Here is a 203,302-nt window from a genome sequence, read left to right as displayed (position 1 = left end):
TAGAACGCTGGCTCCCCACTTCTTCCTCCAATCCCTGAAACTACCGTACCACAAGCTTTTTAGCAGCTTTCAGCCAACTTTTGTCAGTCAACCAGCCTGCTGATTGACCAAAAAGGCAACTCGAGGGCTGACCGCCTGCTGAATGTACGGATTCAACTGCCGCACCCCCGCCGCAATTTCCCCAGCAGCAATCAGGTCAACTCCCGCTTTGATCTGCTGATTCTTTTGCCTCTAGGACCGGGTGAGGTAGGCCGTCGCCATCCCCGCTTGCTGCATTCCCTGCATCCACCGCCGACAGCTGCCGGGTGTCTCCCGCCAAAGTCACTCGGGCCTGCTGCGACTGGGCTTTGGTCACCAAAGCTCACGCATCCTTCGCTCTGATCAGTCCAATCCGCCAGAACAGGCTTAATCAGAGTGGCTTTGGGCAAATTCCTGTTATGGCTGATGGTGAGTTGGCTGGGTATGAATCTGCTCTCAAGCTAATTTGCTGGCACTAGCCATCACTATCTTGGTGCTTGTTGGTTTTTTGGCGGCGCAGTAGTGAAGCCGCTGCTGCGATCGCCAAGCCCAGGCCCAGCACTGCCGCCCCCATCGCTACGAGTTGAGCCTGTACCCCTGAGGATAGGTTGGGTTTTGGGGAGATTGAAGGGTCTAGTGCATTGCCCGGTGCGGCGGTAGGGACGGTGCTCTCGGCTGGGGAGACAGCGGCACGACCTGCGGCGACCACAGTGGTATAGCTCAGTTCAAAGGGAGTGAACGTGGCCTCAGCCCTGGGGCGACCCGTGAGTACAATCCGGTATTCACCCACCGTAGGAAACGTGATGTCGGCCCCAGGAATATTTTGAAACTGCTCGGGGGATATCGCCTGTAGGGTAGGCTGCATGACCGGATCTGCCCCCGGCTGGTTGGTGGCATAGACGGCGAGGGCGCAGTCACACTGCTCTAAGGAAATCACCTGGCCGCCCTGCTGGGTGAGCGCCACCCATACCCGCGCCGGTTCTCCAGCCTTGGGGCTGTGGTTGGGCTCTAGGTGCCAGGTGCCCGCAACATCGCCGGATACCTCGGTCTTATGGGCCTGGGCAGGCAGCATCGCCAGGCTGCCGAGCAGTAGGGCCGACATCAGGCTAAGGCTTGGCGGGCGCATAGTATTTCTCCATAGATAACAGTGACCAAAGCCCCCGCCAGCGCAGCAGCAGCGCCAGCAAAGCCACGCTGACCAGGGCAACAGCCGCCAGCCAGTGCCGAGTAGAGCGCTCAAAACTGCCCAAATAGCTCGAACCCAAGAGCAGCGCATGGGCCACCGCCAACACAAAAATGGGGATGCTGAGCAGATGGAGCCGACGCCAGTGGTAGCCCAGTCGGGTTTGAGCCCCATTAAAGCTAGTCAGAGCCAGGGGCGTCATCAACCCCAGTGCGACAATGCCTGCCCAACCGCCGGCCTGCAGACTGGGCAAGAGAAACGGTAGTGCAGCCAGGTTCCACCCCATGGTTAGCATGTGGGCCACATGGGCCACCGACAGCACAAACGCCCCTACCCCAAGGGCGCGACGGTAGATGATCAGGGGCGACCACAATCGGCTGAGGGGGCGGGCGACGAGGGCGAAGAACAGGCAAACCAACGCCCCATGACCGGTGAAATCGACCATGTCGCTGTTTCTAAACAACGTCAGCAGGCCAATCAGTAGGGTAATCCAGCCGCCGAGGCGAAACAGCTGCCCCCGGCGATCGCCACTCACCCAGGCGGTAGAGACCCCCACCCCCAGCATGATCGGCAGCGTGCCGACCCCAAAAGCCAGCATGGTGGCCCCACCCTGCCAGAGATTCATGGTCTCGGCTGCTTTTAGCTGCGCCGCGTACAAAAAGCCACAGGGCATCAATCCCCAGGCCAAGCCCAGCAGCAGCGGCGTCCACCGTTGGGGGTTAAGGGAAAGGGATTGCATCGCTCGACTGAGGCGATCGTGCCAGCTTGCCTGGGCCATGGGGTTGAGAAAGGGGACGTTGGGTACCTGGTTGGGGTTAATTTGCGCTAGCCCAAACCAGATCAGCAGCAGCCCAGTGACTAGGGCAACGCCCCGTCGCAGTGAGCTACCGAGGCCTGCCATTTGCCCACTGGCCACCAGCACTGACCCCAGCGCCCCAATCATGAGGCCGACTAGGACGTAGCTGATCAGCCGCCCCAGGTTGAGCAGCAGGTGAAACCCAATCTGCTGCCATCGACTGGGTGCGGTTGCAGACTGAGATAGCGAAAAGGCGACTGTAATTGGCCCGCACATGCCCAGGCAGTGTCCAAAACTGCCCAGAAATCCAAGGCTGGCCATGAGCAACAGGTCGAGCATACTGGCGTTGCGGAGCTAAGAGGCCGGTTTTGAGGTTAACACCTCGCCTGGTCGGGTGGCTTGCGACGGCTTGTCTGTTGACACTTGGCGTCAGGGGTTATTTTGCTCGTCTCCAGTATTGACCACCCGCTTGCTGAACCCCCAAAAAACTTGAAAGGCGCAGTCTCAAGCAGAAGGCGAAGCGTGCCTCGATTCGGGTGTACCTATCGCATTACTCAGGTACGTCTACCACCACCGTCGATTCAATTGCCTGACCATTGTGGGTGAAGGCTTCGTGGCTATTGGTAGTGAGGCTGACGGTGATCTCATTGCGGCCTGGGGGCAACTGGGGCAGGTGCAGCCAGGGGCCGTAGACCCGAGCACCTCTTTCGCCATTGATCGACAGGTGGCCGTGGCCCACGTTGGGCTGGTTGGCCTGGTTGACCTGCTCTGGCGCAAAACGAAAGTTCGTGGTTTGAATTTCTAGATTCCACCCCCGTACTGGGTCAGGGTGAGCCACCAGGGTAACCGTCGGAACCGGCTGGCCTGCGGGAATTTCAACCGTGCCGTGCCCGTGATGGTGGTCCCCCGCATTTGAATGGCCAGAATCATCATGATCACTGGCGTCATGGCTGTGGGGTTGGCTATTGGCCAGATTGGGGCTGCTATCGGTAGCGTTAGGGGTAGCGTTAGGGGCTGGGCTGCTACAGCCGAGGGTTAATCCCACGGTAAGCAGCGCCAAGACAAGATTGGAGTTAGCGTTTAAGAATCGGCAAAAGGACATGGTTTTCTACAGTCAATCGGGTCAAATTGGGTAAGTAGGGTGAGCGTGTTGGTGATGGTCAGAGCGTCATCTGGATGGGCCAAAATCAGCCTGGAGAGGCGATCGCTCGCATTACCCCATCGTCGTCACAGGACGTTGCCACTCGTTGAGCAACGTCAAAATGTAGTGGTGCAAATGCTGTTCACCTTGGGACTGCGCGCAGTCTGCCGCCTGCTGTAAATCGGCTACCCCACCCCCTTGGTCTCCCAGCGATCGCCGCAGCAAGCCCCGCCTTAAATAGGTGCGGGTGTGGCCAGGGTCGAGCACCAGCACCTGGTTGAGATCCGCTAGAGCCTCGTTGAGATGACCCATCTGGTGGCAGGCGCAGCCGTGGTTATACAAGGCACGAATATCATGGCTATCGATGGCTAGAGCCTGGTCAAAGTCGCGCAAAGCCGCCTGGGGCTGGGCTGTCATCAGCTTGGCCAAGCCACGATCGTCGTAGATATCGGTCAGGGAAGTTGGGTCTGAGGTCAGTGCTGCCGCCTGGTCAAAATCTGCGATCGCCGCCTCGAAGCGGTGCAGGGCCACCTGTACCAGCCCCCGGTTGTAGTAGCCCCGAAAATCGTCGGGATTGTGAACCAAGGCTTCCGTGTCATCAGCCAAAGCCTCAGCGAAATTCCCAGTGCGATAGAGGGCAATGCCTCGGTTGAGCCGATGTTCTGGCCTGTGGTCATCGAACCGAATGGCCCGACTACAGTCGGCAATGGCCTCGTCGTAGCGCTCTAGCTCAATCAGGCTGAGACAGCGATCGCCCCACTCTGTCTCCTGATCGGCAGGGCTGCTTAGAACCAACTGCCTGCCTACCGGGTACCCTACCGCAGGGGCGACGGGGGCGGCTGTGGTCGGCCCCGGCCAGCCCAACCACAGCCCCAGGGCCAGGCAAAGGCCGACGATTTTGAGTGAGCCCACGGCGATATCTCCTAGCTAGACAAACGAGAAATAGAAAGCCCCAACCCTTTGCAGAACTGAGGCGATTGAACTGGAAACCAGTGGAAAAACTACCACCCCTGCTCCGCCTGACTGAGCACGTAGGCCGCCACATCGGCAATATCGTCATCGCTGAGCCGCCCCTTAAAGGCCGGCATGGCATTTTTGCCGTTGGTGACCTGGTTCGTAATGGCCTCTACCGACGCCATCTCGTACTTTTCTAGATCGGCCTGTCTCAACGTTTTGGCCCCGTTGACCACATTACCGCCGCCGATATGACAAGCTGCACAGTTGTTGCCAAAAATCTGGCCACCGTGCCCTAAATCTGCTGCCTGAGCCACCGGAGCCATCCACAGGGTAAGGGCGGTTACGACCGTCGCTATTGCCAAAGCAAGTTTTCGCATAGGTTCTACAGACAAAATTTTTCCTGCAAAGCATTGTCCGGGCAAGGCGCTTTGAAATCAAAAGACAGCCTGTCAACTATTACAGAGTGCAACGCTAACGCCGATCCTGGGGTGAAAAAAGGAGTGTAAAGTATCAAGAAATAGGCTCCGCAATTCTGCACCCATCACCTATGGCCCCCCTCCCTCGCCATCGACCTCGCCAGCTTTCGCTTGGGCCGCTAGAGGCCGAAATCCTTGCCATCATCTGGGCTAGGGGCAGCGCTACGGTGAAAGAGATTCACGATCACATTCTGGCTGACCCCGATCGCGATCTGACCCAGGCTTCGGTGACCACAGTGCTCCAGCGGCTGGCCAAAAAAGGCTGGCTGCGCCGCGAGGCAAAACCCCAAGGCGAAGAAGGGCGCACCCGCCGGGTCTATTGCTGGCAGCCCATGGTGTCTCAGCAGGAGGCCGATGTGTTGGTGGCCCACCAGCAGCTTCAGAGTTTTTTGGCGGTTGGTAGCCCTGACCTGGTAGCCGCCTTTGCCGACAGCCTCGACATCGCTGAGTTGGATCAGCTCGATGCGATCGCAGCCCGCCTGCGTGCCCTACGCCATGCCCAGCCGTCCAGCCGAGGGGAGGAAGAGTAATGCACAGCAGTCTACTGTTGCTCACTGGATTGATAGCGTTGGTGTGGCGGTGGCAGTGGCAATCAACCGCTGGGCCTTGGGGCACCCGCTGGCAGTCGGCCTTCGTTGCGTTTTGTCTACCGCCGCTGATGATTCTGCTCGCTGCCATTGCCGTGCTCTCTATGGGGCACCACGGCACCATGATGGGCTGGAGCGTCAGCCCTGTGGGGTGCTGGGTCAGCCTGGGGGCGTTGGGGTTTGCCAGTGGCGTTGTGGCCCATAGGCTGATGAGGACGGCTGCGACCCGGCTGCGGCTAAGACAATACCAGATCGTTACATTGCCCACTGGTGGCCATGCCCGCTGTTTGGAGACTGACCTACCGGTTGCGGCCCAGGTGGGGCTGTGGCACTCGTCTCTGCTGGTGAGCCGGGGCTGGCTAGAGCATCTGACCCTGGCTGAGCAGCAGGCCATGGTCGCCCATGAGCAGGCCCATGCCCACTACCGCGACCCGCTCTGGTTTTTGGGCTTGGGCATGATCCGGCGATTTTCTAGTTGGCTACCCAACACCCAAGCCCTTTGGGAAGAACTGCTGCTGCTGCGAGAAATTCGCGCCGACCAGAGGGCGGCTCGCACGAGTGACCCCCTGCTTTTAGCAGAGCTGCTGGTTAAGCTGTCCCGGCAGATGACCCTAGCCACCCAGGGGTATTCGCCTGATCTTGAGCCTTCTGTGGGGTTCAATGAATCCCTATCCCTCAGTCGTCTAGAGCAGCGGGTGAATGCTCTGCTAGAGCCTGGTTCGGTAGCAGAACCAGCTGTTCCAGGGTCGGGGCGACTGATGTGGCTGATAGTTGCTGTACTGCCCTTAGCGGCGACCTGGCTCCACTCCTGATGGACTCTAAACTCCCCAGGGTTGGGTTATCGTTTGCAGCGCAGTCGATATTCATCCCAGAGTTTCTCTCACTGATCAGTGCCCCATTTGGCGTTGATTAATACTGCAACAAAACGGTGACTGGCACATCGGGCAGCTTGGTACGGCCCTCTAGCCCCACCAGCTCAATGACAAAACCAAAGCCCGCAACGGTGCAGCCGGCCTTCTCCACCAGTTCGGCGGTGGCGGCGGCGGTGCCGCCAGTGGCAATCAGATCATCGATAATCAGCACTCGGCTACCGGGTCGAAAGGCGTCTTGGTGCAGCTCAATAGTGTCATTGCCGTACTCTAGGGCGTAGCTGGCGCTGTGGACGGCGGCGGGCAGTTTACCAGGCTTACGCACCGGGGCAAAGCCAACCCCCATTTTGTAGGCCAGGGGCATGCCAAAGATAAACCCCCGCGACTCGATGCCCACGATGTAGTCAGGGCGGTAATCAATCACCTGCTCGGCAAAGGCGTCAATGCTGTACTGCATGGCGGTGGGGTTGCCCAGCAGCGGCGTAATGTCGCGAAAGAGAATACCGGGCTGGGGAAAGTCTGGAATATCGCGGATGTGGGCTTTGAGATCCATTACGGCTGCGGGTTAAGGGCGTTGCTATGGTATCACCGTCTCGTCGTTGAAAAATTGTCGAACCAGCCGCGCTTCCAGAAGAAATAGATTTGCAGGGCGGCAATCACCGCCATCACGGCCAAACAGATGATATAGCCCCAGTACCACCCTAGCTCGGGCATGTTGAAGGGCGATTTTTCGGTATTGAAGTTCATGCCGTAGACCCCAGCAATAAAGGTGAGGGGAATGAAGATAGAAGAGATCACCGTCAGCAGCTTCATGACTTCGTTCATGCGGTTGTTGATCGAAGACAGGTACACATCCATCAGGCTGGAGGCGATCTCGCGGTAGTTTTCGATGATGTCGACCACCTGCACAATGTGGTCGTAGACGTCTTGCAGATAGACGCGCACCTCCTGGCTGATCAGCTCATCGCTGTCGCGGATCAGGCTATTGATCACGCTGCGCTGGGGCCAGATGTAGCGGCGCAGTTTCATCAGCGCTCGTCGCATGCGGTGAATCTTTTTGATGGTGGCATTGGTGGGGTTGGCCACCACTTCTTCTTCGAGATCTTCGAGGGTCTCGCCAATGGCTTCTAGCACCGGAAAAAAGCTGTCGACGATGGTGTCGAGCAGGGCGTAGGCCAAATAGTCGGCTCCCTGGCGGCGAATGCTGCCGGTACCGCGCCGGATGCGATCGCGTACCGGATCAAACGAATCCCACTCGGGCTCTTCTTGAAAAGTCGCTAGGAACTCTTTCCCCAAGACAAAGCTGACCTGCTCGCTGGCTACCCCAGTGCCGGTAGGTTTAGGGCGCACCATCTGCATAATGACGAGAATTTGGTCGTCGTAGAAGTCGATTTTAGGTCGGTGGGGCACGTTGACAATATCTTCAAGCATCAGCGGGTGAAAGCCCAGGGTTTGGCTCATCTGCACCAGGGTGGCTTCGGTGCCCAGGCCGCGGGCATCGAGCCAGTGGACGCTGTCGGGGGGTGCGATCGCCCGGCATTCTGCCGGGTGGTCAATGGTGGCGGTGTGCACCGACTCCGGGTTGTAGCTGATTAACAGTATTTCCGTGGGTAGGGCATCTTCAGGGATGCGTAAGGTGCCAGGCAAGGAGCCAGGAGTTGAGTAGCTAAAGTCCACCAGTTCGTCATCGTCATCATCGGGCCAGGCTGGATTGTCACCCGACGGTGCAGCAGCCTCAGACAACCTATACTCTGCCGAGTCAGCGTCTGGAGAGTCGCCCTGGAGGCGGGGCTGGGGGGGCGAGCTAAACCCAGGATTGTTCCGTCGACGCGACATTGTCCTATCTCCCAAGGTTTGTTTGAGCTACCGCAATGGCTGTAGCTCAAGCATAAACCCCAACATCGACTTGAAGCCTTAGCGCATAAGCAAGAATCAAGCAAGAAAATGTTGCAATTTCGTTACATAGCTGTTACATTGGTTTACATAAAGAAACATTCGACTCCCAGGAGAGGCTTGAGATGTTCACCACCACCCAGCTCGACAACGGCATTCTCAACAATTACGCCGTAGAGCCTGAAATGTATTTCGCCACCTACCCCTCGCCTGAGCAGCAGGGTCGCTACGCCAAGCAAGCGGCCTTTGCCTCACTCTTGGTAGCTGGTCTGCTGCTGGTCTCTCTGGTCGTGAGCTAGGTCAGTTTGGTTTGTAGCAAAGTTCTGCACAGTCTTTGGAGAAAGAGCGCTATGTTTGCACCAATGGTTCTGCTAGTTCGCAATATTATGGGTACCCCCAAGTTCAATCGGCTGCGGGGTCAGGCGATCGCCCTTCACTCCAAGACCATCACCAAATTTTGCAACCGCTTCGGCATCGACAGCAAAAAGCGCCAAGCTTGGATTCGCACCGCCCGCGACAACGGCCAAAGACTGGGTTTCCTGGCCTAGATTTGCTCGCCTACTTTTGATTTAGTCTCCTAAAACCGCTGATTTGCATCCCCCTGGCTACGGCTGGGGGTTTTTATTGCCTGTTGTTTAAACCCTGGCGATGGCAGGTCAAAGGCTCGCAACGATCAAGCCCGTCACCGGTATCAAGGTAGGCTCTAGCTTGAAGCCATGGCGCAAAATGTAGCCAAAGATAGCAGAATGCCTGGCTTCTGTCGTGTTATGGTCGATTCTTCTATTTTCTCAGTAAAAACTGTGTTTTTTGGAGCAGGAGTGAACGGCTATGGAGAAGGTTCCATCAATATCTATGGCGGCGTTAGGATTGATGGCGATCGCAGGCATTAGCGCTGGAGAGACTATGGCGACGCAACTACCTCAACCCTTGCTGGCTCTCGAAGCAGAGGGTTCGGGTCTAGGCAGCTCAACCATCGTCGATCTAAATGAGCTGACCGCCAACCCGAGCAACTACGACTTTTTTACCTTTCGACCTAACCTAGAAAAGCTGATTCTCTCTGGGGAAGCCGAGACAGAGCACATCAGTATTCTCTGGTACACCATTCCCAATGGCAGTGTGGGGCTACACTACCATGCCATGACTGAGTCGGTGTACACCATTGAGGGCACCCAGACCGATGCCAAGGGGGTTTACCCCACCGGGTCGATCTACTTCAACCCACCGGGCAGCGGCCATGAGGTCTCAGACAGCACTGGCTTTTTCTTGCTGGCCTATGCTTCTCCCCCAGATTTCGCCAATACGGCCTTAATCGAAGAGTACACGCCCATTCAAATTGACACCACCGACCCCGATCTGGAGACGATCTACTCCTTTGTGGAGAAGCAAGCGGGCGTCTCGGTCTATGAGGTGCCCGTCGATGCTGAGGGTGGCATTACCGCTGAGTTGATCAAGACCACCTCAGCCACCGCCTACGCGTACACCGGCAACTATCTCCTGGTGCTAGAGGGCAGCTGTGCGATCGACGGCACCCCCTTCGGCGAGAAAATGCTGATCGTCGCCCCCACGATCGAGACCCAGACCTACAGCGTTAGCACCGCTGAAGGTAGCTCTTGCCTAGCCCTGGGCCTCTCTTTTTAGCCGGTCGCGAGGTAGGGGAGTGATGGGCACCAACCCCTGCTAGATAAACCCAACGCTTTGACGCGTAAAAAAACAGCCATCCCCATGGGGATGGCTGAAGCTATCTATACATCAGGTTCTGAAGAAGGCCGGCAGCTTACATCATGCCCATGCCGCCCATGCCACCCATGCCACCCATGCCACCCATGCCACCCATGCCACCCATGCCGCCCATGCCAGGGTCGCCAGCGGGAGCCGGAGGCTCAGGAATTTCGGCCACTAGGGCCTCGGTGGTGAGAACGAGACCGGCGATGGAGGCGGCGTCTTGGAGGGCCGATCGCACAACCTTAGCCGGGTCGATAATGCCCGCCTGAATCAGGTCTTCGTAAACGCCGGTCAGGGCGTTGTAGCCCATGGGGAAGCTGAGGGCTTTCACCTTCTCAACCACCACAGAGCCCTCTTGACCCGCGTTGTCGGCAATCTGGCGCAGGGGAGCTTCGATCGCCCGCTGCACAATGTCAACGCCGATCGCCTCTTCAGCGGTCAGAGAAGACTTCAGGGCGTCAAGCTTGGGAGCCAGGTGCAGCAGGGTCGCGCCGCCGCCGGGCACAATGCCTTCTTCTACAGCAGCTTTGGTGGCGCTGAGAGCATCGTCAATGCGCAGCTTGCGGTCTTTGAGCTCGGTTTCGGTGGCGGCCCCGACTTTGATCACAGCGACGCCGCCCGCCAGCTTAGCCAGGCGCTCGGAGAGCTTTTCTTTGTCGTAGTCAGAGTCGGTACGCTCGAGCTCTTGGCGAATCTGGGCGATCCGCTTGTCGATATCGGCCTTGTTGCCCGCGTCAGACACCAGGGTGGTGGTGTCTTTGGTAACAGTGGCTTTGGTGGCGGTGCCTAGCATCGACAGGTCGGCGGTGTCTAGGCTGAGACCCACTTCTTCGGAGATCACCTGGCCGCCGGTCAGCACGGCGATGTCTTGGAGCATGGCCTTGCGGCGATCGCCAAAGCTAGGGGACTTGATCGCGGCCACATTCAGCACGCCACGGGCCTTGTTGACCACCAGGGTAGCCAGAGCCTCGCCCTCGATATCTTCAGCAATGATCAGTAGAGGAGCACCCTCACGGGCTACCTTCTCCAGCACCGACACCAGGTCTTGAATCGAGCCGATCTTTTTGTCGACAATCAGCACCCGAGCGTTGTCGAGCTCGGTCACCATGCGCTCTTGGTCGGTGACAAAGTAGGGGGAGATGTAGCCGCGATCGAACTGCATACCCTCGACCACGTCTAGCTCGGTGTAGAGCGACTTAGACTCTTCAACGGTGATGACGCCGTCTTTGGTGACTTTGTCCATGGCTTCGGCAATCATTTTGCCGATCTCTTCGTCGCTGCCCGCCGAGACGGTGGCGACCTGGGCAATGGTGGCGTTGCCTTCGACCGGCTTGGCCACGGCGGCAATCTCAGCCACCAGGGTGCTGACAGCTTTATCAATGCCCCGGCGCAGGCTGACGGGGTTGGTGCCAGCGGCCACGTTCTTGAGGCCTTCTTTGACAATGGCCTGGGCTAGCACGGTGGCGGTAGTGGTGCCATCGCCCGCCAGGTCTTTGGTCTTAGAGGCCACTTCCTGCATGAGGCGAGCGCCTAGGTTCTCAAAGGGATCTTCGAGGTCAATCTCTTTGGCAATGGTGATGCCGTCGTTGACGATCTGGGGTGCCCCGTACTTTTTCTCTAGCACCACGTTGCGCCCCCGGGGGCCAAGGGTAATTTTAACGGCGTCTGCTAGGGCGTTGACGCCTTTTTCAAGGGCCTGCCGCGAAGCCTCATCAAAGGAAATTCTTTTTGCCATGTCGTCCTGTCTTTAAGCTCTCCAGAGACCAACTTAGCACTCGCTATACCAGAGTGCTAACTCAGCTAGAGTACCGCTGTGGAGAACGGTCGGTAAGTCGCAATAACCGATCCTCGACGAGTAATACCGATGCCGAATTCCATACCCTGGATTTCCAATCGGCCAATCTGCAGGGCGTTGGCGTAGCCTAGCCGGAGGCCTTACCGCCGTTTGCCCAAGAGGATCGGGGTTAGGTGATTTGGATTGGGTACCAGGCTGTTAGCTGCATCTGCTGCCGAGCACAGGGCTAGGGTCTGGGTAGAGAAGGCGGGGAAACCGCCCTGTGGCTCTGCCACACCTCATTCCACGGATCTTGAAAGGCCAGGGTCAACTCGGTGTCGAACCGATCTGCAAACCGCTGGCGAAATACTTCGGGCAAGTTAAACAGAAACACCGTTCCCGCCGTTTCTGGCAGGCTGTCAACGGCCAAGGTTTGGCCTACGCTGGGCAGCAGCAGCAGCTGGGTGTCTGGCCGCACCAGGTAGCTGAGGCTAATCAGGCTGGCGGGGTAGTAGCTATAGGCGTCGGCGATCACCAGGGGGCGATCGCCCTGGTTGATCACCGCTGCCAGCTGGTGGTAGTTGCTGTTGATCGACTTGTTCCACCAGGTATCGGCCTGGGCATAGACCCCGCCGGAGACAAGGCCTAGGCCAATCAGCAGGGCAAACACCGGTTTGGCCCACCGAGCCTGCCAGGATGGCGCTGCGGTCAGGGCATTAGAAATCAGGTAAACCACCGCCAGCTGCAAACCCACGCAGCAGGCAATTAGGTAGCGGGTGACCGTAAAGCGCTGGCCCCCCAGCAGTAGGTCAGGCAGCCCCACCAGTAGAGCGGTGCTGCCCACCAGGGTGACCACAAACCACCACACCCGAAACGGGGCCGTTTGGCAGAGTCGATAGAGGGCGTAGCCTTGAAGCGCCAGCAGCGGCAGCACCACCAGGTAGATCGGCCAGCTGTCGTAGGGGGCGTTGAGATCAAAAAAGCCATAGCTAAAATTAAAGGCGATCGCCCGCAGCCCAATCGACCAAGGGAGCCCTATGGACGTCCAGGACGTGGTGCTGCCGAGGGTTTCCCTGGAGACCACCACAAAGTACATCCAGGGCATAAAGGCGATCGCCACTCCCACCATCGCCGCTAGCCAGGCCAGGGTCTGCCGACCCAGATGCACAGGCCACCGGCGACTTTCCTGATCTAGGCCAAGGACGTAAACCCCATGGCCGATGGCGATGCCCAGGGTAAATAAAGCCGTGTAAAACGCCACCGCCATCGACAGCCCGTACCACACCCAGGGTCGCCAGCCCGATCTGCGCACCGCCCACAGCAGTAGCGCGCTACAGACGAAGATCTGTACCGTCCAAAGGCCAAACTCGCGCACCTCTTGGCCAAAGACCAGGTGCAGGGGCGACACGGCAAATAGGGCGATCGCCACCCAACCGCTCAGACTCGACTCAAACAGCTCTACACACAGCCAGTACACCGCCGGCAAGATCAGCAGCGTGATCAAAGCTGAAAAGCCCCGCGTCACCGCTGGTGTCGTGCCCCAGGTCTGAGCCCAAAACCGCAGCAGCAGGTAGAAAATCGGCGGATGCTGGACGTCGTCTAGGCCCTTGCGCAGCACCATATCGCCCAGGCTCAGCTCCGGCACAAACTGCTGGTAGGCCAGCAAATCGGCAGGGCTGACCAGCCGGTTTTGAAAGAGATCGTCCACCAGGTACTGCACCGGGCGGGCTGTGATCACCATGGAGGTGTAAGCTTCGTCGTGCCAGTAGACTTTGCCGTCAAGGTTGACGAAACGAAAGGCGATCGATAGAGCTGCGAGGGCGATCGCCAGCCACCGCACCCAGCCCAATCTAGAGCGGTACCACGTCTGTTGTGTAGACCGTTCACTCAGCACAGATCAGACTCCTAGCAGACCACCAAAGGAGTCAGTGTGCCACGCTTTTCGCCGATTGCGGTAGGTCATCGCTGAGGCCACAGCCAAACCGACTGGCCCCATTAGCCGCCATCGGATCGAGCTGGCATAAGACACCAATACCGCAAAGCAGTAGGGTGAGAGTGACAAACGTGGGATGCCCCCACCTACTCCCTCGCCACTCCTCAAACCTATGTTCTCACCCCCCAACCGCATTCCCCCCGGCCCCAACCAAGAATCTGTGTGGGACTACCCCCGTCCGCCTCGCCTAGAAGACGCTACCCGCCGAGTGCGGGTGGTGTTTAACGGCATCGTGATTGCCGACTCGCGCCAGGCCAAGCGAGTGCTAGAGACCAGTCACCCGCCCACCTACTACATTCCCCCCGCAGACGTGCAGATGCAGTACTTCCAGCCGGTGCCCCGATCGACATTTTGCGAATGGAAAGGGGTGGCGACCTATTTTTCGATCGCAGTGGGCGATGGCTCTGATCAACGCCGGGCCGACCAGGCCGCCTGGGCCTATCCCCAGCCGACCGAGGCCTTTGAGGGCATTGCCCACTACATTGCCGTCTACCCTGGCCGCATGGAGGCCTGCTACCTCGACGATGAGTTAGTACAATCCCAGCCCGGCGACTTCTACGGCGGTTGGATCACTTCAGACATCGTCGGCCCCTTCAAGGGCGATCCAGGCACCTGGGGATGGTGATACCGAATCTGATACCGAATCCGAATTCCATACCCCCGGTACCCTACGGGTCAACCCGTAAGGGCAAACGGTTGTTTGCCCTCAACCAATCGGGGGTAGCCAGGCAGGATCTCGTATAAGGCAGGGCCAGCAGGCCCATCACCGAGCAGCTACAAACCGCTCCCGAGCCATGGCCCGCAGCCGCTGAATATCTTCCCGCCGGGTCACCGACAGGGGCACCGTGCGCTTGATTTCCGCCAGCAGCACAGCCGTGTCGGCGGGGCGGTTTTCGTAGAGGGCGCGGTAGTGGGCGGTGATAATGGCTTGCTCGATCTCGGCCCCGCTAAAGCCCTCGCTGGCCACCACCAATTCATCCAGGTCAAAATGGCTCAGATCAGTAGCCTCAAGGCTCTGATGGCGGCGGCTCAGGTGAATGGTCAAAATGTCGCGGCGTTCGTCAGGCTCCGGCAGATCGACAAAGAAAATTTCGTCAAACCGCCCCTTGCGCAGCAGCTCCGGCGGTATTGCCGACAGGTCGTTGGCAGTGGCGACCACAAAAATTTCCTGGGATTTTTCTTGCAGCCAGGTGAGAAAGTAGCCAAACAGGCGACGGCTCAGCCCGCCGTCGGCCTCACCGCTGGTTTGGCCCATGCTCTTTTCGATCTCATCCATCCAGAGAATGCAGGGGGACATGGTTTCGGCCATGGTGACGGCACGGCGAAAGTTTTTGTCTGACTCGCCCACGTACTTGTCGTAGAGGCGACCGGCATCGAGCTTGAGCAGCGGTAGCTTCCACTGGCGAGCGATGGTTTTGGCTGCCAGCGACTTGCCACAGCCCTGAATACCGACGATGAGAATGCCCTTGGGGGCAGGCAGGTTGTACTGGTGCGCCTGGGGGGTAAAGCCCACGGCGGCATAGTTGAGCCACTGCTTGAGCCCGGCAAAGCCCCCCAGCTCTGCCACGTTGGTCTCGGGGGGAAAGTAGTCGAGCAGCCCCTCTTCATGGATCACCCGGGCCTTGCGCTCTAGCACCCGCTTCACATCGTCGGCATCTAACCGGCCATCATGAAGGGCCGCGTAGGAGACCACCTTGCGGGTCTGGCTCAGGGTCATTCCCTGCAGAGCGTTGACTAGGGCGCGAATATCCTCTGGCGACAGATCGACCTTGACCCGTCCCTTGAGGTCTCTCACCACGCCCGATACGGCGTTGAAGAGTTCTTCGGGTTTGGGCAGCTTGATGTCGAAGTAGACGGCGTCGTGGGCGATCTCCGGCGGTAGATCATTGTCGCTGCCGCTGATTACCAAGGTCGAGCGGTGGTGAGAAAACTGCTCGGTCACCTCGCGAAACTGCCGCGCCACCACCGCGTCTTTGAGGTGGGGGGCAAAGTCTTTGAGCCAGTAGATCGCTTTTAGGTTCAGATCTTGAATGTGGCGCAGCATATCAAGCGGCTCGGTGGTTTTCGGCAGCGCCTGCCCCCGCTTGGTGCCGGGGGGCACATACTCGTTTTGCCAGCGATTGTCGGGGCTCTCGGGCGATCGCATCAGCCCTTGAGCCACGCTCCACTCAAAGATCGACATCTGCATATCTCGGCAGGCAGCAGCAATTAGCCCCTGCACCCGCTCCTCCTCTACTGTGTCGATCACCACCACCGGGTGAAACGATGTCACTAGGGTCTGAAAGTGCTGCACGCTGGCTTTAAAGGACATAGTTTCCTGGGATTTCGCTAGGGCTAAGGTGCCCGCTTTCTCCTACAGGGTTGCGATCGCCCTTTCCGGATAAGCACGGCCTGTCCATCCCCCGTAGGGACGAACCCACATGTTCGCCCGGGTTCCCGCCATAGGAAAATCCGCGATCGGTGACACCCCCATGCCAGGTTCAGGGCAGACCCACGTGTCTGCCCTGCTTAATCCAGCGCGTCTAGCCCCTGGCGGGCGTAGCGCAGGCGGAGTTTCAGTCCTAGGGTGATCTGTTTAGCGGCCCAGTAGAGGCTAGCGAGAATCACAAAAGTAACCACCATCACCGCCACTGGCCGACGGGAGGTGAGCACGTTGAGGGTATCAGCCATCACACCGGTGGGGTCAACCACCAGATCCCAACTGTTGAAGCGCAAAAAACGGCCCAGATAAATGCCTACGGCGCAAAGGGCATGGATCGTCAGCTCCACTGGCAAAATCCACATCCTGGCCCCTTGCTGTTTGAGGTAGATCGCTAGGTTGAGAATCGAGACCACATAGGCCTGAAACCCAAGCAAAATAGCACCGCTGTGAATGGGGATAAACACCAGCGCCACCACCCAAACCGGAATCTGCCCCGAGCTAATACCGCGAATCAGGTGAATGATGTCGGTAAGCACATAGGGAGCATTGGGCAAAAAAGCGAGAAAGACGGCCACCCCCGCCCACCATAGCCAGCCCTGATTGACATGCTGCTTTTTTATTAGCAGCAGGCTGAGGGCGGTGGCCGATCCGATCACCACTAGCAGCCATAGCAGCCGCAGCAGGGTCACCGTGCCACCATCGCCGACAATATTGAACCAGCCTTGAATGACCCGTGGCAACCGGGGCCAAATGCCCACCACCCCGATCGCGCCTATCAGCACCCAGGCCACCTGCAACACCCTCTGGGGTACGACCCCAGGCCGAAACAGGCTAAAGCTGAGCATCAGGGGAATAAAGGCTAAAAACAGGTTCCACCAGATCCAGTCGCTGTAGACGTTGTTGAAGGCGCTGGCAATATCGAGTAAGAGCGATCGCATCAGTCCTCCCCAGGCAAAATTGGTGTCACCAATCTAACCCCAATCTCAACCCACGCTATAACAGGTAAGGTCTTCACTCCTTTTGCATCTCCATGGCAGACATTCCGCCGCGTCAGGGCAACACCACCCATCACCAGCTCCAGGGGCAGCCCTATACCGCCTCAGCCCAGTGGCAAACCCTCTACGAACATGACAAGCCCGTAGCCGAGCTGTTTCATGTCGCCTATACCCTGGCCGATCAAGACCCGGCGCGGCGGCCCATTACCTTTGTTTTCAACGGGGGGCCGGGGGCGGCCTCGGCCTATCTGCATATGGGGGCTTTGGGGCCAAGGCGAGTTCAGTTTAACCCCGACGGTAGCTTGCCCCGACCGCCGGTGCAGGTGGCCGACAACGGCGAGAGCTGGCTGAGCTTTACCGACCTGGTGTTTATTGACCCCCTGGGCACCGGCTTTAGCCGCCCCCTGCCCGACGACAAATCTGAAGCCTCAGGCGATAAATCATCTGGCACCGACAAATCTGAAGCTAAGTCTGACGATGGGGCCAACCACCGGGCCAAAAAATTTTGGGCGGTCGATCGCGACCTCAGCGCCCTGGGCGAGTTCATTCAGGGCTACCTGTCGGCCCACCACCGCTGGCTGTCACCCATTTTCATCGCGGGTGAGAGCTACGGCGGGTTTCGGGTGGCCAAGCTGTGTCGCAAACTGCAGCAAGACTACGGCATCGGCCTCTGTGGCGCGGTGATTATTTCCCCAGTGATGGAGTTTATGCTGCTGGAGGGCAACGACTACAACCTCAGCAGCTGGGCAGCGGTGATCCCCTCGATGGCGGCCACGGCGGTCTACCACGGGCGCGTTGCCACCGCCGACAGCCCCCGTACCCACGGCGACAAAGCTGCCCACTTTGCCCGCACCCAGCTCATACCACTCTTGGCCCTCGGCAATACCGCCCCCGTAGAACAGCAGCAGCAGGTATTTAGCGACCTCGCTGGGCTGATCGGCCTACCTGCTGAGGTGGTGCAGCGCCACCGAGGCCGCATCGATATCACCATCTTTGCTCGGGAGCTATTGCGCCACCAGCAGCGCATTCTTGGCCTCTATGACGGGTCGGTAACGGCCATCGACCCCTTTCCCGATCGCATTAACAGCGAGGGCACCGACCCCACCCTAGAGGGCATCGATCGCCTGTTTACCGGGGCGATTAACAGCCACCTGCGATCGACCCTAGGAGTCGATACCACCCTCACCTACAACCTGCTGAGCTTTGAGGTCTTTAAAGCCTGGGAATTTTTGCCCGAGAGCGACTATCGCCAGGGCTACGTCGGCTCGGTGGATGACCTGCGGGTGGGCATGGCGCTCAATCCCTATCTGCAGGTCTACATCACCCACGGCATCTACGACCTGGTCACCCCTTACTTTTCGTCCCAGCACCTGGTCGACCAGATGAACCTCGGCGACGACCTGCGCGGCAACCTCACCCTCAGACACTTCCAGGGGGGCCACATGTTCTACACCTGGGATGAGTCGCGGCGGCTCTGGTTTGAGGATATGCAGCAGTTTTACCAAAAAGCCTCTGGCTAAGCTAATCCTCACTTAAAGACCATTCTGGCTAAGAAAATACCCAAGAATTTTGCTTCCTCCCGAGGGCGCAGGCTCTGCGCCCTCGGGAGGGCACCGACGCGCCAGACTCGTTAGGATTAGGTATAGTTTCGGCGCAACCCATGGCCCTGTCTTCCCCCCGTCCTCTCATTGTTGGCGTCACCGGAGCCTCGGGGCTCATCTACGCCGTCCACACCCTCAAGCATGTGCTCAACGCTGACGGTGTGGTCGATCTGGTGGCGTCTAAGGCGTCGCAGATGGTGTGGCAGGCCGAGTCGGGCATTCATATGCCCCTCGACCCCGAGAAGCAGGAAATGTTTTGGCGCGATCGCGCGGGGGTGCCCACGGCGGGCAAGCTGCGCTGCCACCCCTGGGGCGATGTGGGGGCCACGATCGCCAGCGGGTCGTACCGGGCGGCGGGCATGGTAGTCATCCCCTGTAGTATGAGCACCGTAGGGCGGCTGGCGGCGGGGCTCAGCTCTGACCTACTAGAGCGGGCCGCCGACGTGCAGCTCAAGGAGGGCCGCAAACTGGTGGTGGTGCCCCGCGAGACCCCCTTTAGCCTGATTCACCTGCGCAATTTGACTACCCTGGCGGAGGCCGGAGCGCGCATTGTGCCCGCCATTCCGGCCTGGTACCACCAGCCCCAGACCATTGATGACCTGGTAGATTTTGTGGTGGCCCGCGCCCTCGATCAGCTCGACATTGACTGCGTGCCCATGAACCGCTGGCAGGGGCACCTACCCTCAGATCAGTAAACCGCCTCTAAGGTCAGGCGTGGCGCTATGCCCCCTAACAGTTGCCGCCGCCGCGATAGGATGGGCAGGATAGCATTTTAGGACGATCGGGGAGCGATCAACGATGGCTACCGTGCGGCTGATAGTGGTTTTGCTAGTGGTGGGTTTGGTGGTGCTGCTGGGGGTACAAAACCTGGCTCCGGCCCTGCCGCTGGTGTTTTTTGGCGGTAGCAGTCAGGCGCTGCCCCTGGGGGTGTGGCTGGTGGGGGCGATCGCCCTCGGGGCTCTGACCACCCTAGTTTCTACAGCAATGCTGGGGGCCGTAGGCGGCGGTACCGCCAATCGCTCGACGGCCTATAAGTATCGGCCCCAGTCTTTCTACGAGCCGACCGATCCTAGCGCTGGGGCCAGAGCCGCCGCCGCCGACAGCGACACCCGAGTCAACGCGCCGCCCCCCTACCCGCCACCGGGGCCGAGGGCGGGTAGCCAGGGGCGATCTAGCAGCAGCGCCCCCGGCGAGGGAGACCCCAATTGGCAGGCCTGGACGAGTCTCAGATCTCCCGGCCAGTGGAATGACTGGGAATCTCTCAGCCAGGCCCCCAAGCCTGAGACCGCTGGCAGTTCTTCTGACAGTCCCTCTGGGGGCTCATCTGTCTCGGGTCTCGTCGATGGGGTGACTACTTGGTTTAGCAGTAGCAAGCAGCGGGCCAAGCAGCAACAGCGGGTCAACGAGTCGCTGCGGGCGCTCGACGACGACTGGGGTGACGTTGCCAATCGACCCTACCGGGCCCCTGGGGTTAGCCCAGTGCAAGACAACCTCGACGACATTAATCAGGGCTGGGATCAACCCGATCCTAACCGCAATTTTGAGGCCAATCAGGCTCCCCGCCGGGTCTATCGCGATGGGTCAATCTATTCCTACAGCTACCGGGGTGACGACGACCCAGGCTCTAGCGATGGCCAGGTCGACAATATCTACGCCCCCCCAGACGATGCGATCGGTGGTTATGAGCCGGGCAGTTCTTCCCCTGGCTCTGCTCAAAATGACTACGGCGACCAGGGTTATGGGTCAGGGCTGGCACCCGATGACGAGGAATATGCCTTAGAGCAGTCTGACTACAGCGATCGCCCCGGCTTTGACGACACCCCCCTCGGCGAACCTGAAGTAGCCTCAGATGGTGTGGTCGACGCTGACTACCGAGTGATTGAAGCCCCCTATACTGCCGCTGCTGCCGCTGCTGCCGCTACCTGGGCCGAAGCCCCCAGTGACGAGGCCCCCAGTGACGAGGCCGACGACTGGGATGAGGCTGACGATGCCCTAACCCCCTAACCCGCCCTCTTCCCCCTTTCCTTCTCGCTCCACATCTACATCTCTTGTCTCTTCACCCCGCCCCTGTTGCTATGTCTCTCCCCGATCGCCTCAACGGTATCAACCTCTATCTCATTGGCATGATGGGTGCTGGCAAAAGCAGTACCGGCGCTGAGTTAGCCCAGGCGCTGGGGTATCAGTTCTTTGACACTGACGCAGTAGTCGAATCGGCAGCCGGACAGCCCATCCCCCAAATCTTTGCCCAGCAGGGCGAGGCGGCTTTTCGTCAGCTAGAGACCCAGGTGCTAGCCGAGCTGTCGGCCTACCGTCGCCTGGTGATCGCCACTGGCGGCGGCATTGTCACCCAGCAGCAAAACTGGAGCTATCTGCACCACGGCATTGTGGTCTGGCTCGACGTGCCGCCCGCAGTGCTGCAAGCTCGTCTGGCGGGCGATATGGGCCGACCGCTGCTCCAGGGGCAAGACTGGGATGCCAAGCTGACTGAGCTACTGGCCCAACGCCAGCCCCTCTACGCCCAGGCTGACGTGCGGGTAGAGGTGGGGGCTGAAGAGAAGGTGGAGGCGATCGTAGCCCGCACTTTGACCCTAGTCGAGGCCAGACTGGCCGCTGAAACTGCTGAAACTGATGTTTCTCTGCTCAATTGATACACTACGGGCAACCGTCAACCCTACAACGGCTACAGTCGCTGGATTAAAGCTGGTATCTTCTTTTCTGCAAGTCACCTAAACCCTATCCACCCTTATCGTTAGCACTATGGTTCAGACCCCTTCTCCGCAACTGGGCAACGTCGAAGAGACCGAGGCCACTCGCGTCCGCATTTTAAGCGAGGCCCTGCCCTACATTCAGCAGTTTCGAGGGCGCACGGTAGTGGTGAAGTACGGCGGCGCTGCCATGAAAGACGGCAGCCTCAAGGCCGGAGTGATTCGCGACATTGTATTTATGGCCTGTGTGGGCATTCGCCCGGTAGTGGTGCACGGCGGCGGCCCTGAGATCAACATCTGGCTGGGCAAGCTGGGCATTGAGCCCCAGTTCAAAGACGGTCTGCGGGTGACCGATGCCCCCACCATGGACGTGGTGGAAATGGTGCTGGTGGGTCGGGTGAATAAGGAACTGGTGTCGCTGATCAACCAGGAAGGGGGCAAGGCCGTGGGCCTGTGCGGCAAGGACGGCAACCTGATTACCGCTCGGCCCCAGGGCGCTGCCGATGTCGGCTTTGTGGGGGAGGTCAGCGGCATTGACTCAGGCATTATTAAAACTCTGGTGGAGGCGGGCTATATTCCTATCGTGTCGAGCGTGGCCAGCGATGAAACCGGCCAGGCTTACAACATCAACGCCGACACCGTAGCGGGCGAAATCGCCGCCGCTCTAGGGGCCGAAAAGCTGATTTTGCTCACCGACACCAAGGGCATTTTAGAAGACTACAAAGACCCCTCGACCCTGCTGCCCAAGCTCGATATTCAGCAGGCCCGGCAGCTGATCGAAACCGGCGTGGTAGCGGGCGGCATGATTCCCAAGGTGACCTGCTGCGTGCGATCGCTGGCCCAAGGGGTCGGTGCCGCCCACATCCTCGATGGCCGGGTGCCCCACGCCCTGCTGCTCGAGATCTTCACCGATCTGGGCATCGGCTCAATGATCGTCGCCTCAGAGTTTCGCCGCTAATTCCATCTCCAGGCCGGGGCGCTGATTCTATTGCGGTCAGGGTTAGGAGATTTCTCCCAAAAGATACCCCTGGGTAGCAGGGCCTGCGCCCTTCTAACGCAACAACATTCTCAGACATGTTTGTTGCCAGAGTTTTCCTGGGGCCATTGCTCGCAAAGCATGTCCCTGCACTGGGCAAACAACCGTTGGCCTCTACGGTAGAACGGCGCATACCAAATCTGCCCCCAAAACCCCGGCTCAAAACTGATACCTGGTAGGGGCGCTGCACTGCAACGCCCCTACCAATCTTGGGTACATCGACAGAACCTAGAAGCAGCCGATGGATGGAACTATTGCGATCGCCCCACCCCAAATCTTGAGAAGCGTTAGACTGTCAACAACGCAGTTACAAAAGTTAACAGATGCTTCCCGACTTAATCGGTGCCACCCGGCACTACTGGCGACAGCTTGACGCTGTCGAGGCCGCTTACCGGCGCAATGAATTGACCGCTGAGGAGGTCAATACCCAGGTCAAGGCGCTGATGGCCGATCTGGGCCAAACCCGTCGACAGCTGCTGCGCGACTCCTGGGCTATTTTTCAGACCTTTCTCAACCGCCAAGGCGAGGCTTTAGCGGGCGTAGCCGCCCTGGGCGTACTGGCCTATCTATGGCTGGTGGCCAACGGGCAAGCCTAGCGCCGCCGTCCAGGCCTGACAATGCTAAACAGCAGCCACAGACCAAAGAAGCTGGCCGCCGCAAACAAAACAATGCTGAGAATTTGTCCCTGGGGCGACTGCCGCCCCGTAGCCACGATCGCCGCCCCGATGATCAACGCCGCCACCACCAGACTAAAGGCCTGTCGATTAGAGGCGGCATCCATGCTGCGGCGCAGGTCGTCGAGCCCCTGAATGCTGAGGGTAAACTTGAGCTGCTCTGAACTGAGGCGATCGAGCAAAAAGCCAAACTGACGCGGCGAGCTGAGCGACAGATTGCGAAACTCTAGCCCCGTGCGCAGCAGGGCTTGCAGTGGGTCATCACCCACCAGCTGCTGACGAAACAGATCGGCCATCAGCGGACGCACTTCGTCGATCAGGTTTACCCCAGGGTTAAACTGCCGAGCCGCCCCCTCCAGGTTGGCCAGCGATTTGGTAAACAGCCCCACGTTGGCGGGCCAGCGCAGGTCGTTGCGAATGCCCGCCGACAGAATCTCGCCAAAGATCTCGGCGGTGTTGATCTGCTCCAAACTGAGGCCGTAGTAGCGGCCCAGTAGCCGAGTGTAGTCGCTCTCGAGCCGAGCCAGGTTTACCGGCTTGAGGGGTTCTGCCAATTGCAGGGTGAGCTGGCTACAGCGCTGGGCATCGCAGTTGACGATCGCCAGCACCATCTCGGTCATGGTGTTGCGGGTGCGTGGGTCCATGTGGCCCATCATGCCGCAGTCGAGCAGGGCCAGACGGCCATCTTCCAGGTAAAAAATATTGCCCGGGTGGGGGTCAGCGTGAAAGAAGCCGTCTACAAAATACTGTTTAAAGAACGCCCGAAACAGCAGCGTTGTGGCCGCCGCTCGCTTGCCGATAGCGCTACTGTGAATATCTTCAGCCCGTAGGTCGGCCTTGAGCAGGGGAGAGCCCTCCAGCCACTCCATGGTCATGATTTTGGAATTGGTCAGATCCCAATAGATCTGAGGCACGACCAGCTGCTTAGCGTTATACCAGGTGCTCTTCGACAGATTGCGGCGCAGCTGATCGGTGTAGCCCGCCTCGGTGGTGAAGTCGAGTTCGGCATTGATGGCATCGGCAAACTCGTCTGCCAGATCGACCACGTTGTAGCGCTGGCCAAACTGGGTGGCCGACACCAGCTTAGCCACATCGCGAATTAGCGTCATATCTTGGTCGACCTGGCGATCGATGCCGGGGCGCTGCACCTTGAGGGCCACCTGCCGACCATCCTTGAGAATGGCTTTGTGGGTTTGGGCAATAGACCCGGCGGCGATCGCCCGATAATCTAGCCGCTCAAACAGCTCCTCTGGGGGGCGACCCAGGTGACGGCGAATATAGGCCTCAATCTCCCTAGGCTCGATCGGGGGAACCGTGCTTTGCAGGCTGCTGAGTTCTTCGATATAGGCGGGGGGTAGGAGGTCGGGCCGGGTGCTTAACAGCTGGCCCAGCTTGACGTACACTGGCCCCAGGTCAGTCAAAATCCTCCGCAGCACCGCCGGGGGCGGAATCTCAGGCTCGTCGGCCTTGCCCCCCACCAGCACCTGCCGCATGTAGCCCCAGCCGTTACCAAGCACCACTTCGACAATTTCTTTTTGACGGGCCAGCCGAGACGATGAAACCATTGGCGACGGTGGGTGGAGTTTGCCTGATGCTAACGAACCTATGGTAAGGCTTTTGACTGCGAGGAGTAGGAATAGGGGGGCGGGGCAAACCCATGGGCCTGCCCTGAGAAATTTTGGCCTGATACCGAATCCGAATTCCATACCCCTGATACCCAATCGGCCAACCTGTAGGGCGTTGGCGTAGCCTGGCCGGAGGCCTTACCGCTGTTCGCCCTGCTGAATCGGGGGCAGGCGAGCAAGATTTGGTATGAGAAATTTTGGCCTGAGAAACGTTGGATTTGTGATTTTGGCAGGCGGAGCCGCCAGAGTGACTATTGATAAACCAGTGATGGGGGCAGATCATCCCGGTGCTATGATGCTTGGGCATTGTCGGTTCCGGTGGGGATCAGTCACCGGAGGTAACGGGGAAAGTGCCGTGAAAAACTGCCGCTGTCCCGCAGCTGTGAAGGCATTTGGTGCGCACTAGGCTAACCGCGCACCAAACACCTGAGCCAGAACGCCCGCCGATCGCACCTCTGTTGATCACTGTTCTTTCTTCGTCTGCGAGGTACGGATGAATTATTGCTTGACTGCCCTGGAGTTGATCAGATCTAGGCTGTCGCAGAACCCCGTGGGACGCGGGGTTTTGCTGGCTGTGTCGATGCTTTTGCTGCTGCCTCTGCCCAGTTTGGCCCACCACCCCTTTGGCGGGGGAACGCCAGCCACCTTTGCTGAAGGCTTTTTATCGGGCCTGGGGCACCCGGTAATTGGCCTCGACCACCTGGCCTTTGTGGTGGCGGTGGGGCTACTGGCAGCGGTCAGCGCTTGGGGTATCGCCATCCCCATGGCCTTTGTCGCTGCGGCCATGGTGGGGACGGGGCTGCACTTGGCTGAGATTACGCTGCCGCTGGCTGAGCTGGCGATCGCCGCCTCGGTGCTGGGCTTTGGCGTACTGCTGGCCCTCAAGCATCGCCCTCAGAGTGCGGTGATCACTGGGTTGGCTGTTCTGGCCGGGCTATTCCACGGGTTTGCCTATGGTGAGGCGATCTTTGGTGCCGAACCTATGCCGGTGGTGGCCTACCTGGCTGGCTTTACGGTGGTGCAGATGACGATCGCGATCGCCGCTTTCCTGATCGGACGGCAGATTACTCAACGCGCCCCGAGCGCTACGATTAACCGAGCGGGGCTGGTGATCTGCGGTATGGGTGCTGCGTTTTTGGCGACCGCTTTGCTTGACGGATTGCTGCCTGTCTAGGCGAGAGAGCAAGGTGCATCATTCACAACCCCCAACCCAGCTGGGCCGACCTACCTAGCTGCCCCCCACCCACCCTCCCATCGCCGCACCGCCAACCCTCATTCCAACCCGCAACGGCGGCCTGTTTGGAGTGAGGGTTGGTGGCTTTAAAGACGGCTTTTAGGGGCTGGGGAAGCGCGATCGCGCCCCTGTAGGTCAAAATAAATAACAATTCACCAAACCTCCTACGGCAACCACGACTATGCCCCGCATTCGAGACATTCTGCACGCTGGCGAACCGGGCCAAAGCACCACCATTCAGGGCTGGGTACGCACCAAGCGCGAGGCCAAAGGCATCACTTTTGTGGAGGTGAACGATGGTTCGTCGATGGCGGGCTTGCAGGTGGTGCTGAGTGCCGATCTGGCGGGCTACGACACTGTTGTTAAAGACCTCACCACCGGCTCTTCAGTGGAAATTGGCGGCACCCTGGTGGAGTCGCCCGGCAAAGGCCAGCGGGTGGAGTTGCAGGGACAGAGCATCACGGTGTTTGGCACCGCTGATGGCGAAACCTACCCGCTGCAAAAGAAGCGGCACTCCTTTGAGTATTTGCGGACGCTGGGGCATTTGCGATCGCGCACCAACACCCTAGGAGCAGTCTTTCGCGTGCGCAATGCCTGCGCCCAGGCGATTCACCAGTTCTTCCGCGAACGTGCGTTCTTGTGGATGCACACCCCGATCATTACCGCTAGCGACTGCGAGGGCGCGGGGGAAATGTTTGCCGTCACCGGGCTGGATTTGGCGAATCCTCCCAAAACTAAAGACGGTGCGGTGGACTACAGCCAAGACTTCTTTGGCAAGCCCGCCTACCTCACCGTCAGCGGCCAGCTCGAAGCCGAGATCATGGCCATGGCCTTTAGCAATGTCTACACCTTTGGCCCCACTTTTCGAGCCGAAAACTCCAACACCTCGCGCCACCTGGCCGAGTTTTGGATGGTAGAGCCAGAGCAAGCCTTCTGCGACTTAGTAGGCAATATGGATTTGGCCGAAGAATTTCTCAAATACATCTTCCACTCGGTGCTAGAGCAGTGCCCGGAGGATATGGCTTTCTTTAACGATCGCATCGATAATTCGGTGCTATCCACAGCCGACAACATTATCAACAACACCTTCGAGCGCATTACCTACACCGAGGCGGTGAAGCTGTTAGAAAAGACAGATCGAAAATTTGAGTTCCCGGTTGAGTGGGGCATCGATCTCCAGTCAGAGCACGAGCGCTATTTAGCTGAAGACCTGTTCAAAAAGCCAACCATTGTCACCGACTACCCCACCGGCATCAAAGCCTTCTACATGCGCCTCAACGACGGCGGCAAGACGGTGGCGGCCATGGACGTGCTGGCCCCCAAGGTGGGTGAAATCATCGGCGGCTCCCAGCGGGAAGAGCGGCTCGACGTGCTGGAGCGCCGCATTCAGGAGGCCGGGTTGCCCGTAGAAGACTACTGGTGGTACCTAGATCTGCGCCGCTTTGGCACCGTGCCCCACGCGGGCTTTGGCCTCGGCTTCGAGCGCCTAGTGCAGTTTATGACCGGCATGGGCAACATCCGCGATGTCATCCCCTTCCCCCGCACCCCCGACAGCATCGAGTTTTAGGAGACTTGAATGAAGCGCAACGACATTAAAAAGCTTTACTTCAAAGGAAAGTCGGTCACAGTTTCTGCAATTACTAAAAAAGCAGCACATCTGGGCCTCTCTGATGCACATGACGCAGACTATACAGAAAGTGAGGCATATCGTATCGCTGAGGTGATTCGTGAAGATTTAGCACATAGGCAACAGCTACCTGTACAGAACTCTCATTCTAAGGTCGTATCTTTACCATTTACAAACTTCAGGCAAGCTGGTGACGAACAATTTAATTATTTTATCCAAGTAATCAACGGGCTCAAGAAAAAGTTCAATGATGATTTGGATGAGTTCGAGAAAACCATTTTGAATCATCCAGAAAAAGCAGCGGAGCTAGCTAAGTCTATCGATCAGCTATTAAGACAGATTGAAGCTGGAAATATTGCGCAATGGACACTTAAGGGTGTAGAAAAGCCTAGATTCGATACTAACCTTAGTGATATTTATCCAGCTCGCCTCGCGCATGCTTTGAAAAATCGTTTATGAAGGCCTTAAAAGTTATACAGCCTTTTTAGCTTAGTGAAATGTATTAAAGGATTTGGGATCCTAGCTATGCGGCAATCTCAGATTCTGACTTGTCCCTTACTATCAGGAAATGCTATGTGGACTGCAAACTATAGAAAATAAGCTGGTTAACTGACAAAAACTTGATCTGGCTCTGCAAAGTAAGCCCGTGCCAAGTGCCGGGTCTAGGGACAGTAGCCCGCAGAAGCGCCAGACCGCTGCCTAATCTAAAAATTGATTGATGTGGATGACGACATCGGGAAAGGCCAACAGCGCTATGGTTCCTGAGTAGATCTTCTACTCCGATTGGTAGTCGCCCTCTGAGGGATCTCGGTAGAGGATGACGCAGCGGTCACACAGGTTGACCACCCAATAGTCAGCCAGACCAGCTTGGGCGTAGACCAGCCGCTCCTCCTTGGTGTCTTTTTCAAGGCTGCTGTTTGAAAACTCAATCACCAGAAATATGTCTTCTGGGTCAAGGATGGGCAGTGCGGCAGGAGCGATCGCACCTACCGCACTGCTGGGTTCGGGTTCGCTGGTTCTGGGGGCAGGCTGATGAGCTTAGGATCGTGGATTAAATAACTTGTGACGGTTCAATTCTCTGTGAGGGCGAACAACCGTTCGCCCCTACCCAAGAATTTCACCTTAATAAATCCACATTCCTTAGCGGAGTGCACATAGTGGCACCCCCAATAGCGTTGGATTTTAGCTCGTGCCAATCTCGACTATTCGCCAGGACAGAGGCAGTTGGCTGTCATCCTAATGAACCCGTGCCAAACTCTGCCGGGTGCCGGGGGCCGCTTTAATCAACCACCCGCAATTTTCCTTGGCTGAGAGCTTCGTAGACCCGATTGATCAAAATTGCATCTCCAGGGCTCAAGTCGCGCTGGGAAAACATCGCCATCAACTGCTGTTGGTCGTGACGCGTGAGTCGACGGGCCGCAAACATTTTCTCGATGGTCTGCTCAAGATTAGACATGGTAACGCACTCTGATGGGTCAAACAGTTGACGGGCCTGATCATAACCAAGCCGATGATTTATGGCAATTTCTATCCTGGTGAAGCATCTTAAGGCTCTTCCACGCCCCGCCCTAATCTAAGAATCAAGGGGGGTATCGAGTGGCACTGTAACTCCGAGAGACTGGGGCATGCAGATTTTCGCACCGATATACCTCACTCGAATGAGAACTGCTACAGGTATAAAGAAGCTTTAAATAAGCCGCTTCAACTTAGTATGTTTGTTCGATTCTAGTCATAGGCACAATTCGCCGCATCGGCGGTATAACCGACTTGTTCACCCTATCGCCACAAAAAGCAGCAGGAAAAATCCGCATTTCTACGGTCGGTAGCGCCATGGGCTGGGCTGACTCTAACAGTGGAGATAAGCCCCTAAAGCCTAGAGTTTACCGGCTATACTCATGCCATAAGGGTATGGATTTAATCGCTAATGCAATACCTGGCTAAGGTTCAAAAAAAAGCATTTTTAGGTGGTGCAGAGCTGCTGCTGCTGGCTGAGCAGACCTCTGACGCCACCTGGTCACGGCTGACTACTGAGCGTCTGGTTGAGACAACCCGGCTGCTGGCTTTTCAGGAGGGCAATCTGGTATTGCTAGAGTTGGACAACCTCAATCAGATCGCCTCGGTGCAAGATGCCACCCCGTGGGTACTGGGCCTAGTTGAGCACTATTTGGCCTGCGGTGTCACCCCCGAAGCCCTAGAGCAAGAAATCGAGCGGGCGGAGCGGTGGCGTCAGTCGCTCACCCTAAAGAGTCAGGAGGTTGAGCGCCGTGCTCTAGAAACTGCCGCCCGCCGTGATGAAATTCAAGAGCTGGAGCGCAGCCTGAAGCAGGAGCGAGAGGAGCTGGAGACTCGCTGGCAAGCGCTGGAGCAGCTCAAGGCAGAAGGGAACAGTTAGCACGTGAGGGGTCCATGTCGTCCTTCGCTACCCTGATATTGCTCTCATCCCTACGCCCCTTGCCTACGCTCCAACATCCTGATTGAATGGGGGCATTAAAAATGAGCTTTGGTCTCGGAGAGCCGCTATGTATATTGTGCAGATCGCTTCGGAATGTGCTCCGGTGATTAAGGCAGGCGGTCTGGGGGATGTGGTCTATGGCCTCAGTCGGGAGCTAGAGAATCGGGGACACTGCGTTGAGCTGATCTTGCCCAAGTATGACTGCATGCGCTACGACCACATCTGGGGTCTGCACGAGGCCTACTGCGATCTGGTGGTGCCCTGGTATGGCACTGATATTCTCTGCGATGTGCTCTGTGGGTGGGTGCACGGGCGGCTGTGCTTTTTCATTGAGCCCAAGTCGTGGGAGATGTTTTTTAATCGGGGGTGCTATTACGGCTGCGACGATGACCCGATGCGGTTTGCCTTTTTTAGCAAGGCGGCGCTGGAGTTTTTGTTGCGCAGCAACAAGCGCCCTGATGTGATTCACTGCCACGACTGGCAGACGGGGCTGATACCGGTCATGCTCTACGAGATCTACAAGTACAACGGCATGGAGTTTCAGCGGGTGCTGTACACCATCCACAACTTCAAGCACCAGGGCTTTGGGGGTGTTGACATCCTTGAGGCGACGGGGCTAAACCGGCCAGAGTACTATTTCGAGTACGGTCGCCTGCGGGACAATTTCAACCCCTTCTCCCTCAACTTTATGCAGGGAGGGATTACCTATGCCAACCATGTCAACACCGTGTCGCCCTACCACGCCTGGGAGGCCCAGCACACGCCCCAGGGCTTTGGTCTAGGGCACACTCTCCATACGCACCAGCAGAAGTTTTCGGGCATTCTCAACGGCATTGACTATGAGGTCTGGAACCCGGAGTCAGACCGCTATATTCCTCACCACTATGGCCTGACCACGTTTGAGGACAAGGCGCTAAATAAAAAGGAACTGCGCGATCGCCTACTGCTGCGTCAGAGCGATCAACCTCTGGTGGCCTTTATCGGTCGCCTGGACGATCAGAAGGGAGTGCATCTGGTGCACCACGCCATTTACTACGCCCTGGAGCGAGGGGCGCAGTTTGTGCTGCTGGGCTCGGCCACTGAGAAGACCATCAACGACTGGTTTTGGCACGAAAAGCTCTTTCTCAATGACAACCCCGATGTGCATCTAGAGCTCAGCTTTAACGAAGAGCTGGCCCATTTGATCTACGCCGGGGCTGACATGATTGTGGTGCCCAGCAATTTTGAGCCCTGTGGCCTTACTCAGATGATTGGCCTGCGCTATGGCACGGTGCCCATTGTGCGCGGGGTGGGGGGCCTGGTCAACACGGTGTTTGACTGGGACTATGACACGATGCATGAGCCGGAGGAACGCAATGGGTTTGTCTTCTTTCAAGACGATACCGTTGCCCTGGAGTCGGCGATGAACCGTGCCTTTGACACCTGGAAAAACGCGCCCGAGATCTTTAGCCAAATTGCCCAGCAGGGTATGGCCTACGATTTTTCTTGGCACCATCCGGGTGAAGAGTATGTGGCACTGTATGACTACATACGGCACAAATAGCGGGTGCTAGTCGGTTTGTTTATCCTTAGGATCCTAGATGGCAGGTTTGACCAAGAGGGCGGTGGAAATCAACCGGAGCTTGACCTGGGGTTGCCGTGGCGATCGCCCCTAGAGAACTGGGCAAGCTTGGAGTAGGTTCATTCTCTATGCGTTGACCAACGCCAACTGTGTATGTCCTTGAGTTCTGACATTCAGCGGCCTCAACTCAGCCGGGCCGAGCTGCTCCGTGGTCAGGGCGATGCCCTCTATGCCATTGGCCGCTACGGCGATGCCCTGGGCCGGTTTCAGGAAGCGATCGCCCTGAATGACAGTGACTATGAGGTGTGGACCCTGCACGGCTTTTGCCTAGCGGCGCTGAAGCAGTATGAGGCTGCTGTCGAGAGCTTTAGCCGGGCGATCGCCCTTTGCCCTGACCATGGTTTGGCCTGGCACGGCAAGGGCCATGCTCTGGCCAAGCTCAGCCACTTCGAAGCCGCCGTTACCCATCTAGAGCGGGCTGTCAAGCTCACCCCCGACGACAACAAGGCCTGGTACAACCTGGGCACCGCCCAAAACCAGCTGCGCTGCTACGCCGATGCTATCGTCAGTTTTGAGCGCAGCCTGCGGCTGAGCCCCCAAGACCACCGCGCCCGCTACAACCAGGGGGTGGCTCTGGGGGGGCTACACCGTTACCAGGAGGCGCTGCAAGCGCTGCAAAAGGCGATCGACCTCAAGCCCAACGCCCACTACCTTTGGAACCAGCGCGGCACGGTGCTGATTCAGCTGGGGCGCTACGGAGAGGCGATCGATAGCTTCGACACCTCGTTGAGCTACCAAGCCCAAAACCCCAACGCCTGGTACGGCAAAGCCCGCGCCTGCGCCATGGCGGGTGATCTAGAGCAAACTCTCAAAAACCTCTACCGTACTTTTGTGCTCAGCCCCTATGTTTACCGGGTGATGGTGCAAATTGACGCCCATTTTGACGGCCTGCGCGATCATCCCAAGTTTCAGCAGATGGTTGACGCGCCCTAGGGCAGGTCAACCATTGCAACCAAAACCCTTGTGAGACCAGCCCTGCCACGCCCGACTCAAACAACAGGCTAGGGGCTGTAATACCGAATCCGAATTCTATACCCCTGATGCCCAACCGGCCAACCTGTAGGGCGTTGGCGTAGCCTGGCCGGAGGCCTTACCGCTGTTCACCCTGCTGAATCGAGGGCAGGCAAGCAGGATTTAGCACAACCTCTGATCTTTGGGCCATAGGCGACTCATTGATGACAGCCCCTAGTTCGCTCTTTTTTCTTGGGAAGAGTATGATTCATCCAGCCATGTTGGAGATTGGGGTGTGGGCATAGCGAGTCAAGGGGCACAGCCAGGGGCAGAGGGCACCGTCGCCATTCGAGGGGCACTGCTCGACTGTGTGGGCGATCCTTTCTATGAACCGGTGGCTCAGGCGGTGCGCTACATTGCCGATGGGCTGCTGGTGGTGCGCCGGGGCTACATTGAGGCGATCGGCCCCTATGCAGAACTCCAGCCGCAGCTGGGGGATATACCTTTGATTGACCGCCGGGGCTGCCTGATTACCCCTGGCTTTATCGATACCCATATTCACTACCCCCAGACGGGGATGATCGCTGCCTACGGCGAGCAACTGCTGGAGTGGCTCAACCGCTATACCTTTCCCACTGAGCGCAAGTTTGCTGACCCGACCTATGCGCGATCGGTGGCGGAGGTCTTTCTCGATGAGCTGCTGAAAAATGGCACTACGACGGCCCTGGTGTTTGCAGCGGTGTTTTCCGCTTCCGTAGAAGCCTTTTTTGAGGCTGCCGAAGCCCGCCACCTGCGCATGATCAGCGGCAAGGTGATGATGGATCGCAATGCGCCAGACTACCTCAGCGATACGGCCCAGTCAGCCTACGACGAGTCGAAGGCGCTGATTGAGAAATGGCACGGGCGGGGGCGACTGCTCTACGCGGTGACGCCTCGCTTTGCGGGCACCTCCAGCGAGGCGCAGCTGAGGCTGGCGGCGCGCCTGCTAGATGAGTTTCCCGATGTATATTTGCACACCCACCTGTCAGAAAACGTCAACGAGGTGGTCTGGATCAAAGAGCTGTTTCCGCAGTATGGCGGGTACTTGGATGTGTACGACCAGACGGGGCTGGTGCGAGAGCGATCGCTGTTTGCCCACGGGGTACAGCTTACCGACGCCGAATTTCAGCGGCTGTCAGCGGCTAAGGCGGCAATTTCTTTTTGCCCCACCTCTAATCTGTTCCTTGGCAGCGGGCTATTTCGTCTTGAGCAGGCTAAAGATCCCGAGCACCCGGTCAAGGTGGGTTTGGGGACTGACATCGGGGCGGGCACCAGTTTTTCAATGCTGCAAACCACCAACGAGGCCTATAAGGTAGCGCAGCTCCGGGGGCAAAAACTCTCGGCGTTTAAATCGCTGTTTTTAGCCACCTTGGGCGGGGCCAGAGCGCTGTGCTTGGAAGACCAGCTGGGCAGCTTTAACCCAGGTAATGAAGCTGACTTTGTCGTGCTTGACCCCAGGGCCACTCCGCTGCTGGCGCTGCGCAATGGGGGCGATATGCCCCATACCCTTGAGGAAGTGGAAGATCTGCTGTTTTCGCTGGTGATCATGGGGGGCGATCGCGCCGTTGCCGCCACCTACATCATGGGAGAGCTAGCCTATAGCCAGGCTGCGTAAGGCCCAGGTCGCGTAAGGCATTGTTACGGCGATCAATCTTGGGGAGCCTATTTTTTATAATAGGAGAGTAGCCGATCGCCCCTGGCCTGGCTCTATCGCTGACTCTGTTGCTACATTCTCTACCGCTATATTTCCCCTCAATTCAATCTGTGAACGGGGAACAGAGAGCCAAAAACGCGGGCCTGCAAAACAGGAGACTCACCGCCATGTTTAAAAAAATTCTCGTCGCCCTCGACAACTCTGCCCACCGGCAAGAGATTTTTGAAAGCGCCCTTAGCCTAGCCGAGGCTACCCAGGCTCAGCTCATGCTGATGCATGTGCTCTCCGCCTACGAGGAGGGTAGTCCTGGCGTTCCTATTCGCTCGTACCAGGCTTACTACCCGGTGCTCGAAGACTCTACCTGGCAGCTTTACCAAAAACGCTGGCAAGAGTTTGAAGCCCAGGGCGTTGCCCGCCTGCGAGAGGAGCTCGATCGCGCCACTAGCAGGGGGGTCACAGCTGAATTTTCCCAAGGTTCGGGGGAACCGGCGCCGATGATCTGCGACGTGGCCAACTCTTGGGGAGCTGACCTGATTATTGTCGGTAGCCACGGTCGCCGAGGGCTGAGCGAGATCCTGCTGGGTAGCGTCAGCAACTATGTCATGCACCATGCCAACTGCTCAGTCATGGTAATGCACCCCGTAGAGCGTCCCTCTACGGCCAGCGCCACCGCTACGGCCAGCGCCAGGGTCTAGCTAGCGATAGCTTCTAATCTGCTTGTGGGGCTGCTGCTTTTGAACCCAGGCGACAAACTTTTGTAGCCTGGGTTCTGCTTTGAGCTGGTCGAGGGTATTGAGTTTGCGAGCCAGGGTGGAGTTGTCAAAGAGGGTGTGGATCTGCTTATGGCAGGGGCGGCACAGCAGCACAGTGGCGCTGGTGGGTAGTCTGCGTCGCCGGGTGTACTGGCGAGGCACCAGATGGTGCTCGGTGAGGTCAGTGACGGGGCGATGGCATAACTGACAGGGCATGGCGTACAGAAGAGGCTAAGGGTAAACGGGGGTACGCTGAGCCAGCTACTGACCTTGCCATTGGCGAATTTCGGCCTGGGCCTGGTCGTAGGCTCCGGTGCCGGGAGGCACCAGATTGGCGGCAGAGATAGCACCAGGAATCTGGCCATCGGCGGCCCGGGCGCGGGCGATAGCCAGAATGTCTCGGCTCCACTGGTCGATGCGATCGCGGGCGATGGGCGACTCGGGGTAGTCGGGGGGAATTTGCTGCGCCAGGGCGATCGCCGCTTGAAACGAGGTGGCCTGGTCGGGCTGAAGCACGCTCTGGGCCTCTTGCAGGAGCTGGCGATTGATCTGCCGCTGCTCCCAGCGCTGGATTTGGGCCTGGGCCTGCCCCCAGGTCTCACCCTGGTCTTCGGGTACCAGCTGGGCGGCGGCGATCGCCCCTCCTAGATCGCCCGAGGCGGCGCGGCCCTCGGCCAGGTCAACAATCACCTGACTCCAGCGTTGAATATCGACCTGGGCCTGGTCGTAGGCGGGATCGCCCACGGGCACCTGGCGGGCCTGCTCAATGGCATCGTTAAACAGCGAGGCCGATAGAGGCTCGATCAGGCGGCGGGCTTCGTCGAGGGCGGCGTTGCCACTGAAACTGGCGCTGGCGTAGCCGGTTTCGGCCTGGGTGACCAGAGCCTCATAGTCAGCCGGGCGCTCGACCTCAGGGATCTGCCTGAGCCAGCCCAGGGCCTCACCAAACTGGCGCTGACTGAGGGCGCTGCGGGCCTGGCTGAGGGCTTCGGCCCCGCTGACTGCCGTGCCTGGAAATAGGGGCTCAACCAGTTCTGGAGTCGGGGCTGCGGGGGCCGGGGCCTCGGCTGGAGACGTTATGGGAGCCTGGGGCACATCAGGAGATAAAGGGGCGATCGCCTCAGGTGCTGCAGCTGGGCGGCGAAAGCTGCTCAGGTTTCGCCCCAGCAGCCCCAGCAGCCCTAACAGCAGCAGGCCCAGGGAGGCCATAGCCCATCGCTGCCAAGCAGAGGAGGCCGGAGCCGGGGATGATGCAATGGGGGAATCGCCGGGTTCTAGAGGTCGATCTGGAGAGGTTTCTGGGTACGGCTTGGGTAGCCGCTCTGGGGCCGGTCTTGAAGACGTCGGCTGCTCATCAGCGGCAGGCTCGGGCGAGGGCCGCCCCCCGCTCTGGTCAGGAGGCTGGGCAGAAATGGGATCTAGCTCACTGGGTTCGGGAGGAATCGGCCCTGGAGAAATCGGCCAGCTGGGGGAGATCGATGGGGTATAACCATCGCCCTCAGCCCTGTCAGGGAACGACTCTTCGGAATCTGGCAGCGTTCTAATGGGCATTTGGCCCACCAGGCTGGGGGGCACTAGCATTAGATACTGCTGCCCCTGAGGAATGACCGCTACGGGGTTTTGCACCGGGCGCCAGTGGTGTTGACAGAGCTGCGGCAGGCGATCGCTCAGATAGTCGACCACCTGGGTCAGGGTGAGACAGCCGTGAAACCGCATGGCTTCGATCAACGCCTCGGTAAAGAGTCCGTGGCGCACCGCCAGCGTCTCCTGGGAAAATTGGTCTGGCTGGCAGGAGAGCACCAGGGGTACGCCTAGACTCTGGGCCAGAGTCAGGGACTGAGTCCCCAATCCGCCGCTGCCGGGGGCAGCGCTGAGGGCGCTCTGGTGGCGGTTGATGTCGAGCATGACCACCGACTGGCGCTGATTGCCCTGGCTCAGCTGCGACAGCACCGCCTCAACCAAAATGCCGGTCTGCTCGATACGGTTGGGGTCGGCGTCGATGGGTAGCAGGTAGTCTTGCCCCTGCCACTGCACCCCATAGCCGCTAAAGAAAAACCACAGGGTATCGTCTGGGCCAGCGCGATCGCAGCTCTGCACCAGCCGCTGCCAGATCACCTCACGGGTGGGCGCCGCCGCCCCCTGATACACCATCGACGCCACATCGGTCAGCAGGGCGCAGTACTCGGCGGGCAAACCCACCTCATTGACCAAAAAATCTCGCAGTTCGAGAGCATCGAACTGTGCGTACATCAGGGGCTGAAGCGCATGATATTGATTGATGCCGACAATAATGGGCCAGTGGCTTGCCATGCCTGGGATATACCTCTGGGAGGGCGGGAAAAACACCTGCCATAGTATAGCGATGGCCATTGGGCTTAGAACACTGACCCTTGCCATCTGCCGGAGCAATCTTAGGGCTTGTCATCAATTTCAGCCGATACCCTGGTGGGATCAGCCTTGCCACGTCCGCCCCCGCCCACAGGCTAGGGGCTGTAACCCTTGAATTTAGGGCAAATTTAGGGCAATAGGTGCTCAGTTGATGACAGCCCCTAGGGCAGCGTGATCGCCTCTTGGGGGGCTAGGGTCGCGCGCCACTCCCGCAGGCGTAGCTGGGCCTGGGCGTAGGCCTCGGTTTGGGCCGGCACGGCTTCGGCTATGGCGATCGCCCGGCTGGGGTTCGAGAAAACCTCTGTCTCTGCCAGCCGCAGAATATCCCAGCTCCACCGGGTGAGAGCCTGGTTAGCCTCGTCATGCTGGGGGCTGCTCTGGGGCACCTGTTGGGCCAGACGCACCGCTTCTGCCAGGGCACTGACGGTGCCTGCCTGGGCGGTTTGGTAGGCCTGGCCTAGCAGCTGCTGCCCCTGGAGCTGCCCCCGCCAGGTGTCGATGCTAGTTTGAGCCTCGCTGTACAGCACCCGACCCGAGCCAATGCGCGACGCCAGGGCAACCGCTTCGCTGAGGCGACCCTGGGCCGCCAGCTGCCGCGCCTGGGCCAAGATGGGGCCATCCTCTGCCCGCTGCAAGTCGGCTCGCCACTCACCAATCTGTCGCTGGGCCTCGCTGTGCAGGGCACGACCCGAGCCAATCTGGCGAGCGGTGGCGATCGCCCCAGCCAGATCTCCCACCTGGGCCTGCTGCTCGGCCTGGCTCAAGATTGGGCGGTCTTCGACGGTTTCAATTTGCCCTCGCCAGCGGCTGATCTCGGTTTCAGCATCTTCCCAAGCCGGGTTGGAGCGCGAAACTTCTTGGGCGGCAATGATGGCGGCCTGGAGATCGCTGACCGTACCGGGGAGGGCCACCTGGCGCGCCCACTCTAGCTGGGTGCGGCCTGCCACCTCGTTTTGCCAACGGCGCAGGAGGGCCTGGGCCTTGCCGTAGAGGGGGCGATCGGCGCTGATGCTCTGGAGCCGCACAATGCCGCCCTCTAGGCCAGACAGGCCCCCCTGCCAGGAGATTTGGCTGGCGTCGATTAGGGTGCGCATGTCGGCGATCGAGTCGCCCAGGTTTAGGGTAGCCGGAATCGCGTCGAGCATTTGCCCAGCGGCCACGGCATCGCGCCGATCGAGGGCGTCCTCGGCCAGATCGAGCAGGTCTTGGCCAAATTCTCGTAGCACCGTCTGAGCCTCTCGGTGCACGGGGCTGTCAGCGGCAATGCCCTGGGCAATGGCGATCGCCTCTTCCATGGCCTTGAGAGTGCCCTGGCGGGCTAGCTCCTTGGCCCGTCCCAGTTCGTTGAGATCGTCTCGGGCAGCGGTGATTTTGCCGGTCAGCTCGTCGTACTTAACGGTTTCCCAGTGGGTGTTGCCCACGGTGAGCAGCTGAATTGCCTTGGCAAAGGCATCCTGAAACGCCAGCTGACCGAGGTCGGCCTCGGCGGCCTGATAGATCGTCTCGGCCTGCTGCCAAATCTCATTCCACTCGCCTACCCGCTGGGTGACCATCTGGGCCGCCGCCGTGTGGTTGGGAATGCGGCGAGCCATGCCAATGGCGCCGGATAGATCCCCCGCCTGAAAGGCATTTTCCGCCAGGTTAAGAATTTTTTCAGACCAGTCTTCGATGCGCAGGTCAATCTCGCCGCGCAGGGGATGGTCTGAGGGCAGCGACTCTAGCAGGGCGATCGCATCGAGATAACCCTCCACACTGGCCTGATCGGCATAGGCCTCGGCACATTGCAGCCGAGTGGTGGCCGATGCTGTCGGCCAAAAAATCGCCCGACAGTTAGGCAAGTTGGGAATGCGAAACAGACTGATGGCCGAAAATATCCCCACCCCCGTCACCGCTACCAGGGTACCCACCGTCCACATAGGCCACTGTTGTGCCAGGCGCTGTAGAGGGGTTAGCGGCGGCTTTGGGGGTGGAGCCTCTGCCCCCTGCCCACCGGCTACCTGCTGGCGCAGCTCAGCCAGGGGATCGTAATGAGCCCCATAGGCCCCGTGGTCGGCGGGCAGGGCCTCAGTGGGCAGAGCGACAGCGGGCATCTCAGGAGCGCGCGCTCCTGGCCGGATTGTCGGTCGACGTAGCCTCGCCTCGGCCTTTGGGTGGGGCGATCGCTCAGGGGTATTTGGGTTTAAAGCCATGCCCTTGTCCTAAACTCAGCCTCAGTATAGCCATGCGCTTGAGAAACGCAATGGCCACTGCTGCGAACGGGCCAGGGAAAGTCATCAGCCGCCCACTTGGTCTTTGTACTCGTCAGCGGTCAGGGTGTCGTCGAGATCGTCGAGATCGGTGGCCTTAACTTTGATCAGCCAGCCGTCGCCGTAGGGGTCGTCGCCAATCTGCTCTGGAGATTCAACCAGGGCCTCGTTGCGCTCAAGCACCTCCCCAGAGAGCGGGGCCTTGAGCTCTTCTACAGCTTTGACCGACTCCACAGTGCCAAATTTTTCGCCCTTCTCAAGACTGTCGCCAATCTCGGGCAACTCTAAAAACACGATGTCGCCCAGCTGATCGATGGCAAAAGCGGTAATGCCCACGGTGACGATGCCCTCGTCTTCGTCGACGCGGGCATACTCGTGGCTATCAAGATATTTCAGCGTTTCAGGATATTCAAATGCCATGGCATAACCTCACATTGCCCAGAAAACGTTGCCCAGAAAAATAAGGATGGTGCAGTAGCTAAGCAGATTGCCAGGAAAGAGAATACCAGCTTTATTTGGCATCTGGAGTCGCTGGAGGGCGAGCACTGCCCACCCGAGGAGAAACTTTTTCCAGAAGTCGCCCCAGCATCGCTTGTCTTGAATGACACACACAATCCAGTGCCAGTGTGCCACGAGTCGAGACATTTCGCGCCCGTAGGCACCGGCATCAGAGCCACCTGAGGAGCCCTTGCCCACGCACCGGCTTATCCGGCTCGATAAAATGGGCGCTTCACCACCGTTGCAGACTGGCCTTTTCCCCGGATCTCCACTTCGAGGGGTTGGCCAATTTTGGCCAACGGGGCCGCTACGTAGGCCAGGGCAATGGGGATATTGAGCGTCGGGGCTAGGGTACCGCTGGTGACGGTGCCCACGACTTGGCCCTGGTGTAGCACCGGGTAGCCGGGGCGGGCAATGTGGCGCCCCGCCATGGCCAGACCCACCAGGCGGCGGCTGACGCCGGTGGCCTTTTGGGCCTCTAGCACCGATCGCCCGACAAAGTCTGCCTTTTCGTCGAGGTGCACCAGCCAGCCCAGGCCCGCTTCTAGGGGGCTAGTGCTGTCATCGATGTCTTGGCCGTAGAGGGCCATGGCGGCCTCCAGGCGCAGAGTATCGCGGGCACCCAGGCCACAGGGGGCGACCCCGGCGGCAATGAGCGCCTGCCATAGGGTCTGGGCGGTGGCAGGATCAGTCATCACCTCAAAGCCGTCTTCGCCGGTATAGCCCGTGCGAGCCACAAAGGCTGGTTGCCCCAGCACCGGCCCCTCCCCATGGCTAAAGCGACCCAGCGCCGCCAGATCCAGGTCGGTGTGGGGCTGGAGCAGAGCGGCGGCCTCTGGCCCCTGAATCGACAGCAGAGCGCGATCGCGCGATTCATCCACCAGATCGATGGCGGTGCCAGCCAGGTGGTCGAGCAACCAGGTCTTGTCTTTGGCGGTGGTGGCCGCATTGACGATCAGGGCTACGGTCTCGGTGGCGGCTCCCTGGGGCGACTTGAGGTAGACAATCAAATCGTCAATGATGCCGCCCTGGGGGTTGAGCAGCACGGTGTACTGGGCCTGGCCAGGGGCTAGCCGAGCCAGGTTAGACGGTACCAGTCGCTGGAGCGCGGCAATTACTCCCGGCCCTGTCAGCGTAAATTTGCCCATGTGGGAGATATCGAACAGCCCGGCGCGATCGCGCACGGCCTGGTGTTCCTGTTTGATACCGCTAAACTGCACCGGCATAGCCCAGCCAGCAAACTCAGTCAGACGCGCCTGGTGCTCAACGCAGGCAGAATACAGCGGGGTTTGCAACAAAGCCATAGTTGGGAACTCTAAAATAACTCAGAGTCTACTGACAAAATGACCATCGGATTGGAGGAATACCGAGTCCAGCTTGGTATTTGTAGTTTCCCTCCAGGCAAAACTCCGCCTTTGGCCAGGGCTAGGAATCCCTAGCCCTGGCCCCCAAAAATTGGGGGCCAGGCTGAGAAAACCTGCTGTTACAAAAGTTTTTGTCGTAAAGTGCTGCCTCATCCTGGGCCTGGGGGTAGGTATGACGGGTCACCTCGGGCTGGCTGGCTGTGTTTCTCGAATGTGCATCCTATGATTGCTCTAATGCCCCACGGGTCTTGCTTTTTGTGGGATCCGTGGTTGACGTCTCTCCATGCGGTCGGCGACAGCCTAATTTTAGTGGCCTACTTTTCTATTCCAGGGCTGCTGCTGCTAAACCGGCAACATATTGCCGCTCAGATCCGCCCGGTACTGCTGTTGTTCGCCGCCTTTATTTTTAGCTGCGGCATTGGCCACGGCATTCGGGTGTGGAATATCTGGCATGCCAACTACTGGCTGGAGGGCAGCTGGAGCTGGGTCACTGCCACGGTCAGCCTCTACACCGCCTGGCAGCTCAAGGGTCTAGTGCCCCAAATGCTCAACACCCACAAAGACCTCATGGCCACCCGTGAGCTGGTGGAGCAAGATCCCCTGACCGGCATTGCCAACCGACGGGGGTTAGAAGCCAGCCTGGCTGCCTTACCCCACCAGAGCGCGATCGCCCACACGTTGGTGTTGATCGACCTAGACGGCTTCAAAGACATCAACGACACCTACGGTCATGTGGTTGGCGATCAGCTGCTACAAACGGTGGCAGAGATTTTGAGTGGCCACATTCGCGCCGTCGATCTAGCTGCCCGCATCGGTGGAGACGAGTTTGCCCTGCTGCTGGTGGGTTGCCCTCCCTCAGAGGCCAAAATCAAAGTTGAGTTGGTCAGACAGCAGATTGAAGCCATTCCCTTACCGGCCCTGGGCCACCCCGGTAGCTGCCCGCTGGTGTCGGCCAGCATTGGCATCAGTGAGCTCAGCCTCGACCAGGGGCTGGTCTACAGCTATCAGCAGGCCGACATGGCCCTCTACCGTGCCAAAAAGAGCGGCAAGAACCAGATTCAGATAGCCCCCACGTCGCAGGCGGTGCCAGAGTGAGCTGCGAGTGAGCCCGCGCCAGCTATTTACCGTTTAAGCCGTTAATTTTTGACAAATCCGCCCAGATCGGGGCGATAGCGAGCCACAAACCCGCCGTGGGCATCGTAGATAGCCACCTGGCGATCGATCTGGTGACTGGTCGTGATGATCTGCTCGATCAGCTGCTGGGTACTGACGCTAATTTGGTTGGTAAAGGCAAAGGTGCCGTCGGCGGCGGGGGGCGTAATCGCCTGGCGCAGCGGTTCGGCATACTGACTCGACAGCACCACCTGAATTTGGCTGGGGTCTTCGCGCACGGTGCAGGGGGTAGCCGAGAGTTCGCAGAGCTGGGCCAGGGTAGTCGTCAGAGTTTGCAGGGCGACGGCGTTGCGCAGACGGTTTTGGGCATTGGCCATGGCGGGCTGGTAGGTCTCTAGCAGCACGGCACCCTCCTCCGCCAAAATCGTATCGGCGGGAATTTGCCGGGCGCTGCCCACCGCCTGCCGCCACTGGGTTACCGCCAGGGTCCACTGACCTTTGGCTTCGTAGGCGGCGGCGGCGCGGGCGGCCTGTACCGCCTGGTTGTAGTGATGGGCACCGGCCTCTTCGAGGGTGGCTCGGTTGGTCGATCGCAGCCGCTGCTGCTGGTAGTCTCGAAGCTGGGCTTGGGCCTCGCCGTAGGCCATGGTGCCCTGGGGAATCAGCGTCAGCCCCTTGATGGCGGCCTGCCACTCTTTGTCGGCCAGTTGCCAACCCGCCAGGGAGTTGGCGGTGTCCATCCGCTGACGGGCCAGGTTGCCGGTTTGAATGGCGGTACTAAAGTTGGCTTCGGCTTCTTCTTCGGCCACGATGCGGCGGCCAATGGCGCTGTGGTTGTTGCGGTACTCCCGCAGCTTTTGCTGGGCAACGTCAAAGGCCGGGCTCTCAGCCGGAATGTCTGCCAGCAGATCCATCGACTGCTTCCACAGTAGGTGCACTTTCACCCAGCGCTCGACCGGGTGGGGCGGGTCTTGGCTCAGGTTAGCCGCCTCTCGGGCGATCGCCTGGGCCTGGATCAGCGCGTTGAGCGAGGCCACGCTGCCCTCGTAGCGCTGGAGATCGGCCTGGGCCTCAGGGTAGCGAGATGACCAGGTGGGAATCGGGGTGAGCAGATCTATGGCGGTTTGAATGTCGGCCTGGGCTGCCGCCAGGTCATCGCCACTAGAGCTACCAGCCAGGGTTTCTTGGGCCTGGTCATAGAACTCGTTAGCCTGATCGAGGCGATCGCAGCTACCCACCACACAGGGCCGCAACAGAGCATAGGCAAAGGCCCCACTGCCCACCAAAATGAGCGCCGCCAGGCCATAGCTCCAGTAGTAGCCCAGCGATCGCACCCCCTGCTTGGCCCAGTGCTGCCCCTGCTGTAGCCATGGGTTGGGCGGCGGCGGTTGAACAGTCACATCGGGCAGAGCCAGCGCCTGGTCGCTAAAAGAGGCCATAGCCGGCAGCGCTTCCTCGGGGTGAAGAACACTCGCGCCAGGTGCTGCCGCAGGAGAACTGCCTGCCGCCCGACCAGCGGCGGAGCCCGTCGTCTCAGCCTCACCCAAGCTGCCATCGATCGCAGACTCTTCTCCATGTTCGGCGGCGGCGGTTCGATCGGTGGCTGGGGCCACGGGGAACAGCAGCTGGGCGGCATCTTCAGGGTGCCAAGTGAACGTGTGGAAGGCGTAGGGCTGAGTTGCTCCTACAAGCTGGAGAGCAATGCGTACCGATAGCTCAGCTGTCAGCGCCCAGTCGGCCTCGGGCAGCCCCACCGTCGGCACCAGCTCCCGAAAGGCCGCCTCCAGCTCCCGCAGCAGATCGTTGGGCTCCCCTACCTCCGGTGCCGGGTGATCGGCCAGCAATAAGAGCCGCCCCGATCGCTCAGAACAGCCGATCTGGGTGAGCCCAGGGTAGAGATGAGTCTCCTTGAGATAGCTGGCAAAGGCCTGTTCGAGAAGCTCAAAGCCCCTCGAACCCGTAGAGATAAACGGTGAAAGTGAGGTCATAGAATACCGGTGGATACTGCTCCAGACAGCAATGCTCCAAAGCGCAAACCGCCGCCCGAATGACCTGGCGAAACCCGGTCAGCCTGAGCCAACCTGCCCATACCCCAAGGCTGATTGCGGCCAGCAGAAAGGGGGGATTTTTCGTGCGGAAATTTTCCCACGCTCAGGGGAGCATTGGGCTGCGGTCGAGATTTCCCTAGTGAGTATGCTAGATCAAGGTTGATATTCTGAGCCAAGATAAAGTAAATCCAAGCCCAGGGGCAGAGGGTTGGTTGGCCGTGACGGGGGAGACACACCGCCATGGGCGCTCCCAGCTTAGCGAGTTGCGATGCCGACCCTGGGGAGAAGGGTTTTGACAAGTCACTTAGAGTAGGTCGCGGTGCTAATTCTAATTGTCGAAGACGAAACCGAAATTGCCCGTCTGATCCGGCTTTACCTGGAGAAAGATGGCTTCACCTGCGAGGTCTGCGAAGACGGCGAAACGGCTCTGCGCTACCAGCAGACCCTCCAGCCCGACCTGATCATTCTCGACGTGATGTTGCCTAAGCTAGACGGTCTTGAGGTCTGCACCCGCATTCGCCAGGGGCCGGGGGCCAAAGACCCCTACATTCTCATGCTCACTGCTCGGGGAGAAGAGATCGATCGCATCATCGGTCTCTCTACCGGTGCCGACGACTATTTGGTCAAACCCTTCAGCCCGCGAGAGCTGGTGGCCCGGGTGCGAGCCCTGCTGCGTCGCAGCCTGCGCCACGGCCAAGAAGCTCCGAGCCAAACCTATCGCACCACCCACTTCAGCCTTGACCTTGACCAGCGCATCGCTCAGCGCCAAATTGCCCCCAGCGAGACCGAGCTGCTCGATCTCACGCCCCTGGAGTTTGACCTGCTGGCCACCTTCATGAGCTACCCCGGTCGGGTGTGGAGCCGCCACCACCTGATCGAAAAACTCTGGGGCGAAGATTTCTTTGGCGACGAGCGGGTGGTCGACACCCATATCGCCCGCCTGCGCAAAAAAATCGAGCCCGACTCGTCGCAACCCACCTTTGTCAAGACAGTGACCGGCGTTGGCTATCGGTTTGAGGATGAGTCGGGCTAGGGAATTGTTGTAGGTTTGAGACGCAGATCAAACCACAACTCTCTGTACGCCATGGCTCTCTGGCAGCTCGACCAAATTCGCATTGTTTTAGTAGAGCCAGCGGGGCCGCTCAATGTGGGGGCTGCGGCCCGGGTGATGAAGAATATGGGGTTGCATCACCTGGTGTTGGTCAACCCTCAGTGCGACCCTGGAGACGAGTCGGCCCGGCGGATGGCGGTGCATGGGGCCAATGTGCTCGCCGCTGCCACCACCGTGGCCAGCCTGCCCGAGGCGCTGGTGGGGTGTCAGCGGGCGATCGCCACTACCGGTCGTCTGCACCGCCAAGACCAACCTCTAGAACCCCCAGAAGTGGCGCTACCCTGGCTATTGCCCCCTGACCCCGCCCACCACTTTGCCACCGCCCTGATCTTTGGCCCCGAAGATCGGGGGCTGAGCAATGCTGAGCTGGTCTATGCCCAGCGCTGGGTGCGCATTCCGGCCAGCGACGACTACCCCTCGCTCAACTTGGCCCAGGCGGTGGCGGTGTGCAGTTATCTAATGCACCGAGCCGCCACGGCAGAGGCCCCCGCCGCAACCGCTATCTCTGAGAAGTCGCCCGTCGTCGATACACCCGCTGCTGCGCTGGAACAGATTGAGGGGTTTTATCAAGACTTGGAAATTCTTTTGCTAAAAATCGGTTATCTTTACCCCCATACCGCTGCCAGCCGGATGGCAAAGCTGCGGCGATTATTACATCGGGCAGGGCCAGATCACCAGGAGTTAGCTATGCTTAGGGGCATTCTACGCCAGGTCAACTGGGCGGTAGAGTCTTCCTCCAAGGGGGCTAGAGGCTCTGGGGAGTTTCCCTCGGGCAGTTAGGTTACAGATCAAATTACCCAAGGGCAACCCATCTGCGAAGGAACCGTTCTAGGTGGTCTGACCGCAGTGGGTTAGCCAGATAGCGGGCACCCTAGGTAACTGTCAGCCAGGTAATGGGCCAAGACACATACGGCACAGGCAGGATATATGTCTCAGTACGACGATTCTCGCAATCCCTTTTCTTCGGCCTCAGGTCGTTCCGATGCCAGGTCGCCTTGGGATGAGCCTACACCGGGCCCTAACCCTCCCCAAGATGGCCTTCAACTACCAGGCGAGGCGAGTGGCCTCTGGGATAATGACGGCACCCAGCGTCCTTCGCCCATGGCTCGACGTCGCAATCAGTGGCGACAGCACCAGCAGCTAGCTCCAGATTTTGGCGCTCCAGCGGCGGCAGCTGAGCCACCCCGGTCGACTGCCCGCAACGCTTCGCTGCCCAGCTTTAGGCGTCCGGTGCCCGCTCCTGGCCCCACTCCCTCGGGCGATCGCCCCGGCGCTCCAGCTCTGGGCAATATTTCGGCCCCAGACATGGCCGCAGCCAGCAGAAATTCGCTACAGATGCATCCCCATAGCTTTCAGGCCCCTCCTGGCGCTGCCCACAGTCTGCAATTTCAAAATACTCCGCTGCCCCGGCCCGGCCTGGGTAGTCCTAGGCTGGGCGATCAGTCTGTCACCGGGTTGGCCTCGCCCCCCAGCCCTCTGCCTGCCAACGTTACGGTGCTGCGCCCCTCAGACCCCAGGCGGGTAAAGCAGCGACCAAATTCAGCGCCCGCTCCGGTTGACCGATCCCTGGGGGAGGCTGTCACCGGTACCGGACTGCCGACAAACCGTCGCCCATCGCGGCTGGGGAAGGCTCGGCGACGGTTATCTAACCCACCCCTGCCGCTGCTCTACCTGATTCGGCTAGTGATCTTGGGCGTGGGTGTAGCGGCGATCGCTGGCACCCTGCTGTCGGTGCTCAATCCGGTTAATGTGGCCTCATCTCAGTCTGGAGCGCCCCCAGAGGCCCAGGCGCGAGGCGCTAATGTCGGTGTTTTGGCCCAGGGAACTCAGGCTAGTGCGATCACAGACCTGCGCCTGACCAGCGAAATTACTCGTCTTAAGGGGGAGCTAGAACGATTGGCTACCCTGACCCCTGGCCTAACCCCGGCGGCCTTTGCCATCGATTTAGACTCAGGTCAGTACGTCGATCTGGGTGGGGCCGAGATGATACCGGCAGCCAGCACCATCAAGGTGCAGATCTTGATTGCTTTTTTGCAGCAGGTTGATGCGGGCACCCTGGCGCTCAACCAGGCTCTGACGCTGCAAGAAGAGTACATTGCGGGCGGGTCGGGCAATATGCGCGGCGAGGCTGTCGGCACCGAATACACCGCGTTGGAAGTGGCTACTCGCATGATTGTGATTAGCGATAACACCGCCACCAATATGATGATTGCCGCCCTGGGTGGCATTGAGGCGCTCAACCAGACCTTTGCCGCCTGGGGGCTAGAGTCTACTCTCCTGCGCAACCCCCTGCCCGATCTAGAGGGTACCAATGTGACCAGCGCTAAAGATCTGGCGTTGATCATGGCTCTGGTTGACCAGGGGGGGCTGCTGACGCCGCGATCGCGCGATCGCCTGTTCAGCATCATGCAGCGCACCCAAAATGACAGTCTGATTCCTTCGGGGATCGCCGATCGCTCCCTCAGGGCCAACAAAACCGGCGACATTGGCTCAATGCTGGGCGATGTCGCCCTGATCGATGTGCCCAACGGCAAGCGCTATGCCCTGGCCCTGCTGGTGCAGCGACCCAACAACGATGGCCGCGCCAGCGAACTGATCCGCCGCATGACCGAAACCATCCATGCCGAAATGGCCCAGCCGGTGGCCCCCGTGGGTAACGCCAACACGCCTCAGCCCACCCCAGCTGGAGAGTTTGCCCCCTCTGAGGGCTCGTCCCCAGGGGATTCGGGAGAGTTTGCCCCCCCGGCTATGGAGCCCTCTGGGGCCGTGGAAAACCCAGGTGGCTCAGAGCCGGTTAACCTAGCCCCAACCGAGCGCCCCCCCGCACGGGATGAAATTCCACCGGGTTAGCTCCAGCGCCAAACCATTTTGGCCCCAGACTATCGGGGTCGCACAATAAAGGGCGTGTCAATGCGGGGTGCCCGCAGCTGGAGCACCAGCGCCTGGTAGACGGCGGCACAGACGTCGGCGCGGCTGGCCACCCGGTTGGGGTTGAGCAGAGCCACCTCGGGCACGTTGACCACTAGCCCCAGATAGGTCGCTTTAGCGATCGCATCTACGGCATAGTCGGGGATCAAGGTGCGATCGCGGTACAGATTGAGCAGCGATCGGTTGCCGGTCTGGTTGGGCAGCAGCGCCAGCCCCGCCACCAGCGCCACCCACACCTGGGCCCGCAGCATTGGACTCTCAGGCCCAAAGGTCTGGTCGGGAAAGCCCGAGAGAAAGCCCCCCCGGTAGGCGACCTGAATAGCGCTCGCCCCCCAATAGCCCGCTGGCACGTCGCGAAACAGCTGAGGGGGCCGGCGGGGGGCGGGGGCAAAGGCGCGGCTGACCAGGGCGGCAAACTGAGCCCGGCCCATGGGCTGGGTGGGGTTAAACCGGCCCGCGTCGTCGCCCTGCACCAGACCCAGGTTAAACAGCCCCTGAATAAAATCCATGGCCCAGTGGGTCTGAATATCGGGAAACGAACTGCGGGCGGTGGCCACGGGCGGCGGTGACACCCCCCCAGTTTCCAATCGAGGCGCTTTTTCCTGGGCCACCAGGCTCTGGTAGATCAGCACGGCGATCTCGGCCCGAGTCATGGTCTCTAGGGGCCGCAGCAGGGCCGGGTCGGGGTGGTTGACCACCAGGCCTGCCTGGGTGGCCGCCGCCAGGGCATCGATGGCATAGCTGGGAATCTGGGCGCGATCGCGGTAGACCCCCAGCACGCTGGCCGGGGCGGGGGGCAGCTTTAGCCCCGTCGCCACCGCCACGATCGCCTGCACCCGCACCATGCCCTGGTCAGGGCGAAAGGTCTGGTCGGGATACCCGCCCAAAAAACCTCGGCGCTGGGCTATGTCAATGGCGCTGGCGGCCCAGTGGCCAGCGGGCACATCGCGAAAGACGACCGCCTCTCGGGCGATCGCCGTCGATCCGTAGCTGGCCGCCACCAGAGCCGCAAACTGGGCGCGGTTAATGGGGTCATTGGGGCGGTAGGTGCCGTTTTCATAGCCCTTCACTAGACCGCGATCGGCCAGCGCTTCGACGTAGGCCACCGCCCAGTGGTTGCTCAGATCGCTAAAACGAGTCGGTGGGACCGCTACCGGCGCGGGAGATGGCCCCACTGGTGCCGGGGGCGGCAAGGTCTCCTCCGGGGGCGCACCAGAAGATACCCCAGAGGAGGCTTCAGTAAGGGGGGGAGATGCAGGGCGATCGCTGAGCAGCATCGGCGGCACCGCCGTCAAGTCAGGACGCTGGCTAGCGGCCAGGGTAATGGCTCCAGTGAGCCCCTGGGGCACTAGGTCATTGCCCACCGCCACCAGCCCCTGGCGGCTGTCGTTGCGCACATCGCCCTGGCGGTTGTAGCGAATGATGTTGCCCGCCGGGTCATCGGGCTGGCCCAGATCGGGGCGGCCACTGTCTTGCACCACCAGGCCAGTAGTCTGATTTTGCACCAGGCGATTAAATCGCAGCACCGGGCTGGCGCTGCCCGCCACCTGTATGCCCACCTGATTGTTGCTGCACTGGGTATTGCGCACCAGCGGAGCCGCCGTTTGACCGCTGTAGATACCGGTGGCGCAGCGCTCGACAATGCAGTCTTGCACCTCTCCCCGCGCTCGATCGACAAAACTGAGGCCGCGATCGCCGCTATTCTCCACCAGGGTTTTGGCTACTAGGGGCTGGGCGTTGCCGCCCACCTGCACCCCCACCTGGCACTGACTCAGCCGACAGCCCACCACCGAGGGCGCGCCGGAGGCAATCAAAATCCCCACCCCCTGGGGGTTTTGTACCGTCACTCCCCGCAGCTCGCTCTGGTCATCCATGACCAGAGCGGTCAACGTATTCCCCGGCCCAGGGCCACCGCCGGTAATCACCACCCCCTGGCCCTGGGCCGCTTCCTGACCGGTCACTTGCACCCCGTCGGGCAGCGTCAGGGGAAACCGTTCGCCTGTGGCAGCGCTATAGCTGCCGGTGGCCAGCCTGATCAAGGTGCTGCCCTGGGCGGCACCGAGGGCAGCGGTCAGGGTTTTGTAGGGCAGGTGGGGGCGGCCCGAGGGTTGGTCAACCCCCCGGCCAGGGTCAACATCTAGAATCTTGGCAGAGGTATCCAATGGGGGTGTCCTAATGGCAGTGAGAGCTACAGCAGCAGGCCCAGGAGATCGCTATAAAATATTGCTACGACAGAATATCGCTATGATTGAACCAGCTAAAAGGATAGGTCGAAACCTGTGATTGCGGTTGCTGTTAGCCTGAATTTAGGAATTGCGCTGTTTTGTTTTTACGTCGCCTGGCGGCTGTGGCGGCTGACCCAGACCCTGGGGGCCGTGGCCGATGCCATGGTGGTCTGGGAGCGCAGCACCCACAACACCCTCAATCCTGCCGTCATTCCCCCAGCGATTTTGCTAGGGCAGCGGGGTACGGCGCGGCTGCGCAAGAGCTACGCCCAGCTGCAACGGCAGCTACTCCAGCTGCAGCAGGTGGTAGCGGTAGTGAGTCTATTGCCCATGGCCAGCCGCTGGGTTGGCCTGGGTAGCCGCCCTCGCCGGTTTAGCCCTCGGGGGCAGGTCGCCCAGACCAAAAAACGATAGGATTGCCTTAGCCTTGGGTGGCCTTGGCTGCCCAGGCTCACCCTTAGGGAGAGTGTACTGTGAGCGATAATCAGTCTGGTCGATTTTTAGGCGGTTTACTAGTGGGCGCGGCCATGGGTGCGGTCGCCGGTCTACTGGTGGCTCCCCGTACCGGGCGTGAAACCCGGCACATTTTGAAAAAGTCTGCCGATGCCCTACCGGAGCTGGTAGAAGACCTTTCTAGCTCCGTCTACCTCCAGGCCGATCGCCTGTCTGAGACGGCTCTAGTAAACTGGGAACACACTCTCACTCGTCTGCGAGAGGCGATCGTCGCCGGGCAAGCGGCCAGTCGCCAGGAGTACGAGCAGCTCATCAAAGCCCCGACCGCCACCACTAATGGCTCTGCCCAAGAGTAGGAGCATTTTCTTTGGTCGATCCGCTGTTCTGGCTAGCTCTGTCGTTTTTGTTAGTCGTCATCAGCCTGACGGCGGTGCTGATGGTGGCCATTCCTGCCCTGCGGGAGCTGGGCCGAGCGGCCCGCAGCGCCGAAAAGCTGTTTGACACCCTGGGGCGCGAGCTGCCCCCTACCCTAGAGGCCATTCGCCTGACCGGGCTAGAGATCACTGAGCTGACCGACGATGTCACCGAAGGGGTGCAGAGCGCTGGCCAGGTGGTACAGCAAGTCAACCAGAGTCTGACCTCAGCCCAGACGGGGGTCAAGCGTCTCAATACTGGCACCAAGAGCCTGTTTGCCGGGGCCAGAGCGGCTTGGCGCGCCCTGACTACTGACGAGCCGCCGAGGGCTGGGCGACGGCCTTCTCCCCCAGGCAAGGCGCTTGCCCGCGCTGACGCACTCGATGAACCCGAAGCGCGATTGGATCTAAAAGAGAATCAGAGCCATCTCCCGCCGCATTCTCGATCGGTTCTCAACGATCAGAGGCACCGCGACGCAGAGACTAGGAGCTTTACCCTAGAGCCCTCGTCGGCCGATGGCGATCGCCCCCTTGACGACCACCTCAGCCCGATGCCCCTAGAGGCCGACTCAGCCCCCTTTCCGGCAGCCGAAACCGAACTTGCTGAGCGGCCTGCCCAGCGATCGCCGCAGGAAACCAACCGCAACCCCTAACTCACCAGACGGGCTACCAGTTTCACTTCAAACACGCCTTCAAAGTAGTCTTTTTTGTAGTCTAAATTCCACAGTTCTGAGGCGCAGTCGTCGTTGGGGTTGGCGGCTTTGACCTCCATATTCAGCTGGTGGGCGTCGGCGTCAAAGTGGCAGTGGATGCTCTTGACCGCGCCAATGCCCCGGCGATCGAGGGCCACGGCCAGACGCAGCAGGGCGCTCAGCTGGGTAATCATCTGGCGATGGTAGCGGGTGGGCAGGTTGCTGTAGTTTTCATGCTTTTTCTTCGGCGCGCTCTTGCGGTGGTAGCGGGCAATGTTGGCAATCACCTCTAGCTCAGTTTCGGTATAGCCCAACAGCTCACCGTGGCGAATCAGGTAGTAGGAATGCTTGTGGTGGGAGGAGTGGCTGATGAAGTGGCCGCTGTTGTGGAGAATAGCGGCGGCCCAGAGCAGCTCTTTCTCCAGGTTGCCCCAGCTGTGCAGGCTGCTGTGGGTCTGGTCAAACAAATCGATGGCAAACTGGGCCACCCGCTGGGAGCGCTCAAGGTGCACTTTGTATTTTTTGGCGGTTTTGAGAATATTGCGCTGGCGGACTGACTTCTGAAACTGCATCCGGTCTTCGATCAGACCGTGGGTGAGCATCCAGTCGACGACCACTCCTTCCCGCAGGGCTCGCTCGCAAATGGTGATGTGTTCGGCTTTGAGCAGGCCCATGGCCTCGTGTAAAATCACCGCCCCAGCGACAATGATCTCGGCTCGTCGGGGCGACATATCTGGCATGTCTAGCCGCTGGGCATAGGTCGCCTGCCGCAGCTTCTCCACTAGGCGAGAGATGTCTTCATAGCTCATCCGAAAGCCGTTTAGCGGGTCGGGCACCAGCCCTAGGCGGTCGGTGGCGATCTGGGCCGCCAGACACTCGATGGTGCCCGAGGTGCCCATCAGCTGCATGGGCTCTTCGGGCTGGAGGTGCTGCTTCAGCCCGGTGGTGTTGGACTCTAGCATGCCCCGCACGTAGGCCCGCAGGGCGGTGAACTCAGCGTCTGAGATCGGGTCGGTGGAGACCATCTGAGCTGTGAGCCGTACCGCCCCCACCTTGGTACTGCTGAGAAAGCGGTGGGGTTCGCCGGTGCCCAAAATCAGCTCGGTGGAGCCGCCGCCAATGTCAATAATGGCGTGGGGCTTGCCGTTAAATTCCATGCCCGAGAGCACGCCGAGGTAGATGCGGCGGGCCTCTTCGGTGCCAGAGATGAGGTTGATGGCGAGGCCGACTTCTCGATAGACCCGATCGATAAAGTCTTTGCCGTTGCTGGCTTCCCGCACGGCGCTGGTGGCGACGGCGATTACGTCTTCAGCTTTGAGACTGGTGGCGATCGCACAGCAGCGCTTCAGGGCGTTGATGGCTCGCTCCATGGCAGCCTCCGACAGGCCGCCGGTTTTTTCGTTGAAGTCGCCCAGGCGAACGGTCTCTTTTTCGCGATCGACAATGCTAAAGGCGGGCAGGTCGGGCTGAATTTTGACCACCACCATGTGGATGGAGTTGGTGCCCACGTCGATGGCGGCCAAAATGCGATCGCTGGTAATTTCGGGTGGGGCAAAGGCTGAGAAATCGGTCATGGGAAGGCTCATCGCCGGGGCTAGAGAAAGGGAGCTGCCATTCAAGGCCTTGCTGCTCTGTTTCAAATCTTACCTGTCTAGACCCAACCCATCGGCGCCGTGGAAAAACTTTATTCACGCTATAGCCGCCGTCACACCCCTTAGAACAGTCCACCATGGCCTGTAGCAATGGCTACAGGCCATGGTGCTATCCCCAGTCTCGCCAAGCATCATCGCTATAGTTTTTGGGCCGAGAGCCGCCCGAGGCTAAACCGCTGGGTTTTCTCTCTGCTTCAGCCGCTACACTCAGTGAGGACAAGCGCTGGACAGGCCATGACCGTTGACTACGATGGGGTAATTTTGGGCGGCACTGTGCAGGGCCGCGTTGCCGCCGCTCTGGCTGCCCGAGAGGGTGCCCGCATCGCCCTAGTAGAGCCGCCGGGAGCCATCGATCGCCAGCTGCGCCGTCAGTTGCTGATCGCCGGGTTGGCCCAAGCCGCAGCTTTTAGCTGGAGCCAACTCCAGGAGCGCATTGTCGCCCTGGAGGCGATCGCCTATCCCCACTTGCATCTCGACTACCTGGCCAGCGGCGGCGTCGATGTGGTGGCCGAGGCCGGGCAGTTTAGCCTCCGGCCCCGGCTGGCAGTGGTCACCGCCAGCCGCCAGCTGCGATCGCGCCGCTACCTGCTCGCCCCCGGCACTCAGTTCACTGTGCCCGAGATTCCAGGGCTGGCGGCAACCCCGTACCTCACTCTCGATACCCTGTCAGATCTCGATACCCTGCCGGAGTCGGCCCTGGTGCTAGGGCGCAGCGGCGGTGCGATCGCCCTGGCCCAAGCCCTGGCCCAGCGGGGCACCCAAACCACCCTAGTGAGCCGAGGTGACTCTTTACTACCCACCGAAGACACCGATATGTCCGCTTTTATCGCCGCTCTGCTGGAGGCCGCCGGGGTCACCCTGTGCCTGGGTGCCCAGATTGAAGCGATCGCCCACCAGGATTGCTATACGCTAACCCTGGCCGACGGCTCGGTGTTGACAGGGGCGGTGCTGATCGTTGCCACAGCCCCTGAAGCCGAAGTCGAAGGCCTCAACTTGGGGAGCCTGGGCATTTACCCCCGGCGGGTACATGGTCGAGCCACGGCCCTACCGGTAGACGATCGCCTGGGTACTGCCCACCCCCGCGTCTTTGCCTGCGGCCCCGCCCTGGGCGGCTACTGGGCCGACGCCACCGACCACAGCGATGTCGCCCTGGCCCTGCACAATGCTCTCTACCTGCCCTGGCGGCAGTTCTCCTGGCTCAACCGTCCGGCCCAGCTCTACACCAGTCCAGCCTTTACCCGCCTGGGTCTGACGGCTGCCCAGGCTCGGCGCTGGTACGGCAGCGAGGCCGCCGTGGTGCAGGTGCCCTTTGGCCATGTGCTCAAAGCTCACTGGGGTGACGACATTACCGGCTTTTGTCGCTGGCTGGTGCACCGCAATGGGCAACTGCTGGGAGCCCAGATCTGCGGCCCCGGTGCCAGCGAGCTGATACAGGTCGTCGCCCTGGCGGTGCACCAGCAGATTCCTCTCCAGCAGATTGAGCGGCTGTCTGCTCTGCCCCACAGCCTGGCCACCCTGCTGCCCATGCTGGTAGATGAATGGCAGAGGCAGCGCTGGCAGCCGGGCACCTGGCGCCGCGACTGGGCCGAAAACTGGTTTAACTGGCGGCGATCGCGCCCTCGCTCCTAGACCACCGCCGGGCGGCGATCGCTGACCAGGGCAACAAAATTAGACAGCATCACCAACCCAGCGGGGGCCGACTTTTCGGGGTGGTACTGCATGGCCATCACATTATCTCGGGCGATCGCCGCCGTCACGGTCTGGGTACCATGGGTCACCGTGGCCGCATTCACCCCTGGGTCAGCCGGGTCGGCGTAGTAGGAATGCACAAAATAGACCCAGTCGCCCTCGGTCACCCCCTGCCACAGAGGGCAATGGGGCTGAGTCAGACTCAGCTGGTTCCAACCCATATGGGGAATGGTAATGCCCGGCTCGGGCTTAAACTTGCGAATGCGGCCCGGAATGATGCCCAGCCCGGCCTCGCTGCCCTCATCGCTGCCCTCAAACAGCAGCTGTAGCCCCAGGCAGATGCCCAAAAAGGGTTTACCCGCCGCAATTTCTCGCCTGATCGGCTCCACCAGACCCGTCTGACGTAGGTGTCGCATGGCTGGGTCAAAGGCCCCGTCTCCCGGCAGCACCAGGGCATCGGCAGCCTCTAGATCGGCCACTGACTGGGTAATGTGCGGCGTCGCCCCCGCCAGCGCCAGCCCCTTGCAGGCCGAGTGCAAATTGCCCATGTCGTAGTCAATCACGGCAATAGTCGCCATACCTGCTCCTGAATCTTTACTCTGCTTGGGCGGGGAGATTTACACTCTATCGTACCTAGCGGCCCCAGCTAGATTTTGGCTTGTAGATATGGTGATGGCCATGGCGTTGCTACGATTGCGTATCTTAGAGAGCAGAGGGCTTTGCTGCTAGGGATGCGCAGCTTAACGGTGTACCCAGCTGCCTACGGCAGTAGCTGATTTGCTGGCCAGGCCCTAGCGTCGCCGCGAGCGAGACTTAGGCCCCATGAGCCCCAGCAGTGGCCCCAACACCAGACCAAAGACAAACCCGCCGGAGTGGGCCCAGTAGGCGACCCCGCCAGCGCCCAGATTTACCTCGCTGCTGAGGCTGGCCAGGCTAAAGAGCGCCTGCTGCACAAACCAAAACCCCAAAAAGAAAATGGCGGGAATGCGAACAGTGGTAAAGAAGATAATCAGCGGAATCAGGGTGACAATATGGGCTCGAGGGAAGCGGAGAATATAGGCCCCCATCACCCCGGCGATCGCCCCACTGGCCCCAATGGTCGGCACCGTGGAGGCGGGGTCAAACACCCACTGGGTCAGGCCTGCCAGCACCCCACAACCCAGGTAAAAAATCAAAAACCGCAGGTGCCCCAGATGATCTTCAATGTTGTTGCCAAATACCCAGAGGTAGAGTAGGTTGCCCCCAATGTGAAAAAAGCCGCCGTGCAAAAACTGGGACGACACCAGGGTAACCCACTCGTAGGCGGGGGCTTGCATCGCGCCTCTAAAGCTCTCGCTGAGCTGGGCTGGCACCAGCGCCCAGGCATCAAAAAAATTGTCTAGCCCCTGCCGCGACAGGTTGAGTTGAAATAAAAACATTGCAATGTTTAGCCCGATCAGCCCGTAGGTAACCACAGGGGTAATGCTGGTGGGGTTGTCGTCACGGAGGGGAACCACGGCCTATACCTAACGCAAGCCTCTATTGTAGAGAGGTCGCCACATTCGGCAGAATTTCGAGGGTGCCGCTGGTGCTATCTAGACGGGTCATGGCCCCTACGGGCAGCGCTGCGTTGTCGCCGTCATGGCCAAAGGGCAGCTCAGACACCACCGGTAAGCCTAGATCTCCCAAGCGATCGCGCAGCACCGCCGCCACCTCAAAACTCGGCCCTCCAGCGGGTGGCTCGCAGCGGCTAAACCGACCCAGGGCAATGCCTTTCACACCCTCAAATTTTCCCAACATGCGCCAGTGGGTGAGCATGCGATCGATTCGGTAGGGAGCCTCGGTGACATCTTCAAAGGCGAGAATAGCGCCCTTGAGATCAGGCTCATGGGCGGTGCCCAGCAGGTGCGTTGCCACCGTCAGGTTGGCGGGCCACAGCCGCCCCGCAGCACTACCCTGACCCCAGCCCTCTCCCCGCAGAGGGGAAATCCCATGGCCCATGACCAGAGCCTTGAGCCGCTGTTGCGACCAGTCGGGCTCTGCCGCCAGGGTGGTCAGCAACGGCCCATGAACGCCGACAACACCTTGTTTACCCAGGCTCCACAACAGGCTGGTGATATCTGAAAAGCCCACCACCCACTTCGGTGGCAGGTGGCTGGGCCAGTGCCAACCCTCTAGCAGGCGGGTGCCGCCGTAGCCTCCCCGGGCGCAGAGAATGCCTTTATAGGTGGGGTCGGCTAGGGCATGGCCCAACTGCTGCCGCCGGTGGTCGTCGGATCCGGCCAGGTAACCCCACTGTTCGCCCACCCCTGGGCTGACATCGACGGTAAACCCCCAGCTGCGCCACACCTCTAGCCCCTGGTTAAAGCTCTCTAGCTCCCGCAGGGCACCGCTAGGAGCGATCGCCCGCAGGCGATCGCCCGACTGGAGTGGTGGCGGGTAGCGTAGACCAGTGGCACTGCTGGGTTGACTCACTCCTTAGACCCCTCTCTACAAACGCACTTCAACAGGCTGGCCCTAGGGCGGCTCTAGGGCCGCTTTCTAGACCATCTTACCTGGGGGGTGATTGCTATACTTAACAAAACGTTACAAAACAGAGTTGACCCATGACAAAATCGTCTCCTTCCACCGAGCCCCGTGAGTGGGGCTTTACCCCCGCAGCCGAAAGCCTAAACGGACGGCTGGCAATGCTCGGCTTTGCCTTTGCAGTGGTGATCGAGCTGCTCAGTGGCCAGGGCGTGCTGCATTTTCTCAATCTGGTTTAGGGCCACCCGTTATCGTTGCAGCTCAAAGCCCTAGCTCACCCTAAAGCCCTCTCCCAGAGCGGGCTACCGTGTCTACAAAAAGGCATCTCGGCGGAATTGCTCTCGTTCCATCCTCCCAAACCTCCTTGGAAAAGGGGATTTGGGTTTTCTTAACTAAAGAAAATTCCCCCCCTTTCTCAAGGGGGGCTCTATTGAAGAATTCTAATCGGTTGAAACTGGGGGGATCACAGCGTATGCCCTCAAAACCGGCAGCTCAGCCCCCCTGACTGAGGCGGCGAATTTTGAGCACATCAGTCATTTTGCGAATTTGGCCAAAGGTTTGATCGAGGTGAGCGTGATCTTTGACATCGATCCCCAGGTCAATCTCGGCGGTTTGACCAGGAAATGTCTTGACTTGGGCCTTGTGGACGTTGATTTGCAGGTCTGACAGGTGGGAGAGAATGTCTTTGAGCACGCCCACCCGGTCGATCACCATGATGCGCACCTCGACCGGGTAAGTTTGACGAGAGGCGCTGTGCTCGGCACAGTTCCAGGTGACGGGGATAATGCGATCGCCCGGTATGTCGGCCAGATTGGAGCAGCCCTGGCGGTGGATGGCAATGCCTCGGCTGCCCAGGGATACGCTGCCAATAATGGGCTCACCGGGCAGCGGGTTACAGCAGCCCGCAATGTGGTGCACTAGCCCCTCAATACCCAAGATTGGATCCTTTGAGGGGGTCTGGCGATGGCGATGGGGGGGGGTAACAGCCCCGGCCAAAACCTTTTCAGAGTCTTCTAACGACGCCTCCGAAGAGATCGACTCCAGGGGTTGCTTAGCCTTGACCGCTTCCCGCAGGCGGTTGACAAATAGGTTGAGGGTAACCTCGCCGTAGCCAAGCCCGGCCAAAAAGTCGTCGACACTCTGGTAGTTGCAGCGCTCGGCAGCGAGCTGAGCTGGCTCAGACTTGAGCAGGGCGTCAAAGCCGCTGCGGCCCAGCTCTTTTTCGAGCATGTCGCGACCTCGGGCGATGTTTTCGTCGCGGTGCGATCGCTTATACCACTGGCGAATGCGGTTGCGGGCGCTGGGAGTGACGACAAAATTTAGCCAGTCGAGGCTGGGGTGGCTATTCTTTTGGGTGATGATTTCAACGATATCGCCGTTTTCTAGCGGCGTGCCGAGGGTGACAATGCGGCCATTCACCCTGGCCCCGGCGCAGTGGTTGCCCACCTCGGTGTGAATGCGGTAGGCAAAATCGACGGACGTTGCCCCCCGGCTCAGGGGCACCACGTCGCCGTCGGGGGTGAAGACGTAGACATCTTCGTCAAACAGATTGCCCTTGACGTTTTCGAGAAATTCTTTGGCGTCTTTGAGGTCGTTTTGCCACTCCAGCAGCTGCCTCAGCCAGGTAAATTTTTCGTCGTCGGCGTTGATGCGGGTATTAGACGAGGAGCCAGCTTCCTTATATTTCCAGTGGGCGGCGATGCCGTACTCGGCGATGTGGTGCATCTCAAGGGTGCGAATCTGCACCTCAATAGGCTTGCCCTTGGGGCCGATCACCACCGTGTGGAGCGACTGGTAGCGGTTGGGCTTGGGCAGGCCAATGTAGTCTTTGAAGCGACCAGGAATGGGGCGAAAGGCATCGTGGGCGATCGCCAGAGCGCGGTAGCACTCTTCGTGGGTGCCGACGATCAGGCGAATGGCGGCGATATCGTAGATCTGGGTGAAATCTTTTTGCTGCCGCTCCATTTTGCGGTAGATGCCGTACAGGTGTTTGGGCCGACTGCTGACATCGACCACCTGAATGTCGGCCTGGTGCATGCGATCGCGCAGGGTTTCTGCCACCTGCACCAGCCGTGCCTCGCGATCGGCCCGCTTTTCGGTGACGTGCTGCTGCATCTGCCGGTAGGCGTCGGGCTCTAGATACTTAAAGGAGAGATCTTCCAATTCCCACTTGAAGCGGCCGATCCCCAGACGGTTGGCCAGGGGGGCAAAGATCTCCATGGTTTCGCGGGCAATGCGGCGGCGTTTTTCGTCGCTGAGGTGCTCTAGGGTGCGCATGTTGTGGAGGCGATCGGCCAGCTTCACCACAATCACGCGAATGTCTTGGGCCATGGCCAAAAACATGCGGCGAAAGTTTTCGGCCTGGCGCTCGGTTTTGCTTTCAAAGTTAAACTTTGAAAGTTTGGTAACCCCCTCGACTAACTGGCGCACCTCATCGCCAAAGTGACTCTCAATTTCTTCGGGGGTAATGTCGGTGTCTTCGACAATGTCGTGGAGAAAGCCCGAAGCAATCATGGCGCTGTCGCCCCCCAGATCGCGCAGCAGGCCAGCTACGGCGATGGGGTGGCAAATGTAGGGCTCGCCCGAGGCGCGATACTGGCCTTTGTGCAGGGTGTAGGCAAACTCAAAGGCCTGGCAGACTAGCAGGTTGTTCGATTTGTCTTCGGGGTCTTGGGCATGGTCATCGTGGCTGTCATCGTGATGGGCCAGCACGCAGGTTTGCAGCCAACTGGGCAGGGTGCAGTCATCGGGTAGGGGGGGATGAACTGTTGCAGTCATAGGATGCCGGTGACCTATCAGGGAGAGGAGTTTAATGAGGAGAATCTAGAATTAAAGGTGAAGCTCTAAACACTGCACTTAGGTTTATAGGTAGATCAAAAAAAGTAATTGCTAACTCAGAACAGCGGTGGCTGACCAATAGCTAAAGATGACCGCTAGACCGATGCATAGGGTGTAGCTGTTAGTAATCCTGGCAAAACTCATACAAATGTTCTGCCCTGGATAACTTGGCATGGGGCGGCAATAGTTAGCCTGGCTGGGCCAGTCGCTCGACACCTTGAGATAGCAATAACCTACACCATATCTCTGAGAAACCTGATGTTTTTTAGCCAAGCCGCAACAAATGCTTATGGCTTGCTTCGAGCTGGTAGAGAGTTATGTATTAATCTTAACATTTGTCCCCTCCAGGGGGAATTGGTTATTTGTCTTTGGTTACAGTAAAACGCCATTCCACTGAAAAAATCACTGTTCTAGATGGCCGATCGATCTAATGAACCCTGCTCCAGAAACCCTGCGATTGCACCTCCAAGCGCTGGACACCCTCGCCAGCGCTCCCCAGCCCGACGGTCGCCGCCTGCAAGAGCAATTTTTGCTGGCCCAGCAGCACTTTCAGCACCAGATTTTGCCCCTGGGTGAGCCCTACCCTGCCGTGCAGCCAGTGCTCACCGAGATGAATCGTGGTTTGCGGCTGCTGGCCATGGATGTGGCTTTTTTACAGGCGGCCCGCCAGTCGCTGACGACCCAGCAGCGCCAGCGCCAGATGAGAGAAAAGCTAGAGCAGCTGCTGGGGTTCTGTGAGGCGCTAATCCAGGGTTTAGAGGCGGAGGTGTAGCACTAAATTGATGATCGGTATGAATGATCGGTTGGGCGAGAAGCCGATTTCAGGGGTTGGATGGCTGATTTGAGGGTTTGAAGGTTGGCGCGTTAAACCCTTCCGACTGCCCAACTTTCAACGCTCGTGCCCGCCGAAACAGCAAATCTAGGCTCCTTTAGCCAGCACCGGGGCGGCTTGCAGCAGGGTTTGGGTGTAGGGATGTTGGGGCGATTCAAACAGGGTTTTGGTGGGGGCCAGTTCGACAATTTTGCCCGCCTGCATGACGGCAATGCGATCGCACATAAACCGGGCTACCCAGAGATCGTGGGTAATAAACAGATAGGTGAGGTTGAATTCTTCTTTTAGGGCCACCATCAGCTCTAGTACCTGGGTTTGCACCGTGGCGTCGAGCATGCTCACCGGCTCGTCGCAGATCACGAGCTGAGGCTTGGTGATCAGGGCGCGGGCGATCGCCACCCGCTGCTGCTGCCCACCGGACAGATCGCCAGGGAAGCGGTGGAAGTAGTCATGGGTGGGCGTCAGGCTGACTCGGGCCAGCATGTCGTGGGCCTGCTTCTCGGCCTCGGCCTTAGTGGCCAGCCTGTGGATAATTAGCGGATCAGCGATGCCTCGGCCCACGGCCATCATCGGGTTGAGACAGGCGTGGGGGTCTTGAAACACCATTTGCAGCTGCCGCCGCTGCTGTCGCATGGCTTCGCGGGAGAGGGTGGTGAGGTCGGTGCCGTCAAACATCACCTGGCCCGCCGTGGGCTTGATCAGCTGCAAAATAGTGCGCGACAGGGTGCTTTTGCCGCAGCCCGACTCGCCCACCAGCCCCACCACCTCGCCAGGGTAGATGTCGAAAGAGAGCCCATCTACCGCTTTGATCACCTTCGCCTCTGGCCCTCCCAGCAGCCCGGCCAGGGGGTTAGTCTCTAGGGTGTAGTATTGCTGCACATTTCGCAGACTAAGAATCGGCCCGGCGGGGGTAGCGGTGTAGGCTAGCCCTTCCGACTGCTGAAGCTGTAGGGCGCTCTCTACCAGCGATCGCGTGTAGTCGTCCTGAGGGTTTTGCAGCACCGTGGCGGCGCGGCCCTCTTCGACCACGCGGCCCTCGTACATGACCGCCACGCGATCGCAGTACTCGGCCACCAGCGACAGATCGTGGGAGATCAGCACCAGAGCAGTACCGGTCTGATCGCACAGGCGGGTCAGCTCGTCGAGAATTTGGGCCGATACAGTGACATCTAAACTGGTCGTCGGCTCGTCGGCCACGATCAGCAGGGGTTCTAAAATCATCGCCAGGGCGATCGCCACCCGCTGGCGCATGCCGCCGCTAAACTCGTGGGGGTACTGGTCAAACCGGCTGGCGGGAATGTTGACCGTTTCTAGGACGGCGATCGCCCGATCCTTGGCCTCGGCCTGGGAAATCTCAGAACGGTGGGCGCGCAGGGTCTCAATACAGTGATCGCCAATGGTCATCAGCGGGTTGAGCCGCGTCATCGGGTCTTGAAACACCAGGGCGATCGCCTCACCCCGAAACTGCCGCAGCCGCCGGGGGCTAAAGTCGAGCACCGACTCACCGTTAAACCACACCCGCCCTTGCAGCTCCGTCTCCTGGGGCAGCAGCCGTAGCGCCGCCCGCCCCAGGGTGCTTTTGCCGCAGCCCGACTCCCCCACCAGGCCGAGTTTTTCTCCCGCTGATATGGCTAGGGAGAGGCGATCGACCGCCCGCCGATCTTGGCCGGGGTAGGTGACACAAAAGCTTTCGAGAGACAACAGAGACTCTGTCATGGATGCCTACAACAGTGAAGGGCTAGCAGCCCCAAGGGAACAAGACTACCAGGAGTCTACGACAAGACACCGAGCAAAGTAGGGTTTCCCTGGGGCAGATAGACCCTATTGCCCGTACCACTCTTGCCGCCAAGCTTCCATCTGGTCGATCTCGGCCTGCTGGGAGGCGATGATCTCATCGGCCAGAGTGAGCAGCTCGGGGCGTGTGCTCTTGCTCTGCAAATCCTCCGCCATCTCCACCGCCCCCACATGGTGGGGAATCATTGCGTCAATAAAGCGCCGGTCAAACTCTTCGTCAGCCCCGCCCAGATCCATATCCATGCGCATGGCGGCGATCATCTCTTTGCTCATCGCCATATCGTGCTGCATTTCGGCGTGGTACATCATCGGCTCGGCGGGGGCGTTGGGGTACCACTCAGCCCGCCACGCTTCCATCTGCGCAATCTCTACCTGCTGGGCCGCAATGATGTCTTCTGCCAGCTGGCGAATTTCGGGCCGTTGAGAATTTTCTAGCGCCGCCTCGGCCATCACCAGCGCCCCCTCGTGGTGGGGAATCATGCCATCGATAAAGCGCAGGTCGTAGGTGGCATCGGCGGGGCCAAGATCCATCGCGTGACCGCCGTGCGGCATGTCACCGTCAGCCACAGCGGTAACCGCGTGACCGTCGTGCATAGCCTCCATCGACCGATTTCCGCAGGCAGCCAAAGGCATCAAGGTCGCCAGGGCTAGCATTGTTGCCAGGGGCCGATTCAGTCGCATAGTCCATCTCCTAAAGGCGTTACAAATCTAGCGTACATATTCCAGCCGGCTAGAGGGTCAAGGGATGCGATCGCCCCTCGCCAGCCCTATCTAAGCCATCTCCCTCAGCTGCGGAAAGTCTCCACCCCAAAAAGATCTGGGGTTTTTGAAAAACTCCGGATCTTGGCTTTCCAGCACCATGAGCCCCGGGGCGACGCTCAGCGCCCCGGGGCTGACGGATCCAACCCATCAAACCAATTTACTCTGACCAGATTTTATTTAATGTTTTGTTACGAAAATGAGAGGGGCGATCGCAGACTATTGTAAGTTTTGTAAGCAAAGTTGACCCTAATTTATTGCAAATTGTGTCACCTAAACCCCCTAAGCCTTATTGAATAAGGTTTTCTGGTACAAACATGAAAGACACATTCGATTTTGCTTTCGTTACGAAATATTTCCTGTAAAGTCTGAGAGTGTTTGTCCGCGGGTCGGCTCAATCGCTCATGGCTCGATCTCCCGGTCGAAGTCCCCCCACCCCAGCCCACGAAAGGAGTCTTACTGCATGTTCACCCACGTCAAGCCCACTGTGCGCCACATTGCCCCCGATGACCTCAACGGGCGGCGTCTGGTTAAGGTGGTCTATGTGGTTTTAGAGCCTCAATACCAGAGCTCTCTGTCGTCCGCCATCCGGTCGATCAATGCCAGCAATTCCCAGGTTGCCTTTGAGGTGAGCGGCTACCTGATCGAAGAACTGCGCGACGCCAGCAACTATGAGGCATTCAAGCGCGATGTGGCCGAGGCCAACGTCTTCATCGCCTCGCTGATCTTCATCGAAGACCTGGCCGATAAGGTGGTCGAGGCCGTTGCCCCGGTGCGCGACCAGCTCGATGTGGCCGTGTGCTTCCCCTCCATGCCCCAGGTGATGCGCCTCAATAAGATGGGCAGCTTCTCCATGGCCCAGCTCGGCCAGTCGAAGAGCATGATCGCCTCCTTCATGAAAAAGCGGAAGGAGAAGTCGGGCGCAGGCTTCCAAGACGCCATGCTGAAGCTGCTGCGCACCCTACCCACGGTGCTCAAGTACCTGCCGGTGGAAAAGGCCCAGGACGCCCGCAACTTCATGCTCAGCTTCCAGTACTGGCTGGGCGGGTCGCCTGAGAACCTGGAAAACTTCTTTCTCATGCTGGCCGATCGCTACGTGATCACCGATAGCCAGATTGAAGGTGCCCCCCAGGCCGAAAGCCTGGAGTACGAGGAGCCCGTCACCTACCCCGACATGGGCATCTGGCACCCCATGGCACCCCAGATGTTTGAGGATATTAAGGAATACCTCAACTGGCACGCCTCCCGCCGCGACATTTCGGAGGATCTCAGAGATCCCCTCGCCCCCACTATTGGCCTGGTGCTGCAACGCACCCACCTGGTGACCGGCGACGAAGCCCACTACGTGGCCATGGTGCAGGAGTTTGAATATCTGGGCGCGAAGGTAATCCCCGTGTTCGCGGGCGGTCTAGATTTCTCTAAGCCTGTGGATGCCTACTTCTTTGACCCGGTAGACAACAGCAAGACCATTGTCGATGCGGTGGTCTCGCTCACTGGCTTCGCCCTAGTGGGTGGCCCGGCGCGGCAAGATCACCCTAAGGCGATCGAAACCCTCAAGCGGCTCAACCGCCCCTACATGGTGGCGCTGCCCCTGGTCTTCCAAACCACCGAAGAGTGGGAAGACAGCGACCTGGGCCTGCACCCGATTCAGGTGGCGCTGCAAATGGCGATCCCTGAGCTAGATGGGGCGATCGAGCCGATTGTGCTCTCGGGCCGCGACGGGTTAACGGGTCGGGCGATTTCGCTTCAGGATCGGATCGAATCGATCACCCAGCGGGCGATGAAGTGGGCCAACCTGCGCCGCAAGCCCAAGCTCGACAAAAAGCTGGCGATCACCGTGTTTAGCTTCCCCCCCGACAAGGGCAACGTGGGTACGGCGGCGTACCTAGACGTATTCGGCTCGATCTACAAAGTGCTGGAGGCGATGAAGCAGAACGGCTACGACGTGCAGGATCTGCCCGAGTCGCCCGAAGCCCTGCTCCAGGAGGTGATCCACGACGCCCAGGCCCAGTATGCTAGCCCTGAGCTAAATATCGCCTACCGCATGCCGGTGCGCGAGTACCAGGCTCTCACCCCCTACGCTGAGCGCCTGGAAGAAAACTGGGGGCCACCGCCGGGGAACCTCAACACCGATGGCGAGAACATGCTGGTCTACGGCAAGGCCTTCGGCAATGTGTTTATTGGCGTGCAGCCCACCTTTGGCTATGAGGGCGACCCGATGCGGCTGCTGTTCTCCCGCTCTGCCAGCCCCCACCACGGCTTTGCCGCCTACTACACGTTCTTGAACAAAATCTGGGGCGCGGATGCGGTGCTGCACTTTGGCACCCACGGGTCGCTAGAGTTTATGCCCGGCAAGCAGATGGGCATGTCGGGCACCTGCTACCCCGATAACCTGATCGGCAGCATCCCCAACCTGTACTACTACGCCGCCAACAATCCCTCCGAGGCGACGATCGCCAAGCGCCGGGGCTACGCCGAAACCATCAGCTACCTCACCCCCCCCGCCGAGAATGCGGGCCTGTATAAGGGCCTGAAGGAGCTGAGCGAACTGATCGGTTCCTACCAGGGCAACAAAGAGAGCGGTCGAGCGGTACAGATCGTCAACGCCATCATCGAAACGGCGCGGATCTGCAACCTCGACAAGGATGTAACCTTGCCGGAAGGCGACTCTGGGGAGCTGTCAAACGAGGAGCGCGACGGCCTGGTGGGCAAGATCTACATCAAGCTGATGGAGATCGAGTCGCGGCTGCTGCCCTGCGGTCTGCACGTGGTAGGTAAGCCGCCCACGGCTGAAGAGGCGATCGCCACCCTGGTCAATATCGGCAGCCTCGATCGCGAAGAAGACGGCATCAAGAGCCTCCAGCGGATCATCGCTGAGAGCATTGGCCGGGATATTGACGATATCTACGGGAACAGCGATCGCGGCTACCTCGCCGACGTGCAGCTGCTCTACGACATCAACCAGGGGGTTCGTGCCGCCGTTGCCGCCCTCGTCCATGAGCAGATCGACGCCGAAGGCCGAGTCAGCATGGTGTCTCGACTCAATTTCTTCAACATTGGCCGCAAGGAACCCTGGATCAAGTCTCTCCATGAGTCAGGCTACAAGAACGTAGACGCCGACGCCATCAAGCCCCTGATGGAATACCTGGAGTTTTGCCTGGAGCAGGTCTGCGCCGACAACGAGCTGGGCGGGCTGCTACAAGCCCTCGAAGGCGAATACATTCTCCCCGGCCCCGGCGGCGACCCCATCCGCAACCCCGACGTGCTGCCCACGGGCAAAAACATCCACGCCCTCGATCCTCAGTCAATCCCCACCACCGCTGCGGTGCAGTCGGCCAAAATCGTGGTCGATCGCCTGCTAGAGCGCCAGCGCCAGGAAAACGGCGGGGCCTACCCCGAAACCATTGCCACCGTGCTCTGGGGCACCGACAACATCAAAACCTACGGCGAATCCCTCGCCCAGATGATGTGGTTTGTCGGCGTTAAGCCCGTGCCCGACTCCCTAGGCCGGGTGAATAAGCTAGAGCTGCTGTCCCTGGAAGAGCTGGGTCGTCCTCGCGTTGACATCGTGGTCAACTGCTCTGGGGTGTTCCGCGACCTGTTTATTAACCAGATGGCTCTGCTCGATCGCGCCGTGAAAATGGCCGCCGAAGCTGACGAGCCCCTGGAGATGAACTTCGTCCGCAAGCACGCTCTGGAGCAGGCGGCGGAAATGGGGATTGGCCTGCGCGAAGCGGCTACCCGCATTTTCTCCAACGCCTCGGGGTCGTACTCGTCGAACATCAACCTGGCGGTGGAAAACAGCACCTGGGAAAACGAGGCCGAACTCCAGGAGATGTACCTGAAGCGCAAGTCCTTTGCCTTTAACTCCGACAACCCCGGCGTGATGGACAGCAACCGAGGTTTATTTGAGTCGGCCCTCAAGACCGCCGAGGCCACCTTCCAAAACCTGGATTCCTCGGAGATCTCCCTCACCGACGTGTCGCACTACTTCGACTCTGACCCCACCAAGCTGGTAGCCAGTCTGCGCGAAGACGGCAAAGCCCCGGCCTCGTACATTGCCGACACCACCACCGCCAACGCCCAGGTGCGCACCCTGTCGGAGACCGTGCGCCTGGATGCCCGTACCAAAATGCTCAACCCCAAGTGGTACGAGGGCATGCTCTCCCACGGTTACGAAGGGGTGCGGGAACTCTCCAAGCGCCTGGTCAACACCATGGGCTGGTCGGCCACAGCGGGTGCAGTGGACAACTGGGTCTACGAAGATGTCAACACCACCTTCATTCAAGATCCGGAGATGTGCAAGCGCCTGATGGATCTCAACCCCAACTCCTTCCGCCGCATGGTTTCGACCCTGCTGGAAGTGAACGGGCGCGGCTACTGGGAAACCAGCGACGAAAATCTGGAGAAGCTGCAAGAGCTCTACCAGGAAGTCGAAGACCGGATTGAGGGCGTTGAGTAGACCCTGACGAATAGCTAACAGAGAGGGGTAGGCGCAAGCCTGCCCCTTTTCGCTATAGCTGAGCAACAGTCATGAAACCGTTAGGGTCAGAGGGCGGCGGCAGCCCAGGCAGGCTGGTGCTGGTGGGCCACCAGAGAACTCACCCGGCCCAGCTCGTCGAGGCGCAGACTAGAGCCCGAGGGCAAACACAGCCCCCGCTGAAACAGATCGGCAGCAACGGCCCCACCCACCACCTCACAGCCCGCAAACAGGGGTTGCAGGTGTAGGGGTTTCCACACCGGGCGCGACTCGATCTGAACGGCCTCTAGAGCCAGGCGAATGGTGTCGCGATCGCAGCCAAACTCGTCTTCATCCACCGTTAGGCAGGTGAGCCAGCGGGTGGCTCTGCCGTAGGCGGCCTCGGGCATGAAGCTAATCCCCGGCAGGTGGCCGAGGGCCTGGTGGTAGGCGGCAAAGTTGCGGCGGCGGGCGGCGACCCGTTCTTCTAATACCGCCAGCTGCCCCCGGCCAATGCCCGCCAGCACGTTGCTGAGGCGATAGTTGTAGCCCAGGTGCGAGTGCTGGTAGTGGGGAGCGGGGTCGCGGGCCTGGGTAGCCAAAAACTTGGCCTGGCGGGCCAGATCTGGGTCAGCGGTGACCAGCATGCCGCCACCGGAGGTGGTGATAATTTTGTTGCCGTTAAACGAAAAAATGCCCAGGCGGCCCACAGTGCCGGTGGCCCGCCCCCGGTAGGTGGCCCCCAACGACTCGGCGGCATCTTCGATCAGGGGCACGCCGTAGCGATCGCAGATCTGCCCGATGGCACCCAGGTCGGCACTCTGGCCGTAGAGGTGCACCAGTACCACGGCTTTGGGCAGTTTACCTCGCCGGGCTCTCTGTTCGAGTGCCGCTTCTAGCAGGTTAGGATCCATATTCCAGGAGGTGCGATCGCTGTCGATAAAGACCGGCGTTGCCCCCTGGTAGACAATCGGGTTAGCCGTGGCCACAAAGGTTAGAGTCGAGCACAGCACCTCATCCCCCGGCCCCACCCCCAGCAGCCGCAGGGCCAGGTGCAGAGCCGCCGTGCCCGAGCTGACCGCCACCGCGTGGGGCGACCCCACCGCCGCACCAAATTCGGCCTCAAAGGCATCGACGTGGGGGCCGACCGGGGCGATCCAGTTGGTGGCAAAGGCCTCTTTGACGTACTCCAGCTCGGCCTCGCCCAGGTGAGGGGGAGACAGCAAAATGGGCTTAGGCGGCATGACTTACTCCTCTAGGGTGGCGCGGTAGGCAGGAAAAAAGGTGCCCTGGGTCAGTTGGTCGGGGGCAACGCCCAGGGCCTTGGCCCGCCGGTTGACCAGGGTCTGGTACTGGGCGGGGTCGCTCACCAGCCGCAGGCTTTGAAACTGCCACCGCCCCGACGCAAACCCGGCTTTAAACTCAAATAAGGGGTCTCTGGCGGCCCCTACGCCGCCGCCCAGATGCAGCCAGCGATCGCCCCGCGCCTTGGCCCACTGGCGCACACAGTCGGTTTCTAAAGTAGTGGGCGACTGCCTTAGAAAGGCGGTGCGGGTGCCGCCAAACAGTGCTTGCACCATACCGTGGGACTCGGAATACAGCCCGGCAGAGGCGGTTTCGCCCTCGGCTTCGACCACGCACAGGTGCAGGCGATCGCCCAGGGCCTGGTGCAGCCCCTCAAAATAGGCCTGGTCAAACTCAAAGTAGGTGCCGGTGGCCCCCACCCGGGCCATGGTTTCGGTGTAGATCTCGACAAACAGCGGCAGGTGGGTGGCGCAGGGCACCAGCTTGGCCTCCCAGCCCTGGCGGCGGCAGCGGTTGATCTTGTTGCGGTGGCCCGACTTGGTCTGGTTCCACAGCTGCGCCTCGGGCAGGGTGAGATCGATGGCTACGGTTTCGCCGTGGTCTATCACGGTGCAGCCGGGTACCCCCGTGCGAAAGTCGGCATTTAGCCACGGGTGCAGCCGAAAAAAGGCCGAGCAGACGCCTTTTTCTTTGAGGCCCCAGCAGAGTAGGGCGATCGCTCGGTTGAGAAACGCCGCATCTTCTCGCGCCGCCTGGTTCAGCAGCAGCCCCGGATAGCCGTAGGGCGACACCGCATCGAGGGGGTCGGCGATCGCCCAGCCGTCGGGGTCGCCGTCGGGATCGCCGCCGTGGCGCAGCAGGTAGGGGGCCAGCAGCGCCCGGCCCTGGTCTTCGACCACCATGGCCTCAGGCAGGGTGTGGGTGCGGGCCGCTTCTACCAGCAGGTAGCCGGGCTGCTGGTAAATATCGTGGGGGTTGTGGTCGAGCAGCGATCGCCAGCGCGGGCTGTCGGGGGTCAAAACATCGAGCTGCATAGAAACGGTTTCCTCACGCTAGCTAAACTCTCAGGTGTCCACGTAGGGGCACAATGCTGTGCCCCTAGGCACGGCGGCTCAAACCAGCCCCCGTCTACCGGGCCAAAATCTGCACCTGTAGACCCTGAGGAGGCCGCAGCGAAAATGACGGCCCTGGGTGGGGCACCATGGTTTGGTTTGGCAAGGGCCGCAGCTGAAATCGCTGACCAATGTCGGCCAGCAGCAGCACCGCCTCTAGCATGGTCAGCCCCTGGCCAATGCAGGCGCGGGGGCCACCGCCAAAGGGATAGTAGGCCTGGGGAGGAATGCGCTTGGCCACATCGGCAGCCCAGCGCTGGGGTTTAAAGCTATTGGGGTCGTCAAACCAGCGGCTGTCGCGGTGGGTGACCCACTGGCACATGACCACATTTTCGCCCGCATGAATGGGCTGCCCGGCGATGGTGCAGTCTTCGGTGGCCACTCGCCCGGTCACCCAGGCCAGGGGGTACAGGCGCAGGGTTTCTTTGATCGTCCACTCGGTTAGAGGCAGGCGGGAAACGTCTTCCATACTGGGCGATCGCCCCCCCAGCACCGTTTGCCATTCCTCTACCAGGCGGGCTTCCCAGTCGGGAGCTTGGGCAATCTGCCACCAGGCCCAGCAAAACACATCGGGAATGGTGTCGTGGCCAACGATGACGTTGATCAGCTCGTCGCGCAGCTCGCGATCGCTCATGCCGACCCCGGTGTCGTCTTGCACCTTGAGCAGCTGGAAGAGCATGTCGCCGGTATCGGGGTTGTGCTCTCGCCCAGCGGCGATCGCCGCGTAGATCCAGCGATCCATCGCCTTGGTGGCCTCGTGGTAGAGGCGGTTAGTCGCGGTCGGAAAATGCTCAGGCATCAGGTACAGCAGCCAGTTGCGATCGCGGTTGTCGTACTCCTTGAGAGCCGCATTCAGCACGGCCTCGATACCGTCGATATGGGCCAGCCCCACCTCGCCAAAGGCAATTTTGGTAATGATTTGGCGGGCCACACGGGTGATTACTGGGCGGATGTCGAGTACGTCGCCCGAGCACCAGGTGTCGAGCTGGGCGCGCATCTGGGCCACCGCCCAATCGCCGTAGTTCGCCAGGTGGGAGCGCTGAAAAATCGGCTGCATCAGCCGCCGCTGCCGCCGCCAAAAGGTGCCCTCGCTCACCGCCAGCCCGTGGCCAAACAGCGGATCAAAAAATCGCGACTCGCGCCCCTCAGCTCGGGCCAAAAAGCTCGACCCCTGGGTGACAAACACGTCTTTGATCAGATCGGGATGGTTGAGGAAATACACCGGGTGGGGGCCAAAGCGCAGCCGCACAAAGTCGCCGTACTCGGCGCAGCGGCTATAAAACTTGAGCGGGTTCAGCCGATAGTCGAGGGCGTGGCCAATCACCGGGTAGCCCTTGGGCTCAGCCAGGGCGCGGGGCGACGGCAGCGGTTGGAGGGTGGTAGTCATGACTCAGCTCATCCTTCACAAATAGATGAATAGGACTCAACAGCACAAACGGCCCTAGACAATTTGCCGCACCAGGGCAAAGGCCTCGGCAGCGGCGACGCCCACCGTGGCCCCCCGCAGCTGGGCCAGGGCCTGGAGTGCTGGCAGCGATCGCGGGTGCGGAAACGGCTTGACCTCGTCGCGGTAGCAGCTCATCGCCTTGAGCTTGACCTCCAGGTAGGGGGTAATGTCGGCAAACACCGTGGGCCGAAACACCTGGTCACCCTCCGGCGAGGCCCACTCGGTCTCTGAGAGGGTCTCGTAGCAGAGCACCTGGCGCACCGGGCAGTCGTTGATGGGCCGCGCCGCCACCAGCCCCGCCAGGTACACCCGCTGGTGGTCGGCGTGAATGTCGCCCCGGTGCGGCAGGTACAAAATCGTGGGCTGCACCTGGGCGATCGCCTCGCCAATGGCATTGGCCAACTGGTAGCCCGGCAGGCTGTCGAGCCGAGGGGCCGGAAAATCGAGATGGGTAGTGCTAGCTACCCCCAGGGCCCGGTGGGCGGCGCGAATATCTTGCTCTAGGGCGGCCTGATCGTCGTCGGGGTAGAGGTCGGGGTCGCCCTTGGTCATAATCAGCACATGCACCACATCACCCGCGTCGGCGTGGCGAGCGATGGTGCCGCCACAGCCTAAGACCTCGTCATCGGGGTGAGGGGCGACTACTAAGACAGACTGACTCATAGCGGGTTCTGGGGAAGAGTGAGGGTATGGGCGGCGGGAGATATTGACAACTTTTTAGCTTCGACAATGCCCTATGCAGCAAACTAAGCCACACCCAGGGCCAGGGGGCGCGATCGCACCGCCGGAGCCTCTAAAAACCATCGGGTATCAGGGCCGCAGCAAAACAACACATCCAAAATCGACAGGTTAGGAATAAACCCCGCCTCAGGGAAGAGCTGGGTATAGGTGGGCGGCGTAAACTCTTGCCACTGCACCTTCACCCCCGCCGCATCAAACAGCGCCAGATCCATATAGTCGCGGCCCCCTGGCCCCGAGAGGTAAGTGCCGGCCCCCACCGCTTTGCAGGCCGAGATCAGCAGCTCGCTTTTGTGGCCCTGGGTCGATAACTCAGACAGCCGAATGATGGGCGTATGAATCTCGAGCTGCTGCATCACCCACTCGATCAACGCCATATTTAAAGCACAGAGATTGTGCCAATCCTGCTGCAACAGGTATTGCAAATCAGCAGCGTAGCGATCAAAGTAGGGCGCAGGCGAATAGTTGGTAGTTAGGGTGCCCCAGTGCTTGCGGCTCCAGGCCGTATCGGGGTTGATTTTGACATCGAGAATGCGCTGATTTTGCTGGTGTAAAACCGGTACCGTCAGCCACTGATCGCCCTGGCTAGTTTTGACCTTATTGCGGTGCTGCAAACCTCGCCGCAAAAACTCGACATCATCCATCACAATAAACAAGTCGGCCTGAGCCAGTTTATGAAAAAAGCCGAGATAGGGCAGGTACTGGGGCTGGTGAATAGCGGCAATCGTCATGGTAAGTAAGGAAGAAAACAGCTGGGCCGATCTGACAAATACTGGGGCCTGGTGAGCTTGTCTGAGCGATGGTTGCGTTGGGTTACGCTATCGCTAACCCAACCTACGACTGCGCTGATCTTGGCTGGGCAGTGCCCACCCGGCGGCAGATTCACGAGAGTTCTACGTCCTGGCTTTCGTAGACCCCCTCCTTGCGCAACACCACCGGAATAGTGAGCAGCAAAATCCAAAGATCTAGCGCTAGGGACCAGCGTTCGACATACCAAATGTCGAGTTCGAGTCGTTCTTCTAGGGTGTTATCTAAGCCCCCTTTAACAGCCTCCCAGGCCGTCATACCCGGCAGCAACAGCAACCGCTTTTTCTGTCGAGCGGTATAGGTTTCAAGGGCCGATAGCAAAAGAGGTCGAGGCCCCACCAGGCTCATTTCACCGCGCAGCACATTAAACAGCTGGGGCAGTTCATCGAGGTGATAGTCTCGCAAAAACTTGCCCACGGCGGTAATGCGAGGGTCGCCCTTAAAGGTATTAATGCCCGCCCCCAGGTGAACAGCCCCATCGACCATAGTGCGAAATTTGTAGATATAAAAGGGCTGGCCAAACTGGCCCATGCGCTCTTGAATAAACAAAATCGGGCCAGGAGAACTGAGGCGCACGGCGATCGCGATCGCCACCAGCAGCGGTGCAATCATCACTATCCCGATCGCCGCCAGCACCACATCTATCAGGCGCTTCACGGCCAGCTGAAATTGAATGCCCTGGCGCTGGTGGCGATGCTCTCGCTCCAGCCTTGGCCAATCGGTGAGAGAACGGGTTTTAGAATCGGTTTGCACGGGCAGCACCTCGGGAAATAATGACATTAATGCCGGACATGGGGGGTCGAAAGCTCCAGGGCGGTGGCCCTTGGAACCGCCATTTGCAGCCCCAGCTCTCGATACCAGGTGGCCAGGCGATCAAACACGTAGCGCTCGTCGTAGATGGCTTCTACCCGCTGGCGACTGGCCTCACCAAACCGCTGCCGCAGGGCGCGATCGCCCAGCAATTTCCCTAGCGCTGCAGCCAAAGCATCGCTATGCTGCGGGGGCACAATCAGCCCGTTTTCGTAAGGAATCACCGCCTCACGGCAGCCGCGAATATCGGTGGTGACAATCGGCAACCCCATGGCCATGGCTTCGAGAATGGAGCGGGGTAGCCCCTCGCCAAAGTAGGTGGGCAGGCAAAACACATCCACCAGCCCCAGCAGCTCTGGAATGTCATCGCGAAAACCGGTAAAAGTAACGCAGTCTTGCAGCCCTAGACTCTGCACCTGGGCTACCAGTTCGGCCTCAAAGGGTTCGGGGTCGGTGCTGAGTTCGCCACCAATAATCAACAGATGCAAATTAGAAAACTGGGGCCGCAGCTGGGCGATCGCCTCCACCAGATAGGCAAACCCCTTTTGTCGGGTCAGCCGCCCAATGGTGCCCACCACCAATGCCTCGGGAGGAAGGCCCAGGAGCTCGCGCAGGTGAGCTTGAGTTCCTGGGCTGAGTCGCTGTTGAGAAAATTTGTGGCTGTCAACCCCGTTATTGAGGTGGCGAACTTTGGAGGCTGGGCAGAGGTTTTTTTGCTGGGCGGTGACGAAATCTTCGTAGCTTTGGGTCAAAATCAGATCGGTAAACTGGGCGCAAAATTTTTCAATTACAAAGTAGCTAGCATATTGCTGAGGCGACAGCAGATCGTGAAAGGGAAAGCCGTGGGCGGTGTAAACAATGCGTTTGACCCCAGCAATTTTGGCCGCCATGCGGCCCAGGACCGCAGCAATGGGCGTGTGTACATGCACCAGGTCGTACTGCTGTTGCCGCATCAGCTGCACCAGCTGAATTAGGCTTCTGAGATTTTTTGTAGGGGAAATTTCGCGGTCAATTTGCACCGGGTGCACCACATAGCCGAGCTGGCTAAAGGCCTTGGCATTGGCATCAGGAGAGCAGGCCACCTCGACCTCAAGCCCGCAGTTTAGCAAATAGTCTATCTGGGGGCGCAACAGCTTTTGGGTGGTCGCCCCCACCGCACAAACATGTAAAACTTTCATTGTTAAAAGCGTAGTTGGGCAAGGCAATATTGCCTTGATAAGTGCAATTATTCTGGTTCTGACTGGGCTGAATTCTGTGTTTAATGTAGACAAGTCTAGGGATTAAGTCGTGCCATTTTGCCAGCCCTGAAGGGTTGACTGAAGCCAACAATCTGGCTCTCAAAATTAGGCCTCTAGTTCTCGACGACGGCAGTAACCCACCGACCTGCCAAAGCAAAACCCTTGCCGGTTCTGGAATCCCTTTGCTGTCTTCTGCCTTGAAGTACCAGGGTCTAGAAGTACCAGGGTCTAGGGAACTGTGATCTGGATTGATTCGCTGAGTGTGACTGATAGGGTGTGGGTATTGCCCTGGCTCTGGGTGACAACGGTGTAGTTGCCCTGGGGCAGATAGGCGATCGCGATTTTTCCCGGTACCTGAGTTTGCAGCAGAGTTTTTGCCTCGTGGCGTAGGGTTAGCTGGGTCTCAGGGGCGGGCAGCGCTAGCTCTAGTCGGCCAATATCTTGCCGAGCCTGGGCCAGTTTCAGCAGGGCTGCCCCGGCCTGACCGCTCTCTAGCCGCATGACCGATTCGCCCTGATCTAGAATGCGATCGCCCAAATCTTCAGCCGCCCTTAGAAATATGGGGTCATCGCTAGCGGCGTAGGCCTCCAGCAAAATATCGAGAAAAATTGTCTGCTCGGGGTCGAGGCCTGAGTCGGCCACCCTCGCCCCCCGCTGCACCATCTCGGGGGCGAGGCCGTTTTTCCCCAGGTTTTTGAGGGTGTTCCAGACGATCTGAAGGCGGTCGAGGTAGGCGCGATCGCCCGTTACCCGGTAGGCCTCTACCAGCATATAGAGGGTGTTGTATTTGCCGTCGCCGTAGAGGCTATCGACCGCCCGGCTGCCGTCGGGGTTGAGCTTGCGAATAAAGTGGCCCCACTCGGGCACCCAGGCCCGCTCGACCCAGACATCGGTGGTGGCCATGGCCCAGTCGCAGTATTGGGGGCTGTTGGTCAGGTCGCACAGCTCAAACAGCTGGCGCACAAAGTACAGCGTGTCGGTGTCGCTGGAGGGTTCTTCGGGGCGATCGAGCCCCTGGGTGAGCACAAACTGTTCGTAGAGCAGGGGCAGGGTATTGCTCTGGGGGTGCTGCCAAACGAAGGCCAGCTTTTCGTCGGCCCAGGGCTGCAAAGCGGGGTTGGCCTGGGCTAGCTTTGCCATGCCCAGGGCCACTTGGCCGTAGTCTTGGGTCAGGGTGAGGGCGTGGCGGGGGGCAGCGCCGCTAGAGACATCGACCCAGCCCCACAGCCCCGTAGGGGTGCCCGGCGGGGCGGCGGTGGCGACGACATCAAAGTGGTCAATGGTGCTCTGGGCCAGATCTAAACACTGGTTTTGCAGGGCGCGATCGCGCGGAAACCACTGACACAGCTCAGCGGCTCGGTCGATCAGGCCCACGGGCTGCTTATTGCCGGTGGTAAGGGTGCTGTTTGGCGCGTTGGGGTCGCTGGGCAGCTCGGCATCATAGGCGTAGGGAATTAGCCCCGTTTGCGGGTCGCGAGCGGCAAAAAAGGTTTCGGCTAGCTGGGCCATCAGCTCATCAGCGGGTCGGTAGCCCAGGGCCTTGAGCGCCGGGGGCAGGTAGTGGTCCACATGGCCCCGCGCCAGATCAGGATTTTCGTTGAGCAGGGTAGTCCAATAGTCGGTGAGCAGGGTGAGGCCGGTGGTTAGCGCCTCATCCCCCGCGGCGTAGTAGGTTTCAACCTGGCCGTCGGGGCGCTCGGCAACGGCCAGGGGCGTCAGGCTAGCCGAGGGGGCGCGGCTGTGGGTGAACAAGACCAGCCCAGCGGTGATGATAGCGGCCAGGCTGCTGAGCAGTAGGGTGGGCGGGCGGGCCATGGGGGTTAGGGGCGGCTCTGCTGGGTATGGGGAAGCAGGTCTTGGTAGAGGTTGACCATGGCGGTGACATGGGCCGTGGTGGAGAAGTCGCGCTGGACGCGATCGCGCCCGGCTTGACCCATCTGCGATCGCAGATCCCCATCTTTGAGCAAGGTTTCGAGGGCGTCGGCCAGGGCGATCGGGTCGCTGGGGGGCACCACCAGACCATTGACGCCGTGGTTAACCTGTTCGCGCACGCCTGCGATATCGGTGCCGACAATGGGCAGGCCAAAGGCCATGGCCTCTAGATGAGTGGTGGGGAAGCCTTCATTGCCGCCCACCTCAACGATGCGATGGGCGGGGCGCATCGCCTGCGGCAGGCCAGCATCAGCAGTCCCCTCGGGGTGGGCACCGGTCTCAAAATCGCCGTAGTCGAGCCGCTCGTAGCTGACCGAGGGCAGTACCTCAATGTCGGCCAGCTGATAAAACCCAAACGGATTCGACTGCCACCCGGTAAACGTGACATTGTGCAGGTGCAGCGCCTGCCGCCGCTGCATTAGCCAGTCGGCGTGGTGTTGATATTCGGCTTCAATATCGCCCACGCAGAGCACCACCAGGCGATCGGCCCAGCCCCGGCGGTTTAGCTCGGCGATCGCCTCTAGCAGGTGGTGATGGCCTTTAAAGGGCACCACCGAGGCAAAACAGCTCACCACTAGCTTGCCCTCCTGCTTGAGCGCCTTGAGCCAAGCGCTGGGTTGGCCGGGTGCCAGGCTGGGCCGCACGCTGTTGTAGATGGTGGTAGCTTTGGCTCGGCCCGCGGGGGTCAGGTCAGATTGAATGGCGTCGCACACGGTGACAATGCGGCTTGAGACCCATTCAAAATAGGTGTGAGAAATGCCCGCAAAGGGCAGCTGGCCGTGCATGTGCCCCACCACCGGACAGCCCCACAGCTTTGCCGCTGCGCCAATCATCAGGCTGCCTCGGCCCCCATCGACATGGACTAGATCGGGCTGCCACGCCTGCATCAGCGCCAGGCACTGCCAGGTGTAGGGCAATAGCTCGGTCATCGCTACCTGGGCGCGTTTCCAGGTCGACCAGCTCAGCATGGCCTTGCCAAACTGGTTGAGATGTCTGCCGGGAGGTAACACTTCGACCTCAAGACCAGCTTCTCGGTAGACGTCGGCGGCGCGGCCTTCTCCGGCTAGCACCACCAGCGGTGTGATGTGACTGGGCAGATGAGTAATCAGCTCAAACAGCACCCGGTTGGCCCCGGCCATGCGTTGGTAGTAGGCCAGGTAGTAGAGCACTCGCAGGGGGGCTGCCACGGGCTGAGGCACAGGGCTGGGAGCCAATGGCATAGATTTTAGAGATGGCATGGTGATACTTGAGTTAGGTCAACGGTTGCAGCCCATGGCAAAAGATTTTGGCGTACTGGCGGGCGATCGCATCAGCACAAAACTGCTGCGATCGCACCCGGCCCCGCGCCACCAGCTGAGCCCTCAGATCGGGCTCTTGGAGCACGCGCAAAATGCCCACGGCTAAAGCGGCGGCATCGCGCGGGGGTACCAGCACCCCTGTTTCGCCGTTCTCTAAGATTTCGGCGGGGCCGTGGGGGCAGTCGGTCGAGACCACCGGCACGCCGCAGGCCAAGGCCTCGGCCACCACGTTGCCAAAGCCTTCGTACACCGACGACAGCACAAACACATCCGCCGCCGCCATCAGCTGGTAGGGGTTGGGCCGAAAGCCCAGCAGCCGCACGGCGTCGCCCAGACCCAATCGCTGAATCTGCCGCTCTAGCCGGGGGCGCAGCGGCCCCTCGCCCACAATCCACAGGTGGGCGGGCGTGGTCTGCCGCACCTGGGCCAGCGCGTCAAGCAGGTAGGTAAAGCCCTTTTGCTCGCACAGCCGCCCGCAGGCGACGATCAGCGGGCGCGGCAGGGGCAGATCGGCGTCTAGCAGGGGGGCGATCGCGCCCGTGGTCACCCGGTCATCTACGCCAGCGTTATAGATCACGTGGATGGGGGGCTGGGGCGGCGGCATCAGCGAGGCAAACTCCGCTGCTACCCCCTCCGAGAGTGCAATCAGCCCGTCTGCCTCAGCCAGCTGGCGGGCCAGCAGCCGCAGCATGGCGCGATCGAGCGGGTGCCAGGAACGGTGGTACTGACTGAGGGGCGAGTTTTGGGCACACACCAGCAGCTTGGGGCGGTGGGGCAGCCCTCGACAGGCCGCGATCGCCGCCAGGTTGGCGTGGTCAAGGGCGGCGCAGACCACATCGGGCCGCTGGGCCTGTATCAGGCGGCGCAGTGGCTGAATCGCCCGCACCATGCGCAGCGTGCTAGAGCGGATCCTGGGCGGATTTAAGCTAAACACCGGCACGCTGGGGTCGAGGGCCGCCTCGTAACTGCCGCCCAGCTGAGCCAGTGCGATCGCTGGCTCAAACTGCTGGCGATCGAGGGCATTGATCAGCCGTAAAAAATGCATTTCTGCTCCCCCGTTGCCCAGGGAAGCGGTAAAAAATAAAAGCTTTAGTTTGCCGGACTGATTCTGATCAGAGGATCGACTGGAAGCGGAGACATCAATTGCCTTCATAGACAGTCCCGGCAGCGGGAGATTGATCATTTTCATGCCATTGCTGAAGAGCAACAATCTGATTAAATTGTTGCGTGAACCCAGCCGCATTACATGCCACTTTGCCGCCTAAAGGTCAAGAAAAAAGACACGCTCTGTGTCTTTCCAGGATTATTCCTGGATGAATAAATTAGATTATCTTAGATCTTGTGTGAATCCTTGATCCAGGAAAAGATAGAAATCTCAAGAATCAAAGGCTAAGGCTCTGGAAGCTTTTTCAAAGTCTACTTAAACAAGAGATTATACCAAATCCGAATCCCATAACCCCGAGCCCAAAAAGGCCAAACTGTAGGGGCATAGGCGTAGCCGAGCCAGAGGCTATATGCCATGCGCCCTTCTGAATTAGGGGCAACTAAGCAGGACCTAGTCTTATTTCAAAAACGCCAAGGTGATTTCGCTGTCATCAAAAGCCCCACTCCATCATTAAGCTGAAAGTATCACTGCTATTGGTATAGCTACCTGTCAGTGTTCCTGCCCCAGGGACTGTGCGATTGATATCAAATCCAGCAATAAAGATATGTAGCCAACGAGCTGTTATCCCTAGATTTTCAATTGGTCGGTAGGTCGCTCCCAAATCAAGTAGAATTCCATCACCGCTCGGAATTCGAGGGCTGATAAACTCAGCTTTTACAGGAGAAGGATCATAGGCAAGTCCGAACCTGAGTCTCCATTGCTCCGAGGGATCATAGACTGCGCCAAGGGAAAACCGAAAAGTATCTTGCCAGTTCTGAGTTTCTACCAGATCGGGCTGGGCGGCGTTGGCAAAATTAACCCTAGTCTCTGAGTAGCGACTCCAGTTTGTCCAGTCAACCTGGCCAGCCATGCCAAAGTTTGAACTTATCTGATGGTAAATACCTAAAGAAACAATATCAGGTAAATCTAGGCTGGTGGTCACACCTGTATCAGTAAAAACGCCTGTAGATGTCAGACCGATCGCTGCGTCAGGAACAGTAAAATCTGCATTGCCGCTTAGGTTATGGCTCACAGCAGAGCGATAGGTTAAGCCAATGCGGGTAGTATCTGTTGGCTGGTAAAGAAGGCCTGCATTCCATCCCCAGCTCCAGTCTTCACCTGATACTTTAACCAAGCCATCAAGCTGTTGAGGCGAAGGTGGAAAGCCAGCCAATGCAATCAAAGAGCCAAAATCGATAGCGTTTGACAAAACAGTGGTGGAGTATTGCAGATTAACACCTACTCCGGCAGATAGATTATCAGTAACTTGAAACCCAATCGCAGGGTTAATATTCAGAGTTGAAAGTCGAGATTCGATGGCTTGATAGCGACCAGCCCAATCGTTAGGATAAAGTGTTGCTAAACCAAAGTCATTGTCAACGCTTAAGCCAACTGCAACATCATCTGAAATTCGCCAGGTGCCGTGAAAGCTGGGCACTAAAACTTCTGCGCGTGCAGATGCACCACCTCCTGACAAGGGCAAGCCTGGTATTAATTCAGAGCCTTTGTCAGTAAAGCTAGGATTGAGAATGGTTACATCTGAGCGAATCACTAATTGGCTGCCATCAAAGCGCATGATAGCAGCAGGATTATAAAATACTGCTGAGGCATTATCTAATCCAGAAGCGCCTTGACTGCCTGCTGGGTTTACAGGATTAGCCAGTGGCGCATAGTCCAATCCACCGGCTAATGCTTTATCGCTGGCATGAGCAAGGATACAAATACTGCCAACAAACAAGCTAAGGACATATAGCTTGGACTTAAAAGTATGATCCATAGCAATTCTCCTAAGAATAGGATTCCAAAGCAACTTATCAGGTTTAAGGCCAAACTTTTTGTCGCTTTCTCAGACTTATTTATGGCCAATATCTATTGGCAAAATATTTCACCAGTTCTAAAATTCAAATCATTTGAGCGCGTCTCAAATTGACTGCTGCTCTAGGGTTTAGAGCTATAAAACTGGTTACCGACGGCATAGCTCTAGCTTTTAGACATTATCAAGATCGAAGCTAAAACTTCTTGCCAATTTGCCTCATAGCCCGACCTACCTCGCACCCCAGGGTCTAGGCCTAGGGCGTCACGCCGGGCAGGGACGACTGCGAGATCAGCGTACAGACTTGGTCGTCGGTGAGTTGGGCAAAGTCGTCGTACCAGAGGCTGATGGAGTAGAGGTCGTTGGGGGTGAGCAGGCACACCACCTCATCGACCTGAGTTTTGAGGGTGGCGCAGGTGGAGGGCGGGGCCACGGGCACGGCCACGACTAACCGGGCCGGATGCTGGGGTTTGATCACCGCGATTACCGCCTGCATTGTCAACCCGGTGGCCATGCCGTCATCGACCAAAATAACGGTGCGATCGCGCATCTCGGGCGGGGGGCGATCGCCTCGGTAGACGCGATCGCGGCGCTGCAATTCTTTTAGCTCGCGGGCCGCGACGGCATCGATGGTGCGGCCCGAAATATTCAGCCAGCTCAAGACCTCGTAGTTGAGCACCCGCACGCCATTTGAGGCGATCGCCCCCATGGCCAGCTCTCGATGGCCAGGCACCCCCAGCTTACGCACCAGGCAAATATCCCAGGGCACCCCCAGAGCCTGCGCCACCTCGTCGGCAATGGGCACACCGCCTCGGGGCAGCCCCAGCACTAGCACATCAGAGCGCTGGGCGTAGGGCTGGAGCCGAGCGGCGAGCTGCTGTCCGGCGTCGGTTCGGTCTTTAAATCGGGCGTAGTGGGTATGCATGGTTGGTCTCCTCGGCAACCATCACGCCTGGGATTGACCCAGCAGGTGCTGGCGGGCCGAGGCCAGAGCCGTTCTAGCCCGCTGGCCAGAGTCTCGCAGGCTGTGCAGCAAACTCTCCCACTGGTTGTGCAGCAGGGTGGTAGCGGCCTGCAGAGCGGTGAGGTCGTGCTCTCCTGAGGCTGCCAGTTCCTCACGGGCATCTTCGACCTTAACCCGCACTGCGTCGGGGCCATCCTGGGGCAGCAGCAGTGGATACAGACGGTGGCGCATAATGCCCACCAGGTACTGCACTGGCTCCGGTTGTTCGCTCAAAAAGTCCTTCAAACCCTCCGATTCGGGCTGCAAGTCTGCGTAGGCATCTTCTTTCAGCCGCAGGTAGTCAGGGGCCAGTTCTTCCACATCTTCGGGATAAAACACCGCGTGCTCGCCCAGGGGCTCAACGCTGCGCCCGGCCAGCACGTAGGCGGCGATTTCGCCCGTTTGCCAGTCAAAGAGAAAATCGTCAACCCAGCCCAGCAAGTCACCCCAAAACGACTGTACCCGCAGCTCGTGTAGCGGCTGTAGGTGGTCTGGGGCTTCGAGCAGCAGCCGACCATAGGTCGACAGCGCCTGCTGGTTAATATCGGCCACCTGATCGAGGGGCAAATAGCCCTCGCGGCCCGACAGATAGGCCACATGGCCCGTGTTGTCTAGCCACACCGCCTCGATCTCACCCAGGTTTGAAATGGTGGCCCCATCAATAGCCATCAACCCATGAATCTGGCTGTGTCGCACCACGGTAAGCATAGGTTCCTCCAGATACCTGCCCCCTAGAACAGGGGGCAGGGCAGATCTAACTCAGTCGCCAGATGGCCTAGCTAATGTTGACCTTCACAACTGACTGAGGCGCTGACTCAACCTTGGGCAGGGTGAGATGCAGCATGCCATTTTTGTACTCAGCCTGCACCTCGCCGGTTTTAATCGAGGTCGGCAGCGGAATTACCCGCTCAAACGTGCCGTAGTGAAACTCCGATCGCACGACGCCTTTTTCTTCGGTTTTAGACTCGGACTTGCGCTCGCCCTTAACCGACACCGTTGATTCGGTCACTTCTACGTCTAGATCCTGAGCTTCCATACCGGGAACTTCGAGCTTGAGATGAATCGCCTGATCGGTTTCTTTCATCTCAGCAGAGGGCATGAAGGTGATCGATCGCCCGTCGCCATCGGGCATGAGGCGATCAAACAGGTGGTTCATTTCTTGATGCAGCCGTTCAATACCTCTAAACGGTTCCCAACGGGTAAGTTCATCGAGGGAGTCGCGTTGCATAATAGCCATACTTTTTCCTCCATGGATAAATAACGATGAGGGCGATGATTGACTACTGAAGAGCTAGCTCATCACCGACCGATCGCTGTTTAGAAGACCGTACATTGAGGCTTGATTCGTAGCTGATAACCGTACGTTAATGCACTAGCCTTCTAATTTGATCGTAGATCGATTTCGTGAATTTTTTGTGAAGAGAAACAGAACTAAACCCTGGCCAAAATTAAGCTCTACCACCCTTTCTTACCGCCTACAGCAACGCTCTTAGGGGTGCAATAGATCTAGAAGATCTCCTAGAATTGACGACTTGGCGATCGCCCCAGGGTCATCGCCCCGATCGCCATCAAAAAAGCTACGGCGGGCACCAGCATCATCAACCAGGCAATGATGCTGAGGCCCGAGGGCTCTGCCAATAAAAACAGCGTGATCACGTACAGCACAATGGCCGCTGGCTGGTCAGCATAGGTGCGAAAACTGTCGGTCAGCCAGCGGGTAAAAATGCCAAACAAAAAGAAGGCGATCGCCACCCCCGGCACGCCAAAATTCCAGTAGGCTTCGCCCACGGCCCCCGGCGGCATGCCCACGGGCATATCAAAAAACGCCTCGCCGACCCTACCGGCCACCAGGCCCGGCTTTTCAGGCCACAGAACCCGAGGTACCGGCAGGGTGAGCACCGCCAGGTACGAGCTGCCGTGAATGAAATCGACCTGATCGGGCACCAGCCCCAAAATGGGAAACACCCCAGCGTAGACGCTGGTGCGCTGCGACACCTCGCTCAGCCCGCTGGTCAGAGCCGACTCGCCCGTGGTTGACTCGGCGGGCACCCCGCCCCTCAGCACGTTCCAGTCGATGGTGCCGCCGTAGGTGCTGGCCCGCAGATTGCCCAAAATGCCCATCAAAAACAGACCCGCCAGCGCGATCGCCACCAGCCGCATGACGGCCATCTTGCGCTCGCGCAGCAGCCAGGCCAGCACCCCCATAATCATGAAATAGATCACGCTAGAGCGAGAGCCGCCCGTCAGGTAGGTCATCATCAGACTAGTGACGGTGCAGCCCCAAAACAGGGGTCGCACCGTCGATCGCGGGTCTATCACCAGCCAGCTGAGGCAGCCAATCAGCCCCAGCTGGGTAAAAAACTGCCAGTAAAAAGCCCCGGCCAGCGCCTCGTTGCGCCCCGCCCCCCACGACAAAATGTGGCTGAGAATGCCCCCCCGGCTCTGCATATAGGCCGCAAACAGCGCCGCCGAAAATAGCACCGCCCCGCTCACCTTGGCCGCCAGATGGCGGGGCCGATGAAACTGCACGGCGGGGGCGGGCAGCGCCGGGGACAGCACATAGCCCCCGTACCAGGCCACCAGCCCTAGCCCTTGCAGCAGCAGTTCTTGGCTCAGCAAAGCGGTGAGGCTTTCGGTGCTCCAGCCGGGCAGGGCGGCATGCCACTGCAACCCGCTGAGATACACATCGATGCGGCGCAGGTGGTCGAGGTAGGTAAAAAACAGCCCAAAGATCAGCGGATGAAACCAGCCAAAGCCAGGCTGGTAGAAGATTACCGGCGCTAGCAGCAGCGCAAAGTTGGCGATCAGCGCCGCAAAGGCTCCCGCCATTTCGCCATTGCCCGATGGGTTAAAAATTTGGTAGAGGCCAATGGCAAACAGCGTGCCGATCAGCACCACCCCGGTCAGCACCCGGTGGGCCACGGTCATGGGCACAAAGGGCGACCCACCCATGTCTAGCGCGCGGGGCTGAGAGGCTAAAGACAGATCGTTCATGGCGGTATGCAGGGGATAGGTTGGCGGCGTCAGCCTAGGTGAAGGTGTTCTGGGGCCATGGCCCCGGAGCCTAGGGCGAGGCTTTCCCCAGGGCGTAGGCTGAGCTTTGCGTAGATAGATAGGCAGCCCTGAATCCCTAGCTCTAGGCCAAAGCTTTGGGCGCGGTGCTGACCGGCGTGGGCCAGCGCCAGGCGGCGATTAGAATCGGTTGCCAGGGTGCGAAGGGCGATCGCCAGGCGATCCACATTTTCTGGCGGCACCAGCAGGGCAGACACCCCCGCCTCCACCACTTGAGGAATGCCATCTACCTCGGTCGCAATAATCGGCAGCCCCGCCGCCATCGCCTCAATCAGCACAATGCCAAAGGGCTCGTGGCGGCTCGGCAACACAAATAGGTCGGCGGTGGCGTAGGCCGAAGCGATCGCCTCGGGGTTAATGGCTCCGCTCAGCTCGACGCGATCGCCTAGGCCGAGCTCATCTACCAGGGCCAGCAGCTGCTGCCGGTAGGTCTCAGATCCACTACCCACAATCCGCGCTCGCAGGGGCAAATCTGGCAGCTGGGCCAGGGCGCGCAGGTACAGGTCTAGCCCCTTGACCGGAAACAACCGAGCCACGGTGAGCAGTTCGAGCGGGGCCGAGGGCTGGGGCGTGGGGCGGTGGCGCGCGATCGCCACAAAGGGCTGCAGATCGATGAAGTTTGGCAGCAGCACGATTTTGCTGGTGGCCACGCCATAGTGCTGCGCCAGGCGCTGCTGAAACCGAGGCGTGGTGGCCCAAATACAGCTGTACAGCGCAAACAGCAGCCGCTGAAACGCCTCGGTGCTCAAGCGGTTGAGCCCTTGGGTCAGCCGCCTTTGCCACCCACTGGAGGCAGAGAAATCTTGCAGGGTGGCATTTTGCTGCACCAGATCAGCGGTGTATTTAATCAGCGCCGGCACCCGATGCCAGCGGGCCAGCCAGCCCGTGATCAGCGCCAGGTTACCCGCCGCCGTCTGCATGTGGATCACGCTAGGGCAAAACTGACGAATGATGCGGTCTAAATCGCGGCCCACCTCCAGATTGCGCCCGAGCTTGCCCCCCAGCGAAGCCCGCTGGCCGCCGTCGAGAAACTGCACGGGCACCCCATCTAGGTGGCCGCTGGCCGCTGGGTCACCATAGGTCACCACCTGCACGGCTAGGCCCCGAGCCATCAACCCCTGGGCCAGGTGCTTGGTTTGCAGCGATGGCCCGCCCCCCGCCGGGGGATATACCCCAGAGACCAGCAAAATTCTGGGGAGAAAAGACGCACCAGAGCCAGCATCCGCCATTACAATCGCCCTCCGGTAAAGGAATGTCGCCCCATCAGCAGCCGCAGCGGGGCAACCAGCGCCTTAGTCATCAGGCGAGTGTTGGGGCGGGTTTGGGGAATCAGCCAGAAAAACAGATAGCCGCCGATCGCATAGGAGATCAGCGTGGCCACCGCCGCGCCCATGCCGCCCCAGTGAGGAATCAGCCACAGGTTGAGCAAAATATTGGTGGCCAACCCGGCCAGGCGTGAGTAAAGGTTGAAAATTTGCAGCCCTTCAGCCACGATCCACTTGCTTTGAGCGATGCCGAGAAAAGCAAACAGAGTGCTCCAGATATGTACCGCAAAAATGGGCAGGGCCGCCTGGTAGGCGGGGCCATAGAGGCCCAAAATCAGCACCCCCGACAGGGGAATCAGCACCACAATCAGGCCGTAGGCAATCAGGGTGTTGAGGTCGTAGAGGTTTTGCAGCCGCCGCCGGTAGCCGCCGCCCCGCTGCCCTTGGGCTTTGACAATGCCGGGAAATAGCGACGAGCAGACAATGATCGGCAAAAATGAAGTCGCTTCAGAAAGGTTAGACGCGCTGGCGTAGATGCCGACGGCGGTGCTGTCAAGCATGTGACCCAGCATCACCTGGTCAATGCTGATGTAAAGCACGCAGGCGGTAGACGACAGCACCAGCGGATACGACTCTTTGAACAAGTAAACTGCCCGTTTGAGGCTGGCGCGCCAGGCGCTAAATCGCTGCCCCTGGCGATGGTAAAACAGCAGCAGCCCCATCGCGTAGAGCAGCGCTTCGAGGGCGATCAGGGTGGCAAAGGCGGTGACGGAGGCCTGGTTGAGCACCAGAGCAATCTTCAGTCCCACAATGAGTAAAAAGGCCCCCTGTTCTGCGATGACGGCGTACTTAGAGGCGATCTGAGCTTCAAACCAGTTCTCAAGGGGCTGGAGCGAGTTAAACAAATATTTGCAGGCAACGATCGCCACCAGCAGCTGCGCCAGGGGCTGATCGGGGGCCAGCCACACCATGCCCAAAATGCTGAGGGCGATCGCCGCCAGTCCGCCCACCACCTGCACGGTGACGGCAGTGCCCAAAATTTCCCCGGCCTCGGCGGGCTGGCGCACCAAGTCGCGGGTGACAATTGGCCCCATCTGCACCGTCGAGAGCGGCGAAAAAAAGCTGACAAAAGACAGGGCATACTGCAAGCTGCCAAACCCCTCGGGCTTGAGGTAGCGGGCCACCCAGGTACCCACCAGCAGGCTCACCAGCAGGCGGGCGCTGCGGCCCACAAACAGCCAGCTGGTGTTGCTCAGCACCTGGCGCACTTCGCCATCAACGCCGCCGTAGATTTTTGCGACCCGGTTAAGCATGGGTTAGGCGCGCCTGCTGGGGGTCAGTTCGCGGGCGGGCGCTGCGGCTGGTTCACCGGCTGGCCGGTCTGCCACGCGATCGCCGTAGGTGCCGTAGTAGAAGTAGCTGTGGGGCTCGTGGTGGGGCAAGATGCCATTGATCACCTGGCCCAGCACCGGCTGGCGGGCCTGTTCGAGCCGTTCTTTGGCCATGGCGGCGCTGTCGATATCGACGATGCCGGGGCGGGTGACCAGCACCACCCCGTCGGCCATTTGCCCCAGGGCGAGGGCGTCGACGCCGATGTTGAGGGCGGGGGTGTCGATGACAATAAAGTCGTAGACTGCGGCCAGCTCAGCTAGCACGGCCACCATGCGTTGAGAGTCGAGCAGCACCGCCGGATTGGGGGGAATCACCCCGGCGGTCAGCAGGTCGAGGTGCTCTACCGGAGTTTTAATCATGCCCTGCACCGGCATCTGCTCGACCAGCAGATTGCTGAGGCCCCGGTCGTTGACCACATTCCAGATCTGGTGCTGGCGGGGGCAGCGCATGTCGGCATCGATCAGCAGCACCCGCTGGCCGGTCTGGGCGCGGGCCATGGCCAGGTTGGCCGACACCACCGATTTGCCCTCGCCAATCACCGAGCTGGTAATCACCACGGTGTTGATGGCGCGGTCAGAGCTGAGAAACCGGAGGTTGGCTTGCAGCATGCGGTAGGCTTCGGCGATCGCACCGCTGGGGGCCTGCTCGACCACCACCTCGCCATGGTCGCCGCCGGGCAGCGCGTTACCCCAGCGATGGTCAGGAATCATGCCCAGCAGGGTGAGACCAAAGCGGTCTTTGGCTTCGGTGGCCGTTTTGATCTTGCGATCGCGCGACTCTAGCCCCAGGGCCGTCAGCCCCGCCAGACCCAGCGCCAGCATCGTTCCGGTTGCCAAAAATGACCCCTTACGCGGGGAAACAGGCTGATCGAGCAATACCGCAGGCTGCATAATCCGGGCGTTGCCTACGTTCTGGTTTTCGCTGACGCGGGCCTCGTGCAGCCGCCCCAGCAGTAGCGAATAGGTGGCCTGAGCGGCCTCCAGCTGACGCATCAGCTCTCGCTGCTCTTGCTCCAAAAAAGGCAGCTGGGCGGCCCGCTGTTGGTAGGTATTTTGGGCCGCCGCCAGGGCACTGACCTGCTGACTCAGGCCCTGGCGCAGAGCCTCGGTGCGGGCCAGATCGCCAGCTAGGGCCGCTCGCAGCTCGCCCCCCTGGAGCTGGCCTTTGGCTGGGGCCGGCTGGTTGCCTAGGGCTTCGGCAATGCGATCGTTCAGCAGGGCTTCTAGGTGGTCGCGGCGGCGCAGCAGCGAGACAATTACGGGGCTTTCGTCACGGTAGCGCCCTCGCTCGGTGGCCAGCTGCGCCTCCAGGGCCTGAAACTGGGTCAGCACATCCTGCACTCCCGGCGACTGGCTCAGGGCGGTGAGGGCGATCGCCTGCTGCGGCGTCATTCCCAACTGCTGACTAAACGACTGGGTCTGAGCGTTGGCATTGGCCAGCTCGGCGTTGGTATCGGCAATGCTGCGGCGCAGCTCTTCTCGAGCGATCACCATCGCCCCCTTTTCCTCCTCCAGAGAGGCCACCTGGTAGGTCTCTTGAAAGCGGCGCAGGGCGGTTTCCGCCGCCTTTACCCTGGCCTCGGCCCCCGGCAGCTCCCGCTCTAAAAACTCGCGGGCGGCCACGGTCTCGGCTCGGTTGTCTTGAATGTGCTGGTCGAGGTACACCGCCATCACCGTATCGACAATGGCCTGGGCCAGCTCAGGATTTTCATCGCGGTAGGCCATCAGCAAAATATCGGTGCCGCGCGGGCTGGTCAGCTTCAGGTTGCGCTTTAGGTCGCCCCGGCTGAGGGGCGCTTGGGCGGCGGGGGCAAAGGCGCTGATGCGCTCCAGGGCGGTGTCTAGCACCGGGGCCGAGCGCATGGTTTCCATCTCGGTGGTGATCGGGTTGTTTGACTCCACCGTGGGGTCAAATCCACCGACCCCAGCGCCCACACCGGTCAGCACCGCTGCCTTGTCGGCCCCCGTAAAGCGAATTTTGCCCTCTGCCTGATAGATCTCGGGCTGGAGCGCCAGAACGGCGGCGGTACCGGCAACGACGCTGGTAAACACCACGGTTGCCGGTAACCAGCGGCGTTTGAGTATAGGCCAATAGGAGGAGGTGTTCATGGGCGTGGCGGGTGAGGAGTGAGGAATGAGAAAGCGATTCGGTAGGGCGCATTCGGCGGCCCAGGTCAGGGGCCGTGCCCCAGGACTGTGCTCCGCCAATACACCATTCCACGGGCTGCCAACGGCGATTGATCGCCCTGCCGTTTTGGCCCTATCGGTTTAGATGCACGGTCAAAAATCTTTGGGCTTACCCTAGCAAGGGCGATCGCCGCTAGGGTGCCAGTTTGCCTAGGCAGCGGTCACTCGTTGGCCCAGGGGCACGGCCTGGCGGTAGTAAGCCCGGTACCACTGCACAAAACGACGAATGCCAACCTCGGGCGGAGTGGTAGGCCGAAAGCCTGTGGCCTCGGTGAGGGAGTCAATGTCGGCGTAGGTGGCGGGCACGTCACCGGGCTGCATGGGCAGCCAATTTTTCTGGGCGATTTTCCCCATCTCCTGCTCGATCAGCTCGATAAAGGTCAGCAGCGCCATGGGCTGGTTGTTGCCCAGGTTGTAGAGGGCGTAGGGGGCAGTGCGCCCCCAGGCCTGGGGCGGGCGGTGCAGCAGACGCACCACCCCCTCCACCACATCGTCGATGTAGGTGAAGTCGCGCTGCATGTGGCCATGGTTGTAGATGTCGATAGGCTCGCCCCGGTCGATGGCCCGCACAAACTTGAAGTAGGCCATATCGGGCCGCCCCCAGGGGCCGTAGACGGTAAAAAATCGCAGCCCGGTGACCGGCAGGCGGTAGAGGTGGCTATAGGAGTGGGCCATGAGCTCGTTGGCTTTTTTGGTGGCAGCGTAGAAGGAAATGGGGTGGTCCACCGGGTCGCCCACCGCAAAAGGCACCTTTTCATTGGCCCCGTACACCGAGCTAGAGGAGGCGTAGATCAGATGGGGGATGCGATCGCGGCAGCCCTCTAGCACATTGGCAAACCCCACCAGGTTGCTGTTGACGTAGGCCTGAGGGTTGTGGAGCGAGTGGCGCACCCCCGCCTGGGCTGCCAGATGCACCACCCCGTCAAAGCTCTGCTGGGCCAGCAGGGCTTTGAGCCTAGGTCCATCGGCGATATCTAAGGGCTCAAAGGTAAATTGCTCAAAGGCCAGTAGCTGGCCCAGGCGAGCCTGCTTGAGAGTCACGTCGTAGTAGTCGTTAAGGTTATCGAGGCCGTAGACCCGGTGACCATCGGCGAGCAGACGACAGGCCACGTGGTAGCCAATAAACCCGGCGGCCCCGGTGACTAAAATATGCATGATGATTTCAATGGCTAGGTTTGCTTGCACACTGGAAAATGTGTTGCCTGATGCCGAAGTGCGAGACCCTAATTTAGACTGGGCATATCATTAGTTTTAGCCCAGCAGAAAAGGTCACAAAGGGCCATTTTGCCCAATGCCAAACTTTGTATAAATGTAAATTTAAGACCGCATAAAACAGGAATTTTATGACGGCTTTGAATACAGAATATTGACATCGCTAAGTTTGCATATCTACCGACAGGCCCACAGACGCCATAGGGTGCATTCTAGTTTGTAGCCCACTCTGCGGGAAGCAAGCTATACCCTACGCCCCGCTCCCGCTCTGGCAGCGGGGCGTAGGGTATAGCTTTTAAAAGGGGCATGCACCCTGGCAATTTGGCATAGTGGGGCCAAAAAAGTAGCCTATGCTGCTGTGAAAAACAACGCCTTCATCGGTCTGCTGTCTATTTGGGTGGGGCATGGCGACGCAATACTCCACCCAAGTACTTTTGCAGAGAAGGTCGCAAAAACACTTTTCTCGGTAGTGGATATTGCCCATGCTGCCATGGTTGCAGTCGTTGTTTAAATTAGAAGTTTTTCCTTGGAAACCCTATGGAAAATTTGACCGCTTTGAATTTCCCATAAATCGCTATTGATCACGTCTTTAGATGTCGATTACTACTCCATTTCACTTTGCTTAACCGATTAGCTTTGGCGGTTTTAGCTCCAGCCTAGCTGTGGAGTATTGCTGATGAGCAAGCTTCGATTCTGGGCTGGGTTCAGCACATCACGGCTCTCAGGAGAATATTACAATGCTAATTCAGCTCAAGGGGCGCTGGCCTAATCTTCGCAATCGCCACGTACTGCTGGCCGATACGGTTTTCTTTTTGCTATCTCCGCTGCTGGCCCTGGGCCTGCGGCTTGACGGGGTTCTTAACCTGCACATCTACTACCCTCAGATACTTTGGTATACGCTGATCGGCCTCGGGGTGAAGCTGGGGGTACTGGGTATTTTTGGCGGGTACCGCCGCTGCTGGCGCTACGCCAGCGTTGACGAGCTGCAACAGCTCACCCTGATGACAGTGGCCGCCATGGTGCTGCAATCTCTCAGCTTTACCCTGCTGGCCCAGCCCAGTGGGGCGCTGCTGGCGGGGCTGCCGCGATCGCTGCCCCTGCTCGATGCCATCCTCGGCTTTTTGCTGGTGGGGGCACTGCGGTTTAGAATTCGCGCCGTGGAGCGGCTTAACCAGTCGCGGCGCACCTTCTTTCGCCGCGATCGCGTGCTGGTGGTGGGGGCAGGCAGTGCCGGAGTCTCATTGGTGCAGGAGATGCAGCGCAACCCTTCCCTGGGTCTGCGCCCGGTTGCCTTTGTAGACGATGACCCCGCCAAACTGCACCTGCGCATTCGCGGGCTGCCGGTGGCGGGCCACCGCCGCCAAATCCCTGAACTGGTGCGATCGCAGCACATTCGCCGCGTGATTATCGCCATGCCCACGGTGCCCGGCCCGATCATTCGCGAAACCCTGGAAATCTGCCAGCAGGCCGGAGTGCAGACCAGCACGCTGCCCGGCATTCACGAAATTCTCAACGGGCGCGTGTCAGTGGGCCGAGTGCGCGATGTGCAGATCGAAGACCTGCTGCGCCGCGAGCCCGTGCAGATGGAGGTCGACCAGGTGATCCGCCTGGTGCAGGGCAAGCGAGTGCTGGTCACCGGGGCGGGAGGCTCCATCGGCAGCGAGCTGTGCCGCCAACTGCTCCAGTGTCGCCCCGCCGAGCTGGTGCTGGTGGGCCACGGCGAAAACTCGATCTTCACCATTCAGCAGGAGCTAGAAAAGATCGTCAAAGCCGACAGCGCGGCCTCCACCAAAATTTCGCCCTTTATTGCCGACATTCGCTTTCGCCACCGGCTAGAGCAGGGCTTTGTTCAGTACCGCCCTCAAATGGTGTTCCACGCCGCCGCCCACAAGCACGTGCCCATGATGGAGGCCAACGCTCCAGAGGCGGTCACCAACAACATTATGGGCACCCAAAACCTGGTCACCCTGGCCCAGCGCTACGAGGTCGAGCACTTTGTCATGATCTCTACCGACAAGGCGGTCAACCCCACCAACATCATGGGGGCCAGCAAGCGGGTGGCCGAAATGCTGGTGCTGCAAGCGGCTCAGCAGAGCGGCAGACGCTACGAAGTGGTGCGCTTTGGCAATGTGCTGGGCAGTCGGGGCAGCGTGGTGCCCACCTTCAAGCGGCAGATCGCCGAGGGCGGCCCAATTACCGTCACCCACCCCGACATTTGCCGCTACTTTATGACCATCCCCGAGGCGGTGCAGCTGGTGTTGCAGGCGGCCACCATGGGCCAGGGTGGCGAAATCTTCATGCTCGACATGGGCCAGCCGGTCAAAATTGTGGATCTGGCTAAGGAGCTGATTCACCTGTCGGGCTACGAGCTGGGCAAGACCATGGATATTGTGTTTACCGGCCTGCGCCCCGGCGAAAAACTCTACGAGGAGCTGTTTATCGGCGGTGAGCAGTACACGGCCACCCGCCACCAAAAGCTGTTTATTGTCACCAACGGCGGGCGATCGGTGCCCACCCACCTCGATCGTCTGGTACGAGCCCTGGGCCGCGCTGCCCTGCGCCACGACCCGGTAGAAATCACCTTTTTGCTAGAGCAGCTAGTGCCAGGGTTTAGACCCCAGTACCCGGTGCCCCCGGTATCGCCCGAGCCGGCCCCGGTGCTGGCCCAGCGCCCCAGCCGCCCAGCCTCTGACAGCCGCCCGGTACAGATGCTGACGGGCAACTTCGACAAAATTGCCTAGATCGAATGAGACGGGTTTCCCTCCGCTCCTGCTCAGCCAGGCCAATCTCTGTTCTGCAGCCGTGTCTGTGTTGTCTTGCCCATATTGTTTAGGAGATCGCTGACGATGCCAGGTTTACCGATGATCAAGCAAGTTTGGCGGCCCAGCGTTTTGTCGCTGGGCCTCACCCTGGTGATGGGCGGGGCGCTGGCTTCGCCGCCGCCGATGGCCACAGCCCCAACAGAGTCTGATCCACCGGCTCCTGCCCTAGCGGCGTCCGCCCCCATAGCCGCCGCTATCTCCACCGAGACCTATCTGCTGGGGGCGGGCGATCGCGTCTTGGTCGATATCTTTGAGGTGCCTGAGCACAGCGGCGAACGGCAGGTGCTGATCGATGGGTCGGTACACCTCAACTGGGTGGGCGGTGTGCCGGTGCAGGGGTTGACCCTGGCCGAAGCTGCTGGAGCGATCGCCGCCGCCTACGATCGCCACCTCTACGACCCGCTGGTCACGCTCACCCTGGTCAGCCCGCGCCCGCTGCGGGTCAGCGTGGCTGGGGCCGTCAACCGACCTGGCACCTACGTGGTGCCCTTTACCGAGGCCCCCGGCAGCGACCCCGATGCCCGCTGGCCTTCCCTCACCCAGGCGCTGCAGCTGGCCGGGGGCATTACCCAGTTTGCCAACGTGCGCCAGGTGCAGGTCGAGCGCCAGCGGGCGGTCAATGCCTCTGGCACCCTCGACGTCGATCTCTGGGCGCTGTTGCAAAGCGGCGATCTGGCCCAGGATATTCTTCTGCGAGATGGCGACAGCATTTGGGTGCCCGCCACCACCGCCATCGACCCTACCGAGGCCCAAAGTCTAGCCAGCGCTAGCTTTTCGCCTGCCATTGTCCGCGTCAATGTGGTGGGCGAAGTGCCCCGCCCCGGCACGGTGGAAGTGCCTCCCAACACGCCCCTCAACCAGGCGCTGCTGGCCGCAGGCGGCTTTGACAACAGCCGTGCCCAAACCGGCTCGGTGCAGCTGGTGCGCCTCAACCCCGACGGCAGCGTCTCCCAGCGGCAGGTGCCGGTAGACTTTACCCAGGGCATCAACGAAGCCACCAACCCCATTCTCTACGCCAACGATGTGATCATCGTCGGGCGATCGGGCAATGCCCAGTTTTCTGACTCCTTCAACGGCGTGCTCGACACCATCGGCAAAATTTTCCCGTTCTTTTTCTTTTTCTAGGAGAGTAGGCGCTTGTGCCCCATCACTCAAACCGTCGCCGCTCCTCGATCTCCCAGGGGGCCAGCGGCAGACGGTACAGCAGGCTGTCGGTCTCGGCTACCCAGTCGCCGTCAGCGGAATCGGAGTAGCTCCAGCGATCGCCCATGACCAGCACCCGCTGGGGGTCGGCGGCATCTACGAGCATGCCCTGGCGTAGCCACAGGCAATCGGTGAGCGCCAGAGAATGCTGGGTCAGGGGGGTACCGGCCTGGAGGGGGTGCTCAATCAGCCGGGGCAGCAGTTGACGGTTGAGAACGGTGCTGGGCACCGCGCCCAGGGGGGTGCACAGCTTGAAAAAGGCGAGCTGCGATCGCAGATGGAATTGTCGATGCAGTGGGCTAGCCAGAGCCGGCCAGCGATCGACAATACCCCCAAGGGCGGCAGCCGAAATGCGCACAATTTGGCTGGGGGCAGCGGCTCTGGCCCGGTAGGGCAGGGGGGAAACCCAAAAACGGCGATCGCCCCCCCGAGAAAAGCTCTGGCCCTCGCCCCCAAACCCTTGCCCAGGCCCCAGCTTAGCCACCGAAACCGTTCTTTGCAGTCGAGGGTTTTCGCCTAGTAGGCGCACCGCCCCCGCCGCCACCAGATACAGGTCGGCAGCGGGGCCACCGGCCCTAGGGAGAGGCAGATCTGGGGCGTACTGCACAATGGGATCTCCCAGGTCGACGCTGTAGCACTGCACCCCCTCGCCCCCCTGGAGCAGACTGTGGATCAGCTCTGTGGCGATCAAGTCTTTGGCCGCAATAGCGGTTCGACGTGCCGAGCGACGAAAGCTGTATCCAGGCGGCAACAGCGCTTCTTTTACCTGGCACGATAGATCACCCTTCATAGCATTGCCCTTAGGTAGATATAGAGCAGTATTCCTGCTGACCCTAGCCTACCAAGCATTGAAAATATAGCTCTACAGATCGATTAAGAATGCGAATAAGTTCTCGGTTTTTTAGTGAGGTAATGATGAAGAAAATGCCCCCGTCCCAGCTCTAGTTTCTCTCTGAATAAAGGTTAGACGATTGCCCCGACTCTAACAACCTCCCCAGAGGTCTGGGGAGGTTGTCAATGTTCTCTCCAGTGTTCTAATCTCCAGACTCAAGGCTGAACAAAAGCGCAGCGAGTCTATCAATAAAGGCAAGATGGCAGTATAATTTCAAAAACTTCTTTTATACTTCTCATTCAGCACCTAAAACAAGTGATTTTGATCCTTAACTGCAACCGATATATTTCTGGCCAAGTTGCCTGCGTAGCCTATCAACAGATTAATTGTGGGAAACAAGGTCTATGGCCAACGTTCTCGATATATCTTTAAGCTCCCAAGAGGTCGTTAATTTTTTGAGAAAAAATTTTCGGCTTGCCGATATTTATCAAGAAATTATTGAGCAAAAGATTGTCCGTCAAGTGGCCCTAGAGCATGGCATCGGCGTAACGCCAGAAGAAATCCAAATGGAAATCGATAGCATTCGCTACCAGCAGGGGTTTGATCACCCTGCCAGCCTCATGGCCTGGCTGCGCGATCGCCGGGCCACCCTAGCCGACCTGCAAGAGTCAGTGAGCGCTACTCTACTAGCTCAAAAAGTAATGCGCCACCTGTTTGCAGAGCAAATTGAATCTCGTTTTGCCCAACAGCGCCACAGCTTTGATCACATTGTGCTCTATAAATTGGTCGTGCCCTACGAGCATCTGGCCCAGGAAATTTTTTATCAAATTGAAGAAGAAGAAATCAGCTTCTTTGAAGCTGCCCACGTCTATGATATCGATAAGGGCCGACGGCTGCGCTGCGGCTACGAAGGCCATCTACAGCGACGCGACCTGTCACCAGAATTGGCTGAGCTCTTGTTCAGCGCCAAAAATGGCGAACTCATTGGCCCCATTAAAACAGCGAACGATGTTTACGAACTCTTTTGGATAGACGACGTGGTTCCCTCTGACCTAAGCGCCGCCCTCCGCAACGACATGCTCGATCAGCTGTTTCAAGACTGGATGACAGGGCAGATCGAGGCCTACCTGGTCAGCCCCCCGGCGGAGCCACCCCAGGAGTAGCTAACGCCACACCTATAAGATGATCAGGCATGGGACGCAGCTGGCAGCGGTGGAGAATGTATGGGTTGATTGGCGGGGGGCTGGTGGGGCTGACCCTGGGAGGTTGGCTGACTCTGCAAATCACCTTGGCCCAGCGCCAGGCACCGATACCCCAGGCGATATTGGTGCTAGAAGGGCAAACCAGCCGGGTACGCCTGGGGGCCGAGCTGGCTCAGCAGTACCCTACCCTGCCGGTGTGGGTGTCGGGTAACCCAGCCGGGCAGCCGCTCAACGAGGCGATTTTTCGGCAGGCGGGGGTAGAACCAGGCCGGGTCTACTACGACCACTGCGCTACCGACACGGTCACCAACTTTACCTGCACCCTAGATGACCTCACCGATCGCCGCATTCAACACGTCTACCTGGTCACCTCTGATTACCACATGCAGCGTTCTCGCACCATCGCTGCCATTGTGTTTGGCAGCCGTGGCATAGTGGTCACCCCCGTCGTCATCGCTGCCCCCGATCGCCGTCCTGAGTCACCCCTACGCACCCTGCGCGACGGGCTGCGATCGCTGCTGTGGCTGGCAACCGGCAAAACCGGAGCCAGCTTCAATCCTCGCTAGGGGGTGGCCGTCTAAAGGGTTGAATTTTTGGAAGGGGCGTGGTGTAGCCATGGCGCTGTTCCAAGGTTTATCACCGGTAGCGGCCAATAGCCTAAGCGCGATCGCCATCGCTATTCCACAGCGCAGCATTGCCTGCAGAAAGCGATCCACCTAGCTAACGGCATTGAGCCCCTTACCTTGAGCGGGCTAAACACAGGGGGGATTCAGATTGGTGCAGTGGGTCAGCGAGATGGTCAACCTGAGGCTCGACCGACGGGCGGAGACGATTTTCTTTAATTAATCGTTTATAGGTGCGGTAGGGCAAATAGTGGGCTGGGTTATAGCCCGCACAGCGCAAAATCAAGACGCAGGCCCAAGAATATTTACCGTTTAGAATAGCGGTTACAACCTGGTCAAACTGCTCAGCTGTCATAGCTCGATCAAGTTGCCCGCACAGGCTCTGAGAATCAGTAAAAGAATGCGGCATGAAAACCTCCAAAGCTATTAAAAAATGGGTTTAAGTCAAAGTAAAAAAGGATGATCAAAATACACAAGGTTGGTCAAACCGTTAACCGACTAGCCTTTAGGTGAGGCAGATCGCAGTTTGGGTAATTCAGCCTCGTCAAAAATGGTGAAGCTTAGTCGATTACAAAGGCCTCGCGGCCCACCCGGCGGGAAGCAAGCTACATTCCCAGCCCCTCTCCCAGAAATGAAAGGGGAGCCGGAAGCGCTTCAAAGTTTCTCTTCCCACGAGGAATTTTGCGGGCTGGCTGGATCAGAGCAAAAGAGCATCTTTGTAATCGCCTGAAACTGCCAAGAGAGCCAACGCAGTAGATATAAAAAGGCTGATTAGCAATCGTTTTGACCCACCCATGACCTTTGCCCCGTTGAGAAACATTGAGAAAAAGCTGCTTTATCATTGAGTTTTTCGAGAATATAGCGGCTGGCTGAGAACAAGACTTAAACCCAGCGATGAGTTAAGTCTTAACGCCTTCGTCGTGAAGAAGTTGTGAGGCAAAGAAGGGCTGGTAACGAATGTGTCACAAAACTTGATTTGAGTTGACTTTCTATAGATAGAACTTCCAGAAATCGGCGCACCCGCATGGCCAACTAGCGGCGGCGACGGCCAGCTTCAGCGCAATTAAGCCGCCCAGTTTGAACATAGTCAACCATTGACCAATCGCGGTGCATTGGAGATAGGCAGTTTGGCCAGATCTCGGGTGGCGATGGGGCTAGGTTGAAGCTGCAGCGGTCGGGTAGATACCTCAGGCGTTGGGCTGATAGCCTAGGGGGTTTTCACCGCCCGGTGTGCTCAACCCTCAAGGCTTAGACCGATGACGATTCTGGATATCTCCACCGTTGCCCCCCAGACCGCTATCGAGGCAGATGTCTGTATTGTGGGGGCGGGGGCGGCCGGGCTGGCCCTGGCCCGTGAGTTGATCGACAGCCGCTACAGCGTCGTCGTGCTAGAGAGCGGCGGGCTGAAGAGCGATGGAGCCACCCAGGCCCTCTACGACGTTGACACTGTGGGGCACCCCCTGCGCCTGGAGCAGGGCTATGTGTCGCGCAATCGCTATTTTGGTGGCTCAACCAACACCTGGGGCGGGCGCTGCATTCCCCTCAACGCTATTGATTTTGAAGCGCGAGACTGGGTGAGCGACAGCGGTTGGCCCTTTGACAAACAGGCGCTAGAGCCTTTTTATCGCCAGGCGGCCAGGGTGTTGCGGCTGCCCGACTATGACTACTTTAGCCCTGAGCGCTGGCAGTCCAGGCTGTTGGGGCCGCTGGCCCAGGAGCTCTACGGCGAGGCGGTGGTGCCTGAGGTGGCGCTGATGGGGCGATCGCCCATCAAAATGGGGCGGGTCTACCGGCGGCAGCTAGCGGCAGCCTCCAACCTGCGCATTTATCTCCAGGCCAATGTGACTGAACTGGAGCCTAACCCGGCGGGTACCACCATCGCGCAGATCCATGGGGTCACCCTGGGGGGCGATCGCTTTCGGGTGCGGGCTAAGGTGTTCATTTTGGCCTGCGGCGGCTGGGAAAATGCTCGCCTGCTGCTGGCCTCGTCGCGCCACTGCCCCCAAGGGCTGGGCAACCCCTACGACGTAGTGGGCCGCTACTATATGGAGCACCCCAAAATTTTGCTCGGGCGGATCTATCCCCGCGCTGACCTGCTGCGATCGCCCGCTGTGCTCGACTATGCCCCCATTGCTAGAGGCTCTGGGCAACTGGGGCTGCGGCTGAGCGATGCCCAGCAGCGCCAGTTACAGGTGCTCAACCACTACCTTCAACTGCTGCCGGGCTTTCCTGCCGGGCTGCCCGAGGCGCGCCAGACCTGGCAGTGGGTGTGCAGCCGGGCCAAGCGCCTGCGGTTCCACGAAATTCGTAGACAAGACCTGCGCCAGGTGGCCCCCCACCTGGGCCAAATTGGCGAGTACTTTCTCTGCCGCACTCTCAATCGGCCCATTCCCTACCCTCATATCGACGTGTTTAACCACTTTGAGCACGCCCCCAACCGCGACAGCCGGGTAAGCCTGAGCCGCGATCGCGACGCTCTGGGCAGCCCCCGACTTCAGGTCGATCTGCGCGTTACCACCCAGGAAAAGGATGATCTGCTACGCCTACATCGCCAGGTGGCCAGCCATCTGCAACAGCTAGGGCTGGGCGATCTAGTCACCCCCGACATTGACCCCGCCACGGCTTGGCCGGGGCTGACCGATGCCTCCCACCACATGGGCACCACCCGCATGGGCTTAAACCCCCGGCGATCGGTGGTCGACCCCGACGGCTGCGTCCACGGCCTGAGCAACCTCTACATCACCGGTAGCTCGGTGTTTCCTACCGGGGGGCATGCAAACCCCACCCTGACGCTGGTCGCCCTGGCTCTGCGGCTGGCCCACCACCTGCAAACGGCTGTGCTGCCCAAAATCGCCCGCTCTACCCCGGTGCCAGACCCGGCCATCCCAGCCTCGCCAGATCGGCAAAGCCAACCCCAGACGGCTTCTCCCAGGTCACTGCGCACCCAAGGCACCTCCCCATAACCGCCTCTCTCCCCACAACCCCCTCATCACCCATCCCCCTTGAGACCATGCACTCCCTCAAACGCAGCTGGATCAGCACCCGTCGCCGCACCCGCCAGATCGCCCGCGTAGCCGGGGCGATCTGGCGGGGCGACATCTCCCGCTATCCCGCCTTTGTAGAAGCGTTTGAACAGCGCTACGCCCGGTGGGTGGGGCGAGACTACGGGCTGTCGTTGTGCAATGGCACCTCGGCCCTAGAAGCAGCCCTATTTGCCGCCCAAGTCGGCCCTGGGGACGAGGTGATTGTGCCGTCCTGCACCTTCCACGCCTCCATTGACCCAATTCTCAACGCTGGAGCCGTGCCGGTGTTTACCGATGTCGAAGAAAAGTCGTGGACCCTAAACCCAATGGCGGTGCAGGCCAACCTTACCCCCCGCACCAAGGCGGTGATTGTGGTCCACATTTGGGGCATTCCGACAGACATGGGGTCGTTGATGGCAGTGCTAGAGGGCCACGATATTACCCTGATTGAAGATGTCTCCCATGCCCACGGGGCTCGGTGGGGCGATCGTGCCTGCGGTGCCTTTGGCCGATTTGGGGTGTTTAGTCTCCAGGGCAGTAAGCCAGTGGCGGCAGGGGAGGGGGCCATGGTGGTCACCGACAACTGGGCCGATTTTGTGCGCATGTCGATGTGGGGCCATTTTGACCGCCACAGCGACTACTTTAGCGACATTGACGCCAAAGAATTTTGCTACACCGGAGTGGGCTATAAGCGGCGCATGGCCCCCCTAGGCGCGCTACTGGCCGATGTGGATCTCGACTATCTAGCCGACTACAACCAACTCAAGCGCCAAAACGTGGGGCGTTTAGATGCCGAACTGGGCAATGTGCCAGGCATTGCGATCGCTCGTCCCAGTCGTGAAGCCGTGCGGGGTGGGTTTTACCAGGGCTACCCGATTCAGCTACTGGGCGATCGGGTCTCGCGGGCTACGGTGCTGCGCACCCTCAAGGCCGAAGGCATTGACGCTATCCCCTATCCCTTTCCGCTGCACCACCGTCTGCGGGTGTACACCGACCCAGCCTACCGTCACCAGGTGCTGACCGGGCGATCGACCGCCCCTATCCCCCGCCCTGAGGTCTCGTTACCCGTGACCGATCGCCTCGCCGATCGCCTGCTGCTTCTCGCCCCCCGCTATCTGTTAACCCTTAATCAAAAGACCCTTAGCACCCTAAGAACGATTCTGAGTGCGCTTTGACTCCAGGTGCTGTTGCTAAAGAGATCTCTAGAAAAGAAGATACCCCCATGCAGGGGCACAGGGCCTGCGCCCTCAGGAGGAAGCAAAAGTGCTGGGGAATTTTCTTTGGTGAAACTGACCCAAAACTCGGCTGACTGCTCTGTCAGCATAAATCAGCAAGCACCGTGCAGTGAATGGCGTCGGTGAGGGCTAGATCGACCGTCAGCACCGGGTGCGAAAACCGCCGCACCAGAATCTCGGCTCCCTCTAGCTGCAAACTACTCTCGGGCAGAAACTCGTCGTACACTCACTGTTCCATAGCTGCTGCCCCGCGCCAGAGCTGCCCCAAAGCATACCGCCACTGCATTAATTGCAGGGAGGGCGGGTCAGGGATAGCTAAATGTGGGGAATAGTCTTAAAAATGGGGGGCGTTGGGCGATCGCGGGCTATCTTGGGCGGGTAGCTCCCACCCGCTGCCACCATGGCCGACGTCTTTATCTCCTACTCGCGCCGCGACAAAGAGTTTGTGCGCAAGCTTCATGCTGCTCTGCTGGCCAGCGAGTATGAAGTCTGGATTGACTATCAGGATATTGCTCCCACCGCAGAGTGGTGGAAAGAAATCGAGGCGGGCATTGAAGGAGCCCACACATTTATTTTTATCCTCAGCAAAGACTCCGTTTTATCAGAATATTGTCAAAAAGAAATTAAACACGCTATCCAGCACGGCAAACGCCTGATATCTTTGCTGCTGGGGCGTAAAGATTTTTCAACTGCAAGTCTCCATGAAAAAGTGAAACAACATCAATGGATTACCTTTCAGTTAGAGGGTGATTTTGATGCAACTTTTTCAACTTTAGTAGAAGCCATTAATACAGACTTAGAATACAAGAAAACTCATACTCGCTTAGAGTTGAGAGCGATCGAATGGAGACAGAATTATAAGGATGCCAGTTTACTACTGCGCGGCAGTACGCTCAATAAGGCAGAGCAATGGTTATTACATGCCACCACTGGGAAAGACCCCACACCTACAGAATTACAGGCAGATTACATTGGTGCCAGCCGCAAAGGCACTACCCAGCGACAAGGACTACTTGTAGGAACCCTCTCAGGTCTACTACTATTAGCAACCGGAGCAGGCACTTTTGCCTGGATACAGCAACAGAAAGCACTCACAGGAGAAATTAACGCCCAGTTTGTGGCTGAGAGCCTAGCAATGGAAGTTTATTTAGAGGCAGGTTTAGAACAGCAGGCAGTGACACAAGCGATGCTCACAGCACAAGGAATACAAAGCCTAAATAACAACCGTTTAGAGCCTGATACCCGTTTTCGGACAGTCTCTTCGATACGAGAAGTTGTTTTTGGAGTTAGAGAACAAGAAAGGTTAATTGGTCATGCTGATAGCGTTAGGAATGTAGTGTTTAGCCCTGACGGGGAAACCATTGCCAGTGCCAGCGCAGATAATATGGTTAAGCTCTGGAATAAAAGTGGCGAACTCTTGCGAACCCTAGAAGGGCATGAAGGTGAGGTTTGGGATGTAGCATTCAGCTCTGATGGGGAGATGCTTGCCAGTGCTAGTAATGACAATACGGTAAAACTCTGGACTAAAGGTGGCAAAGAACTGATAACCTTTAACGGCCATGGTTCCTTAGTTTGGAGTGTGGCATTTAGTCCTGACAGAGAAATTATTGCCAGTGGTAGTGATGACTATACAGTTAAGCTTTGGACTAAAAATGGTAAGGAATTAGTTACGCTTAAAGGCCATAGGGGAGGAGTCAGGAGCGTAGCATTCAGTCCTAATGGAGAGATAGTTGCCAGTGCTAGCGATGATAATACTGTGAAGCTATGGACTAAGGACGGTGATTTTCTAAAAACTCTTATTGGCCACAGTACCCCAGTAAGAGGTGTAGCCTTTAGTCCTGATGGAAAAATAATCGCTAGTGCTAGTGCAGACAGTACGCTGAAACTATGGAATACGGAAGGCGTATTCCTGCAGGACATCAAAGGCCATAGTGGCTGGGTTTGGGATGTGGCCTTCAGTCCTGATGGAGAGACTCTCGCCAGCGCCAGCGATGATAATACAGTCAGACTCTGGAATAAGAGCGGCGAACCCTTGCAGATTCTTAAAGGTCACAGTGCCTCAGTCTGGGGTGTGGCCTTCAGTCCTGATGAGAAAACCCTTGCTAGCGCTAGCGATGACAATACTGTGAAAATATGGAGCAGGGATAGCGACTCTTTAAAGACCCTTAAAAAGGATACCGATCCAGTGTTGAATCTAGCATTTAGTCCGGACGGTCAAACACTTGTTAGCACTAGCGCAGACAACACATTAAAGATCTGGAACCAAGAAGGCAATTTACTAAGAACGATCAAAGACTATCATACAGATAAGGTCAGGAGTGTGGAATTTAATCCTGATGGCAAAACTTTTGTAAGCGCCAGTGCAGACAAAACATTAAAGATCTGGAGCAGAGACGGTGATTTATTGAAAACTCTATCAGCTCACAGGGATGGAGTTTGGGATGTGGCATTCAGTCCTGACGGTCAAACCTTTGCCAGCGCTAGCGCAGATACCTTAGTTAGACTATGGAGTAAAGATGGTGAAGAATATAAAATTCTTGACGGCCATAGTTCTCCAGTCCTAAGTTTAGCCTTCAGTCCTGATAGCCAAATCCTAGCTAGTGCCGGTGATGACAACACAGTGAAGATATGGAGTAAAAATGGGGATTTATTAAATACTCTTAAAGGTCATAAAGCTCCAATTTGGAGTGTAACTTTCAGTCCTGATGGTCAAATTCTTGCGAGTGCAAGCGCGGACAATACTGTAAAGCTATGGGGTCAAAATGGAGATTTATTAAAGACCCTGCAAGGCCATAGTGCTATAGTCTTGAGCGTGGCGTTTAATCCCGATAGTCAAACCCTTGCAAGTAGTAGTGTAGACAATACTGTGAAGTTGTGGAGTAAAGATGGTGAAGCATTACAGACTTTGCATGGACATGATGGTCCGGTCTGGAGTGTGATGTTTAGTCCTGATGGCCAAACCCTTGCAAGTGCAAGCGCGGATAATACTGTAAAACTGTGGACTTTTCAGCTAGAGGATTTGATTGCTAAGGGCTGTAATTGGCTGGGCACGTACTTTGTCAAGCAATCTCCAGAACTTCTTATGGAACTAGAAACCTGCCAGGAAAGCGACCCCTTGTTACAGGTGGCGGCAGCACCCATGCTAGTGACCCAGGGCGAAAAACTAGCCCGTGACGGCAACATTAAACGCGCCAGAGAGTTATTTCAGCAAGCTACCGCTTGGGATAGCCGTCTTGACATTGACGACAAGACAAAAGCCCAAAACGTAGCTACAGCCCAGACCCTAGTTAACGAAGCAGAAGAACTTGCCCAAGTAAGGAAGATTTCTGATGCAACTGCTAAGTTAGCTGAAGCTAAGCAGTTAGATCCTAGCCTAGACTTTGAACCCGAAGCCCACGCTAAAGAACTGGCGGTGCAGGGATATTTGGATGAGGGTGAACAATTTGTTAATGAGGGCAACGTACCAGAAGCTATAGGAGCCTACCGCCAAGCCGAAGCCCTCGAAATAGAAGATAGTATTTCAGCCTATGATTGGAACACACTCTGCTGGGATGGCAGTACCTACAGCCAGGCAGAAGCTGTCATGTTCGCCTGCGAAAAGGCCGTTTCTCTTGCGCCAAAAGACGGCAACATTATTGATAGCCGTGGCTTAGCTCGTGCCCTTACTGGCGACACTCAAGGAGCCATTGCTGACTTCAAAGTCTTCATCGAGTCAACTTCAAATGCCGAACAAAAAGCCCAGCGCCAGGAGTGGGTTAAGACTCTAGAACAGGGCAAAAACCCCTTTACCCCAGAGGTGCTAGAGTCGCTGCGGTAATTACCCCACCCCAGCCTGAAGCTGCTGCATCCCCTGGGGTTGGGGCACATAACGCCAGGGAGAGAATTCCTACGCAAAGCATACGAAAAGTTATTGCTATATGAACGCTGAAGAGCGCGATCGCACATTTGACGACGGTGAAGAACACATTCTGCCTTACTTCGACCTGTCTCCTCTTAAGCGCCCTGGGCTAGAACCTCAGTTCGTGGAAATCAGCTTTCCCCAGTGGATGGTGTCTGCGCTCGATCGCGAAGCCGAGCAGCTAGGTATCCATCGAGAAGCCATCATCAAACTTTGGCTGGCCGAACGCCTCAAAGCTATCTAGAGCGGAGGGGCAGATTTGCCCGTTCTCTCCAAAAAACAGCCCTATGAACGCGAAGAGCGCAAGATGCAACCCCAGATCATGCCGTTCGGTGAGATCCTCCCAAAGGTTTCTGCCCTTGGGCTAGGAAAACTACACTTTTTACCGCCCTAGTCCCCTAGGATATGACCTTAGCGAGGGCGCGATCGCCCCGCTGCCTACCTTCGTTCTGGGTTGCCCCGCTGGTTATGCCTGACTCTTCTTCGACCATGTCTCCGGCCCTGCCCCAAGTGGGGGCGATTCCACTACTTCAGCCGATTGGGGTCAAGGCCCTCTACGGCCTGGCCATTCAGGAAGATCGCTTGCTGGCGGTCGATCCCTTTCGGGGCTACCTGCTGCGCCTCGACCCCACCACCGACCAGCTTGAGGTGCTCAACTCGCAAAATGCCGAGGCCTTTTACGGGGCCACGGGGATTGCCTGCTGGGGCGACCAGGTGTGGTTTTGCTGCGACCACACGGTCTACACCACCGCCCTGGGCAACATTCAGCCGGTGCCGCTGCTCACCCTGCCCTACCCCGCCGACGGCATCGCCCTGTGGGAAAACACCCTCTACGTCAGCTGCAAAAAAGGGGGCTGTATCTTTGTCTGCGATCGCACCACCGGCCAGCGCATCACCCAGTTTTCGGCCCCCGGCATTGGGGTCGAAAATCTCTCGGTGTGGGGCGACTACCTGTGGGTCTGCGACCAGACCGAGCAGACCGTCTACTGCCTCGATCGCGCCACCGGGGCACTGGTGGTCAAAATGCTCACCCCCTTTGCCACCCCCACCGGCCTGGCAGTGCCCCCCGGCACCACCCCCGACAGCGGCACCATCTGGGTGTCGTACACCAACGAAGAGCCCTACGTCCGCGACGACCCCAACGGCGAAGACCCCTACGAGCTGACCCTGCGCGATCGCACCCTAATTCACCCCCTCAGCTTTCGCTGGTACAAAGAGGCCAACTACTGCCGCACCACCGGCTACCTGGTCGAGATGACCTACGTCGAAGAGATCGACACCCTCGAAGACGCCATTCCCCTAGAGAATGTGGAGTGGCGTATTGCCTTTCCCACCAGCACCGATCGCCAGCGGGTCAAGTCGGTAGAGCCCGTGGGTCTGCCCTTTGCCGAGGTCGAGCAAGGGGGCGAACGCCTGGCCAGCTTCAAGTTTGACCGCATCGACCCCAACCAGCGCCACCTCTTCGGCTGGAAGGCCCTCGTCGAAATCTACGGCATCAAATACCAACTCACCCCCCGTCAGGTCGAGTCGGCCCCACCCCTGCCCCCCGAGTATGGCCCCCGCTACCTGATCGACGACGACGAGCTAGCCATGGATAACCCCCTGATCCAGGCGGCGGCCCGCGAGGCCGTGGGCACCGAGACCAACCTGCTGCGCCAGGTGCTCAGCATTCGCAACTATGTCTACGACAAGCTCTCCTACGCGGTCACCCCGGCGATCGAGACCCCCGACGTAGTGTTGCTGCGGGGGCGCGGCTCCTGCGGCGAATATGTGGGCCTGCTGCTGGCCCTGATGCGGCTCAACGGCATTGCCTGTCGCACCGTGGGCCGCTACAAATGCCCCGCCCGCGCCGACCAGCCCGGCATCTACCACGAGCCCGACTTCAACCACGTGTGGATTGAGTTTTACATTCCCGGTTTTGGCTGGGTGCCCATGGAGTCAAACCCCGACGACACCCAGGAGGGTGGCCCCTACCCTACCCGCTTTTTAATGGGCCTGCCCTGGTGGCATGTGGAAATGGGCAAGGGCATTCCCTTTGAGAAGCTGCTTCACCCCAAGCAAAACACCCCGGCAGACCCCGGCGTGCGCCTGGGCGATCTGGCCGTGAATCACATGCGCTTTAAGATCTTGGGAGAGCTGGCACCCTAGGGCCTGTCATCAGTTACAACTAAAACCCTCCCAGACAACCGGTTAGGGGCTGTAACCTCTTATCCTTGGGCCATAGGCGACTCATTGATGACAGCTCCTAATATCAAATCCTGCTCGCCTACTCCCGATTCAGCAGGGCGAACAGCGGTAAGGCCTCCGGCCAGGCTACGCCAACGCCCTACAGGTGGGTCAGTTGGAAATCAGGGGTATGAAATTCGGATTCGCCATAACGACCTAGGGGAAACTATTTCCCCTAGTGCAGCGTCAAGACTAAAACTAGGGTTCCTGTAGGTTGGGTGAAACGCAGTGGAACCCAACAGCAGTGAGACTGGTTGGGTTTTGCTGGCGCGCCACCCAACCTTGTATATAAGCGGTACGCCCCTCGGATTTATCCTAGAGGCATATCGTTGAGGGGAGGACTCCGAACCCAACCTCAAGCCTCCAAGCTTGCGTCGTAGATTCCATAGAGCCTCCCCACCCCTCCAACAGCCACCCCAAGCAGCCTGGACAGTATACTGGGCAGCCCTTTGATGGGAACCCGGATTCCGCAAGGATAGTGCGCTTGTTACGTGGCTCGGTTGTTACGGACTCAGGAGTAGACATGATGAGTGCATCCCCGATGGTTCCGTTAGGTATCGATATCAGCAAAGTCAGTTTTGACGTCGCTGTGCTGAGCGAGGGTAAGCGCGCGAAACGGGCCAAATTCGACAATACAGTTGCTGGCTTTGAGCAGTTAACGGAGTGGCTGAACTCTCAGGACATTGAGCAGACCCACGCGTGCATGGAAGCCACCAACACCTACGGTCATGCCTTAGCGCGTTATCTGCACCACCAGGGCCATCACGTCAGTATCGTCAATCCGGCCCGCATCAAAGGCTATGGTAAAAGTCAGCTCAGCCGAACTAAGAATGATGCGGCCGAGGCCAGTCTCATCGCCCGCTTTTGTCGAGACCTCAAGCCGACGCTCTGGCACCCCGCGCCTGATGAGGTCGCCAAACTCCAGGCGCTCACCCGTCGGCTAGAGGCGCTTGAGCAGATGATGACGCAGGAGAAGAACCGCCGAGAGCTCTGCGATGATGACGGACTTAGGGCCGATATTGATGCTCATCTCAAGTTCATGGAGGCGCAAGAAACGGCGCTAAAAAAGCGCTTGCAGCAGCATATTCAAGCCCATGACCGCTTAGCTGAGCAACAGGCCCTCTTAGAGTCCATCACAGGCGTCGGCACCCAGACGGCGCTCACCGTGCTCGGCGAAATCGGCTCGATTGAGGTCTTTGGCTCAGCACGCCAATTAGCGGCTTTTGCCGGTCTTACCCCCCAAGAGTTTCAGTCCGGTAGTTCCATCAACGGCAAAACTCGCTTGTGCAAGATTGGCAATGCCCGTCTGCGCAAGGCCCTCTATTTCCCAGCCCTCGTGATGATTCGCTACTGCCCTGAAATCCAAGCGTTTCGGCAACGGCTGTTGGCCGCCGGAAAGCAGAAGATGCAAGTTGTCGCAGCTGTCATGCACAAACTGATCCGAATCATCTACGGCGTCTTGTCTTCGAGGGAAAAATTTGACTCGGCTAAATTAGTCCCCCAGAACACTTGACCTACAGCGACTTAAACAGTATCTACAAATTTAGGCTTGACAGGCCACTAGGTTGCCTGAAGCAGACATCCCCTAAAACGCCGATGAAGCCAGGTAAAAACTGACCAAAAATCCAGCAATGGTCGAGAAGGTGACCGAACCGCCCCCCATCTCGTAGGCTTCGGGCATCATGGTGCTGGCGATCATGGCGAGAATGGCCCCGCCCGCCGTGGCCTTGGCCATGTCGAGCATCCATTCTGAGACCACGGGCACCATCAGAGTGCCCGCCATGGCCACCAGCCCGCTAAGCAGCACCGCCCCTCCCCACAGGGCCAAAATGCGCCGCGCCGATGTACCCGCCTGGCGCATGCCAATGGAGCTTGACATGGCCTCGGGAATGTTGGAAATAAATACCGCCATCAGAAACGAGGCCCCCGTGTGGCCGGTGCCGACGTGAAAGCCAATCACCAGAGCCTCGGGAATGTTGTCGAGCAGGGTGCCCACCAGAATGGCCAGGGGGGCCGAGCTTTGAGCTAGCTCCTGAAACTGCTGCTCGGAAATAGGAATATCGACCTCAACGCTGTCGAGCACCTGCCGCCGCCAATGGTTGTCATCGACGGCTACGGGCTTGGCGGTCGATTGGGTGGTTTGGCGCAGCCGCCGGGCCAGAATGCGGCTCAGGGCGCTGGAGAGCTGGGGGGCGTAGGTGAGCATGGCGTCGAAGTCGGCTTTGTCGAGCTCGTAGAGCTCCATCGGGGTTTTGGCCACCACCGAGGCCGATCGCTCTTCGCCTGTGAGCAGGGCCATTTCGCCAAAGATCTCGCCCGCCCCCAGGGCCGCCAGCCGCTGGGCCCCTTTGTAGATCTCGGCGTCGCCCTCGACGATTAAAAACATCGAGTTGCCGGGAGCACCCTCCTGGCAGAGCACCGTGTCGGGCTCTACTCGCAGGGGCTTGAGCAGGGGAATGATGGCCTGCATCTCGGCGGGAGAGAGGCTATGGAGCACCTCCACGTGGCTGATGCGATCGAGCACTTCTGAGGCTTCGTCTTGGCGGTGGTGGTAGAGAAAGCGCCGCGACGATGACTGGTGGCGAATAAACCCCCCCTGGTTGTCGATGTAGCTGACCAAGACGGTAAACAACGTGCCGCCCAGAGCAAAACCCGCCATCAGCGGCAAAAACCCACTGCTCTGAAAGGCTGGCAGGGTAATGTCGTAGGCGATCGCTGACAATAGCGTGCCGCTGCCAAAGGCCATGATCGCCGCCGTCAGCCCCCGGGCGGGTCGCCAGGCAATGCCCAGGGCCGCCCCTACCAGCAGACTAGAGGCACCCAACAACCCTTGAACTAACGCCGTGATCGGTACACTCATTCAGGCCAGAAAACAGAGCTTTATGACCAGGTTACTGCACAATGCTCTGCTTCCTGGCAAACTAGACCTGAGGTATTTTTTCCGCAGGCTGCCCCCCATGAGCCCAACCAACCAACGCCCGCGCTCTACACCCGCTGCCAAGCGTCGCCGACGACAGCCCGGTAGACCATCGGCGCGGCGGTCGTTTACCGGGCTGTGGCTGCTGTGCGGGCTGCTCTACGCCGCCGCTGGCATGATTGTCACCAGCCTAGCGCCGCTCTGGGTCTGGGCGGTGGCCGCTGGGGGAGCGGTGTTGCAGGGGCTGGCCCTGGCTGGCCCCCAGGCGCTCCAGCGGTTTCGCTGGCTGAGGGCAAACCTGCTGGTGCTCTTGGGCATTGTAGGCAGCGGAGCATTGGCGGTGGCCCTGGCGATCGCCCTCAACCATCTGGGTACCGACAACATTGACGAGGTCACCCTGGTGAGCTTGTTCAAAGAGGTCTTGCTCTTCAGCCTGATGGCGGTGGGGCTGGCGGGGCTGTGTAGCCTGGTGACGGCGGCCCTGGGCGATCGTCTGCTGCACCGCAACCCCGGCAGCAAGACCAGCACACTATTAATTACGACCTGTCTGATCGGTCTGGCCCTCGGCGGTGCCGTCGGTCTGGCCATTCGGTAGAGGTTTTGCCTTTTACTCTAGCCCCTGCAAAATATGTTGGGTGGTCAGCAGGGCGCTGAGGCCCACAAACCCACTGCATCGCCCCCGCTGGGCCGTCATTCCCAGGGCGATGGCGCTGGCCTGGGCTGGGTTGCGCACAAACTGGGGCGAGCTGTTGACGTAGACCACCGCGCTGGTGACCATCTGGGTAAAGCGGCTGCTTTCGGTGTAGCTCTCGGTGGCGATCGCATTGGCATGGCCGCTGCTGTGGCGATTGATCAACCCAGCGGCGATCGCCCCATCCGCTACCGATCGCAGGGCCACCGTCTTGCCTAAAAATGAGCGATCCCAGTCGCCAGCGGTGGCTGGCTTAGCGTCGGGCAGATCGACCAGCAGCGCTTCGTCAGCCAGTACCGTAAAGTTTTGATCCCACAGGGCATGACAGAGCTGCACTAGCGCCGAGGAGCTACAGTGCTGATGTACCAGCACCTTTTCAATCGCATTCACAGCGTCGGGCTCGCCCCGGTGGCTATCGACCACCATGCGGGTCACTGTGTCGAGCTGCCCCGAGGCCGACCAGTAGAGATAGCAGTTGCCCATGGCCGTAGGCAGCACGGGCACCCCAGCCTGGCGCACCACCTGCTGCACCAGCCCTGGCCGCCCGTAGGGAATAATCAAATCGACACCGGGGGCTTGCAGCAGCCAGGTACGGGCCGCATCGCCCTGGGCTTCTGTCAGGGAGAGAATGCAGGCCTGGGGTAGACCCACTCGATCGAGGGCGCTGTGCAGCGCTTGCAAAATGGCCTGGTTGGTCTGGCTGGCTTCATTGCTGCCCTTGAGAACCAGGCCGTTGCCCGTGCGCAGGCTCAGCCCCGCCATGATTGCCGCCAGCTCAGGAAAGGCTTCGTAGACCAGGGCCACCACCCCCAGGGGCACCACCTGGCCATGGCCCGCCACCATCTTGCTCAAACGGCTAGGAGCAGGATGCAGCAGCCCCCGAGGATCGCCCAGGGAGGCCAGACGGCGCAAAATTTTGGCGGTGGTTTGCAGCCGCTCGGGGGTGAGCTTGAGCCAGTCGAGCACTCGCTCAGGCACCGCCATGTCGAGGCTGGCCTCTAAATCGAGGGTATTGGCTTCGAGAATGGCATCGCGGCTGGCGTCAAGCTCCGTGGCTACAGCCTCTAACAGCTGGCTCTGGGCATCGGCCCCGGCGGCGACCAGCTCACGCCCGGCCTGGCGAACCTGGTCGACAGCAGCACTAAAATCGCCCTGGGTGGTGAGGTCTGTCATAGCCTAGCGCCGCGAAGCCAGCCAAAACAGGCTGACCAGCGCCAGCGACACCGCCAGGGTAGTCAGCAGGCGCGCCGCCGAGGGGGTGCCGTTGGGGGTTTGTAGGGTAGCCAGCAACAAGAAAAACACCATAATGCCAAAGCAGGCCAACACCACCAGGGGCAGGTAGCTGGTGCCCAGAGAGGCGCGATCGAGTCGCCACTGTTGGCCCGTCCAGCGCCAGAGACGCTTGTAGGGGTAGTGGGTGGAGAGCTGCTCGATCACGTAGCCGTCGTCTTGCACCACAAAAATCTGCTGGCAGCGATCGCAGCCAAAGGCCTCGGTCAACGTAATGGGCTTAATGCACCCATTGCGGCGACAGGGACAGGGATAGTCGGCGTTCTGGTCGATCTTTTGGCTTTTGTAGGTACGCACAGCACTGCCGGGGTGGGGGCGAGTAGGGCCAGATAGCTACCCCACATTCTGACACATTAACCAAAACCTCTCTGGAAACACAACCGGCAGGGCGATCGCTCACATAAAAACAAACAACAATTTTTATCTTGGTCTTTTTAGAGCATATCGCTCAGACTGAGCGGCAGCTGTCTCAAAAAGAGAATTGCTGAAAAACAACTCCGGTGCTTGAGTTTTTCGAGATAAACATGATACTTAAGGGAATATCTAATGTTCCGAACGTCCCGCCCCTTTGCCCCCTGGGGAGAACGTTGCCATGACGACCGAACGCCTGGAGTTGGCCGTGAGAAACTTTCAGCACGTCAACCAGATGGTAGAGCGTTACACCCGCCTCTGCCGCGCCTACGTCACCCTGGCGGAGCGGTTTCAGCAGCTCGACGTCGACCACATGACCCTGAAAGGCCAGATGGTGCCCCTGCTCAGGGCGCTCAAGGCTCACCAGGTCAAGCTGCGCGCAGCAGCATCTGAGCAAGCCGCTTTGGAGGCCACCCTGGCGCAGCAGCAGGCCCACCACCAAGCCGCCCTCGATCAAAAAGAGGCCCAGCACCGTCAAGAGCTACAGCAGCTGACTAAAACCTACGAAGAAAAGCTGCAAGCCCTCTCCCACCACATCGCCGAGCTCCAGCCCCTAGAGCAACTGCTCAGCGCTGAAACCCACCAGGAGCTAAATGCCGCCGAAGAGCAGATGGATCTGGTCGAAACCACCCTACAAGAAATTGAGCAGGACAGCTCCCCTGACCTTTCCGATGAAGAAAAGGCTCTTCTAGCGGCCTACCAGGCAGACCCCGACTCCTTTTTGGTGGCTGCCGCCGATACCCCGGTCGGCCTAAATCTAGACACCGAAGAGCCTGTAGCGTCTCTTTGGCACTACTACTACGACGAAAAGCTACCCGAAGCGATCGAGCCTTAGCGTTGGCACCCTAACGCCATCAAGACACCAGCTTGCTGACTAGCCAGTTGGCCAGACCACCGCCGTAGGGGGCACAAATTTTGCCAATTTTCTCTGGGGCAAAGCGCTGGCGGTAAAAGCAGAGAATGTTGCCGTAGACTCCGTTGGCGTAAAAGGGTGACTCCCTGGCTAGATCTAGAGTTTGCAGGTCAAACAGCTTGACTTCGGTACCTGCCGCATAGTCGACCATGATGCTGAAGCCGTAGCCCCGCGCTTGCAGAGTCTTGAGGCAGGTCATCGTGCCCTCTAGAAACTTGGGCGACCACCCCTTGTTGCCCTGGGCCTGGCTGCTACCGCCGCCATACTCAAACATCACCACCTCGGGCAGCAGATCTGGAGATAGATCGGCAAATTGCTGCACCACCACTGGCTCCCACCCTTCGATGTCGAGTTTAAATGCGGTGATGCGGGTGACGTCTACTTGGTCTAGTAGGGCGGCTAGATCGAGGGTAGGCACCTCGCGTGTGTTGGCGGAGGCACCAAACCAGTCAGCCGCCAAAGAGCTGAAGTTGCTGTTGGCCAAATTGGCAAACTCGCCCAGGTGCAGCGTCTGGGTGCCGACGCGATCGGACAGGCACTGCTCGATCAGCTGAATCGAATGCTGCTGGCACAGCGCCCGCAGCTTATCGTTGGGGACCGGCTCGACCGCCACCGTGGCGTAGCCCAGGCGGGCAAACAGCTCACAGTAAAAGGCAAAGGTGCCCACACCTACATCGACACACAGCCCCTGGCGCTGGGGGTCAAGATCGGGCAGTAGGTGCTCAAACAGGGCCTGGCAGCAAGCTTCAACGCGCATTAATTTGGAGACTCAGTAAGGGATTGAGACGATGCCCTAGGCGGCGGCGAGATCGCCAGTCTAGCTGGCGATTGGCCGATCGCTGCTAGAAAACCTACCTCGCTGCCCCTACGGTATCGCCTTGACCACCAGAAAGGCCACCTAAACGACGACTAAATTGGTACGATCGCACGATTGCCCCAGAGGAGCGATCGCCGCCGTGTCAGACGCCATTCTCGTCACCGTCAAGCTCTTTGCTATTTACCAAGAGGCCTACGGGGTGCCCGAGGTGCAGTGGCAGTTTCCGCCGGGGGCGACGGCGGGAGACGTGCGCGATCGCGCCCTGGCCGAACACCCAAAGCTAGAACCCTGGCGCGGTCGCACCCGTCTAGGCCTCAACCTTCAGTTTGTAGCCGCAGATGCTCCTCTCCAGGCGGGGGATGAAGTGGTGCTCATACCGCCAGTAAGCGGGGGATAGTACAAAGACTCTATCCTTGGGCAAGTGCTTTACAAAACGTAAAATCGGCTCGATCCTATAAGTGCTGGGCGATCCCCATTTTGGGCTGCAAAAAGGGATTGCTCAGATGCCCAAAAGGTTCATGACAATCCGGATGAGCCGAGGTCGATAGCGTAGAGTAGGTGGTATAGCCCCCAGATATAGCGTTTGTGTGGAGCGCCCGCTATGGACTGGTTTCCTCGCCGCCATGCTCTTGTCTTAGCCCGCAGCAGCCCTGGCCGCCTCGCCTATCTCGAAAAAACCGGCATCATCATCCCCCAGCGCACCGGGCACCCGCCCCGCCTTGAGGTGCTCTACTCCTGGGAGCAGGTGCTTGAGATTCGAGCGATCAGCCGCCTGCGCCAGCATCTTTCGTTCCAAACCATTCGCAAGATCATTCAATATTTTGACGACCACGGCTTTGGCCCTAGCCTGCGCGACAAGCACCTGATCATCAATCGTCACGGGGTCAGCTGGGTGCGATCAGACTCCACTGTTCCTCAGGTGATTCACCTGGTAGGGCATCGGTGTAGCCCTATGGGGCAGTTCGTTTTAGCACCGCTAGGTAGCCTTGATCTGGGTCTGCCCAGCCTGACGGCAAACCTCAAGCCTCAAAATGTGGTTGATCTAGAGAATTTTAGACAAAAAGTGCGCGATCGCTAGCTGCAAATGGGCCTGGGGCAGCGGTTTTGGGGATCACCTTTACCAAACCAGTAGGAAGCTGAACCTTTCGACCCTACGGCTAAAATGAGGCCTACTGTGGGCTCTAGGGTGCAGATGGGCAAAGTAAGACAGTGAGTGCGCAACCCTAAACTTAACCTGATGAAGTACTCTAAGCAGCAGCCTAAACCTCAATCAGATATCCCACCGCCATCCTACCGATGGGTGGCGTCGGCCTTCGGCCTGCTGTTTGTGGGCTTGGCGATCGCCATAGTCCACATCGCAGAAGATGGCTATCGGTTTCGATCCTATGGAGCAGCGGCGATCGTGGGTGGTCTAGGGCTAGATTCTTTTGTGAGTGCCGCCCGCAATCGGTGGTCGCTGGTATCGCGCATCGGGCCTCTGCCCTAGGTCTGATACCAAATCCGAGTCCCATACCCCCGATTCCCCAAAGGCCAAACCGTAGGGGCAAACAACCGTTTGCCCGGCTGAATCGGGGGCAGGCGAGCAGGATTTGGTATGAGGCTTTCATCCAGAATCTCCCTCTAAAAAAACCCCTGGATGGAAGCATCCGGGGGCTTTTGATCAGCTCAGCAGTTCGCCGGTTTCTTGCAGCACGTGCAAACGGTGGTAGATGCCACCCTGGGCCAGCAGCTCGGCGTGGCTGCCCACTTCGGCAATGCGGCCCTCCTCCAGCACCACAATTTTGTCGGCTTCGCGCACGGTGCTCAGACGGTGGGCAATGATCAGCGTAGTACGGGTACCGAGAATAGCCCCCATCGCCAGCTGAATCGATCGCTCTGACTCGTAGTCGAGACTAGAGGTGGCCTCGTCAAACACCAGCACATCGGGGTTGACCAGCAGGGCGCGGGCAATGCCCAACCGCTGCCGCTGACCGCCCGAGAGGCGCACCCCCCGCTCGCCCACCACGGTGTAGTAACCCTTGGGCAAACGGTGAATAAACTCATCTACCCGGGCGATACGACAGGCTTCGTTGACCGCCTCCATGGAGGCGGCGGGGTTACCGTAGCGCAGGTTGTCGAGCAGGGTGCCGTTAAACACGTCGACCTCCTGGTGCACGATCGCCAGACGTTTGCGATAGCCGGTCACATCTAGCCTGCGAATGTCTTCGCCGTCGATCAAAATGCGGCCGCTGCTCGGCTCAAAGTAGCGAAACAACAGCTTCACCAGGGTCGACTTGCCCGAGCCCGATCGCCCCACCAGGGCCACGGTTTGGTACGGCTCGATCAGCAGGTCAATGTCCTTCAGCACCGGCTTTTCGGCGTCATAGCCAAAGCTCACCCGATCAAAGTGCACCTTGCCCGTGAACTGGTAGCTGGGCAGGCTCTCGGGGCTGTCGGTCAGGTTGACCACGTCGGTGCCCAGGGGCTCGGCCATCAACTCGTGGAACCGCAGCATCGAGGCGTAGCGGCGGGCAAAGATCTCCGCCAGGTTGCTGATGGGCTCGAGCTCTGAGTAGGCCATGCTCGACACCGTCAGGGTGGTGATAAAGTGCCCCAGCGAAATCTGCCCCCGCAGGGTAGCCACCAGAGTCAGCACCAAAATGCCAAACACGCAGGCCTGAATGACAAAATCTTGCCAGGTGGTGAGAATCACGTAGCCCTTGTGGATGACGCGATCGACCAGGGTAAACTCGCGCTCAAGGCGCTGGCTCTGTCGCTTGAGCTCCTGGGCCTCGGTGGCAAAGGCCTTCACCGTTTTGATGTTGGTCACCAGCTCAGAGGTGCGACTTTCGGTGTTTTCGATGTAGCTGTCGAGCACCTGCTCTTTTTTGTTGAGGCGAATCAGGTCTTTGAGACTAAAACCCAAAATCACCACAAACGACACCAAAAACGCCAGGGCAATGCGCCAGTCGATCCAGGCGATTAGTAAGAAAATGCCGGTGATGCGCACCATTTTAGGAATCAGCTGGCCAGCAACCTCGGGGTAGGTCCAGGTGTGGTTAGACAGACCTCGGGCTACGCGACCGGCAATGCGGCCTGGGTTGTTTTCGTCGTAGAAGCTCAACGGCAGGGTCAACAGCTTGCGCACCACATTTTGGGAGTGGTCGCGGCGGGTGCGCAGGGCAATATCCCAGTGAAACCACACCCCCAGCCAGGGCTGAATCGGAGCCCGCACCACGGTGGCGACAAAGATCACCGTGAGCAACAGGGCGATCGCCAACCCTGGCCCCGCCGGATACCCCACCGTCGCTGCCACCCGGTCAACCAGGCTCTGGCTCACCGGGTCAACGGGCTGATCGGAGAGCACGTTGAGAATCTGGCCAATGGCGTAGGGCACGGCCAGGTCAATAATCTGGAAAAGGCTGCTGGCAGCAATGCTCAAGATTGCCGCTCGGCGATAGCGACTGTAGTAGCGCACCACCTGATGAATGCTGGCCATGACGGAATAGTTCTGTGGGAAAGTCTTTGTAGTATACATACTACAAAAGAGATTGTCGACTCTTGGTTGCTCGTTTTGCTGTGCAGCTTTGACCCACCCCGCCCTCCGGGCACCCCTCCAGAGAGGGGACGAGGCTGATCCCACACTGGGGTTGGAGAATTACCCGCTATTCTAGAAAAGCTGAGTTTTATAAAGACGCCTGTGCAAACTCCAGACCCCATTCACGTGATCGGCGGCGGGCTGGCCGGTACCGAGGCCGCCTGGCAGATCGCCCAGGCGGGGGTGCCGGTGGTGCTGCACGAGATGCGCCCCCATAAGACCTCCCCCGCCCACCACAGTGAGCATGTGGCAGAACTGGTGTGCAGTAACTCTTTTGGGGCCATGTCGAGCGATCGCGCCTCGGGCCTACTCCACGAAGAGCTGCGCCAGCTCGGCTCAGTGGTAATCGCCAAAGCCGACCAGCACCAGGTGCCCGCAGGCGGTGCCCTAGCGGTCGATCGCGGTATTTTTAGCCAAGACCTAACCGAAACCCTAGAGCATCACCCGCTGATCGAACTGCGCCGCGACGAGGTGACGAGCATTCCTGACGAGGGCATTGTGGTGTTGACCACCGGCCCGCTCACCAGCGAGGCGCTGTCGGTAGATCTGGAGCGCTTCACCGGCCAGGGCTACATGAGCTTTTTTGACGCCGCCAGCCCGATTGTGGTGGGCGAGAGCATCGACCAGGCGGTGGCGTTTATGGCCTCACGCTACGATCGCGGCGAGGCGGCCTACCTCAACTGCCCGATGAATAAGGAGCAGTACCTGCACTTTTGGACTGAGCTGTGCAACGCCGAGCAGGCCGAACTCAAAGACTTTGAGCGCGAAACCGCCAAATTTTTTGAAGCCTGCCTACCGATCGAAGAGATGGCGCGACGGGGCGAAGACACCATGCGCTACGGCCCGCTCAAGCCCGTGGGTCTGTTTGATGCTCGCCTGGGCGATTTCAAAGACCCTGAAAACAAGGGCAAGAGGCCCTATGCCGTGGTGCAGCTGCGCCAGGAAGATAAGAGCGGCCAGCTGTGGAATATGGTGGGCTTTCAAACCAACCTGCGCTGGGGCGAACAGGCGCGGGTGTTTCGGCTCATCCCCGGCCTAGAAAACGCCGAGTTTGTGCGCATGGGAGTGATGCACCGCAACACATTTTTGAACTCGCCGGAGCTGCTGCACAGCACTCTGCAATTTAAAGCTCGCCCGACCCTGCTGGCGGCGGGTCAGCTGGTGGGCACCGAGGGCTATACTGCCGCAGTGGCCGGGGGCTGGCTGGCTGGCACGAATGCGGCTCGGCTGGCCCTGGGGCGCGATCGCATCACCCCACCAACCACCACTATGCTGGGGGCTCTGGTCGATTTCATTACCGCCGCAGAGCCAAAGCACTTTCAACCGATGCCGCCCAACTTTGGCATTTTGCCGCCGCTGCCCACCAAGGTGCGGGGTAAAAAAGAGCGCTACGGACAGTACCGCGATCGCGCCCTTGGCGACCTCGACACCTGGGCCGGTGGGCAGAGTATTTTTCTCCACCGTCAGACCTTGAGCGCGATCGCCTGAGACCCACGCACCATCGCTTCACCGGCAAGGTATAGACCCTAAGGCATAAAAGCTGCCTTGGGTTATTACAGCTGCTCAAAGGTTTGCTACAATCATCGTCGGTTAAGAGAAGATTATAATCAGGTTAATAAAGTCAAGGGGGTGTCCATGACCCAATTAAATTCTTCTAATCAGCCCGATCGCGACAACTTTCTCTGCCCCCGCAGCCGCTACTACGGTGAGTTTTCGCCTCAGCAGCTCACGTTTAACGCCAATCTGCAAGAGTTTGCCCACCGCATTGGCTATATTTCGGGCCTCCAAACTGGGGGCAAGCTGTCGCCCGACGAGGCGTATAGCCAAATTAAGTCGCTCTATAAACAGCTCAAGCGCAGCAAAAAAGGGCTAGAGGTTTAGCGTTTTCTGGGCGATCTGCCTGGGTTAAGGGCTAGATCGCAGCCCGCTGAGACCCATAACCAATCTAACCAAGCTCTGGGGCCAGGTTTTCTCATAAAACCTGGCCCCAGAATTTATTTAATCTAGGATCTAATCTGCCGTGTAGTGCGCAAAAATAATTTCCGTCAATTTCTGGACAAACAGTCTGATCGGCTTACTATGGCATGAGTTCAAACCAGCCATTTCACCCAAAAGGGTTTCCTTTCATGACTCTGCCCTTTGACGCGGCCCCAAGTCAGGCACGAATTGAGCAATTTTGGCGACTCTCTGCGAGTTTTGGTATGGAGCGCAACGCCTACCACAACTACTTAAATGAGATCGTCAGCGATCGCTACGCGCTGATCAAAGGGCTGCAACTGCTGCGCGACGAGCTGCAATTTGCTGGGGCCAGCCCCACAGATATTCAAGCCTGCGGGGCCGATATGAGCTTGCCCAGTGCGGTGACAACGCTGGCCTATACCAACTGCGGCGATCGCATTCACCAGGGCGAGGCGACCAAGCGCTACCGCGACGTGGTCGCCTCCCGATTTGCCACGCTGTCAGAGATTGGCGAACTCAAGCTAGAAGCATTTTTCCCCGCCGGGGGCGGTACTGACAACGGAGCGACCCTGGCCCACGTTACCGTGGCCCACGAGCTAGATGAGAAGCTAAAGCGGCGAGTCTACGAGGGCAACCCCCAGTCGATTTCGCTGGTGGCGATCGATCTTAAAACCCATGTGGGTCGCATTCAAGAAGACGGCAAACAGGTCTACGGCAAAACCCGTGAGTCGCCCTGGCGAGAACCTCGGGCGGCCTGCGGTGCGATCGTGGGAGCGCTGACCCACTACCAGTCCGAGAACTTGATTCACCGCCGCATTCGCAGCGATCTAGGCGAGCGCAACTTTCAGTTTCTATCGTCCCAGCAGATTTTGACCGATGAGGGGGTCGATATCACGATGGCGGTAGCAGCGGCGATCGTAGCGATTCGCGGCATTCGCAACACGGCCCTGGCCCTGGGGCAAGAGATGGATGAGCGCGGCCTAGGCCACCTGACCGCCAGCACCACGGTGAATCGCCCTTCTCGAGATGATCTAGTGATTTATCTGGCCCGTGCCACCGTATTCAATGGCATGGTGCGCATGCAAGGCCTGGGCACCGAGGCAAAACACTACGGCGGCAAACTGGTAGGGTATGCCGGAGAAAAGCGGCTCCAGCTGCGCTACGACGACTGGAATGTTGAAGATGTGCCAGTTGAGGAAATTCCCTACAAGGTAAGACTGTCGGGGCTGTAACGCCAACCGTTCAAGCTGCTCACGCGGCACCCTCAACGATAAAAACTGTTTTCAGAAAAAATTCTGTCTGTATGCCAGGCAAAACTTCCATAGGGTCTGAAAACCGGCAGAACAATCGAGCCTAGGGGTGGCATTACTCTAGAACTTTCATCCCTTTTGTCGCAAGATCTGGTCAGCATGGTGCCATGGGGCCTGTTGTAGACTCGGGCTGTGGCCCGAACACCCATCCCTTCAATGAGGCTATTGAGGGCCTATTCAACTACGCTAGACGACGTCCAAAGTCGAGCCATGGATGTTCCCGTGCGGTCGTTGAGGTTGTGAGCGCAACGACCGCACCGGTAGCACTGCATAATCCGGTTATCGTGCAGACGACGAGTCCCAGTTCTTGACAACGGTTTCGCTCTGTCAGGGAGGACAACGCATAGGCAAATGACTCTCTAGGTCTAGATTCTAGCCATCATCCTTTAACTGACCAGTGCCGACTCTCTAGCTCAATCTCTCTAAATCCGAGTCGCATAACCCCGACTCCCACAAGGCCGAACCGTAGGGGCCAACAACCGTTTGCCCTGCTGAATCGGGGGTAGCCAAGGAGGATTGAGTATGAGCCCTAGAAATACCCAAACAACCGTCAATTTAGTACAAGGGAAACTAAAGGATAAAGGCAACGCAGCTACAAAGAACCCCTGGAAGCGTTGACCTTCAGGGGTTTTGGAGAAAAGCTGGTGACAAGATTCGAACTTGCGACCGGCTGATTACAAATCAGCTGCTCTACCAACTGAGCTACACCAGCAAAAGCATACCCAGTATAGCAACGTTACCGGGCCGCTTTATACACCTCAAGACACTTCAGGAGTCGACTCAACCTCATCTGTGACTTTTTCGGCCTTAGCAGGGGCGATCGCATCGTCATCGCTATCCTTAAACACCATTCGCAATAGCGGCGGCGCCATAAACGTGGTGAAGATCACCATCACAATGATGGCTGCATCCAGCGACTCAGTGAGCACACCGCTGGCCGCCCCTACCCCGGCAAACACCAGACCTACCTCGCCGCGAGGAATCATGCCCACGCCGACGGCTAGACGGTTGATGCCGGGCTGGCCAAAGATGGCAAAGCCTGCAATCACCTTACCCACAACGGCCACCACGACGAGGAAAGAGGCGATGATCAGCCCGGCCCGGTTGGCGGGCTCTAAAGGGTTAAGCACGCTGAGGTCAGTGCGCGCCCCCACCACAATGAAGAAAATCGGCACCAGCATATCGGCGATCGGACTAATCTGCTGCTCTAGCTCTTTGTGTTTAGGGGTTTCAGCCAAGATTAAGCCGGCGGCAAAAGCTCCTAAAATAGCCTCAAGCTGAATGGCAGCGGCAATGTAGGCCAGTACAAAGGCAAAAATTAGCGAGCTGATCAACACCTGGCCCCGGGTGCGCATTTGGTTAACAACAGCGACAAAGACGGGGCTGAGCAGGCGACCGATAAGGATCGACCCCACCAAAAACGTGGCAGCCCCGGCCACCAGATAGACCACATTGAGAATTTCGATTTCGCCGGTTTTAGCCAGGCTGGCCACTACCGCCAGCACAATGATGCCCAGCACGTCGTCGAGCACGGCAGCGCCAATGATGATCTGCCCTTCCTTGGAGCTGAGCTTTTGCATCTCGGCCAGCACCTTGGCGGTGATGCCAATGCTGGTGGCGGTCAGAGCCGCCCCGGCAAACACCGCCGGAATGGTGTCAATGCCAAAAATAGCAATCAGCCCAGCGGTGCCTGCGGCAAAGGGGGCCACCACACCCACCACGGCCACCACCGCCGCCTGCGGGCCGACCCGAATCAGCTCTTTGAGGTCAGACTCAAGGCCAATTTCAAACAGCAGAATAATCACCCCCAGCTCGGCCAGGACAGAGATCACCTCGCTCTCGCCCCGAAAGACCTGCATCAGACCCTCGGGCGAGAGGCCGCTGGTCATGCCCACCAGGTTCATCAGCAGAGACTGTACCTCGCCGCCGCCTTCCGGAAAAACAATCAGGTGTAAGGCCGAAACACCGACAATGACGCCCCCTACCAGCTCCCCCAGCACGGCAGGCAGGCTGATGCGGGCGCAAAGCTCGCCGCCTAGCTTAGCCGCCAGGTAAATCACAATCAGGCTGAGCAACACACTGGCTAAAACCAAAGGCTCAATTTCGGTCTCTGCCACCTCTGCCAACCAGGGACTGACGGTGGGGGGCAAAGCCACATTATTTAGTTGAATACTACCGATTAGGTCGCTGCCGATGAGACCACTCATCCAGTTCGCCATGCAGACCGCCAAAACTCGTCCCATCTAATGTACATGAGATTACTTCCCCCAGAGAGTTCATGGAGATGGTTATGGCAGGCGATTTACCTAGAGAAATAGGCCTAGGGAAACATGCGGTGGCTAAGGGAGGGCATTTGGCGGCGCACTTGGGCAATGCGCTCGGGTGAGATTTCGGCGATCGCAACCCTTTTTTCCACGCCCGCATCGGCCAGCACCATACCCCAGGGATCGATAATCATGGCGTGGCCGTGGGACTGACGACGGGCATTGTGGAACCCAGTCTGGGCCGGGGCGATCACGTAGCAGGTGTTCTCAATGGCGCGGGCCTGAAGCAGCACCTGCCAGTGGTCTTTGCCGGTGAACTCGGTAAAGGCGGCGGGCACCACCAGCACCTCGGCCCCCTGCTGAGACAGATGGCGGTAGAGCTCAGGGAAGCGCACGTCGTAGCACACCGATAGCCCCAAGATGCCAAAATCCTTCGACGGAAACACATCAGGCAGAAGATGGCCCGAAATCACGATGTTTGACTCTCGGTAGGTGTTGCCGTCGGGCAAATTCACATCAAACAGGTGCACTTTCTCGTAGCGCAGCAGCTCTTGCCCATCGGGGGAAACTAGCAGGGCCGTGTTAAACACCTTGCCCTCTTTCGCCGGTACGGGGTAGCCACCGCCAATCAGCGTCACCTGGTAGCGCTGGGCCATGGTCTTGAGAAAATCTTCGCTGGCCTTGCAGATGATGTCAGCCTGGGCGATTTTGGCATCTTCGTCGCCTAAAAACGAGAAATTCTCGGGTAGGCTCACCAGCTCGGCTCCCTGGCGCACCGCCAGGTCGATCAGCTCTTCGGCCTGGGCCAAATTCTTCGCCAGATCTGGCACACTGGTCATTTGTACGGCGGCGGCCCGATACGCTCTCATAAATTACCTGGCTGGAGATGAAGAACCCTGGAACGTAAGTGTTCCATGACCTTCAATTTTATTCGCTCAGGGGAACGGTTTGCTCAGTTACCCAAAATTGAGTCATTAACCCTGGGCAGCATGCTCTCTCAAGGTGACTTCTAAAAAATAGTTTCCCCAATGGGCGGCCTTGCCCACCCCACAATGGGCACAGTCGCTGGATTTGAGCGGGTATCGTCTTTGCTGAAACTCTCTTAAGGATCCAGACGCTGCTCCGTTTCTCCATCAAACCAGTGGATTAACTCAGGCGGTAGCGCCAGCTCAAGGTTTTCTTTATTCCAGGTGGCATCGGCAGGAATCAGCGCCCGCAGGATGAGATTTTGATCACCCTGCACCCTTAGGCTGATCAGGTCGCTCATGCCCAGGTTTTCGATCAAAAACACGCTGCCGCTGACGGTGTGGGCGTCCCCTTCCCGAGGCAGACGCAGATGCTCTGGACGAATGCCCAAAATCACCGACTTGGCCGCTACCCCACCGGGCAGCGGCACTGAAAAATCGCCCAGGGCTACTCCCTGCCCGATGCGCTCTAAGGGCACTAGATTCATCTGGGGGCTGCCGATGAAGCTGGCCACAAACCGGTTGGCTGGGGTTTTGTAGATGTCGTGGGGGTGGCCCAGCTGTTGCAGATGGCCCTGGTTGAGCACTGCCACCTTGGTGGAGAGGGTCATAGCTTCGGTCTGGTCGTGGGTGACGTAGACCACTGGCGATTTCTGGTCGGCAAAAATCTGTTTGAGGTCGGCCCGCACCTGCTCCCGCAGCAGGGCATCTAGGTTGCTCAGGGGCTCGTCGAGCAAAAACACATCGGGGTTGCGTACCAGGGCTCGGGCCAGGGCCACCCGCTGCCGTTGCCCGCCAGAGAGTTTGGCTGGTTTGCGATCGAGCAAAGGATCTAGGCCCAGCACTCCAGAGGCCTCCTGCACCCGCTTTTGAATGTCGCCTGCGGGCAGGTTGCGCATTTTTAGGCCCGAAGCCACGTTGTCGCGCACGGTCATGTGGGGGTACAAGGCGTAGCTCTGAAACACCATGGCAATGTTGCGATCGCCCGGTGGTAGAGCGCTAACATCGCGATCGCCAATCATCACCCGCCCCTCCGTCGGCTGATCTAGCCCCGCAATCAGCCGCAAAATGGTGGACTTGCCGCAGCCCGACGGCCCCACCAGGGTGAGGAACTCATTGTCGGCGATCGCCAGGTTGAGCTGCTTCACCGGCACAATGTCGCGGCTGTAGGCCTTAGTCAAGTTCTGGAGTTCGAGTTTAGCCATGATTTTTTGGAATATAGAGGAGTTTTAAGTTTTAAGTTCTGAGTTTTGGGATTCAGCCTTCAAAACTCAAAACTTGCGTCTTACCCTTTTACGGAGCCCGAGGTCAGCCCCTGGACAATCCGCCGCTGGAAGAACAGCACCAGCAGCACCAGCGGCAGAGTGCCCACCACCGTCGCCGCCGCCAGGGGGCCATAGGGCACCTCAAACAAGGTGGTGCCCCCCAGCTGAGCCGCCGCCACTGGAATAGTTTTCATGCTCTCGCGGGTCATAAAGGTGAGGGCAAACAGATACTCATTCCAGGCAAAGATAAACGCCAGAATGCCGGTGGTGACCAGGGCGGGCAGAGTCATGGGCAGCACAATGCGCCAGAGCATCTGCACCGTGTTGTAGCCATCCACCCGGGCCGAGTCTTCCAAATCCCTGGGCAACTGCTGAAAGAAGCTACGCATCACCAGAATGGTCAGGGGCAGGTTGATGGCGGTGTAGGGAATGATCAGCGCCAGGTAGTTGTTAGCCAGACCAAAGGCCCGCACCACCTCCAGCAGGCCCAAGAACAGCAAAATGTAGGGAAACAGCGTCACGATCAGCACCGCCGCTAGCACCGCCTGCTCCCCCGGAATCCGCAGCCGGGCCAGGGCATAGGCCGCTGGAGATCCCAGGGCCAGACACAGCACCGTCGAGACGATCGCCACCAGGGCGCTATTGGCCATGTAAATGTAGAACTGGTTGCGCCGAAACAGATCGATGTAGTGCTGGAAGGTGATCTGATCGAAGCTGGGGAAATACACCACCCGGTCGGCGGTAATGGCGGCGTTGGTCTTAATCGAGGTCAGCACCTGCCATAGCACCGGGGCCAGGCTAAACCCAACGGTAAAAATCACCGCCGCCCACAGCAAAATCCGCATCCAGGGAATGGTGCGATCGCCCCTTTGGGCCGGGGATGAGTTGGTCTGAGGAACAGAGGTCATGGGATTTTGAATTGGGGATTTTGAATTGGAGATGAGGTCAATTCCCCTCTGGGGAGGGGCCAGGGGCGGGTCTAGGGGAATTTTGGATTTGGGGTGAGGTCAATTCCTCTCTGGGGAGGGGTTAGGGGTGGGTCTGGGGGAATTTTGGATTTGGGGTGAGGTCAGTTCCCCTCTTGGGAGGGGCTAGGGGTGGGTCTTGAGGAATCTTGAATTACCCAATCGCCCCTCTAAAATCCCAAATAGAATCACTCCGTCTTGGCCCGCAACCGCGACAGATAAAGCCAGGTCAGCCCCACCACCGCAACCAGCACCAAAAACGTCACCGTCACCAGGGCCGCCCCATAGCCAAAGTCCAGGTAGCGCATCACGGCGGCATAGATATAGATCGACACCATCTCCGTCGCACCGCCGGGGCCGCCGCTGGTCATCACCGCAATCAGGTCAAAAATGCCAAAAGACTGGGCAAAGCGAAACAGCATCGCAATCACAATCTGCGGCGCAATCAGCGGTAGGGTAATTTGCCGAAAGCTCTGCCAGGGGCTGGCCCCATCCAGAGCGTGGGCCTCGTAGAGATCTTGGGAAATAGACTGCAACCCCGCCAGCAGCAAAATCGCCACAAACGACGTCGTCTTCCACACGTCAGCGGCAATCACCGCCACCATCGCCCAAAAGGGCTCCCCCAGCCAGTTCACCGGGCTGCCAATCAGGCCCAGCCGCATCAGCAGGTCATTCCAGACGCCAAATTCGGTATTAAAAATCCAGCGCCAGGCCAAAGCAATCAGCGCTGTGGGCAGCGCCCAGGGCAAAATCGCCGCCGTTCGCACCAGGCCCCGCCCGCGAAACGCCTGATCTAGCGCCAGGGCAATGATCAAACCCAAAATCAGCTCAAAAAACAGCGTAAACACCGTAAACACGGCGGTGTTGCCCATGCTCTGCCAAAAGCGACCGTCCTGCATCATCTGGATGTAGTTCTCCAGACCGCTAAACTCTGGCTGGAGGTTGGTACTCAGATTCTCGGTAAAGAAGCTCAGTCCAAAGGCCCGCAAAATAGGAAAGGCATAGACCAGCAGCAGCAGTACCAGTGCTGGGGCTATCAACAACCAGCCAGTGCGCTGTTGGCGTTCTCGAATGTAGTCTCGGTTCATGGGTGGGACGTGGGGGAGGAAACGTTTTGAGTGTTGAATGAATTGGTTCGAGCAGGGTCTTCGAAGAAGAAATGTTGAGTGATGAGTTCTGCAAGCGGAAACATCGGCTGAACGGAAAACTCAAAACCCTCTTCGCTATAAATCTCTAACTGTCAACGCCCAAAACCCGACGGCTCTCGCCAGCGGCTCGCTCCATAGCTACTTCAGGGGTCATCTGGCCCGAGATCGTGGCGCTGAGGTAGCGCTGTAGGATGTCGGAAAGCTGGGCATATTGGCCAACAGGGGGCCGAGGTACGGCGGTTTCGGCCACCTCTAGCAGCTGCTCGTAGTGGGGATACTCCGCCAGAATGTCTGGGTCAGTGAACAGCGCACGACGGCTGGGCACGTAGGCAAACTCCTGGATGAATTCCTTCATGGGGCCGGGGCTGGTGAAAAATTCCACCACCCGCCAGGCCTCTTCGGGGTGGGGGGTGCTCGACGAAATGCCAAAGCCCCAGCCCCCCAGGCAGGCGGCGGGCTGCTGGCCGTCGTCATGCACCATGGGCTTGAGGGCAATGTTGCCCGCTACGGGCGAACCGTCGCGGTTGGCCTCGGCCCAGACGTAGGGCCAGTTGCGCAAAAAGGCGACATTGCCGTTCTCAAACTGGCGCAGGGAGTCTTCTTCGATGTAGTTGGTGACGCCGGGGGGGGTAATGCCGTCGCCGATCACCTGCTTCATAAACTCAGCGGCCTGAATACCAGCGGGCTGGTCAAGCCCCACTTCCAACGTCTCAGGATCAACCCAAAAGCCGCCATAGCCGGCAATCAGCTCGACAAAATTGGTGACAATGCCTTCATACTGCGCTCCCTGCCAGACAAAGCCCCAGTTGGTATCGGTCTGGTCTTGAATGGTTTCGGCTGCGGCAATCAGGTCGCCAAAGGTTTCGGGCGGCTCCAGCCCTACCTCTTCTAGCAGATCGGTGCGGTAGTAGAGCATGCCCATGTCGGATCGAAAGGGCATGCGGTAAAAGCCATTCTGGTAGCGCCCGGCGGCCACATCGGCCTCAAGGAAATCTTCTAAGTCCGCGTCGCTGACCCGGTCAGATAGATCCAGCAGCCAGCCCGCAGCAGCAAATTTGGGGATCCACACGACATCGGAGAACAGAATGTCGTAGGGAGAATCGCCCAGCAAGAACGAAGTGGTGTAGAGATTTTCAACCGCATCGGCGGCGTTGGGGCCACGCACCATCTCTAGGCGAATGTCAGGGTTTTCGGCCATAAACTGGTCGGCTAACCCCTGCATTTGGTCAGCCTCTACGGCCCGCACCAAAAAGGAAATGGTGACCGGCTGCTGCGACCAAGCTGTTGACCCCCACGTTAGGGAAGCAGCCACTACAGCTACAGTTGCCAGGGGTAACAGCAGCCGACGCCAGCGATCGCCCCAGCGGGTAAAGAAAAATTGACTACGCAAAACAAAGCCCGGATATCGAACAACCCCGGGCTTGCCAAAAGATACGCAGTGAACGCAAATACCGAAGCTCAAGGCTCGGGGCTGGCCAACCCAGGCCTCTCAATCAAATCGGAACGCCGGTTTGCAATCCTCTATCTGTGGGCTGAGATTTCGATCTGTGCAGTTTAGATTCCCTAGGGCTGAGTCGGCCCCGGAGAAGGGATTCCAGGCTGGAGGGGAGAAGCGGGCTGTTGTGGAAGGAGGGGCGACGTCGGCGCAAAGGGATCAACTTCTGGCTGTGGCTGACCGTCAAGCCCGTTGGGTAAGGTTTCGGGAAACCCCTGGGGAAAGAGATCGGAAGTGCCATCGTCGGGGCTAGCGTCATCGGGGCTGAGCCCGGTATCGGTGGGCAGGGTAGCCAGAGCAACGCGATCGCCCCCCACCGACCTGAGCAAATCTAGCACGGCCACCACATCTTCGTAGCGGGCATCGCGAGAGGCGTAGAGCACCATCAGCCCGCCGGGGTTGACCTGGTTAAACTGCAACAGCACGTCGTAGAGCAGATCGAGGGTGACCGGCTGCTGGTCAAGGTAGGCCTGGCCTAGCCCATCGACGCTGACGTAGAGGCGATCGCCCCCCTGAATCTGGCCCGGCAGGGCCTGGCCAGTCTCTGCCGAAGGCAGGTCAAGGTCAATGGCCTGCTGCCGGGTCAGCCCCACCGCCGCCAAAATAAAAAACGTCAGAATGCAAAAAATAACGTCAATCAGCGGAACAATTTCCAGGCGCACGTCCTGGGAGGGGGTATCGAGCAGGTCTACTTTCATGTCGTCGTTGCCTCTTCTGAGGATGGAGTCTCGGGGGGAGCGGGCTTAGGTGCCACCGTCACAGCATTGGGAAACACCCCTGACCCAGCCAAGGGCGATACACCGCCACCACTGGCCCAGCTCTGGCGGTAGAGCAGCTCTAGCTCACTGCCCGCCTGGCGAAACATTTTGGCCTGACCAAACACAAACCCCTGAAACAGGCGGTAAAAGGCCAGGGCGGTAATGGCGATCACCAGGCCAGCGGCGGTGCTGATCAGCGCTTCGCTGATGCCCAGAGAGGTACCGGCAGTGGCGTCACCACTGCCCAGGTCGCTAATTTGAATGGACCCGAGAGAGTTGATCAGGCCCAGCACTGTACCCAGCAATCCCAACAGCGGGGACAGGGCAATCACGGCTTCAAGAATTTTTTCGCCCCGGCTCATGGCCAACAGCTCTTCGTTAGCAGAGGTCTCCAGCGCTAGGCGAAACACCTCGGGGTCGGGGGCCTGGAGCTTGAGCGGAGCCGATAGAAACCGCCCCATGGGCAGAGCCATCGACCGATGGGAGATCTCAGCCGCCGCAGGCCAATCGCGGCGGGCAGCTTCTAGCACGCGCCCAGACACCTCGCGCTCGCGGGTCAAAATGCGCGACCAAAACCAAATGCGTTCCAAAATGGTGCCTACGGCCAATATGGAAAGCAGCAGCAGCGGCCACATGGCAATGCCGCCACGGGCAAAAATCTGAGCTATGTTCACGAGATTCCTCCTGTCACCACTGGGTTTAGCTCTCTAACTAACGAGCCAACCAATCCTCCGGCAAAGCATAACAATTGTAGTGACTTTGGGGACGCTTCAACATTTTGAGGCAAATTCTGTTGCCTAAGTTCGCGGTGCTACCAGGGTATCGAGAATTAAATCTGCGGTGCGCTGGCAGGCCCCTGGCAACCCCAGCTCTTCCCGCATTTTGGCGTAGCCCGCCCGCATGGCTTGACGCGCTGATTCATGGTGCAGTAGCTCTAGGGCAGCGGCGGCGATCGCCTCGGGGGTCGCTTCCCACTGCAAAAACTCTGGCACCACCGGCTGGTTGACCACCAGGTTGACCGGCGACACATAGGGCACGTCAAACTTGAGCAGGTAGTAGCCAATGCGAGCGCTGAGGGGGTTGATGCGGTAGGCCACCACCTGGGGTACGCCCATCAGGGCGATTTCGAGGTTGGCGGTGCCCGACTTGGCGATCGCCACATCGGCGGCAGCGATCGCCGTCTGACTGCCCTCGCGAATCACCCTGCCGGTCAGCCCGTACTGCGTCAGCCCCCGCTCAAAGCTATCGGCCAGGGTCGGAATCGACACCGGCAGTAAGAAGGTCACCCCAGGGCACTGGGCCTGAATGATCTGCGCCGCCTTGAGAATCACCGGCAGCAGATATTTCACCTCTTGGCCTCGGGAGGCGGGCAGCAGGGTTACCACCGGGGCAGCCAGAGGCAGCCCCAGGGTTTGACGGGCAGCAGCCTGGTCGGCGGGGGCTGGGTAGCGATCGACCAGGGGGTGCCCCACCCAGGTGGCATCGGCCCCGTAGCTCTGGTAGTAGTCGGCCTCGGCTTTGAAGATTGACAACATGCGATCGCTGCACTGCACCAGCCGCTCGGTGTCTTGCTTAGAAAACGACCACACCCACTGCTGGGGGGCAATGTAGTAAACCACCGGCACCTGGGGATGGTGGGTTTTGAAGTAGTTGCCCATGGACAGGTTGGGGCTCATGTAGTCGATTAAGACTGCAATGTCGGGGGGGGTGCCATCCAGGGTGCGCTTGGCCTGGCGCTGCACGCGCATAGAGGGCAGCACGTAGGGCAGGGCTTCCAAAATGCCCACCGAGCCAATGCCCGTGGTGTCGCCCATGAGCGTGGCCCCAGCTTGAGCCATGCGCGGCCCCCCCAGCGCCGTAATGCCGATCTCAAGGGCGCGATCGCGAGCCCGCTGGTGCAGCGCCTCAATCAGCAGTGCCCCCTGCAAATCGCCTGACACCTCGCCCGTGCTGATAAAGATCTGCCGCTTTGATGGCTTGGGGTGCATCATCCCAGCCCTCGGCTATTCATCGTCGCTGGGCTTGGCGCGCCGCCGTCCGGGGGTCAGCCCTCGGCGATCGCTCTGCTGAGCCGCTAGCAAAAAGCCGCTAAAGTGGCGCACTAGGTCATTGTCACTGTCCTGACTGAGTTTCTCGACCGCCGTGCTGACCGACTCGCCCGAGCGGTAGACCAAGCGGTAGGCCTGCTTTAGCTCTCGATAGATCTGGGGGTCGGCGGTCAGCCCGGCCCGCTGCAAACCTACCTGGTTGAGCCCCCGCACGTAGGCAGGGTTGCCGTTGACCAGGGTAAAGGGTGGCACATCGCGATCGATCCGGCTGAGGCCGCCGATCATCACCAGGCGGCCAATGCGCACAAACTGGTGCACCCCCACCATGCCGCTAATCCGCGCCCCCGACTCCACATAGACATGGCCCGCCAGGGCCACCGAGTTAGCAATGATCACATTGTCTTCAAGCACGCAGTTGTGGGCCACGTGAGAATAGGCCATCAGCAGGCAGCTGTTGCCCAGCCGAGTCGCGCCACCGGCATCGGTGGCGCGGTTGATGGTGACATACTCGCGAATCAGATTGTTGTCGCCGATAATCACCCGGCTCATCGAGCCGTCGTACTTGAGATCTTGAGACTCTAGGCCAATGGCTGCGCCGGGGAAGATGCGGTTTTGAGACCCAATAGTGGTATCGCCATCAATCACCACATGGGCACCAATCTCGGTGCCAGGGCCAATGGTCACCTGTTCGCCAATTACCGCGTAGGGGCCAACCTTGACCGTGGGGTGCAGCTGCGCGCCAGCGTGAACCACGGCCGAGGGATGAATCAGGGTAGTCGTCAATGGCCCGCCTCCAGAACCCAGCGTTTGCAACATACACACCTTACTTAGCGATCCCGCTTGAAGCTATTTTGCCGAACTGTCTTGCCGAACTGTCTGGCCCTAGGGCACCGCCATGTCTACCACTGAGAACATCAACTCTCCTTCGCAGGCTAGCTGGCCGTCTACCTCGGCCCGTCCGTGCATTTTGCCAAACCGCAGCCGCTTGATAGCCAGCAGCTCTACGGTCATGATCAGCTGGTCGCCCGGCACCACAGGTCGACGAAATCTTACCTTATCGATACCGGCAAAGACACACAAACCCTCCACACCTGGAATTTGGGTCAGCACGATGCCGCCCACCTGGGCCATAGCCTCGACAATCAACACTCCCGGCATAATCGGGCGACCGGGAAAGTGGCCCTGAAAGTGAGGCTCATTGAAGCTGACATTTTTAATTCCTGTGGCCTGTTTGCCAGGGATGTAGTCAACGATGCGATCGACCAGGGCAAAGGGATAGCGGTGGGGCAGGAGAGCATAGATCTCTTCAGCGCTAAAGTCAGTCTTAACCGGAGCTACAGCGTCAGCCAGATCTGCTTCACAGGACTCAATAGCCGCCGTCAAAGGGGACGCAGGCACGGTGCTAGGAGAAGTTACGTCAATCACAGGGGAAAATTTTAGGATCTACGGGATCTAACAGGGAGCCAGGGCGATTTATCGCGCCGGCCAGAAACAGGCAAATTGCCTAGACTGATTTTGCCACTATAGGGCACCATCGCCCTAGACCAAAGCAGAAGCCATCGCTTCTGCTAGCTGACCGTGGAGGCGATGACTGGCTCTATAGGCCACAATGTGGGCGATCGGCAGACTGCCCAGCAGGCTCAAATCGCCCAGCAGGTCGAGCATTTTGTGGCGGGCGGGCTCGTTGTCAAACCGCAGGGGCGGGTTGAGCCAGCCCTCAGAGCCACACACCAGGGCATTGTCGAGACTGCCACCCTGAATCAGCCCGGCAGCCCGGAGCTGATCAATCTGATGGGCCAGGCCAAAGGTGCGGGCCGGGGCGACAGCGGTGGCAAAGCCCTCGAGGGCGAAGGGGTCGGCGGTGGGAGCCCAGCTAAACCACTGGTTGCCAATGGCGGGCACCTCAAAGTCAATACCGTAGGTCAGGCGCAGCTGCGAAGCCGGAAACGCCATCACAAAGGCATCGCCGTCGTGGACAGAGATGGGCTGGCTAAGCCGGGGCTGCGATCGCGCCACCGTTTGCCCCTGCCGCCCCCCCTGGCGGATGGCCTCGACCCAACCCAGGGCCGAGCCGTCAAGCAGCGGCACCTCTGGGCCAGAAATCTCCAGGCGCACATTGTCAATGCCTAGGCCCACCAGGGCTGCCAGCAGATGCTCTACGGTGCGTACCGATGCCTCCCCCTGGCGCAGTTCTGTAGAAAGCTGCGTGGGCTTGACTGCCTCCAAAGTCGCAGGTACGGTGGGTGCCCCCGGCAGATCGGTGCGCACAAAGTAGCGGCCCCGCCCTGGCTCAGCGGGCTGTAGGGTAACGCTGGTCATCGCCCCAGAGTGAAGGCCTATCCCCCGCCGCTCAACGGGGTGGGATAGAGTGGCCTGAGCTGAGTCGATCGACCAATCGGCTAGAGGTGGGGAGTCAAGATCGGTGGACAGCATTAGAAACGCTCTCCAAAGCCAAAGCCAATGCGCCCCTGGCCGCGATCGTTAAACCCATAGTCGATGCGCAGGGGGCCAAGGGGTGTCGCCACCCTGACCCCAGCGCCGTAGCCATAGCCGCTGCCGGGCTTGCCGCGCGAGGGGCCGGGAGCACCGGGTACCGCATTGCCGCTACCTAGGTCAGTGCCCACATCCACAAACAGCACTCCCCCCAGAAAAGAGAATAGGGGAAAGCGATATTCAGCGGTGAACTGGGCGTAGCTGCGACCGCTGCCCACCTCCCCTTCGTCGTAGCCGCGAATGGAGTTGGTGCCGCCCAGGGCAAAGGCCTCGTAGGGTGGCACATCGCCCAAAATCGTGCCCGCCTGGGCATTGAGGGCAATGGTCTGGGCACCCTCAGCAAAGTTCAAAAAGCCGACTGGAATATAGTAGCTGTAGCTGCCCCGCAGCCGGTTCATAAAGACGCTGCCCGCACCAATGGGCACCGACTGCTCAGCATTGAGCCGCACCACACTGCCGCTAGTGGGGTTGAAGGCGTCGTCGCGGCGATCGAGGGTAGCACTGAGGGGGAATGTCCACAGCAGATCGACACCGGAATCACTATTGGTTAGTGGACGACCGCTGGCGTCTACCGCGTTGAGAGCACCGCCACCATCGCGGGCTGACACGTTCTGTACTAGGGTGCCTAGGGCTACTACCCAACCATTGTTGAGGGGGCGACTAAAGGTAATGCCACTACCCAGTCGACGAATGCGCACCTGGTCGCCGTTGGCCAAATTGATCGGGGTGGGGCCACCGGTAAAGTTGAGGTTTTCGGCTAGGCGAGCAAAGGCAGTGGCCGTGTAGGAGGTGCGGAACGGATCGCCGGCAATCCAGGGATCAGTAAAGGCGAGATCAAACAAAATGTCGCGGGTGCTGAGCTGAGCCTCGGCACTAAACTTTTGATTGTTGCCGCCAAAGTTGTCTTGACGAAAACTGACCGTGCCAAACAGGTCACCAGTGAAATTAAAGCCCAGGCCCGCAGCAACGGAGCCCGTGTTGCGCTCGGCGACGTTGACAATCAGGGTGACCTTGCGGGGGTCATCAGCAGCGGGCTCTAGCCCTGGCACCACGTCTTCAAAAATATTTAGGCCAAATACCCGCTGTAGATCGCGCTCGATCTGGGTCTGGTTAAACACGTCTCCGGGCTGGGTCTCAAACTCGCGAGTGATGATGTAGGGGTGAGTGCGCCCTTGAATGGGGTTGCCGTCTTCGTCAACGGTCTGGCGCAGATCGTTGATGTAGCGCACCTCAATATTTTCAATTACACCTTCGGCAACCTCTAGGGTAACGATGCCTTCGTCAGAAACCTGGGGCGCTGCCACCACCTGGGCTAGCACATAGCCCTGGTCTTGATACCACTGGTTGAGCTCGATGATGCCTTCTTGAAAGTCAATCAGGTTGATGATTTGCCCTCTCTGATCGGCAAAGATGTCGTCAACCACGCTTTGGGGCATGACCTCATTGCCAGACAGCCGCACATCTGTCAGTACTGGGTTGGGCTGCACCAAAAAGGTAATCTGCACACCCAGATCGGTATCTGCAGGCTGGGCATCGACATCGGCAAAGAAACCCGTGGCAAAAATGTTGTTGATGTCTTGCTGGAGCTGAGTGCGGGTGGTCGTGCGCCCGGCCCGAGTGGTGATCACACTGTAGATCAAGCTTTCTAGGTCGTCGGCGAGTTCACCGTCTTCGACTGCAACTAGCACCTCTGCGACCAGCACCCGAGGCTCTTCGGGCTCCTCGGGGGTTTCTACCGCTGGAGTCTCAGGGGTATCTTCGGCGGGCGATTCGCTGGTGGGTGGCTCGGCACCAGGAGCTTCGCCCTGCTGGTTGGGGACTGGCTGGGGCTGGCTGCGGCGCTGTACGGCACCGTCTAGAATGCGCTGGGTCTCCTCGGGGGTAATTTCGCGAGGGGTGCTGGGAGTTTGGCTGATCTGTACGGTCTCAGAGAATGCCCCAACCTCAGCCCAGAGAGGCTCGGTGTCGGCGGCGACCTCAGCCGAGTCAACGGCCCGATAGGTGTCGATCGCCCCCTGGAGCAGTTCGGGCACCGGGCTGGGCTGGGTCAATTGCCCAGATCCCCAGTCGGGGGCGGCAGGGTCATCTACTGGGGCGGCTAGGGGCTGAGTGAGATCGGCTGCGACCACCGAGGCCGAGTTGAGCTCTTCGGCGATCGCCGCTTCAGAGGCCTGGGCCACGTCAGTCGTCTGGCCAACAGCCAAGCCTGGGTTGGCCTGGGCAGGCACCACAGCCAGCCCCACTAGCCCAGAGCCAGCCATTGCCGCCAACAAATACTTAGGAGATACCCGCATCTAAACCTACCTGCTAAACACGTCCACACACCAATCAAGGACTTATTTCTCCGGGCGCTAAGCCCGGGAAAATGCCCTGGGCGGGCCGGTGCCCCCACAATCGCAAAGATTCTACCGCATTGATGGGGTTAATTCTTGGCCGATTGTGCCGCTACCTTTTCTAGCACCCTCTGGTAAGCGGCTTCGACTTGGCCCAGATCTTGGCGAAAGCGATCTTTGTCGAGCACCCGCTGCGTAGGGTCGTCAGTGCTTTGATCCCACAGGCGGCAGGTGTCGGGGCTAATTTCGTCACCGAGTAAAATTTGCCCCTGGCCGTCGAGGCCAAACTCCAGCTTGAAATCGACTAGGGTAATGGCACAGCCCTGAAAGAAATCTGTCAGCACCTGATTGATGTTGAGGGCAAGACGACGCAGGGTGGCAATCTGTTCCTCGCTGGCCAGGGCCATGGCGCGAATGCGATCGCCCGTCAGCAGCGGATCCCCTAAATCATCGTTTTTATAGTAAAACTCTACCAGGGGCGGATCGAGGCGCTGGCCCAGAGGTAGCCCGGTCTGCTTGCACAGGCTACCCGCCGCCAGGTTGCGTACCACCACTTCTAAGGGAATGATGCTGAGAGCTTTGACCAGCATGGTGCGATCGCCCGTCGTCTCTAGCCAGTGGGTCGCTATCCCCGCCGCCGCCAGATGCTGAAATAGGTAAGTCGAAACGGCGCAATTAATCTGCCCCTTGCCGACAATTTGGCCCTTCTTTTGGGCGTTAAAGGCAGTGGCATCATCTTTAAAGTAAGTGAGCAGCACCGCCGGGTCGTCGGTGGCGTAGATAATCTTGGCCTTGCCTTCGTAGGGCTTTTTGTCGGGGGCGTCAGCAGCAACCATGGTTCTCAGGCGGTAGCGGGGACACCCCATACTAGCGCCCAAGGTTGTGTCGTGGATGTCGGAATAGACCAACCCGCCATCTGTCGGGTGAGCCATGCCCAGCATCTCAAGCCTCTGCTAACCGAGCCACTTCACCGTTAACCCCCCCGGCGCTGTAGGCTTAATTAGGTAACTTGACATCACCATTGCGCAACGCCCCATGGCCACCATCAACGACAACTATCTCAAGCTCAAAGCAGGCTACCTGTTCCCTGAAATTGCTCGCCGGGTGAGCGCCTTTGCCGAGGCCAATCCCGACGCTCCAATCATTAAGCTGGGCATTGGCGATGTCACCGAACCGCTACCCGAGGCCTGCCGCGCCGCCATGGTTAAAGCGGTGGAGGATATGGGCGATCGCACCAGCTTCAAAGGCTACGGCCCCGAGCAGGGCTACCTCTGGCTGCGCGAAAAAATTGCCCAGCACGACTTCCAAAGCCGAGGCTGCGACATTGACGCCAGCGAGATTTTTATTTCCGACGGCTCGAAGTGCGACTGCGGCAACATTCTCGATATTTTTGGCAATAACAACACCATTGCCGTCACCGACCCGGTCTACCCGGTCTATGTCGATACCAACGTGATGGCAGGCCACACCGGCCCCGCTGACGAAACCGGTAAGTACGGTGGCCTCACCTACCTGCCCATTAGCGCCGAAAATGCCTTCACCGCCAGCATTCCCCACGAAAAAGTAGATCTGATCTATCTCTGCTTCCCCAACAACCCCACCGGGGCGGTAGCGACCAAAGAGCACCTGCAAGCCTGGGTCAACTACGCCCGCGCCCACGGCTCGATCATTTTGTTTGACGCGGCCTACGAGGCGTTTATCACCGACCCGGCCATTCCCCACTCTATTTATGAGATCGAGGGAGCGCGGGACTGCGCCATTGAATTCCGCTCGTTTTCTAAGAATGCGGGTTTTACCGGCACCCGCTGTGCCCTGACGGTGGTACCCAAATCTCTCAAGGGCAAAGCTGCCGATGGCACTGATGTCGATCTTCACAGCCTGTGGAATCGCCGCCAATCGACCAAGTTCAACGGCGTTTCGTACATTGTGCAGCGTGGGGCCGAGGCGGTCTATTCACCCGAGGGGCAGGCTCAAACCAAGGCGTTAATCGATTTCTATATGGAGAACGCCCGCATCATTCGTGAACAGCTCACCGCCGCTGGCATCGCCGTCTACGGCGGCGTTAACGCCCCCTACGTGTGGGTCAAAACCCCCAATGATCTGAGCAGCTGGGACTTTTTTGACAAGCTGCTGTACACCTGTCATGTGGTCGGCACCCCCGGCTCGGGCTTTGGGGCCGCAGGCGAGGGCTACTTCCGCATTTCTGCCTTCAACAGCCGCGAGAATGTGAACGAAGCCATGCGCCGCGTCACCGAGAAGTTCAGAGTGTAGACCGTGAGAGGCTCATCTGAGTCAGGATCTCGGCAATGCAGTTTGATCCCCCCAGTTTCTTGCTGTAATAGATCCATCACACACACCCCTTTGTAAGGGGGGCAGGGGGGATCCCTCCCACCTTTTATCTAAGAACTACTATGCTCACCATTGCGCTACCCAAGGGCGGCATGCTCAAAGACAGCATTCAGCTCCTCCAGGCCGTGGGCCTCGACTTTAGTCTGTTCTTAGACAGTGCCAACCGTCAGCTGCAAATTACTGAGCCCACTGGCAGGGCCACCGGGCTGCTGGTGCGAGCCCAAGATGTGCCCGTATATGTCGAGTACGGCCAGGCTCAGCTAGGCATGGTCGGCTACGACGTATTGCGCGAGAAAAAACCCGCTGTGGCCCACCTGGTAGATCTGGGCTTTGGCGGTTGCCGCCTGTCGGTGGCGGTTAAAACTACTAGCCCCTACCGTTCTGCCCTCGATCTGCCCGCCCACAGTCGGGTGGCCTCTAAGTACGTCAACAGTGCCCACGACTACTTCCAAAGTCTAGATCTACCGGTAGAAATTGTGCCCCTCTACGGCTCGGTGGAGCTGGGGCCAATTACGGGCATGTCAGAGGCGATCGTTGACCTGGTTTCGACCGGCAAAACCCTAAAGGAAAACAACCTGATGGAGCTGGAGGTGCTCTACCTCAGCACCGCCCGTCTGATTGCCCACCCGCTCAGCTACCGGGTCAACCCCTACGGGCTGAAGGATTTGATCGATCAGATACGGGCTGAGGTAGGGGCTGTAGCTGTGTAAGGCCCCAGCTCAATCGGTAAAATCTATTATGCTTGCTCAAAAAAATCTCCTGACAGCTGTCAGGAGATTTTTAGGTTATATCAAACCCTGCTTGCCTACCCTCGATTCAGCAGGGCGATCAGCGGTAAGGCCTCCGGCCAGGCTACGCCAACGTCCTACAGGTGGGCCGGTTGGAAACCGGGGATATGGAATTCGGATTCGGTATTAGAGGTGGATGCGATCGCATCCACCTCTCGCTTCAGCTATGGATCGCCAACTCAACACTCTACAGCGACCCTACCTCCTCAAGCACTTTAGCCTGCTGCTCTTGGGCACTCAGCGGCTGATAGGTCAGCTTCGACACCACCACAAAGGCCACCAGACCCAGCAGCGGGCTAATCATCGTAGGAAAGCCGTCAAAGTCAGCGGTAAATAGGCTGTTAGGGAAGTACAACAGAGTATTGTCTACTCCAAACATGGTGGGCATCAGAGTAAACATCAGCAGGCGCGACAGCGACCCCACAGCAATGCAGGCCAGCGCCCCCTGGCGAGTCGCCTGGGGCCAAAACAGACCCCCAATCAGCGGCACCACCAGACCGGCAAAGCTCATGTCAAAAGCCAGCAGCAGCAGCACCCCAGTCTGGGGCACTTTGAGCCCTAGCACCACCCCCAACACTGTGATCACGATCGCCATCAATCGGGTGATCAGCAGCAGGCGATCGCCCCCAGGCCCTTGGGCAGTAGCGTGACGAATGCCCATAACGTTGTGAGCCAACACCGACGAGGTGCCCAAAATTGCCCCATCGGCGGTGGAGAGTGATGCCGACAAAATCGCCGCCAGCACCAGTAGTCCTAGAATGGGCGGCACGACTCCATCAATCAGGGCGTAGAGCACCGGCCCATCGGGCGTAATGCCCGCCTGGCTGAGAATGCTGTTGGCTCCCAAGGCAATAATCGAAAAGGGAATGCCAATTGCCAAGGTACCCGCCGAGGCCGCAAAACAAGCCTTTTGGGCCGTCTCGGGGCTGTCGGCGGCAAAAATGCGGGCCATAAAGTCGATCGCCACCATATTGCCAAACCCGAGGGCAATAATGCTGGCCCAGTTAATTGCCGCCCCCGCCCCAGGGGAAGTCAGCTGCTCTAGGGCCAAAGGCCCCATGCCGGGGTCAATAGTCAGGCCAAAGTTGCCCAGCACAAAGGCCAGCATAGCCCAGGCCCCCAGGGCCGCAATGATGATTTGAATGAAGTCGGTGTAGGCCACCGCAAACAACCCACCCGACACCGTGTAGGCAAACACCAAGGCCGCCAGCAGGGTAATGCCCCCAAAGTAGCTGGTGCCCAAAAAGTTTTCAAACATGTAGCCGCCGGCCACCAGGTTACCCGCCAGCAAAAACGAAAAGCTCACCGACATAATGCAGGCGGCAATCACCTCTACGGTGCGGCCATACTTGACCCGATAAAAGTCGGGAATGGTGATTAGCCCCATGCGGTTCATGGGCTTGGCCAGAAATAGGCCCGTCAGCAGCAGACAGAGCGAAAGGCCAACCGGTAGCGCGGCCCCAGCCCAAAACCCAAAAGCAGAGGAAAGATCGGTATTGCCCAGGGTGGCATTTGAGTCTACCGACTGGGCCATCAAGGTAGCCGCCGCCAGGGGCAGGCCCAACCCTCGACCCGCCACCAAAAAGTTAACGCTGTCGCCCTTAATTTGCATTGAGGCCCACGCCCCAATGCCCAGGGTGCCGAGCAAAAAGGCAATAATGCCGTAGGAAAAAATACTGTGTTCCATCTATATCCTCTAGACTCCTGACTTGTACTCATCCCCATCGGGCAGCGATGCCAGACCTAGCCTATAACCCGGTTTTTAGTTGAAAAAGCTCCCAGGCCAGAGTTGAATTGGGCTAGCTACTATAAAACCCAGGAGTAAAACACGAGCTCACTTAAGAACTGCATTCTGCCTCCCGGGCTTTTATCCCTCCGTGAACCAGGCCCCATGACCCAGCTGCACCTCTTGGACCAGTCACCTAGCTGCCAGAGGTCGATACCTCAGCCAAGCCGGAACCCTAGATGCAATACTCTTAGGTTTTAATACTGGCGTTTTGCACACCCCTTCGTTAAGCCACATTTACCCCACCGCAGAGCGGTTTAGAGGGGTGAAGTGCGCCTAACGATTTAGGTGTATCAATTGTCCTGAGAGTCTTGGGTATCAATGACTACGATTGCACCCGCAAAATGTCAGCGTCTCATCACTTCTTCACTGAGTGGCTTGGCCCTGAGGGCGGCCCAGATGTCTGTTACCAAATTCGAGTCCCATACCCCCGATTCCCAAAAGGCGGCACCGTAGGGTCAAACGGTTGGTTGCCCTGCTAAATCGGGGGTAGCCAAGGAGGATTTAGGATGACTACCTCTAGGCAGTCGCCTGGCTGAAGCGACCACTCTGCCAGTGCTTAGCAAATAGGGCCGTTCAGCAGATAGGATGGAAAACGTTGTTTTTCCTCTGCCCCCATGTTTATTGACTACATCACCCTCATGCTGATCAATATGGTGGCCGGGCTGGTGCTGCTGGCCGACTTTGTCTATCGCGGGCTTGACGGGGCCAACCTCAAGCGGTGGATACCGGGCTTTGGTCTGGTGGGGGCGATCGCCCTCGCTACCGGCCTGCACATGACCCTGACCTGGCCTGTCCCGGGCAGCTTCAACATTTCCTTTGGCGAGACCACCGTGCTGTTTGGTGGACTGTACGTGGCGGCGGCGATCGCGATCGCCCAAGGGTGGGATTTACTCTCCCTAGCCGTCTACGCCTTCTTCGCCGGACTGACATCAATAGTCGTAGGCGCACGCATTATCGATCTAGGCCAAACCCAACAGCCCCTAGTAGCCGGACTCGGCTTTATCTTGACTGGCATCGGTGGGGTGCTGTCAGCCCCTACCCTGGTTTACCTGCGCAGCAATAAAAACTGGCGCACCCTGGGGGCCGTCGTGCTGCTGCTGGCAGCTTTAATCTGGGCGATCATTGGCTACCGCGCCTACTGGGGGCACATGGAAGGCTTTGGCGAATGGCAGCCCCCAGTGATGCGAGTAGAGCCCTAGGTCAACTGGAGCACCTGCTGAGCCGTCAGTACCAAGTCAGGCACAACGTGAGAGACAATACCCTGCGCCCCGGTGAACACGGTATTTTCATACTGCCCTTCAACCCACTGGCAAACCGTGACCTGTTGATGGTGGGGGTCAACAATCCAATATTCAGCGATGCGGCGGGCGGCGTACTCGGTGTGCTTATAGCGGTAGTCGCGGGTACGGTTCTTTTCGCCGGGGGAGACGACCTCGACGACGAGGGCAGGAGGTGGCAGGTCGCGGGTAATCGTTGCCCGAGTTGTACCCCGAATCGCCGCCTTTGACTCTTCAGTGTGGATTACCAAGTCTGGCAGGCGGCTCGGCCCCCAGACACCTCGATTTCGGTGTTGTAGGCAATCAGTTCGATGGCAACGTAGCGGGCAAACGTGAACATCAGCCCCTTGGCGATGTCGAGGTTTTCTGGCGATTCGGGGGGCATCTCAACCAGCGATCCGTTGACTAACTCGTAGCGCCCCTCTAGCTCGTCGGTCTGAGCCAGGTAATCCTCAAAGGTCAAGAGAATTGAGGTAGAAGTCATGGGAGACATGAAGCACCAACGCTTTGCTCTATCTTAGCCCTCACAAATTCCCAAACTTACGCGTTGAGATCCCAGGGTTCTCAGGTATCCAGTAGACAGTCGCCATAGCCCAGAAGAACCCTGGAATCCGCGCCTCCTCTACATCCCCATGATGCAGTAGCCAGAGTCAACGTAGAGAATCTGACCGGTCATCCCCGTAGACAAATCGCTGCACAAAAATGCCGCTGTGTTGCCCACCTCGGTCTGGGTCACAGTGCGCCGTAGGGGTGCAGTATCTTCCACATGGTGGATCATGTCGAGAATGCCGCCCACCGCCGATGAGGCCAGGGTGCGGATCGGGCCAGCAGAAATGCCGTTGACGCGAATGTTGTTTGGCCCCAGCTCCGAGGCTAGGTAGCGCACGTTCATCTCCAGGGCCGACTTGGCAATGCCCATGACGTTGTAGTTGGGCACCACCCGCACGCCACCCAGGTAGGTGAGGGTGACAATGCTGCCGCCGTCGGTCATTAGGGGTTTGGCTCCGCGCGCTAGGGTAATCAGCGAGTAGGCGCTGACATCGAGGGCCAGCTGAAAGCCTGCTTTGGAGGTATTGCTAAAGTCGCCGGTCAGATCATCGCGGTTGGCAAAGGCCAGGCAGTGAATCAAAATATCGAGCTTGCCCCATTTCTCGCCAATGGTGCTAAACACCTGCTCCACCTGGGCTTCATCCTGCACGTTGCAGGGCAAAAACAAGCTGGGGTTGAGGGGTTCCACCAAGTCTTTGACCTTGCCTTCCATCCGGCCTTTTTCGTCGGGCAGGTAGGTGATGCCCAGGTTGGCCCCGGCAGCGTGGAGCTGCTGGGCAATGCCCCAGGCAATGGACTTGTTGTTGGCAATGCCCGTTACCAGGGCGTTTTTACCGGTCAGGTCTAGCATGGTGTCGTTAGGTTTGGGCGGTGGTGATTCGCATTTAGGAGTTTACGGGAATGTGGGACCCGTGAATAGGGGAGATAGTAGACTGCGGCTGTGTCACTATTGACAGAACGGTTGAGAAGAAACGTTAGGACGTTCTGACGTTTCAACGCATTGATCGGTTCTCCCAGCACTCACGCTAACGTTTTCGGCTAAGTTACTAATCCATGGAAGTCATCCCCGCTATTGATTTGATCGACGGTCGCTGTGTGCGGCTCTACCAGGGCGACTACGCCCAGACCGAGGTGTTTGACGACAACCCGGTGGAGGTGGCGCGGCAGTGGGCCGACCAGGGGGCGACCCGGCTACATCTGGTGGATTTGGATGGGGCGAAGTCGGGCAAGCCGGAGAATTGGCAGGCGATTGAGGCGATCGCCCGCGCAATTGATATTCCCATCGAAGTGGGCGGGGGCTTGCGCGATCGCGCCCGCGTCACCGATTTATTTTCTCTGGGTGTGCGCTACGCCATCCTGGGCACGGCGGCGGTGAATAACCCTGACTTAGTGAGCGATCTGGCGGGCGAATTCCCCGGTCAAATCATCGTCGGCATTGACGCCCGCGACGGCAAAGTTGCCACCCAGGGCTGGCTCGAAACCTCTGAAGTGGATGCGATCGACCTCGCCCAGCAGATGGAGCAGCGTGGCGCAGCGGCGGTCATCTACACCGATATTCAGCGCGATGGCACCCTGCAAGGGCCAAACATTCCCGCTCTGCGAGCCATGGCTGAGGCTGTCACCATGCCGGTAATTGCCTCCGGTGGCGTCGGTGCCCTGCGTGACTTGTTAAGCCTTCTAGCGCTAGAGCCTCAGGGGGTGACCGGGGTGATCGTAGGTCGCGCCCTCTACACCGGCGATGTCAGCCTTAAAGAAGCGGTGCGGGCGATCGGCAATGGTCGCTGGCAAGACGTGCCGCCAGAGGGGTCTGCGTTTGCCTAAGGGCCGCACCAGGAATGAATAAAGAATAGGGTGCGGGACAACAAAGAAGACCAGTGCGATCGCCCGTCTAACCTTGAATTCGAGTGCCGAAACCCCGACTCATCAGCGATCCCCCGTAGGGGCAATGCAATGCATTGCCCCTACGGAATGGTTGGATAGCAGGCGTCATCGAGCACAGCAAAACCAATGCCGCCGTCTTTTTCAAACTCCACTCGGCTGCCGCTGGGCTCAAACAAAACCCCCGTCCAGTCGAGACAGGCTCCGTTGGCAAATAGCGCCAGCAGCTCAGGCTTGCGAGGCTCGATTTCGCCTTGGGCCTGCCTGAGGATGGTGCCATCAGCTAAAACTACGCCTCGGGCAGCACCATGGTTCAAAAACTTGGCAGCGCGATCGCCGCTGATCTTCCACGGTTGAGCGTAGTGCAGCGCCGGGTCGGGGTGTTCATTAAAGCCGAAGTCTTTAGTAGACCCGGCCACCACCTGATCGGCCATGGAAGTCCAGCCGTCTCGTTTGCCGTCGGCCAAGCCATCGATCAGCACATCAGAATGGCGCAGAGGTTTGTCACTGGCGGTGAAGTTGTAGTCTACACCGGCCACTTTGCCCTCGTACTCAGCGGGCAGACTGTATTGCCAATCTTCTTGATAGAGCTGCCACAGGGCACCGGGCTCCCAGACCGCAGCGGGGGCAGCTGTCGTGGCGGGGCGAGATGGGGCGATGGGGGGAACTGCTGTGGCCAGGGAAGATTTCGCGACTAGAGAAGATGTCGCGAGGGGGTGGCTGCACCCCGCCAGCAAAAGGGCAGCAAAGCCTAGCGTAAATTTCAAATGGGTCATGGGTTAGCGATCGACTGTATAGTTCACCAGTACTATACAGCTCTGTTGAGCATAGACCCGGATAAATTTTTAGGATTGGGCCAACGATGGGTCAATGAAACGGCGATCGCAGCAATGACGCTGCTTTAAGCTAATCTGTGACAGACGAATGGAACCAGAGCCATGGTTGAACCACAACAGGCAGAACGGTTGCTCGGTGGCCGCTACCGACTGCTGCGGCAGCTCAGCCGGGGCAGCTTTGGTGAGACCTACTTAGCTGAAGACACCCATCGGTTTCAAGAACTGTGCGTACTCAAAGAGTTCAACCCGCAGGTGTCGGGCAAACTCGCCCTAGACAAGGCCCAGGCGCTGTTTGAACGCGAGGCCAGCATTCTCTATCAGATCAACCACCCTCAGGTGCCTCGATTTCGCGAGCTGCTGCGAGATGACTTGCGGCTGTTTTTGGTGCAAGACTACGTCGAAGGCCCCACCTACCGCGAGCTGCTCGATCGCCGTCGCGCCTACGCCGGACGCTTTAGCGAAGCGGAGGTGGGGCAGTTTTTAATGCAGACCCTGCCGCTGCTGCAATATCTGCACAGCATTGGCATCGTGCACCGCGACATTTCCCCTGACAACTTGATTCAGCGCAATGCCGACAGCCGCCCGGTGCTGATCGACTTTGGCGGCGTCAAGCAGCTGGTGATCAACGTGCGCCATCAGCTGGGGGTGCCTCAGCCCTACCAGGCCACCGATGGCACGACGACCCGGCTGGGCACCGTTGGCTATGCCCCCGACGATCAGCAGGTGTCGGGTCAGGTGAGCCCGGCCACCGACCTCTACGCCCTAGGCATGACGGCCCTCGTGCTGCTGACCGGCAAAGACCCGGACGATCTCTACGACGATCGCCGCGATCGCTGGGTGTGGCCCGACTCGGTTGACCAATCTTCGACCCTAGCTCAGGTGCTGACTCGCCTGGTCTCTCACAACCCAGGCGATCGCTACCAGTCGGCGGGGCAGGTGCTGGCGGCGCTAAACCTAGCCAACCCCGATACCGCAGGGGCGGCTTGGTCTCAGCCTATGCCTGTGCGCATGCAGCCCGTGGTGCCCCCGCCGCCACCCGAGCCGCCGCCAGAGGCGACGGTAGCCGTGGCCCCCGCCGCCTACTACCACCCCATGCCCTACGACCCCACGGCCACGGTGGCCCCGCCCCCCCGAGCGGTGCCGATCAAGAAAACGTCGTCGGGGTGCTGGCCAGCCCTGGCGGGGCTGCTGGTCACAGTGACGGTAGCTGGAGGGCTATGGTGGTGGCTCAATCCCCTAGGCCAGTTCTCAGGGGCGGGCTCTGGCTCTGAGGCCGTGTCGCCCGGCGGCAGCGACGCTACCAACCCCGCCTTTAGCGAAGCCGAGCGCGATCGCAAGCAGGCCCTACGCGATCGCGCCACTAGTCTCAGCGTTGACTGGAGCTACCTCACCCGCCTCACCGACCAGCTTTTCTTTGAGCAAAACCCCAATCGTCAGGGCACAGCCCTCACCGACCAGCCCCAAGACGAACCCCTGCGCGCCCAGTGGGATGCGATCGCCGCCGACACCCTCACCCTGCTCGAAACCAACCTCAGCACCGAGGCCCGCAGCCGCCTGGGGCGCTTTAACCCCACCGACAGCGATCGCTGGCAGCGCCAGGTCAACGCTCTCTTCGTCAGCAGCGCCGCCCTCAACGACCTGACCAACGCCCGGTTTAACCAGCTCTTTCCTGGGCGGGTGAGCGACGGCTTTGTCGAGACCCCCGTTGACCAGATCCGGTTTGGCCTGGCCCAAGACCAGGTCAACGCCCTAGAGAGCGGCACTACCCTGACCGAAATCACCTTTGAGCCTGGCAGCTTCAGCCAGCTTCAAACCGGCAGCCTCGACCCCGGTCACGGTCAGGTCTACATTCTCAACCTCAGCGCCGACCAGCTCATGCGGCTCAACCTGCAAGCGCCCCCAGACAGCACCCGGCTCTCGGTCTACGTGCCGGTGCCCACCGACGAGCTGCCCCACATTCTAGCCGATGCCGAGCAAAACACCTGGGCCGGTGAGCTGCCCCAGTCGGGCTATTACGAAATTGTAGTGGTCTCCCAAGCTAGTGCCGCCACTCCCTATCGGCTCACCGTCGCCGTTGACAACGTCATCGACGGCATCATCAACCGGCCTGACCCACCAGCCAAGGAAAATTAACACAGCCGGGGAATCTGCTCCTGGGCCATGTTACCAATCGCAACATTCTGGGCAATGATAGGGGGTGAACGTTTTTTGCGACCCGCCGCCATGAACAACGCCCTCCTCGCGTCGATTCGACAGTCTGATGGTCGTTACCTGAGCGACTCAGAGCTGCGTCCCCTGGCCCAGTTTGTCGCCTCCTTTGAATCGCGCTTTAGAACCTATACCCGGCTCAAAAATGAAGGTGAAGGGCTAGTCATGGGGGCGCTGCGGCAGCTCATGAGCACCGAGCATCGATCGGTGATCCAAGAGCACGGTGCTAAGTGTCAGCGGGACATGCTCTACACCCTAGAGTGCATCGCCAAGGCCATTCTGCTCGACAATCCCGATGGGTTTATCGAAGAGTATGTGGTGTGGATGCAAAATATCACCCGCGCTCTGCACAAAGAAAGCTCCGCCATCGATGCCTACCGCTGTCTGCAAACTGAAATTGCCGCCGCTCTGCCCCAGGAGGCGGCCCAGATGGTCAACGGCTACCTCGATCGGCTGATCAAAGCCTTCGCCGAAGGCATGTAAAGGCCTGAAAAAATGTAAGTTCACCCCCACGGGTGATGGCGGTTCAGGGCAGGTGGGCAAACTATAGAGTCTGTTGTATTCAAGGTATGGCGCCATGGCTCTTCCTAGCCAGATCCACACCACAGTCGATTCGAGGGCAAACGCCTTGATTCATTCTGCGACTCCCAGAGCTTATTTGATTGGGCTCTCCACCGCTCAGCGACAGCCCCTGTTGGGTGACTATGAGCAGGGCATCTTTCGCCTCAACGACTGTGGGCGGATTGTGGCAGATGAGTGGGTGCGGTCGGCCAATAACCGCAAAGGGGTCGAGCTAGATGTCTGGGCGATCGCACCCGACCGATTGCAGAGCATCGTATTTTTGCAGGGAGACAGTTCCTCTGAGCGAGATCTACCCGATTATCTTCTGAGCCACAAGCCCTGGCTGCTGTCGTCGTTTATTGCTGGCTTTAAGGCGGCGGCGGCAAAGCGCGTTAACCTGCGGCGCAACCAGCTGGGGCAGCCGGTGTGGCAGCGCAACTACGACGAAGTGCTGATTGTCGATCAGGCTAAGCTTAGCTGTCTGCGTGATCAACTTCGGGGTGCAGCCGGCTAAGTTCTGTTGAGGCTTAGATCGTCAGGCGATCGCGCCAGCGCTTAATTTCTAGCGCCTAAGCAAACGTGAGTGCGACAGAGCATAATTCTTGAAAAAACAGCCTGACCGTCCTCTCCTGGGAGGGGTAGGGGTGAGTTCATCTAGGACAAAAAGCCTTTTCCTGTATTCAGAAGCTTACTTTTCATCGCCAGTTTGACCCACCCCGCCCTCCGGGCACCCCTCCCAGGAGGGGACGGGGCCAGCTTTTTCGCGGCATGAGACTCTATTGAACTAACGTTAAGCAAAGCTTGGTCGGAGCTAAAATAGTACATTGGCCCGGTGGTACCTGAAAGCGGCCCGATCGCCATTCTCCCTTACCGGCTCTCCCGGCCCCCAGCCTATGGATCTCTTTGACCACAGCCGCCAGGTGCAGATTGCCCGCGATGCTCCCCTAGCGGCCCGACTGCGGCCCCGAACCCTGGACGAGTTTATTGGTCAAGATGCGGTGGTGGGGCCGGGGCGTCTGCTGCGCCGCGCGATTCAGGCCGATCAGCTGTCGTCGCTGATTTTTTTTGGCCCACCGGGCACGGGCAAGACCACCCTGGCCCAGATCATTGCCAATACCACCAGCGCCCACTTCATTGCGCTGAATGCGGTGCTGGCGGGGGTAAAAGATATTCGCGAGGCGATCGCCGCCGCCCAGGACTTGCGCGGCCAGTACGGTCGGCGCACCATTCTGTTTATCGACGAGGTTCACCGCTTTAACAAGGCTCAGCAAGATGCTCTGCTGCCCTGGGTGGAGAATGGCACGGTGATTTTGATCGGGGCCACGACAGAAAATCCCTTCTTTGAGGTTAACAAGGCGCTGGTCAGCCGATCGCGCCTGTTTCAGCTCAAGCCGCTAGAGCCTGCCGACCTGTATCGGGTGGTGGAGCAGGCATTGGCAGATCGGGAACGGGGCTACGGCGATCGCCCCATTCACCTCGAACCCGCCGCGCTAGATCACCTGGTGAACGTGGCCAACGGCGACGCCCGCGCCCTGCTCAACGCCCTGGAGCTGGCAGTGGAGACCACTACCCCCGACCAGCAAGGCCAAATCTCCATCTCCCTGGAGGTCGCCGAAGAATCGATTCAGCGGCGGGCAGTGCTCTACGACAAAGAGGGCGACGCCCACTTCGACACCATTAGCGCCTTCATCAAGAGCGTGCGTGGCTCTGACCCCGACGCGGCCCTGTACTGGCTGGCCCGCATGGTCTACGCGGGCGAAGATCCCCGCTTTATCTTTCGCCGCCTGGTGATTTTGGCCAGCGAAGACATTGGCCTGGGCGACCCCCACGCCGTCACGGTGGTGACCAGCTGCGCCGCCGCCTTTGACCGGGTGGGCATGCCAGAGGGCCGCTACCCTCTGGCCCAGGCGACGATCTACCTGGCTACGGCCCCCAAATCAAACAGCACCATGGGCTTTTTTGACGCCCTGGCGGCGGTAGAGCAGGAGCGCGAGCAGGAGGTGCCCAACCCATTGCGGGACGCCCATCGCGACAAAAAAGGCTTTGGCCACGGCCAGGGCTACCTGTATCCCCACGCCTACCGCGACCATTGGGTCGAGCAACAGTATCTGCCCCAGGGGTTGCAGGGGCAGGTCTTCTACCAACCCTCTGATCAAGGCTACGAGGCGGGCATTGCCACCCAGGTGGCCCAGCGGCGCGAGGCTCAGCTGGCGGCGATGGTCGACGGCGGCGGGGCCTTGCCAGAAGCATTGACCTACAGTCCTGAGGATCCGGCCCGCGATCGCTGGTTGCAGCGCACCCTCAGCCAGGCGGGGGAACAGTTGGGAACCGTGCGCGATCGCCTGTTTGAGCTGGCTCCGCCCCAGCGCCACCACCGCATTCTCGACCTCAACGCTCGCACCGGCCTGCTCACCTGGGAGGCTCTGCGCCGGGTGCCCGAGGGCAGCGTCTTTGCCCGGATTCACACGGTGCAGGATGAGACTGCCCTGGTAGAGCAAGCCAACCAACTGCCCGAACTCGCCCGCCCCGTTCTCGTCCACGCCGACTTTGAGGCCCTAGCCGCCTACCTGGAGGCCCATACCCCCGGCATTGCCTTTGAGCGCATGGTGGGGCGCAATGCCTTTGGTCAGGTGGTCAACCGCGATCGCTTCATCGAGATCGTGCAGCAGCTCCTGGCCCCCAACGGCGTGGTGCTGCTGGCCGAGACCATCCCCCGCTACAGCCAGCGCATCTCAGCCCTGGTGGATGCCTCGCCCCTGGGCAAAGCCCTGGTCAAGCGCTGGCACCAGGCCGAGGATGCGATCGCCGCCACCGACCCCCGCTTTAACTGGGACACAGAGACCATAACTGCCCTCTTTCGCAACGCTGGCTTTACCGTCGGGGTGACAGAAGATATCCTCCACAGCAGCATCTATATTTCGTCGACCCTGCTGCAGCGGTGGTTTGCTGTCGACAGTGCGCCCCCCAGCTACCGCGATCAGCTCGCCGCCCACCTGCCGCAAAAAGATGTAGTCGCAATTCAGGAGTTGTGTCAGCGGCAGTTGCAGGGCAAGACGGTCGAGTGGCGATCGCCGATGGTTTATTTAAAAGCCAGCACTAGGCCCAGTCCAGCTCAGAATCTGTAGTGATGAACTGGTCGATGAAGTGTGGTTCGGGATGCTTCGCGATGAATGGGAGATAGGACGGTTGGGGTGATGTTGGCGATCGCACCCCATGTTTTTGCTAAATACACAGCTGCACAAGGATTTATTACCTGTGCAGCTAGTGATTTTAAGAGTCACATGCGGAGGGACTTTCAAATTGATCACATCGTCCCCATGTCAGAGGGTGGCTTGACTATATTAGACAACCTCCAAGTTCTATCTCGAAAAGCTCATACAAAAAAACTAGATTAGAAAATTTGCGGCGTTAGCAAGTTCACAAATTCTGCTGCTGCCAATGCCCATCCCTCAAATTGTTATCGACACCAATGTCGTTGTTGCTGGGCTACGTTCTAGAAACGGGAGTGCTTTTCGTCTATTGGGATTGGTTAGCAGTGAGCGGTTTCAGATCAACCTTTCTGTGCCGCTAATCTTGGAATATGAAGATGTTTTATTGCGGGAATTGCCGAATCTAGCCATTAATGCGTCAGATGTACAGAATTTCCTTGATTTTCACTGTGCTGTTGCGACCCATCATCAAATTTTCTTCCTTTGGCGGCCTTTCTTGCCTGATTCAAAAGATGACATGATACTGGAACTAGCGGTTAAGGCGGGGTGTGATAGCGTAGTGACGTATAACATCCGCAATTTTGCAGGCATTGAACGGTTTGGGGTTAGTGCCGTTACCCCGGCAAACTTCCTGGAGTCTATTGGAGGACTGTCATGAGCACGTTAAGCATCCAGTTACCTGACTCCTTATACAAAAGTTTGCAGAGACTTGCAGAGCAGGACGGGGTTTCGCTAGACCAGTTTATCGCGCTGGCAGTTGCCGAGAAAATTGCAGCATTGACGACTGAAGGGTATTTACAGGAGCGAGCAAGCCGTGGTGATCAAACCAAATATGAGGCTGTATTAGCCAAAGTTGCTGATGTTGAGCCAGAGTTGTGTGACCAGTTGCCGCCAGCATAACAACCCGCTTGCACCCGACCGCCGGGAAGTTATTTTTTCAACCGAGAGGTGATCTGCGGCGGGTAAAGCGGAACGTTAGGCGTCATACCTGAGGATTTGCGAGATGAACGATCCGCACGTTGAGTGGCTCAACTACGAATTCCGTGTAGATACAAGCCGGGTAAAATTCGACAATCCGCCGTCCCTAGAAGGCGAGTACGACGCTTTTCGCATCCATCTTGAGGCGAACTCTCTTACCATCGAGTTGAAGGAGCATTTCACTACAGAGGAGTCTGCTCGGCAAGTGGTTGAGCCGTTTTTGAAGAACTGGATGATTTATTCAGCTATTGAAATAGGTTGGGATGCTATCGAATTTCGCTTCATTAAGGCTAACGTCATCGACAGGAGCCCTTCACCTCAAGTACCGGGTCAAACTGTTGCTCAGGTTGCGATAATGGCAAGACGAGCTTCTATATCTGTGAACGCCACTTGTCTCCCTCTTACCCGACAGGTGTACCCTCAGATACCGACGAGGTTTAAGGCAAGCCCCGACGTTGAGACAATGTGGCAGCGCTACCAAAACCACATTGATGAAAAAGAAAGCCATCAGTCTCTTGGGTATTTTTGCCTTAGCCTTATGCAGTGGAGTACAGGAGTCGGCAAAGGTGCCAGAGGGGAAGCGTCAAGGATCTACAAGATCGAACGGAAGGTCTTCGATAAGCTTGGCAAACTGACATCAGAGAGGGGGACGCCGCTCGATGCTCGGAAACTCGAATCGAGTTCAACTCTGGTTCCTTTGTCAGAACTCGAAAAACAGTGGATTCGAGCGACCGTTAAGGTGCTGATTAGAAGAAAAGGTGAGTACGACTTTGATCCATCCTCTGCATCGGTGTTGAGGGAAATAACAATGGATGATTTACCTTCTACATGAGAATTTCTACTTTGCTGCTTAACCTGGCGCTACAGCGAATCTGACATTCTCTCCAGTGGTTGTATGTATGAGACTCTAACTGACGGAAAGCTCCAGTCTCAGCGGTGGAAAGATGTAGAGGAATTACAAGGTTTTCAGTAATATCTGAGAAAACCGTTGACTCAAATTAAATGGGTAGCATCAAACTCATTTCCGCAGCTTAAGGACTTGGCAACCTGATAAACTACTGAAGCCATTTGATAATGAGAGCTGCTGCATGGAATTCGAGTGGAACCCAGATAAAGCGGTTATCAATCTGAGAAAGCACAGTGTTTCTTTCCAAGAAGCTGCAACTGTATTTGACGACTCGTTATCTGTAACATTTCCTGACCCTGATCATTCCATAGGAGAAGACCGCTACGTTATCATTGGGATGTCTGGGTCAGGGCAGTTGTTAGTTGTCTCCCACACTGACCGAGGAAGCCGGACTCGAATTATCAGTGCTCGAAGAGCCACTCGCCAAGAAAGGAGGTTTTATGAAGAAGGAAGTTGATGAGCTAGAGGATGAACTACGCCCTGAGTATGACTTCTCTAAGATGGCGGAAGGTGTTAGAGGCAAGTATGTTGAACGATATCGAGCTGGAACAAATTTGATTCTCTTAGATCCCGATGTTGCCAAGGCTTTTCCAACTGATGCATCTGTCAATGAAGCATTGCGGTTATTGCTTCAGATCGCTCAGCGCCAGCAGCCTAACAACCCGGTTGGAGCAGACTAGCAAAGTTGGTTGGTGTGGTGGCGAAGATCATAGGTAGCCGCTCAACCGGAACGTTATGCTGTTGAGTCTTTGCTGAGGGTGTGACCGAAAGCTTATCTGCTAGGTTTAGGTTTATGGGTGTGTCCACATAATAGATCACCCCATTAAGATTGAGTTGGGACAATCCGAAGATGTTGCGCGATCGCCGTTCGACAATCCTCCACTGTCGCCCGTTTCTCCATCGCCACCACCAGCGCATTAAATACCTCGCGGTGCATTTCTAATAGAGTTTTGACTTGCAGGGTAGCTCACCACTGTTTGAGGGGAACTTCGGCGGGCGATCGACTATAGCCGTCACCACGAAGGCTAGGGCGGTTTTATCGGTAATCTATAGACAATGGCAATACGCCAGTTCGCCGCCCCAGTCTTGGCTACGGGCGCTTAGTCATGTCCTAAGCAAACTGGCCAGCGCTATATATTGCAGGTCAGCCTATGCCCAACCACCATAGAGAACGTCACCGCACTGGCCGCATCGGCTGGCTGCGGGCCGCTGTGCTAGGGGCCAATGACGGCATTGTCTCCACCGCCAGCCTGATTGTCGGAGTAGCGGCAGCCAGCACGGCGCGGGGTGAGGTTTTAGTGGCTGGGGTGGCGGGCTTAGTGGCTGGGGCCATGTCTATGGCCGCGGGGGAGTATGTCTCGGTTAGCTCCCAGGCCGATACCGAGCGGGCCGATCTAGCGCGGGAGCAAAAAGAACTCGCTACCGACGCCCCCTCCGAGCGAGAAGAACTGGCGACTATCTACATGGGTCGTGGCCTTGATCCGGTGTTGGCCCACCAAGTCGCTGAGCAGCTCATGGCCCACGATGCCCTAGCGGCCCACGCCCGCGATGAGTTGGGCATCTCTGAAAACCTGGCGGCGCGACCCATTCAGGCAGCCTTTGCCTCGGCGGGGGCATTTGCCGTCGGTGCTGCCCTGCCGTTGCTCACTGTGCTGGTGGCTCCCGAGTCGAGGCTGGTGCCGGTAGTGTTTGGCAGCTCGATCATCTTTTTGACGATGTTGGGGGTGCTGGCGGCGCGGGCTGGGGGCGCACCCGTACTTACCTCGGCATTGCGGGTAGTATTTTGGGGGGCGATCGCCATGGCCCTAACGGCGGCAGTCGGTGCCCTCTTTGGCACGGTTGTGTAACGGTGTGCAGGGCAAGCCCATACCCAGGCTGGGCCGATGAGCGGTTCACCGCCGCCAATATTCCATCAATATTTCCCTAGGGCAAAGGTATAGAGACCATGGCATCGTTGCACCAGCCGGTTTGGACGTTACCCGTTGACGCGGTCTATGAATCGCTGGCTACCACGCCCCAGGGCCTCTCTAGCCGGGAGGCGGCCCAGCGCCTAGAGCAGTTTGGGGCCAATGAGCTGCCCACCCCCACCCACCGACCCCTGTGGCTAAAGTTTACCGATCAGCTCACCCACTTTATGGCGCTGCTGCTGTGGGTGGCGGGCAGCTTGGCCTTTGTGGCTCGCACCCCGGCCCTGGGCTGGGCCGTCTGGGCCGTAATTTTAATCAACGCCATTTTTAGCTTTTGGCAAGAGTTTCAGGCTGAGCGGGCGCTGGCGGCGCTGAAGCAGGTGCTGCCCACCCAGGTCAAGGTCTATCGCGATCGCACCCTCCAACAGATTCCGGCGCGGGAGCTGGTGCGGGGCGACGTGATGGAGCTAGAGGAGGGCGATCGCATCTCTGCCGATGCCCGCCTCGTATCGGCAGAAAACTTCTCCGCCGATGTCTCGGTACTGACCGGCGAATCGCTGCCTGTGGCCCGCAATGCCTACCCTGTGCGGCTGCGCCAGGCGGTGGCGGTGCGGGCAGGCAAACCCCTAGCCAGCCCTGGCGAGCACCCCCTTCAGGAATCGGTCAACTCCGCCGAAATTGCCAACCTGGTGCTGGCGGGGGGCACCGTGGCGGCGGGTCGGGCGATGGCCGTAGTCTACGCCACTGGTGCCCAGACCGAGTTTGGCCAGGTGGCCCACCTCACCGCCGTGGTCAAACGCGAGCCCAGCACCCTCGAAATTCAGGTGGCGCGAATCGTGCGGATCATCACTGCGATCGCCATCACCATGGGCATTCTGGTGTTTTTGCTCAGCTACCTGCTGATCGGCATGGAGGTGACGGAGAGCTTTATCTTTGCGATCGGCATTATTGTCGCCAACGTGCCCGAGGGGCTGCTGCCCACGGTTACCCTGGCCCTGGCCCTGGGGGTACAGCGTATGGCCAAGCAAAACGCCCTGGTGCGGCGGCTGTCTGCGGTCGAAACCCTGAGCGCCACCTCGGTGATCTGCACCGACAAAACCGGCACCCTGACCAAAAACGAGATGACGGTGCGCTACCTGTGGGTGCCCTGGCAGCCCGAGATGGCCATGGCCGAGGGCAAGCCCTCGGTCGATACCCCAGAGCTTTCACCCTCTCTGATTGAGGTAACCGGGATAGGCTACGATCCCACCGCAGGCACCGTGCGCTTGCCCGTCGATCTTACCGCCGCCTGGCAGGCGCGCCTGCTGCTGACGGGGGCCTGCCTGTGCTCCAATGCCCGGCTGGTGCACCCTTCGCCGAGCCGCTGGCAAGAGATTGGCGACCCCACCGAAGCCGCCCTGCTGGTGGCCGCCGCCAAGGGCGATCTCGACCTGGCGGCGCTGCAACAGCAGCTGCCCCGCCTGCGAGAAGTGCCCTTTGACTCTCGCCGCCGCATGATGACCGTGGTGCTCGACTGGCGATCCTCTGATCTGTGGACTGATCCCCTGCCCCAGATGGCGATCACCAAGGGTGCTCCCCTGGAGGTGCTGCGCCACTGCCAGACAATTTTGCGCGACGGCAGGGTGCAGCCCCTGACCAAGGCCGAAGCCGATGCGGTGATTGCCGCCAATGACGACCTGGCCAGCCAGGGCTTTCGGGTGCTGGGGCTGGCGGCCCGCCGGGGCGATCAGGCATTTTTGACTCTGCCTACCCAAGATCTAGAGCAAGAGCTGATTTTCATCGGGCTGGTGGCCATGTTTGACCCGCCCCGAGATGGCATTGCCGAGGCGATCGCCCAGTGCCACAGCGCCGGCATCAAAGTCACCATGGTGACCGGTGACTATGGGCTGACCGCCGAGGCGATCGCCCGCAAAATTGGCCTGGTGGGCAACGGCACCCACACCACCCACAATCGGGTGCGGGTGGTGACCGGCGACGGCATGGGGCACCTGTCTGACGCCCAACTGCGCCAGGTGCTGACCTACCGCTCATCGCTGGTGTTTGCCCGCATGTCGCCCGAGCACAAGCTGCGCCTGGTGCAAACCTACAAAGCCATGGGCGAAATCGTCGCCGTAACCGGGGATGGCGTCAACGATGCCCCGGCCCTGCGCGCTGCCCACATTGGCATTGCCATGGGCCAAAACGGCACCGACGTGGCCCGAGAGGCCGCCGACATTGTGCTCACCGACGACAACTTTGCCACCATCGTCAGCGCCATCGAGCAGGGGCGGGCCATCTACCAAAATATCCGCAAGTTTATGACCTACATTCTCGCCTCTAACACCCCAGAGATCGCGCCGTTTTTGGCCATGGCGGTGTTCAAAATTCCGCCAGCGCTGACGATTTTGCAAATTTTGGCGGTAGACTTGGGCACCGACATGGTGCCTGCCCTAGCCCTAGGGGCAGAACCGCCAGAAACCGGCCTGATGAGCCGTCCACCCCGGTCTAAAAATGCCGATCTGCTCGACCGATCGCTGCTGTTGAGGGCCTACGGGTTTCTCGGGGTGATAGAAGCCGTGCTGTCGATGCTGGGGTTTGCCCTGGTGTGGTGGAGCCATGGCTATAGTCTGGCGGATTTGCAGGCGGTGACGCCAATGATTTTGGCGCGCACCGCGGATCCAGAAGTGACCGCAATCTACTGGCAGGCGACCACTATGGCTCTGGCGGCGATCGTCGCCTGCCAAATTGGTAACCTGTTTGCCTGTCGATCAGAATGGGTTTCGGCCTTTAGACTGCAATGGTTTAACAACCGCCTGCTGTGGATTGGCATCGGGGTCGAAGGCGTCACACTGCTGGCCTTGATCTACGTCCCACTGTTGAGAGATGTATTTACCACCGCCCCCCTTACCCCCTGGCAATGGATCCTGTTGCTGGCTTGCCCACCACTAGTGCTCGGGGCCGAAGAGCTACGCAAAGCCGTATTTCGAAAACCAATGGCAACGACCCATGACCGACTGTAAGTCTCTAGATGCTGGTTCAGCCGTCGCCCAGCGGAGGCCCTAGCCATGAGCTTGTTGTGCGGCCCTAGTCATAGAGACGGCAGCGGCTAAAGTCGATCTGTGGCCCCGTGGTGCAGTACACCAGGCTACGGGCAGCTTCTAGCGCATCTTGGCTAGTCATGTAGGTTTCACCGTCGGTGAGGGCAGTTAGCTCGGGGGTAATGACCCAGCAGCGATAGCCCCTCGCCCGATGGGTTACAGCCATCATCCAGCCAGAGGAGGCGATCAGTGTCGTTAAGCTTTGTTTGGTCATGGGCCTGACCTCCCCTCCCATTAGAGGTTTAAATTTCAGCTATGCCGCGCAGACTGAGATAACTACCTATTGCGATTTAGGACAAGTGTACTAAACTGATACAACAAAGGCAACTGTTCTGGGGTTCAGGGGTCTTGTTCTGTACACCAAGGGAATCATGGCAGCCAGAAAAAGCAGCAAATCAGAAGAAACTACCAAGAAGTCACCCGAGCAGGTCGAGAAAGATAAGGCGCTGACTCTGGTGCTCGGTCAGATTGAGCGCAACTTTGGCAAAGGGGCGATCATGCGCCTGGGCGATGCCGCCCGCATGAAGGTGGAAACCATTCCCACCGGGGCACTGACCCTCGACCTGGCTCTGGGCGGTGGCCTACCCAAGGGCAGAATTATTGAGATCTATGGCCCTGAGAGCTCGGGAAAGACGACTGTGGCCCTGCATGTTTTAGCCGAGGTGCAAAAGATGGGCGGGGTAGCGGCATTTGTGGATGCAGAGCATGCCCTCGACCCGATCTATGCCGCCGCCCTGGGGGTAAATGTGGACGAACTGCTGGTGTCGCAGCCCGACACCGGAGAGATGGGCTTGGAAGTCGTGGATCAACTGGTGCGATCGTCGGCCATTGATGTAGTAGTGGTGGACTCAGTAGCGGCCCTAGTACCCCGGGCCGAGATTGAGGGCGAAATGGGCGATGCCCACGTGGGCCTGCAAGCCCGACTGATGAGCCAAGCCCTGCGCAAGATCACCGGCAGCATTGGCAAGTCGCAGTGTACGGTCATCTTTTTGAACCAGCTGCGCCAAAAGATTGGCATTTCCTACGGCAACCCAGAAGTCACCACCGGGGGCAATGCGCTCAAGTTCTACGCCTCGGTGCGCCTCGACATTCGCCGCATCCAAACCCTAAAGAAGGGCACCGAAGAATACGGCATTCGCGCCAAGGTCAAGGTGGCCAAGAACAAAGTAGCCCCTCCCTTCCGCATTGGAGAGTTTGACATTCTCTTTGGCCAGGGCATCTCTAGCATGGGCTGTTTGGTTGACCTGGCCGAGCAGCATGGGGTGATCGTTCGTAAGGGTGCCTGGTACAGCTACGAAGGCGACAATGTGGGCCAAGGGCGCGACAACACCATCCAGCGGCTGCTTGAAGATGCTGAGTTTGCCCAGAAGGTTGAGGCCCAGGTGAGAGAAAAGCTAGAGATCGGCGGCACTGTTGATACGGCGGATGTCGAAATTGAGGTTGAAGATGAAGAATATCTGGATGAGAATGAGTAACTATTCTCTCTAGCTCCGCTTGCTGAAAACCCCTGCCGTGGCTACCCAACAGCTTACGGTGGGGATTTTTGTATGAATTTAGGTTACCTAGAGAAAGGAGTGCACTGCCCTTTCAGAACGGCTTTGCGCACGCTAGCAGGTAAGCTTCTGGGCCATTCGCTGTAGGGCAGTGAATAGCCCAGGGGTAGCCACCTCCACCAAGGGCACCCAGGCCAAGTCGTTGGATTCCTCAGAGACTACATAGTCCGTTGTCTTGGCCACCAGCAGATAGCGAATGTCGTAATGCACATGGGGCGGCTCTTTGCCGGTGTTGATGGGGTGATGGTCGATGTCGAAGATGTGAGTCTGTAGCGGTTCAATTGCTTCGATGCCAGATTCTTCCCTGGCCTCGCGCAGGGCCGCAGCCAGCAGAGAGACATCCCCCTCATCCACATGGCCCCCCACTTGGAGCCAGCAGTCAAACTTTCGGTGGTGAGTCAGCAGCACGTGAGATTTTGCGGGGTTGACCACCCAGGCCGAGGCGGTGAGGTGACCCACGTAGTTGTCTCGTTGCCAGCAGCGCTGATGCTCGCCTAGAAACGCCAGCGTGGCGGCGATAGACTCGGCTTCCTCCGGATCAAATGGGGTATGGGCAAAAACGGCTGGAATAAAATTCTGTGGGTTCATGGCACTACTTAACCAATCAATAAAGCTGCTTCAATTGACACCTCCAGCTTTCGTGCTCATATCGGTCATTTTAGAATGGCCAACCCAGCTAGGGGGAGAGCGCTAGCTGGGCTAGGAGGGGCGTTACCACGGCCAGATAAAGCGGCACCGCAGCGGAGATAAAGCTGCTGACAAAGCGGATGTCGAGGTGGTTCTCCTGGGCAAAGAGCAGGGTCAGCATACTGGGGGGCAGGGCCGCTCCAGCCAGCACAGCAGCTTGCTCAACGCCCTGGAGGTCAAAGGCTTGAGTCGCGACCCAACCGAGGATCAACCCGCAGGTGATTTTGGCCAGAGCCAGGAGCATGTAGCGCCCTACCGAAGAAAGTTGAACTTGAAACTCCATTCCCAGCAGCAGCAGGACTAACAGCAGGAAGCCCCCTCCGGCGATGTTCAACAGATCCAGCAGCGGGGCATTTGTCCAGCCCAAAGCGTTTACCGTCAAGCCTAGAACAATCGCCCAAAAGAAAGGTGTCTGGGCCAGCCTCAGCGCCACTGCTCGCCCCGTCACCCCAGCCTGACCAAACCAGGCAGAGAGGCAATAGACCACGGTGAGTAGGTAGATTGCCTGGGCTAGGTCAAACAGCACGATTCGGCTGAGGCCCACATCGCCAAAGGTGAGCAGCATGATGGGATAGCCCACCGCACCGCCCTCAAAGGTGGGAAAGGTCGTCATCAAAGCCCCGGCCTTGGGCCTCTCCCACTTCAGCGATCGCACGCCAATAAATGCGATCGCCGTCAGACCGAGCACCACCACCAAGGCCGACAGCGGCAGGTAGATCAAGTCTGGGGTAATAGAAGCCGTGACTAGCGATCGCAGAATGACCGCAGGCAGCGCCAGGTGGGTGAGCAGTGTGCCAATGGTCTTGGCATCGCTAGAGCCCAGTACCCCAGCCCGCCTCAGCCCAAACCCGATGAAGGCCACCGCGATCATGGGCAGGAGTTGAATCAGCATAAATAGGCATACCAGGCCTGGTGTTGATGGCCTGTGAATGATCTCATAGCCAATACCAACTTGTTTTTCTAATTAAGTTGGTTCAAGTCTAAAGGTTGAGATTGACTTGCGGGCTGCTTCCAGCGTGCCGTTTAAATGAAGGAGTGTTAGCCGAATCGCAGCGTCTGCGTCCCGCTCTTGATAGGCCTGGTAGATCTGCCGGTGCTCTTGCTCAGACTCCTCCTTTTGCAGGGGAATAATCGATAGGGAAAGATTGACATAAATCGCTGATAGGTCAGATAGACGTTGCAAGACCTTACAAATCTGGTGGGTTTGGGCTATGTCATCTAAAAGGTTGTGAAACTGACGATTTAGATCAACCCAGCGGGCTTGTTCAGCTTCTGCTTCCATTTGCAGCAGCAAAATTTCTGCTTGCTTCAGGTCTTGATCGGTAATGCGAGCGATCGCCCGACGGATATTGAGAGGAATGAGGAGCGATCGCATCTCGTAAATTTCCTCGAGTTCTAGTAACGATGGGGTGTGCACCACGGCCCCACGAAAGGCATCTAGATCTACCAATCCCTGGGTACTCAGCTCTCGCAAAGCTTCGCGAATAGGCGTAATACTCACGTTGAGCGCCTCAGCCAATTCAGATTGCACCAGACGCGTGCCCGCTGGAATCTGCCCCAGCAAAATCGCCTTGCGCAGATTTTCGGTCACCGTGGCATGGGTGGTGCGGGGAGTGCCTGCTAAGGATGCTAGTTGAAGTTTAGAAACCAAGCCACCAACTCCTCAATATATAGCCATGAATGAAGGGCTAGATGTGGCCCGCACTCTCACTTAGAGAGAGTCTAAATCTTGGCATTATTATGCCACCTTTGCCAAACACCATGGATCATATATGATGCAGGCTATATTTTGTAGGCTGCACTACATTTCTTGCTAGCTATAGCCCTTATAGTCTTTGCCATCCTGTGACCCGTAGTTAGATCTTTCCAGCAGGGCACCTTAGGCATGACCAATTTAGCTAAAACCCAGTCTTGGCCACCGTCCTGGCGATGGTCGCTCCTTTTCCTTCTGTCCCTGGGCGGAGTGACTGCTACCTGGTTGCTGACATCGGAGACGGCCATGGCCGCTCCTGGTTCTGCGATCGCAGTCTTGGATGGACTATTGATATCTGCCCTGCGCAGTACCTCCCCGCTGCTGTTTGTTGTGCTGGGCGAAACCCTCACCCAGCGAGTTGGGGTAATTAATTTGGGTGTAGAAGGGCAAATGCTAGTCGGGGCAATGACCGGCTTTGCGGTCACAGTGACCAGTGGCAGTCCCTGGCTGGGCTTGCTAGCCGGTGGCTTGGCCGGGTTAGCGCTATCGACCCTGCACCTATTTTTGTGTTTGGTGTGTCGCAGCAGCCAAATCGCCAGTGGTATAGCGGTTTGGATTCTTGGCTCTGGCCTCAGCGCATTCTTTGGGCGCGAGTTTGTCGGTCAACAGCTCAGTCATGGGTTTTACACCCTCCAGGCTCCAGGGTTGGCATCGGTGCCAGTGCTGGGGGCCTTAGTCACAGAAATGACCCCAGTCATTGGCCTCTCCATTGCCCTCTCTCCCTTGCTAGGCCTGTGGCTGTACCGCAGCCAAACCGGTCTGACGTGGCGAGCCGTCGGAGAATCTATCCCAGCGGCCCATGCCATGGGCCTCAACCCATTCCACATCCAGTGTCAGGGAATTTTGGCTGGCGGCTTTCTATCCGGCCTCGGCGGAGCCGCCCTCTCGGTTGATTACACCCTGACCTGGGCGGAAGGCATGACGGTAGGCCGTGGGCTAGTGGCGGTAGGACTGGTGATTATCGCCCGCTGGAATCCCTATCTTGCCCTGCCGGTGGCGCTACTCTTTGGCGGGTCTGAGGCCCTAGCGTTGCGGTTGCAGGCGGTAGGTGCGCCGATTTCTCCATACCTGCTGGGCACTCTGCCCTACCTGGTCTCCATCGTTGTTTTAATGCTTAACCACCGTCAGTCAGGCCAACGGGGCGGTATGCCCGATGGCCTGCGCTCTGTGTTTGACAACATAACGTAAACGTTAACGATGCCTGTGCGTTTCCCTTTCCCATTTCTCTGTTGCTAAAACTCTAAGGACTCTGCTATGCGCCTAAAACAAGCCCGGATTTTGGCTCTTCTTTCTACCCTTGTTGCCTGTATTGTCATTGCCTGCTCGCCATCCCCTTCGAGCCAGACATTATCTGAGGGCTCTTCCTCAGGCACAGCTCAAAAAATCGGGTACATCTATGTTGGCCCGCAAACAGACATGGGCTACAACTATTCAATGGATTTAGGTCGGCAGTATGTCGAGGCTAACCTTGAGAATGTTGAAACCACTTACTTCGATAATATTCCAGAAACTGCGGATGTAGCGCGGGTCATGGAACGGTTGATTCAAGATGACCACAAGATTATTTTTGCCACCAGCTATGGCTATCTAGACTATGCCATTGAAGTAGGCCAGAAACATCCTGACGTTAGCATTCTCCATGCCGGTGGGCTAAAAACCAGTGATAACGTGGGTACCTACTGGGCTGATAGCGACGACGCGATGTATTTAGCTGGCATGGTGGCTGGCTCAATGACCAAAACTAACAAATTAGGATTCTTAGGGGCATTCCAAATTCCACAACTGTTGCGCACAATCAATGCCTTTACGTTGGGTGCCCAGAGTGTCAATCCAGACATCACCACCACTGTTGTTTGGACAGGAGCATGGCTCGACCCAGCCAAGGAAGCGGAGGCAACCAACTCCCTAATTGATAGCGGCGCGGATGTGATCGCAGGCCAAGTAGACTCACCGCTGACCTACGCCCAAACCGCTGAGAAACGAGGCGTTTATGCGATTGGCAAAGATGTCGATGTTCAAGATCGGGCTCCCAAAGCTTGGTTGACAGGCGCATCTTGGAACTGGGGGCCAATGATGCTGGAGCTGGTTGAAGAGATCAACGCTGGCACCTGGAAACCAGAGCACAGAAGAGGCACCCTCAAAAATGGCGATGTGGTGCTAGACCCCTTTGGCCCAGACGTGAGTGATGAAATTAAGACGTTAGTCTTAGCGACCAAAGATGCCATTCTCTCAGGTGAGAAAACCGTTTGGAAGGGGCCGTTGGCGAAACAGGATGGGACGGTTGTTGTGCCCGAGAGCAAAGCCATGGACATTCAGGAAATTGAAACCATAGATTACCTTGTCAAAGGGGTGGTTGGTTCAGCCTCTTAGACCCCAACACCGTCGGCTAGGCATCACCAACTAGCCGACGGGCAAACAAGATTACTTCAACAGAACTAAAACAATGGTTGCTGACATTAGTAAAAACAGAGCGATGGGAGCCGCTGAGGGGTGTCAGTGGTTGGTATCCCCAGCGGAAGTGGATATGACGCGATCGCCGCGTTCTGTCCGCCCTATGCGTGTGGATGCTGACCCCCAACGGATCGTGGTCGATGCTTCGAAGACCGCTTTGCTGATTGTAGATATGCAAAATGATTTCTGCACCCAAGGCGGTTGGTTGGATGTGATTGGGGTTGACTATGAGCGCGATCGCGCCCCCATTCAACCCCTTAGCAAACTAGTGCCCGAGTGCCGTGCCAAGCAAATTCCTATCATTTGGCTGAACTGGGGAGTAAGACCGGATCTGCTTAATATTGCCCCGTCAGTTCTCCATGCCCATAGCCCTACAGGAGAACGCCTCGGGCTCAATGAACTCACGCCCAAGCAATCCTATGTTTTGAGAAAAGGGGGCTGGGGCGCTGCGATTGTTGACGAGCTAAACCCTGGGGAGCAGGATATTCATGTTACTAAACATCGGTTTAGTGGCTTTTGGGACACAGAACTCGATAGCATTCTACGCAATATGGGCATCACCACCCTTTTTGTGGGAGGTGTCAACCTAGATCAGTGTGTCCTATCAACTTTTCAAGATGCAACATTTCTAGGCTACGACTGCATTTTATTAGAAGATTGTTCGGCTACCACATCGCCTAACTACTGCATTGATGCCACACTTTACAATGTAAAATTACTCTATGGCTTCGTTGCCCAGTCTCAAGCATTGCTAAAAGGTTTAACTCAGCTTTGATCGCCATAGTCTCTGAGTTTCTTAGTATCCATACTGCTTAGCATCCACGTTTTTGCCCTTAATTGCAGATTAACGTTATGAATACTCCAAATTTTCACATGGTAGAGGGTGTGCCAACGCCTACCGGGCCTTTTTGCCATGCCGCTGAGATTGATGGGTGGATATTTCTGACGGGACAAACACCGTTAGATCCCTATGATGCTACAGCGCCGATTCCGGAAGGAATTGAAGCCCAAACACACCTTGTCTTTCAGCATCTCAAGTCTGTTCTAACTGGCTTAGATCTAGATTTTGAAAATGTAGTGCGTGTAGGTGTTTACCTAACAAATTTAGACGAAGATTTTGCTCTCTTTAACCAGGTCTACAAAATTTACTTTCCCTCAGGACGCCTCCCTGCCCGCACCTGCGTAGGGGTATCTAGTCTAGTGCGCGGGCCTCGTGTGGAAGTAGATTGCGTTGCCCGTCGCCCATCTCTGTAGTTCCCCTGGTTTGATTCGCTCTTTAGGGTTATGCACATTCAACTGCAAGGCATCTCCAAGCGATTTAATTCGCTGATTGCTAACGATAGGGTCGATCTCGATATTGTTTCGGGGGAGGTGCTAGCGCTATTGGGCGAAAATGGCGCAGGCAAGAGCACCCTAATGAAAATTCTCTACGGCTTTTATCAGGCAGATGAAGGGTGCATCCTGATTGATGACCGACTGGTCACCATCGATTCGCCCCATGCTGCAATGGCCTTAGGCATTGGCATGGTCTTTCAGCAATTCAGCCTAATTGATAACTTAACCGTGGCTGAAAATCTGATGCTAGCATCAGCCAAAACGCCTCAGTGGCAGTGGGGCGATCGCACCCACTGGGTCAATACCCACTCCTGCTTGTCGCAGCTAGCGCCGACGATACGGCCCAGCAATCGGGTCAATGACCTGACGGTGAGTGAGAAGCAGTTGGTCGAACTCGTCAAAGTGCTCGATGCCAATGCTCGGGTAGTTATTTTAGATGAACCGTCCTCTGTTTTAACGCCCCTTGAAACGCAGCGATTTTGGTCACTGATTCGACAACTGGCGGATCAGGGCCATGCTGTCGTGTTAATTACCCACAAGTTAGAAGACGTTCTGGCCTGTGCCGATCGCATTGCGGTGATGCGCAAAGGACGCGTAGTGGAGGTATGCCTTGCCCACAACCATCAGCAACCGGGGCCAGAGCAGCCTCTTGCTGCTGAAGACCTGATCCATCTGATGGTGGGGCAAACCGAGTTACCGGTGGTTCATCCTGCCCCACCGTCATTGGCCTGTCCGCGTCTTCACATCCAAAATCTTTGGGTTGGTGAGCCTGCGGAGGTGTCTACCCATGGGCAAAACACCGTGCGTGGCATTGACTTAGCAATCGCCTCCGGTGAGATTATCGGCATTGCGGGTGTGGCGGGCAATGGGCAGCAAATGCTGGCTGATGCGATGGCAGGGTTGCTCCCTTTGAGCCAGGGCACTGTTCATTTAGATGGAGCGCCCCTGCACCAGGCTGGCGTGCTCTCTAGAGCACGTCATGATATTGCCTATATTCCAGAACAACCTCTTCAGAATGGTGTAGCTGCTGATTTAGATCTAGTTAAAAATTTAGTCGTAAAAGATATTAAACGCATGCCGTTTTTTCCTCGGCGGGCTAAGCAGCGAGCCCATGCCCTCCAGCTCATACAGGCCTTCAACGTACAACCCCCAAACCCTGATCAGGCTGCTGGCAACTTATCCGGTGGAAACCTGCAAAAGCTGGTTTTAGCCAGGGAATTGTCCGGTAGCCCCAGCCTGATTATCGCCTGCTATCCCACGATGGGCCTTGACATTTCTGCGACGCAATTTATCTATGAGAAGCTCTTTGACCATGCTAAAACTGGAGCCTGTATCCTTTGGATTTCTGAAGACCTAGATGATCTGCTGCGTTATTCCCATCGCATTGCCGTCTTGTTTCAAGGCGAAATAGTAGGGATTACAGAAGCGCGTAAAGCTAGTCGTCAGCAAGTCGGAAAGTGGATGACGAGTGGGAGACAGGCCGCATGAAAACAGCTATCTTGCCTCTTAAGCAGCTCACCGTTCTGTTTAACCTAGGGAACGGACTTTTGGCCGCGATCTTGCTTCCTGGTACGCTTTTTCTACTTATCTGCGGCTCTTTTTTTATCCTGGTTGGGCAGTCTCCCCTGGGGCTATTTCCAGCGATTTTCAATGCGGCGTTTGGCAGCGCCTATGCCTGGACAGAAACCTTACTGAAGACCGCGCCCATTTTGCTGTGCGCGATCGCAACCGTTCTCCCCGCTAAACTCGGGCTGATTTCGGTGGGGGCCGAGGGGCAGTTTTACCTGGGGGCTTTGGTGGGTACGGCCCCTGTCCTAGCATTGGGTCTGGCCCCTAAATGGGTGCTCATGCCCTTGATGATGGCCTGTGCTGCCCTGGGGGGAGCACTCTGGGCCGGGCTCTCGGGTCTGCTCAAAGCCAGGCTGGATGTCAATGAGACAATCAGCACATTATTGCTCAACTATGTGGCCGTTTTGCTGGTCAACTACGCCGTCTATGGCCCTTGGAAAGACCCGAGCAATCTAGGGTGGCCAGCAACAGCACCCTTCCCAGAGGCGGCCAAGTTACCCACCCTGGGATTGTCCAGATTGCATTTAGGATTAGGGCTAGCGTTGCTTGCGGCCCTGGCGCTCTATGGGTTGCTGACCCGCAGCCGCTGGGGTTTCTCCCTTCAAATTATGCAGGGCAACCGCAAGCTTGCTCAGGGGGCAGGGTTAAAGTTTGGTCGGCAGGTGGTCATAGTCATGGCGATCGCCGGTGCACTCGCCGGAATCGCTGGTATTGCTGAAACATCCATGGTGCAGGGAAGGCTGCAACCCAATCTATCTAACGGCTACGGGCTCAGTGGTTTTTTAGTCGCGTGGATGGCTGGACAGCACTTTCTCAGAATCATTCCCCTATCAATCCTGCTGGGGGGGCTGGCTGCGTCCACGGATGCACTGCAACTATTTGCAGGCTTACCCTCGTCCAGTGCGTTTGTCATGCAAGGCATTCTCTTCGCCTGCACCCTGGCCTACAAGGGCTTGAGCGGTTCTATGAGAACCACACCAAGGCTTTAAGACAGAGCCGTCAGTGATCTGCTGGTTCTCAGGTGTGGTCCTCATCACCTGTATCAGCCCAAGGACAAGTTATGGAGTAGCAAGGGCTGGTTATAGCACCGGCCCATGAGATATCAGCGCCAACGTCGTGAGAGCAGGCCCTTAGCGCGATCGCACCAGCAGGCCATGCAACCCCGCCATGGCGATCGCCAGCGGCAGCATCAGCAGGGGCACTACTGCCAACCCCGCCCCACTGGCCACCCAGCCCACCCCCGCCGGAATCAGCGCCGCCCCTACGCTAGCGGCACTGGTGGCAAAGCCCACCGCCGCCGGCACCAGCGCCTCGGGCAACCGTTTGGGAATCAGCCAGATAATCGTTGGGAAGATGGCCGCCAGGCCAAGGCCAATCAGCGGCAGGCTGACGAGCCCATGGGGCAACTGCCACCAGCCCAGCAGCCCCACCATCAGCAGCCCCAGCGACAGGGTAATAGTGCGGATTGCCCCCAGCGATCGCAGCCCATAGCTCAGCAAAAATCGCCCCACCGTCAGCCCCAGCCAGTAGGCGCTGACGCTGTAGCCCGCCAGCAGCGACGGCGTCGAGCGGGCGATTACCTGCACGCTGTAGGCCCAGTTGCTCACCGACGCCTCCAGGCCCACGTAGACCAGCAGAAATGCTCCAAACAAAAGTACCATCGGCGTTCGCAGCGCCTGCCGGAGCTGTGCCCCAGCCGGGGTCGCCTCAGCGGCGGGGCGTTGCAGCAGCGGCGGGTAGCGGTAAGCCAGGGCGAGCAGTACCCCCAGCAGCAGCAGGCCAGTCAGGCCAGCCAGCACCCCGTAGACCTGCCGCCAGCCCAGCCCCACCGCCAGCAGCGTGGTGGCAATAGCCGGGCCAGAGAAAGCCCCAATGCCGTAAAACCCGTGCAGCGCCCCCAGCAGATGGGCCGTGCGATCATCCTGCACCAGGGCCGTGTTAATGCCCGCATCGATCAGCCCAATGCCCAGCCCCAGCAGGGTGCCCGCCGCCACCATCACTGGCCAGGTTGGGGCCAGGGCATAGACCAGCAGGGCCAAAGTGAGCAGACTGGCCGCCACCAAGAGCATGCGCCCCAGCCCTAGTCGAGCTGTCACCAGGCTACCAGTCAGGGCGGCGGCGATGTAACCGCTGACCTGGCTCACAAACAGCAGCGTCACAGTGGCTGGGGTCAGCCCATAGGCCACCAAAATTGAGGGCAGCAAAACGCCCAAGCCCGCTTCGGCAATGCCGATGGCAATAAAGGCATAGAAGGAAATCGCTATGCCAATCCAGAGGGGCGGCGACGGCTTGTTAGCAAGGCGCATAGATACAACTCCTGATTCTATACCCCCGATTTAGCCGGCTAGGCTGACTCACCCAGTCGCCGCCGCCAGCTCTGTACCAGAGGTTTTAGGGCAGGGGGTAGCCAGTTGTCATACTGGGGATATACCGGCAGCCGCTGGCGCAGTTGCCAACCCGCCGGGGCGATCGCCGCCGCCAGCGACTCGGGGGTGGGGTGGTCATAGTCGGGGTTGACCTCATCCACTGGGCTAATGCCCCCCAGGTCAGTGGCCCCCGCCTCTAGACAGGCCCGTAGCCCTTCGGGATTGACCAGGTTGGGGGGAATTTGAAGGGCGATGTCAGCGGGCAACTGCTCTCTGGCGATCTGCACGGCGCGCACCAGGGCTGCGGCATCGAGGGGATTTCGCCACTGCTGCTGCCGTTCGCCAGGGCTGTGGGGCTGCAAGATCACCTCTTGGATATGGCCAAAGCGGGCCTGAATGGCGGCGATCGCCCACAGCGAGTCTATCCAATCGGCTTCGGTTTCACCGAGGCCCAGCAGCAGCCCAGTGGTAAACGGCAGGCCCAGTTCCCCCGCCCAGGTCAGCTGCTGTAGGCGGATCTCTGGCCGTTTGCTGGGGGCATGGCGGTGCACTGTCTCCAGCAGTTTTGGGCTCACCTGCTCCACCATCAGCCCCATCGACACATTCACCCGTTGCAGCTGGGCCATTTCGTCACGGCTGAGGGGGCCAACGTTGGTGTGGGGCAGCAGCCCGGCCTCTAGAGCCAGCTCACAAATGCGGTAGATATGGCGAAACCAGTCGCCTCGGCGGGGGCTAGCCGGGGCGACCTCACCGCTGAGCACCAGCACTTCGCAGACCCCCTGCTGGCGCAGGATAGGGAGCTGGCCCGCCACCTCAGACAAACTGACCCAGGGAGAAACCCCTGGGTTAGTGCGAAAGTTGCAGTAGGTGCAGCGGTTAAAACATTCGTAGGTGGGTACCAGGGTATAGGCACGGCTGTAGGTGACGACCCGGTTCAACCGCAAAATCTGGGCAGCAGCTATGGGTTCACGCATCAATTCCCTGATCTCCATACAGCTGCTGCCCGACCGGAGTCGCCCCCTGCCGTTGCCGTGCTCCCCAAAAACTAGCCCAAACGACCTAGACTACCGCTGTGGTCACCACCTCTACCGGAAAACCCGCCGCCTTCCACGCCGCCACACCGCCCCGCACAATGGCCACCCGAGAGAAGCCTGCCTGGCGCAGCTGCTCGGCCACCACCCCCGCCTCGCTATCGGTGTTGCTGTAGATATAGAGGTCGCGGGTCACCTCAAAACACTTAGGTGCTGTTGCCATCAGGCTGTCTAGCGGAATTGAAATTGCCCCGGTGATATGGCTTTGGTTAAACTCACTGCGATCGCGCACGTCAATAATCGTCAGTGCTGGTTCACCCCAGTCTAGACGCTCCTTTAGATCGTAAACGCGAGACTCAGGGCGCAGGGGCAAAGGCTTAGGCAACAGGCCAAAAAAGCGGTTCATGGTGAGAGGAGGTTTGGGAGGACAACGTTCCTCTGCAATGTAACGAATCTTAATGGTTTCTGCAAATTCCGTCGTTCCCCGCGACGGTTAGGGCGGCTGCCCCACAATGGGGATAGTCTCGTCCGCAGGCCCCAGGGTAACCAGGGCAATGCCGTTCTCGTCGAGGGCGTTGAACACATCCAGGGTAGTGCCGCTGTCGAGGGTGATCAGCAGGCTCGTCCAAATCTCAATATCGCGGTCGCCGGTAACCATTGACCCACGCCCCAAAGAAATGGCTGTAACCGTTGCGCCCAGAATGGCATCTAACGTCGCGACCCCTTCCCCTAGCCAGCGCACGGTAGACCCGCCGAGGGAAAAGGGCAGCACACGGCCTCGCTCAATCGCTAAATCGTCTAACTTTTGCCACGAAATAGACCGGGTCTGATCGCCAATGGTCAAAAACAGTGGCAGATCCATCCAGTCGCTCCATTGCTGGTTGGCTTCACACCACAGCTGGGCGATCTCGTAGCCTAGGATCGGTTGACCCACCAGGCCTGAGAGCCTGGCTTGAATGAGATCGAGCTTTTCCTCTTTCGTAGAGACGTAGTGCATTGCCCTCTGACTACACGGCCAGGAACTCTTGAATGACATCGTTGGTGAGTTCGCTGGTGGGGCCGTTGGCCACGATGGTGCCCCGCTGCATGGCGTAGTAGTAGTCGGCCTGGCGCACAAAGTGCAGATGCTGCTCTACTAGCAGCACCGAGATGCCGGTGGTTTTGACGATTTTCTTTACTGCCGCCTCAATGTCGAGAATGATCGACGGCTGAATGCCCTCGGTGGGCTCGTCGAGGACGAGTAGCTTGGGCTGGCCCATGATCGCGCGGGCGATCGCCAGCTGCTGCTGCTGACCACCGCTGAGGTCGCCTCCCATGCGATCGAGCATGGTCTTGAGCACGGGGAACAGCTCATAGATTTCTTCGGGTACCTCTTTTTGCGCCTGGCCCCGGCTGCCCAACGCCTCTTGGCCAATAATCAAGTTCTCTCGCACCGTGAGGCGGGGAATCACTTCGCGGCCTTGGGGCACATAGCCAATGCCCATCCGCGCCCGGCGATCGGGCGAAAACCCATTTACCACCTGTCCCTCAAAGCGAATTTCGCCCGTGCGGGGCCGCAGCACCCCCATGATGTTTTTGAGCATGGTGGTTTTGCCGACGCCGTTGCGGCCAATTAGGCAGACCATTTGCCCCTTGGGAATGGTCATACTCACATCGCGCAAAATATGGCTTTCGCCGTAGTAAAAGTTTAGCCCCGAGATATCGAGCATGGGGGCAGTAGCAGGGTCTTGCAGAGCCGGAGAGGGGAGGGTGGTGGTCATAGGGATTTTGGAGTTTTGAGTTATTGGTGTTGAGTTCAGAGATTTCTAGAAAAAGAGATATCCCTAGGTAGGGGCGCAGGGCCTGCGCCCTTAGAAAACAACGAAATTCTCGGGTATTTTCGCTGCCAGAATTGTCCCTAGGCCATCTCTCGAAAAGAACGTCCCTGCATTAGGCAAGCAACCGCCTGCCCCTACGATAGAACGACTCATTGATGGGGTATTTACATTGCTAGAAATCTCCTTAAGTCTCAAGGGATTTAGCTTGAGTCTAAATTCAAAATTCAGAACTCAAAATTCAAAACCTACCCCCTCTCGGCCAATTCCTCAAGCGCGGCGGCCTCCAGGCGGCTGACGGTTTCCGGCGGCAGGCCCAGCAGGCTCAGCAGCTTTTGGTAAACTACCGCCTCGGTCTGGTTGATTTGGTTCGAGCTAATCACCTCATAGCTGAGCATGAGGGCTTCTTCGCGCTGGGCTGGGGTGGCAAGCTGAGGCACTAAATCTTCGAGAGGAATCTCGGTAGCCAGCAGGTTCTTGAGATCGTCCCGCAGCTCGGCCTGTTCTTCGGGGGCGTGGGCAAATTTGCGGCTGAGGCGATCTAAGATCACCTCCTGCTGTACGTCAGCAAAGTTGTCGTCGGCCCAGGCCATGGTGGCGGCAATGCGCAGCAGCAGCATCTGCTCGGGGGTAAGGCTGGTCTCTTTGCCCAGGTAGACCTCAATGACCTTAGGGTCAGTCTGCACCTGATCCATAGTGCCCTCAAACAGCACGCTGCCCTGGTGCAGCACCGTAACCTGGCGGGCGATCTGGCGCACAAACTCCATATCGTGCTCAATCACGACAATAGAGTGGCTTTCGGCTAGCGACAGCAGCAGCTTGCCGGTTTGCTCAGTCTCTTCATCGGTGAGGCCGGCCACCGGCTCATCTACCAGCAGCAGGTCGGGTGACTGAGCCACCAGCATACCGATCTCAAGCCACTGCTTTTCGCCGTGGGAGAGCAGGGCCGCAGGGATGTCGGCCTTGTGGTCGAGGCCAATGGTTTCGAGCAGGCCGCCAACGGTGCGCTTTTCAGCGGTGGGAGGTTTTTTGAACAGGGTGGAGAAGACGTTTTTCTCGCGATTGCAGGAGAGGTCGAGGTTTTCGCGGGGGGTGAGGTTGAGGTAGACGCGGGGGGTCTGAAACTTGCGGCCAATGCCCAGGCGCGAGATCTCGTGCTCTTTATATTTGCGCAAGTCTTGACCCTTAAAGTAGGCCGCGCCTTCGGTGGGCTTGGTTTTGCCGCTGATCACGTCTAAAAAGGTGGTTTTGCCAGCGCCGTTGGGGCCAATGATCACCCGCAGTTCCCCCTCATCCATGCTGAAGTTGAGGTTGTTGATGGCCTTAAACCCATCAAAGCTGACGGTGACGTCTTTAATCTCTAAAACTTTAGTGCTCATGGTGGGGTGAAGGGGTGGATGGGTAGGGTGGGCACTGCCCACCGTTAAACGGTGGGTTTATTCGAGGTTTGCGCTAGGTTGTCTTGATCGGCAGGGGTGGATGGCGGACAATGCCCACCCTACTTTTCGACCAACTCAGGAGTTTCGGCTCTCACATCGGCTTCGGCGTCATCATCTAGGTAGGGCAAGTCAGTGGGAGCCACACCCAAGGCTGAACTAACGGTAGAACCAAAGGCGCGGCGACCCCAGCCAATAATGCCGTCGGGTAGGGCCGTCACCACAATCAGAAATAGCGCCCCCTGGAAGAACAGCCACACGTCGGGAAAGCGCTCGCTGAGCAGGCTGCGGGCCATATTCACCAGCACCGCACCCAGCACCGCCCCGACCAGGGTAGCGCGCCCGCCCACGGCGACCCAGATCACCATCTCAATCGAAAAGGCAATATCCATCACCTGGGGGGAAATAATGCCCGACTGCACCGTGTAGAGGGCACCGGCAATACCGGCGATCGCCCCTGAGACCGCAAACACCAGCACCTTAAACGCCGTGGGGTCATAGCCCGAAAACCGCACCCGGTTTTCGTCGTCGCGAATCGCCACCAGCATGCGGCCAAAGCGCCCGCTGGTGAGCCAGCGGCAGAGAGCATACATGGCGATCAGCGCAATCACGGTGCAGATATAAAAGAACATCCGCATGCCGTCGCTGCCCACCTGCTGGCCCATAAAGATAGAGGTGGAGGTTTTGAGGCCGTTGGTGCCGTTGATCAGCTTTTGCTGACCGTTAAATAGGTTAAAAAACACCACCAGGGCAGCCTGGGTCAAAATCGAAAAGTAGACCCCGCGAATGCGGTTGCGGAATACCAGGTAGCCCAGCAGCCCCGCTACGATCGCCGGAATGGTGAAAATCGCCAGCAGCGTAAACGGCAGAGAGTTAAACGGCTGCCAAAACAGCGGCAGCTCGGTCACCCCGTAGAGGCCAAAAAACTCGGGGAGTTGCCTGTCGCCTAGAGTATTTAGCTCTAGGTACATGGCAAAGGCGTAGCCCCCCAGAGCAAAAAATATCCCGTGGCCCAGACTCAGCAGCCCGGTAAAGCCCCAGATCAAGTCAATGCCCAGCGCCACAATGGCCAGGGCCAAAAAGCGCCCCACCAGGTTGAGCCGAAACCCCGACAGCAGCATGGGGAGAATAACGATCAGAAAAAGGGCGATCGCAATCACGGCGATCACTTCGATCATCAGCTTGCGCTTTTCGCTGGCCTTGGCGGCGCGACGCGGTTGAACGGCAACATTTGTAGTCATAGCCCTATAGCTCCACCGAACGACCCTTTGGCGGGAACAGCCCAGCGGGCCGCACCTGCAAAAAGGCAATGATTAGCGCAAAAACCAGTACCTTGGCCATGCTGGTGGTGGCGAAGAAGGTAAAGAAACCAATGATGGGCTGGAAAAAGTCCGTCGGCGGAAACAGCAGCGCCATGGTGCCCGAACCTAATAGATAGGTGGTAATGCCAATTACCATGGCCGCCACAATACTGCCCACCAGCTTGCCAACCCCGCCTACTACCACCACCATGAAGGCGTCGACAATGTAGTTGCCCCCCAGGTTAGGACCGACTGAGCCCAGCAGCGTCACCGCAAACCCAGCAATGCCCGCCAGCCCAGACCCCAGGGCAAAGGTAATCGCATCTACCTGACCGGTAGGAATGCCCAAACAGGCGCTCATACCGCGGTTTTGGGTCACCGAGCGAATTCGCAGACCCCAGGCCGTGCCGTTGAGAAACCAGTAGACCGCCACCAGGCAAATAATGGTGAGGGCAATAATAAACAGTCTAGCCGAGGGAAACTGCAGGGTGCTGCCCAGGGTCACGCCGCCCCGCAGCCAGCTCGGCGGCGTGACATCCACGTTGCGAGCCCCGAACCAGGGACGGGCAAACTGAGCACTGCCAGAACTTTGGGTCAGAAACCAGGTCAGGGCTGCGATCGCGCCACTCAGCCCCAAAAACACCGGGTTCGCCCATTCAGATATCCGATCCCAGTCGGTGTAGCGGGTCAGCACCCAGCGACCGACAAAAAACAGCGCCGCAAACACCACTAGGCCAATCAGCATCGGCCAGCTAACGCTGCGGATAAACTGAATCAAAATCAGGCTCACCCCCCAGGTGGCCAGCAGCGTCTCTAGGGGCCGACCGTAGAGATAGCGAATTACGGTTCTCTCTAGCAGCAAGCCCAGCAGGGCAGCCACTAAAAATGCCAGAGGTAGGGCCACAAAAATATATAGGTCGGGCGCAATTCCCCCCATGCTTTTAGCCGCATTCTGCACTACAAACGTGGTGTAGGCCCCAAACATCATCAGTTCTCCGTGAGCCAAATTAATGACCCCCATCAAGCCAAACACAATCGCCAAACCCAAGGCCACAATCAACAGCACTGCACCAATGCTAATGCCATTGAAAAGGCCACCAATTAAGCCTTCTAACACAGCTCTTACCGCTTTCAGAACAACTCACAACCGGTAGCGCGTCACCACCGCTGCCCATAGCACAGGGCTAAAACTTAATAGGGATATTAAAGGCAGCTCAGGCCTAGAAATGTCCATCTCTAACAAAACTAGACCAACGAAAGGGTCTACTCAACCTCATCCCTTAGGCAACCTAACCTGAGCTCTCTTACCCTTGACTCCACAAAAAAAGGCGTTTGAGGATCGCGATCGCCGCAAAAAGCTAGGCTTAAAAAGCCTAAGGTGAGAGGCTAATTATTCATTCAGGCCCATTTAAAGAGGACGCAAGTTAACTAACCTGCCTCAGCCTATTTAAGGGTTATAAAGAGAGCGAGGACACAGCTAACTGCACCCTCGCCTCATGTCTATAACCGCATCAGAGCAGGGAGCAATTAGATCTCAAACTTGCCGCCCTTGGCAGCATCAGACCAGTCACAACCAAACCCAATGGTGTCAGGCACATACTGATTCCAGGGCTGGGGTTCAACGACACCATCAGTTTCCCAAATAATGTCAAACAGACCATCTTCACGCACCTCGCCCAGGCGCACCGTCTTAGACAGGTGGTGGTTGGTGTTCATGGTCACAGGGCCTTCGGGAGCCGCAAAGGTCTGGCCGTAGGCCGCCGTGCGCACCTCGGGGATGTCGAAGGTGCCTGCTGCTTCTACCGCCTGCTTCCACAGATATACCATGATGTAGGCGGCTTCCATGGGGTCGTTGGTAACGCGATCGTCGCCAAACTCGGCCTTGAAGTCGGCTACCCACTTCTCGTTTTCAGGGGTTTCTACGGTTTGGAAGTAGTTCCAAGACGCGAGTTGACCAACCAGAAACTCGGGGCCAATCTGGCGCACTTCTTCTTCGGCCACGCTCACCGACATTACAGGATAGAGGTCTGGCCCCATGCCTGCGCCCTGGAGCTGCTTGAAGAAGGCCACGTTGCTGTCGCCGTTGAGGCTGTTGAAAATCACGCCGCCATCGGGCAGTGCCGCGCGAATTTTGGTGATGATCGGGGTAACTTCGGTGTTGCCCAGGGGCAGGTAGTCTTCACCCACGGTGTTGCCGCCCTTGGCCTTGAGCTGCTCTTTGATGATGGTGTTGGCAGTCCGGGGGAAGACGTAGTCAGAACCAACTAAGAAAAAGTCTGTGCCCTTGTTCTCAAGCAGCCAGTCTACAGCGGGCTCAATCTGCTGGTTGGGGGCAGCACCGGTGTAGAAAATGTTTTGCGAACACTCTTGGCCTTCGTACTGCAAGGGATACCACAGCATGTGGCCCTTCGACTCAAACACGGGCAGCATGGCCTTACGGCTGGCAGAGGTCCAACCGCCAAACACCACCGCTACCTGGTCTTGGTCAATCAGTTTCTCAGCCTTTTCTGCAAAGGTAGGCCAGTCAGAGGCACCGTCTTCGACCACGGCCTCGATCTGTCTGCCCAGCACCCCACCCGCAGCATTGATTTCTTGAATCGCCAGTTTCTCGGCATCTACCACAGTGGTTTCACTGATAGCCATGGTGCCGCTCAGGGAGTGGAGAATGCCCACCTTGATAGCTTCACCATCGGCAGCAGCGGTCTCAGTGCCACCGTCTGTGGTGTCTGTGCTGGTAGTTGTAGAGCTACCACAGGCTTTCAACAGCATCGAGGTGCCTAGGGTGGCAGAGCCGTACACCAAAAACTTGCGTCGATTAAATCGAGTGACCATTCAATCTCTCTCCTGACTCAAAAGGAAACGTAGCAACCGGAATTTCACGTAGACCGTCAGAGTGGATATTAGAGTTAGTGATTGGCAGTAAGTGTAGCCCAGGATACAAATTCCCCAAACTTTCCTGTTATAAAGCTTAGAAAACCGTTGCCCTCGCGATCGCCCCTTAGTCAGGATCCACTGTTGCCGCGCATAGCTAGATCAGACGCTAGGCAAAATCGACCCAGATGGGGTCATTGCGCCGAATTAGGCCGGGTTGCAGAACGGTGGCCCGAATGCCTGCAATTCCGGCGCTGTGCTGGGCCGTAGTGCGGAGAATGCCGAGGTCTGCGGCTAGATCAGTCTGGGGCAGTGTGGTCATCACACAGCGGGAGCAGCCGGTAAAAACACTCAGACGGGCTTCTTCTCCTACAGCCAGAGCCTGATGTACCCAATCTTGGTCAATAAACCCCTCGATTCTCTCAACCGGCTGAATCACAATATTGGGGCGAAACCGCCGAACGTCGAAGTTGCTGGTGGGGTTCAGGGCTTGCAGCTGGGCCAGGGTAGCGGTGGAAATGGCATGCACCGGGCAGGCATCAAAGAAGGTGCCGGAGGGCATGACGATTTGGGTGAGAGTGTCTTGGTGGGTGGTGCCTTCGACCTCGGGCCAGTAGTGCTCAATACTGGCCTGGGCGGGCGGCGTAGAGACCAGTGTCACCTCTCGTCCCAGGGCTGCTGAAAGCAGGCCGTTGATCTCCGGGCGATCGCTGGTAGTGACCTGCCCATCGGGCAAAATAATTTCCACCTGGGCTGGGTCGAGCTGAGCTGGTGAACTGGCGATCAGACGGGACTGAAAGGCCAGCAACTGTGCCCACTTTTTGGGATTTTTAGCGCTGGCGACTTTTTGGCTTTGCGCGTCCCAGAGAGCAAAGGCGCGATCGCCCCAAAAGCCGCGCTCTGTCAGCAATAGTTCCTCAACACATTCCCCTCGCATCGACTTTACTGGGTAGCGCCACAGCGCCTTGACCGTACCCACCAAGGTTCTAGGCATGGTTATTTTTCCCTGGTAGCGTGGGTATGGCGATCGGGGTTAGCCCAGCGTGGTGCTGAATGAAGTCGATAATGGTGGCCAACCCCGCCTGGGTTTTGAGATTGGTGAAGCCAAAGGGGCGATCGCCCCGCATTTTTTTGGCGTCTTGCTCCATCACCGCCAGGCTGGCCCCCACCATAGGAGCCAGGTCGATTTTGTTGATCACCAAAAAGTCAGACTTGGTGATCCCTGGCCCACCCTTGCGGGGAATCTTGTCGCCAGCAGCTACGTCGATCACGTAGAGCGTCAAATCTACCAGCTCAGGGCTAAAGGTGCTGGCCAAGTTGTCGCCGCCGCTTTCCACAAACACCAGATCTAATGGGTTAAACCGCGCTTCGAGATCTTCGATCGCCACCAGGTTCATCGAGGCGTCTTCGCGGATGGCAGTGTGGGGACAGCCGCCGGTTTCGACCCCAACGATGCGATCGGGACTGAGGGCCTGGCTGCGCACTAGAAACTGGGCGTCTTCCTGGGTGTAGATGTCGTTGGTGACCACGGCGATGGAGTAGCGATCGCGCAATGCCTTACACAAAGCATCCACCAGGGCGGTCTTGCCCGAGCCCACTGGGCCAGCCACACCAACGCGAAAGGGACTTGTCATTGAGTGCTCCATCCAACATCAGGATGCTCGATATCTTACACCGCCTAGGCAGCTTGAATTCCCTGCCGAAATGTCTGAGCCGCCTCTAGACGAGAGGTCTCGGCCATCAACACACGACGGCAAAACAGCTCAATATCCAGGCTCGACAGCTCGGCAATCTGGCTGCGATCAACCCGTCGGTAGCCGTCTGTTTCCAAGTGATACAGACTCAGCGACCCGTCTTCCCAAAACCAGACTTCTGGCACGCCGAGTAAGCGATACCGTGCCAGTTTCGTGAGATTGCCGCTGGTGAACGTCACTTCAATAGAGATGTCGGGGATCGTCTTGGGGCCACCCATACAGTACGACTCATCGGCCTGGGCAAAGGCTTCCCCCTCCCGCTCTTGATCCATTGACCCAGTGGGGTAAAAGTCGATGCCTTGGTCTACAAACAAGAGTTCTAGCAAGAACCCGATCACCGATTTAAAGAACTCGTGATCGCGCCCTGGCATCAGAAGTTCGACAGTACCGTCGTAGTAGAACAGCCGCGCGCCAGGGCAATCTTCCAGCCCTTTGGATCAGCTTGAACTGTGCCCAGGTGCGATCGCCGTAGGCTACCCGCTGATCGGTTGTGGCACTAAGAACTGTTGGCATAGCAAATCAAAGCAGCTTGCTTCTAAAGCCTACCCTACGCAAAAGACCCCAGGAATTTTGAAAATCCCTGGGGTCTAGGTCATCTCACGAAAGAGAAACCTGGCTAACTGTACTTCTCGTTAGAGGTGGTCTCTAGATCAAACAGCACCTGTAGGGTCTGCATCGCCCGCTTGCGGGCTTCAATGTCGCGCTGGGCGCGCAGCTGCACCATGGGGTCGTGGAGAATTTTGTTGACAATGCCCCGAGTCAGCGCCTCGATCACCTCTTGGTGCTTCTCGGCAAACTCGCTGCCCAGGCGCGACAGAGCCTTCTCTAGCTCCTGCTCGCGGATGGTTTCGACCTTGCTGCGCAGGCTGCTGATGGTGCCTACGGTGTCGAGCGATCGCCACCAGTCCATGAAGCTCTCTACTTCTTGGTCGAGCAGCACCTGGGCCTCCATGGCCATGCGGCGGCGGCTGGCCTGGTTTTGGGCAACCACAGCCTTCAGGTCGTCAACATTAAAGGCATGGACGTTATTGAGCTCATTGGCATTGGTATGAACGTTGAGGGGGACGGCAATATCAAACAGCATTAGGGTGCGGCTGCCGTCCAGCAGAGGCTCTAGATTTTCACGGTGCAAAATCGGCTCGGTGGCGGAGGTACAGGTAAAGACCACGTCACAGGCCTGCACCGTGTCTAGCATGGCATCGAGGGTGCCGGTGCGAATGTTGGCATCGGGAAACTGCTTGGCCAGCTCGTTGGCGCGATCGATGGTGCGATTGAGAATGGTGATCGTGCAGGAGGCGTCTTTAGAAACTAAGTGCTGCACCAGCAGGCGAGCCATCTTGCCCGCGCCCAAAATGCTGATATTGCAGCTGTGCAGGTGGGGCACCTTCATGCGGGCCAGCTCTACAGCGGCAGAGCTAATCGAGACGGCTCCGGTGCCAATGCTGGTTTCGCTGCGGACGCGCTTGCCAGCGGTGAGAGATTGCTTGAGAAGCCTATCTAGCACCCTGCCAATGCTCTTATGCTGCTGGGCCAGCTGGTGGGCGTGCTTCACCTGGGCGAGAATCTGGCCTTCGCCTAGCACCAGGCTGTCGAGCCCCGCCGCCACCCGCATCAGGTGGTTGACCGCATCCTGATGGAGCAGAATGAACAGGTGTTGGCGCAGCTCATGGAGGGGCAGGCCGCTGTGCTCAGAGAGAAACTGGGTGACCTCGCGAATGCCCTGCTCGGTCTCCTCGGTGACGATGTGGATTTCAAGCCGGTTGCAGGTGCTGAGAATCGAAACTTCGTCGATGTGGGGGCAGTGGGTGAGATGGGCGATCGCATCACCTGTCTGAGCCGTTGGAATGCTAAGTTTTTCACGAATTTGAACCGGGGCGGTTTTATGGCTCAGACCAATTACGGCGATATTCATTCTTCCTCCACGCGTTTGATAGTCACCTAAATTTATGGTGTTAACGGATACCTTACTAGGGCCAGGTAAGAGGTGAAACAACCTGACCCAGGGTTACTCCGTACACAACTGCCAATATGTTTGAACTTAGAGATAAATAGGGCTCGACTCAAGGAAACTCAACAAAAGTCCATCAAAAACTGTGAACCCAAACCAAACAGGGAGACACAGCTTGCCTGTGTCTCCCTGTTTGGTTTGGGTCGGTGGTGAAATTAGACCTGATTTAGATCCCATCTCACCACCTAACTAGCGTAACTACCGAATTTGCAGACTCTTGGGGCTGTCAACCATGTGGATGGTGTCTACAAAGCGGGCGGTCTTAGACTGGCTGGAAATAACCAGCGACTGGGTGCGCATGCCGCCGTGGAAGAAGCGCACGCCATCCATCAGCTCACCGCTGGTAATGCCGGTGGCGGCAAACAAAACGGTTTCGCCCGAGGCCAGCTCGTCGGCGTCGTACACTTTGTCGATATCGGTGATGCCCATCTCGTTGAGGCGGGCAATGTTGGCCTCTTTGCTCTCGCCGATCAGACCGGTCTTGACCACGGCGGGGTCATAGATCAGCTGTCCCTGGAAGTGGCCCCCCAGGCAGCGCATGGCGGCGGCGCTAATCACCCCCTCAGGGGCGGCACCGATGCCCATCAGGGCGTGGGTGTTGGTGCCCGAGAAAGCGCAAGAGATGGCCGCACCAACGTCGCCGTCGGCAATCAGCTTCACGCGAGCACCAGCATCGCGGATTTCTTTGATCAGGTCGTTGTGGCGATCGCGCTTCATCACCACCACCACCAGCTCGTCGATGGCGCGATCGAGGCATTCACCCAAAATTTTCAGGTTTTCGGTGGCCGATTTGTTGATGTCCACCTTGCCCTTGGCCTGGGCCGGAGCGGCCAGCTTCTTCATGTAGAAGTCGGGAGCGGCAAACAGACCGCCCTTCTCAGAGATAGCCAGCACCGCCATCGAGCCGTTTTGGCCATAGGCTACCAGGTTGGTGCCTTCGCAGGGGTCAACGGCGATGTCAATTTCCAGCAGTTCGTCGGGGTTGCAGTAATCAGTGGCGTTAGGCTGGGTGCAGATGCCCACCTCTTCACCGATATAGAGCATGGGGGCATCGTCCCGCTCACCCTCGCCGATGACAATGCGACCGCGCATGTGAATTTTGTTCATGCGCTCCCGCATGGCTTCTACCGCCACTTGGTCAGCGATGTTTTTTTCGCCCTTGCCCATCCAGCGGGATGATGCGATCGCAGCCTGTTCGACAACCTCAATAATCTCAAGACCGAGGGTACTTTCCACGGGATCAATCCTCCAAACTGCCTATATTTAATGGGTTTTCGCGTTCCCTTCTCGACTTCCCAGTCTATCAGACGGTGGGATCAAGGCATAGGAAATTGTGCTGAGGCGGGCTTGAGTGTGTGGGAGCTGTAAAAGGGGTAGAGGCAGACCCATTGGTTGGCTTCTACCCTATCCCCTTACGGCACTGCATACTGAGACTCCACCGCAGGAAGTTCGCCCAGCTGCACCAGGCTCTGGTGCAGCATCGCTACGATCTCAGCCCGGGTCGCGGCCTGGGCGGGCTTGAGCTGGTCGCGAGCCGGATAGTTGACCACCAGAGCATTTTCTACCGCCGCCGCCACCCTAGGCCTGGCCCAGTCGGGCATAGAACTGGTGTCAACAAAGGCCTGTAGAACTTGGTCGGGGGACACAGCGGGGGTCATGCCTAGCCCAGTGGCCAAAGCCACCAGCACTTCGTAGCGAGGCACCGCTCGATCGGGGCGAAAGTCGCCCTCGGCGTAGCCATTCATAAATCCTTGGGCCACCGCATCATCAATTGCCGAGGCGGCCCAGTAGGTATTGGGCACATCGCTAAAGGTGCGTACCGATCCTTCCCGAGGTACACCGCCAAAGGCATGGCTCAGTAAAGCGGCAAACTCAGCCCTAGTCAACGGCTGATCGGGACGAAACCCACGCTCGGGCAAATCGGGCAGATAGCCTTGGTCAAACATGGGCTTGATAAAAGGGTAGGCCCAATGGGTGACGGGTACATCGGTAATATCTAGGGGCTGGGTAACCGTGGTCAGCCCAGCCTCAGGCGGGCCAGACTCTGTGTCTAGTGGGGCAGGAGCGGGCAGGGCGTCAATGTTGGGACGCTGGGGTGCGGTACCAAAACTAGGCAGACCGCTTTGCTCGCCCGACGGACGCTCTGGGGGGCGATCGCCTCGTTCAAAGGTGCGTCGCTCAAAACCTGCGGCCTGCTCTGGCGACACCGGGGCTACCGAGCTGGGGGCTAAATCAGCTCGTCGCCCCAAAAGAGCTGAGTCAACCACAAGCCCTTGGTCGCGAGCAAGCCCCCACCACAAAATCGAACCTATCCCTAAGAAGGCCAACACCACTGCCAGCAGCTCGTCTAAATCTCGAGTGCGGGGGGTTGACCCGCCCGTCCCACCGGCAGGGCGACGATCGGGCGGGTCAGGGGGCAAATTTACCATGGCTCAGCGGTAAGTAGCAGCGTTCAGGGCTATCCTACCAGAGCGGGCTGGCGCTCTGGGATAACCGTGGGGTTGCCCGCTTCGTCGAGGTCGAGGCGGGCGCGATCGCCCTCCTCTAACTCACCCGTCAAAATCGCCTCGGCCAGGGTGTCTTCTACCAGGCGGGCAATGGCGCGGCGCATCGGGCGAGCCCCGTAGCGCTGGTCATAGCCCTCGCCAGCCAATCGGCTGCGGAAGGCATCTGACAGAGTGACCGCCATCTGGCGATCGGCTAGGCGCTTGTTCACCTGATCTAGCATGAGGTCGGCGATCTGGTTGACCTCGTCGCGAGTGAGCTGGCGGAAAACGATGATCTCATCCAGCCGGTTTAGCAGCTCGGGACGGAAGTACTGCTTCATCTCCTCGTTAACTAGGTTGCGGATATTGTTGTACTGGCTGGTGGCCGCATCGGTGGTGGCAAAGTCAAAGCCCAGACCAGCGCCCCCTTTCTCAATCACCTGGGAGCCAATGTTGGAGGTCAGAATGATCAGCGTGTTTTTGAAGCTCACGGCTCGCCCCTTGGCATCGGTCAGACGACCGTCGTCGAGCACCTGCAAGAGCATATTAAAGACATCGGGGTGAGCCTTTTCAATCTCATCCATCAAAATCACGCTGTAGGGCTGGCGACGCACCGCCTCGGTAAGCTGACCACCCTCGTCGTAGCCGACAAAGCCCGGCGGCGAGCCGATCAGCTTTGACACAGTGTGGCTCTCCATAAACTCTGACATGTCAAGCCGAATCATCGCCTCTTCGGAACCAAACAGGGCTACGGCCAGAGCCTTAGACAGCTCGGTTTTACCCACCCCGGTGGGGCCAGAGAAGACCAGGCTAGCGATGGGGCGATCGGCGCTGGCCAGGCCAGACCGCGCCCGACGAATAGCTTTGGCAGCAGCCATTACCGCCTCGTGCTGACCAACCACCCGCTCGTGGAGCACATCTTCGAGGTGCATGAGGCGCACGGCTTCAGTCTCGGTCATGCGGTTGACCGGAATACCCGTCCAGGCCGCGACAATGTCAGCGATGTTCTCTTCGTCAACAATGGGCTGGGGGGGCAAACTGCCCGCTTCGGCCTCCCCATACTCAGGAATGTCGGCCTGGAGCTGCTGAATCAGCGACTGCCGCTGCTCTTGCAGGGTTTTGGCCTTAGAAAACTCTTGTAGCTCGATCGCCTCGTCGAGGTCTTTGTTGACCTGACGCAGCTCCAGCTTGAGTTCCTTAGACGGATACTTGGGCATAAAGCGCAGCTTCACCTGAGAACCCGCTTCGTCGATCAGGTCGATGGCTTTGTCGGGCAGGTGGCGATCGCTAATGTAGCGATCGGACAGCTTGGCCGCCGCCGCCAGTGCCTCGTCGGTAAAGCTCACCTGGTGGAACTGCTCGTAACGGCTGCGCACCCCCTGGAGAATCTCAATCGTCTCAGGCACCGAGGGCGGCTTGACCTGCACCGGCTGAAAGCGGCGCTCTAGAGCGGCATCGCGCTCGATGTGCTTACGAAACTCGTCGAGAGTGGTAGCCCCAATGCACTGCATCTCACCCCGAGCCAGGGCAGGCTTAAGCATGTTGGCGGCATCTAGCCCGCCTTCGAGCGAACCAGCCCCAATCAAAGTGTGGATCTCATCGATTACCAGCACTACGTCAGGGTCTTCACGCACTTCCTGCACTAGCTGGGTGAGGCGCTCTTCAAAGTCGCCCCGAAAGCGGGTGCCCGACACCAGCGAGCCCATGTCTAAACTGATCACACGCTTGGTGAGCAACGCCTCGGGCACATCCTGGTTGACGATGCGCTGGGCCAGACCTTCGGCGATCGCGGTCTTACCTACCCCTGGCTCACCCACCAGAATGGGGTTATTTTTGGTGCGGCGACCGAGAATCTGCACAACGCGCTCAATTTCTTTAGCGCGGCCCACAACGGGGTCGATCTTGCCAGCAGCGGCTAGGGCGGTGAGATCGTTACCAAACTCGGAGAGAATTTTGCCCTTCTTGCGGGAGTCGTCGCGATCGCTGCTGCGCCGCCCCGCCGGTATGGCCGCCGCCTCGCCCAGCTCTTGAATAATGCGAGTGCGCACCTTAGCGGGCTCTACCCCTAGGTTAGTCAGCACCCGGTAGGCCACACTTTCGGTGTTTTGACACAGGCTCAGCAGCAGGTGCTCGGGCTCAATGTAGGGCGAATCGACCTTGCGGGCCTCCTGAAAAGCCAGCTCAAACACCTGCTTGACCTTGGGCGTGAAGGGAATCTCAGGCGGCACGCTGCCACTGCCCCGGCCAATGATGGCCTCCACCTCAGCCCGAGCGTCGTTGAGATTGACGCCAAACTCCCCCAGCACCCTGGCCGACAGAGTCGATTCTTCTTTGATTAAACCCAGCAGCAGCTGCTCAGTGCCCACAAAGTTGTGGCGCAGTCGGCGAGCCTCTTCTTGGGCTTTCATGATGACGGCGATGGCGGTGTTCGTGAAATGTTCAAACATGGTGATTGTGTCAGTACCAGTGGCTTGAGGAGCGTTCGAGAGGAAAGGGCAGGAGCGATAAGCTGGCCGAAACTTCAGATTTCTGAAGGTGAGTCAAGGCTCAGAGAGCAAAGGCAATGACAAAACTGCTCTCGCGGCCTTGAGAGACTTAGTAATACTTTACGGAGCTTGCCGTTAACCTGCATTGGGGAGAACCGTAGAGCTTAGGTGGGGTCTGAGCTAAGCTTGGCACCATACTCAGCGGGTTAACCAGAGAAAAACACCAGCTGGGCAATTAGTCTTCCTTAGAAATTAGTTACATTACTTAATCTTATCCCATCTCCACCGGTTCGGGCTCCGCAAATGTTCTAAATTACTTACAAAATATGGCTATTTCCTCAAGGGGTACGCCATTGAGAAACCCAGCGAACGGGCAGCCATTTGAATATTCACCAGAGAAAAGTCTTAACTAAACTGGCTAGAGTCACAGCGACCATATCTCCAACAAATCTCCTATTATTTCTAGCAAGTCTAGAGAGGGAGTCTGAGGCATAGGTCTCATTTAAGTGCCCAAGCAAATGCAGAGGTCGAGTTTTACCGATGAGAAAACCCCACCTCCTCAGTGACTTGATACAGGCGATCGCACCCATCCAGACGCTCGTAAGCGGCGCACGACGCTAAACTAGTACATGAAGACTATATTACTCCCTCGCCAACCGTGACCGTCGCCTTAGAATTTGCCACTTCAGATGATCTGCAAATCGCCCTGGGGCGCTGGCTCGAAGACTATGGCCACAGCATCCATCGGCAGGTGCCCTGCCCCGAGGGCGGTAGGGTTGATTTGCTCACGCCGATGTATGCCATTTTTTGCCCCCAGAGTCTGACCCCGTCAGACCTGCGGGCTATGGTAGAGGTAGTTCAAGCCTGTCAACCACACTTTCCCGACCAGCAGTTTGTCATTGCCGGGCTGACCCCTGAGGGCGATTGGGAGGCGGTTGATGCGATCGCAGAGCAGCTCCAGCCCAAGGGTATTGAGATCTGGTTTCTCGATCAAATGCCCCCCTTTGTAGAGTATTGCAACGGCCTCACCACCGCCCCAGCGCCTTCACTGCGCCCCCTTAGCCGCCGCAACCCCCTGGCGGGCTGCCTGATTTCCTTGGGCATGGCGGCCATTCTCAGCGGCAGTTTTTGGTTGGCTTACCAAATCTTGGGCCGTTACCAGCTTCAAGTCGCCACTAACAGTCAGGAAAACCGGGCCTGGGAACAACTCCACAACGCCGTAGGAGTCTGGGATATGGACACCACCCTCAGCAGCCTAGAGAGCCTTGGCCAAAGCCGGAATCCCTGTGTATCTACCTTTGTCGAGCGCTTTGAGACCAGCCTTAGACAAAATGGAGCCGAGGGCTTTCGAGACATCAACCCGATCAAGCGCGCCCTCAACCTGGAGGAAGGATGTCGCCTAGAGCTGCGAGAATATGACTTTTCGCAGTAAATTTGCCCCGCAGCCTCAACGAAAACCTGAATCGGCTTCAGCTACTGGGCTAGAAAACAATAGGCAACGGGTAGCTTGTGCGTAAATTGGGGAATCCTAAAGGAAATGAAGGTTGCTTATAGATTGCTATCGGATCTGATTGATGGGACGTTCTACCACTAAGCTCTGTGCCTGTGAAAATATTCAGCGCTGTCGGGCTGGGGAGGTGGGGCGGCTGTTTCTCTGGTTTCCGGTGCCTCATACTCTGGCTAAGGTGACGACCTTTTTAAAGCAAGAGTGCCTTAGGTTTGAGCTGATGCAAGAGCGCTCTGGGTTAGGGGTTAGTTGCCAGTTTGGCCAGGCCCAGGAGGTGGCTCTCCGCCTAGCCAAGCTGGTTACGCCCAGAGAACTCGTGGAAACTCAGGTCTTGTTTGTTCGGGGTACTCTGCAGCCCCAGATTGAAGACTTTAGCGACATAGCCTCGCTGCAGCGCTTTGTCACCTTGAGTCAGTCTGACTGGCTGGTAGATATGCTGGCTCACGATCGCTTTACCAGCCACTTTCAACCGATTGTCTCAATTCAAGATACATCTCACATCTATGGCTATGAGTCGCTGCTGCGGGGTGTTGATAGCGAGGGCAATCTAGTCATGCCTGGGGCGATGTTTGCCCAGGCGGCGGTAGCGGGGCTGATGCCTCAGCTCGATCGGGCGGCTCGACTCAGTGCGATCGCCCAAGCCAGCCAGCACCACTTGACCCAGCGCATTTTTCTCAATTTTACTCCGACGGCTCTCTACGACCCGGTGTCTTGCCTCCGTAGCACCGTGGCCGCTATTGATAAGGCGGGCATTAGCCATGGGCAGGTGGTGTTTGAGGTGATCGAGTCAGATAGCCCACAGGATCTAGACCATCTAAAAACAGTTTTGCGGTACTACCGAGAGGCGGGGTTTGCCGTGGCCCTAGACGATTTGGGGTCGGGCTACTCGGGTCTAAATTTGCTCCACCAGCTGCGGCCCGACTTTATCAAGCTCGATATGGAGCTGATTCGGAATGTTCACCAAGACCTCTATAAGGCTTTAATCACCGAGAAGCTGTTGGAAATTGCTCAGCAGCTCAACATTCAGACGGTGGCCGAGGGCATTGAATGTGTCGAGGAACTGAACTGGTTGCAGCAGCGGGGAGCTGACTTTGCCCAGGGATACCTGATTGCCAAGCCCAATGCAGTACCAGCCACTACCACTCCGCAGTTTGACTGGTGTGGTTCAGCTAGCTAGCTCGATGGGGCGATCGCCGTACCTGAGCTAGGGTTGAGCATAGACGGATCACCCTAGATTTATTGAGAATAGCAATCGATAGCGAAGACATGAACTCCGCGTCAGGTAGAGGGCTATGTGATGACCTAACCTGAGTTCGGGATAAGAAAATCTTTGGCGAAGCAAGCCCATTCTTCCTTGGGAGGGGTAGAGGTGGGTTAGTCTTTGCCAGCACAGCAACTCACCATATCTAGAGACTTTTATTTTGCCGTAGGTTTAACCCACCCCGCCCTTTGGGCACCCCTCCGAAGGAGGGGAAAGAGTTACCCGAACTGAGGTTGACCTATGTCCTATGAGGGAAGACGAGGCAAATTGAAGCAGGAGGTAGCGCTAGAGAAAGCGCCTGCCTCAAAAGTAGCTCACAAAACTTAACTCCAGCCTATTGAGAATGATTCCGATCTATGGTCAAATTACCTTATTGAGTTTGTTTCTCAATAAGTGCTGTGTTCAGATGGCCTCCCTTTCCTAGTTTCCTGCTCTGTCTGTCTCTGGGTGAGCCCTTGAACCCTTGCGCGCGCACTCTAAATCAACACCAGGAACCTCGTACTCAATGACACTATCTCCTTGCCCCGACGCGGTTTGGCTCAATGTCAGCCCTGCCTTTGAGCGCCTTGACCACAAGCTATTGGGCTGCTTGGCTCGCCACGCTGAGGTAGCCCACTGGGCCTACCGCCAAACGCCCGACGAGCCCAGTTCCTTAGCTGTTGCTGTTACCCTGCTGCACGACTATCTCAAGGGACATAGCCAGCCAGTGCACCTGCTAGGCCACGGCACCGCAGGGCTGGTGGGGCTGCTCTACACCCGCCAAAACCCCCATCGAGTGAAGTCGCTGACTCTGCTTTCGGTAGGGGTGAACCCCATGATTGACTGGCAGGCCCACTATTACACCCAGCTTGAACGGCTACCCTGCAAACGCCAGCAGGTACTAACCCAAATGGCTCACAGTCTCTTTGGCTATCAGTCACCGCCGCTCCTGGCGGGGTGGGTCAGCTTGCTAGAGAGAGATTTGATCCAGTCAGTGTCTCCCCATTCGCTGCTGAAGCGGGTGAGTCTATGCCCTGGTGGAGTGGCCGTGCCGCTGATGGTGGGCGGTGGCGAAGAGGATGCCATCGTGGCTCCCGCGCAGATTCGAGGGTGGCAGCCCTGGCTAAAAGGGAGCGATCGCACCGTGCTGTTCTCTGGCCGTCACTTCTTCCACGCTGTACATCCTCATGCTGTGGCCAGCCAAATTTTGAGCTTTTGGCAAACTACCGACAACCGGCTGGTTGCAACCCAGAGTCTGAGAACCGTTTCTTAACCCCCACCTCTGGGTTGAATGGAGCATCTAGGGGCTGCGATCAAGGCTATAGCAGTGGCGTCACATCCTCACCACAGTCATCGGCGAGGTATGACAGAGCGCGAAACCGCAGCCCCACCAGCTGTTCATAGAGGGGGTTAATTTTGCACATGGGGGGGATGTGCACCAGCTTTTTCTTAAACAGCACCACATCGCGCTCAAAGGGGCACTGAGACGGAATTAGCTTACACACAAACCGAGCCAGCCGTGGGTCTTGGATCTCTAGCTGGTCGAGCCATTCGCGGGCGGGCTTGAGGGGGTCGATTTTGGCACCTGCGGTCGAGGGGCGCAGGGCAGAGGCAGCCGCCTGGTTTTCGGGCTTGAGGCTGTAGAGAGTCGATCGCACCGAGGTGAGGGCTGTTTCTTGCAGGTTGAGCGCCTCGCATAGCAACTGCAGCTGAGTATCTTCTTCGACGGAGTACACCCCATCGGCTAGAGCTACCATAACCGCCATGCGCAAAAAGTTTTCGGCCATCGCCGGATCTGGCCCCAATACCTGAGCAACCTCCTCGGGCGTAACGGGCTCAAAGTGGTCGAAGTCAATCTCGGGGGCCAGCTCTTCTTGGGTGATAGAGGCAATGAGCGCTTTTTCATCGTCATCAAAATCACCGTCGGCCCAGGCTAGGGTGAGTAGCCCCCGCAGCCAGACCTGGATCTGTTCCTGGGTGTAAGGCGCTTCAGTAATTGTGGGCATAGATCCTCCTCAATGGCTCGGCCATGGCCGCAGTTAGAGCCTTTTAGTCGTTGGGCGATCGCGTTTGGGGTAGAGACAGGGCCATCGCCTCAGGTCTAGACAATCTGGCCAATTAAATCAAACTATCGAACGTAGCAAGCTAGAGCCAGATCGCCAATAGCCCCTTAATTTTAGCGCTGCCAAACTTCAGTCTGCCCTAGGAGAGCTAGCTTTGCCGCCGCTGCTACAACCGCGCTACCGACGGCATAGTGAAAACATCTATCTCCTGATGGTGGCGGTAAGAGGGTAGCCGCTGCGATTATCTTTATGGCTTTCTTATCGTTTTTACTTACTCTCGAAGAGCTGAGTCTGGCAAGAGCTACAGCCTAGTGACTCAACGGCTTGTCTGCCCAAACTGCGAGGTACACCATGAGCGATTACACCACTACAGATCTGCAAGCCTTGGTTAAAGCACCGATGATGACCGGACTATCGGTGGCTATGGTCGATCTGGGCATAGTGTCGACGGCCATTGAGGCGGCGGCCATGTCGAAGCAGATCAGCGGGGCTGCTCAAAAGTTTCCCGCCAACTCGATTATTCAGGCGGCTTTTTCAGAGGCAACCCTCAAAAGTGGTCAGGTCAAACTCGATAAGCCTGAAATCAAGCCCGAAGATGTTAAATCTGGGGCCATGATCGACAGCGCGATCGCCGATATCAATGCCGCCCTAGCCCTGGTTGCAGGCAAGGCCAGCGATGCTGAAATCGGCGAATACAAGCAATTTATCTACGACTGCGGCTTGGCGGTGGCCGAAGCCGCTGGGGAAGGGCTCTTTGGCTCTGGCAGCAACAAGGTCAGCACCAAAGAGGCCGCCGCTCTAGAACGATTCAAGGTTGCCCTCGGTCTCTAGGGGCGGTCATCAATGAGTCGCGTATGAACCAAAGGTTACAGCCCCTAGCCTGTTGTTTGGGGCAGGCGTGGCAGGGCTGATCCCCCAAGGGTTTGGGTTGTTTGATGACCCGCCCTAGGGCGGTGGGGCTAGCCTTCAGCCCATAGCCCAGGCGAGATGATGGGGCTATTCACTCTTTCCAAAGATAATTTTTGCTTACTGAAGCTTTATGTTTCTGTGCCACGGTCGTAGATACTCAACAGAGGTGGCTTGGCACCACTGAACTGCCTATCTGTAGTTACAAATTTGCCTGTGTAAGGAGAGTTGTTATGAGTTTAACCCGCTGGTTGAGGCGGCTAGCGCCCCTATTGGTATGTCTGGTGCTGCTGGTTACGGCCTGTTCGTCGGCTCCGTCTAAGTACGACCAGGTGCAAAAAGACACTACCGGTTTTGGGGCACCGGCAGCTGTCAACAAAAAAGCTGAGAAAGGCGGCACCTTCAATGAGTTTTTCCCCGGCGATCAGGGGGGCTACAATGTCATTCCTTACCAAGAGAAGAAGGGCTTTGCCGAATATAAGCTCCAGCAGGGCGACAAAACCCTGGCCATGCTAACCATCAACGACACCAGCAGTCTGCCGTCGGCAGCCGAAAAGTTTAACACCGCCACCGAGGCTGTATCTGGCTTTCCGACGGTTGAGCAGGGCACGACGGCCACTGCGCTACTGGTCAATGGCCGCTACCAGGTCAAGGTGCTCTCCCGCGATCCGGCCTTTACTAAAGCAGACCGGGTAGCCTGGCTGCAAAAGTTTGATCTCCAGGGCTTAGCCCAGCTTAAGGGGGCCATTACCCCAGCGGGTAAGGCCGCAGCAGCTCTGCCAACTCCTTCGGAGGCTGCTCAGTCGCCTCAGCCTACAGCTGCCGCCGACCCCGCTGCCGCCCAGGACAAGCCTGGTTTTAAGCTGCCTCGGGTGCAGCTACCGGGGTTGTCTCCCAGTCTTCAGCCAGCCTCTTAGGGCCGCCTGGCAAATTGGGCAATCAATTAGCGACGACCTCAACGGCAACTAAGTAAGGAGTAAGTTGTGAGCAAAAAAATTTACGAGATTGTCGATCAGCTCCCCACCGGGGGGTTGACCGTGCGGGCCTTAAAAACCCTTGACACCTTTGTCCCCGGCCAGTGGAACAACCTAGTGGGCTTTGACAACACCATCAAAACCGTCACTGGCGAAACCGATGCAGCGATGGTGCAGGCCATTGGCGAACGGGCGATCGCCCTCTTTAACGACAAAAAACAGGGCTACCAGAGCGCCCTCTGGCTCTATCAAACCGTAGACTCTGCCTCGGGCCTGCTGGGTGCCGCCGCCCTGGCCAACCGCATTGGCCAGGATACTTTTTTGGGCTTCCTCAAAAATCTTTCTCCTAAGCCCGAAAAAGCTCAGACCATTGACCTGGTGGTCAAGCTGGTGGCCGAAGTGGTGGCCTTTTGTAAAATCAGCGGCATTCCCGGCGACAGCCTAGGCGACTTTCTTGCCGCCTTGGGCGACTACAGCAGCGAATCGCTGATCCGCATGGCAGCCTTGGTCAGCTTTGACGGCATCATTCCCTTGGGGGCCGACTTTTCGACCAAGGCACTCAATACCATCAAAGGCTTTGGGCCTGGCGATCTCGACGGCAACCAGACCTTTAAGGGCATCAAAAACGAAATTCCTGGGGCCAACGACGGGGCCAAACTGGCCTTTATGACCGAAACCTTTGAGTCAACCAAGGGCTGGATGGACAGATTTGTGGGCGACCACAACATCACCCAAAGCGGTCTAGTTGACAACCTGGGTGGCTTTATCGAAGGCTCTAAGGGCAAGCTTGACTACCTCGGCGCATTTCTCGACATGTCGGTGAAATACTACGAGCACACCGGCACCCAAACCCTAGCCCGTCGCCTGATCGAGCGTGCCGTAGCCGAGATTTAGCTGTCTCGGGCATTTAGTTCACCCTACCGCGTTTGATGTGGGCCCCAAAGCCCTCAAGGCGGTCGCGGTGCTGGCGAAATCACCCTGATCCGCCCCCATCTTCTCTATGGGGGGTGGCCGGAAGGCAGGGTGGGTCAAACTGGCAATCGGAAATGAAGCTTTTGCTGACAGGACAAGAGCTTCAGGCCCCAGCCCAACCCATCCCTGCCCCTCTCCGACGATGACGATCAGACTGCTGGCCAAAAATTACTGTTTATCAAACCGACGTTTTATTTGCTGATTGCCCATGGTTACGGGCGGAGCCTCCGGCACTGCTCGCTGTCAGCAAATGCTTAGAATAGTCGGGGCTAAGTCGTAGCGAATCCGACTTTGTACCGGTAGAATGGTTAGTATCGATACAGTTATATTCCTTATCTCCAGGGCACATCATTCGCGGGTTGCGGTTGTCTTGGTAGAGGGTAGGGGCCGTGTCGAAACCGCTATTCACCGGCAGAAGTACCATGAGCAATCAGCCCAGCCCAGAGCGCATTCTCATCTTTGATACCACCCTACGAGACGGTGAACAGTCGCCAGGGGCCACTCTCAATGTGGAAGAAAAGCTGGTGATTGCCCGGCAGCTAGCTCGGCTGGGAGTCGATATTATTGAGGCTGGGTTCCCCTTTGCCAGCCCCGGCGACTTTGAGGCGGTGCAGAAGATTGCCCGAGAAGTCGGCACAGCAAACGGCCCCACCATCTGCGGCCTGGCCCGCGCCACCAAGGGCGACATCGAGCGAGCCGGGGAGGCGATCAAGCCCGCCGCTAAAGGACGTATCCATACATTTCTGGCCACCTCCGACATTCACATGCAGTACAAGCTTCGCAAAAGCCGCGAAGAGGTGCTGGCGATCGCCCCCGAGATGGTGGCCTATGCCAAGACCTTCACCGACGATGTCGAGTTTTCGCCCGAAGATGCGGGCCGATCTGACCCCGAATTTCTCTATCAGGTGCTCGAGGCGGCGATCGCAGCCGGGGCCACCACCGTCAACATCCCCGACACCGTCGGCTACCTCACCCCCAGCGAGTTTGGCGATCTGATTCGCGGCATCAAAGCCAACGTGCCCAATATCGACCAGGCGGTGATCTCCGTCCACGGCCACAACGACCTGGGCCTGGCGGTGGCCAACTTTCTCGAAGCGGTGAAGGCCGGAGCGCGCCAGCTCGAATGCACCATCAACGGCATTGGCGAGCGGGCCGGCAACGCTGCCCTCGAAGAACTGGTGATGGCGATGCACGTGCGCCGGTCTTACTACAATCCCTTCCTGGGTCGTCCGCCCGAGTCAGAAGCCCCCCTCACCGCCATCGACACCCGCCAGATCTACAAAACCTCGCGCCTGGTGTCGAACCTGACCGGCATGTTTGTGCAGCCCAACAAGGCGATCGTGGGGGCCAACGCCTTTGCCCACGAGTCGGGCATTCACCAAGATGGCGTGCTCAAAAACAAGCTCACCTACGAGATCATGGACGCCACCTCCATCGGCCTCACCGACAACCAGATCGTGCTGGGCAAGCACTCGGGTCGCAACGCCTTTCGCACTCGTCTGCAAGAGCTGGGCTACGAGCTTGATGACCAGGCTCTTAACCGCGCTTTTTTGCGCTTTAAAGAGCTGGCCGACAAGAAAAAAGAGATCACCGACTGGGATATTGAATCTCTCGTCAATGACGAAACCCAGCAGGCTCCTGAGCACTTTCACCTAGAGCTGGTGCAGGTCTCGTGCGGCGACAGCGCCAAGCCCACCGCCACCGTCACCCTGCGCACCCCCGACGGCCAAGAGCTGATGGATGCGGCGATCGGCACTGGCCCGGTAGACGCAGTCTACAAAGCGATCAATCGGGTGGTCGATATCCCCAACCAGCTGATTGAGTTTTCGGTGCAGTCGGTCACCGAGGGCATTGACGCCCTGGGGGAAGTCACCATTCGCATTCGCCACGAAGACCGGGTGTTTTCGGGCCACGCGGCCAATACCGACATTGTGGTGGCCTCGGCCCACGCCTACCTGCACGCCCTCAACCGGCTGTATACGGCGTTGCAGACCGGGCAAGCCATCCATCCCCAGCGAGAGACGGTGACGGCTTCGCTGTAAAAGCACCGAAAAATGGGGGGCTGATTCGTTTGCTAGGCGGCTCAGACGCCCCCAAGCTTTGCCTTTTGAAAATCGGGTCTGTGTGCTCTGGATTTGATAACGGTGAAGTTGTGCGGCAGCGGATGAACTCGAACATTCCCCGATCACCTCTACTCCGTCCGAACCAACGAAGTGTTAGGTGGTGACAGCTACTACTGCCTACCGTAGAGGTAAAAATCTCACTTGCCCTTCCCACTCTCCTTCGATGCTGCACTCCGCAACCAAGGTAATTTCCTCTATCGCTAGCCCTACTGGAACACGTCGATTCACCTCAAACAATCCGGGCATGGATAATCCAGCTTGAATGCGTTGGTATGCAAATGTGATCATCGTCGCAACGTCGTGAGTCAAAACAATTCGCCCTTCTTCGGCTGCCCATGCCAAGACAGTTGGGTCGTCTATTCCCGACAGATTTACATCTTGAACACGCACGATATCAACGTTTGGGTTTTGGCGAAGAACACCTCGAACAATTTGGTTATTGAAATTTTCATCAGCCAGGAATTGAGCCATCTAGATTACCGGGCTTGATTGCGTCGAGCAAGCAAACGATCTCGTATTCCAACAGGGTTGAAGCGTTGTTCAGCCTCTCGCCGAATCAAATCTGCCTGCTGTTGACGCTCTTCAAGGTAGGTATGCACCTCATCTCGATGTCTAAGGTAGTAACCGATAACCAGGTAGATATCTGGTAGTTGTAGCGATGGATACTGCTCCCCTATCTCCTCCGGCGTACATCCCTCAAGAAAAGCAGTCACGACAGTATCTAGAGTGACGCGAGTTTTAGCAACCCGTACGACACCCTGAGGATCGGTCTCTATTGGGGCAGGTTCAAGGGCAATTGCTAGAGTCATAAATTTTATCGAGTTTCCTGCCTTCTATGGTAGCAAACACCCTAAGAAGCTGAAGCCTTTCTAATTCATGAGATTAGCCTGCTAGTTCTTTTTATTCTCATTCTGCCCTTTCCCCCAAGAAGATCGTAAGACCCCACGCAGCCGTAGAGCTTCAACAAAGAGTGGTAGCAACAAAAGTGCTGCAATAATCGTCAGAATTATCTGACCAACTTTCCCTGGCAGAAACACACCAACCGCATAACTTGCCAAAGCGAGAACAATATAAACAATTACAAAATCCAGCAGGATTAGTAAAGGAGCAGAAAACCTTGAATCTACAAGAATCTGGATATTATTTCCATCCGAATGATCCAAATAGATCCAATGACCTTGAGATTCTTTTAGATGTTCTATTCCAGTTTGCTCTCGCAGTTTTTGAGCTTCCAACTCGATTTTACGAATCTCTACAATTGTTTTGCGAATTTGCAGGAATGTAACTGGGACACCAAGAACTGCTGTGATGGCAGCAACCACACCAGCAACAACTTTGACAGACGTATCAAGATTGCTCCAGAAATCTGCACTTGTTGATTGTGCCTGAGCGTAAGCAGGCTCATATACCAGGAGTACCGATATGACCAGTGCTACAGAAAAAAGCAGCCCAAAACAAGTGCCCGATTTTTTCACGATGTCAAACGACTAGCAGACAACATTGATGTACGCCCCAACAGAAATCTTAAGACACCTAACTATGTATTAAGTGTTAGATGTGACGGATAAGCCCCTGGCTTTGGGATGTTATCGGCTGATTGACTGACAAAAGCTGCATGTCAAGCTTTTGAAACGGTTGACACTAGGGAGTTTGAGCGACCTTGAAAATCTGGGTGGGAGCCAGCATTCTAAGATGAGATACCACTCAACATCAAGAATGCTGTGAAAAAAACTCCCGCCTCTACGATGCCTTGAAACGTTGGATGGGTCAATCGGGTGAATGGGTTCACCTGACCCATCTGACCACGGGTCTCTGGATGGTCGTCGCGTTAATCCAGACGGGTGAGGTAAATCTGACCCGATGGTTGCCTCATCTACCCATCCGAGGACGCCAGGCGCAAAGTAAACAACGCCGACTCAGTCGGTGGTTGCACAACAGCCGGATCAACGTGCATCGTCTCTATAAACCCCTGATTCATGCAGCATTAGCCCAGTGGCAAGAGGACGTGCTCTATCTGAGCTTAGACACCTCCATGTTTTGGGATGAGTATTGCCTGGTGCGATTGGCCGTCGTTCATCGAGGGCGAGCCTTGCCGGTGGTCTGGCGGGTGCTAAAACGGCGAAGTGCATCGGTGTCGTTTTCGGCCTATCGCGAGATGCTGCACCAAGCCGTTAACCGGCTTCCTCAGGGCGTCAAGGTAGTGCTGTTGGCGGACCGAGGTTTTGTTCACACCGACTGTATGCGAGCGATGAGCACTCAACTCGGGTGGCACTACCGCATTCGCCTCAAGCGAGACACCTGGATTTGGCGGGAGGGGAAAGGCTAGCATCAACTGAAGGACTTCCATCTGAACCGCGGTGAAGCCTTGTGCTTTCACAACGTCAAACTCCATAAGGGTCAATGGTTTGGCCCTGTCCATCTGGCCTTTGGCTACAACAACCTCAATGGTGAGTTTTGGGCCATGATGAACCCACCTCCCTGCACACCTTCGAGGAATATGGGTTGAGGTTTGATATTGAAGAGAACTTCTTAGATGACCAGTCGAACGGTTGGAACGTCCAGAAATCACAACTCCGCTCCGTCTGTGCCCTCTCTCGCCTCTGGTTTATCCTGGCCGTCGCGACCCTCTACGTGACGGCTCAAGGCATTGACGTGGTTGCATCGGGCCGCCGCCGTTGGGTGGACCCCCATTGGTTCCGAGGTAACAGCTACTTCCGGATTGGCATCGACTGGGTTAAAACGGCCTTAGAGACTGGATGGCGGCTCATTCGGCAGGTCGTCTTCACCGGCAACAGCGACCCTCAACCCGCCATGGCCTCGCGGAAGCAACACCAACGCCGCACCTACCAAATAGAATTCAAAATACGGACGTACCAGTACGCAACGGCCTAGTTTTGTCAGTCAACCAGTGTTATCGGTCACTTTTGATGTCTAACTCCCTGACACAGGGTAAGCGCAAGAAAAATAGGACTGTGACATGCTAGGGGCCTTCTATCGCTGCGACCTTTAGTGAGTCCCCATGAGCCAAGGCTTTGCTCCCAA

General features: G+C 58.3%; 179 protein-coding genes, 1 tRNA gene, 1 pseudogene and 2 riboswitches. Of the genes and pseudogenes, 82 read left to right on the top strand and 99 right to left on the bottom strand.

Annotation, left to right across the window (positions count from 1 at the left end):
* Nucleotides 1-493 precede the first annotated feature (493 nt).
* The 5 genes from AC0QKW_RS15845 to petJ all read right to left on the bottom strand — a co-directional run bounded on the left by AC0QKW_RS15845 (nt 494) and on the right by petJ (nt 4,472).
* Nucleotides 494-1,144 (bottom strand): hypothetical protein, encoded by a 651-nt coding sequence (locus tag AC0QKW_RS15845; RefSeq protein ID WP_473152046.1) that lies wholly within the window; start codon nt 1,142-1,144, stop codon nt 494-496.
* Nucleotides 1,125-2,336, bottom strand: coding sequence for an urease accessory protein UreH domain-containing protein (locus tag AC0QKW_RS15840; RefSeq protein WP_473152045.1), 1,212 nt, complete (start codon nt 2,334-2,336; stop codon nt 1,125-1,127). Before AC0QKW_RS15840 ends, AC0QKW_RS15845 begins: the two co-directional genes overlap by 20 nt.
* Nucleotides 2,337-2,547: 211 nt before the next feature.
* Nucleotides 2,548-3,042 (bottom strand): hypothetical protein, encoded by a 495-nt coding sequence (locus AC0QKW_RS15835; RefSeq protein ID WP_473152044.1) that lies wholly within the window; start codon nt 3,040-3,042, stop codon nt 2,548-2,550.
* Between the two features lie 168 nt (nt 3,043-3,210).
* Nucleotides 3,211-4,050 (bottom strand): tetratricopeptide repeat protein, encoded by an 840-nt coding sequence (locus tag AC0QKW_RS15830; RefSeq protein ID WP_473152043.1) that lies wholly within the window; start codon nt 4,048-4,050, stop codon nt 3,211-3,213.
* An 89-nt stretch (nt 4,051-4,139) separates the two neighbouring features.
* Nucleotides 4,140-4,472 carry a cytochrome c6 PetJ gene (gene petJ, locus AC0QKW_RS15825; protein ID WP_473152042.1) on the bottom strand — a complete coding sequence of 111 codons (333 nt, stop codon included), beginning with the start codon at nt 4,470-4,472 and terminating at the stop codon, nt 4,140-4,142.
* A gap of 170 nt (nt 4,473-4,642) precedes the next feature.
* Here petJ and AC0QKW_RS15820 point away from each other — a divergent pair, with 170 nt between their 5' ends.
* Nucleotides 4,643-5,101, top strand: a complete 459-nt coding sequence (locus tag AC0QKW_RS15820) for a BlaI/MecI/CopY family transcriptional regulator (RefSeq protein ID WP_473152041.1) — start codon at nt 4,643-4,645, stop codon at nt 5,099-5,101.
* Nucleotides 5,101-5,970 carry a M56 family metallopeptidase gene (locus AC0QKW_RS15815; RefSeq protein ID WP_473152040.1) on the top strand — a complete coding sequence of 290 codons (870 nt, stop codon included), beginning with the start codon at nt 5,101-5,103 and terminating at the stop codon, nt 5,968-5,970. The genes AC0QKW_RS15820 and AC0QKW_RS15815 overlap by 1 nt, the downstream gene beginning before the upstream one ends.
* A gap of 97 nt (nt 5,971-6,067) precedes the next feature.
* Here the strand turns inward: AC0QKW_RS15815 and AC0QKW_RS15810 are convergent, their stop codons facing one another.
* Nucleotides 6,068-6,580, bottom strand: coding sequence for an adenine phosphoribosyltransferase (locus AC0QKW_RS15810; RefSeq protein ID WP_473152039.1), 513 nt, complete (start codon nt 6,578-6,580; stop codon nt 6,068-6,070).
* Nucleotides 6,581-6,612: 32 nt separating this feature from the next.
* On the bottom strand, nt 6,613-7,863 hold the full coding sequence (gene corA, locus AC0QKW_RS15805) for a magnesium/cobalt transporter CorA (RefSeq protein ID WP_473152038.1): 1,251 nt from the start codon (nt 7,861-7,863) through the stop codon (nt 6,613-6,615).
* Nucleotides 7,864-8,045: 182 nt separating this feature from the next.
* On the opposite strand from corA, the gene psb34 reads away from it, so the two are divergent.
* The 3 genes from psb34 to AC0QKW_RS15790 all read left to right on the top strand — a co-directional run bounded on the left by psb34 (nt 8,046) and on the right by AC0QKW_RS15790 (nt 9,558).
* Nucleotides 8,046-8,219 carry a photosystem II assembly protein Psb34 gene (psb34, locus tag AC0QKW_RS15800; RefSeq protein WP_473152037.1) on the top strand — a complete coding sequence of 58 codons (174 nt, stop codon included), beginning with the start codon at nt 8,046-8,048 and terminating at the stop codon, nt 8,217-8,219.
* A 51-nt stretch (nt 8,220-8,270) separates the two neighbouring features.
* Nucleotides 8,271-8,468, top strand: a complete 198-nt coding sequence (pgr5, locus tag AC0QKW_RS15795) for a cyclic electron transport protein PGR5 (RefSeq protein WP_473152036.1) — start codon at nt 8,271-8,273, stop codon at nt 8,466-8,468.
* Nucleotides 8,469-8,748: 280 nt separating this feature from the next.
* Entirely contained in the window at nt 8,749-9,558 is an 810-nt protein-coding gene (locus tag AC0QKW_RS15790; RefSeq protein ID WP_473152035.1) for a cupin domain-containing protein, read from the top strand.
* 136 nt (nt 9,559-9,694) lie between these two features.
* Here AC0QKW_RS15790 and groL read toward each other — a convergent pair whose 3' ends face one another.
* A complete protein-coding gene (gene groL / locus AC0QKW_RS15785) occupies nt 9,695-11,377 on the bottom strand; it encodes a chaperonin GroEL (protein ID WP_473152034.1) in 1,683 nt (560 codons plus the stop codon).
* Nucleotides 11,378-11,663: 286 nt separating this feature from the next.
* Nucleotides 11,664-13,310, bottom strand: coding sequence for a glycosyltransferase family 39 protein (locus AC0QKW_RS15780; protein ID WP_473152033.1), 1,647 nt, complete (start codon nt 13,308-13,310; stop codon nt 11,664-11,666).
* Between the two features lie 211 nt (nt 13,311-13,521).
* Between AC0QKW_RS15780 and AC0QKW_RS15775 the strand changes: the two genes are divergently transcribed.
* A complete protein-coding gene (locus AC0QKW_RS15775; protein WP_473152032.1) occupies nt 13,522-14,034 on the top strand; it encodes a DUF427 domain-containing protein in 513 nt (170 codons plus the stop codon).
* Nucleotides 14,035-14,172: 138 nt separating this feature from the next.
* Here the strand turns inward: AC0QKW_RS15775 and AC0QKW_RS15770 are convergent, their stop codons facing one another.
* Nucleotides 14,173-15,720, bottom strand: coding sequence for an AAA family ATPase (locus AC0QKW_RS15770; protein WP_473152031.1), 1,548 nt, complete (start codon nt 15,718-15,720; stop codon nt 14,173-14,175).
* Nucleotides 15,721-15,917: 197 nt separating this feature from the next.
* Entirely contained in the window at nt 15,918-16,769 is an 852-nt protein-coding gene (locus AC0QKW_RS15765) for a DUF1361 domain-containing protein (RefSeq protein ID WP_473152030.1), read from the bottom strand.
* 92 nt (nt 16,770-16,861) lie between these two features.
* Between AC0QKW_RS15765 and AC0QKW_RS15760 the strand changes: the two genes are divergently transcribed.
* The 6 genes from AC0QKW_RS15760 to AC0QKW_RS15735 all read left to right on the top strand — a co-directional run bounded on the left by AC0QKW_RS15760 (nt 16,862) and on the right by AC0QKW_RS15735 (nt 22,764).
* Entirely contained in the window at nt 16,862-18,346 is a 1,485-nt protein-coding gene (locus AC0QKW_RS15760) for a S10 family peptidase (protein WP_473152029.1), read from the top strand.
* A 140-nt stretch (nt 18,347-18,486) separates the two neighbouring features.
* A complete protein-coding gene (locus AC0QKW_RS15755; RefSeq protein WP_473152028.1) occupies nt 18,487-19,122 on the top strand; it encodes a flavin prenyltransferase UbiX in 636 nt (211 codons plus the stop codon).
* 103 nt (nt 19,123-19,225) lie between these two features.
* The gene (locus tag AC0QKW_RS15750) at nt 19,226-20,431 is read left to right on the top strand and encodes a LapA family protein (RefSeq protein WP_473152027.1); all 1,206 of its coding nucleotides are present in this window, start codon (nt 19,226-19,228) and stop codon (nt 20,429-20,431) included.
* 71 nt (nt 20,432-20,502) lie between these two features.
* Complete coding sequence (locus AC0QKW_RS15745) at nt 20,503-21,075, top strand: shikimate kinase (RefSeq protein ID WP_473152026.1); 573 nt, start codon at nt 20,503-20,505, stop codon at nt 21,073-21,075.
* A gap of 109 nt (nt 21,076-21,184) precedes the next feature.
* Complete coding sequence (argB, locus tag AC0QKW_RS15740) at nt 21,185-22,090, top strand: acetylglutamate kinase (protein ID WP_473152025.1); 906 nt, start codon at nt 21,185-21,187, stop codon at nt 22,088-22,090.
* Between the two features lie 401 nt (nt 22,091-22,491).
* Complete coding sequence (locus AC0QKW_RS15735) at nt 22,492-22,764, top strand: hypothetical protein (RefSeq protein WP_473152024.1); 273 nt, start codon at nt 22,492-22,494, stop codon at nt 22,762-22,764.
* Here AC0QKW_RS15735 and AC0QKW_RS15730 read toward each other — a convergent pair.
* Nucleotides 22,761-24,407 (bottom strand): ABC1 kinase family protein, encoded by a 1,647-nt coding sequence (locus AC0QKW_RS15730; protein ID WP_473152023.1) that lies wholly within the window; start codon nt 24,405-24,407, stop codon nt 22,761-22,763. The two genes, AC0QKW_RS15735 and AC0QKW_RS15730, sit on opposite strands and share 4 nt — an antisense overlap.
* A gap of 353 nt (nt 24,408-24,760) precedes the next feature.
* A riboswitch (cobalamin riboswitch) is annotated at nt 24,761-24,929 on the top strand.
* Between the two features lie 88 nt (nt 24,930-25,017).
* On the opposite strand from AC0QKW_RS15730, the gene AC0QKW_RS15725 reads away from it, so the two are divergent.
* From AC0QKW_RS15725 to AC0QKW_RS15715, 3 genes are all read left to right on the top strand, one after another.
* Nucleotides 25,018-25,641 carry a HupE/UreJ family protein gene (locus AC0QKW_RS15725; protein ID WP_473152022.1) on the top strand — a complete coding sequence of 208 codons (624 nt, stop codon included), beginning with the start codon at nt 25,018-25,020 and terminating at the stop codon, nt 25,639-25,641.
* Nucleotides 25,642-25,882: 241 nt separating this feature from the next.
* Nucleotides 25,883-27,268 (top strand): asparagine--tRNA ligase, encoded by a 1,386-nt coding sequence (gene asnS, locus AC0QKW_RS15720; protein ID WP_473152021.1) that lies wholly within the window; start codon nt 25,883-25,885, stop codon nt 27,266-27,268.
* Nucleotides 27,269-27,277: 9 nt separating this feature from the next.
* Complete coding sequence (locus AC0QKW_RS15715) at nt 27,278-27,787, top strand: hypothetical protein (RefSeq protein WP_473152020.1); 510 nt, start codon at nt 27,278-27,280, stop codon at nt 27,785-27,787.
* A 315-nt stretch (nt 27,788-28,102) separates the two neighbouring features.
* Here AC0QKW_RS15715 and AC0QKW_RS15710 read toward each other — a convergent pair whose 3' ends face one another.
* Together AC0QKW_RS15710 and AC0QKW_RS15705 are read right to left on the bottom strand one after the other, a co-directional pair.
* Nucleotides 28,103-28,288 carry a Uma2 family endonuclease gene (locus AC0QKW_RS15710; RefSeq protein WP_473152052.1) on the bottom strand — a complete coding sequence of 62 codons (186 nt, stop codon included), beginning with the start codon at nt 28,286-28,288 and terminating at the stop codon, nt 28,103-28,105.
* 319 nt (nt 28,289-28,607) lie between these two features.
* Nucleotides 28,608-28,784 (bottom strand): hypothetical protein, encoded by a 177-nt coding sequence (locus AC0QKW_RS15705; RefSeq protein WP_473152019.1) that lies wholly within the window; start codon nt 28,782-28,784, stop codon nt 28,608-28,610.
* 468 nt (nt 28,785-29,252) lie between these two features.
* Here AC0QKW_RS15705 and AC0QKW_RS15700 point away from each other — a divergent pair, with 468 nt between their 5' ends.
* The 5 genes from AC0QKW_RS15700 to AC0QKW_RS15680 all read left to right on the top strand — a co-directional run bounded on the left by AC0QKW_RS15700 (nt 29,253) and on the right by AC0QKW_RS15680 (nt 34,740).
* On the top strand, nt 29,253-29,720 hold the full coding sequence (locus tag AC0QKW_RS15700; protein WP_473152018.1) for a hypothetical protein: 468 nt from the start codon (nt 29,253-29,255) through the stop codon (nt 29,718-29,720).
* Nucleotides 29,721-29,847: 127 nt separating this feature from the next.
* Complete coding sequence (glgA, locus tag AC0QKW_RS15695; RefSeq protein WP_473152017.1) at nt 29,848-31,323, top strand: glycogen synthase GlgA; 1,476 nt, start codon at nt 29,848-29,850, stop codon at nt 31,321-31,323.
* Between the two features lie 171 nt (nt 31,324-31,494).
* On the top strand, nt 31,495-32,334 hold the full coding sequence (locus AC0QKW_RS15690; RefSeq protein ID WP_473152016.1) for a tetratricopeptide repeat protein: 840 nt from the start codon (nt 31,495-31,497) through the stop codon (nt 32,332-32,334).
* A 319-nt stretch (nt 32,335-32,653) separates the two neighbouring features.
* A complete protein-coding gene (guaD, locus tag AC0QKW_RS15685) occupies nt 32,654-34,006 on the top strand; it encodes a guanine deaminase (protein ID WP_473152051.1) in 1,353 nt (450 codons plus the stop codon).
* 206 nt (nt 34,007-34,212) lie between these two features.
* Nucleotides 34,213-34,740, top strand: coding sequence for a universal stress protein (locus tag AC0QKW_RS15680; protein ID WP_473152015.1), 528 nt, complete (start codon nt 34,213-34,215; stop codon nt 34,738-34,740).
* Here AC0QKW_RS15680 and AC0QKW_RS15675 read toward each other — a convergent pair whose 3' ends face one another.
* The 5 genes from AC0QKW_RS15675 to gcvT all read right to left on the bottom strand — a co-directional run bounded on the left by AC0QKW_RS15675 (nt 34,741) and on the right by gcvT (nt 41,233).
* Nucleotides 34,741-35,013, bottom strand: a complete 273-nt coding sequence (locus tag AC0QKW_RS15675) for an HNH endonuclease (RefSeq protein ID WP_473152014.1) — start codon at nt 35,011-35,013, stop codon at nt 34,741-34,743. It abuts the gene before it with no gap.
* Between the two features lie 45 nt (nt 35,014-35,058).
* The gene (locus AC0QKW_RS15670; RefSeq protein ID WP_473152013.1) at nt 35,059-37,107 is read right to left on the bottom strand and encodes a caspase family protein; all 2,049 of its coding nucleotides are present in this window, start codon (nt 37,105-37,107) and stop codon (nt 35,059-35,061) included.
* Nucleotides 37,108-37,346: 239 nt separating this feature from the next.
* Nucleotides 37,347-39,374, bottom strand: coding sequence for a chromosome segregation ATPase (locus AC0QKW_RS15665; protein ID WP_473152012.1), 2,028 nt, complete (start codon nt 39,372-39,374; stop codon nt 37,347-37,349).
* 84 nt (nt 39,375-39,458) lie between these two features.
* A complete protein-coding gene (gcvH, locus tag AC0QKW_RS15660) occupies nt 39,459-39,851 on the bottom strand; it encodes a glycine cleavage system protein GcvH (protein ID WP_473152011.1) in 393 nt (130 codons plus the stop codon).
* A 284-nt stretch (nt 39,852-40,135) separates the two neighbouring features.
* Nucleotides 40,136-41,233, bottom strand: a complete 1,098-nt coding sequence (gene gcvT, locus AC0QKW_RS15655) for a glycine cleavage system aminomethyltransferase GcvT (RefSeq protein WP_473152010.1) — start codon at nt 41,231-41,233, stop codon at nt 40,136-40,138.
* A 282-nt stretch (nt 41,234-41,515) separates the two neighbouring features.
* Here gcvT and AC0QKW_RS15650 point away from each other — a divergent pair, with 282 nt between their 5' ends.
* Nucleotides 41,516-42,388: a GGDEF domain-containing protein gene (locus AC0QKW_RS15650; protein WP_473152009.1), complete on the top strand. Its 873-nt coding sequence runs from the start codon at nt 41,516-41,518 to the stop codon at nt 42,386-42,388.
* 41 nt (nt 42,389-42,429) lie between these two features.
* On the opposite strand, the gene AC0QKW_RS15645 is transcribed toward AC0QKW_RS15650, so the two are convergent.
* Nucleotides 42,430-44,394 (bottom strand): hypothetical protein, encoded by a 1,965-nt coding sequence (locus AC0QKW_RS15645; protein ID WP_473152008.1) that lies wholly within the window; start codon nt 44,392-44,394, stop codon nt 42,430-42,432.
* Between the two features lie 379 nt (nt 44,395-44,773).
* Between AC0QKW_RS15645 and AC0QKW_RS15640 the strand changes: the two genes are divergently transcribed.
* The 3 genes from AC0QKW_RS15640 (at nt 44,774) to AC0QKW_RS15630 (ending at nt 48,415) form a co-directional block, all read left to right on the top strand.
* Nucleotides 44,774-45,487, top strand: a complete 714-nt coding sequence (locus tag AC0QKW_RS15640; RefSeq protein ID WP_473152007.1) for a response regulator transcription factor — start codon at nt 44,774-44,776, stop codon at nt 45,485-45,487.
* 51 nt (nt 45,488-45,538) lie between these two features.
* A complete protein-coding gene (locus AC0QKW_RS15635; protein WP_473152006.1) occupies nt 45,539-46,345 on the top strand; it encodes an RNA methyltransferase in 807 nt (268 codons plus the stop codon).
* Between the two features lie 321 nt (nt 46,346-46,666).
* The gene (locus AC0QKW_RS15630; protein WP_473152005.1) at nt 46,667-48,415 is read left to right on the top strand and encodes a serine hydrolase; all 1,749 of its coding nucleotides are present in this window, start codon (nt 46,667-46,669) and stop codon (nt 48,413-48,415) included.
* A 29-nt stretch (nt 48,416-48,444) separates the two neighbouring features.
* Here the strand turns inward: AC0QKW_RS15630 and AC0QKW_RS15625 are convergent, their stop codons facing one another.
* Entirely contained in the window at nt 48,445-50,655 is a 2,211-nt protein-coding gene (locus AC0QKW_RS15625) for an S-layer homology domain-containing protein (protein WP_473152004.1), read from the bottom strand.
* A gap of 117 nt (nt 50,656-50,772) precedes the next feature.
* Here AC0QKW_RS15625 and AC0QKW_RS15620 point away from each other — a divergent pair, with 117 nt between their 5' ends.
* Genes AC0QKW_RS15620 through AC0QKW_RS15610 form a run of 3 tightly spaced genes read left to right on the top strand, consistent with a single transcriptional unit; the run spans nt 50,773 to nt 52,237 of the window.
* On the top strand, nt 50,773-51,132 hold the full coding sequence (locus AC0QKW_RS15620) for a hypothetical protein (RefSeq protein ID WP_473152003.1): 360 nt from the start codon (nt 50,773-50,775) through the stop codon (nt 51,130-51,132).
* Between the two features lie 59 nt (nt 51,133-51,191).
* A complete protein-coding gene (locus AC0QKW_RS15615; RefSeq protein ID WP_473152002.1) occupies nt 51,192-51,527 on the top strand; it encodes a YtxH domain-containing protein in 336 nt (111 codons plus the stop codon).
* A gap of 11 nt (nt 51,528-51,538) precedes the next feature.
* The gene (locus tag AC0QKW_RS15610) at nt 51,539-52,237 is read left to right on the top strand and encodes a hypothetical protein (RefSeq protein ID WP_473152001.1); all 699 of its coding nucleotides are present in this window, start codon (nt 51,539-51,541) and stop codon (nt 52,235-52,237) included.
* Here the strand turns inward: AC0QKW_RS15610 and AC0QKW_RS15605 are convergent.
* On the bottom strand, nt 52,234-53,850 hold the full coding sequence (locus AC0QKW_RS15605) for a Ppx/GppA phosphatase family protein (RefSeq protein ID WP_473152000.1): 1,617 nt from the start codon (nt 53,848-53,850) through the stop codon (nt 52,234-52,236). The genes AC0QKW_RS15610 and AC0QKW_RS15605 overlap by 4 nt on opposite strands.
* Nucleotides 53,851-54,162: 312 nt before the next feature.
* Between AC0QKW_RS15605 and AC0QKW_RS15600 the strand changes: the two genes are divergently transcribed.
* Nucleotides 54,163-55,557 carry an FAD-dependent oxidoreductase gene (locus tag AC0QKW_RS15600; protein WP_473151999.1) on the top strand — a complete coding sequence of 465 codons (1,395 nt, stop codon included), beginning with the start codon at nt 54,163-54,165 and terminating at the stop codon, nt 55,555-55,557.
* Here the strand turns inward: AC0QKW_RS15600 and hisH are convergent.
* The 3 genes from hisH to AC0QKW_RS15585 form a co-directional block, all read right to left on the bottom strand.
* Nucleotides 55,554-56,195 (bottom strand): imidazole glycerol phosphate synthase subunit HisH, encoded by a 642-nt coding sequence (hisH, locus tag AC0QKW_RS15595; RefSeq protein WP_473151998.1) that lies wholly within the window; start codon nt 56,193-56,195, stop codon nt 55,554-55,556. The genes AC0QKW_RS15600 and hisH overlap by 4 nt on opposite strands.
* A 213-nt stretch (nt 56,196-56,408) precedes the next feature.
* Nucleotides 56,409-57,113 carry a rhomboid family intramembrane serine protease gene (locus tag AC0QKW_RS15590; RefSeq protein WP_473151997.1) on the bottom strand — a complete coding sequence of 235 codons (705 nt, stop codon included), beginning with the start codon at nt 57,111-57,113 and terminating at the stop codon, nt 56,409-56,411.
* A gap of 22 nt (nt 57,114-57,135) precedes the next feature.
* Nucleotides 57,136-58,071, bottom strand: coding sequence for a S66 peptidase family protein (locus AC0QKW_RS15585; RefSeq protein ID WP_473151996.1), 936 nt, complete (start codon nt 58,069-58,071; stop codon nt 57,136-57,138).
* Nucleotides 58,072-58,202: 131 nt separating this feature from the next.
* On the opposite strand from AC0QKW_RS15585, the gene AC0QKW_RS15580 reads away from it, so the two are divergent.
* Nucleotides 58,203-58,361, top strand: a complete 159-nt coding sequence (locus tag AC0QKW_RS15580) for a chlorophyll a/b-binding protein (RefSeq protein WP_473151995.1) — start codon at nt 58,203-58,205, stop codon at nt 58,359-58,361.
* Nucleotides 58,362-58,614: 253 nt separating this feature from the next.
* On the opposite strand, the gene AC0QKW_RS15575 is transcribed toward AC0QKW_RS15580, so the two are convergent.
* Nucleotides 58,615-60,900, bottom strand: a complete 2,286-nt coding sequence (locus AC0QKW_RS15575) for a RelA/SpoT family protein (protein ID WP_473151994.1) — start codon at nt 60,898-60,900, stop codon at nt 58,615-58,617.
* A gap of 490 nt (nt 60,901-61,390) precedes the next feature.
* Between AC0QKW_RS15575 and patD the strand changes: the two genes are divergently transcribed.
* The gene (gene patD, locus AC0QKW_RS15570) at nt 61,391-61,732 is read left to right on the top strand and encodes a heterocyst frequency control protein PatD (protein WP_473151993.1); all 342 of its coding nucleotides are present in this window, start codon (nt 61,391-61,393) and stop codon (nt 61,730-61,732) included.
* 147 nt (nt 61,733-61,879) lie between these two features.
* On the opposite strand, the gene AC0QKW_RS15565 is transcribed toward patD, so the two are convergent.
* Together AC0QKW_RS15565 and AC0QKW_RS15560 are read right to left on the bottom strand one after the other, a co-directional pair.
* A complete protein-coding gene (locus AC0QKW_RS15565) occupies nt 61,880-63,508 on the bottom strand; it encodes a dipeptide ABC transporter ATP-binding protein (protein ID WP_473151992.1) in 1,629 nt (542 codons plus the stop codon).
* Between the two features lie 105 nt (nt 63,509-63,613).
* Nucleotides 63,614-64,267 (bottom strand): DUF305 domain-containing protein, encoded by a 654-nt coding sequence (locus AC0QKW_RS15560; RefSeq protein ID WP_473151991.1) that lies wholly within the window; start codon nt 64,265-64,267, stop codon nt 63,614-63,616.
* Between the two features lie 541 nt (nt 64,268-64,808).
* On the opposite strand from AC0QKW_RS15560, the gene AC0QKW_RS15555 reads away from it, so the two are divergent.
* The gene (locus tag AC0QKW_RS15555) at nt 64,809-68,807 is read left to right on the top strand and encodes a magnesium chelatase subunit H (RefSeq protein ID WP_473151990.1); all 3,999 of its coding nucleotides are present in this window, start codon (nt 64,809-64,811) and stop codon (nt 68,805-68,807) included.
* An 86-nt stretch (nt 68,808-68,893) separates the two neighbouring features.
* Here the strand turns inward: AC0QKW_RS15555 and AC0QKW_RS15550 are convergent, their stop codons facing one another.
* The 19 genes from AC0QKW_RS15550 to AC0QKW_RS15460 form a co-directional block, all read right to left on the bottom strand.
* The gene (locus AC0QKW_RS15550) at nt 68,894-70,048 is read right to left on the bottom strand and encodes an aminotransferase class I/II-fold pyridoxal phosphate-dependent enzyme (RefSeq protein ID WP_473151989.1); all 1,155 of its coding nucleotides are present in this window, start codon (nt 70,046-70,048) and stop codon (nt 68,894-68,896) included.
* A 3-nt stretch (nt 70,049-70,051) separates the two neighbouring features.
* Nucleotides 70,052-71,143 carry a GNAT family N-acetyltransferase gene (locus AC0QKW_RS15545; RefSeq protein ID WP_473151988.1) on the bottom strand — a complete coding sequence of 364 codons (1,092 nt, stop codon included), beginning with the start codon at nt 71,141-71,143 and terminating at the stop codon, nt 70,052-70,054.
* A gap of 94 nt (nt 71,144-71,237) precedes the next feature.
* Nucleotides 71,238-72,608, bottom strand: a complete 1,371-nt coding sequence (locus AC0QKW_RS15540) for a cytochrome P450 (RefSeq protein ID WP_473151987.1) — start codon at nt 72,606-72,608, stop codon at nt 71,238-71,240.
* A 54-nt stretch (nt 72,609-72,662) separates the two neighbouring features.
* The gene (locus tag AC0QKW_RS15535) at nt 72,663-73,331 is read right to left on the bottom strand and encodes a PIG-L deacetylase family protein (protein WP_473151986.1); all 669 of its coding nucleotides are present in this window, start codon (nt 73,329-73,331) and stop codon (nt 72,663-72,665) included.
* 83 nt (nt 73,332-73,414) lie between these two features.
* Nucleotides 73,415-74,137 carry a WbqC family protein gene (locus AC0QKW_RS15530; RefSeq protein WP_473151985.1) on the bottom strand — a complete coding sequence of 241 codons (723 nt, stop codon included), beginning with the start codon at nt 74,135-74,137 and terminating at the stop codon, nt 73,415-73,417.
* A 151-nt stretch (nt 74,138-74,288) separates the two neighbouring features.
* Entirely contained in the window at nt 74,289-74,993 is a 705-nt protein-coding gene (locus AC0QKW_RS15525) for a sugar transferase (protein WP_473151984.1), read from the bottom strand.
* Nucleotides 74,993-76,201, bottom strand: a complete 1,209-nt coding sequence (locus AC0QKW_RS15520; RefSeq protein ID WP_473151983.1) for a glycosyltransferase family 4 protein — start codon at nt 76,199-76,201, stop codon at nt 74,993-74,995. The genes AC0QKW_RS15525 and AC0QKW_RS15520 overlap by 1 nt, the downstream gene beginning before the upstream one ends.
* Before the next feature lie 288 nt (nt 76,202-76,489).
* Complete coding sequence (locus tag AC0QKW_RS15515; RefSeq protein ID WP_473151982.1) at nt 76,490-78,076, bottom strand: hypothetical protein; 1,587 nt, start codon at nt 78,074-78,076, stop codon at nt 76,490-76,492.
* A 5-nt stretch (nt 78,077-78,081) separates the two neighbouring features.
* Nucleotides 78,082-79,431, bottom strand: a complete 1,350-nt coding sequence (locus AC0QKW_RS15510; RefSeq protein ID WP_473151981.1) for a glycosyltransferase family 4 protein — start codon at nt 79,429-79,431, stop codon at nt 78,082-78,084.
* A gap of 13 nt (nt 79,432-79,444) precedes the next feature.
* Nucleotides 79,445-80,536: a glycosyltransferase gene (locus AC0QKW_RS15505; protein ID WP_473151980.1), complete on the bottom strand. Its 1,092-nt coding sequence runs from the start codon at nt 80,534-80,536 to the stop codon at nt 79,445-79,447.
* 550 nt (nt 80,537-81,086) lie between these two features.
* Entirely contained in the window at nt 81,087-82,412 is a 1,326-nt protein-coding gene (locus AC0QKW_RS15500; RefSeq protein ID WP_473151979.1) for an OmpP1/FadL family transporter, read from the bottom strand.
* 292 nt (nt 82,413-82,704) lie between these two features.
* Nucleotides 82,705-83,373 (bottom strand): phosphoribosyltransferase, encoded by a 669-nt coding sequence (locus tag AC0QKW_RS15495; protein ID WP_473151978.1) that lies wholly within the window; start codon nt 83,371-83,373, stop codon nt 82,705-82,707.
* A gap of 21 nt (nt 83,374-83,394) precedes the next feature.
* On the bottom strand, nt 83,395-84,159 hold the full coding sequence (locus tag AC0QKW_RS15490; RefSeq protein WP_473151977.1) for a photosystem reaction center subunit H: 765 nt from the start codon (nt 84,157-84,159) through the stop codon (nt 83,395-83,397).
* Nucleotides 84,160-84,226: 67 nt separating this feature from the next.
* The gene (locus tag AC0QKW_RS15485) at nt 84,227-84,688 is read right to left on the bottom strand and encodes an Hsp20/alpha crystallin family protein (RefSeq protein WP_473151976.1); all 462 of its coding nucleotides are present in this window, start codon (nt 84,686-84,688) and stop codon (nt 84,227-84,229) included.
* A 281-nt stretch (nt 84,689-84,969) separates the two neighbouring features.
* Complete coding sequence (locus tag AC0QKW_RS15480) at nt 84,970-86,445, bottom strand: O-antigen polymerase (protein WP_473151975.1); 1,476 nt, start codon at nt 86,443-86,445, stop codon at nt 84,970-84,972.
* A gap of 29 nt (nt 86,446-86,474) precedes the next feature.
* Nucleotides 86,475-87,752, bottom strand: a complete 1,278-nt coding sequence (locus AC0QKW_RS15475) for a glycosyltransferase family 4 protein (protein WP_473151974.1) — start codon at nt 87,750-87,752, stop codon at nt 86,475-86,477.
* On the bottom strand, nt 87,752-89,101 hold the full coding sequence (locus AC0QKW_RS15470; RefSeq protein ID WP_473151973.1) for a flippase: 1,350 nt from the start codon (nt 89,099-89,101) through the stop codon (nt 87,752-87,754). The genes AC0QKW_RS15475 and AC0QKW_RS15470 overlap by 1 nt, the downstream gene beginning before the upstream one ends.
* Before the next feature lie 3 nt (nt 89,102-89,104).
* Entirely contained in the window at nt 89,105-91,288 is a 2,184-nt protein-coding gene (locus AC0QKW_RS15465; protein ID WP_473151972.1) for a GumC family protein, read from the bottom strand.
* 228 nt (nt 91,289-91,516) lie between these two features.
* Nucleotides 91,517-92,521, bottom strand: a complete 1,005-nt coding sequence (locus AC0QKW_RS15460) for an NAD-dependent epimerase (RefSeq protein WP_473152050.1) — start codon at nt 92,519-92,521, stop codon at nt 91,517-91,519.
* Nucleotides 92,522-92,936: 415 nt separating this feature from the next.
* Here AC0QKW_RS15460 and AC0QKW_RS15455 point away from each other — a divergent pair, with 415 nt between their 5' ends.
* From AC0QKW_RS15455 to AC0QKW_RS15445, 3 genes are all read left to right on the top strand, one after another.
* Nucleotides 92,937-93,089 carry a hypothetical protein gene (locus AC0QKW_RS15455; protein ID WP_473151971.1) on the top strand — a complete coding sequence of 51 codons (153 nt, stop codon included), beginning with the start codon at nt 92,937-92,939 and terminating at the stop codon, nt 93,087-93,089.
* Nucleotides 93,090-93,315: 226 nt separating this feature from the next.
* Nucleotides 93,316-95,319, top strand: coding sequence for a polysaccharide biosynthesis protein (locus AC0QKW_RS15450; RefSeq protein WP_473151970.1), 2,004 nt, complete (start codon nt 93,316-93,318; stop codon nt 95,317-95,319).
* 120 nt (nt 95,320-95,439) lie between these two features.
* Nucleotides 95,440-96,525, top strand: a complete 1,086-nt coding sequence (locus tag AC0QKW_RS15445; RefSeq protein WP_473151969.1) for an SLBB domain-containing protein — start codon at nt 95,440-95,442, stop codon at nt 96,523-96,525.
* A 22-nt stretch (nt 96,526-96,547) separates the two neighbouring features.
* On the opposite strand, the gene AC0QKW_RS15440 is transcribed toward AC0QKW_RS15445, so the two are convergent.
* Nucleotides 96,548-97,393, bottom strand: a complete 846-nt coding sequence (locus AC0QKW_RS15440; protein WP_473151968.1) for a hypothetical protein — start codon at nt 97,391-97,393, stop codon at nt 96,548-96,550.
* A gap of 446 nt (nt 97,394-97,839) precedes the next feature.
* Between AC0QKW_RS15440 and AC0QKW_RS15435 the strand changes: the two genes are divergently transcribed.
* Both AC0QKW_RS15435 and AC0QKW_RS15430 read left to right on the top strand, forming a co-directional pair.
* Nucleotides 97,840-98,598 carry a peptidylprolyl isomerase gene (locus AC0QKW_RS15435; protein WP_473151967.1) on the top strand — a complete coding sequence of 253 codons (759 nt, stop codon included), beginning with the start codon at nt 97,840-97,842 and terminating at the stop codon, nt 98,596-98,598.
* A 29-nt stretch (nt 98,599-98,627) separates the two neighbouring features.
* A complete protein-coding gene (locus tag AC0QKW_RS15430) occupies nt 98,628-99,203 on the top strand; it encodes a YdcF family protein (protein WP_473151966.1) in 576 nt (191 codons plus the stop codon).
* Nucleotides 99,204-99,465: 262 nt separating this feature from the next.
* Here the strand turns inward: AC0QKW_RS15430 and AC0QKW_RS15425 are convergent.
* Nucleotides 99,466-99,669: pseudogene (locus AC0QKW_RS15425) on the bottom strand (HetP family heterocyst commitment protein); the annotation flags it as partial.
* Between the two features lie 847 nt (nt 99,670-100,516).
* On the opposite strand from AC0QKW_RS15425, the gene AC0QKW_RS15420 reads away from it, so the two are divergent.
* Both AC0QKW_RS15420 and AC0QKW_RS15415 read left to right on the top strand, forming a co-directional pair.
* Entirely contained in the window at nt 100,517-102,223 is a 1,707-nt protein-coding gene (locus AC0QKW_RS15420) for an FAD-dependent oxidoreductase (protein WP_473151965.1), read from the top strand.
* A gap of 47 nt (nt 102,224-102,270) precedes the next feature.
* A complete protein-coding gene (locus AC0QKW_RS15415; protein ID WP_473151964.1) occupies nt 102,271-103,458 on the top strand; it encodes a DegT/DnrJ/EryC1/StrS aminotransferase family protein in 1,188 nt (395 codons plus the stop codon).
* Between the two features lie 142 nt (nt 103,459-103,600).
* Here AC0QKW_RS15415 and AC0QKW_RS15410 read toward each other — a convergent pair whose 3' ends face one another.
* Nucleotides 103,601-103,744: a hypothetical protein gene (locus AC0QKW_RS15410; RefSeq protein WP_473151963.1), complete on the bottom strand. Its 144-nt coding sequence runs from the start codon at nt 103,742-103,744 to the stop codon at nt 103,601-103,603.
* A 174-nt stretch (nt 103,745-103,918) separates the two neighbouring features.
* Here AC0QKW_RS15410 and AC0QKW_RS15405 point away from each other — a divergent pair, with 174 nt between their 5' ends.
* From AC0QKW_RS15405 to AC0QKW_RS15390, 4 genes are all read left to right on the top strand, one after another.
* Nucleotides 103,919-107,335, top strand: a complete 3,417-nt coding sequence (locus AC0QKW_RS15405) for a WD40 domain-containing protein (RefSeq protein ID WP_473151962.1) — start codon at nt 103,919-103,921, stop codon at nt 107,333-107,335.
* 100 nt (nt 107,336-107,435) lie between these two features.
* A complete protein-coding gene (gene brnA, locus AC0QKW_RS15400; RefSeq protein WP_473151961.1) occupies nt 107,436-107,660 on the top strand; it encodes a type II toxin-antitoxin system BrnA family antitoxin in 225 nt (74 codons plus the stop codon).
* Nucleotides 107,661-107,884: 224 nt separating this feature from the next.
* Nucleotides 107,885-109,564: a transglutaminase domain-containing protein gene (locus tag AC0QKW_RS15395; protein WP_473151960.1), complete on the top strand. Its 1,680-nt coding sequence runs from the start codon at nt 107,885-107,887 to the stop codon at nt 109,562-109,564.
* A gap of 604 nt (nt 109,565-110,168) precedes the next feature.
* Nucleotides 110,169-111,155, top strand: a complete 987-nt coding sequence (locus AC0QKW_RS15390) for an IS110 family RNA-guided transposase (RefSeq protein ID WP_473152049.1) — start codon at nt 110,169-110,171, stop codon at nt 111,153-111,155.
* A gap of 72 nt (nt 111,156-111,227) precedes the next feature.
* Here AC0QKW_RS15390 and AC0QKW_RS15385 read toward each other — a convergent pair whose 3' ends face one another.
* Nucleotides 111,228-112,502 carry a cyclic nucleotide-binding domain-containing protein gene (locus tag AC0QKW_RS15385; protein ID WP_473151959.1) on the bottom strand — a complete coding sequence of 425 codons (1,275 nt, stop codon included), beginning with the start codon at nt 112,500-112,502 and terminating at the stop codon, nt 111,228-111,230.
* A gap of 97 nt (nt 112,503-112,599) precedes the next feature.
* Here AC0QKW_RS15385 and AC0QKW_RS15380 point away from each other — a divergent pair, with 97 nt between their 5' ends.
* Nucleotides 112,600-113,154, top strand: a complete 555-nt coding sequence (locus AC0QKW_RS15380; RefSeq protein WP_473151958.1) for a hypothetical protein — start codon at nt 112,600-112,602, stop codon at nt 113,152-113,154.
* 12 nt (nt 113,155-113,166) lie between these two features.
* Here the strand turns inward: AC0QKW_RS15380 and AC0QKW_RS15375 are convergent, their stop codons facing one another.
* Nucleotides 113,167-114,423 (bottom strand): aldehyde dehydrogenase family protein, encoded by a 1,257-nt coding sequence (locus AC0QKW_RS15375; protein ID WP_473151957.1) that lies wholly within the window; start codon nt 114,421-114,423, stop codon nt 113,167-113,169.
* Between the two features lie 3 nt (nt 114,424-114,426).
* Nucleotides 114,427-114,837: a hypothetical protein gene (locus AC0QKW_RS15370; protein ID WP_473151956.1), complete on the bottom strand. Its 411-nt coding sequence runs from the start codon at nt 114,835-114,837 to the stop codon at nt 114,427-114,429.
* 295 nt (nt 114,838-115,132) lie between these two features.
* Here AC0QKW_RS15370 and AC0QKW_RS15365 point away from each other — a divergent pair, with 295 nt between their 5' ends.
* Nucleotides 115,133-115,786, top strand: a complete 654-nt coding sequence (locus AC0QKW_RS15365; RefSeq protein ID WP_473151955.1) for a hypothetical protein — start codon at nt 115,133-115,135, stop codon at nt 115,784-115,786.
* A gap of 19 nt (nt 115,787-115,805) precedes the next feature.
* Here the strand turns inward: AC0QKW_RS15365 and AC0QKW_RS15360 are convergent, their stop codons facing one another.
* Nucleotides 115,806-116,621: an FkbM family methyltransferase gene (locus AC0QKW_RS15360; RefSeq protein ID WP_473151954.1), complete on the bottom strand. Its 816-nt coding sequence runs from the start codon at nt 116,619-116,621 to the stop codon at nt 115,806-115,808.
* Between the two features lie 199 nt (nt 116,622-116,820).
* On the opposite strand from AC0QKW_RS15360, the gene AC0QKW_RS15355 reads away from it, so the two are divergent.
* The 3 genes from AC0QKW_RS15355 to AC0QKW_RS15345 all read left to right on the top strand — a co-directional run bounded on the left by AC0QKW_RS15355 (nt 116,821) and on the right by AC0QKW_RS15345 (nt 118,167).
* Complete coding sequence (locus AC0QKW_RS15355) at nt 116,821-117,078, top strand: MoaD/ThiS family protein (RefSeq protein WP_473151953.1); 258 nt, start codon at nt 116,821-116,823, stop codon at nt 117,076-117,078.
* 204 nt (nt 117,079-117,282) lie between these two features.
* Nucleotides 117,283-117,759, top strand: a complete 477-nt coding sequence (locus AC0QKW_RS15350; protein WP_473151952.1) for a MerR family transcriptional regulator — start codon at nt 117,283-117,285, stop codon at nt 117,757-117,759.
* Between the two features lie 159 nt (nt 117,760-117,918).
* Nucleotides 117,919-118,167 (top strand): hypothetical protein, encoded by a 249-nt coding sequence (locus AC0QKW_RS15345; RefSeq protein WP_473151951.1) that lies wholly within the window; start codon nt 117,919-117,921, stop codon nt 118,165-118,167.
* 174 nt (nt 118,168-118,341) lie between these two features.
* On the opposite strand, the gene AC0QKW_RS15340 is transcribed toward AC0QKW_RS15345, so the two are convergent.
* Nucleotides 118,342-120,159: an ABC transporter ATP-binding protein gene (locus AC0QKW_RS15340; RefSeq protein ID WP_473151950.1), complete on the bottom strand. Its 1,818-nt coding sequence runs from the start codon at nt 120,157-120,159 to the stop codon at nt 118,342-118,344.
* Between the two features lie 201 nt (nt 120,160-120,360).
* On the opposite strand from AC0QKW_RS15340, the gene trmFO reads away from it, so the two are divergent.
* The 3 genes from trmFO (at nt 120,361) to AC0QKW_RS15325 (ending at nt 123,449) form a co-directional block, all read left to right on the top strand.
* Complete coding sequence (trmFO, locus tag AC0QKW_RS15335) at nt 120,361-121,746, top strand: FADH(2)-oxidizing methylenetetrahydrofolate--tRNA-(uracil(54)-C(5))-methyltransferase TrmFO (protein ID WP_473151949.1); 1,386 nt, start codon at nt 120,361-120,363, stop codon at nt 121,744-121,746.
* Nucleotides 121,747-121,893: 147 nt separating this feature from the next.
* Entirely contained in the window at nt 121,894-122,139 is a 246-nt protein-coding gene (locus tag AC0QKW_RS15330) for a DUF7219 family protein (protein WP_473151948.1), read from the top strand.
* Between the two features lie 245 nt (nt 122,140-122,384).
* Nucleotides 122,385-123,449, top strand: coding sequence for a hypothetical protein (locus AC0QKW_RS15325; protein WP_473151947.1), 1,065 nt, complete (start codon nt 122,385-122,387; stop codon nt 123,447-123,449).
* Between the two features lie 717 nt (nt 123,450-124,166).
* Here AC0QKW_RS15325 and AC0QKW_RS15320 read toward each other — a convergent pair.
* The 15 genes from AC0QKW_RS15320 to purC all read right to left on the bottom strand — a co-directional run bounded on the left by AC0QKW_RS15320 (nt 124,167) and on the right by purC (nt 140,097).
* A tRNA-Thr gene (locus AC0QKW_RS15320) sits at nt 124,167-124,239 on the bottom strand.
* A 46-nt stretch (nt 124,240-124,285) separates the two neighbouring features.
* Nucleotides 124,286-125,734 (bottom strand): cation:proton antiporter, encoded by a 1,449-nt coding sequence (locus AC0QKW_RS15315; RefSeq protein ID WP_473151946.1) that lies wholly within the window; start codon nt 125,732-125,734, stop codon nt 124,286-124,288.
* Between the two features lie 113 nt (nt 125,735-125,847).
* The gene (locus AC0QKW_RS15310) at nt 125,848-126,660 is read right to left on the bottom strand and encodes a carbon-nitrogen hydrolase family protein (RefSeq protein WP_473151945.1); all 813 of its coding nucleotides are present in this window, start codon (nt 126,658-126,660) and stop codon (nt 125,848-125,850) included.
* A 233-nt stretch (nt 126,661-126,893) separates the two neighbouring features.
* Nucleotides 126,894-127,961, bottom strand: a complete 1,068-nt coding sequence (locus AC0QKW_RS15305; RefSeq protein ID WP_473151944.1) for an ABC transporter ATP-binding protein — start codon at nt 127,959-127,961, stop codon at nt 126,894-126,896.
* 80 nt (nt 127,962-128,041) lie between these two features.
* A complete protein-coding gene (locus tag AC0QKW_RS15300) occupies nt 128,042-128,929 on the bottom strand; it encodes a carbohydrate ABC transporter permease (RefSeq protein ID WP_473151943.1) in 888 nt (295 codons plus the stop codon).
* A gap of 245 nt (nt 128,930-129,174) precedes the next feature.
* Nucleotides 129,175-130,074, bottom strand: a complete 900-nt coding sequence (locus tag AC0QKW_RS15295) for a carbohydrate ABC transporter permease (RefSeq protein WP_473151942.1) — start codon at nt 130,072-130,074, stop codon at nt 129,175-129,177.
* A 145-nt stretch (nt 130,075-130,219) separates the two neighbouring features.
* Nucleotides 130,220-131,524: an ABC transporter substrate-binding protein gene (locus AC0QKW_RS15290; protein WP_473151941.1), complete on the bottom strand. Its 1,305-nt coding sequence runs from the start codon at nt 131,522-131,524 to the stop codon at nt 130,220-130,222.
* A gap of 173 nt (nt 131,525-131,697) precedes the next feature.
* A complete protein-coding gene (locus AC0QKW_RS15285; protein ID WP_473151940.1) occupies nt 131,698-132,327 on the bottom strand; it encodes an ExbD/TolR family protein in 630 nt (209 codons plus the stop codon).
* Complete coding sequence (locus AC0QKW_RS15280) at nt 132,324-133,061, bottom strand: MotA/TolQ/ExbB proton channel family protein (protein ID WP_473151939.1); 738 nt, start codon at nt 133,059-133,061, stop codon at nt 132,324-132,326. Before AC0QKW_RS15280 ends, AC0QKW_RS15285 begins: the two co-directional genes overlap by 4 nt.
* 123 nt (nt 133,062-133,184) lie before the next feature.
* On the bottom strand, nt 133,185-134,378 hold the full coding sequence (lpxB, locus tag AC0QKW_RS15275) for a lipid-A-disaccharide synthase (RefSeq protein ID WP_473151938.1): 1,194 nt from the start codon (nt 134,376-134,378) through the stop codon (nt 133,185-133,187).
* A 12-nt stretch (nt 134,379-134,390) separates the two neighbouring features.
* Nucleotides 134,391-135,218 (bottom strand): acyl-ACP--UDP-N-acetylglucosamine O-acyltransferase, encoded by an 828-nt coding sequence (gene lpxA, locus AC0QKW_RS15270; protein ID WP_473151937.1) that lies wholly within the window; start codon nt 135,216-135,218, stop codon nt 134,391-134,393.
* Between the two features lie 99 nt (nt 135,219-135,317).
* Nucleotides 135,318-135,785, bottom strand: coding sequence for a 3-hydroxyacyl-ACP dehydratase FabZ (gene fabZ, locus AC0QKW_RS15265; protein ID WP_473152048.1), 468 nt, complete (start codon nt 135,783-135,785; stop codon nt 135,318-135,320).
* 189 nt (nt 135,786-135,974) lie between these two features.
* Nucleotides 135,975-136,868, bottom strand: a complete 894-nt coding sequence (lpxC, locus tag AC0QKW_RS15260) for a UDP-3-O-acyl-N-acetylglucosamine deacetylase (RefSeq protein ID WP_473151936.1) — start codon at nt 136,866-136,868, stop codon at nt 135,975-135,977.
* Nucleotides 136,868-139,222, bottom strand: a complete 2,355-nt coding sequence (locus AC0QKW_RS15255; protein WP_473151935.1) for a BamA/TamA family outer membrane protein — start codon at nt 139,220-139,222, stop codon at nt 136,868-136,870. The genes lpxC and AC0QKW_RS15255 overlap by 1 nt, the downstream gene beginning before the upstream one ends.
* Before the next feature lie 128 nt (nt 139,223-139,350).
* Nucleotides 139,351-140,097, bottom strand: coding sequence for a phosphoribosylaminoimidazolesuccinocarboxamide synthase (gene purC, locus AC0QKW_RS15250; RefSeq protein WP_473152047.1), 747 nt, complete (start codon nt 140,095-140,097; stop codon nt 139,351-139,353).
* Between the two features lie 199 nt (nt 140,098-140,296).
* Here purC and AC0QKW_RS15245 point away from each other — a divergent pair, with 199 nt between their 5' ends.
* Nucleotides 140,297-141,532 (top strand): LL-diaminopimelate aminotransferase, encoded by a 1,236-nt coding sequence (locus tag AC0QKW_RS15245; RefSeq protein WP_473151934.1) that lies wholly within the window; start codon nt 140,297-140,299, stop codon nt 141,530-141,532.
* 140 nt (nt 141,533-141,672) lie between these two features.
* Nucleotides 141,673-142,320 (top strand): ATP phosphoribosyltransferase, encoded by a 648-nt coding sequence (gene hisG / locus AC0QKW_RS15240; RefSeq protein WP_473151933.1) that lies wholly within the window; start codon nt 141,673-141,675, stop codon nt 142,318-142,320.
* A 265-nt stretch (nt 142,321-142,585) separates the two neighbouring features.
* Here the strand turns inward: hisG and AC0QKW_RS15235 are convergent, their stop codons facing one another.
* Nucleotides 142,586-144,085 (bottom strand): high affinity choline transporter 1, encoded by a 1,500-nt coding sequence (locus tag AC0QKW_RS15235; protein WP_473151932.1) that lies wholly within the window; start codon nt 144,083-144,085, stop codon nt 142,586-142,588.
* Nucleotides 144,086-144,252: 167 nt separating this feature from the next.
* A riboswitch (guanidine-I (ykkC/yxkD leader) is annotated at nt 144,253-144,374 on the bottom strand.
* A gap of 427 nt (nt 144,375-144,801) precedes the next feature.
* Between AC0QKW_RS15235 and AC0QKW_RS15230 the strand changes: the two genes are divergently transcribed.
* Nucleotides 144,802-145,386, top strand: coding sequence for a DUF981 family protein (locus tag AC0QKW_RS15230; protein ID WP_473151931.1), 585 nt, complete (start codon nt 144,802-144,804; stop codon nt 145,384-145,386).
* On the opposite strand, the gene AC0QKW_RS15225 is transcribed toward AC0QKW_RS15230, so the two are convergent.
* From AC0QKW_RS15225 to fabI, 3 genes are all read right to left on the bottom strand, one after another.
* Complete coding sequence (locus AC0QKW_RS15225; protein WP_473151930.1) at nt 145,383-145,715, bottom strand: Uma2 family endonuclease; 333 nt, start codon at nt 145,713-145,715, stop codon at nt 145,383-145,385. The genes AC0QKW_RS15230 and AC0QKW_RS15225 overlap by 4 nt on opposite strands.
* A complete protein-coding gene (locus AC0QKW_RS15220) occupies nt 145,709-145,948 on the bottom strand; it encodes a Uma2 family endonuclease (RefSeq protein WP_473151929.1) in 240 nt (79 codons plus the stop codon). The genes AC0QKW_RS15225 and AC0QKW_RS15220 overlap by 7 nt, the downstream gene beginning before the upstream one ends.
* Nucleotides 145,949-146,086: 138 nt before the next feature.
* Entirely contained in the window at nt 146,087-146,863 is a 777-nt protein-coding gene (gene fabI / locus AC0QKW_RS15215; protein ID WP_473151928.1) for an enoyl-ACP reductase FabI, read from the bottom strand.
* Nucleotides 146,864-147,066: 203 nt separating this feature from the next.
* On the opposite strand from fabI, the gene hisA reads away from it, so the two are divergent.
* Entirely contained in the window at nt 147,067-147,834 is a 768-nt protein-coding gene (gene hisA / locus AC0QKW_RS15210) for a 1-(5-phosphoribosyl)-5-[(5-phosphoribosylamino)methylideneamino]imidazole-4-carboxamide isomerase (protein ID WP_473151927.1), read from the top strand.
* 140 nt (nt 147,835-147,974) lie between these two features.
* Here hisA and AC0QKW_RS15205 read toward each other — a convergent pair whose 3' ends face one another.
* A complete protein-coding gene (locus AC0QKW_RS15205) occupies nt 147,975-148,667 on the bottom strand; it encodes a hypothetical protein (protein ID WP_473151926.1) in 693 nt (230 codons plus the stop codon).
* A gap of 162 nt (nt 148,668-148,829) precedes the next feature.
* Between AC0QKW_RS15205 and AC0QKW_RS15200 the strand changes: the two genes are divergently transcribed.
* The 12 genes from AC0QKW_RS15200 (at nt 148,830) to AC0QKW_RS15145 (ending at nt 161,496) form a co-directional block, all read left to right on the top strand.
* The gene (locus AC0QKW_RS15200; protein ID WP_473151925.1) at nt 148,830-150,860 is read left to right on the top strand and encodes a protein kinase domain-containing protein; all 2,031 of its coding nucleotides are present in this window, start codon (nt 148,830-148,832) and stop codon (nt 150,858-150,860) included.
* A 90-nt stretch (nt 150,861-150,950) separates the two neighbouring features.
* Nucleotides 150,951-151,418: a hypothetical protein gene (locus AC0QKW_RS15195; protein ID WP_473151924.1), complete on the top strand. Its 468-nt coding sequence runs from the start codon at nt 150,951-150,953 to the stop codon at nt 151,416-151,418.
* Between the two features lie 94 nt (nt 151,419-151,512).
* A complete protein-coding gene (locus AC0QKW_RS15190; protein WP_473151923.1) occupies nt 151,513-152,010 on the top strand; it encodes a transposase in 498 nt (165 codons plus the stop codon).
* A gap of 379 nt (nt 152,011-152,389) precedes the next feature.
* Complete coding sequence (locus AC0QKW_RS15185; RefSeq protein ID WP_473151922.1) at nt 152,390-154,621, top strand: AAA family ATPase; 2,232 nt, start codon at nt 152,390-152,392, stop codon at nt 154,619-154,621.
* 45 nt (nt 154,622-154,666) lie between these two features.
* Nucleotides 154,667-154,891, top strand: coding sequence for an HNH endonuclease signature motif containing protein (locus tag AC0QKW_RS15180; protein ID WP_473151921.1), 225 nt, complete (start codon nt 154,667-154,669; stop codon nt 154,889-154,891).
* A gap of 43 nt (nt 154,892-154,934) precedes the next feature.
* A complete protein-coding gene (locus AC0QKW_RS15175) occupies nt 154,935-155,363 on the top strand; it encodes a putative toxin-antitoxin system toxin component, PIN family (RefSeq protein WP_473151920.1) in 429 nt (142 codons plus the stop codon).
* A complete protein-coding gene (locus AC0QKW_RS15170) occupies nt 155,360-155,605 on the top strand; it encodes a toxin-antitoxin system HicB family antitoxin (protein ID WP_473151919.1) in 246 nt (81 codons plus the stop codon). The genes AC0QKW_RS15175 and AC0QKW_RS15170 overlap by 4 nt, the downstream gene beginning before the upstream one ends.
* Before the next feature lie 103 nt (nt 155,606-155,708).
* Entirely contained in the window at nt 155,709-156,515 is an 807-nt protein-coding gene (locus AC0QKW_RS15165) for a hypothetical protein (RefSeq protein ID WP_473151918.1), read from the top strand.
* Between the two features lie 256 nt (nt 156,516-156,771).
* Nucleotides 156,772-157,047 carry a BrnT family toxin gene (locus tag AC0QKW_RS15160; RefSeq protein WP_473151917.1) on the top strand — a complete coding sequence of 92 codons (276 nt, stop codon included), beginning with the start codon at nt 156,772-156,774 and terminating at the stop codon, nt 157,045-157,047.
* Nucleotides 157,031-157,270, top strand: coding sequence for a hypothetical protein (locus AC0QKW_RS15155; RefSeq protein ID WP_473151916.1), 240 nt, complete (start codon nt 157,031-157,033; stop codon nt 157,268-157,270). Before AC0QKW_RS15160 ends, AC0QKW_RS15155 begins: the two co-directional genes overlap by 17 nt.
* Before the next feature lie 471 nt (nt 157,271-157,741).
* Nucleotides 157,742-158,437, top strand: coding sequence for a VIT1/CCC1 transporter family protein (locus tag AC0QKW_RS15150; protein ID WP_473151915.1), 696 nt, complete (start codon nt 157,742-157,744; stop codon nt 158,435-158,437).
* Nucleotides 158,438-158,535: 98 nt separating this feature from the next.
* Entirely contained in the window at nt 158,536-161,496 is a 2,961-nt protein-coding gene (locus AC0QKW_RS15145) for a cation-translocating P-type ATPase (protein ID WP_473151914.1), read from the top strand.
* Nucleotides 161,497-161,560: 64 nt separating this feature from the next.
* Here the strand turns inward: AC0QKW_RS15145 and AC0QKW_RS15140 are convergent, their stop codons facing one another.
* On the bottom strand, nt 161,561-161,788 hold the full coding sequence (locus tag AC0QKW_RS15140) for a hypothetical protein (RefSeq protein WP_473151913.1): 228 nt from the start codon (nt 161,786-161,788) through the stop codon (nt 161,561-161,563).
* 157 nt (nt 161,789-161,945) lie between these two features.
* On the opposite strand from AC0QKW_RS15140, the gene recA reads away from it, so the two are divergent.
* A complete protein-coding gene (gene recA, locus AC0QKW_RS15135) occupies nt 161,946-163,049 on the top strand; it encodes a recombinase RecA (RefSeq protein WP_473151912.1) in 1,104 nt (367 codons plus the stop codon).
* A 132-nt stretch (nt 163,050-163,181) separates the two neighbouring features.
* Here recA and AC0QKW_RS15130 read toward each other — a convergent pair whose 3' ends face one another.
* The 3 genes from AC0QKW_RS15130 to AC0QKW_RS15120 all read right to left on the bottom strand — a co-directional run bounded on the left by AC0QKW_RS15130 (nt 163,182) and on the right by AC0QKW_RS15120 (nt 165,465).
* Nucleotides 163,182-163,715 (bottom strand): NUDIX hydrolase, encoded by a 534-nt coding sequence (locus AC0QKW_RS15130; RefSeq protein WP_473151911.1) that lies wholly within the window; start codon nt 163,713-163,715, stop codon nt 163,182-163,184.
* 88 nt (nt 163,716-163,803) lie between these two features.
* Nucleotides 163,804-164,706: an AEC family transporter gene (locus tag AC0QKW_RS15125; RefSeq protein WP_473151910.1), complete on the bottom strand. Its 903-nt coding sequence runs from the start codon at nt 164,704-164,706 to the stop codon at nt 163,804-163,806.
* A gap of 72 nt (nt 164,707-164,778) precedes the next feature.
* Entirely contained in the window at nt 164,779-165,465 is a 687-nt protein-coding gene (locus tag AC0QKW_RS15120; protein WP_473151909.1) for a GntR family transcriptional regulator, read from the bottom strand.
* A gap of 348 nt (nt 165,466-165,813) precedes the next feature.
* On the opposite strand from AC0QKW_RS15120, the gene AC0QKW_RS15115 reads away from it, so the two are divergent.
* The 6 genes from AC0QKW_RS15115 (at nt 165,814) to AC0QKW_RS15090 (ending at nt 171,911) form a co-directional block, all read left to right on the top strand.
* Complete coding sequence (locus AC0QKW_RS15115) at nt 165,814-166,755, top strand: ABC transporter permease (RefSeq protein ID WP_473151908.1); 942 nt, start codon at nt 165,814-165,816, stop codon at nt 166,753-166,755.
* 66 nt (nt 166,756-166,821) lie between these two features.
* Complete coding sequence (locus AC0QKW_RS15110; protein ID WP_473151907.1) at nt 166,822-167,937, top strand: BMP family ABC transporter substrate-binding protein; 1,116 nt, start codon at nt 166,822-166,824, stop codon at nt 167,935-167,937.
* A 73-nt stretch (nt 167,938-168,010) separates the two neighbouring features.
* Nucleotides 168,011-168,793 (top strand): cysteine hydrolase family protein, encoded by a 783-nt coding sequence (locus AC0QKW_RS15105; RefSeq protein WP_473151906.1) that lies wholly within the window; start codon nt 168,011-168,013, stop codon nt 168,791-168,793.
* Nucleotides 168,794-168,870: 77 nt separating this feature from the next.
* Nucleotides 168,871-169,272: a RidA family protein gene (locus tag AC0QKW_RS15100; RefSeq protein ID WP_473151905.1), complete on the top strand. Its 402-nt coding sequence runs from the start codon at nt 168,871-168,873 to the stop codon at nt 169,270-169,272.
* Nucleotides 169,273-169,302: 30 nt separating this feature from the next.
* The gene (locus AC0QKW_RS15095; protein WP_473151904.1) at nt 169,303-170,841 is read left to right on the top strand and encodes an ABC transporter ATP-binding protein; all 1,539 of its coding nucleotides are present in this window, start codon (nt 169,303-169,305) and stop codon (nt 170,839-170,841) included.
* Nucleotides 170,838-171,911, top strand: a complete 1,074-nt coding sequence (locus AC0QKW_RS15090; protein WP_473151903.1) for an ABC transporter permease — start codon at nt 170,838-170,840, stop codon at nt 171,909-171,911. Before AC0QKW_RS15095 ends, AC0QKW_RS15090 begins: the two co-directional genes overlap by 4 nt.
* Nucleotides 171,912-172,052: 141 nt before the next feature.
* Here the strand turns inward: AC0QKW_RS15090 and AC0QKW_RS15085 are convergent, their stop codons facing one another.
* The 16 genes from AC0QKW_RS15085 to AC0QKW_RS15010 all read right to left on the bottom strand — a co-directional run bounded on the left by AC0QKW_RS15085 (nt 172,053) and on the right by AC0QKW_RS15010 (nt 190,436).
* Nucleotides 172,053-173,228, bottom strand: coding sequence for an MFS transporter (locus AC0QKW_RS15085; RefSeq protein ID WP_473151902.1), 1,176 nt, complete (start codon nt 173,226-173,228; stop codon nt 172,053-172,055).
* A gap of 38 nt (nt 173,229-173,266) precedes the next feature.
* Nucleotides 173,267-174,262 carry a 7,8-didemethyl-8-hydroxy-5-deazariboflavin synthase subunit CofG gene (cofG, locus tag AC0QKW_RS15080; protein WP_473151901.1) on the bottom strand — a complete coding sequence of 332 codons (996 nt, stop codon included), beginning with the start codon at nt 174,260-174,262 and terminating at the stop codon, nt 173,267-173,269.
* Nucleotides 174,263-174,347: 85 nt separating this feature from the next.
* The gene (locus tag AC0QKW_RS15075; RefSeq protein ID WP_473151900.1) at nt 174,348-174,725 is read right to left on the bottom strand and encodes a rhodanese-like domain-containing protein; all 378 of its coding nucleotides are present in this window, start codon (nt 174,723-174,725) and stop codon (nt 174,348-174,350) included.
* Between the two features lie 87 nt (nt 174,726-174,812).
* Entirely contained in the window at nt 174,813-175,316 is a 504-nt protein-coding gene (locus AC0QKW_RS15070) for a hypothetical protein (RefSeq protein WP_473151899.1), read from the bottom strand.
* Nucleotides 175,317-175,326: 10 nt separating this feature from the next.
* The gene (gene urtE, locus AC0QKW_RS15065; RefSeq protein WP_473151898.1) at nt 175,327-176,079 is read right to left on the bottom strand and encodes an urea ABC transporter ATP-binding subunit UrtE; all 753 of its coding nucleotides are present in this window, start codon (nt 176,077-176,079) and stop codon (nt 175,327-175,329) included.
* 302 nt (nt 176,080-176,381) lie between these two features.
* On the bottom strand, nt 176,382-177,512 hold the full coding sequence (gene urtD, locus AC0QKW_RS15060; RefSeq protein WP_473151897.1) for an urea ABC transporter ATP-binding protein UrtD: 1,131 nt from the start codon (nt 177,510-177,512) through the stop codon (nt 176,382-176,384).
* Nucleotides 177,513-177,631: 119 nt separating this feature from the next.
* The gene (urtC, locus tag AC0QKW_RS15055) at nt 177,632-178,810 is read right to left on the bottom strand and encodes an urea ABC transporter permease subunit UrtC (protein ID WP_473151896.1); all 1,179 of its coding nucleotides are present in this window, start codon (nt 178,808-178,810) and stop codon (nt 177,632-177,634) included.
* 4 nt (nt 178,811-178,814) lie between these two features.
* Nucleotides 178,815-179,987, bottom strand: coding sequence for an urea ABC transporter permease subunit UrtB (urtB, locus tag AC0QKW_RS15050; protein ID WP_473151895.1), 1,173 nt, complete (start codon nt 179,985-179,987; stop codon nt 178,815-178,817).
* Nucleotides 179,988-180,397: 410 nt separating this feature from the next.
* Nucleotides 180,398-181,702: an urea ABC transporter substrate-binding protein gene (gene urtA, locus AC0QKW_RS15045; RefSeq protein WP_473151894.1), complete on the bottom strand. Its 1,305-nt coding sequence runs from the start codon at nt 181,700-181,702 to the stop codon at nt 180,398-180,400.
* A 208-nt stretch (nt 181,703-181,910) separates the two neighbouring features.
* On the bottom strand, nt 181,911-182,735 hold the full coding sequence (locus AC0QKW_RS15040) for an MOSC domain-containing protein (protein ID WP_473151893.1): 825 nt from the start codon (nt 182,733-182,735) through the stop codon (nt 181,911-181,913).
* Nucleotides 182,728-183,375, bottom strand: coding sequence for an urease accessory protein UreG (ureG, locus tag AC0QKW_RS15035; protein WP_473151892.1), 648 nt, complete (start codon nt 183,373-183,375; stop codon nt 182,728-182,730). The genes AC0QKW_RS15040 and ureG overlap by 8 nt, the downstream gene beginning before the upstream one ends.
* Nucleotides 183,376-183,419: 44 nt before the next feature.
* On the bottom strand, nt 183,420-183,866 hold the full coding sequence (locus AC0QKW_RS15030; protein ID WP_473151891.1) for a Uma2 family endonuclease: 447 nt from the start codon (nt 183,864-183,866) through the stop codon (nt 183,420-183,422).
* A gap of 245 nt (nt 183,867-184,111) precedes the next feature.
* Entirely contained in the window at nt 184,112-185,407 is a 1,296-nt protein-coding gene (locus AC0QKW_RS15025) for a glutamyl-tRNA reductase (protein WP_473151890.1), read from the bottom strand.
* Nucleotides 185,408-185,701: 294 nt separating this feature from the next.
* Nucleotides 185,702-186,739 carry a class II fructose-bisphosphatase gene (glpX, locus tag AC0QKW_RS15020; RefSeq protein ID WP_473151889.1) on the bottom strand — a complete coding sequence of 346 codons (1,038 nt, stop codon included), beginning with the start codon at nt 186,737-186,739 and terminating at the stop codon, nt 185,702-185,704.
* Nucleotides 186,740-186,915: 176 nt separating this feature from the next.
* Nucleotides 186,916-187,932, bottom strand: coding sequence for an S-layer homology domain-containing protein (locus AC0QKW_RS15015; RefSeq protein ID WP_473151888.1), 1,017 nt, complete (start codon nt 187,930-187,932; stop codon nt 186,916-186,918).
* A gap of 29 nt (nt 187,933-187,961) precedes the next feature.
* On the bottom strand, nt 187,962-190,436 hold the full coding sequence (locus AC0QKW_RS15010) for an ATP-dependent Clp protease ATP-binding subunit (RefSeq protein ID WP_473151887.1): 2,475 nt from the start codon (nt 190,434-190,436) through the stop codon (nt 187,962-187,964).
* Between the two features lie 697 nt (nt 190,437-191,133).
* On the opposite strand from AC0QKW_RS15010, the gene AC0QKW_RS15005 reads away from it, so the two are divergent.
* The 3 genes from AC0QKW_RS15005 (at nt 191,134) to AC0QKW_RS14995 (ending at nt 194,495) form a co-directional block, all read left to right on the top strand.
* Nucleotides 191,134-191,907: a hypothetical protein gene (locus tag AC0QKW_RS15005; protein ID WP_473151886.1), complete on the top strand. Its 774-nt coding sequence runs from the start codon at nt 191,134-191,136 to the stop codon at nt 191,905-191,907.
* A 142-nt stretch (nt 191,908-192,049) separates the two neighbouring features.
* A complete protein-coding gene (locus AC0QKW_RS15000) occupies nt 192,050-193,159 on the top strand; it encodes an EAL domain-containing protein (RefSeq protein ID WP_473151885.1) in 1,110 nt (369 codons plus the stop codon).
* Between the two features lie 589 nt (nt 193,160-193,748).
* On the top strand, nt 193,749-194,495 hold the full coding sequence (locus tag AC0QKW_RS14995; RefSeq protein ID WP_473151884.1) for an alpha/beta fold hydrolase: 747 nt from the start codon (nt 193,749-193,751) through the stop codon (nt 194,493-194,495).
* Nucleotides 194,496-194,541: 46 nt separating this feature from the next.
* On the opposite strand, the gene AC0QKW_RS14990 is transcribed toward AC0QKW_RS14995, so the two are convergent.
* Complete coding sequence (locus AC0QKW_RS14990; RefSeq protein ID WP_473151883.1) at nt 194,542-195,228, bottom strand: Mo-dependent nitrogenase C-terminal domain-containing protein; 687 nt, start codon at nt 195,226-195,228, stop codon at nt 194,542-194,544.
* Between the two features lie 408 nt (nt 195,229-195,636).
* Between AC0QKW_RS14990 and AC0QKW_RS14985 the strand changes: the two genes are divergently transcribed.
* The 4 genes from AC0QKW_RS14985 (at nt 195,637) to AC0QKW_RS14970 (ending at nt 200,179) form a co-directional block, all read left to right on the top strand.
* Entirely contained in the window at nt 195,637-196,116 is a 480-nt protein-coding gene (locus AC0QKW_RS14985) for a hypothetical protein (RefSeq protein ID WP_473151882.1), read from the top strand.
* 308 nt (nt 196,117-196,424) lie between these two features.
* On the top strand, nt 196,425-197,108 hold the full coding sequence (locus AC0QKW_RS14980) for a hypothetical protein (protein WP_473151881.1): 684 nt from the start codon (nt 196,425-196,427) through the stop codon (nt 197,106-197,108).
* Between the two features lie 66 nt (nt 197,109-197,174).
* Nucleotides 197,175-198,059, top strand: a complete 885-nt coding sequence (locus AC0QKW_RS14975; RefSeq protein WP_473151880.1) for a hypothetical protein — start codon at nt 197,175-197,177, stop codon at nt 198,057-198,059.
* Between the two features lie 500 nt (nt 198,060-198,559).
* On the top strand, nt 198,560-200,179 hold the full coding sequence (locus AC0QKW_RS14970; RefSeq protein ID WP_473151879.1) for a 2-isopropylmalate synthase: 1,620 nt from the start codon (nt 198,560-198,562) through the stop codon (nt 200,177-200,179).
* Between the two features lie 198 nt (nt 200,180-200,377).
* Here the strand turns inward: AC0QKW_RS14970 and AC0QKW_RS14965 are convergent, their stop codons facing one another.
* From AC0QKW_RS14965 to AC0QKW_RS14955, 3 genes are all read right to left on the bottom strand, one after another.
* Complete coding sequence (locus tag AC0QKW_RS14965; RefSeq protein ID WP_473151878.1) at nt 200,378-200,731, bottom strand: DUF5615 family PIN-like protein; 354 nt, start codon at nt 200,729-200,731, stop codon at nt 200,378-200,380.
* A 5-nt stretch (nt 200,732-200,736) separates the two neighbouring features.
* Entirely contained in the window at nt 200,737-201,069 is a 333-nt protein-coding gene (locus AC0QKW_RS14960; RefSeq protein ID WP_473151877.1) for a DUF433 domain-containing protein, read from the bottom strand.
* 81 nt (nt 201,070-201,150) lie between these two features.
* The gene (locus tag AC0QKW_RS14955; protein WP_473151876.1) at nt 201,151-201,735 is read right to left on the bottom strand and encodes a hypothetical protein; all 585 of its coding nucleotides are present in this window, start codon (nt 201,733-201,735) and stop codon (nt 201,151-201,153) included.
* A 287-nt stretch (nt 201,736-202,022) separates the two neighbouring features.
* Here AC0QKW_RS14955 and AC0QKW_RS14950 point away from each other — a divergent pair, with 287 nt between their 5' ends.
* Nucleotides 202,023-202,586 (top strand): transposase family protein, encoded by a 564-nt coding sequence (locus tag AC0QKW_RS14950; RefSeq protein ID WP_473151875.1) that lies wholly within the window; start codon nt 202,023-202,025, stop codon nt 202,584-202,586.
* Nucleotides 202,587-202,714: 128 nt separating this feature from the next.
* Entirely contained in the window at nt 202,715-203,152 is a 438-nt protein-coding gene (locus AC0QKW_RS14945) for a hypothetical protein (RefSeq protein ID WP_473151874.1), read from the top strand.
* Nucleotides 203,153-203,302 lie beyond the last annotated feature (150 nt).

The organism is Pseudanabaena sp. PCC 9330 (assembly GCF_055795045.1).
The sequence above is the reverse complement of the archived record's forward strand: the minus strand, read 5'-3'. Positions and strand labels throughout refer to the sequence as shown.

Bases quoted from the DNA above. Each gene is read 5' to 3' on its own strand.
- AC0QKW_RS15845 (WP_473152046.1), bottom strand. From the start codon at position 1,144: ATGCGCCCGCCAAGCCTTAGCCTGATGTCGGCCCTACTGCTCGGCAGC.
- AC0QKW_RS15840 (WP_473152045.1), bottom strand. From the start codon at position 2,336: ATGCTCGACCTGTTGCTCATGGCCAGCCTTGGATTTCTGGGCAGTTTT.
- petJ (WP_473152042.1), bottom strand. From the start codon at position 4,472: ATGCGAAAACTTGCTTTGGCAATAGCGACGGTCGTAACCGCCCTTACC.
- AC0QKW_RS15820 (WP_473152041.1), top strand. From the start codon at position 4,643: ATGGCCCCCCTCCCTCGCCATCGACCTCGCCAGCTTTCGCTTGGGCCG.
- AC0QKW_RS15815 (WP_473152040.1), top strand. From the start codon at position 5,101: ATGCACAGCAGTCTACTGTTGCTCACTGGATTGATAGCGTTGGTGTGG.
- AC0QKW_RS15810 (WP_473152039.1), bottom strand. From the start codon at position 6,580: ATGGATCTCAAAGCCCACATCCGCGATATTCCAGACTTTCCCCAGCCC.
- corA (WP_473152038.1), bottom strand. From the start codon at position 7,863: ATGTCGCGTCGACGGAACAATCCTGGGTTTAGCTCGCCCCCCCAGCCC.
- psb34 (WP_473152037.1), top strand. From the start codon at position 8,046: ATGTTCACCACCACCCAGCTCGACAACGGCATTCTCAACAATTACGCC.
- pgr5 (WP_473152036.1), top strand. From the start codon at position 8,271: ATGTTTGCACCAATGGTTCTGCTAGTTCGCAATATTATGGGTACCCCC.
- AC0QKW_RS15790 (WP_473152035.1), top strand. From the start codon at position 8,749: ATGGAGAAGGTTCCATCAATATCTATGGCGGCGTTAGGATTGATGGCG.
- groL (WP_473152034.1), bottom strand. From the start codon at position 11,377: ATGGCAAAAAGAATTTCCTTTGATGAGGCTTCGCGGCAGGCCCTTGAA.
- AC0QKW_RS15775 (WP_473152032.1), top strand. From the start codon at position 13,522: ATGTTCTCACCCCCCAACCGCATTCCCCCCGGCCCCAACCAAGAATCT.
- AC0QKW_RS15770 (WP_473152031.1), bottom strand. From the start codon at position 15,720: ATGTCCTTTAAAGCCAGCGTGCAGCACTTTCAGACCCTAGTGACATCG.
- AC0QKW_RS15765 (WP_473152030.1), bottom strand. From the start codon at position 16,769: ATGCGATCGCTCTTACTCGATATTGCCAGCGCCTTCAACAACGTCTAC.
- AC0QKW_RS15760 (WP_473152029.1), top strand. From the start codon at position 16,862: ATGGCAGACATTCCGCCGCGTCAGGGCAACACCACCCATCACCAGCTC.
- AC0QKW_RS15755 (WP_473152028.1), top strand. From the start codon at position 18,487: ATGGCCCTGTCTTCCCCCCGTCCTCTCATTGTTGGCGTCACCGGAGCC.
- AC0QKW_RS15750 (WP_473152027.1), top strand. From the start codon at position 19,226: ATGGCTACCGTGCGGCTGATAGTGGTTTTGCTAGTGGTGGGTTTGGTG.
- AC0QKW_RS15745 (WP_473152026.1), top strand. From the start codon at position 20,503: ATGTCTCTCCCCGATCGCCTCAACGGTATCAACCTCTATCTCATTGGC.
- argB (WP_473152025.1), top strand. From the start codon at position 21,185: ATGGTTCAGACCCCTTCTCCGCAACTGGGCAACGTCGAAGAGACCGAG.
- AC0QKW_RS15735 (WP_473152024.1), top strand. From the start codon at position 22,492: ATGCTTCCCGACTTAATCGGTGCCACCCGGCACTACTGGCGACAGCTT.
- AC0QKW_RS15730 (WP_473152023.1), bottom strand. From the start codon at position 24,407: ATGGTTTCATCGTCTCGGCTGGCCCGTCAAAAAGAAATTGTCGAAGTG.
- asnS (WP_473152021.1), top strand. From the start codon at position 25,883: ATGCCCCGCATTCGAGACATTCTGCACGCTGGCGAACCGGGCCAAAGC.
- AC0QKW_RS15715 (WP_473152020.1), top strand. From the start codon at position 27,278: ATGAAGCGCAACGACATTAAAAAGCTTTACTTCAAAGGAAAGTCGGTC.
- AC0QKW_RS15705 (WP_473152019.1), bottom strand. From the start codon at position 28,784: ATGTCTAATCTTGAGCAGACCATCGAGAAAATGTTTGCGGCCCGTCGA.
- AC0QKW_RS15700 (WP_473152018.1), top strand. From the start codon at position 29,253: ATGCAATACCTGGCTAAGGTTCAAAAAAAAGCATTTTTAGGTGGTGCA.
- glgA (WP_473152017.1), top strand. From the start codon at position 29,848: ATGTATATTGTGCAGATCGCTTCGGAATGTGCTCCGGTGATTAAGGCA.
- AC0QKW_RS15690 (WP_473152016.1), top strand. From the start codon at position 31,495: ATGTCCTTGAGTTCTGACATTCAGCGGCCTCAACTCAGCCGGGCCGAG.
- AC0QKW_RS15680 (WP_473152015.1), top strand. From the start codon at position 34,213: ATGTTTAAAAAAATTCTCGTCGCCCTCGACAACTCTGCCCACCGGCAA.
- AC0QKW_RS15675 (WP_473152014.1), bottom strand. From the start codon at position 35,013: ATGCCCTGTCAGTTATGCCATCGCCCCGTCACTGACCTCACCGAGCAC.
- AC0QKW_RS15670 (WP_473152013.1), bottom strand. From the start codon at position 37,107: ATGGCAAGCCACTGGCCCATTATTGTCGGCATCAATCAATATCATGCG.
- AC0QKW_RS15665 (WP_473152012.1), bottom strand. From the start codon at position 39,374: ATGGCTTTAAACCCAAATACCCCTGAGCGATCGCCCCACCCAAAGGCC.
- gcvH (WP_473152011.1), bottom strand. From the start codon at position 39,851: ATGGCATTTGAATATCCTGAAACGCTGAAATATCTTGATAGCCACGAG.
- gcvT (WP_473152010.1), bottom strand. From the start codon at position 41,233: ATGGCTTTGTTGCAAACCCCGCTGTATTCTGCCTGCGTTGAGCACCAG.
- AC0QKW_RS15650 (WP_473152009.1), top strand. From the start codon at position 41,516: ATGATTGCTCTAATGCCCCACGGGTCTTGCTTTTTGTGGGATCCGTGG.
- AC0QKW_RS15645 (WP_473152008.1), bottom strand. From the start codon at position 44,394: ATGACCTCACTTTCACCGTTTATCTCTACGGGTTCGAGGGGCTTTGAG.
- AC0QKW_RS15635 (WP_473152006.1), top strand. From the start codon at position 45,539: ATGGCTCTCTGGCAGCTCGACCAAATTCGCATTGTTTTAGTAGAGCCA.
- AC0QKW_RS15630 (WP_473152005.1), top strand. From the start codon at position 46,667: ATGGCTCGACGTCGCAATCAGTGGCGACAGCACCAGCAGCTAGCTCCA.
- AC0QKW_RS15605 (WP_473152000.1), bottom strand. From the start codon at position 53,850: ATGACCGATTTCTCAGCCTTTGCCCCACCCGAAATTACCAGCGATCGC.
- AC0QKW_RS15600 (WP_473151999.1), top strand. From the start codon at position 54,163: ATGACCGTTGACTACGATGGGGTAATTTTGGGCGGCACTGTGCAGGGC.
- hisH (WP_473151998.1), bottom strand. From the start codon at position 56,195: ATGGCGACTATTGCCGTGATTGACTACGACATGGGCAATTTGCACTCG.
- AC0QKW_RS15580 (WP_473151995.1), top strand. From the start codon at position 58,203: ATGACAAAATCGTCTCCTTCCACCGAGCCCCGTGAGTGGGGCTTTACC.
- AC0QKW_RS15575 (WP_473151994.1), bottom strand. From the start codon at position 60,900: ATGACTGCAACAGTTCATCCCCCCCTACCCGATGACTGCACCCTGCCC.
- patD (WP_473151993.1), top strand. From the start codon at position 61,391: ATGAACCCTGCTCCAGAAACCCTGCGATTGCACCTCCAAGCGCTGGAC.
- AC0QKW_RS15565 (WP_473151992.1), bottom strand. From the start codon at position 63,508: ATGACAGAGTCTCTGTTGTCTCTCGAAAGCTTTTGTGTCACCTACCCC.
- AC0QKW_RS15560 (WP_473151991.1), bottom strand. From the start codon at position 64,267: ATGCGACTGAATCGGCCCCTGGCAACAATGCTAGCCCTGGCGACCTTG.
- AC0QKW_RS15555 (WP_473151990.1), top strand. From the start codon at position 64,809: ATGTTCACCCACGTCAAGCCCACTGTGCGCCACATTGCCCCCGATGAC.
- AC0QKW_RS15550 (WP_473151989.1), bottom strand. From the start codon at position 70,048: ATGCCGCCTAAGCCCATTTTGCTGTCTCCCCCTCACCTGGGCGAGGCC.
- AC0QKW_RS15545 (WP_473151988.1), bottom strand. From the start codon at position 71,143: ATGCAGCTCGATGTTTTGACCCCCGACAGCCCGCGCTGGCGATCGCTG.
- AC0QKW_RS15540 (WP_473151987.1), bottom strand. From the start codon at position 72,608: ATGACTACCACCCTCCAACCGCTGCCGTCGCCCCGCGCCCTGGCTGAG.
- AC0QKW_RS15535 (WP_473151986.1), bottom strand. From the start codon at position 73,331: ATGAGTCAGTCTGTCTTAGTAGTCGCCCCTCACCCCGATGACGAGGTC.
- AC0QKW_RS15530 (WP_473151985.1), bottom strand. From the start codon at position 74,137: ATGACGATTGCCGCTATTCACCAGCCCCAGTACCTGCCCTATCTCGGC.
- AC0QKW_RS15525 (WP_473151984.1), bottom strand. From the start codon at position 74,993: ATGTCATTATTTCCCGAGGTGCTGCCCGTGCAAACCGATTCTAAAACC.
- AC0QKW_RS15520 (WP_473151983.1), bottom strand. From the start codon at position 76,201: ATGAAAGTTTTACATGTTTGTGCGGTGGGGGCGACCACCCAAAAGCTG.
- AC0QKW_RS15515 (WP_473151982.1), bottom strand. From the start codon at position 78,076: ATGGCCCGCCCGCCCACCCTACTGCTCAGCAGCCTGGCCGCTATCATC.
- AC0QKW_RS15510 (WP_473151981.1), bottom strand. From the start codon at position 79,431: ATGCCATCTCTAAAATCTATGCCATTGGCTCCCAGCCCTGTGCCTCAG.
- AC0QKW_RS15505 (WP_473151980.1), bottom strand. From the start codon at position 80,536: ATGCATTTTTTACGGCTGATCAATGCCCTCGATCGCCAGCAGTTTGAG.
- AC0QKW_RS15500 (WP_473151979.1), bottom strand. From the start codon at position 82,412: ATGGATCATACTTTTAAGTCCAAGCTATATGTCCTTAGCTTGTTTGTT.
- AC0QKW_RS15495 (WP_473151978.1), bottom strand. From the start codon at position 83,373: ATGCATACCCACTACGCCCGATTTAAAGACCGAACCGACGCCGGACAG.
- AC0QKW_RS15490 (WP_473151977.1), bottom strand. From the start codon at position 84,159: ATGCTTACCGTGGTGCGACACAGCCAGATTCATGGGTTGATGGCTATT.
- AC0QKW_RS15485 (WP_473151976.1), bottom strand. From the start codon at position 84,688: ATGGCTATTATGCAACGCGACTCCCTCGATGAACTTACCCGTTGGGAA.
- AC0QKW_RS15480 (WP_473151975.1), bottom strand. From the start codon at position 86,445: ATGAACGATCTGTCTTTAGCCTCTCAGCCCCGCGCGCTAGACATGGGT.
- AC0QKW_RS15475 (WP_473151974.1), bottom strand. From the start codon at position 87,752: ATGGCGGATGCTGGCTCTGGTGCGTCTTTTCTCCCCAGAATTTTGCTG.
- AC0QKW_RS15470 (WP_473151973.1), bottom strand. From the start codon at position 89,101: ATGCTTAACCGGGTCGCAAAAATCTACGGCGGCGTTGATGGCGAAGTG.
- AC0QKW_RS15465 (WP_473151972.1), bottom strand. From the start codon at position 91,288: ATGAACACCTCCTCCTATTGGCCTATACTCAAACGCCGCTGGTTACCG.
- AC0QKW_RS15460 (WP_473152050.1), bottom strand. From the start codon at position 92,521: ATGCATATTTTAGTCACCGGGGCCGCCGGGTTTATTGGCTACCACGTG.
- AC0QKW_RS15450 (WP_473151970.1), top strand. From the start codon at position 93,316: ATGCTAATTCAGCTCAAGGGGCGCTGGCCTAATCTTCGCAATCGCCAC.
- AC0QKW_RS15445 (WP_473151969.1), top strand. From the start codon at position 95,440: ATGATCAAGCAAGTTTGGCGGCCCAGCGTTTTGTCGCTGGGCCTCACC.
- AC0QKW_RS15440 (WP_473151968.1), bottom strand. From the start codon at position 97,393: ATGAAGGGTGATCTATCGTGCCAGGTAAAAGAAGCGCTGTTGCCGCCT.
- AC0QKW_RS15435 (WP_473151967.1), top strand. From the start codon at position 97,840: ATGGCCAACGTTCTCGATATATCTTTAAGCTCCCAAGAGGTCGTTAAT.
- AC0QKW_RS15430 (WP_473151966.1), top strand. From the start codon at position 98,628: ATGGGACGCAGCTGGCAGCGGTGGAGAATGTATGGGTTGATTGGCGGG.
- AC0QKW_RS15420 (WP_473151965.1), top strand. From the start codon at position 100,517: ATGACGATTCTGGATATCTCCACCGTTGCCCCCCAGACCGCTATCGAG.
- AC0QKW_RS15415 (WP_473151964.1), top strand. From the start codon at position 102,271: ATGCACTCCCTCAAACGCAGCTGGATCAGCACCCGTCGCCGCACCCGC.
- AC0QKW_RS15405 (WP_473151962.1), top strand. From the start codon at position 103,919: ATGGCCGACGTCTTTATCTCCTACTCGCGCCGCGACAAAGAGTTTGTG.
- brnA (WP_473151961.1), top strand. From the start codon at position 107,436: ATGAACGCTGAAGAGCGCGATCGCACATTTGACGACGGTGAAGAACAC.
- AC0QKW_RS15395 (WP_473151960.1), top strand. From the start codon at position 107,885: ATGCCTGACTCTTCTTCGACCATGTCTCCGGCCCTGCCCCAAGTGGGG.
- AC0QKW_RS15390 (WP_473152049.1), top strand. From the start codon at position 110,169: ATGAGTGCATCCCCGATGGTTCCGTTAGGTATCGATATCAGCAAAGTC.
- AC0QKW_RS15385 (WP_473151959.1), bottom strand. From the start codon at position 112,502: ATGAGTGTACCGATCACGGCGTTAGTTCAAGGGTTGTTGGGTGCCTCT.
- AC0QKW_RS15380 (WP_473151958.1), top strand. From the start codon at position 112,600: ATGAGCCCAACCAACCAACGCCCGCGCTCTACACCCGCTGCCAAGCGT.
- AC0QKW_RS15375 (WP_473151957.1), bottom strand. From the start codon at position 114,423: ATGACAGACCTCACCACCCAGGGCGATTTTAGTGCTGCTGTCGACCAG.
- AC0QKW_RS15365 (WP_473151955.1), top strand. From the start codon at position 115,133: ATGACGACCGAACGCCTGGAGTTGGCCGTGAGAAACTTTCAGCACGTC.
- AC0QKW_RS15360 (WP_473151954.1), bottom strand. From the start codon at position 116,621: ATGCGCGTTGAAGCTTGCTGCCAGGCCCTGTTTGAGCACCTACTGCCC.
- AC0QKW_RS15350 (WP_473151952.1), top strand. From the start codon at position 117,283: ATGGACTGGTTTCCTCGCCGCCATGCTCTTGTCTTAGCCCGCAGCAGC.
- AC0QKW_RS15345 (WP_473151951.1), top strand. From the start codon at position 117,919: ATGAAGTACTCTAAGCAGCAGCCTAAACCTCAATCAGATATCCCACCG.
- AC0QKW_RS15340 (WP_473151950.1), bottom strand. From the start codon at position 120,159: ATGGCCAGCATTCATCAGGTGGTGCGCTACTACAGTCGCTATCGCCGA.
- AC0QKW_RS15330 (WP_473151948.1), top strand. From the start codon at position 121,894: ATGACCCAATTAAATTCTTCTAATCAGCCCGATCGCGACAACTTTCTC.
- AC0QKW_RS15325 (WP_473151947.1), top strand. From the start codon at position 122,385: ATGACTCTGCCCTTTGACGCGGCCCCAAGTCAGGCACGAATTGAGCAA.
- AC0QKW_RS15315 (WP_473151946.1), bottom strand. From the start codon at position 125,734: ATGAGTGGTCTCATCGGCAGCGACCTAATCGGTAGTATTCAACTAAAT.
- AC0QKW_RS15310 (WP_473151945.1), bottom strand. From the start codon at position 126,660: ATGAGAGCGTATCGGGCCGCCGCCGTACAAATGACCAGTGTGCCAGAT.
- AC0QKW_RS15305 (WP_473151944.1), bottom strand. From the start codon at position 127,961: ATGGCTAAACTCGAACTCCAGAACTTGACTAAGGCCTACAGCCGCGAC.
- AC0QKW_RS15300 (WP_473151943.1), bottom strand. From the start codon at position 128,929: ATGACCTCTGTTCCTCAGACCAACTCATCCCCGGCCCAAAGGGGCGAT.
- AC0QKW_RS15295 (WP_473151942.1), bottom strand. From the start codon at position 130,074: ATGAACCGAGACTACATTCGAGAACGCCAACAGCGCACTGGCTGGTTG.
- AC0QKW_RS15285 (WP_473151940.1), bottom strand. From the start codon at position 132,327: ATGAAAGTAGACCTGCTCGATACCCCCTCCCAGGACGTGCGCCTGGAA.
- lpxB (WP_473151938.1), bottom strand. From the start codon at position 134,378: ATGATGCACCCCAAGCCATCAAAGCGGCAGATCTTTATCAGCACGGGC.
- lpxC (WP_473151936.1), bottom strand. From the start codon at position 136,868: ATGCTGTCCACCGATCTTGACTCCCCACCTCTAGCCGATTGGTCGATC.
- AC0QKW_RS15255 (WP_473151935.1), bottom strand. From the start codon at position 139,222: ATGCGGGTATCTCCTAAGTATTTGTTGGCGGCAATGGCTGGCTCTGGG.
- purC (WP_473152047.1), bottom strand. From the start codon at position 140,097: ATGGTTGCTGCTGACGCCCCCGACAAAAAGCCCTACGAAGGCAAGGCC.
- AC0QKW_RS15245 (WP_473151934.1), top strand. From the start codon at position 140,297: ATGGCCACCATCAACGACAACTATCTCAAGCTCAAAGCAGGCTACCTG.
- hisG (WP_473151933.1), top strand. From the start codon at position 141,673: ATGCTCACCATTGCGCTACCCAAGGGCGGCATGCTCAAAGACAGCATT.
- AC0QKW_RS15235 (WP_473151932.1), bottom strand. From the start codon at position 144,085: ATGGAACACAGTATTTTTTCCTACGGCATTATTGCCTTTTTGCTCGGC.
- AC0QKW_RS15230 (WP_473151931.1), top strand. From the start codon at position 144,802: ATGTTTATTGACTACATCACCCTCATGCTGATCAATATGGTGGCCGGG.
- AC0QKW_RS15220 (WP_473151929.1), bottom strand. From the start codon at position 145,948: ATGACTTCTACCTCAATTCTCTTGACCTTTGAGGATTACCTGGCTCAG.
- fabI (WP_473151928.1), bottom strand. From the start codon at position 146,863: ATGCTAGACCTGACCGGTAAAAACGCCCTGGTAACGGGCATTGCCAAC.
- hisA (WP_473151927.1), top strand. From the start codon at position 147,067: ATGGAAGTCATCCCCGCTATTGATTTGATCGACGGTCGCTGTGTGCGG.
- AC0QKW_RS15205 (WP_473151926.1), bottom strand. From the start codon at position 148,667: ATGACCCATTTGAAATTTACGCTAGGCTTTGCTGCCCTTTTGCTGGCG.
- AC0QKW_RS15200 (WP_473151925.1), top strand. From the start codon at position 148,830: ATGGTTGAACCACAACAGGCAGAACGGTTGCTCGGTGGCCGCTACCGA.
- AC0QKW_RS15195 (WP_473151924.1), top strand. From the start codon at position 150,951: ATGAACAACGCCCTCCTCGCGTCGATTCGACAGTCTGATGGTCGTTAC.
- AC0QKW_RS15190 (WP_473151923.1), top strand. From the start codon at position 151,513: ATGGCTCTTCCTAGCCAGATCCACACCACAGTCGATTCGAGGGCAAAC.
- AC0QKW_RS15185 (WP_473151922.1), top strand. From the start codon at position 152,390: ATGGATCTCTTTGACCACAGCCGCCAGGTGCAGATTGCCCGCGATGCT.
- AC0QKW_RS15180 (WP_473151921.1), top strand. From the start codon at position 154,667: ATGGGAGATAGGACGGTTGGGGTGATGTTGGCGATCGCACCCCATGTT.
- AC0QKW_RS15175 (WP_473151920.1), top strand. From the start codon at position 154,935: ATGCCCATCCCTCAAATTGTTATCGACACCAATGTCGTTGTTGCTGGG.
- AC0QKW_RS15170 (WP_473151919.1), top strand. From the start codon at position 155,360: ATGAGCACGTTAAGCATCCAGTTACCTGACTCCTTATACAAAAGTTTG.
- AC0QKW_RS15165 (WP_473151918.1), top strand. From the start codon at position 155,709: ATGAACGATCCGCACGTTGAGTGGCTCAACTACGAATTCCGTGTAGAT.
- AC0QKW_RS15160 (WP_473151917.1), top strand. From the start codon at position 156,772: ATGGAATTCGAGTGGAACCCAGATAAAGCGGTTATCAATCTGAGAAAG.
- AC0QKW_RS15155 (WP_473151916.1), top strand. From the start codon at position 157,031: ATGAAGAAGGAAGTTGATGAGCTAGAGGATGAACTACGCCCTGAGTAT.
- AC0QKW_RS15150 (WP_473151915.1), top strand. From the start codon at position 157,742: ATGCCCAACCACCATAGAGAACGTCACCGCACTGGCCGCATCGGCTGG.
- AC0QKW_RS15145 (WP_473151914.1), top strand. From the start codon at position 158,536: ATGGCATCGTTGCACCAGCCGGTTTGGACGTTACCCGTTGACGCGGTC.
- AC0QKW_RS15140 (WP_473151913.1), bottom strand. From the start codon at position 161,788: ATGACCAAACAAAGCTTAACGACACTGATCGCCTCCTCTGGCTGGATG.
- recA (WP_473151912.1), top strand. From the start codon at position 161,946: ATGGCAGCCAGAAAAAGCAGCAAATCAGAAGAAACTACCAAGAAGTCA.
- AC0QKW_RS15130 (WP_473151911.1), bottom strand. From the start codon at position 163,715: ATGAACCCACAGAATTTTATTCCAGCCGTTTTTGCCCATACCCCATTT.
- AC0QKW_RS15125 (WP_473151910.1), bottom strand. From the start codon at position 164,706: ATGCTGATTCAACTCCTGCCCATGATCGCGGTGGCCTTCATCGGGTTT.
- AC0QKW_RS15115 (WP_473151908.1), top strand. From the start codon at position 165,814: ATGGCCGCTCCTGGTTCTGCGATCGCAGTCTTGGATGGACTATTGATA.
- AC0QKW_RS15110 (WP_473151907.1), top strand. From the start codon at position 166,822: ATGCGCCTAAAACAAGCCCGGATTTTGGCTCTTCTTTCTACCCTTGTT.
- AC0QKW_RS15105 (WP_473151906.1), top strand. From the start codon at position 168,011: ATGGTTGCTGACATTAGTAAAAACAGAGCGATGGGAGCCGCTGAGGGG.
- AC0QKW_RS15100 (WP_473151905.1), top strand. From the start codon at position 168,871: ATGAATACTCCAAATTTTCACATGGTAGAGGGTGTGCCAACGCCTACC.
- AC0QKW_RS15095 (WP_473151904.1), top strand. From the start codon at position 169,303: ATGCACATTCAACTGCAAGGCATCTCCAAGCGATTTAATTCGCTGATT.
- AC0QKW_RS15090 (WP_473151903.1), top strand. From the start codon at position 170,838: ATGAAAACAGCTATCTTGCCTCTTAAGCAGCTCACCGTTCTGTTTAAC.
- AC0QKW_RS15085 (WP_473151902.1), bottom strand. From the start codon at position 173,228: ATGCGCCTTGCTAACAAGCCGTCGCCGCCCCTCTGGATTGGCATAGCG.
- cofG (WP_473151901.1), bottom strand. From the start codon at position 174,262: ATGCGTGAACCCATAGCTGCTGCCCAGATTTTGCGGTTGAACCGGGTC.
- AC0QKW_RS15075 (WP_473151900.1), bottom strand. From the start codon at position 174,725: ATGAACCGCTTTTTTGGCCTGTTGCCTAAGCCTTTGCCCCTGCGCCCT.
- AC0QKW_RS15070 (WP_473151899.1), bottom strand. From the start codon at position 175,316: ATGCACTACGTCTCTACGAAAGAGGAAAAGCTCGATCTCATTCAAGCC.
- urtE (WP_473151898.1), bottom strand. From the start codon at position 176,079: ATGACCACCACCCTCCCCTCTCCGGCTCTGCAAGACCCTGCTACTGCC.
- urtD (WP_473151897.1), bottom strand. From the start codon at position 177,512: ATGAGCACTAAAGTTTTAGAGATTAAAGACGTCACCGTCAGCTTTGAT.
- urtC (WP_473151896.1), bottom strand. From the start codon at position 178,810: ATGACTACAAATGTTGCCGTTCAACCGCGTCGCGCCGCCAAGGCCAGC.
- urtA (WP_473151894.1), bottom strand. From the start codon at position 181,702: ATGGTCACTCGATTTAATCGACGCAAGTTTTTGGTGTACGGCTCTGCC.
- AC0QKW_RS15040 (WP_473151893.1), bottom strand. From the start codon at position 182,735: ATGCCTAGAACCTTGGTGGGTACGGTCAAGGCGCTGTGGCGCTACCCA.
- ureG (WP_473151892.1), bottom strand. From the start codon at position 183,375: ATGACAAGTCCCTTTCGCGTTGGTGTGGCTGGCCCAGTGGGCTCGGGC.
- AC0QKW_RS15030 (WP_473151891.1), bottom strand. From the start codon at position 183,866: ATGCCAGGGCGCGATCACGAGTTCTTTAAATCGGTGATCGGGTTCTTG.
- AC0QKW_RS15025 (WP_473151890.1), bottom strand. From the start codon at position 185,407: ATGAATATCGCCGTAATTGGTCTGAGCCATAAAACCGCCCCGGTTCAA.
- AC0QKW_RS15015 (WP_473151888.1), bottom strand. From the start codon at position 187,932: ATGGTAAATTTGCCCCCTGACCCGCCCGATCGTCGCCCTGCCGGTGGG.
- AC0QKW_RS15010 (WP_473151887.1), bottom strand. From the start codon at position 190,436: ATGTTTGAACATTTCACGAACACCGCCATCGCCGTCATCATGAAAGCC.
- AC0QKW_RS15000 (WP_473151885.1), top strand. From the start codon at position 192,050: ATGGGACGTTCTACCACTAAGCTCTGTGCCTGTGAAAATATTCAGCGC.
- AC0QKW_RS14995 (WP_473151884.1), top strand. From the start codon at position 193,749: ATGACACTATCTCCTTGCCCCGACGCGGTTTGGCTCAATGTCAGCCCT.
- AC0QKW_RS14990 (WP_473151883.1), bottom strand. From the start codon at position 195,228: ATGCCCACAATTACTGAAGCGCCTTACACCCAGGAACAGATCCAGGTC.
- AC0QKW_RS14985 (WP_473151882.1), top strand. From the start codon at position 195,637: ATGAGCGATTACACCACTACAGATCTGCAAGCCTTGGTTAAAGCACCG.
- AC0QKW_RS14980 (WP_473151881.1), top strand. From the start codon at position 196,425: ATGAGTTTAACCCGCTGGTTGAGGCGGCTAGCGCCCCTATTGGTATGT.
- AC0QKW_RS14970 (WP_473151879.1), top strand. From the start codon at position 198,560: ATGAGCAATCAGCCCAGCCCAGAGCGCATTCTCATCTTTGATACCACC.
- AC0QKW_RS14965 (WP_473151878.1), bottom strand. From the start codon at position 200,731: ATGGCTCAATTCCTGGCTGATGAAAATTTCAATAACCAAATTGTTCGA.
- AC0QKW_RS14960 (WP_473151877.1), bottom strand. From the start codon at position 201,069: ATGACTCTAGCAATTGCCCTTGAACCTGCCCCAATAGAGACCGATCCT.
- AC0QKW_RS14950 (WP_473151875.1), top strand. From the start codon at position 202,023: ATGGGTCAATCGGGTGAATGGGTTCACCTGACCCATCTGACCACGGGT.